The organism is Geodermatophilus sp. Leaf369 (assembly GCF_001424455.1).
Lineage (GTDB): Bacteria > Actinomycetota > Actinomycetes > Mycobacteriales > Geodermatophilaceae > Klenkia.
Window position 1 is genome coordinate 1,136,204 of record NZ_LMQA01000001.1, and the last position, 224,868, is coordinate 1,361,071.

The 224,868-nt window shown below is 74.9% G+C and carries 228 protein-coding genes, 3 tRNA genes, 1 pseudogene and 3 riboswitches (1 of these 235 running past the window's edge); of the genes and pseudogenes, 104 read left to right on the top strand and 128 right to left on the bottom strand.

The annotated features are described in order from the left end of the window. The 3 genes from ASG36_RS05645 to ASG36_RS05655 form a co-directional block, all read right to left on the bottom strand. Positions 1 to 912, bottom strand: partial view of an AMP-binding protein gene (locus ASG36_RS05645; RefSeq protein WP_055760499.1) — the 5' portion only. The gene continues 735 nt to the left of window position 1, outside the view; the window shows 912 of its 1,647 coding nt (coding positions 1–912); it begins with the start codon at positions 910 to 912; its stop codon lies beyond the left edge, outside the window. Further along, positions 909 to 1,136, bottom strand: coding sequence for a hypothetical protein (locus tag ASG36_RS05650; RefSeq protein ID WP_055760502.1), 228 nt, complete (start codon positions 1,134 to 1,136; stop codon positions 909 to 911). The genes ASG36_RS05645 and ASG36_RS05650 overlap by 4 nt, the downstream gene beginning before the upstream one ends. A 173-nt stretch (positions 1,137 to 1,309) precedes the next feature. Next, entirely contained in the window at positions 1,310 to 1,657 is a 348-nt protein-coding gene (locus ASG36_RS05655; protein ID WP_055760505.1) for a DoxX family protein, read from the bottom strand. 61 nt (positions 1,658 to 1,718) lie between these two features. On the opposite strand from ASG36_RS05655, the gene ASG36_RS05660 reads away from it, so the two are divergent. Then, on the top strand, positions 1,719 to 2,942 hold the full coding sequence (locus tag ASG36_RS05660) for an MFS transporter (RefSeq protein ID WP_235494616.1): 1,224 nt from the start codon (positions 1,719 to 1,721) through the stop codon (positions 2,940 to 2,942). 1 nt (position 2,943) lies between these two features. On the opposite strand, the gene ASG36_RS05665 is transcribed toward ASG36_RS05660, so the two are convergent. Continuing rightward, on the bottom strand, positions 2,944 to 3,189 hold the full coding sequence (locus ASG36_RS05665; protein WP_055760511.1) for a hypothetical protein: 246 nt from the start codon (positions 3,187 to 3,189) through the stop codon (positions 2,944 to 2,946). Between the two features lie 113 nt (positions 3,190 to 3,302). Here ASG36_RS05665 and ASG36_RS05670 point away from each other — a divergent pair, with 113 nt between their 5' ends. Continuing rightward, positions 3,303 to 3,845: a dihydrofolate reductase family protein gene (locus ASG36_RS05670; RefSeq protein ID WP_200944338.1), complete on the top strand. Its 543-nt coding sequence runs from the start codon at positions 3,303 to 3,305 to the stop codon at positions 3,843 to 3,845. 95 nt (positions 3,846 to 3,940) lie between these two features. Here ASG36_RS05670 and ASG36_RS05675 read toward each other — a convergent pair whose 3' ends face one another. Together ASG36_RS05675 and ASG36_RS05680 are read right to left on the bottom strand one after the other, a co-directional pair. Next, positions 3,941 to 4,363: a hypothetical protein gene (locus tag ASG36_RS05675; RefSeq protein ID WP_055760517.1), complete on the bottom strand. Its 423-nt coding sequence runs from the start codon at positions 4,361 to 4,363 to the stop codon at positions 3,941 to 3,943. After that, positions 4,360 to 4,857 carry a hypothetical protein gene (locus ASG36_RS05680; RefSeq protein ID WP_055762545.1) on the bottom strand — a complete coding sequence of 166 codons (498 nt, stop codon included), beginning with the start codon at positions 4,855 to 4,857 and terminating at the stop codon, positions 4,360 to 4,362. Before ASG36_RS05680 ends, ASG36_RS05675 begins: the two co-directional genes overlap by 4 nt. Positions 4,858 to 4,901: 44 nt before the next feature. Here ASG36_RS05680 and ASG36_RS05685 point away from each other — a divergent pair, with 44 nt between their 5' ends. The 5 genes from ASG36_RS05685 to ASG36_RS05705 all read left to right on the top strand — a co-directional run bounded on the left by ASG36_RS05685 (position 4,902) and on the right by ASG36_RS05705 (position 13,847). Then, positions 4,902 to 7,163, top strand: coding sequence for a helicase C-terminal domain-containing protein (locus ASG36_RS05685; protein WP_055760520.1), 2,262 nt, complete (start codon positions 4,902 to 4,904; stop codon positions 7,161 to 7,163). A gap of 73 nt (positions 7,164 to 7,236) precedes the next feature. Further along, positions 7,237 to 8,520, top strand: a complete 1,284-nt coding sequence (locus ASG36_RS05690; RefSeq protein WP_055760524.1) for a cyclopropane-fatty-acyl-phospholipid synthase family protein — start codon at positions 7,237 to 7,239, stop codon at positions 8,518 to 8,520. Positions 8,521 to 8,584: 64 nt separating this feature from the next. After that, on the top strand, positions 8,585 to 10,270 hold the full coding sequence (locus ASG36_RS05695) for a DNA repair helicase XPB (RefSeq protein ID WP_055760527.1): 1,686 nt from the start codon (positions 8,585 to 8,587) through the stop codon (positions 10,268 to 10,270). Between the two features lie 37 nt (positions 10,271 to 10,307). Next, complete coding sequence (locus ASG36_RS05700) at positions 10,308 to 11,861, top strand: hypothetical protein (RefSeq protein WP_055760530.1); 1,554 nt, start codon at positions 10,308 to 10,310, stop codon at positions 11,859 to 11,861. 216 nt (positions 11,862 to 12,077) lie between these two features. Then, the gene (locus tag ASG36_RS05705; protein ID WP_055760533.1) at positions 12,078 to 13,847 is read left to right on the top strand and encodes a DEAD/DEAH box helicase; all 1,770 of its coding nucleotides are present in this window, start codon (positions 12,078 to 12,080) and stop codon (positions 13,845 to 13,847) included. A gap of 15 nt (positions 13,848 to 13,862) precedes the next feature. Here ASG36_RS05705 and ASG36_RS05710 read toward each other — a convergent pair whose 3' ends face one another. The 5 genes from ASG36_RS05710 to ASG36_RS22275 all read right to left on the bottom strand — a co-directional run bounded on the left by ASG36_RS05710 (position 13,863) and on the right by ASG36_RS22275 (position 19,583). Beyond that, entirely contained in the window at positions 13,863 to 14,435 is a 573-nt protein-coding gene (locus tag ASG36_RS05710; protein ID WP_055760536.1) for a serine acetyltransferase, read from the bottom strand. Positions 14,436 to 14,461: 26 nt separating this feature from the next. Next, the gene (locus ASG36_RS22975) at positions 14,462 to 17,371 is read right to left on the bottom strand and encodes a LuxR family transcriptional regulator (RefSeq protein ID WP_055762547.1); all 2,910 of its coding nucleotides are present in this window, start codon (positions 17,369 to 17,371) and stop codon (positions 14,462 to 14,464) included. 37 nt (positions 17,372 to 17,408) lie between these two features. After that, complete coding sequence (locus ASG36_RS22865) at positions 17,409 to 17,531, bottom strand: hypothetical protein (RefSeq protein ID WP_255354605.1); 123 nt, start codon at positions 17,529 to 17,531, stop codon at positions 17,409 to 17,411. A 110-nt stretch (positions 17,532 to 17,641) separates the two neighbouring features. Further along, positions 17,642 to 18,940, bottom strand: coding sequence for an MFS transporter (locus ASG36_RS05720; protein ID WP_082522803.1), 1,299 nt, complete (start codon positions 18,938 to 18,940; stop codon positions 17,642 to 17,644). Between the two features lie 82 nt (positions 18,941 to 19,022). Continuing rightward, complete coding sequence (locus tag ASG36_RS22275; RefSeq protein WP_200944339.1) at positions 19,023 to 19,583, bottom strand: hypothetical protein; 561 nt, start codon at positions 19,581 to 19,583, stop codon at positions 19,023 to 19,025. 156 nt (positions 19,584 to 19,739) lie between these two features. Here ASG36_RS22275 and ASG36_RS05730 point away from each other — a divergent pair, with 156 nt between their 5' ends. Continuing rightward, complete coding sequence (locus ASG36_RS05730) at positions 19,740 to 21,167, top strand: glucose-6-phosphate dehydrogenase (NADP(+)) (RefSeq protein WP_055760542.1); 1,428 nt, start codon at positions 19,740 to 19,742, stop codon at positions 21,165 to 21,167. A gap of 196 nt (positions 21,168 to 21,363) precedes the next feature. On the opposite strand, the gene ASG36_RS05735 is transcribed toward ASG36_RS05730, so the two are convergent. Next, positions 21,364 to 22,140, bottom strand: a complete 777-nt coding sequence (locus ASG36_RS05735; protein WP_055762553.1) for a phospholipid scramblase-related protein — start codon at positions 22,138 to 22,140, stop codon at positions 21,364 to 21,366. Positions 22,141 to 22,172: 32 nt separating this feature from the next. Between ASG36_RS05735 and ASG36_RS05740 the strand changes: the two genes are divergently transcribed. Both ASG36_RS05740 and ASG36_RS05745 read left to right on the top strand, forming a co-directional pair. Then, complete coding sequence (locus tag ASG36_RS05740; RefSeq protein WP_055760545.1) at positions 22,173 to 23,450, top strand: ArgE/DapE family deacylase; 1,278 nt, start codon at positions 22,173 to 22,175, stop codon at positions 23,448 to 23,450. Further along, on the top strand, positions 23,447 to 24,067 hold the full coding sequence (locus ASG36_RS05745; RefSeq protein ID WP_235494618.1) for a metal-dependent phosphohydrolase: 621 nt from the start codon (positions 23,447 to 23,449) through the stop codon (positions 24,065 to 24,067). Before ASG36_RS05740 ends, ASG36_RS05745 begins: the two co-directional genes overlap by 4 nt. Here the strand turns inward: ASG36_RS05745 and ASG36_RS05750 are convergent. Continuing rightward, entirely contained in the window at positions 24,036 to 24,314 is a 279-nt protein-coding gene (locus ASG36_RS05750) for a DUF4031 domain-containing protein (RefSeq protein WP_055760550.1), read from the bottom strand. The two genes, ASG36_RS05745 and ASG36_RS05750, sit on opposite strands and share 32 nt — an antisense overlap. Positions 24,315 to 24,346: 32 nt before the next feature. Here ASG36_RS05750 and ASG36_RS05755 point away from each other — a divergent pair, with 32 nt between their 5' ends. After that, a complete protein-coding gene (locus ASG36_RS05755; protein WP_055760553.1) occupies positions 24,347 to 25,333 on the top strand; it encodes a Gfo/Idh/MocA family protein in 987 nt (328 codons plus the stop codon). 81 nt (positions 25,334 to 25,414) lie between these two features. On the opposite strand, the gene ASG36_RS05760 is transcribed toward ASG36_RS05755, so the two are convergent. The 4 genes from ASG36_RS05760 to thrC form a co-directional block, all read right to left on the bottom strand. Then, the gene (locus ASG36_RS05760; protein WP_055760556.1) at positions 25,415 to 26,425 is read right to left on the bottom strand and encodes an iron-siderophore ABC transporter substrate-binding protein; all 1,011 of its coding nucleotides are present in this window, start codon (positions 26,423 to 26,425) and stop codon (positions 25,415 to 25,417) included. A gap of 202 nt (positions 26,426 to 26,627) precedes the next feature. Further along, on the bottom strand, positions 26,628 to 28,256 hold the full coding sequence (gene groL, locus ASG36_RS05765) for a chaperonin GroEL (protein ID WP_055760559.1): 1,629 nt from the start codon (positions 28,254 to 28,256) through the stop codon (positions 26,628 to 26,630). A gap of 193 nt (positions 28,257 to 28,449) precedes the next feature. Continuing rightward, a complete protein-coding gene (locus ASG36_RS05770) occupies positions 28,450 to 28,872 on the bottom strand; it encodes a hypothetical protein (RefSeq protein WP_055760562.1) in 423 nt (140 codons plus the stop codon). A 32-nt stretch (positions 28,873 to 28,904) separates the two neighbouring features. Continuing rightward, positions 28,905 to 30,200, bottom strand: a complete 1,296-nt coding sequence (gene thrC, locus ASG36_RS05775; protein WP_055762554.1) for a threonine synthase — start codon at positions 30,198 to 30,200, stop codon at positions 28,905 to 28,907. Between the two features lie 18 nt (positions 30,201 to 30,218). Continuing rightward, positions 30,219 to 30,346: riboswitch (SAM riboswitch) on the bottom strand. A 47-nt stretch (positions 30,347 to 30,393) separates the two neighbouring features. Here thrC and ASG36_RS05780 point away from each other — a divergent pair. Further along, a complete protein-coding gene (locus tag ASG36_RS05780) occupies positions 30,394 to 31,215 on the top strand; it encodes a Cof-type HAD-IIB family hydrolase (RefSeq protein WP_055760566.1) in 822 nt (273 codons plus the stop codon). Between the two features lie 9 nt (positions 31,216 to 31,224). Here ASG36_RS05780 and ASG36_RS05785 read toward each other — a convergent pair whose 3' ends face one another. The 7 genes from ASG36_RS05785 to ASG36_RS05815 all read right to left on the bottom strand — a co-directional run bounded on the left by ASG36_RS05785 (position 31,225) and on the right by ASG36_RS05815 (position 39,236). Next, on the bottom strand, positions 31,225 to 32,103 hold the full coding sequence (locus ASG36_RS05785) for an ABC transporter permease (RefSeq protein ID WP_055760569.1): 879 nt from the start codon (positions 32,101 to 32,103) through the stop codon (positions 31,225 to 31,227). Continuing rightward, positions 32,100 to 34,961 carry an alpha/beta fold hydrolase gene (locus ASG36_RS05790; RefSeq protein ID WP_055762557.1) on the bottom strand — a complete coding sequence of 954 codons (2,862 nt, stop codon included), beginning with the start codon at positions 34,959 to 34,961 and terminating at the stop codon, positions 32,100 to 32,102. Before ASG36_RS05790 ends, ASG36_RS05785 begins: the two co-directional genes overlap by 4 nt. Before the next feature lie 101 nt (positions 34,962 to 35,062). Next, complete coding sequence (locus tag ASG36_RS21785) at positions 35,063 to 35,986, bottom strand: LytR C-terminal domain-containing protein (RefSeq protein ID WP_157498578.1); 924 nt, start codon at positions 35,984 to 35,986, stop codon at positions 35,063 to 35,065. A gap of 411 nt (positions 35,987 to 36,397) precedes the next feature. Continuing rightward, a complete protein-coding gene (locus ASG36_RS05800; RefSeq protein WP_055760575.1) occupies positions 36,398 to 36,727 on the bottom strand; it encodes a DUF3263 domain-containing protein in 330 nt (109 codons plus the stop codon). A gap of 180 nt (positions 36,728 to 36,907) precedes the next feature. Further along, positions 36,908 to 37,822: an EamA family transporter RarD gene (rarD, locus tag ASG36_RS05805; protein ID WP_055760578.1), complete on the bottom strand. Its 915-nt coding sequence runs from the start codon at positions 37,820 to 37,822 to the stop codon at positions 36,908 to 36,910. 20 nt (positions 37,823 to 37,842) lie between these two features. Next, positions 37,843 to 38,229, bottom strand: a complete 387-nt coding sequence (locus tag ASG36_RS05810) for a hypothetical protein (RefSeq protein WP_055760581.1) — start codon at positions 38,227 to 38,229, stop codon at positions 37,843 to 37,845. Then, positions 38,226 to 39,236: an SDR family oxidoreductase gene (locus ASG36_RS05815; RefSeq protein WP_055760583.1), complete on the bottom strand. Its 1,011-nt coding sequence runs from the start codon at positions 39,234 to 39,236 to the stop codon at positions 38,226 to 38,228. Before ASG36_RS05815 ends, ASG36_RS05810 begins: the two co-directional genes overlap by 4 nt. Positions 39,237 to 39,366: 130 nt before the next feature. On the opposite strand from ASG36_RS05815, the gene ASG36_RS05820 reads away from it, so the two are divergent. Next, a complete protein-coding gene (locus ASG36_RS05820; RefSeq protein WP_055760586.1) occupies positions 39,367 to 41,004 on the top strand; it encodes a Na+/H+ antiporter in 1,638 nt (545 codons plus the stop codon). Here the strand turns inward: ASG36_RS05820 and ASG36_RS05825 are convergent. The 5 genes from ASG36_RS05825 to ASG36_RS05845 all read right to left on the bottom strand — a co-directional run bounded on the left by ASG36_RS05825 (position 41,001) and on the right by ASG36_RS05845 (position 43,934). Next, positions 41,001 to 41,615 (bottom strand): hypothetical protein, encoded by a 615-nt coding sequence (locus ASG36_RS05825; protein WP_055760589.1) that lies wholly within the window; start codon positions 41,613 to 41,615, stop codon positions 41,001 to 41,003. The genes ASG36_RS05820 and ASG36_RS05825 overlap by 4 nt on opposite strands. Continuing rightward, the gene (locus tag ASG36_RS05830; protein WP_055760592.1) at positions 41,612 to 42,265 is read right to left on the bottom strand and encodes a hypothetical protein; all 654 of its coding nucleotides are present in this window, start codon (positions 42,263 to 42,265) and stop codon (positions 41,612 to 41,614) included. The genes ASG36_RS05825 and ASG36_RS05830 overlap by 4 nt, the downstream gene beginning before the upstream one ends. Positions 42,266 to 42,333: 68 nt before the next feature. Then, positions 42,334 to 42,786: a PTS sugar transporter subunit IIA gene (locus ASG36_RS05835; protein WP_055760595.1), complete on the bottom strand. Its 453-nt coding sequence runs from the start codon at positions 42,784 to 42,786 to the stop codon at positions 42,334 to 42,336. Then, positions 42,779 to 43,087, bottom strand: coding sequence for a PTS lactose transporter subunit IIB (locus ASG36_RS05840; protein ID WP_055760599.1), 309 nt, complete (start codon positions 43,085 to 43,087; stop codon positions 42,779 to 42,781). Before ASG36_RS05840 ends, ASG36_RS05835 begins: the two co-directional genes overlap by 8 nt. A gap of 85 nt (positions 43,088 to 43,172) precedes the next feature. Continuing rightward, the gene (locus ASG36_RS05845; protein WP_055760602.1) at positions 43,173 to 43,934 is read right to left on the bottom strand and encodes a DeoR/GlpR family DNA-binding transcription regulator; all 762 of its coding nucleotides are present in this window, start codon (positions 43,932 to 43,934) and stop codon (positions 43,173 to 43,175) included. Between the two features lie 332 nt (positions 43,935 to 44,266). On the opposite strand from ASG36_RS05845, the gene ASG36_RS05850 reads away from it, so the two are divergent. The 3 genes from ASG36_RS05850 (at position 44,267) to ASG36_RS05860 (ending at position 46,589) form a co-directional block, all read left to right on the top strand. Further along, entirely contained in the window at positions 44,267 to 45,613 is a 1,347-nt protein-coding gene (locus tag ASG36_RS05850) for a hypothetical protein (RefSeq protein ID WP_055760605.1), read from the top strand. 139 nt (positions 45,614 to 45,752) lie between these two features. Further along, positions 45,753 to 46,154: a DUF5313 family protein gene (locus ASG36_RS05855; protein ID WP_235494620.1), complete on the top strand. Its 402-nt coding sequence runs from the start codon at positions 45,753 to 45,755 to the stop codon at positions 46,152 to 46,154. Between the two features lie 27 nt (positions 46,155 to 46,181). Then, positions 46,182 to 46,589 (top strand): Rieske (2Fe-2S) protein, encoded by a 408-nt coding sequence (locus tag ASG36_RS05860; RefSeq protein ID WP_055760612.1) that lies wholly within the window; start codon positions 46,182 to 46,184, stop codon positions 46,587 to 46,589. 3 nt (positions 46,590 to 46,592) lie between these two features. Here the strand turns inward: ASG36_RS05860 and ASG36_RS05865 are convergent, their stop codons facing one another. Together ASG36_RS05865 and ASG36_RS05870 are read right to left on the bottom strand one after the other, a co-directional pair. After that, on the bottom strand, positions 46,593 to 46,802 hold the full coding sequence (locus tag ASG36_RS05865; RefSeq protein WP_055760614.1) for a dodecin: 210 nt from the start codon (positions 46,800 to 46,802) through the stop codon (positions 46,593 to 46,595). Positions 46,803 to 46,891: 89 nt separating this feature from the next. Next, positions 46,892 to 46,963 (bottom strand) — tRNA-Thr (locus ASG36_RS05870). Positions 46,964 to 47,002: 39 nt separating this feature from the next. Between ASG36_RS05870 and ASG36_RS05875 the strand changes: the two genes are divergently transcribed. Further along, positions 47,003 to 47,902, top strand: coding sequence for an NAD(P)-dependent oxidoreductase (locus ASG36_RS05875; RefSeq protein WP_055760618.1), 900 nt, complete (start codon positions 47,003 to 47,005; stop codon positions 47,900 to 47,902). Here the strand turns inward: ASG36_RS05875 and ASG36_RS05880 are convergent. Next, positions 47,893 to 48,336: a hypothetical protein gene (locus ASG36_RS05880; protein WP_157498580.1), complete on the bottom strand. Its 444-nt coding sequence runs from the start codon at positions 48,334 to 48,336 to the stop codon at positions 47,893 to 47,895. The two genes, ASG36_RS05875 and ASG36_RS05880, sit on opposite strands and share 10 nt — an antisense overlap. Positions 48,337 to 48,513: 177 nt before the next feature. Between ASG36_RS05880 and ASG36_RS05885 the strand changes: the two genes are divergently transcribed. The 3 genes from ASG36_RS05885 (at position 48,514) to ASG36_RS05895 (ending at position 52,313) form a co-directional block, all read left to right on the top strand. Further along, positions 48,514 to 49,827, top strand: coding sequence for a S1C family serine protease (locus ASG36_RS05885; RefSeq protein ID WP_082522806.1), 1,314 nt, complete (start codon positions 48,514 to 48,516; stop codon positions 49,825 to 49,827). 76 nt (positions 49,828 to 49,903) lie between these two features. Next, the gene (locus ASG36_RS05890) at positions 49,904 to 51,181 is read left to right on the top strand and encodes a DUF445 domain-containing protein (protein ID WP_055760624.1); all 1,278 of its coding nucleotides are present in this window, start codon (positions 49,904 to 49,906) and stop codon (positions 51,179 to 51,181) included. Between the two features lie 52 nt (positions 51,182 to 51,233). Further along, the gene (locus ASG36_RS05895; protein WP_055760628.1) at positions 51,234 to 52,313 is read left to right on the top strand and encodes an ABC transporter ATP-binding protein; all 1,080 of its coding nucleotides are present in this window, start codon (positions 51,234 to 51,236) and stop codon (positions 52,311 to 52,313) included. Here ASG36_RS05895 and ASG36_RS05900 read toward each other — a convergent pair whose 3' ends face one another. Genes ASG36_RS05900 through ASG36_RS05925 form a run of 6 tightly spaced genes read right to left on the bottom strand, consistent with a single transcriptional unit; the run spans position 52,314 to position 56,789 of the window. Further along, positions 52,314 to 52,688: a cupin domain-containing protein gene (locus ASG36_RS05900; protein ID WP_055760631.1), complete on the bottom strand. Its 375-nt coding sequence runs from the start codon at positions 52,686 to 52,688 to the stop codon at positions 52,314 to 52,316. Beyond that, positions 52,688 to 53,650, bottom strand: coding sequence for a 23S rRNA (guanosine(2251)-2'-O)-methyltransferase RlmB (rlmB, locus tag ASG36_RS05905; protein WP_055760634.1), 963 nt, complete (start codon positions 53,648 to 53,650; stop codon positions 52,688 to 52,690). Before rlmB ends, ASG36_RS05900 begins: the two co-directional genes overlap by 1 nt. Before the next feature lie 37 nt (positions 53,651 to 53,687). Continuing rightward, positions 53,688 to 55,094: a cysteine--tRNA ligase gene (gene cysS / locus ASG36_RS05910; RefSeq protein ID WP_055760637.1), complete on the bottom strand. Its 1,407-nt coding sequence runs from the start codon at positions 55,092 to 55,094 to the stop codon at positions 53,688 to 53,690. After that, on the bottom strand, positions 55,091 to 55,603 hold the full coding sequence (ispF, locus tag ASG36_RS05915) for a 2-C-methyl-D-erythritol 2,4-cyclodiphosphate synthase (protein ID WP_200944340.1): 513 nt from the start codon (positions 55,601 to 55,603) through the stop codon (positions 55,091 to 55,093). The genes cysS and ispF overlap by 4 nt, the downstream gene beginning before the upstream one ends. Then, positions 55,600 to 56,268 carry a 2-C-methyl-D-erythritol 4-phosphate cytidylyltransferase gene (gene ispD, locus ASG36_RS05920; protein ID WP_055760640.1) on the bottom strand — a complete coding sequence of 223 codons (669 nt, stop codon included), beginning with the start codon at positions 56,266 to 56,268 and terminating at the stop codon, positions 55,600 to 55,602. The genes ispF and ispD overlap by 4 nt, the downstream gene beginning before the upstream one ends. Before the next feature lie 38 nt (positions 56,269 to 56,306). Beyond that, on the bottom strand, positions 56,307 to 56,789 hold the full coding sequence (locus tag ASG36_RS05925) for a CarD family transcriptional regulator (protein WP_029337651.1): 483 nt from the start codon (positions 56,787 to 56,789) through the stop codon (positions 56,307 to 56,309). 184 nt (positions 56,790 to 56,973) lie between these two features. On the opposite strand from ASG36_RS05925, the gene ASG36_RS05930 reads away from it, so the two are divergent. Then, positions 56,974 to 57,780: a UbiA family prenyltransferase gene (locus tag ASG36_RS05930; RefSeq protein ID WP_235494622.1), complete on the top strand. Its 807-nt coding sequence runs from the start codon at positions 56,974 to 56,976 to the stop codon at positions 57,778 to 57,780. On the opposite strand, the gene ASG36_RS05935 is transcribed toward ASG36_RS05930, so the two are convergent. Continuing rightward, complete coding sequence (locus ASG36_RS05935; RefSeq protein WP_235494624.1) at positions 57,777 to 59,378, bottom strand: cryptochrome/photolyase family protein; 1,602 nt, start codon at positions 59,376 to 59,378, stop codon at positions 57,777 to 57,779. The genes ASG36_RS05930 and ASG36_RS05935 overlap by 4 nt on opposite strands. Before the next feature lie 101 nt (positions 59,379 to 59,479). Here ASG36_RS05935 and ASG36_RS05940 point away from each other — a divergent pair, with 101 nt between their 5' ends. From ASG36_RS05940 to disA, 3 genes are all read left to right on the top strand, one after another. Then, positions 59,480 to 60,031, top strand: coding sequence for a copper chaperone PCu(A)C (locus tag ASG36_RS05940; RefSeq protein WP_055760645.1), 552 nt, complete (start codon positions 59,480 to 59,482; stop codon positions 60,029 to 60,031). Between the two features lie 39 nt (positions 60,032 to 60,070). Beyond that, the gene (gene radA, locus ASG36_RS05945) at positions 60,071 to 61,435 is read left to right on the top strand and encodes a DNA repair protein RadA (RefSeq protein WP_200944341.1); all 1,365 of its coding nucleotides are present in this window, start codon (positions 60,071 to 60,073) and stop codon (positions 61,433 to 61,435) included. A 95-nt stretch (positions 61,436 to 61,530) separates the two neighbouring features. Beyond that, entirely contained in the window at positions 61,531 to 62,616 is a 1,086-nt protein-coding gene (gene disA / locus ASG36_RS05950) for a DNA integrity scanning diadenylate cyclase DisA (RefSeq protein ID WP_055760648.1), read from the top strand. Between the two features lie 6 nt (positions 62,617 to 62,622). Here disA and ASG36_RS21790 read toward each other — a convergent pair whose 3' ends face one another. Beyond that, on the bottom strand, positions 62,623 to 63,333 hold the full coding sequence (locus ASG36_RS21790) for a hypothetical protein (protein WP_055760651.1): 711 nt from the start codon (positions 63,331 to 63,333) through the stop codon (positions 62,623 to 62,625). 89 nt (positions 63,334 to 63,422) lie between these two features. Between ASG36_RS21790 and ASG36_RS05960 the strand changes: the two genes are divergently transcribed. Both ASG36_RS05960 and ASG36_RS05965 read left to right on the top strand, forming a co-directional pair. Continuing rightward, a complete protein-coding gene (locus ASG36_RS05960; protein ID WP_055760654.1) occupies positions 63,423 to 63,728 on the top strand; it encodes a putative quinol monooxygenase in 306 nt (101 codons plus the stop codon). Between the two features lie 34 nt (positions 63,729 to 63,762). Continuing rightward, entirely contained in the window at positions 63,763 to 64,650 is an 888-nt protein-coding gene (locus tag ASG36_RS05965; protein WP_055760657.1) for an A/G-specific adenine glycosylase, read from the top strand. 61 nt (positions 64,651 to 64,711) lie between these two features. Here ASG36_RS05965 and ASG36_RS05970 read toward each other — a convergent pair whose 3' ends face one another. The 9 genes from ASG36_RS05970 to ASG36_RS06010 all read right to left on the bottom strand — a co-directional run bounded on the left by ASG36_RS05970 (position 64,712) and on the right by ASG36_RS06010 (position 75,275). Next, complete coding sequence (locus ASG36_RS05970; protein ID WP_055760660.1) at positions 64,712 to 67,246, bottom strand: ATP-dependent Clp protease ATP-binding subunit; 2,535 nt, start codon at positions 67,244 to 67,246, stop codon at positions 64,712 to 64,714. Positions 67,247 to 67,588: 342 nt separating this feature from the next. Then, positions 67,589 to 67,945, bottom strand: a complete 357-nt coding sequence (locus tag ASG36_RS05975; RefSeq protein ID WP_055760663.1) for an Lsr2 family protein — start codon at positions 67,943 to 67,945, stop codon at positions 67,589 to 67,591. Between the two features lie 148 nt (positions 67,946 to 68,093). Further along, on the bottom strand, positions 68,094 to 69,599 hold the full coding sequence (gene lysS / locus ASG36_RS05980; protein ID WP_055760668.1) for a lysine--tRNA ligase: 1,506 nt from the start codon (positions 69,597 to 69,599) through the stop codon (positions 68,094 to 68,096). Positions 69,600 to 69,649: 50 nt separating this feature from the next. Then, entirely contained in the window at positions 69,650 to 70,441 is a 792-nt protein-coding gene (locus ASG36_RS05985; protein ID WP_055760670.1) for a type III pantothenate kinase, read from the bottom strand. Continuing rightward, complete coding sequence (nadC, locus tag ASG36_RS05990; RefSeq protein ID WP_055760673.1) at positions 70,441 to 71,364, bottom strand: carboxylating nicotinate-nucleotide diphosphorylase; 924 nt, start codon at positions 71,362 to 71,364, stop codon at positions 70,441 to 70,443. The genes ASG36_RS05985 and nadC overlap by 1 nt, the downstream gene beginning before the upstream one ends. Next, positions 71,361 to 73,064, bottom strand: coding sequence for an L-aspartate oxidase (locus tag ASG36_RS05995; RefSeq protein ID WP_082522812.1), 1,704 nt, complete (start codon positions 73,062 to 73,064; stop codon positions 71,361 to 71,363). Before ASG36_RS05995 ends, nadC begins: the two co-directional genes overlap by 4 nt. Further along, positions 73,061 to 73,480 (bottom strand): aspartate 1-decarboxylase, encoded by a 420-nt coding sequence (gene panD, locus ASG36_RS06000; RefSeq protein WP_304437786.1) that lies wholly within the window; start codon positions 73,478 to 73,480, stop codon positions 73,061 to 73,063. Before panD ends, ASG36_RS05995 begins: the two co-directional genes overlap by 4 nt. 8 nt (positions 73,481 to 73,488) lie before the next feature. Next, on the bottom strand, positions 73,489 to 74,352 hold the full coding sequence (gene panC / locus ASG36_RS06005) for a pantoate--beta-alanine ligase (RefSeq protein ID WP_055760681.1): 864 nt from the start codon (positions 74,350 to 74,352) through the stop codon (positions 73,489 to 73,491). After that, positions 74,349 to 75,275 carry a Rossmann-like and DUF2520 domain-containing protein gene (locus ASG36_RS06010; protein WP_055760682.1) on the bottom strand — a complete coding sequence of 309 codons (927 nt, stop codon included), beginning with the start codon at positions 75,273 to 75,275 and terminating at the stop codon, positions 74,349 to 74,351. Before ASG36_RS06010 ends, panC begins: the two co-directional genes overlap by 4 nt. Before the next feature lie 195 nt (positions 75,276 to 75,470). On the opposite strand from ASG36_RS06010, the gene ASG36_RS06015 reads away from it, so the two are divergent. After that, entirely contained in the window at positions 75,471 to 76,313 is an 843-nt protein-coding gene (locus ASG36_RS06015; protein ID WP_235494626.1) for an SDR family oxidoreductase, read from the top strand. On the opposite strand, the gene ASG36_RS06020 is transcribed toward ASG36_RS06015, so the two are convergent. Then, positions 76,310 to 77,356, bottom strand: a complete 1,047-nt coding sequence (locus ASG36_RS06020; RefSeq protein ID WP_055760685.1) for a DUF6779 domain-containing protein — start codon at positions 77,354 to 77,356, stop codon at positions 76,310 to 76,312. The genes ASG36_RS06015 and ASG36_RS06020 overlap by 4 nt on opposite strands. A 95-nt stretch (positions 77,357 to 77,451) precedes the next feature. Here ASG36_RS06020 and ASG36_RS06025 point away from each other — a divergent pair, with 95 nt between their 5' ends. Then, positions 77,452 to 78,060, top strand: a complete 609-nt coding sequence (locus tag ASG36_RS06025) for a DUF1684 domain-containing protein (RefSeq protein WP_055760688.1) — start codon at positions 77,452 to 77,454, stop codon at positions 78,058 to 78,060. Between the two features lie 86 nt (positions 78,061 to 78,146). Here ASG36_RS06025 and ASG36_RS06030 read toward each other — a convergent pair whose 3' ends face one another. From ASG36_RS06030 to ASG36_RS06045, 4 genes are all read right to left on the bottom strand, one after another. Further along, positions 78,147 to 79,133, bottom strand: coding sequence for a glycine betaine ABC transporter substrate-binding protein (locus tag ASG36_RS06030; protein WP_235494628.1), 987 nt, complete (start codon positions 79,131 to 79,133; stop codon positions 78,147 to 78,149). A 197-nt stretch (positions 79,134 to 79,330) separates the two neighbouring features. Beyond that, positions 79,331 to 80,323: a glycine betaine ABC transporter substrate-binding protein gene (locus ASG36_RS06035; RefSeq protein ID WP_055760693.1), complete on the bottom strand. Its 993-nt coding sequence runs from the start codon at positions 80,321 to 80,323 to the stop codon at positions 79,331 to 79,333. A 128-nt stretch (positions 80,324 to 80,451) separates the two neighbouring features. Then, positions 80,452 to 81,219: an ABC transporter permease gene (locus ASG36_RS06040; RefSeq protein ID WP_082522813.1), complete on the bottom strand. Its 768-nt coding sequence runs from the start codon at positions 81,217 to 81,219 to the stop codon at positions 80,452 to 80,454. Then, positions 81,216 to 81,968, bottom strand: coding sequence for an ABC transporter permease (locus ASG36_RS06045; RefSeq protein WP_235494629.1), 753 nt, complete (start codon positions 81,966 to 81,968; stop codon positions 81,216 to 81,218). Before ASG36_RS06045 ends, ASG36_RS06040 begins: the two co-directional genes overlap by 4 nt. Positions 81,969 to 81,994: 26 nt before the next feature. Between ASG36_RS06045 and ASG36_RS06050 the strand changes: the two genes are divergently transcribed. Continuing rightward, positions 81,995 to 83,188 carry an ABC transporter ATP-binding protein gene (locus ASG36_RS06050; RefSeq protein ID WP_082522814.1) on the top strand — a complete coding sequence of 398 codons (1,194 nt, stop codon included), beginning with the start codon at positions 81,995 to 81,997 and terminating at the stop codon, positions 83,186 to 83,188. Positions 83,189 to 83,290: 102 nt separating this feature from the next. Here ASG36_RS06050 and ASG36_RS06055 read toward each other — a convergent pair whose 3' ends face one another. The 10 genes from ASG36_RS06055 to dacB all read right to left on the bottom strand — a co-directional run bounded on the left by ASG36_RS06055 (position 83,291) and on the right by dacB (position 92,462). After that, on the bottom strand, positions 83,291 to 83,779 hold the full coding sequence (locus tag ASG36_RS06055) for a DUF3180 domain-containing protein (protein WP_055760700.1): 489 nt from the start codon (positions 83,777 to 83,779) through the stop codon (positions 83,291 to 83,293). Further along, positions 83,776 to 84,279 (bottom strand): 2-amino-4-hydroxy-6-hydroxymethyldihydropteridine diphosphokinase, encoded by a 504-nt coding sequence (gene folK, locus ASG36_RS06060; protein WP_055760703.1) that lies wholly within the window; start codon positions 84,277 to 84,279, stop codon positions 83,776 to 83,778. Before folK ends, ASG36_RS06055 begins: the two co-directional genes overlap by 4 nt. After that, positions 84,276 to 84,635, bottom strand: coding sequence for a dihydroneopterin aldolase (gene folB / locus ASG36_RS06065; protein ID WP_055760707.1), 360 nt, complete (start codon positions 84,633 to 84,635; stop codon positions 84,276 to 84,278). Before folB ends, folK begins: the two co-directional genes overlap by 4 nt. Further along, positions 84,628 to 85,476, bottom strand: coding sequence for a dihydropteroate synthase (gene folP / locus ASG36_RS06070; RefSeq protein ID WP_235494631.1), 849 nt, complete (start codon positions 85,474 to 85,476; stop codon positions 84,628 to 84,630). The genes folB and folP overlap by 8 nt, the downstream gene beginning before the upstream one ends. Beyond that, positions 85,473 to 86,057, bottom strand: a complete 585-nt coding sequence (gene folE, locus ASG36_RS06075; protein WP_055762583.1) for a GTP cyclohydrolase I FolE — start codon at positions 86,055 to 86,057, stop codon at positions 85,473 to 85,475. Before folE ends, folP begins: the two co-directional genes overlap by 4 nt. Before the next feature lie 35 nt (positions 86,058 to 86,092). Next, on the bottom strand, positions 86,093 to 88,105 hold the full coding sequence (gene ftsH, locus ASG36_RS06080) for an ATP-dependent zinc metalloprotease FtsH (protein ID WP_055760710.1): 2,013 nt from the start codon (positions 88,103 to 88,105) through the stop codon (positions 86,093 to 86,095). A gap of 190 nt (positions 88,106 to 88,295) precedes the next feature. Further along, complete coding sequence (hpt, locus tag ASG36_RS06085) at positions 88,296 to 88,883, bottom strand: hypoxanthine phosphoribosyltransferase (protein WP_082522815.1); 588 nt, start codon at positions 88,881 to 88,883, stop codon at positions 88,296 to 88,298. Further along, positions 88,880 to 89,869 carry a tRNA lysidine(34) synthetase TilS gene (gene tilS, locus ASG36_RS06090; protein ID WP_055760712.1) on the bottom strand — a complete coding sequence of 330 codons (990 nt, stop codon included), beginning with the start codon at positions 89,867 to 89,869 and terminating at the stop codon, positions 88,880 to 88,882. Before tilS ends, hpt begins: the two co-directional genes overlap by 4 nt. 7 nt (positions 89,870 to 89,876) lie before the next feature. Continuing rightward, a complete protein-coding gene (locus ASG36_RS06095) occupies positions 89,877 to 90,962 on the bottom strand; it encodes a zinc-dependent metalloprotease (protein WP_200944342.1) in 1,086 nt (361 codons plus the stop codon). A 147-nt stretch (positions 90,963 to 91,109) separates the two neighbouring features. Next, positions 91,110 to 92,462 carry a D-alanyl-D-alanine carboxypeptidase/D-alanyl-D-alanine-endopeptidase gene (dacB, locus tag ASG36_RS06100; RefSeq protein WP_235494633.1) on the bottom strand — a complete coding sequence of 451 codons (1,353 nt, stop codon included), beginning with the start codon at positions 92,460 to 92,462 and terminating at the stop codon, positions 91,110 to 91,112. 142 nt (positions 92,463 to 92,604) lie between these two features. On the opposite strand from dacB, the gene ASG36_RS06105 reads away from it, so the two are divergent. Continuing rightward, on the top strand, positions 92,605 to 93,099 hold the full coding sequence (locus ASG36_RS06105; RefSeq protein WP_055760715.1) for an inorganic diphosphatase: 495 nt from the start codon (positions 92,605 to 92,607) through the stop codon (positions 93,097 to 93,099). 127 nt (positions 93,100 to 93,226) lie between these two features. On the opposite strand, the gene ASG36_RS06110 is transcribed toward ASG36_RS06105, so the two are convergent. The 6 genes from ASG36_RS06110 to tmk all read right to left on the bottom strand — a co-directional run bounded on the left by ASG36_RS06110 (position 93,227) and on the right by tmk (position 97,883). Continuing rightward, positions 93,227 to 94,192, bottom strand: coding sequence for a nitronate monooxygenase family protein (locus tag ASG36_RS06110; protein ID WP_055760718.1), 966 nt, complete (start codon positions 94,190 to 94,192; stop codon positions 93,227 to 93,229). Positions 94,193 to 94,291: 99 nt separating this feature from the next. Next, positions 94,292 to 95,191, bottom strand: coding sequence for a dihydropteroate synthase (locus ASG36_RS06115; RefSeq protein ID WP_055760721.1), 900 nt, complete (start codon positions 95,189 to 95,191; stop codon positions 94,292 to 94,294). Continuing rightward, a complete protein-coding gene (locus tag ASG36_RS06120; RefSeq protein WP_055760725.1) occupies positions 95,188 to 95,916 on the bottom strand; it encodes a dihydrofolate reductase family protein in 729 nt (242 codons plus the stop codon). The genes ASG36_RS06115 and ASG36_RS06120 overlap by 4 nt, the downstream gene beginning before the upstream one ends. Positions 95,917 to 95,956: 40 nt before the next feature. Continuing rightward, positions 95,957 to 96,032 (bottom strand) — tRNA-Thr (locus ASG36_RS06125). 46 nt (positions 96,033 to 96,078) lie between these two features. Continuing rightward, a complete protein-coding gene (locus tag ASG36_RS06130; protein WP_055760728.1) occupies positions 96,079 to 97,245 on the bottom strand; it encodes a DNA polymerase III subunit delta' in 1,167 nt (388 codons plus the stop codon). Next, positions 97,242 to 97,883 carry a dTMP kinase gene (tmk, locus tag ASG36_RS06135; RefSeq protein WP_235494635.1) on the bottom strand — a complete coding sequence of 214 codons (642 nt, stop codon included), beginning with the start codon at positions 97,881 to 97,883 and terminating at the stop codon, positions 97,242 to 97,244. The genes ASG36_RS06130 and tmk overlap by 4 nt, the downstream gene beginning before the upstream one ends. A 53-nt stretch (positions 97,884 to 97,936) precedes the next feature. On the opposite strand from tmk, the gene ASG36_RS06140 reads away from it, so the two are divergent. Then, positions 97,937 to 98,725: a trans-aconitate 2-methyltransferase gene (locus tag ASG36_RS06140; RefSeq protein ID WP_055760733.1), complete on the top strand. Its 789-nt coding sequence runs from the start codon at positions 97,937 to 97,939 to the stop codon at positions 98,723 to 98,725. Here the strand turns inward: ASG36_RS06140 and ASG36_RS06145 are convergent. The 4 genes from ASG36_RS06145 to ASG36_RS06160 all read right to left on the bottom strand — a co-directional run bounded on the left by ASG36_RS06145 (position 98,704) and on the right by ASG36_RS06160 (position 104,424). Then, positions 98,704 to 99,453 (bottom strand): class I SAM-dependent methyltransferase, encoded by a 750-nt coding sequence (locus tag ASG36_RS06145; RefSeq protein WP_055760736.1) that lies wholly within the window; start codon positions 99,451 to 99,453, stop codon positions 98,704 to 98,706. The two genes, ASG36_RS06140 and ASG36_RS06145, sit on opposite strands and share 22 nt — an antisense overlap. Before the next feature lie 2 nt (positions 99,454 to 99,455). Then, the gene (topA, locus tag ASG36_RS06150) at positions 99,456 to 102,383 is read right to left on the bottom strand and encodes a type I DNA topoisomerase (protein ID WP_055760739.1); all 2,928 of its coding nucleotides are present in this window, start codon (positions 102,381 to 102,383) and stop codon (positions 99,456 to 99,458) included. Positions 102,384 to 102,550: 167 nt separating this feature from the next. Next, a complete protein-coding gene (locus tag ASG36_RS06155; RefSeq protein WP_055760742.1) occupies positions 102,551 to 104,095 on the bottom strand; it encodes an alpha/beta hydrolase in 1,545 nt (514 codons plus the stop codon). Next, a complete protein-coding gene (locus ASG36_RS06160; protein WP_055760746.1) occupies positions 104,092 to 104,424 on the bottom strand; it encodes a hypothetical protein in 333 nt (110 codons plus the stop codon). Before ASG36_RS06160 ends, ASG36_RS06155 begins: the two co-directional genes overlap by 4 nt. Positions 104,425 to 104,607: 183 nt before the next feature. Here ASG36_RS06160 and ASG36_RS06165 point away from each other — a divergent pair, with 183 nt between their 5' ends. Beyond that, complete coding sequence (locus ASG36_RS06165) at positions 104,608 to 107,241, top strand: DEAD/DEAH box helicase (RefSeq protein WP_082522817.1); 2,634 nt, start codon at positions 104,608 to 104,610, stop codon at positions 107,239 to 107,241. A gap of 5 nt (positions 107,242 to 107,246) precedes the next feature. Here ASG36_RS06165 and ASG36_RS06170 read toward each other — a convergent pair whose 3' ends face one another. The 7 genes from ASG36_RS06170 to ssd all read right to left on the bottom strand — a co-directional run bounded on the left by ASG36_RS06170 (position 107,247) and on the right by ssd (position 112,056). Then, positions 107,247 to 107,597 carry an Rv3654c family TadE-like protein gene (locus ASG36_RS06170; RefSeq protein ID WP_055760749.1) on the bottom strand — a complete coding sequence of 117 codons (351 nt, stop codon included), beginning with the start codon at positions 107,595 to 107,597 and terminating at the stop codon, positions 107,247 to 107,249. Then, positions 107,594 to 107,932, bottom strand: coding sequence for a TadE family type IV pilus minor pilin (locus tag ASG36_RS06175; protein WP_055760751.1), 339 nt, complete (start codon positions 107,930 to 107,932; stop codon positions 107,594 to 107,596). The genes ASG36_RS06170 and ASG36_RS06175 overlap by 4 nt, the downstream gene beginning before the upstream one ends. A gap of 40 nt (positions 107,933 to 107,972) precedes the next feature. After that, a complete protein-coding gene (locus ASG36_RS06180; protein ID WP_082522818.1) occupies positions 107,973 to 108,227 on the bottom strand; it encodes a DUF4244 domain-containing protein in 255 nt (84 codons plus the stop codon). 140 nt (positions 108,228 to 108,367) lie between these two features. Then, positions 108,368 to 109,078 (bottom strand): type II secretion system F family protein, encoded by a 711-nt coding sequence (locus ASG36_RS06185; RefSeq protein ID WP_055760757.1) that lies wholly within the window; start codon positions 109,076 to 109,078, stop codon positions 108,368 to 108,370. Further along, on the bottom strand, positions 109,075 to 109,848 hold the full coding sequence (locus tag ASG36_RS06190) for a type II secretion system F family protein (protein ID WP_082522819.1): 774 nt from the start codon (positions 109,846 to 109,848) through the stop codon (positions 109,075 to 109,077). The genes ASG36_RS06185 and ASG36_RS06190 overlap by 4 nt, the downstream gene beginning before the upstream one ends. Continuing rightward, positions 109,845 to 110,987, bottom strand: a complete 1,143-nt coding sequence (locus ASG36_RS06195; RefSeq protein ID WP_235494638.1) for a TadA family conjugal transfer-associated ATPase — start codon at positions 110,985 to 110,987, stop codon at positions 109,845 to 109,847. The genes ASG36_RS06190 and ASG36_RS06195 overlap by 4 nt, the downstream gene beginning before the upstream one ends. Next, a complete protein-coding gene (gene ssd, locus ASG36_RS06200) occupies positions 110,980 to 112,056 on the bottom strand; it encodes a septum site-determining protein Ssd (RefSeq protein WP_055760760.1) in 1,077 nt (358 codons plus the stop codon). Before ssd ends, ASG36_RS06195 begins: the two co-directional genes overlap by 8 nt. A gap of 124 nt (positions 112,057 to 112,180) precedes the next feature. On the opposite strand from ssd, the gene ASG36_RS06205 reads away from it, so the two are divergent. Genes ASG36_RS06205 through argG form a run of 4 tightly spaced genes read left to right on the top strand, consistent with a single transcriptional unit; the run spans position 112,181 to position 116,306 of the window. Continuing rightward, a complete protein-coding gene (locus ASG36_RS06205) occupies positions 112,181 to 113,026 on the top strand; it encodes an HAD family phosphatase (protein ID WP_055760764.1) in 846 nt (281 codons plus the stop codon). 52 nt (positions 113,027 to 113,078) lie between these two features. After that, on the top strand, positions 113,079 to 114,218 hold the full coding sequence (gene macS, locus ASG36_RS06210) for a MacS family sensor histidine kinase (RefSeq protein ID WP_055760767.1): 1,140 nt from the start codon (positions 113,079 to 113,081) through the stop codon (positions 114,216 to 114,218). Next, a complete protein-coding gene (locus ASG36_RS06215; RefSeq protein ID WP_055760770.1) occupies positions 114,215 to 114,853 on the top strand; it encodes a response regulator transcription factor in 639 nt (212 codons plus the stop codon). The genes macS and ASG36_RS06215 overlap by 4 nt, the downstream gene beginning before the upstream one ends. Positions 114,854 to 114,890: 37 nt before the next feature. Continuing rightward, positions 114,891 to 116,306, top strand: a complete 1,416-nt coding sequence (gene argG / locus ASG36_RS06220) for an argininosuccinate synthase (protein ID WP_055760774.1) — start codon at positions 114,891 to 114,893, stop codon at positions 116,304 to 116,306. Here the strand turns inward: argG and ASG36_RS06225 are convergent. Further along, positions 116,303 to 117,271 carry an aldo/keto reductase gene (locus tag ASG36_RS06225; protein WP_055760777.1) on the bottom strand — a complete coding sequence of 323 codons (969 nt, stop codon included), beginning with the start codon at positions 117,269 to 117,271 and terminating at the stop codon, positions 116,303 to 116,305. The two genes, argG and ASG36_RS06225, sit on opposite strands and share 4 nt — an antisense overlap. 205 nt (positions 117,272 to 117,476) lie before the next feature. Here ASG36_RS06225 and ASG36_RS06230 point away from each other — a divergent pair, with 205 nt between their 5' ends. Further along, positions 117,477 to 118,418 (top strand): DUF559 domain-containing protein, encoded by a 942-nt coding sequence (locus ASG36_RS06230; RefSeq protein ID WP_082522820.1) that lies wholly within the window; start codon positions 117,477 to 117,479, stop codon positions 118,416 to 118,418. Between the two features lie 56 nt (positions 118,419 to 118,474). Here ASG36_RS06230 and ASG36_RS06235 read toward each other — a convergent pair whose 3' ends face one another. Continuing rightward, positions 118,475 to 119,302 carry an oxidoreductase gene (locus ASG36_RS06235; protein WP_235494639.1) on the bottom strand — a complete coding sequence of 276 codons (828 nt, stop codon included), beginning with the start codon at positions 119,300 to 119,302 and terminating at the stop codon, positions 118,475 to 118,477. 46 nt (positions 119,303 to 119,348) lie between these two features. Here ASG36_RS06235 and ASG36_RS06240 point away from each other — a divergent pair, with 46 nt between their 5' ends. From ASG36_RS06240 to ASG36_RS06250, 3 genes are read left to right on the top strand one after another with little or no spacing between them, the layout of a single operon-like run. After that, a complete protein-coding gene (locus ASG36_RS06240) occupies positions 119,349 to 119,885 on the top strand; it encodes a histidine phosphatase family protein (RefSeq protein WP_055760783.1) in 537 nt (178 codons plus the stop codon). Beyond that, the gene (cobU, locus tag ASG36_RS06245) at positions 119,882 to 120,403 is read left to right on the top strand and encodes a bifunctional adenosylcobinamide kinase/adenosylcobinamide-phosphate guanylyltransferase (RefSeq protein WP_055760786.1); all 522 of its coding nucleotides are present in this window, start codon (positions 119,882 to 119,884) and stop codon (positions 120,401 to 120,403) included. Before ASG36_RS06240 ends, cobU begins: the two co-directional genes overlap by 4 nt. Beyond that, complete coding sequence (locus ASG36_RS06250; protein WP_055760789.1) at positions 120,400 to 121,143, top strand: adenosylcobinamide-GDP ribazoletransferase; 744 nt, start codon at positions 120,400 to 120,402, stop codon at positions 121,141 to 121,143. Before cobU ends, ASG36_RS06250 begins: the two co-directional genes overlap by 4 nt. Positions 121,144 to 121,145: 2 nt before the next feature. Here ASG36_RS06250 and ASG36_RS06255 read toward each other — a convergent pair whose 3' ends face one another. The 4 genes from ASG36_RS06255 to ASG36_RS06270 form a co-directional block, all read right to left on the bottom strand. Next, positions 121,146 to 121,682, bottom strand: coding sequence for an FKBP-type peptidyl-prolyl cis-trans isomerase (locus ASG36_RS06255; RefSeq protein ID WP_235494641.1), 537 nt, complete (start codon positions 121,680 to 121,682; stop codon positions 121,146 to 121,148). Beyond that, entirely contained in the window at positions 121,679 to 125,329 is a 3,651-nt protein-coding gene (gene cobN / locus ASG36_RS06260) for a cobaltochelatase subunit CobN (RefSeq protein ID WP_055760792.1), read from the bottom strand. Before cobN ends, ASG36_RS06255 begins: the two co-directional genes overlap by 4 nt. Before the next feature lie 56 nt (positions 125,330 to 125,385). Next, positions 125,386 to 125,454, bottom strand: a riboswitch (cobalamin riboswitch). Between the two features lie 111 nt (positions 125,455 to 125,565). Next, complete coding sequence (locus tag ASG36_RS06265; RefSeq protein ID WP_055760795.1) at positions 125,566 to 127,227, bottom strand: class I adenylate-forming enzyme family protein; 1,662 nt, start codon at positions 127,225 to 127,227, stop codon at positions 125,566 to 125,568. Positions 127,228 to 127,234: 7 nt separating this feature from the next. Beyond that, entirely contained in the window at positions 127,235 to 128,185 is a 951-nt protein-coding gene (locus ASG36_RS06270; RefSeq protein ID WP_235494642.1) for a cyclase family protein, read from the bottom strand. A gap of 129 nt (positions 128,186 to 128,314) precedes the next feature. On the opposite strand from ASG36_RS06270, the gene ASG36_RS06275 reads away from it, so the two are divergent. After that, positions 128,315 to 129,550 carry an acyl-CoA dehydrogenase family protein gene (locus ASG36_RS06275; protein ID WP_055760801.1) on the top strand — a complete coding sequence of 412 codons (1,236 nt, stop codon included), beginning with the start codon at positions 128,315 to 128,317 and terminating at the stop codon, positions 129,548 to 129,550. A gap of 1 nt (position 129,551) precedes the next feature. On the opposite strand, the gene ASG36_RS06280 is transcribed toward ASG36_RS06275, so the two are convergent. The 5 genes from ASG36_RS06280 to ASG36_RS06300 all read right to left on the bottom strand — a co-directional run bounded on the left by ASG36_RS06280 (position 129,552) and on the right by ASG36_RS06300 (position 135,587). Then, positions 129,552 to 129,755: a hypothetical protein gene (locus ASG36_RS06280; RefSeq protein WP_055760803.1), complete on the bottom strand. Its 204-nt coding sequence runs from the start codon at positions 129,753 to 129,755 to the stop codon at positions 129,552 to 129,554. Between the two features lie 66 nt (positions 129,756 to 129,821). Beyond that, positions 129,822 to 131,555: a hypothetical protein gene (locus ASG36_RS06285; protein WP_055760806.1), complete on the bottom strand. Its 1,734-nt coding sequence runs from the start codon at positions 131,553 to 131,555 to the stop codon at positions 129,822 to 129,824. After that, on the bottom strand, positions 131,552 to 132,865 hold the full coding sequence (locus tag ASG36_RS06290) for a tetratricopeptide repeat protein (RefSeq protein ID WP_055760809.1): 1,314 nt from the start codon (positions 132,863 to 132,865) through the stop codon (positions 131,552 to 131,554). Before ASG36_RS06290 ends, ASG36_RS06285 begins: the two co-directional genes overlap by 4 nt. 2 nt (positions 132,866 to 132,867) lie before the next feature. Beyond that, the gene (locus ASG36_RS06295; protein WP_055760812.1) at positions 132,868 to 133,665 is read right to left on the bottom strand and encodes a class F sortase; all 798 of its coding nucleotides are present in this window, start codon (positions 133,663 to 133,665) and stop codon (positions 132,868 to 132,870) included. Positions 133,666 to 133,802: 137 nt separating this feature from the next. Beyond that, positions 133,803 to 135,587 carry a DUF4331 domain-containing protein gene (locus ASG36_RS06300; RefSeq protein WP_082522821.1) on the bottom strand — a complete coding sequence of 595 codons (1,785 nt, stop codon included), beginning with the start codon at positions 135,585 to 135,587 and terminating at the stop codon, positions 133,803 to 133,805. A gap of 431 nt (positions 135,588 to 136,018) precedes the next feature. Here ASG36_RS06300 and ASG36_RS06305 point away from each other — a divergent pair, with 431 nt between their 5' ends. Continuing rightward, on the top strand, positions 136,019 to 137,551 hold the full coding sequence (locus ASG36_RS06305) for an acyl-CoA synthetase (protein WP_055760815.1): 1,533 nt from the start codon (positions 136,019 to 136,021) through the stop codon (positions 137,549 to 137,551). 57 nt (positions 137,552 to 137,608) lie between these two features. Further along, positions 137,609 to 137,923 (top strand): hypothetical protein, encoded by a 315-nt coding sequence (locus tag ASG36_RS06310; RefSeq protein ID WP_055760818.1) that lies wholly within the window; start codon positions 137,609 to 137,611, stop codon positions 137,921 to 137,923. 2 nt (positions 137,924 to 137,925) lie between these two features. Here ASG36_RS06310 and ASG36_RS22175 read toward each other — a convergent pair whose 3' ends face one another. From ASG36_RS22175 to ASG36_RS06325, 3 genes are read right to left on the bottom strand one after another with little or no spacing between them, the layout of a single operon-like run. After that, entirely contained in the window at positions 137,926 to 138,462 is a 537-nt protein-coding gene (locus ASG36_RS22175; protein WP_055760822.1) for a TetR/AcrR family transcriptional regulator, read from the bottom strand. Then, positions 138,459 to 138,785: an SMR family transporter gene (locus ASG36_RS22180; RefSeq protein WP_055760824.1), complete on the bottom strand. Its 327-nt coding sequence runs from the start codon at positions 138,783 to 138,785 to the stop codon at positions 138,459 to 138,461. The genes ASG36_RS22175 and ASG36_RS22180 overlap by 4 nt, the downstream gene beginning before the upstream one ends. Beyond that, the gene (locus ASG36_RS06325) at positions 138,782 to 139,126 is read right to left on the bottom strand and encodes a multidrug efflux SMR transporter (protein ID WP_200944344.1); all 345 of its coding nucleotides are present in this window, start codon (positions 139,124 to 139,126) and stop codon (positions 138,782 to 138,784) included. Before ASG36_RS06325 ends, ASG36_RS22180 begins: the two co-directional genes overlap by 4 nt. Before the next feature lie 175 nt (positions 139,127 to 139,301). Here ASG36_RS06325 and ASG36_RS06330 point away from each other — a divergent pair, with 175 nt between their 5' ends. Both ASG36_RS06330 and ASG36_RS21795 read left to right on the top strand, forming a co-directional pair. Beyond that, on the top strand, positions 139,302 to 140,270 hold the full coding sequence (locus ASG36_RS06330; protein WP_200944345.1) for an NAD(P)/FAD-dependent oxidoreductase: 969 nt from the start codon (positions 139,302 to 139,304) through the stop codon (positions 140,268 to 140,270). Between the two features lie 61 nt (positions 140,271 to 140,331). Beyond that, positions 140,332 to 140,544, top strand: a complete 213-nt coding sequence (locus ASG36_RS21795; RefSeq protein WP_055760830.1) for a hypothetical protein — start codon at positions 140,332 to 140,334, stop codon at positions 140,542 to 140,544. Here ASG36_RS21795 and ASG36_RS06340 read toward each other — a convergent pair. Continuing rightward, positions 140,530 to 141,309, bottom strand: coding sequence for a putative protein N(5)-glutamine methyltransferase (locus ASG36_RS06340; RefSeq protein ID WP_235494644.1), 780 nt, complete (start codon positions 141,307 to 141,309; stop codon positions 140,530 to 140,532). The genes ASG36_RS21795 and ASG36_RS06340 overlap by 15 nt on opposite strands. A gap of 72 nt (positions 141,310 to 141,381) precedes the next feature. On the opposite strand from ASG36_RS06340, the gene ASG36_RS06345 reads away from it, so the two are divergent. The 6 genes from ASG36_RS06345 to ASG36_RS06370 are packed head-to-tail and all read left to right on the top strand — an operon-like array spanning position 141,382 to position 148,199. Continuing rightward, positions 141,382 to 142,347 (top strand): NAD(P)H-binding protein, encoded by a 966-nt coding sequence (locus ASG36_RS06345; RefSeq protein WP_162245170.1) that lies wholly within the window; start codon positions 141,382 to 141,384, stop codon positions 142,345 to 142,347. 30 nt (positions 142,348 to 142,377) lie between these two features. Further along, positions 142,378 to 143,478 carry a phosphate ABC transporter substrate-binding protein PstS gene (locus ASG36_RS06350; RefSeq protein WP_055760836.1) on the top strand — a complete coding sequence of 367 codons (1,101 nt, stop codon included), beginning with the start codon at positions 142,378 to 142,380 and terminating at the stop codon, positions 143,476 to 143,478. Between the two features lie 15 nt (positions 143,479 to 143,493). After that, positions 143,494 to 145,269 (top strand): hypothetical protein, encoded by a 1,776-nt coding sequence (locus ASG36_RS06355; protein WP_055760839.1) that lies wholly within the window; start codon positions 143,494 to 143,496, stop codon positions 145,267 to 145,269. After that, positions 145,266 to 146,000, top strand: a complete 735-nt coding sequence (locus ASG36_RS06360; protein ID WP_055760841.1) for an IclR family transcriptional regulator — start codon at positions 145,266 to 145,268, stop codon at positions 145,998 to 146,000. Before ASG36_RS06355 ends, ASG36_RS06360 begins: the two co-directional genes overlap by 4 nt. A gap of 49 nt (positions 146,001 to 146,049) precedes the next feature. Then, on the top strand, positions 146,050 to 147,006 hold the full coding sequence (locus ASG36_RS06365) for a PDR/VanB family oxidoreductase (RefSeq protein ID WP_055762615.1): 957 nt from the start codon (positions 146,050 to 146,052) through the stop codon (positions 147,004 to 147,006). Continuing rightward, positions 147,003 to 148,199, top strand: a complete 1,197-nt coding sequence (locus tag ASG36_RS06370; protein ID WP_055760844.1) for a cytochrome P450 — start codon at positions 147,003 to 147,005, stop codon at positions 148,197 to 148,199. The genes ASG36_RS06365 and ASG36_RS06370 overlap by 4 nt, the downstream gene beginning before the upstream one ends. On the opposite strand, the gene ASG36_RS06375 is transcribed toward ASG36_RS06370, so the two are convergent. Continuing rightward, positions 148,176 to 149,015: an AraC family transcriptional regulator gene (locus ASG36_RS06375; RefSeq protein ID WP_055760846.1), complete on the bottom strand. Its 840-nt coding sequence runs from the start codon at positions 149,013 to 149,015 to the stop codon at positions 148,176 to 148,178. The two genes, ASG36_RS06370 and ASG36_RS06375, sit on opposite strands and share 24 nt — an antisense overlap. Before the next feature lie 38 nt (positions 149,016 to 149,053). Here ASG36_RS06375 and ASG36_RS06380 point away from each other — a divergent pair, with 38 nt between their 5' ends. After that, the gene (locus ASG36_RS06380) at positions 149,054 to 149,590 is read left to right on the top strand and encodes a maleylpyruvate isomerase family mycothiol-dependent enzyme (protein ID WP_055760850.1); all 537 of its coding nucleotides are present in this window, start codon (positions 149,054 to 149,056) and stop codon (positions 149,588 to 149,590) included. A 44-nt stretch (positions 149,591 to 149,634) separates the two neighbouring features. On the opposite strand, the gene ASG36_RS06385 is transcribed toward ASG36_RS06380, so the two are convergent. Next, a complete protein-coding gene (locus tag ASG36_RS06385) occupies positions 149,635 to 149,958 on the bottom strand; it encodes a tetratricopeptide repeat protein (protein WP_055760853.1) in 324 nt (107 codons plus the stop codon). 80 nt (positions 149,959 to 150,038) lie between these two features. Between ASG36_RS06385 and ASG36_RS06390 the strand changes: the two genes are divergently transcribed. The 6 genes from ASG36_RS06390 (at position 150,039) to ASG36_RS06415 (ending at position 156,933) form a co-directional block, all read left to right on the top strand. After that, a complete protein-coding gene (locus ASG36_RS06390; protein ID WP_082522824.1) occupies positions 150,039 to 151,289 on the top strand; it encodes an MFS transporter in 1,251 nt (416 codons plus the stop codon). Continuing rightward, a complete protein-coding gene (locus tag ASG36_RS06395; protein WP_055760856.1) occupies positions 151,286 to 152,434 on the top strand; it encodes a nitrite/sulfite reductase in 1,149 nt (382 codons plus the stop codon). Before ASG36_RS06390 ends, ASG36_RS06395 begins: the two co-directional genes overlap by 4 nt. Further along, positions 152,431 to 153,060: a precorrin-8X methylmutase gene (locus tag ASG36_RS06400; protein WP_055760858.1), complete on the top strand. Its 630-nt coding sequence runs from the start codon at positions 152,431 to 152,433 to the stop codon at positions 153,058 to 153,060. Before ASG36_RS06395 ends, ASG36_RS06400 begins: the two co-directional genes overlap by 4 nt. After that, positions 153,057 to 154,547, top strand: coding sequence for a precorrin-2 C(20)-methyltransferase (locus ASG36_RS06405; protein WP_055760861.1), 1,491 nt, complete (start codon positions 153,057 to 153,059; stop codon positions 154,545 to 154,547). The genes ASG36_RS06400 and ASG36_RS06405 overlap by 4 nt, the downstream gene beginning before the upstream one ends. A 114-nt stretch (positions 154,548 to 154,661) precedes the next feature. Beyond that, positions 154,662 to 155,615, top strand: coding sequence for a hypothetical protein (locus tag ASG36_RS06410; protein WP_082522825.1), 954 nt, complete (start codon positions 154,662 to 154,664; stop codon positions 155,613 to 155,615). Positions 155,616 to 155,724: 109 nt separating this feature from the next. After that, entirely contained in the window at positions 155,725 to 156,933 is a 1,209-nt protein-coding gene (locus ASG36_RS06415) for an MFS transporter (RefSeq protein ID WP_055760869.1), read from the top strand. Here the strand turns inward: ASG36_RS06415 and ASG36_RS06420 are convergent. From ASG36_RS06420 to ASG36_RS06430, 3 genes are all read right to left on the bottom strand, one after another. Further along, entirely contained in the window at positions 156,920 to 157,534 is a 615-nt protein-coding gene (locus ASG36_RS06420; protein ID WP_055760873.1) for a PilZ domain-containing protein, read from the bottom strand. The genes ASG36_RS06415 and ASG36_RS06420 overlap by 14 nt on opposite strands. Positions 157,535 to 157,639: 105 nt before the next feature. Beyond that, entirely contained in the window at positions 157,640 to 158,281 is a 642-nt protein-coding gene (locus ASG36_RS06425) for an HAD hydrolase-like protein (RefSeq protein ID WP_200944346.1), read from the bottom strand. Then, the gene (locus tag ASG36_RS06430) at positions 158,278 to 158,991 is read right to left on the bottom strand and encodes a cobalt-precorrin-6A reductase (protein ID WP_200944347.1); all 714 of its coding nucleotides are present in this window, start codon (positions 158,989 to 158,991) and stop codon (positions 158,278 to 158,280) included. Before ASG36_RS06430 ends, ASG36_RS06425 begins: the two co-directional genes overlap by 4 nt. Positions 158,992 to 159,011: 20 nt before the next feature. On the opposite strand from ASG36_RS06430, the gene ASG36_RS06435 reads away from it, so the two are divergent. Further along, positions 159,012 to 160,103 (top strand): cobalt-precorrin-5B (C(1))-methyltransferase, encoded by a 1,092-nt coding sequence (locus ASG36_RS06435; RefSeq protein WP_055760880.1) that lies wholly within the window; start codon positions 159,012 to 159,014, stop codon positions 160,101 to 160,103. Between the two features lie 41 nt (positions 160,104 to 160,144). On the opposite strand, the gene cobM is transcribed toward ASG36_RS06435, so the two are convergent. Genes cobM through def form a run of 3 tightly spaced genes read right to left on the bottom strand, consistent with a single transcriptional unit; the run spans position 160,145 to position 162,635 of the window. Beyond that, entirely contained in the window at positions 160,145 to 160,885 is a 741-nt protein-coding gene (cobM, locus tag ASG36_RS06440; protein WP_055760884.1) for a precorrin-4 C(11)-methyltransferase, read from the bottom strand. Next, positions 160,882 to 162,081 carry a bifunctional cobalt-precorrin-7 (C(5))-methyltransferase/cobalt-precorrin-6B (C(15))-methyltransferase gene (locus ASG36_RS06445; protein ID WP_055760887.1) on the bottom strand — a complete coding sequence of 400 codons (1,200 nt, stop codon included), beginning with the start codon at positions 162,079 to 162,081 and terminating at the stop codon, positions 160,882 to 160,884. The genes cobM and ASG36_RS06445 overlap by 4 nt, the downstream gene beginning before the upstream one ends. Beyond that, positions 162,078 to 162,635: a peptide deformylase gene (def, locus tag ASG36_RS06450; protein WP_055760889.1), complete on the bottom strand. Its 558-nt coding sequence runs from the start codon at positions 162,633 to 162,635 to the stop codon at positions 162,078 to 162,080. Before def ends, ASG36_RS06445 begins: the two co-directional genes overlap by 4 nt. Positions 162,636 to 162,668: 33 nt before the next feature. Between def and ASG36_RS06455 the strand changes: the two genes are divergently transcribed. Then, positions 162,669 to 163,610, top strand: a complete 942-nt coding sequence (locus ASG36_RS06455) for a cobalamin biosynthesis protein (protein WP_235494646.1) — start codon at positions 162,669 to 162,671, stop codon at positions 163,608 to 163,610. A 93-nt stretch (positions 163,611 to 163,703) separates the two neighbouring features. Here the strand turns inward: ASG36_RS06455 and ASG36_RS21800 are convergent, their stop codons facing one another. Further along, a complete protein-coding gene (locus ASG36_RS21800) occupies positions 163,704 to 163,862 on the bottom strand; it encodes a hypothetical protein (protein ID WP_157498590.1) in 159 nt (52 codons plus the stop codon). 61 nt (positions 163,863 to 163,923) lie between these two features. Between ASG36_RS21800 and ASG36_RS06465 the strand changes: the two genes are divergently transcribed. The 4 genes from ASG36_RS06465 to ASG36_RS06480 all read left to right on the top strand — a co-directional run bounded on the left by ASG36_RS06465 (position 163,924) and on the right by ASG36_RS06480 (position 168,000). Continuing rightward, positions 163,924 to 165,366, top strand: a complete 1,443-nt coding sequence (locus ASG36_RS06465) for a PLP-dependent aminotransferase family protein (protein WP_055762624.1) — start codon at positions 163,924 to 163,926, stop codon at positions 165,364 to 165,366. Positions 165,367 to 165,461: 95 nt separating this feature from the next. Next, complete coding sequence (locus ASG36_RS06470) at positions 165,462 to 166,106, top strand: 1-acyl-sn-glycerol-3-phosphate acyltransferase (RefSeq protein WP_055760900.1); 645 nt, start codon at positions 165,462 to 165,464, stop codon at positions 166,104 to 166,106. Continuing rightward, on the top strand, positions 166,103 to 167,593 hold the full coding sequence (locus ASG36_RS06475; protein WP_055760902.1) for a cobyric acid synthase: 1,491 nt from the start codon (positions 166,103 to 166,105) through the stop codon (positions 167,591 to 167,593). Before ASG36_RS06470 ends, ASG36_RS06475 begins: the two co-directional genes overlap by 4 nt. Continuing rightward, on the top strand, positions 167,593 to 168,000 hold the full coding sequence (locus tag ASG36_RS06480; protein ID WP_055760906.1) for a DUF1810 domain-containing protein: 408 nt from the start codon (positions 167,593 to 167,595) through the stop codon (positions 167,998 to 168,000). Before ASG36_RS06475 ends, ASG36_RS06480 begins: the two co-directional genes overlap by 1 nt. Here ASG36_RS06480 and ASG36_RS06485 read toward each other — a convergent pair. Then, positions 167,987 to 168,376: a thioesterase family protein gene (locus ASG36_RS06485; RefSeq protein WP_055760909.1), complete on the bottom strand. Its 390-nt coding sequence runs from the start codon at positions 168,374 to 168,376 to the stop codon at positions 167,987 to 167,989. The two genes, ASG36_RS06480 and ASG36_RS06485, sit on opposite strands and share 14 nt — an antisense overlap. 59 nt (positions 168,377 to 168,435) lie before the next feature. Between ASG36_RS06485 and ASG36_RS06490 the strand changes: the two genes are divergently transcribed. Beyond that, positions 168,436 to 169,026 carry an MSMEG_1061 family FMN-dependent PPOX-type flavoprotein gene (locus tag ASG36_RS06490; RefSeq protein WP_055760912.1) on the top strand — a complete coding sequence of 197 codons (591 nt, stop codon included), beginning with the start codon at positions 168,436 to 168,438 and terminating at the stop codon, positions 169,024 to 169,026. Between the two features lie 43 nt (positions 169,027 to 169,069). Here the strand turns inward: ASG36_RS06490 and ASG36_RS06495 are convergent, their stop codons facing one another. Beyond that, complete coding sequence (locus ASG36_RS06495) at positions 169,070 to 169,579, bottom strand: class I SAM-dependent methyltransferase (RefSeq protein ID WP_055760915.1); 510 nt, start codon at positions 169,577 to 169,579, stop codon at positions 169,070 to 169,072. 72 nt (positions 169,580 to 169,651) lie between these two features. Here ASG36_RS06495 and ASG36_RS06500 point away from each other — a divergent pair, with 72 nt between their 5' ends. After that, a complete protein-coding gene (locus ASG36_RS06500; protein ID WP_055760918.1) occupies positions 169,652 to 170,080 on the top strand; it encodes a VOC family protein in 429 nt (142 codons plus the stop codon). Positions 170,081 to 170,085: 5 nt separating this feature from the next. Here ASG36_RS06500 and ASG36_RS06505 read toward each other — a convergent pair whose 3' ends face one another. Beyond that, positions 170,086 to 170,340, bottom strand: a complete 255-nt coding sequence (locus tag ASG36_RS06505) for a hypothetical protein (RefSeq protein WP_055760920.1) — start codon at positions 170,338 to 170,340, stop codon at positions 170,086 to 170,088. Positions 170,341 to 170,533: 193 nt separating this feature from the next. On the opposite strand from ASG36_RS06505, the gene ASG36_RS06510 reads away from it, so the two are divergent. Beyond that, positions 170,534 to 171,094 carry a type II toxin-antitoxin system PemK/MazF family toxin gene (locus tag ASG36_RS06510; RefSeq protein ID WP_055760923.1) on the top strand — a complete coding sequence of 187 codons (561 nt, stop codon included), beginning with the start codon at positions 170,534 to 170,536 and terminating at the stop codon, positions 171,092 to 171,094. A gap of 2 nt (positions 171,095 to 171,096) precedes the next feature. Here the strand turns inward: ASG36_RS06510 and ASG36_RS06515 are convergent, their stop codons facing one another. Further along, positions 171,097 to 171,396 carry a hypothetical protein gene (locus tag ASG36_RS06515; protein ID WP_055760925.1) on the bottom strand — a complete coding sequence of 100 codons (300 nt, stop codon included), beginning with the start codon at positions 171,394 to 171,396 and terminating at the stop codon, positions 171,097 to 171,099. A 2-nt stretch (positions 171,397 to 171,398) separates the two neighbouring features. Beyond that, positions 171,399 to 172,454, bottom strand: coding sequence for an AbrB family transcriptional regulator (locus tag ASG36_RS06520; RefSeq protein ID WP_055760928.1), 1,056 nt, complete (start codon positions 172,452 to 172,454; stop codon positions 171,399 to 171,401). A gap of 32 nt (positions 172,455 to 172,486) precedes the next feature. On the opposite strand from ASG36_RS06520, the gene ASG36_RS06525 reads away from it, so the two are divergent. Then, positions 172,487 to 173,008, top strand: coding sequence for a DUF1990 family protein (locus tag ASG36_RS06525; protein ID WP_055760931.1), 522 nt, complete (start codon positions 172,487 to 172,489; stop codon positions 173,006 to 173,008). On the opposite strand, the gene ASG36_RS06530 is transcribed toward ASG36_RS06525, so the two are convergent. Genes ASG36_RS06530 through ASG36_RS06540 form a run of 3 tightly spaced genes read right to left on the bottom strand, consistent with a single transcriptional unit; the run spans position 172,995 to position 174,180 of the window. Next, positions 172,995 to 173,288, bottom strand: coding sequence for a transcriptional regulator (locus ASG36_RS06530; protein WP_055760934.1), 294 nt, complete (start codon positions 173,286 to 173,288; stop codon positions 172,995 to 172,997). The two genes, ASG36_RS06525 and ASG36_RS06530, sit on opposite strands and share 14 nt — an antisense overlap. Beyond that, a complete protein-coding gene (locus ASG36_RS06535; protein ID WP_055760938.1) occupies positions 173,285 to 173,719 on the bottom strand; it encodes a hypothetical protein in 435 nt (144 codons plus the stop codon). The genes ASG36_RS06530 and ASG36_RS06535 overlap by 4 nt, the downstream gene beginning before the upstream one ends. After that, complete coding sequence (locus tag ASG36_RS06540; RefSeq protein ID WP_055760941.1) at positions 173,716 to 174,180, bottom strand: hypothetical protein; 465 nt, start codon at positions 174,178 to 174,180, stop codon at positions 173,716 to 173,718. Before ASG36_RS06540 ends, ASG36_RS06535 begins: the two co-directional genes overlap by 4 nt. 61 nt (positions 174,181 to 174,241) lie before the next feature. After that, positions 174,242 to 174,372: riboswitch (cobalamin riboswitch) on the top strand. Positions 174,373 to 174,435: 63 nt separating this feature from the next. Here ASG36_RS06540 and ASG36_RS06545 point away from each other — a divergent pair. From ASG36_RS06545 to cobA, 11 genes are read left to right on the top strand one after another with little or no spacing between them, the layout of a single operon-like run. Continuing rightward, positions 174,436 to 176,454, top strand: coding sequence for a putative cobaltochelatase (locus ASG36_RS06545; protein WP_055762627.1), 2,019 nt, complete (start codon positions 174,436 to 174,438; stop codon positions 176,452 to 176,454). Beyond that, complete coding sequence (gene cobO / locus ASG36_RS06550; RefSeq protein ID WP_055760944.1) at positions 176,454 to 177,068, top strand: cob(I)yrinic acid a,c-diamide adenosyltransferase; 615 nt, start codon at positions 176,454 to 176,456, stop codon at positions 177,066 to 177,068. The genes ASG36_RS06545 and cobO overlap by 1 nt, the downstream gene beginning before the upstream one ends. Beyond that, positions 177,065 to 178,453, top strand: coding sequence for a cobyrinate a,c-diamide synthase (locus ASG36_RS06555; RefSeq protein WP_055762630.1), 1,389 nt, complete (start codon positions 177,065 to 177,067; stop codon positions 178,451 to 178,453). Before cobO ends, ASG36_RS06555 begins: the two co-directional genes overlap by 4 nt. Continuing rightward, a complete protein-coding gene (locus ASG36_RS06560) occupies positions 178,440 to 179,126 on the top strand; it encodes an energy-coupling factor ABC transporter permease (RefSeq protein ID WP_055760945.1) in 687 nt (228 codons plus the stop codon). Before ASG36_RS06555 ends, ASG36_RS06560 begins: the two co-directional genes overlap by 14 nt. After that, the gene (locus tag ASG36_RS06565; protein ID WP_055760950.1) at positions 179,123 to 179,437 is read left to right on the top strand and encodes an energy-coupling factor ABC transporter substrate-binding protein; all 315 of its coding nucleotides are present in this window, start codon (positions 179,123 to 179,125) and stop codon (positions 179,435 to 179,437) included. The genes ASG36_RS06560 and ASG36_RS06565 overlap by 4 nt, the downstream gene beginning before the upstream one ends. Further along, complete coding sequence (gene cbiQ / locus ASG36_RS06570) at positions 179,434 to 180,171, top strand: cobalt ECF transporter T component CbiQ (RefSeq protein ID WP_055760953.1); 738 nt, start codon at positions 179,434 to 179,436, stop codon at positions 180,169 to 180,171. Before ASG36_RS06565 ends, cbiQ begins: the two co-directional genes overlap by 4 nt. Beyond that, positions 180,168 to 181,073 (top strand): energy-coupling factor ABC transporter ATP-binding protein, encoded by a 906-nt coding sequence (locus ASG36_RS06575; protein ID WP_055760956.1) that lies wholly within the window; start codon positions 180,168 to 180,170, stop codon positions 181,071 to 181,073. Before cbiQ ends, ASG36_RS06575 begins: the two co-directional genes overlap by 4 nt. Further along, positions 181,070 to 181,408 (top strand): cobalamin biosynthesis protein, encoded by a 339-nt coding sequence (locus ASG36_RS06580; protein WP_055760959.1) that lies wholly within the window; start codon positions 181,070 to 181,072, stop codon positions 181,406 to 181,408. Before ASG36_RS06575 ends, ASG36_RS06580 begins: the two co-directional genes overlap by 4 nt. Continuing rightward, positions 181,405 to 182,418, top strand: coding sequence for an Rv2231c family pyridoxal phosphate-dependent protein CobC (gene cobC, locus ASG36_RS06585; RefSeq protein WP_055760960.1), 1,014 nt, complete (start codon positions 181,405 to 181,407; stop codon positions 182,416 to 182,418). The genes ASG36_RS06580 and cobC overlap by 4 nt, the downstream gene beginning before the upstream one ends. Further along, positions 182,415 to 183,467 carry a nicotinate-nucleotide--dimethylbenzimidazole phosphoribosyltransferase gene (gene cobT / locus ASG36_RS06590; protein ID WP_055760963.1) on the top strand — a complete coding sequence of 351 codons (1,053 nt, stop codon included), beginning with the start codon at positions 182,415 to 182,417 and terminating at the stop codon, positions 183,465 to 183,467. Before cobC ends, cobT begins: the two co-directional genes overlap by 4 nt. After that, positions 183,467 to 184,702, top strand: coding sequence for a uroporphyrinogen-III C-methyltransferase (gene cobA / locus ASG36_RS06595; protein ID WP_055760965.1), 1,236 nt, complete (start codon positions 183,467 to 183,469; stop codon positions 184,700 to 184,702). Before cobT ends, cobA begins: the two co-directional genes overlap by 1 nt. A 139-nt stretch (positions 184,703 to 184,841) precedes the next feature. On the opposite strand, the gene ASG36_RS06600 is transcribed toward cobA, so the two are convergent. Together ASG36_RS06600 and ASG36_RS21805 are read right to left on the bottom strand one after the other, a co-directional pair. Beyond that, complete coding sequence (locus tag ASG36_RS06600) at positions 184,842 to 185,459, bottom strand: class F sortase (protein ID WP_055760967.1); 618 nt, start codon at positions 185,457 to 185,459, stop codon at positions 184,842 to 184,844. Beyond that, on the bottom strand, positions 185,443 to 186,291 hold the full coding sequence (locus ASG36_RS21805) for a hypothetical protein (RefSeq protein WP_055760971.1): 849 nt from the start codon (positions 186,289 to 186,291) through the stop codon (positions 185,443 to 185,445). The genes ASG36_RS06600 and ASG36_RS21805 overlap by 17 nt, the downstream gene beginning before the upstream one ends. A gap of 188 nt (positions 186,292 to 186,479) precedes the next feature. Here ASG36_RS21805 and ASG36_RS06610 point away from each other — a divergent pair, with 188 nt between their 5' ends. Beyond that, the gene (locus tag ASG36_RS06610) at positions 186,480 to 187,064 is read left to right on the top strand and encodes a hypothetical protein (protein ID WP_055760974.1); all 585 of its coding nucleotides are present in this window, start codon (positions 186,480 to 186,482) and stop codon (positions 187,062 to 187,064) included. Between the two features lie 33 nt (positions 187,065 to 187,097). Beyond that, the gene (locus tag ASG36_RS06615) at positions 187,098 to 187,859 is read left to right on the top strand and encodes an SDR family NAD(P)-dependent oxidoreductase (protein WP_055760977.1); all 762 of its coding nucleotides are present in this window, start codon (positions 187,098 to 187,100) and stop codon (positions 187,857 to 187,859) included. A 4-nt stretch (positions 187,860 to 187,863) separates the two neighbouring features. On the opposite strand, the gene ASG36_RS06620 is transcribed toward ASG36_RS06615, so the two are convergent. Continuing rightward, positions 187,864 to 188,568, bottom strand: coding sequence for a (2Fe-2S)-binding protein (locus tag ASG36_RS06620; protein ID WP_235494648.1), 705 nt, complete (start codon positions 188,566 to 188,568; stop codon positions 187,864 to 187,866). Positions 188,569 to 188,677: 109 nt separating this feature from the next. Here ASG36_RS06620 and acs point away from each other — a divergent pair, with 109 nt between their 5' ends. From acs to ASG36_RS06640, 4 genes are all read left to right on the top strand, one after another. Beyond that, positions 188,678 to 190,645, top strand: coding sequence for an acetate--CoA ligase (acs, locus tag ASG36_RS06625; RefSeq protein ID WP_055760979.1), 1,968 nt, complete (start codon positions 188,678 to 188,680; stop codon positions 190,643 to 190,645). Positions 190,646 to 190,804: 159 nt separating this feature from the next. Then, positions 190,805 to 191,308, top strand: a complete 504-nt coding sequence (locus ASG36_RS06630; protein ID WP_055760982.1) for a phage holin family protein — start codon at positions 190,805 to 190,807, stop codon at positions 191,306 to 191,308. Positions 191,309 to 191,311: 3 nt separating this feature from the next. Then, positions 191,312 to 192,253 carry an alpha/beta fold hydrolase gene (locus ASG36_RS06635; RefSeq protein ID WP_055760985.1) on the top strand — a complete coding sequence of 314 codons (942 nt, stop codon included), beginning with the start codon at positions 191,312 to 191,314 and terminating at the stop codon, positions 192,251 to 192,253. A gap of 213 nt (positions 192,254 to 192,466) precedes the next feature. Next, on the top strand, positions 192,467 to 193,516 hold the full coding sequence (locus ASG36_RS06640; protein ID WP_055760988.1) for a type IV toxin-antitoxin system AbiEi family antitoxin domain-containing protein: 1,050 nt from the start codon (positions 192,467 to 192,469) through the stop codon (positions 193,514 to 193,516). A 104-nt stretch (positions 193,517 to 193,620) separates the two neighbouring features. Here the strand turns inward: ASG36_RS06640 and ASG36_RS06645 are convergent, their stop codons facing one another. The 5 genes from ASG36_RS06645 to nth are packed head-to-tail and all read right to left on the bottom strand — an operon-like array spanning position 193,621 to position 197,404. Further along, the gene (locus tag ASG36_RS06645; protein ID WP_055760992.1) at positions 193,621 to 194,802 is read right to left on the bottom strand and encodes a MarP family serine protease; all 1,182 of its coding nucleotides are present in this window, start codon (positions 194,800 to 194,802) and stop codon (positions 193,621 to 193,623) included. Between the two features lie 10 nt (positions 194,803 to 194,812). After that, positions 194,813 to 195,262, bottom strand: a complete 450-nt coding sequence (locus tag ASG36_RS06650) for a plastocyanin/azurin family copper-binding protein (protein WP_055760996.1) — start codon at positions 195,260 to 195,262, stop codon at positions 194,813 to 194,815. After that, the gene (locus tag ASG36_RS06655; RefSeq protein ID WP_235494650.1) at positions 195,259 to 196,023 is read right to left on the bottom strand and encodes a CoA pyrophosphatase; all 765 of its coding nucleotides are present in this window, start codon (positions 196,021 to 196,023) and stop codon (positions 195,259 to 195,261) included. The genes ASG36_RS06650 and ASG36_RS06655 overlap by 4 nt, the downstream gene beginning before the upstream one ends. Beyond that, positions 196,020 to 196,607 carry a TlpA disulfide reductase family protein gene (locus tag ASG36_RS06660; RefSeq protein ID WP_055760999.1) on the bottom strand — a complete coding sequence of 196 codons (588 nt, stop codon included), beginning with the start codon at positions 196,605 to 196,607 and terminating at the stop codon, positions 196,020 to 196,022. Before ASG36_RS06660 ends, ASG36_RS06655 begins: the two co-directional genes overlap by 4 nt. Continuing rightward, a complete protein-coding gene (nth, locus tag ASG36_RS06665; RefSeq protein WP_055761002.1) occupies positions 196,604 to 197,404 on the bottom strand; it encodes an endonuclease III in 801 nt (266 codons plus the stop codon). Before nth ends, ASG36_RS06660 begins: the two co-directional genes overlap by 4 nt. A gap of 162 nt (positions 197,405 to 197,566) precedes the next feature. On the opposite strand from nth, the gene ASG36_RS06670 reads away from it, so the two are divergent. Continuing rightward, the gene (locus ASG36_RS06670; protein ID WP_055762639.1) at positions 197,567 to 197,824 is read left to right on the top strand and encodes a hypothetical protein; all 258 of its coding nucleotides are present in this window, start codon (positions 197,567 to 197,569) and stop codon (positions 197,822 to 197,824) included. Positions 197,825 to 197,948: 124 nt separating this feature from the next. After that, on the top strand, positions 197,949 to 198,623 hold the full coding sequence (locus ASG36_RS06675; protein WP_055761005.1) for a Crp/Fnr family transcriptional regulator: 675 nt from the start codon (positions 197,949 to 197,951) through the stop codon (positions 198,621 to 198,623). A gap of 60 nt (positions 198,624 to 198,683) precedes the next feature. On the opposite strand, the gene ASG36_RS06680 is transcribed toward ASG36_RS06675, so the two are convergent. From ASG36_RS06680 to ASG36_RS22280, 3 genes are read right to left on the bottom strand one after another with little or no spacing between them, the layout of a single operon-like run. Beyond that, positions 198,684 to 199,478, bottom strand: a complete 795-nt coding sequence (locus ASG36_RS06680) for an NUDIX domain-containing protein (protein WP_055761008.1) — start codon at positions 199,476 to 199,478, stop codon at positions 198,684 to 198,686. Next, positions 199,475 to 199,948, bottom strand: a complete 474-nt coding sequence (locus ASG36_RS06685) for a RidA family protein (RefSeq protein ID WP_055761011.1) — start codon at positions 199,946 to 199,948, stop codon at positions 199,475 to 199,477. The genes ASG36_RS06680 and ASG36_RS06685 overlap by 4 nt, the downstream gene beginning before the upstream one ends. Before the next feature lie 10 nt (positions 199,949 to 199,958). Continuing rightward, entirely contained in the window at positions 199,959 to 200,132 is a 174-nt protein-coding gene (locus tag ASG36_RS22280; RefSeq protein WP_200944350.1) for a hypothetical protein, read from the bottom strand. 93 nt (positions 200,133 to 200,225) lie between these two features. Here ASG36_RS22280 and ASG36_RS06690 point away from each other — a divergent pair, with 93 nt between their 5' ends. From ASG36_RS06690 to ASG36_RS06700, 3 genes are all read left to right on the top strand, one after another. Beyond that, positions 200,226 to 201,218, top strand: a complete 993-nt coding sequence (locus ASG36_RS06690) for an ArsA-related P-loop ATPase (protein ID WP_055761016.1) — start codon at positions 200,226 to 200,228, stop codon at positions 201,216 to 201,218. After that, on the top strand, positions 201,215 to 202,423 hold the full coding sequence (locus ASG36_RS06695; protein ID WP_235494652.1) for an ArsA family ATPase: 1,209 nt from the start codon (positions 201,215 to 201,217) through the stop codon (positions 202,421 to 202,423). The genes ASG36_RS06690 and ASG36_RS06695 overlap by 4 nt, the downstream gene beginning before the upstream one ends. A 109-nt stretch (positions 202,424 to 202,532) precedes the next feature. Continuing rightward, positions 202,533 to 204,830, top strand: coding sequence for a transglycosylase domain-containing protein (locus ASG36_RS06700; RefSeq protein ID WP_055761019.1), 2,298 nt, complete (start codon positions 202,533 to 202,535; stop codon positions 204,828 to 204,830). A 72-nt stretch (positions 204,831 to 204,902) separates the two neighbouring features. On the opposite strand, the gene ASG36_RS06705 is transcribed toward ASG36_RS06700, so the two are convergent. Further along, positions 204,903 to 205,358: a GatB/YqeY domain-containing protein gene (locus ASG36_RS06705; protein WP_055762645.1), complete on the bottom strand. Its 456-nt coding sequence runs from the start codon at positions 205,356 to 205,358 to the stop codon at positions 204,903 to 204,905. Between the two features lie 73 nt (positions 205,359 to 205,431). Between ASG36_RS06705 and ASG36_RS06710 the strand changes: the two genes are divergently transcribed. The 6 genes from ASG36_RS06710 (at position 205,432) to ASG36_RS06735 (ending at position 212,204) form a co-directional block, all read left to right on the top strand. Then, positions 205,432 to 206,343, top strand: a complete 912-nt coding sequence (locus ASG36_RS06710) for a metallophosphoesterase (RefSeq protein ID WP_055761022.1) — start codon at positions 205,432 to 205,434, stop codon at positions 206,341 to 206,343. Positions 206,344 to 206,393: 50 nt separating this feature from the next. Continuing rightward, positions 206,394 to 206,470, top strand: a tRNA-Pro gene (locus tag ASG36_RS06715). 80 nt (positions 206,471 to 206,550) lie between these two features. Beyond that, positions 206,551 to 207,894 (top strand): amidase family protein, encoded by a 1,344-nt coding sequence (locus ASG36_RS06720; protein WP_055761024.1) that lies wholly within the window; start codon positions 206,551 to 206,553, stop codon positions 207,892 to 207,894. Positions 207,895 to 207,949: 55 nt separating this feature from the next. Beyond that, the gene (locus ASG36_RS06725; RefSeq protein ID WP_055761027.1) at positions 207,950 to 209,287 is read left to right on the top strand and encodes a hemolysin family protein; all 1,338 of its coding nucleotides are present in this window, start codon (positions 207,950 to 207,952) and stop codon (positions 209,285 to 209,287) included. After that, positions 209,284 to 210,342, top strand: a complete 1,059-nt coding sequence (locus ASG36_RS06730) for a hemolysin family protein (RefSeq protein WP_055761030.1) — start codon at positions 209,284 to 209,286, stop codon at positions 210,340 to 210,342. Before ASG36_RS06725 ends, ASG36_RS06730 begins: the two co-directional genes overlap by 4 nt. Before the next feature lie 23 nt (positions 210,343 to 210,365). Then, positions 210,366 to 212,204, top strand: coding sequence for a prolyl oligopeptidase family serine peptidase (locus ASG36_RS06735; RefSeq protein WP_235494654.1), 1,839 nt, complete (start codon positions 210,366 to 210,368; stop codon positions 212,202 to 212,204). A 111-nt stretch (positions 212,205 to 212,315) separates the two neighbouring features. Here ASG36_RS06735 and ASG36_RS06740 read toward each other — a convergent pair whose 3' ends face one another. Both ASG36_RS06740 and ASG36_RS06745 read right to left on the bottom strand, forming a co-directional pair. Continuing rightward, positions 212,316 to 213,344 (bottom strand): aspartate-semialdehyde dehydrogenase, encoded by a 1,029-nt coding sequence (locus ASG36_RS06740; RefSeq protein WP_055761036.1) that lies wholly within the window; start codon positions 213,342 to 213,344, stop codon positions 212,316 to 212,318. Further along, a complete protein-coding gene (locus ASG36_RS06745) occupies positions 213,341 to 214,606 on the bottom strand; it encodes an aspartate kinase (protein WP_055761038.1) in 1,266 nt (421 codons plus the stop codon). Before ASG36_RS06745 ends, ASG36_RS06740 begins: the two co-directional genes overlap by 4 nt. Before the next feature lie 67 nt (positions 214,607 to 214,673). On the opposite strand from ASG36_RS06745, the gene ASG36_RS06750 reads away from it, so the two are divergent. The 7 genes from ASG36_RS06750 (at position 214,674) to ASG36_RS06780 (ending at position 221,898) form a co-directional block, all read left to right on the top strand. Then, positions 214,674 to 216,278 carry a phospholipase D-like domain-containing protein gene (locus ASG36_RS06750; RefSeq protein ID WP_055761041.1) on the top strand — a complete coding sequence of 535 codons (1,605 nt, stop codon included), beginning with the start codon at positions 214,674 to 214,676 and terminating at the stop codon, positions 216,276 to 216,278. A 105-nt stretch (positions 216,279 to 216,383) separates the two neighbouring features. Beyond that, complete coding sequence (gene mbhE / locus ASG36_RS06755; RefSeq protein WP_055761044.1) at positions 216,384 to 219,092, top strand: hydrogen gas-evolving membrane-bound hydrogenase subunit E; 2,709 nt, start codon at positions 216,384 to 216,386, stop codon at positions 219,090 to 219,092. Next, complete coding sequence (locus ASG36_RS06760; RefSeq protein WP_082522830.1) at positions 219,089 to 219,433, top strand: sodium:proton antiporter; 345 nt, start codon at positions 219,089 to 219,091, stop codon at positions 219,431 to 219,433. The genes mbhE and ASG36_RS06760 overlap by 4 nt, the downstream gene beginning before the upstream one ends. Next, a complete protein-coding gene (locus tag ASG36_RS06765) occupies positions 219,430 to 220,911 on the top strand; it encodes a proton-conducting transporter membrane subunit (protein WP_055761047.1) in 1,482 nt (493 codons plus the stop codon). The genes ASG36_RS06760 and ASG36_RS06765 overlap by 4 nt, the downstream gene beginning before the upstream one ends. Beyond that, positions 220,908 to 221,240, top strand: a complete 333-nt coding sequence (locus tag ASG36_RS06770) for a Na+/H+ antiporter subunit E (protein WP_157498592.1) — start codon at positions 220,908 to 220,910, stop codon at positions 221,238 to 221,240. The genes ASG36_RS06765 and ASG36_RS06770 overlap by 4 nt, the downstream gene beginning before the upstream one ends. Continuing rightward, positions 221,237 to 221,506, top strand: coding sequence for a monovalent cation/H+ antiporter complex subunit F (locus ASG36_RS06775; protein ID WP_235494656.1), 270 nt, complete (start codon positions 221,237 to 221,239; stop codon positions 221,504 to 221,506). The genes ASG36_RS06770 and ASG36_RS06775 overlap by 4 nt, the downstream gene beginning before the upstream one ends. Continuing rightward, positions 221,503 to 221,898, top strand: a complete 396-nt coding sequence (locus tag ASG36_RS06780; RefSeq protein WP_200944351.1) for a monovalent cation/H(+) antiporter subunit G — start codon at positions 221,503 to 221,505, stop codon at positions 221,896 to 221,898. Before ASG36_RS06775 ends, ASG36_RS06780 begins: the two co-directional genes overlap by 4 nt. Positions 221,899 to 221,934: 36 nt before the next feature. Here ASG36_RS06780 and ASG36_RS22565 read toward each other — a convergent pair. Beyond that, positions 221,935 to 222,858: pseudogene (locus ASG36_RS22565) on the bottom strand (calcium/sodium antiporter); the annotation flags it as partial. Positions 222,859 to 223,023: 165 nt separating this feature from the next. Between ASG36_RS22565 and leuA the strand changes: the two are divergent. Continuing rightward, the gene (leuA, locus tag ASG36_RS06790) at positions 223,024 to 224,760 is read left to right on the top strand and encodes a 2-isopropylmalate synthase (RefSeq protein ID WP_055761059.1); all 1,737 of its coding nucleotides are present in this window, start codon (positions 223,024 to 223,026) and stop codon (positions 224,758 to 224,760) included. The last annotated feature ends 108 nt before the right edge of the window (positions 224,761 to 224,868 follow it).

Consider the following 224,868-nt stretch of genomic DNA (forward strand, 5'->3'; position numbering starts at 1 on the left):
GCGCAGGCTGGACAGGTCGTAGGAGGCGAAGTCCGGCAGCGCGAGCTCGGCGATGAACATCGTGGGGACGCCGTACAGCGAGGTGCACCCCTCGTCCATGACGGCCTGCAGGGTCAGCGCGGGGTCGAACCCGGGCGCCGGGATGACCATCGTGGAGCCGTGCGAGGTGCAGCCCAGGTTGCCCATCCCCATGCCGAAGCAGTGGTAGTAGGGCACCGGGATGCACACCCGGTCGGCCTCGGTGTAGCTGCAGCCCTCCCCCACGAAGAACCCGTTGTTGAGCAGGTTGTGGTGGGTGAGGGTGGCGCCCTTCGGGAAGCCGGTCGTCCCCGAGGTGTACTGGATGTTGATGGCGTCGTCCGGGGACAGCTCGGCCTCGCGGCGGGCCAGCAGCGACCGGTCGGCGGCCCGGCCGGTGGCCATCAGCTGCTCCCACTCCGGGTCGCCGAGGAAGACGACCTCGCGCAGGTCCGGGCAGTCACCGCGCACGTCGGCGACCATCGCCCGGTAGTCGCTGGTCTTGAACTCCGGGGCCGCGACCAGCACCGAGATGCCGGCCTGCTTCAACACGTAGGACAGCTCGTGGGTGCGGTAGGCCGGGTTGATGTTGACCAGGACGACGCCGAGCTTGGCGGTGCCGTACTGGACGAAGACCCACTCGGCGCAGTTGGGCGCCCAGATGCCGACCCGGTCGCCCTTCTGCACGCCGAGGGCGTCCAGGCCGAGCGCGCAGGCGTCGACGTCGTCGACGAGCTGCGGGTAGCTCCAGCGGCGACCGGTCGCGCACTCGACGAGTGCCTCGTGGTCGCCGACCCGCGCCGCCGTCCGGTCGAGGTTGGCCCCGATGGTGTCGCCGAGCAGGGGCACCGAGGAGGTGCCGCTGCTGTAGGACGGCAGCGCGGGGGCGGTCATGCCTTCTCGCCCGGACGGAGCTGGACGCCGGCGCGGTTGGGCTTGTCGGTCGGGTGGGCGTAGCGCAGCCGGTCGGCGGGCAGCGGGAACGCGTGGTCCTCACCGAACGGCGACAGGGACCCGGTCATCTCGCTGACCAGCTCGGTCAGCGGCGGGCCACCGTCCTCGGACTGGCCCCAGGTGGGCTCCACCAGGTGGGCGTGCTTCTCGTTCTTCTTGGCCACGGTCGCCTCCGGTGCTCGAGCCCGCTCGTGGGTGCGGGCCGCTCGAGGGTCATCTTCCCGTGCATCCCACCCCGGCCGCGACACCCCACGCCACCCCCGCTCAGGGGTGGGGTGCCGGAGGTGGTGCGGACGGCGCCACGGACGAGCCGGAGGTCCCGCTGGAGACCCCCGGGTCAGGCGGTGAGGCTGCGCAGCACCAGCGCGACGACAGCGAACACGAGCAGCCCGGCGGCCGGGCCGTACCCGCCGTCCTTGACGCGCAGGTGGGCGACGACCGCACCCAGGAAGTAGAGGACGACGCCGACCGCGGCGGCGATGCCCAGCGGAGCCCAGGCCAGGCCGACGAGCAGGCCGGCCGCACCGGCGATCTCCAGGGCGGCGAGCACCGGGATCCGCTCGGCCGGCACCCCCACGCCGGTGACCGCCGCCGTGGCGCCGGGGTTCTTGGTCAGCTTGCCGACGGCGGAGGCGAGCAGGGCGAGGGACAGCAGGACGCTGACGGCGACGGTGGCGATGAACACGGGGACTCCCGGGGCAGGTCGGGCGGAGGGGTGACGGGCCTAGGGTCCACTCCTCGTGGGGGTGATCAGCGAAGCCGTGGCGCCGGCGCGGCTGGGTCGCAGCTTCCGCTGGCTGCTGGCGTCGTCGTGGACGTCGAACCTGGGCGACGGGATCGCGCTGGCCGCCGGTCCGCTGCTGGTCGCCGCGCTGACCCGGGACGCGTTCCTGGTGTCGTTGGCCGCGACCGTGCAGTGGCTGCCGCCGATGCTCTTCGGCCTGTTCGCCGGGGCGGTCACCGACCGTGTGGACCGGCGGCTGCTGGTGGTCGCGGTGAACGGGGTGCGGGTCGTCGTCCTGGCAGTGCTGACCGCCGCGCTGGCGACCACCGCGGTGCCGATCGCCGCCGTCCTCGGGGCGCTGTTCCTGCTGGGCACGGCCGAGGTGTTCGCCGACAACGCGACCTCGACCCTGCTGCCCACGCTGGTGGTGCGCGACGACCTCGCGGTCGGCAACGCCCGGGTGCAGACCGGGCTGATCACGATGAACCAGCTGGCCGGTCCGCCGGTGGGCGCGGCGCTGTTCACCGTGGGCGCGGCCTGGGCGTTCGGCGCGACCGCGGTGCTGGTGGCACTGGCTGCGGTTCTGGTCTCGCGCATCTCGCTGCCCGTCACGGGCCGGGACACCGACCGCCCCGCCCGGCTGCGCGCCGACATCGCGGAGGGCGCCCGCTGGGTGCGGCACCACCCCGCCGTCCGGACGCTGGTGATCACGATCTTCGTCTTCAACCTGACCTTCGGCGCGGCCTGGGCGGTGCTGGTCCTCTACGCCACGCAACGGCTGGACCTCGGCGAGATCGGCTACGGCCTGGTGACCACCGTGATCGCCGCCGGCGGCCTGCTGGGGACGACGGCCTACGGCTGGATCACCAAGCGGGTGAGCCTCAGCGACCTGCTGCGCGTCGGGCTGGTCATCGAGACCCTGACCCACCTCGCGCTGGCGCTCACCCGCAGCCCGTGGGTGGCGATGCCGGTGTTCTTCGTCTTCGGCGTGCACGCCTTCGTCTGGGGGACGACCTCGATCACCATCCGGCAGCGCGCCGTGCCGCGACACCTGCAGGGCCGGGTGGGCAGCGTGAACATGGTGGGCACGACCGGTGGGCTGGTCATCGGCTCGCTGCTGGGCGGGGTGCTGGCCCAGCGCTACGGGGTGACCGCGCCGTTCTGGTTCGCGTTCGTGGGGTCGTCGGTGTTCGTCGTCGCCATCTGGCGTCCGCTGCGGCACGTGGCGCACGCCGACGAGAGCTGACTCAGCGCGGTTCCTGCTTGCCCTTCCACGTGGCGGCGTGCGCGTCCGCGGTGCCCGGGGTGGCGCCGCCCTGCACCATCTGGCTCTCCCGCCGGACGGTCTCCCAGCGGTGCGACCGGGCGGAGGACGCCATCCCGGCCGCCGACCGGGGGTTCGCGCCCCGCCGCCGGGCGTCCCGGTCGAACCACCACGAGGTCGCCAGCGCCAGCACCAGGACGCCTGCGACGGACCAGACCAACCACGCCACGGGAGCTCCTCTGCTCGGTGGGCCACCGTACCGAGTCCAGCCGGTCTCGCGCTGTTCGACCGTCGCGCGCCGAGGCACCGATGAGTCCGCCGAGCGGGCGGAGTCTGCTCGACGTGAGCACAACGCAGGCAGGTCTCGGCGCGGTCGTGGTCAACCGGTCGGTCTCGGTGGACGGCTTCATCGCCGGCCCCGGCGACGACATGAGCTGGGCGATCCGGTTCATGCACGAGGACCGGTTCCCGGAGGTGGAGGCACGGACCGGCGCGATGCTGATCGGGCGGCGCACCCACGACGTGAGCTGTGCGATGGCGCCCGAGGACACCGAGTACGACGGCGGCCCGGTCTTCGTGCTCACCCACCGCCCGCCCGAGGGCGCCCACCCCGGCGTCACCTTCCTGACCGGCGCGCTCGCGGACGCCGTCGCCACCGCTCGTGCCGCCGCCGGCGGGAAGGCCCTCGAGGTCCTGGGCGCCGACCTGGCCAGCCAGTGCCTGCAGCAGGGGCTGGTCGACGAGGTGCTCGTCTACGTGCTGCCGGTCCTGCTGGGTGACGGCGTCCGGTTCTCCACCTCGGCGCTGGGCCGGGTCGACCTGGAGCCCGTCGAGGTCCAGACGTCGGGCCCGGTGACGATGCTGCGCTTCCGGGTGCGCCGCTGACCGGTCCTCAGCCACCTGCGTGCGTCCTGAGCCACCGACGTCGGTGGAGGAGGACGCACGCCGGTCGTCGGAGCTGATCGACGCCCGGGAGGGGGTCAGCGGGCGGTGAGGGAGCGTCGGACGGCGTCGGCGGTGGCCGGGTCCAGCGGTGCGTCGGTGGTCTCGAAGGCCACGGTCACCCCCGAGGGGTCGGGGAGGACGTAGGAGAGCAGCGCGGCGCAGGCGTGCGCGGCCTCGGCGGTGGTCAGGTCGTGCGGGGACTGCCAGGCACCGGCGGACGGCGGGAAGAACCGCAGGTGCTCCGGGGGCACGGGCACCTTCCCCGAGGACACGGCGAACCCGTCGCCGAGCCGGGCGACCCCCACGTGCGGGTCGGCGGAGAACACCAGCCAGGCGTCGGAGCCGTGCGTCTCCACGACGACGAGGGCGTCGCGCAGCCGGGCGGCCCAGGTCTGCCACGGCGGGGACAGCTCGGGCAGCTCCAGCGGCGGGCGGGGGCCGCGCCGGAACCAGCTCACGACTTGGCCCCGTACAGGGTGCCCGTGCCGTCGGCGGTGAGCACCCAGCGGCCCGGGGAGACCGGGGCGAAGCGGACCTCCCCGCCGTCCAGGCGCTGCACGGCCCGGGTGCGCCAGGTCGCGGTGGACAGCAGCCGCAGGTCGACGTCCTCGGCGCTGTCGTCGGGGCTGATCCGCATCAGCGCGGGCCCGGCGATCCGCAGCCGGCCGGTGCGCCACCCGGTCTCGCCCAGCGCCCGGGTCCAGGCCCGCACCCGCAGCCACGAGCCGACCCCGGCGACCAGACCGGCCACCCCCAGCAGCACCAGCGCGACGACGAGCAGACCGGCGAACGGGACGCGCTGCCCGCCGTCCTCGGTCACCCGGGTGGTCGCGACGCCCAGCAGCACGGCCAGCACCAGGGCGACCGCGCCGCCGCCGATCCAGCGCAGCGCCCCGGCCCGGGTCGCGGCCAGGTCGGTGCGGGTCTGCGGGTGGTCCAGGGCACTCGGCACGCTCGACGATGCTGCCACCCCGACCGGCACGTAGCGTCGTCCCGATGTCCAGAGCCGCGGAGCCAGACCGACCAGCCACGCTCGCCGCCTGGCTGCGCACCCGCTCCGACGAGCATCTGGGCGCGCTCCTCGCCGTCCGGCCCGACGTGGCCCGCCCGGCGCCGGCCGACGTGGTGGGCCTGGCCACCCGGCTCGCCGTCCCGGTGTCGGTCGACCGGGCGCTGGACGACCTGGACGCCTCGACCCTGCAGGTGCTCGACGTCGTGCTGCTGGCCGCCACCGACGGGGTGGCCCGCGCCGACATCGCCGCGGCGCTCCCCGCCGTCCCGGCCGCCACCGTCGAGGCGGCGCTGACGACCCTCACCACCCGCGCGCTGCTCTGGGGGGACGACGACCTGCACGCCCCCGAGCCGGTGCGCCGCGCCGTCCGGCACCCCGCGGGCCTGGGCCGACGGGGGGCCGACCTGCGGGTCCCTCCCCCGGCCGACGTCGCCGAGGTCCTCGCCGAGCTCGACGACGACGAGCGGGCGGTGCTCGAGCGCCTCGCCGGGGACCGTCCCGTGGGGCACCTGCCCGACGACCGCGGACCGGCCACCGACTCCCCCGCCCGACGCCTGCTGCGCCGCGGGCTGCTCGCCCGGGTGGACGCGGTCAACGTCGAGCTGCCCCGGGAGATCGGCCTCGCGCTGCGCGGGGACCGGCCCTTCGGCCCGGCCCGGGTGCGCCCGGACGTCACCGAGGTCCAGCGCGACCCCGCCGTGGTCGACCGGCAGTCCGCCGGTGCCGCGATGGAGGTCATCGGCCGGGTCGGCGAGCTGCTGGTCGCCCTGGAGGAGGAGCCGGCCGGGCTGCTGCGCAGCGGCGGGATGAGCGTGCGCGACCACAAGCGGCTGGCCAAGCTGCTGGGCGTGGGCGAGCCCGAGGCCGCCTTCTACGTGGAGCTCGCGCACGCCGCCGGGCTGCTGGACGTCGGCGGCGCCCAGCGCGACGAGTGGCTGCCCACCCGGGCCTACGACACCTGGCGCGAGCTCGACCTGCCCGACCGCTGGTCGGTGCTCGCCGCGGGCTGGCTGGACTCCACCCGGCTCATCGCCCTGGTCGGGCAGCGCGACCTCGCCGGCAAGGCGGTGAACGTGCTGTCCCCCGACGTCGTCCGGCAGACCGCCCCGGCGATCCGCCGCTCGGCGCTCGTCGCCCTCGCCGAGCACCCGCCCGGCCGGGGCCTGGCCCCCGACGACCTGGTGTCGGTGCTGCGCTGGCGCACCCCCCGGCGGGCCGACCGGCTCGCCCCGGTGCCCGCGCTGCTCGCCGAGGCCGGCCGGCTGGGCATCGTGGTCGGCGGGGTGCTGTCCCGCGGGGGACGGGGCGTGCTGGCCGACGGCGAGGACGGCGCCAGCGACGGCATGCGCGGCCTGCTGCCCGACCCGGTGGACCACGTGCTGGCCCAGCCCGACCTGTCCCTGGTCGCCCCCGGCCCCCTGGTCGCCGAGCTCGCCCAGACCCTCGGTGCGGTCGCCGACGTGGAGTCCTCCGGCGGGGCCACGGTCTTCCGGGTCAGCGACGCCAGCATCCGGCGCGCCCTGGACGGCGGGTGGTCCGCGGCCGAGCTGCACGACTTCTTCGCCCGCGCCTCCCGCACCCCGGTGCCGCAGGCACTGGACTTCCTGGTCGACGACGTGGCCCGCCAGCACGGCCGGCTCCGGGTCGGGGCGATCGAGTCCTACGTGCGCAGCGACGACCACGGGCTGCTGTCCCAGGTGCTGTCCGACCGGCGCACCGCCGGAGCCGAGCTCCGCCGGCTGGCCCCGGGCGTGCTGGTCAGCGGGCTGGCGGCCGACGAGGTGCTCTCGGTGCTGCGGTCCTGCGGCTACGCCCCGGCCGGGGAGTCCGCCGGGGGCGCCGTCCTCACCCGGCCGCCCGCCAAGCCCCGGGCCGCCGGACGGCGACCGGGCAGCACGGCCGGTCCGACCGGCCCGCGGCCGCTGGCAGCGGGGGACGTCGAGGCCACCGTGCGGGAGATCCGGGCCGGCGACGCCGCACTGGCCGCCCGGCGCACCGACCCCGCGAGGCAGGTCCCGGGCGTGACGACGGCCAGCACGTTGGAGCTGCTGTCCCGGGCGGTCCGCGAGCAGCTGTCGGTCCAGCTGGGCTACGTCGACGCGCAGGGCACCGGCAGCCAGCGGCTGGTCCGCCCGGCGTCGCTGGTCGGGGGGTTCCTGCAGGGCTGGGACGAGGGCCGCGGGGAGAGCCGGACGTTCGCGGTGCACCGGATCACCTCGGTCACGCTCGCCGACGGGCCGGAATGAGCTGACCCCCGGACGCCTTGTCGAGGTCGTTGGTCCCTGCAACCAGCAGGGCGTCAGGACGAAGGACACCGGCATGGCCCAGCGCACGACCGTCGCAGACCGACTCACCACGGTGCTCGGCACCGTCCTGGGCAGCGCGGAGCTCCCCGTCCGCCTGCGCGGCTGGGACGGCTCGATCGCCGGCCCGCCCGACGCACCGGTGCTAGCCGTCCGCGACCGCCGGGCGCTGCGCCGGCTGCTGTGGTCCCCGGGCCAGCTCGGCCTCGGCCGGGCCTACGTCAGCGGCGAGATCGACATCGAGGACGACGTCTTCGACACCTTCTCCGCGCTCAGCTCCGTCGGCAAGCTGTCCGAGACCGGCCCGATGCGCCCGCCCACGCTGGCCGACCGGCTGACCCTGGTGCGCACCACCGCGAGCCTCGGGGCGATCGGCCCGGACCCCGCGCCGCCGGCCGAGGAGGCCGACCTGGGCGGGCACGGGCTGCGGCACTCCCGCCGCCGCGACGCCGCCGCGATCGCGCACCACTACGACGTCGGCAACGACTTCTACGAGCTCGTGCTCGGCGACTCGATGGTCTACTCCTGCGCCGTCTGGGACTCCCCCGACGTCGGCCTGGACGCAGCGCAGGAGGCCAAGCTCGACCTGGTCTGCCGCAAGCTCGGGCTGACCGAGGACTCCCGGTTGCTGGACGTCGGCTGCGGCTGGGGCTCAATGGCGATCCACGCCGCCGGCCGGTACGGCGCGACCGTCGTCGGCATCACCATCTCCGAGGAGCAGGCCACGCTGGCCCGCAAGCGGGTGGCCGAGGCCGGCCTGACCGACAGGATCGAGATCCGGGTGCAGGACTACCGGGAGACCGCCGACGGCCCCTACGACGCGATCAGCTCGATCGGGATGGCCGAGCACGTGGGCCGGGCCCGGCTGCCGGAGTACGTCGCCCAGCTGTCGGGTCTGCTGCGCCCGGGCGGTCGGCTGCTCAACCACGCCATCGCCTGGAACGCCGGTGAGGCGTCCTGGAGCGAGGACACCTTCATCGCCCGCTACGTCTTCCCCGACGGGGAGCTGCTGGGGCTGGGCGAGATGGTCGGCGCCGTGGAGGCCGGTGGCCTCGAGGTCGTCGACGTCGAGGCGCTGCGCCGGCACTACGCGCTCACCCTGCGCGCCTGGGTCCAGCGGCTGGAGGAGAACTGGGACGCCGCCGTCGCGACCACCACCGAGGGCCGCGCCCGGGTGTGGCGGCTCTACATGGCCGCCTGCGCGCTGGCCTTCGAGAGCGGCGCGATGGGCGTGGACCAGGTGCTGGCGGTCAAGCCCGGCGGCGAGCAGCCCCCGCTGCGCCGGACCGACTGGGTCTGACCCGGAAGCCCGGGGGCGTGCGCGTGGTTACCGTGGAGGACCTGCTCCTGACCGAAGGACACCTGTGACCGACGGACCCCTGATCGTCCAGTCCGACAAGACCCTGCTGCTGGAGGTCGACCACCCCCGGTCCAAGGAGTGCCGGGCCGCGATCGCCCCGTTCGCGGAGCTGGAGCGCTCCCCCGAGCACGTGCACACCTACCGGGTGACCCCCCTGGCGCTGTGGAACGCGCGCGCCGCGGGGCACGACGCCGAGCAGGTGGTCGACGCCCTGGTGCGGTTCAGCCGTTACCCGGTGCCGCACGCGCTGCTGGTCGACGTCGCCGACACGATGGACCGCTACGGCCGCCTCACGCTGTCCACGAACCCGGTGCACGGCCTGGTCCTCACCACGACCGACCGCGCAGTGCTCACCGAGGTCTCGCGCAGCAAGAAGGTCGCCCCGATGCTGTCCTCCCGCATCGACGAGGACACCTTCGTGGTGAACCCCTCCGAGCGCGGCCGGCTCAAGCAGGCGCTGCTCAAGATCGGCTGGCCGGCCGAGGACCTCGCCGGCTACGTCGACGGGCAGGCGCACCCGATCGAGCTCGACCAGGCCGACTGGCACCTGCGCGACTACCAGCAGGAGGCCGTCGACGGGTTCTGGGCCGGCGGTTCGGGCGTCGTCGTCCTGCCCTGTGGGGCCGGGAAGACCCTGGTCGGCGCCGCGGCCATGGCCGAGGCGAAGGCCACGACGCTGATCCTGGTGACCAACACGGTCGCCGGCCGGCAGTGGAAGCGTGAGCTCATCGCCCGCACCTCGCTGACCGAGGACGAGATCGGCGAGTACTCCGGGGAGCGCAAGGAGATCCGCCCCGTCACCATCGCGACCTACCAGGTGATCACCACCCGCCGGAAGGGCGAGTACCGGCACCTGGACCTCTTCGACGCCCAGGACTGGGGCCTGATCGTCTACGACGAGGTGCACCTGCTCCCCGCGCCGATCTTCCGGCTGACCGCCGACCTCCAGTCCCGCCGCCGGCTCGGCCTCACCGCCACGCTGGTGCGCGAGGACGGCCGGGAGGACGACGTGTTCTCCCTCATCGGGCCCAAGCGGTACGACGCCCCGTGGCGCGACATCGAGGCCCAGGGCTACATCGCCCCGGCCGAGTGCATCGAGGTGCGGGTCTCCCTGGACGACGAGGAGCGGATGACCTACGCGGTCGCCGAGCCCGAGGAGCGGTACAAGATCGCGGCGACCGCGCAGTCCAAGATGCCGGTCATCCGCCGCATCCTGGAGCGACACCCCGACGAGCAGAAGCTGGTCATCGGCGCCTACCTCGAGCAGCTCGAGGAGCTCGGTGTCGCCCTGGACGCCCCGGTGATCCAGGGCTCGACGACCAACAAGGAGCGGGAGCGGCTGTTCGCGGCGTTCCGCACGGGTGAGATCAAGACCCTCGTCGTCTCCAAGGTCGCGAACTTCTCCATCGACCTGCCCGAGGCAGCCGTCGCCGTCCAGGTGTCGGGGACCTTCGGCTCACGGCAGGAGGAGGCCCAGCGGCTGGGCCGGGTGCTGCGCCCCAAGGCCGACGGCCGGACGGCGCACTTCTACACCGTGGTCAGCCGGGACACCCTGGACAGCGAGTACTCCGCACACCGCCAGCGCTTCCTCGCCGAACAGGGCTACGCGTACACGATCGTCGACGCCGCCGACCTCGCCGGCCGCGGCGAGGTCAACGGCCCCGACTGGGTCGACGAGTCCACCGACTGAGGTCCACCCGGCAGAGGCGACTGCCGAGAGCACTGCCGTGGAGTACGTCTGGCACGTGGTCGGCAGCATGCTGGTCGGCGGTGCCGTGCTGGTGGCCCGTGACGCGATCGGACGGTCGCGGCACCGCCGGCACCAGGCCGGCGGGGCGGTGCGGTGCCCCGGCCGACTGGGTGTCGGCGGTGCCCGCCCGCGGCGGGGCCGTCTCCAGCTGGCCGGCTCAGGGGTGCGGTGGACCGGCGGCCCGGTCGACCCTCCGGTCGTGCTGACCGGCGCCGTCGTGCTCGCGCACACCCCGGACGCCACACCGCGGCGCTGGCAGGACGTCGACGACGAGGGCCTGCTGCACCTGGCGCTGCCCGACGGCCGGACGGCGACTCTGCGTCTGCGGACCCGCGACGTCCCCACCGTGGCTACGGCCCTTGCCTCCGACGCCCGGGACGGCCTCCCGGCGCTGCGCCCCACGGGGTGGGGGGTGCGCCGGTGGGCGGTCGGGCTGCTGGCGGTGGTCGGCCTGTGGTTCGCGGCTTGGGGCTGGCTGGTGGCGAGCGGCGAGACGGTGCAGGCCACCGTCTCCGCCCCGGGCAGCAGCCCCGGGTTGTGCCAGGTGCGCTGGCCCGCCCCCGGCGGCGGCGATGACAGCGCCGAGGTCGACTGCGACGACCCGCCCGTCGGCAGCCGGGTGACGGTCTGGGCGGTCGGGCCGCCCTTCGTCGGCGAGGCGGTCGACCCCTTCTACAACACCCTCGGGGTCGTCCTGGTCGGCGGTGTGGTCGCCCTGCCCGCGCTGGTGCACGTGGGGCGTCGCGCTGTCCGCCGGGGCCCCGCTGCCCCAGGTCCGGTGCCCTGGGAGGCACTCCGGGTGGACCTGCGGGAGCTGGGGGGCGCCGACCTAGCCGCCGGGCCCGGGGAGAGTCCCTCCGACGTGGCCCGCCGGTTGTCGCCCCACGGGCTGCGCCGCGTCCCGCCCGACGGGTGGGAGTCCACACGCCGGCCGGACGGTGCGCAGGTGCCCGGGGTGCCCGTCCGCGTCGCTCAGACCCTGTGGACGCCGGTGACGGGCCTCGGGGCCGGGGTGGCGCTGGCATCGGCCATCAGCGGCTCCACCGCGCTGGTCGTCGGGGGTCTGTTGCTGTCCGGCGGGGCCACTGCGTGGGCGCTGCCGCGCGCGCTTGCCACCTGGCGGCAGGCGGTCGCCGTCCACCGGGCCGCCGTCGTGCCGGCCGTGCCCGCGGCGGGGGTGCTGACCGCCAACCCGACCGGTGCGCCGCTGGTGGTGCTGGTCCGCAGCGACGGGACCGCGACGGCCGTGCCGCTGGTGACGCCGTTGCCGGTGGGCACCGCGGCCGCTTTCGCCGCAGGTGCGGGTGCAGACCTGCGCGTCCGGGGCGGCTCCGCACTCGGCGACACCACGGTCCTCGCCCTGCCCGACGGCCGCCTGCTGTTGCCGGCCGGTCGGACTGAGGCCCTGGACCGCTCCGGTCTGCACGCCGCGCTCGCCGTCCCGCCCCTCCTCCCGGAGGACCGGTGGGCCGACGACGACCCCGGGGACGACGAGCCCGGGCACGACGAACCCGGGCCACGGCCACGATGAGCGCGAGGCGACGCCGTACCTCCGGGCTCCATCGAGGCCATCGGTAGCAGGTGACGCTCCCCGCCGGCGAGACGTGGCCCACACCCGTTCGATCGCCCCCGGCGAACGAGCAGGTCAGCACGCCGGGGCGGCGGTCACTACATGACGACGAGCGGGACGCGAAGAGCAACCCGGCCTGGGCGTGTCCTCTCGTCGCTGGGCATAGTGGACGGCGTCATGGCCTCCCCCGCACCCGTCTACGCCGCCGGCGCACGCCCCCTCCGCGCCTGGCAGCAGGAGGCCCTCGAGCGCTACGAGACCGAGTCGCCGAAGGACTTCCTGGTCACCGCGACCCCCGGTGCCGGGAAGACCACCTTCGCCCTGACGCTGGCCTCCCGGCTGCTCCAGCGCCGCGAGATCGCCCGCGTCGTCGTCGTCGCCCCGACCGACCACCTGCGCCTGCAGTGGGCCGACGCCGCCGACCGGGCGGGCATCGTGCTGGACCCCGGCCTGACCAACGCCGTCGGTCCGGTCCGGGCCGGCACCTCGGGCTACGTGACCACCTACGCCCAGGTCGCCGGCAAGCCGATGCTGCACGCCGCCCGCTCCACCTCGGTGAAGACGCTGGTGATCCTGGACGAGATCCACCACGCCGGGGACGGCCTGTCCTGGGGCGAGGCGGTCGCCGAGGCCTTCGGCAGCGCCCGCCGCCGGGTCTGCCTGACCGGGACCCCGTTCCGCACCAAGGCCGACGAGCGGATCCCCTTCGTGCGCTACGAGGAGGACGTGTTCGAGGCCGACGACGGCGAGCGCGGCGTCGGGCTGGCCTCCCGGGCGGACTACACCTACGGCTACAAGGAGGCGCTGGCCGACAGCGTCGTCCGGCCGGTGGTGTTCGCCGCCTACACCGGCACCGCACGCTGGCGGAACTCCGCCGGCGAGGTGGTCGCCGCCTCGCTCACCGAGGCCGGCACCAAGAGCGTGGAGATGGCCGCCTGGCGCACGGTGCTCGACCCCAAGGGTCAGTGGGTGCCGCACGTCATCGCCGCGATGGACGAGCGGATCACCCACCTCCGCGAGCACGGCATCCCCGACGCCGCCGGCCTGGTGCTGGCCTCGGACCAGGACGACGCCCGCGCCTACGCCAAGATCGTCCGCCGGATCACCGGCAAGGCGCCGGAGCTGATCCTCTCCGACGACCCCAAGGCGTCGAAGAAGATCGAGCGGTTCGCCACCGGCTCGGCCCGGATCGCCGTCTGCGTGCGGATGGTGTCCGAGGGCGTGGACATCCCGCGGGCCGCCGTCCTGGCCTGGATGACCTCCTACCGGACCCCGCTGTTCTTCGCCCAGGCCGTCGGGCGCGTGGTCCGGGCCCGGGACCCGCGGGAGTCCGCGACGGTGTTCCTGCCCGCCGTCCGGCCGCTGCTGGCGCTGGCCGCGGCGATGGAGACCGAGCGCAACCACGTCATGCCCCCGCCCAAGCGGGTGGAGGACGAGGACCTCGAGGCCCTGGACCTGCCCGAGCGCGAGCCCCGCGAGGGCGAGCTGCAGAAGTGGGAGGCCCTGGAGGCCGACGCCCGCTTCGCGCACGTGCTGCACGGGGGCACCGCGCACACCGGCGCCGGCAACCGCCCGGCGCTGGTCGACGGCGACGCCGAGGACTTCATCGGCATCCCGGGCCTGCTCACCCCCGAGCAGACCGCCGAGCTGCTCTCCAAGCGGGACGACGACCTGCGGCTGCGCATCGCGGCCAGCCACCGGGCCGGGGACGCCGAGGACTTCATGCTCGTCGACGAGCCCCCCGAGGAGGAGGCCGCCGGCTGGCGGGACGCAGCGGACCTCCGCCGGGAGATCAACCGGCTGGTCTCCCGCGTCTCGGCCAAGACGTCCACCCCGCACGCGGTGGTGCACACCCAGCTGCGCCAGTCCGTCCCCGGCCCGCCGTCGGCCTCGGCGTCGGTGGATGTGCTGCGCATGCGCCGGGAGCGCCTGCGCACGATGCTCTGACCCCGGTCGCCGCGCTCAGCGCCGGACCGCCTCGGGGGCGAGCATGACGGCGCCGGCGGGGACGTCGCGGACGACGGTGGCGTTGGCGCCGATCACCGCGTCGTCGCCCACGTGCACCGGCCCGACGACGACGGCGCCGGCCCCGATGCGCACCCGGTCGCCGATCACGGGTTGACCGCGGCCGGTGTGGCCCACGGTGACCTGCTGGTTGACCCAGCAGTCCTCCCCCACCGTGGCTGCGGTGAGGGTGGTGGCGAACCCGTGCTCGATGAACAGCCCGGGCCCGATGACCGCGGCGTTCAGGTGCAGCGTGGGCAGCGGCCGCCACAGGGCCCTGAGCAGGGCGCGCAGGGCCCAGGGCAGCGGCGTGAGCCGGAAGTGCACCAGCGAGCGGAACTCCGGGTGCCGGGCCACCAGCCAGCCGAACCGGGCCCGGGGCGACAACGCGGCCACGTCCGGACGGCGCAGGCACTCGGCGAACCGGTCGGCGTCCCGGCGCAGGTACGGACCGGCCTCGGCACGCTGCACCACCGCCCACAGCGGCGCCGAGGCGAGGGTGCCGGCCCACACCGCCGACCGGGACGTCATCGGTCCATGATCACCCCCGGGGGGCCTCAGGGCAGCAGGCCGCGGGCTGCGGCGACCGCGACCGCCTCGGTGCGCCCGGAGACGCCGAGCTTGGCGAGCACCCGGGACAGGTGCACCGAGGCCGTCTTCTCGCTGATGAACAGCTGCGCACCGATCTCCCGGTTGGTGCGGCCCTGGGCCACCAGCCCGAGCACCTCGGCCTCCCGCGGGGTGAACACCGCGGCGGGGTCGACCGGGCGCGCCCCGGGGATCCCGGCGTCCAGCCGGCCCCGCCGGGCGAGGGCCGCCAGCCGGGCCTGCAGCGGGGCGGCCCCGAGCGCGACGGCCGCGTCGTGGGCAGCCCGCAGCACCGTGGCCGCCGACGTGCGGTCCCCGGCCGCGAGCAGCGCCTCGGCCTCCCGCCACCGGCAGCGGGCCAGCTCGTAGACCTGCTCGTCGCCGAAGGCGGCGCCGGCGGCGGCCCAGGCCGCGGGGTCGGCCGCGCCGAGCAGCCGGCCCAGCTCGGCGTCCAGCCGCAGCCCCCACGCTCGACCCTCCCGGGAGATCTCCCCGAGGTGCTCGGCGAACAGCGCCTGGGCGTCCCGGGCCTGGGCGACCAGCCGCTGGCCGGCCGCCACCCACCGGGCCGCGGTGTCGGCGTCCCGCGCCTCCCGGGCCACCACAGCGGCGTCGGCGACCGGCCCCAGCGCCACGGCCACCAGCCGGACGGCGACCAGGAAGTCCAGCGGCCAGATCTCCCGCAGCCGGCGGACGGTGCGCTCGGCGACGGCCACCGCGGCCGAGGCGTCCTGTCCCCAGACCGCCAGCTCGATCGCGGCGCTCCCCGCGGTCAGCAGCAGCGTGGCGTGCCCCAGCCGGTCGGCGGTGGCCGCGGCCCGGTCGACCTGTTCGCGCACCCCCTCGGCGCCGCGCGCCACGGCCACGTGCAGCCCGGCCACCCGGACGTGGGCGGCGGTGTCGGGGACCCGGGCGAGCTCCTCGGCGGTGGCCTGGGCGCCGGCCCAGTCACCGCGCGCCAGCCGCACCAGGACCTGCAGGAAGCGCAGCTCGGCGGCGTAGAAGCTCCACTCCACCCCGAGCGCGACGCTGCGGGCCACCGCCGGGTCGATCCAGCCCGCAGCGGCCCCCAGGTCGCCGTCCTCGTAGGCGATGCTGGACAGGTTGTAGGCGGCGCGCAGCTCGACGTCGACGTCCCCGGCACGCCGGGCGCGCTCCAGTGCGTCGGTGAGCGCGGCGGTGCGGGCCACCGGGTCGCCGCTCTCGGTCATCCGGGCCAGCGAGATGACCACGTCGGACCACGCGTCCTCCAGGCCCAGCTGCTCGGCGCCGGCCAGCGCCTCCCGGGCCACCGCCTGGGCCTCGGCGTCGGCACCGCCGGTCGCCCAGGCGGTGCGCGCCCGGGTGGCGGCCGCCCAGACCCGCTCGGGGGTCACCGGCTCGGCGGGCACCAGCTCCATCGCCCGGCTGCTGGCGACCACCGCGCCGGCCAGGTCGTCGACCCGGGTGAGCGCCTGGGCCAGGGTGGAGAGCACCCGGGCGGCCAGTCGGGGGTCGGCGGTCTCGGACACCGCGTCCCGGGCCGCGCGCAGCAGCGCCACCCCGCGGTGCAGCTCACCGGCCGCCCGCGCGGCGGCCGCGGCCGACAACAGCAGACCGACCTCGCCGTCCGGGACGCCCGCGTGCAGGTCGGGCACCGCCGGCCACAGGGTGAGCGCCGCCTCCAGGTGCTGCAGCGCCTCGGCGGGCGCACCGACCGCGCGGGCCTCCTCGGCCGCCTGCCGGGCGGCGGTGAACGCGGCCGGCAGGTCGTTGCTCTCCCGGGCGTGGTGGGCGAGCTCGGCCGCGGTCCCCGTGCCGTCGACCCGCAACCGGGCGGCGACGGCGGCGTGCACCCGGGTGCGCTCCCCCGGCAGCAGGTCGGCCAGCACCGCCTCGCGGAGCAGCGCGTGCCGGAACCGGAAGCTGCCGTCGGGGTCGACCACCAGCAGGTGTCGCTGCACCGTCTCGGTGAGGGCGGCGTCGAGCTCCCGGCCGGGCAGCCCGGCGACCGCGGCCAGCAGGTCGTGCCGCACCCGGCGGCCGGCGACCGCGGTGACCCGCAGGAGCTGCTGGGCGTCGGCCCCCAGCTCCTCGACCCGGGTCAGCAGCACCTCGGTGAGCCCGGCCGGCAGCTGCGCGCCGCCCGCCCCGGCCGCCAGCAGCTCCTCGGCGTAGAACGCGTTGCCCTCCGCCCGGGCGACCACGTCGGCCACCACCTGCTCGTCGACCCCGCCGTCGCCGGCCGCCGCGGCCCGCACCAGGGCTGCCACCTCGACGTCGGGGAGCGGGGCGAGGTCCACCCGCTCGACCCCGGGCAGCCGGACGAGCTCGGCCAGGACCGGACGCAGCGGGTGCCGACGGTGCAGGTCGTCGCTGCGGTAGCTGGCCACCAGCAGCACCGGCTCCTCGACCAGCCGGGTGAGCAGGTAGCGCAGCAGGTCACGGCTGGACCGGTCGGCCCAGTGCAGGTCCTCCAGCACCAGCAGCAGGGGCTGCTCCGTGGCGAGTTCCCCCAGCAGCGCGGCCACCCCCTCGAAGAGCTGGAGCCGGGCGTCCTCGTCGGCCGCGGACGCCGCGGGTCCGCCCAGGAGCGGGGCGACCGCCGGGCGGCGTGCGGCCGGGGGCGGCTCCTCGCGCAGCGGGCGGAGCAGGTCGACGAAGGGGAGGTAGGGCAGGCCGACGTCGCCGAGGTCCAGACAGTGGCCGGTCAGCACCCGCAGGCCCGCGGTCCGGGCCACGGTGGCCAGCTCCCCGAGCAACCGGCTCTTGCCGACCCCGGCGTCCCCGGCCAGCAGCACCGCCGAGGGCCGACCTGCCCGGGCCCGTGCGACGTGCCCGGTCAGTCGGGCCAGCTCCTCGGCCCGCCCGACCAGCGGACCCTCCACCCACTGCGGCACGTGACCGATCGTGGCACGCCCCTCCGACACGTCCGGGTCAGCGCCGGCGGAACGGCCACCGCGGCAGGGCGGGCTGCCGTCCCACCCCCCGGGCCAGGCTCAGCTGCTCACGGCGGTAGGCCAGTTCGGCCTCGGCTCCGGGTCCCCAGACGGCGTCCACGGGTGTCCTCCTCTGTCATCGGGTGCGATGACGAGGACGCTCGCCCTGAGGGGGGCCGGCCGGCAGGGGGCGGTCACGTCGTCCGCCGGCCGGTCCGGCCCTGAGGGGCCTCAGCGCAGCTCGGTGCCCCTGGTCTCCTTCAGGGTGAGGATGACGCCGAAGGCCACGGCCGCGGCGACCGCGACGTAGACGAAGAAGAACACCGGGTGCCCGGCCCCGGACAGCGCGGTGATCACCAGCGGCGCGGTGCCCCCGAAGAGCGCGACCGTGAGGTTGTACCAGGAGCCGATCCCGGTGGCCCGCAGCTCGGTCGGGAACAGCTCGCTCATCACCGCCGGGGCCAGCGAGGCCATCATCGCGTAGAGCGTCAGGCCCACCGAGAAGACGACGATGAGGGAGAACAGGTCGTCCTGGACCAGGAACGACAGCGGGATGATCAGCACCGCCATCGCCCCGGACCAGAAGAGCATCTGCGGCTTGCGCCCGATCCGGTCCGACAGCGCGCCGAACGGGTAGCAGAGCGCGACGAAGATCGCGGTGCCGATCGAGAGGGCGATGAAGACCTCGTTGCCGTCGGCGCCCCGGAAGTTGATCGCGAACGGGGTGAGCGCGGAGAAGAACGTGTAGTAGCTCAGGGTCGAGAGCAGCGTGAACGCGCACAGCTGCACGACGGCCCGCGGGTGGTGCTTGATGGTCTGCATGAGCGGGTTCTTGGTGGCCCGGGCCTTCTCCGCGTTCTCCTCGAACTGGTCGGTCTCGACCAGCGAGCGCCGCAGGTACATGCCCACGAAGCCGAGCACGCCGCCGATGCCGAAGGCGATCCGCCAGCCGTAGGCCTGCAGCTGGTCGTCGGTCAGCACGCTGGTGAGCAGCACGCCCAGCAGCGAGGCCAGCAGCAGCGCGGTGCCGGTGGAGACGTAGAAGAACGCCGAGTAGCGGCCGCGGCGCGATGGCGGGGCGATCTCGGCCAGGTAGGCCGAGGCGTTGGAGACCTCACCGCCCAGGCTCATGCCCTGGGCGATCCGGGCGAGCAGCAGCAGGATCGGCGCGAACCAGCCGACCTGCTCGTAGGTGGGCAGGACGGCGATCACCAGCGACCCGCCGGCCATCAGCAGGATCGTCACGAGCATGCCGGCCTTGCGGCCCTTGAGGTCGGCGAAGCGGCCCAGCACGTACCCGCCCAGCGGGCGGAAGAAGAAGGCCAGGGCGTAGGTGGAGGTGGCCCCGATCAGCGCCAGCGCCTCGTTCTCGGCCGGGAAGAACTGCCCGGCGAAGTAGACGACGAAGGTGGCGTAGACGGTCCAGTCGAACCACTCCACGGCGTTGCCGATGCTGGCCGAGACCAGTGTCTTGATCGGCAGCTTGTGCTGCTCGGTCTCGGTGCCCTGCTGCTGCACGGTGCTGGCCACGGGGACTCCCGTCGGTGGGCGGCTGGGTCTCGGGCGAGGGTAGTGACCCAGGACTCAGCGCGCCCACCGGCAGGGCACAGGGTCAGTTGACGGCGTACTCCGCGCCGTCGTCGACCACGTCGGTGTCGTCGCCGTCGTCGCTGTCCTCGGGCTCGGCGACCGGCTGGTCGACCGAGGCGTCGAAGCTGCCGTCGCCGTCGGTGTCGGCGAACAGGGTCGCCTCGAGGTCGGCGTCGCCGTACAGCGGCGGGTCGAGCGGGACCTGTACGTCGGTGGAGGTGCCGGCGTCCACCGCGGTGGAGCCGAGGACGGCGCCGTCGTCGCTGCGGTCGTCGTCGTCCACGGTCACGACCACGAAGCCGGCCTCGGGCGCACTGACCCGGGCGACCGTGGCGACGTCGCCACCCCCGGACTGGTCCTCGAAGTCGATCTCGGCGGCGGCACTGCTGCCCCCGGAGGACGAGCCGGAGGAGGTGGCCGAGGACGCAGCGGAGGAGGCGGCAGACCCGGCGGAGGAGGCGGCGGAGGAGACGCTGCTGGCGCCCGCCTCGGCGGCGCCCTGGACGTCGTCGGAACCGCAGGCGGAGAGGACGACGAGGCCGGCGGCGGCGGGGAGGGCGAGGAGCAGTCGGCGTGAGGTCATGGGCAGGATGCTGCCCACGGACCACGAGGTCCGCATGAGGAGACGATGAGAGCCGTCTCATGCAGCCGGGCAGGCGTAGCCGCAGGTGGGTACGGGCATGGCACGGGCTGGCGACGCCGGGCGGACCCGGTGGCGCACCCCTGCGAGAGGAGCACCGTGCCCGAGAACGGGACGACCGACAGCGACCTTCCCCCCACCATCTTCGTGCTCTACGGCGCCACCGGTGACCTCGCCCGCCGCATGGTGCTGCCGGCGTTCTTCCAGCTCGCCCAGTACGGCCTGCTGCCGTCGGAGTGGCGGCTGGTCGGCAACGGCCGCGGCGACGTGTCCCACGAGGACTTCCAGGGTCGGGTCAAGGACGCGCTCACCGAGTTCGGCCCGCAGCCCGAGGAGGGCCCGTGGGAGGAGTTCTCGAAGAACCTGCGCTTCGCCGGCGGCGGCTTCGACGAGACCGACCCCGGCAGCCTGCTCGACGTCCTGGAGGACACCAAGGCCGAGATGGGCGGGGACCCCCAGCACGTGCACTACCTGGCCGTCCCCCCGACCGCGTTCGAGAAGCTGACGAAGGGCCTGCAGGAGCACGGCCTGACCGAGGGCTCGCGGGTGGTCTACGAGAAGCCCTACGGCACCGACCCGCAGTCCTTCCGCGAGCTCGACGAGCTGGTGCTCTCGGTGCTCGACGAGGAGCAGGTCTTCCGGATCGACCACTTCCTGGGCAAGGAGGGCACCCAGGACCTGCACGTCCTGCGCTTCGCCAACGGGCTGTTCGAGCACGTCTGGGACCGCGAGCACGTGCAGCAGGTGCAGATCGACGTCCCGGAGACCCTCGACGTCAGCCAGCGCGCCGAGTTCTACGACGCCACCGGCGCCACCCTGGACATGCTGGTCACCCACCTGTTCCAGGTCGCGGCCGAGGTCGCCATGGAGCCCCCGGTCGACCTGTCCCCGGAGTCCCTGCAGGACGCCCGCGAGTCCGTGCTCGCCGCGTTCCGGCCGCTGGCCAAGGAGGACGTCGTCCTCGGGCAGTTCGAGGGCTACACCGACATCGAGGGCGTCCCCGACGACTCGACCACCGACACCTTCGTCGCCGCCCGCCTGTGGGTGGACACCGACCGCTGGCACGGCGTGCCCTTCCTGCTGCGCACCGGCAAGAAGCTCGCCGAGTCCCAGCAGCGGGTCTCCCTGCTGCTGCGCAAGCCCGACGGCCCGGTCACCCAGGTGCCCGGGCACGGCAACGTCGTCTCGCTGTCGCTGTCGGGGGCCGGCTCACTGGACCTGCAGTTCGTGGCGAAGAAGCCCGGCCCGTCGCTGGAGCTCACCCAGGCCACCACGTCGCTGGACCTCGCCGACATCGAGGGCGGCACCCCGTTGCCGCCCTACGTCTCGCTGATCCACGACGTGGTCACCGGTGACCGGTCGCTGTTCACCACCAGCGCCGGGCTGTCCAAGGCGTGGGCCTCGGTCGAGCCGCTGCTCAAGGACCGGCCCGAGGTGCAGCCCTACGAGCCCGGCTCCTGGGGTCCGACGGCGGCCAACGACCTGGCCGCCCCGTGCGGCTGGCTGCTGGGCCAGACCGACGAGTGACCGAAGGCCCCCTCCCGCGCGGGAGGGGGCCTTCGTCGTCGTTCAGGTCCGAGCCGGACGCTGGTCGCCTCGCGGCGAGTTGCGCATCTGGGGCTCCAGCCTCGTGAGAGCGGTATTCCCCAGCGGCAGTTATCCAGTGGAGCCCGGGGACACAGGTCGCCCGGCCCGGACCCCGTGAACGGTACGCCTCCCGGCGTCAGTTGAAGCCGCGCTCGTCCTGCTTGAGGGCGGTGTCCACGGTCAGTGCGGCCGCCACCACGAGGCTGGCCAGCGGGTCCTCCAGCCGGCGGTGCACCTGGACGACGTAGTTGTCCGCCGTGGTGAACACCGTGCGCGCGAAGCCCTCCCACTTCTTGGTGATCCGGGCGACCTCCTGGCCGGAGTGGTCGGAGATCGAGAAGTCCCACGCCCGCCAGTTCTCCGCCTGGATCGCCCCGGCCAGCTGACCCTGCACCACCAGGTCGAAGCGGATCTTGCCGAAGACGTTGGCCTGCACGATCTCCCCGACCGGCGACCCGTCGGCCCGGGTCACCTCCACCCGGGACTTCACCAGCTTGGCCGGGCGCACCAGGTTCAGCACCACCCCGTTCGCGTCGCGCACCTCCAGCCGGTGCGTCAGGTACTGGTCGAGCTGGGAGACGAACCGCAGCGCCTTGCGGGCGGTGCTCTGCCCGACCTGGACGACGGCGCCCAGCTGCTGGCCGTTCGCGTCGTAGACGGCGTACTCGTTGGTCAGCTCGATCAGCTTGGTCTTCTGGTTCACCACCAGCGTGGGCTGCTCGAACAGCACCGACCGGGGCGGCGGGCCGCCGTACTGGCCCGGCTGGGGCTGCGGCGGGGCCTGCTGCACCTGCACCGGCGCTGGCTGCGCCTGCTGCACGTGCTCGGTCCACCGCTGCCCGTCCCACCAGCGGTTCCCGGGGGTGCCGGACGGGTCGGGGTACCAGCCCGGCGGGGGCGGCGGAGAGGACATGGCGTGCACCGTAGTGCGCCAGACTGGTCCCCGTGAGCAGGCTCAGCGAGGCGGAGACGCGGGTGCTCGACGCCCTGGACGAGGTGTGGCTGCTCGACAGGCTGCGGGAGCTGGTCGCCGTCCCCTCGGTCGGTGGCAGTGCGGCGGAGTCCGAGGCGCAGCACCTGGTGGCCGGGTGGCTCGCGGCCCAGGGCGCGGACGTCGACTGCTGGCCGCTGGACCTGGTCGCCGCGGCGACCGCGGAGGACGCCCCCGGCCAGGAGGTGGTCCGCGACGAGGCGTGGGGCGTGGTGGGCACGCTGCCCGGGCACGAGGACGGCGAACCCGGCCTGGTGCTGTGCGGGCACACCGACGTCGTCCCGGCCGGTGACCCGGCGCTGTGGTCGGGCGACCCGTTCGCACCGCGACTGGTCGACGGCGTGCTGCACGGTCGCGGGACCTGCGACATGAAGGGCGGCCTGGTGGCCGCGCTGGCCGCCGCCCGCGCGGTGCACACCGCGGGGGTCCAGCTGGTCCGCCCCCTCGCCGTGCACAGCGTGGTGGGCGAGGAGGACGGCGGGCTCGGCGCGTGGGCGGCCCTGAACCGTGGGCACCGCGGCGCCGCCTGTGTGATCCCCGAGCCGACCGCCGGTGCGGTGATGACCGCCAGCGCCGGCGCGCTCACCTTCCGGCTGACCGTCACCGGGCTGGCCGCGCACGGCGCGATGCGGGACGCCGGGGTCAGTGCGGTGGAGCTGTTCGGTCTGGTGCACGCCGCGCTGCGCGAGCTGGAGGCCGGCCGGCAGGACGACGTCGACAGGTTCCTGGGCACCCGGCTGCCGTACGGCATCTCGGTCGGCACCGTGCACGCCGGCGACTGGTCCTCCACCGTGCCCGACCGGCTGGTGGCCGAGGGCCGGTACGGGGTGCGGGTCGGCGAGCCGGTGGAGACCGCACGCACCGTCTTCGAGGCGCACCTGGCCCGGTTCTGCGCCGGGCACGGCTGGCTGGCCGAGCACCCGGTGCGGGTGGAGTGGGTCGGCGGCAGCTTCGCCAGCGGCCAGCTCGCCCAGGGGTCCGCGCTCCTGCCGGCGGTCACCCGGGCCGCCGAGGACGCCGGTCGGGCGCGTCCGGTCGAACGGGCGCTGCCCGCCGGCACCGACCTGCGGCTCTACGCAGCCGCCGGCATCCCGACCCTGCACTACGGCCCCGGCGACCTCGCCCTGGCCCACGCCCCCCAGGAACAGGTGCCGGTGGACGACGTCGTGCACGTGGCCCGGGTGCTCGCCCTGACGGCGCTGCGGCAGTGCGGGGTGCACTCGTGGGCGTGACCTTCGAGGACTGGGCGGCACTGGCCGGGGAGTCCGAGACCTCCCGCACCGAGTGGGCCGCGGTCGTCGGCGCCTGGTCCGAGCCGCACCGTGCCTACCACTCGCTCACCCACCTGGCCGCCGTGCTGGGCCTGGTCGACGAGCTCGCCGCGGATGCCGCGGACCCCACCGCGGTGGCCCTGGCCGCCTGGTACCACGACGTCGCCTACGACCCGCAGCGCAGCGACAACGAGCAGGTCAGTGCCCAGCGGGCGCGGATCGGGCTGCTCGGGCTGGTGCCCGACGACGTCGTCGCGGAGGTGGTGCGGCTGGTCCTGCTGACCACCACCCACGACCCGGCCGAGGACGACGCGAACGGCGCCGTCCTGTGCGACGCCGACCTCGCCGTGCTGGCCGGCCCGCCGGCGAGCTACGCGGCCTACGCCTCGGCGGTGCGCGAGGAGTACGGCCACCTGGACGACGAGACGTTCACCGCCGGGCGCACCGCCGTCCTGGAGCAGCTGCTCGCGCTGCCGGCGCTCTACCGCCTGCCCCGGACCGCCGCGCTGTGGACCGGGCCGGCCCGGGCGAACCTGACCGCCGAGCTCACCCTGCTGCGCTCGCGCGCGGCTTCCTGACCCGCAACCCGGCGGCGAGCAGCCGGGCCAGCAGCTCGCGGCAGGACACCGACTCCGCGCCGGCGGCCACCGCGGTGGCGTGCAGCTCCTCGGGCACGTCGTAGTGGTCGCCCTGGAAGGCCCGCCGCGGGATGCCCAGCTCGGCCTCGACGAAGGCGTGCAGCTCGTCGTAGTCGGTGTCGCTGACCAGGTGCGACCACAGCCGCCCCCGCCAGGGCCACACGGGGGTGTCGATCAGCAGCGCCACGGGTGGGAGTCTCCCCCGCTACCGTCGCAGGCGTGAGCACAGGGACCCGCTGGGGCATCGTCGGACCGGGCCGGATCGCGGAGAACGTCGTCCGGGACTTCCCGCACGTGGACGGCGCGACGGTGACCGCCGTGGCCTCCCGGTCCATCGACCGGGCCCGGGACTTCGCCGGCCGGCATGGCATCGCCACCGCGTACGGCTCCTACGCCGAGCTGGTCGCCGACCCCGACGTCGACGTGCTCTACCTGGCCACCCCGCACCCCCAGCACCACGCGGTCGCCCTGCAGGCCATCGCCGCGGGCAAGGCGCTGCTGGTGGAGAAGTCGTTCACCGCCACCGTGGCCGGCACCGTCGAGGTCGTCGACGCGGCCCGGGCCGCAGGGGTCTTCGTCATGGAGGCGATGTGGACCCGCTTCCAGCCCGCCGTCGTCCGGCTGCGGGAGCTGATCGCCGAGGGCGCGATCGGGGAGGTCCGTTCGGTGCAGGCCGACCTGGGCGTGGCCCGGGAGTTCGACCCCGCCGACCGGCTCTTCGCCCAGGACCTCGGCGGCGGGGCCCTGCTCGACCTGGGCGTCTACGTGGTGTCGTTCGCCCAGATGCTGCTGGGCACGCCGGACACGGTGCGCGCGACGGGCTCGACGTTCCCGACCGGGGTGGACGCCGAGGCCGCCCTGCTGCTGGGCTGGGAGGACGGCCGCAGCGCGACGCTGACCACCTCGCTGCGCAACGCCCTGCCCGGCCAGGCCCGGGTGTTCGGCACCGAGGGCTGGATCGACGTCCTCCCCCGCTTCCACCACCCGGCCACGATCGTGCTGCACCGGGCCGGCGCGGACGCCGAGACCACCACCCTGCCGGCCACCGGCACCGGGTACAGCCACGAGGTCGCCGAGGTGCACGAGGGCGTGCTGGCCGGGCGCACCGAGTCCGCCGTCATGCCGCTGGCCGACACGGTCGCGGTCATGCGGGTGCTGGAGGAGGCCGCCGGCCAGCTCGGCGTGGCGTTCACCGAAGCCCGCTGACCCCCCGGCAGGGGAAGCCCTGCACCCACTCCGGAGGTGCGATGGTGGGTGCAGGGCTTCCCCTGCCGGGGGTGCGGGAGGTCAGGAGGTGGGCTGCTCCACCGTCGTGGCCGGGTCGCCGTCGGCCGCGGCGGCCAGCGGGTCGACCAGCTGGTCGAGCAGGTAGGGCAGCGACAGCGGGCTGCCGAAGCCCAGCGCGGCGGAGACCGGGCTGGAGTACTGGCCGATGAGCACGGTGCGGTCCTCGGTGACGGCTCCCAGGGGCGCGACCAGGGTGTCGGCGTCCAGCGCGGCCTGGTCGTAGCCGTTCATCACCAGGACGTCGGCGTCGAGGAGGTCCAGCCGCTCGGCGCTCAGCTCGGTGCTCGCCTCGGGCACGGTGAAGCCGAGGTCGGAGAAGAACTGGGTGCGGAGGTCGTCCTGGCCCAGCAGGTAGTGGCCCGACCCGCCGAGACCGGTCAGGTCCACGGCGATGTCCTGACCGGCGAAGTCCGGGTTGTCGGTGACGGCCTGCTCGAACCGGCCCTCGACCTCGTCGACCAGCTCCTGCGCCTCGTCCTCGACGCCCAGGGCGCGGCCGGTGAGCAGGGTCTGCTCCTGCCACGGGGTGGCCCCGTCGGCGTACTCGTCGGTCTGGGCCAGCGTCGGGGCGATCTCGGACAGCTGGTCGTACACGCTCTGGTCGATGAAGGAGTAGACGCCCACGATGAGGTCGGGCTGCAGCGCCGCGATCTCCTCCAGGTTGAGCTCGTCACTGCCGACGGTGGGGACGGCGTCGTCGGGCAGCAGGTCCTGCGCCCACGGGCGCTGCGTGGCGTCGTAGTCGCCGATCAGCTCGCGCTCGCCGACCAGGGTGCCGCCGAGGGCGAGCACGAAGTCCTGGTCGTTGAAGCCGATGGTGATGATGCGCTCGGGCTCGGCGGGGATCTCGGTCGTGCCGAACTTGTTCTCGATGGTGACCGGGAAGGCGCTGTCGGAGGACGCGCCGCCGGTGGCCTCGGCGGTGTCGGCGCTGTCGTCACCGCTGCCGCAGGCGGCGAGGGTGAGGGCGGTCGCGGCGGCCGCGAGGGCGGCCAGGGGGCGGCGGGTCATGGTTCTCCAAGATCGGACGAGTGCGGCCCGGTGAGGTTAGCCTGCCCTTGTCTCGGCGAGATCACGACCGTCCCGGAACGCCGAACGGGGCGGCCCTCCGAGGAGGACCGCCCCGTCAGGGACGAACGAGACGTTCTGGAACGGCTGCGTCGCAGGGTCCCGGGGCGCGCGGAGCGTGTCCTGGGGGGCGACGCGGTCCTTCTTAGAAGTCCATGCCGCCCATGCCGCCGTCGCCACCCGGCATCGCCGGCGCGGACTTCTCCGGCTTGTCGGCGATGACGGCCTCGGTGGTGAGGAACAGAGCCGCGATGGAGGCGGCGTTCTGCAGGGCGGAGCGGGTGACCTTGGCCGGGTCGATGATGCCGGCGGCGACCAGGTCGACGTACTCACCGGTGGCGGCGTTGAGGCCCCAGCCGATGTCGCTGTTGCGGACCTTCTCCGCCACGACGCCACCCTCGAGGCCGGCGTTGATGGCGATCTGCTTCAGCGGGGCCTCGAGCGCCACGCGGACGATGTTCGCCCCGGTGGCCTCGTCACCCTCGAGGTCGAGCTTCTCGAACGCGATGGTGGTGGCCTGCGCGAGCGCGACGCCACCTCCGGCGACGATGCCCTCCTCAACGGCGGCCTTGGCGTTGCGCACCGCGTCCTCGATGCGGTGCTTGCGCTCCTTGAGCTCGACCTCGGTCGCGGCACCGGCCTTGATGACGGCGACGCCACCGGCGAGCTTGGCCAGACGCTCCTGGAGCTTCTCGCGGTCGTAGTCGGAGTCCGACTTCTCGATCTCGGCGCGGATCTGGTTGACCCGACCGGCGATCTGGTCGGTGTCGCCGGCGCCCTCGACGATGGTGGTCTCGTCCTTGGTGACGACGACCTTGCGTGCGCGGCCGAGCAGGTCGAGACCGGCGTTCTCCAGCTTGAGGCCGACCTCCTCGGACACGACCTGGCCACCGGTGAGGATGGCGATGTCGCCGAGCATGGCCTTGCGGCGGTCACCGAAGCCCGGGGCCTTGACGGCGACGGACTTGAAGGTGCCACGGATCTTGTTGACCACCAGGGTCGCGAGGGCCTCGCCCTCGACGTCCTCGGAGATGATCATGAGGGCCTTGCCGGACTGCATGACCTTCTCCAGCAGCGGCAGCAGGTCCTTGACCGAGCTGATCTTGCTGTTGACGACGAGCACGTACGGGTCGTCGAGGACGGCCTCCATGCGCTCGGTGTCGGTCACGAAGTAGGGCGAGGTGTAGCCCTTGTCGAAGCGCATGCCCTCGGTGAGCTCGAGCTCGAGACCGAAGGTGTTGCTCTCCTCGACGGTGATGACGCCTTCCTTGCCGACCTTGTCCATCGCCTCGGCGATGAGCTCGCCGATGGCCGGGTCAGCGGCGGAGATGGAGGCGGTGGCAGCGATCTGCTCCTTGGTCTCCACGTCCTTGGCGGTCGAGAGGAGGTACTCCGAGACCGAGGCGACGGCCTTCTCGATGCCCTTCTTGAGGGCCATCGGGTTGGCGCCGGCGGCGACGTTGCGCAGCCCCTCGCGGACGAGGGCCTGGGCGAGCACGGTGGCGGTGGTGGTGCCGTCACCCGCGACGTCGTCGGTCTTCTTGGCGACCTCCTTGACGAGCTCGGCCCCGATCTTCTCGTACGGGTCCTCGAGCTCGATCTCCTTGGCGATGCTCACACCGTCGTTGGTGATCGTGGGGGCGCCCCACTTCTTCTCCAGCACGACGTTGCGGCCCTTGGGGCCGAGGGTGACCTTGACGGCGTCGGCGAGGGTGTTCATGCCCCGCTCGAGGCCGCGGCGGGCCTCTTCGTCGAAGGCGATCATCTTGGCCATGTGGTGGTGTCCTCCATGCGTGGCTCGCTGCTGGTCGGGCGGTGCCCGCGACGGACGACACCTGCACCGTGCGCCTCCTGCGGCTCACGTGCCGGTGCCTCACCGGTCCGACCTGGTTGGCACTCAGGTGCTCCGAGTGCCAGCCCGAGTCTGGCACTCGACCCCTGCGAGTGCAAGGAGTGGGGGTCCGGGCTCAGTCCGCCCGGCGGGCGGCGACGGCTGCCAGCACGGTGGCGACGACGGCCCCGAGCAGCCCCGCGACCAGGATGAACGGCCACCAGAAGAAGCCCAGCAGCGGGACGCCGACCGAGAGCGCGGCCGGGGACGACCCGCCGACCCACAGCCCGGCCCACGCCCAGGGCACCACCACCCACAGCGCGACGACGGCGGACCAGCGCGCCTCGACACCGGGGCGTCGCCGTCCGACCCGCAGCGCGGTGCCGACGACCACGGCCAGCGCGAGCACCAGGACCGCGGCACGGACGACGTCGTCGGGCCCCGGGGTGGCGTCCAGCCGGCCGCCGACCAGCGCGGTCACCAGGGTGACCAGGAGCAGGACGACGGCCAGCGCCCCGTGCCCGGCGAGCAGGGCCGGAGCCCAGGATCGGCCCGGCACCCGGGGAGGCGTGCCGGGGCCGTCCACGGGGGTCAGCTGATGAGCCCGGCCGCCCGGACCGACTTCAGCGAGGGGTCCACCCGGTGGGTGGGCCCGACGACCGGGGCGAGCGGGTCCAGGGTCTTCAGGCCCTCGCCGGTGTTGAGCACCACGGTCTCCTTCGCCGGGTCGAGCACCCCGCGCTCGACGAGCTGGCGCAGCACCGCCGTGGTCACCCCGCCCGCGGTCTCGGCGAACACGCCGGTGGTGCGGGCCAGGTCGCGGATGCCCTGGACGATCTCGGCGTCCCCGACCCGGCCGACCGAGCCGCCGGTGCGCCGGATGGCGTCCAGGGCGTAGGGGCCGTCGGCGGGGTTGCCGATGTTCAGCGACTTGGCGATCCCGGTGGGCTTGACCGGCTTGACGACGTCCCAGCCGTTCTCGAAGGCGGTGGCGATCGGGTCGCAGCCGGCCGACTGGGCGCCGTAGACGGTCCACTCGGTGTCGGCGACGATGCCGGCGGCGACCAGCTCGCGCCAGGCCTTGTCCACCTTGGTGAGCAGCGACCCCGAGGCCATCGGGATGACCACCTGGGCCGGGATGCGCCAGCCGAGCTGCTCGGCGATCTCGTACCCGACGGTCTTGGAGCCCTCGGCGTAGTAGGGCCGCACGTTCTGGTTGACGAACGCGCAGTCCTCGAACTCGTCGGTCTCGGCGAGCTCGCTGGTGAGCCGGTTGACGTCGTCGTAGGAGCCGTCGACGGCGACCAGCGTCTGGCCGTAGACCGCGGACTGGACGATCTTGCCCGGCTCGAGGTCGCTGGGCACGAACACGAAGGAGGGCAGCCCGGTGCGGGCGGCGTGCGCGGCGACGGAGTTGGCCAGGTTGCCGGTGGAGGCGCAGGCGATCTTCGCGTAGCCGAAGCCCCTGGCCGCGGTGGCGGCCAGGCTGACGACGCGGTCCTTGAAGGAGTGCGTCGGGTTGGCCGAGTCGTCCTTGACCCACAGCGGGGCGGTGAAGCCCAGCTCGTCACCGAGGCGCTGGGCGCGCACGAGCGGGGTCATGCCGGGGTCGAGGCTGACCCGGGACTCGGGGTCCTGACCGGTGGGCAGCAGCGCGGAGTAGCGCCAGATGTTCTGCGGGCCGGCCTCGATCTGCTCGCGGGTCACCGCGCGCATGAGCTCGGGGTCGTAGTCGACCTCGAGCGGGCCGAAGCACTCGGCGCAGGCGTGCTCGGCGATCAGGCCGAACGTGGCCCCGCAGTTGCGGCACACCAGGCCGCGGGCGGGGTTGGTCGGGATGGGCTGGGTGGAGCGCTGGGCAGCGACTCCAGCAACAGGAGCGGTCATGGTCATACGACGACTACCTCCTCATCTTCCCCGCGTCGGGCCGTCGAGCCGCGCAGGACGGAAGGGGCACCTGCTGCGCGCACGAGTGCGCACGGTGGTTGCCGGGGCTTCAGCGGGCCGTGTCCCTCTGCCCCTCTGGATGAGTGGAACGGCGCCACCGTACCGGAACCGGGGCTCCGGCAGGATGACCTGCATGGCCGCTGCGATCGTCTACACCGACCTCGACGGCACGATGGTGGGACCGCGCGGCTCCTTCTTCCACACCGCCGGACGCGAGCTCACCGACTCCCCCGCCGGCGCCCTGCTGGACCTGCACCGGTCCGGCATCCCGCTGGTGCTGGTCTCCGGGCGCACCCACGCGCAGCTGCTGGAGGCCGGCCGGGTCTTCGCCGTCGACGGGCACGTCGCCGAGCTCGGCTCGCTGGTCAGCTGGGACGGCGGCCGGGAGACGCACCTGCTCACCGGCGCACTGCCCGACGAGCACGAGGGCCGGACGCCGATGGACGTCCTGGCCGGCCTCGGCGTGGTCGACGCCCTGGTCGCCGAGCACCCCGGCCGGCTGGAGTGGCACGCGCCCTGGCACGCGACGCACGCCGCCGACGCGCTGCTGCGCGGCTGGGTGGACACCGTCGCCGTCGACGGCTGGTTGGCCGAGCGGGGCTGGGGGTGGCTGACCGTCAAGGACAACGGGAGGGTGCCGCGCACCTCGCGGATGACGCTGGCCGACCACGAGGGCGACCCGCACGTCTACCACCTGATGCCGCGGGGGATCGACAAGGGCGCCGCCATCACCTGGGACCTCGCGCGCCGCGGCATCGACCCGGTCGACGCCGTCGCCGTCGGGGACTCCGTCAGCGACCTGGAGATGGCACCCGCGGTCGGCCGCCTGTGGATCACCGCCAACGGCGCCGCCGTCCCGGGCATGACCGAGGCCACCGCCGCCCTCGCGAACGTCACCGTGACCGACGCCCCGATGGGCGAGGGCTGGGCCCAGGCCGTCCGCGCCTCCCTCTGACGCGCGCGGCTACGAGGTGACGTCGCGCCGGGAGAAGTGCCGGAAGGCCAGGGCGGTGAAGACGGCGGCGTAGAGCAGCGACTGGACGACGCCGCGGTAGAGGTCGCCGCTGTCGATCGGGGTCTGCAGCAGGTCGGTCCAGGCGAACTCCTCGGCGGTCGGGAAGTAGTCGCGGACGGCGCCGAGCTGCTCGACCTGGTCGAGGATCGCGAAGACGAACATGGTGAACACCGAGCCACCGACGGCGGCCAGGGGCGCGTCGGTGACCGTGGACAGCCAGAACGCCAGGGTGCCGACGACGAGCAGGTGGACGGCGAGGTAGCCGACCATCCCGGCCAGCCGCAGCAGCCCGTCGGCCTGCCCGATGCTGATCCCGATCGGGGTCTGGATGTCGGAGAACCCGAACGCGATCCCGCCGGCGACGACGGCGACCACCGTGACGGTCAGCAGCGCGGACACCGAGAGCACCAGGGCGGCCAGCCACTTCTGCCGGAGCAGCCGCATCCGGGGCACCGGCGTCGCCAGGGCGTACCGCAGCGAGCCCCACTGGGCCTCGCTGGCCACGGTGTCGCCGAAGAACAGCGCGTACACCACGACCAGGAAGAACGACGTGGTCGCGAACAGCACGAAGAGCGTGAAGTTCAGCCCGGACGACGTGGCGACGTCGACCAGGTTGAGCCGGCTGTTGGCCTGCGCGTCCTCGCTGGCACCGAGCTGCAGGGCGGCGATGAGCACCAGCGGCAGGGCGACCATCAGGGCGAAGACCCCGATGGTGCGCCGCCGCTTGAACTGCCGGCGCAGCTCCACCGAGAGCCGCAGGGTGCGTTCGGGGCGGTACCCGGCGACGGCGCCGGTGGACTGGACGGTGGACCCGGTCGTGCTGCTCATGACTCCCCCACCAGCGACAGGAACGCGTCCTCGAGGCGACGACGCGGGGTGACCTGGTCGACGCCGATGCCGGCTCCGACCAGGGCGGCGACGGCGGCCGCCCGGCTGGTTCCGCCGAGGTCGACGACCAGCCCCTCGTCGGCCCGCTCGACCGAGGCACCGTCCAGGGACTCCAGGACGGTGACCGCCCGGTCGGTGTCGGCGTCGTCGGCGAGCACGACCAGCACGGCACCACCGGTGCCGATGATCTCCTCGACCGTGCCCTCGGCGACCTTCTGGCCCTTGGCCATCACGACGACGTGGGAGCAGGTCTGCTCGATCTCGGCCAGCAGGTGGCTGCTCACGATGACCGTGCGACCGGTCTTCGCGTAGTCCTGCAGCACCTCGCGCATGGCGTGGATCTGCGGCGGGTCCAGCCCGTTGGTCGGCTCGTCGAGCACCAGCAGGTCGGGCAGGCCGAGCATGGCCTGGGCGATGGCCACCCGCTGGCGCATGCCCTGGGAGTAGGAGCGCACCCGCTTGTCCAGCGCCGTCCCGAGGCCGGCGATCTCGATCGCCTCCTCCAGGTGCGCGTCCTCGGCGGGCCGGCCGGTGGCGGCCCAGTAGAGCTCCAGGTTGTCCCGGCCGGACAGGTGCGGCTGCAGGCCGGTGCCCTCGACGAAGGAGCCGAGCCGGGAGAGCACCGGGGCGCCGGGGGACGCCGGGTGCCCGAAGACGGAGATGGTGCCCTCCGAGGGCTGGATCAGCCCCATCAGCATCCGCAACGAGGTGGTCTTGCCCGCCCCGTTGGGCCCCAGCAGGCCGAGCACCTGGCCGCGGCGGACCTCGAAGGACAGGTCGCGGACGGCGGTGAACCCGTCCTTGTAGGACTTGGTGACGCCCTCGAAGCGCAGCGGCACGTCCTCGCCGTCGGGCTCCACGACCGACAGCTGCTTCCGGCGACGGGCGCCCCAGAGCTTGGCGACGACGACACCGAGCACCCCGAGACCGACCAGGACGGCCAGCAGCACCCACCACCGGGTGGCGCCGGACTCGCCCTGCACGGTGCCGTCGACGGTGGGCGCGGCCAGCGCGCCGTCCCCGGCGAGGGCGACGGAGTACACCCCGGCCTCGGCCGGCGCGGCGAACGCCTGGTCGGTGGAGGAGACGAGCACCCGCATGGTGTGGCCGGTCTCGAACCGGTGCACGATGCCGGGCAGGGCGACCTCGACCTCGGTGGGGGCGGTCGGGTCGGTGGAGATGCCGGTCAGCGAGATCGGTGCGACCAGGCCCGAGGGCAGGAACTGGCCGCCGTCGGGTGAGACGTCGTAGAGCTTGGCGAACAGCGTCGCGGTGCCGGTCGGCGAGGAGACCGCGAGCGTCACCGTGGAGGCGCCGACCACGTCGGTGGCGGTGGTCAGCGGCTCGGAGTCGAAGGCGGCGAACTGTCCGGGGATCTCCACCGTCGTCCCGCCGAGGGCCGCGGTGACCGCACCCAGGCCGGGCACGGTGGTGATCGCGGCCGGGTTGCCCCCGGGCGGGGTGACGACCGGGAAGGTGGTCCCGGACAGCGCCACGTCGGCCCGCTGCGCCGGGGCCGCGTCGCCGGTGCCGGGGTAGGCCGCGGCCTGCTCGGTCTGGCCGCCGCCCTGCACGCTGCCGGTGGCCGCACCGACGCCGGTGGGCACCGGGTAGGTGAAGCCGGTGCCGGCGTCGCCCTCCCCGCGCAGGTGGTCGTCGAACCAGCCGGCGACCAGGTCGCGCAGGTCGGCGGTGGTGCCCTCGTCGGCCGAGGAGTCGTGGCCGCCCTCGTACCAGACCACCTTGACCGGCGTGCCGTTCGCGGCGATCCCGGCGGCGTTGGCGTCGGCCTGGCCCAGGCCGAACAGCGAGTCCTGGGTGCCCTGGACCAGCAGGGTCGGCGCGGTGATCCGGTCGAGCACGGCGGCGGGGCTGGAGCGGTCGAGGACCTCGGCGATCTCCGGGGTGAGCGTGCCCGTGGAGGCCGCGGACTGGTAGGCCGCGCACACCTCGGGCCGGAACCGGCCGCAGGTCAGGGCCTGCTCGACGGCCGCGGAGTCCAGGGTCGAGGGGTCGACGTCGGGCAGGCCCCCGGCTCCGGCGCCGGTCGAGCCCCCACCGGTGATCGAGGCGAGCAGCCCGTCCCCGGTGGGCACCGAGCCGGTCGCGAAGAACAGCCCGGCCCACAGCCGCTTGAACACCCCGGTGTCCCCGGTGGTGGGGGTGGCCGCGACGGTGTCGGCGTCCACGGTGCCGGCCTGGGACGGGAAGAGAGCGCTGGTCAGGGAGTTCCAGGTGATCTGCGGGGCGATCGCGTCGACCCGCTCGTCGTAGGCGGCGCCCAGCAGCGAGAGCGCCCCGCCGTAGCTGGCCCCCGAGACCCCCACCCGGGGGTCGCCCTCGCCGTCGAGGAGCACGTCGTCCCGCTCGGCCAGCCGGTCGATCAGCGTGGAGAGGTCCGCGACCTCGTACCGCGGGTCGTCCAGGCCGATCTGCCCGGTGCTCTCCCCGAACCCGCGGGCGGAGTAGGTGAGCACGACGTAGCCGCGGCCGGCGAGGTCGCGGGCGTCGTCGGCGGTGGAGTCCTTGCTGCCGCCGAACCCGTGCGCGAGGACGACGGCGGCGGCCGGGGTGTCGGCCGTGGCCGAGGCCGGCACGTAGACGGTGGTGTCCAGCTCGACGGCGTCGGCCCCGCTGCCCGAGGCGACGGTGGCGTCCTCGGTGGCGACGTCCTCAACGGCGCGCGCCGGGGTCGCGGTGGGGACGGCGAGCACCAGCGCGCCGAGGAGCGCGGTGACCAGGACGGCGGGGAGGGCACGGAGCGTCGCACGGGCGCCGGGGCGCGGGCTGGGACGCACGAGCCCGCGGGTGGGACGCACGGGACCTGAACGGACGACGACGGGACTGTGTTCCGCCGGCGACGAGGCTGTGCCGGAGCTGTGCGGGGGACCCTCGCGGGTCAGGGCCGCCAGCTGCCGTCGGCGATGACCACGATGCCCGGGTCGGGCAGGTCCGGGATCTCGAAGAACCGGACGGCCGGGCCGCTGACCTCGGGGAACTGGGCCACGAGGCTCTCCGCGGCCTGCTGCTGGGTGGTGTCGCCCTCGGTGTAGAAGACCGTCGTGGTGGCGACGTCGTCGGAGCCGTAGGTGCCCAGGGTGCGGATCTCCCAGCCACCGGCCACCAGCTGGTCGCCGATGTCGGCGGCCAGCCCGGAGATGCCTGCGCTGTTGAGCACCGACACCGGGGCGAAGACCGGCCCGGTGGGTGCGGGGGCGGCCGGGGTCCCGCCGGGCGCCGCCGTGGTCGTCGGGGCCGGCGCCTGGGTCGTGGCGGCGGTGGTGGGGGCCACCGGCTGCGACCGGGCCGCCTCGTCGGTGTCGGTGCGCTGGAAGGACCAGACGCTCAGCAGCACCAGCGCGACGACCACGACCGCGACCAGGCCGATCACCAGGGAGCGGGATCCGCGCCGGGGCTCCTCGAGGGGCGTGGGCTCCGGGGGCGTCCCCCGGCGACGGTCGTCCTTGCGCCGCGCGGCGTCCGCGGCCTGGCGCTCGGCCCGGAACGCGGCACGACCGCCCTGCGGGCCGGTGGCCGGACCCGGTGTCCCGGGCCGTCGGTCACCGGGCGTCTGCGTCGTCGCCGACGGGGTCGCCTCCAGACGCGGAGTCCCGGGCGGAGGAGGCACCGGGGCGGAGGACGGCGAGGGGGCGGGCGTCGCCGGGACCTCGGGCACCCGGTCGCGAGGGGCCTCGGTCGTCGCGCCCGCTGCCGACGTCGTGGCCCCGGCCGGCGGGGCCTCGTGCGGCGGGGCCGGCGGCGGACCCGCGGGGACCGGCAGGTTCGTCGTGGAGGGGGCCCGCAGCGCAGGCGTGCGTGGCACCGGTGGCCGGGTGGTGGTCAGCGGGTCCGACGTGGTCCGGGGGCCGGAAACCGGCGGGGGTGCACCGTCGCGCGGGGCGACCTCGCCGTCGGCACGACCCGGCGGAGGTGTGCGCGCGGACTCGACCGGTCGGGCCGGCGGGCCCGGCGGCGGCGGGGTCGGCCGGATGCTGCGGACCGGCCTGCCGGACATGGGGTCCTCCCCCGGCGGGAGCGAACCCTCGCGGCGCCGCTCGGCCCGGGTGCGCCGGCCCAGGGTCGTCAGCTCGTCGTCGTCCGGGCGGGGTGCGTCGGGCGGGGTGGCCGTGGGCTCCGGCGCGCGGCGCCGGCCCCCTGCCGGGCGCTCGCCGTCCGACGGGCCCTCGTCACCGCCCGGTCCCCCATGCCTCCCCACGGTGACCGACCCTAGTGGTCAGGTGAGGTCGATGCCCAGGGTGCGGGCCGAGCGCTGGCGCTGCCGGGTGGCCCGCATCCGACGCAGCCGGCGCACCAGCAGCGGGTCGGCGGCCAGCGCCTCCGGACGGTCGATCACGGCGTTGAGCACCTGGTAGTACCGCGTCGCCGAGAGCCCGAACTGCTCGCGGATGGCGGCCTCCTTGGCCCCGGCGTAGCGCCACCACTGCCGCTCGAAGGCCAGCACGTCACGCTCCCGGCGGGGCAGTCCCGACACGTCACCGGGCGTCCCGTCGGGGCCCGCGGCGTCCTGCGGGTCCTGGGGTGCGGTGGCGGCGTCGCTGCTCATGCGGGGGTGGTCCTCCGGGTCGTCGATCGGGGCCCGCGCGGGTCGCGCAGCGGGCGTGCGTCCCGACGCTAACCCCCTCGCGCACGGGCTGCCGGGACGCCGTCGGTGCGCGTCCGCCCCACCCGACCCGCGCGGCCACGGCGCCCCAGTGGCGTCACCCGCAGCGACCGACCGGTTGCGTCAGAGCCCGGCCGGGACGGGCTCCGGAACGGCCCGCCGGGCGGTGCGCGCAGCGCGCAGGCTGTCCACGGTGAACACCGCCAGCGCCACCCACACGACCACGAAACCGGCCAACCGGGCGGCGGGCATCGGCTCGTCGTAGACGAAGACGCCGATGGCCAGCTGCATGAGCGGGGTCAGGTACTGCAGCAGCCCGATGGTCGACAGCGGCACCCGACGGGTGGAGGCCGCGAACAGCAGCAGCGGGATCGCCGTGGCGACACCCGAGCTGACCAGCAGCAGGACGTGCCCGGTCCCGGCGCTGCCGAACGTGCCCTGCCCGTTGCCCTGCAGCACCCCGAGCACGACCAGCGCGGGGACGACGACCACCAGGGTCTCCAGGAACAACCCCGGGGCGGCCTCGACCCGGACGAGCTTCTTCATCAGTCCGTAGAGGCCGAACGTCAGCGCCAGGGTCAGCGCGATCCACGGCGGCCGGCCGTAGTCGACGGTGAGCACCACGACCGCCAGCGCCGCGATGCCCACCGCGACCCACTGCAGCCGGCGCAGCCGCTCGTGGAAGACCACGACGCCCAGGAGCACGCTGACCAGCGGGTTGACGAAGTAGCCCAGCGAGGTCTCCACCACGTGCCCGGAGTTGACCCCGTAGACGAACGTCAGCCAGTTGGCCGCGATGAGCACGGCGGCCACGGCCAGCACGAGCATGGTGCGCCTGTCGCGCACCGCAGCGCGCACGTGCGACCAACGGCGCAGCACGGTGAGCAGGACGGCGATGAACAGCAGCGACCACACGATGCGGTGGGCGACGATCTCCACGCCACCGGCGGGCTCCAGCAGCGGGAAGTAGAGCGGGAACAGCCCCCACACCGCGTAGGCCGCCAGGCCCATCAGGACCCCGGTCCGCCGCTCAGCCACGGCCGGACCGTACGCCGGGCTCAGCGGGTGGGGTCTGCCCAGAGCTCCCCGGTCGCGGCGTCCTCCCCGGCCTGCGCGACGCCGACCGCGAGCGCGGCGGCGGTGGCACCCGCGGCACTGGTCAGCGCGGCCCGCCGGTGCCGGGGCCACACCAGCGCCGCGGGGAGCATGCTCGCCGCGTGGGCCAGCTCGGTGACCACGGTGAGCCGGGCGGCTCCCCGGCCCGGTGCCGCGGCCAGCGCGACGTGCTGGACCAGCCGCCGGGCCCCGAGCACCCGCACCACCCACGTCGGCGGGGGCGTCTCCCCCAGCCCGAGTGCGGCGGTCGCCTGCACGGGCCGGGCCAGCAGCGCCAGGCCCTCGAGGGCGGCGACGACGGCGACCACCCGGGTGGCCCGGGTGCTCACGACCGGCTCCGGCGGACCAGCGCGCCGGCCCCGGCGAGCAGCCCGGCGCCGGCGACCGCGGCGACCGTGCCGTGGTACCGGCTGGCCCAGATCTGGGCGTCCCAGCCCCACTGCTGGTCGGAGAACCGTCCCTCGGCGCCGAAGTCCCGGCCGCCCTCGCCGTCGGCCGGCTCGAACAGGTTCACCGGGTCGTCCGGGCTCGCGTCGACGTCGGTCAGCTGGCCCTCGATGCCGCCGCGGGCCAGGTACCAGTCCATGAACTGCGGCCACACCTCGGCGCCCAGCACCGTGTAGACCGTCGGCGTCCCGATCCACCAGGCCCGGCGGCGGGGGTGCTCGCTGGCGTGCACCATGACCCGGCCCATCAGCTCCGGGGAGTAGATCGGCGCGACCGGCTGCGGACGCTTCGGCATCTTGTTCAGCACCCAGCTGAACTGCGGGGTGTTCACCCCGGGGAGGTCCACCCGGGTGACGTGCACGTTGCTGCCCTCGGCCCTGAGCTCGGTGAGCACCGACTCGGTGAACCCCTTCACCGCGTGCTTGGCCCCGCAGTAGGCGCTCTGCAGCGGGATGCCGCGGCGGCCCAGTGCCGACCCGGTCTGCACGACCACACCCCGGTCGCGCGGTCGCATCCGGCGCAGCGCGGCCATCGTGCCGTGCACGAAGCCGAGGTAGCTGACCTCGGTGACCCGGGCGTACTCCTCGGCGGTCAGCTCGTGGAAGGGCGCGAAGACCGCGGTGAAGGCCACGTTGACCCAGACGTCGATCTCCCCCAGCTCGGCCTCCACGCGGTCCGCGGCGGCCTCGACGGCGGCGGCGTCCGCGACGTCGACGGGCACCACCAGCGCGGTGCCCCCGGCGGCCCGGACCTCCTCGGCCGCCGCGGCCAGCCCGACCTCCCCGCGGGCCAGGAGCGCCACCCGGTCGCCCCGGCGGGCGAACTCCACGGCGGTGGCCCGCCCCACCCCGCCGCTCGCACCGGTGACGACGACCACCTTCGGGCTCACGGGGCGGCTCGCAGGGGGATGCGCATGGTGGACTCCAGACGAGGCGGGGACGAGCAGTCCCCTGGGGATGCACCCGCGAGGGCCCCGGGTAAACCCCGGTGGCGCAGCTGGCGCGGGAGAGGACGGACACGTGGAGGGTCCTGCCCTGCTGGCCCTCGCGGTCGGGGCGGTGACGGTCGCGGCGGTGGCCCGCCGGTTCGGCTGGCAGACGCCGCTGCTGCTGGTGCTGGTCGGGTTCGTCGTCAGCTTCGTGCCCGGCGTGCCCGAGTTCGCCATCGACGGCGACCTGCTGCTGGCCGTCGTCCTCCCCCCGCTGCTCTACTCCGCGGCCGTCGAGGTCTCCTACGCCGACTTCCGCGCCCTGCTGCGGCCGATCGTGCAGCTGGGGGTGGTGCTCGTCGTCGTCACCGCGGTGGTGGTGGCCCTGGTCGCCCACTGGGTGGTGCCCGGTCTCCCCCTGCCCGCCGCCCTGGTGCTCGGTGCCGTGGTGGCCCCACCGGACGCGGTGTCCGCCGCCGCGATCGGCCGCCAGCTGGGCCTGCCCCGCCCGGTGATGACCGTGCTGTCGGGCGAGAGCCTGATCAACGACGCGGCCTCCCTCACCTTCTACAAGGTGGCTCTGGCCGCGGTGTTCGGCGTCGGCGGCGGGGTGCTCGGGCTCGACTGGGGCGTCGCGGCGGGCACCTTCGGGCTGGCCGTGGGCGTCGGCGTGCTCCTGGGGCTGGCGATCGGCGTCGTGGTGCACGTGGTCCGGGTGCGGCTGGACGACCCGGTGGTCACCTCGGTGATGGGTCTCGTCGTCCCCTTCGCGGCCTACCTGCTCGCCGAGGAGCTGGAGGGCTCGGGGGTGCTGGCCGTGGTCGCGGCCGGGCTCTACCTGGGCCACCGCTCGCCCGAGGCCGGGTACGCCAGCCGGCTCCAGGAGCGCCCGCTGTGGTCCTCGCTGGACCTGCTGCTGCAGGCGGTGGTCTTCGCGCTCATCGGGCTGCAGCTGCGCTACGTCGCCGAGTCGGTGGTGGAGTCCCAACGGTCGAACGTCGCGCTGGTCGGCGCCGCGGCCGCCGTGCTGCTCACCGTGATCGTCGTCCGGCCGCTGTTCGTGTTCGCCGTGGAGGCGCTGCGCCGGGCACCCCGCCCGTGGTCGGCGCGCAGGTCCCGCTCGCACCGGCCCACCTGGCAGCAGCAGGCGGTCATCTCCTGGACCGGGATGCGCGGGGTGGTCACCCTCGCCGCCGCCGCTGCGGTGCCGGCGGACTTCCCCGACCGTGACGTGCTCCAGCTGCTGGCGTTCACCGCGGCCATCGGCACCCTGCTGCTCCAGGGGCTGAGCCTCCCGTGGCTGATCCGCCGGCTCGACGTGCACGACGCCGGCCAGGCCCAGCGCGACGCCGAGGCCGAGGTGCACCTGGTGGAGCGGGCCACCGCCGCCGCCCTGGAGCGGGTCGCCGAGCTCGAGCGGGACATCGCCGCGCGGGTGGGCCCGGAACGGGCGAAGGCGGTCGCCGACCGGATCCGGGGGCCGCTGAAGGGCCGGGCGCAGTCGATGGCCGCCTCGGTGCGTGCGGAGGAGCAGGAGGACGCCGACCGCAACCGGAAGCGCGCCCAGGTCTTCCACCGGGTGCGCCAGGAGATCATCGAGGTGCAGCGCCGGGTGCTCATGGAGGAGCGGGACGAGGGCCACCTGGACGACGAGGTCATGCGCGCGGTGCTCCAGGAGCTGGACTACGAGGAGGCCGCGTCGGCGAGCTCCTGGGTGGGTCGGCTCTAGACGAGCTGACCCAGGAGCACACCCCCGCCGATCGCGGCCGCGACCACCGCGACGACCACCAGCTGCTTCCCCGTCGTCCCGGTCGTGCTGCCCCCAGGGGCGTCGAGCCGTGCCGGCATGCCCCACAGCTGCGCCGCGCTCCGCGGGACCACGTACCGCCCCTCCTGCTGGCCCTGCCAGACCGCCCGTCCGACGACGTCGACGACCGGGCGGCCGGCCTGGCGGAGCAGCCGCGAGTCGATCTTGAGCGTGCCGACGTCGTCGCTCAGGGCGAGGAACACCGACCGACCGGTGGCCGCGGACCCCACGTACGTCAGCCGGGTCAGGTCGATGCCGTTGCGGCCCAGCAGCCCGCGGCCCTCCAGCACCCGTCCGTCGCTGCGCACCCGGAAGCTGATCTCGGGCCAGACCAGGAACAGCGCGGTGAACGTGACGAGCGCGAGCAGGAACCACGGGGCGGGGACGGCGGGGTCACCGTCGGCGCGGGTGGCCCGGAAGCCCCCGACGGCTCCCGACACGACCATGACGACGCTCAGCACCCACACCACGACGGTGCGCCGGCGCGGGTCGATCCGGCGCGGCTCCCCCAGCGGGGGCGCCAGGCCCGTCACGCCGCCCTGCCGAGCACCACGCCCACGGCGACGCCGACGACCAGCAGCGCCACCGCGAGCAGGGCGCGCCCGGTCACCCCGCTCGTCCCGTGCGCGGGTGCTCCGGGCAGGGTCGGCATCCCCCACACGCCGGCCGCACCCACCGGGACGACGAAGCGCCGCTGCTCCTGACCGGTCCACACCGCCCGCCCGACGGCGTCGAGCACCGCCGGTCCGGCCTTGACCAGCGCCTTGGAGTCCACGGTCATCGCGGCGACGTCGTCCCTGAGGGTCAGCGAGACCGACCCGCGGGCGGCCGCGGAGGTGACCGAGGTCAGCCGGGCCAGGTCGATGCCGTGCCTGCCGAGCAGCCCGGTGCCCTCGAGCACCCGGCCGTCGCTGCGCAGGGAGAAGGCGCTGTCCTGCCAGAGGACGATCATCGCCACGAACACCGCGATGGTCGGCAGGAACCAGCCGATGGTGCCCAGCCGGTCGCTGTCGTGCAGGGCCGTCTCGTACCCGCCGAACACCGAGAACACGAGCACCAAGACGCCCAGGGCGGCCAGCACGACGGTGCGCAGCGTGGGGTCCACCCGGTGCGGCGGACCCAGCGGGGCGACCAGGCCGGCGGGCGGCTGCTGCGGGTACGGGGGCTGGTGTGGGGGCTGCACGCGGGCATCCTGGCACCCGCCGGCGGGGCGGTCGGGCCGTGGCGCGCGAGGCGACGGCCCGGGGCTGCTCAGTCCTCGACGTCGGCGGTGAGCAGGGCCAGCACCTGCTCGACCGAGGTGACCGCGCGCAGCTCGGCGGCCTTCTCCGGGTCGACCAGCACCTGGGCCAGCGCGGCCAGCACCGGCAGGTGCCCGTCGCCGACGGCGGCGATGCCGATGACCACCTCGGCCCGCCCGTTGCCCCAGTCGACCCCGGCCGGGTAGCGGGTGACGGTGAGCGCGTCGCCGAGCACCGACTCCCGGCCGGCGTTCGTGCCGTGCGGGATGGCCACCCCCTCGCCCATGTACGTCGAGATCGACTCCTCCCGCTCGAGCATGGAGGCGACGTAGTCGGCGGTGACCGCGCCGGCGGCGACCAGGAGCTCACCGGCCTGCCGGACGGCCTCGGTCTTGTCGGCCGCCACCCCGTCGAGCACGATCCGGCTCGGGTCCAGGAGGCCGGCGACCAGACCGTCAGCCATCGATGGTCGACCCGCCCTGGATGGCCTCGACCAGACCGTCCACGGCGGGGTCGCCCACGAACAGGGTGAAGGGGACGACCGGCTTGTCGCCGGCGTAGCGACGGGCACGGTCCACGAGCTTGGCGTGGGTGAGCACGACGTCGGCGTCGGTGGGGATCGCGTCGACCGGGCTGTGCACGACCGTGACGTCGTCGCTCTTGAGGCGCTTCTTCAGCTGGTTGGCCAGCAGCACGCTGCTGCCCATCCCCGCGTCGCACGCGATGACCAGCTTGCGGACGTCCTTGCCTTCGATGCTCGCCATGGTGTTCGCGCTCCTGCGGTAGGGGGCGGTGCGGGACGGTGAGGGCGAGCCTGCCACCGCCGACGGGTCGGTGGCCGCCCGGGAGTCAGACCCTGTGCACCCGGGGGCCGGCATCGGCGAGCTCGGCAGCGGTGCGCTCGTCCAGACCGGTGTCGGTGATGAGCAGGTCGACGGCGTCCAGGTCGCCGAAGTGGGCGAAGTGGTCGTGCCCGACCTTGCTGTGGTCGGCGAGCAGCACCACCCGGCGGGACGCCCCGATCATTGCGGTCTTGATCGCGGCCTCGGCGGGATCGGGGGTGGTGAGGCCGCGCTCGACCGAGACGCCGTTGGTGGCCAGCAGGGCGAGGTCGACGTAGACGCCGGCCAGGGCCGACAGCGCCCACGCGTCCACGCTGGCCAGCGTGCGGGACCGGACCCGCCCACCGAGCAGCAGCACGTTCAGGGCCGGGAAGGCCGCCAGCTTCCCGGCCAGTTGCAGCGAGTTGGTGACGACGGTGAGCTCGCGGTCGGTCGGCATGTGGTCGGCCAGCCGCGCCGTGGTGGTGCCCGCGTCGATGAGGACGGCGCCCTCGTCGGGGAGCTCGGCGATCGCGGCCTTGGCGATCCGCTCCTTCTCCGCGGTCAGGACGACGTCGCGGGCGGCCACCGCGGGTTCGAAGCCGAGACGCTCGACCGGGATCGCGCCACCGTGCACCCGCCGGAGGACGCCGACCCGCTCCAGCGCCGTCAGGTCCTTGCGGATGGTCTCCGGTGCCACGTCCAGTTCTGCGGCCAGCTCGGCCACCTCGACCCGTCCGACCGACCGGGCCGCCCGCAGGATGTGCTCCTGCCGTTCCTCCGCGTACACGTGACGCCCCTCACTCTGCTGTGGGGGACCTGTCTACGTGTCCCAAGCGGGCGAGGTCAAGCGTGACCGGAGCGAAACGGTCATCGCCCTCGTGAGGTGGCCGCCGGGGACCCCGGGGCACAGGTCGGTCGTGCGCGACGGAGTGGGTGATGGGGCTGTCGTGGGCCCTGGGACCACTGAGGCGCGACCTGGACAACTCTGCACAGTCACCCGCGTCCGTGTTCGTTCCGAAACGGCAGGGACACGGCTCTACGCGATCCGGAACGAGCAGTTCCTGCTCCTAGCTTTTCCACATCCGCACTCCACGCACACCCCACTCCCCGGGAGCTCCCATGGCGCGTCAGCGCGCAGCAGCAACGGCCGGCCTGCTGGCAGCCGGCTCCATCGCCCTCCCCTTCGTCTTCGCCACCCCCGCGATGGCCGCCCCCGGGCAGACCTTCAGCGGCACCGCGTCCTCCAACTTCCTGGCCGTCGGCGCCGCCCCGACCGCGGGCATCACCGAGCTCCTCGCGGCCCTCACCGTCGCCGACCCGACCGGCACCCTCACCGGGACCGTCGCCGACCTGGTCGACTCGGTCGGCCTGGCCGCCGGTGTCGAGCTGGGCAACGCCACGGCAGCGGCCAACGCCCCCGAGGTCGACCCGCAGACCGCCAGCGCGACGGCCAGCAACCTCGCGGCCGCCCTGGAGCTCGACCAGGCCAGCACCGGCCTCACCGCCCTGGACGCCGGCCAGGTCGCTCCCCCCGACAACGCCGCCCCCGACACCGCCAGCGCCACGGTCGACCTCGGCCCGGTCCTGACCGCCGGCCTGGTGACCAACACCGCCGGCGCCCGGGCGCTCGGCGCGGACAACTGCCCGGTCGCCGACGCCCCCCTCGGGCTCGGCAGCAGCGTGCTGACCGACGTCTCCCTGCTGGACTTCGCCGGCACCGGCCTCGTCACGACCGACGAGGTCACCTCCACCTCGTCGGTGGCCCTCGTCGCGGCCGGCCAGCCGGGCCTGAGCACGCAGTCGACCGCCACCCTGGACGTCGCCGGGCTGACCCTGTTCGGCGGCACCGACGCCGAGACGGTCATCGACCTGACCGGCGGGCAGCTGACCGCCCTGGTGCCGGACGCCACCGGAGCAGCCGTCCTCGACTACACCGCCCCCACGGGCACCATCACCACCCCCGGCGGTGGCGGCGCGGTCGCCCTCCCCGAGGGCAGCAGCGACACCGTCTACCTGCCGCTGACCCCGGCCGGGGAGACCGGACCCAGCCTGGCGCTGACCTACGTCTTCAACACCATCACCGACGCCGACGTCCAGGCCGGTGTCGTCGACGCCTCGATCCTGGGCCTGACCCTGGCCGTGGACCTGGACGGCACCGGAGCCGTCACGGCCCCGGTGGACCTCGTGGACCTGGGCATCGGCGCCCTCGGGGTCGACGCGACGAACATCGCCGGCGGCATCACCTGCGGCACGCCCCCGGTCACCCCGCCGGTCACGCCCCCCGGCACCACGACCCCGGTCGTGAACCCGATCGCCGGCGGCCCCGCCCGCCCGGCCGCGCTGGCCAACACCGGCGCGGAGCCCCTGCCGATGCTGGGCCTCGGCCTGGGTCTGCTGGCCGTCGGTGGCGCCGCCCTGGGCGCCGGCCCGCTGCGTCGCCGGATGAACAGCACCCCCTCCGCCTGACCCCGGAGGACTCACCGCACCACCGCACCACCGCACCACCGCACGGGAGGCGGGGCCGTTCCGGGAGACCGGGGCGGCCCCGCTGCCGTCGTCCGCACAGCACCGCCCCGGGCGGCGCACAGACGCCTACCGTGGGCGCGTGCCGAACCGCCGTCCCCCCGTGCTGCGGTGGCTCTGGTACGCCATGGGCGGTGGCCTCCCGCGGGCGTACTCCCGCTGGGTGCTCGAGGACACGACCCGCCGCAGCTGGCCGGTCCGGCACCTGGCGCGCGCCCTGGTCCAGATGAGCCCGGTGCTGCTGGTGTGCCTGGTCGCCGTGCCCGTGGTGCCCTTCGCGTTCCGCGCCGCCGCGGCCGGCGGCGGGGTGTTCCTGGGCCTGCTGTTCTCCGCGGCCTACATGACCGAGACCACCGAGCACCGTGCGGTGAAGGCCGGCTGGCCGCCCGGGACGACGGCCCGGGTCCGCGCCGAGCGGGCCGCCCGTGATGAGGTCGAACGGCACGCCCGCTACCGCCGCGACGGCGCCGGCAGCTACGACTGACCGGTCCGCACGACCCCCGGAGACCCCGTGACCTGCCTGTCCCGCCGCGCCCTGTTCGCCGCCACCGGTTCGGCGGCCGCGCTGGTGTCGCTCACCGCCTGCGCCGGTGAGCCCGTGCGCACCTCCGACGCCACGGCACCGGGGGACGTCGTCCTGCCGGTCGCCGACCTCCCGGTGGGCGGCGCCGTCGAGCTGGACGTCGACGGCCGGCGGACGCTGGTCACCCGGCCGGCCGAGGACGACGTCCGGGGGTGGGACGCCGAGTGCCCGCACCAGGGCTGCGCGGTGCGGGCACTCGCCGACGGCGGTCTGGGCTGTCCGTGCCACGGCTCGGCCTTCGACCCGGCGACCGGGGACGTGCTGGACGGCCCGGCCGAGGAGGGCCTCACCCCGGTGGCGCTGGCCGTCCGGGGCTCGGACGTCGTCCTCGGCTGAGGATCAGTCCTCGACGCGGAAGCCGATCTTCATCGTCACCTGGAAGTACTGCACCTGACCCTCGGACACCATGCCGCGGATCTCCGAGGTCTGGAACCACTCGATGTTGCGGACGGTCTCCGAGGCCTTGGCCACCGCCGTGCGGATGGCGTCGTCGACGCTGGTGGTGCTGCTGCCGACGATCTCGCTCAGCCGGTACACGTGGTCGCTCACGACGGTCTCCTCGCTCAGGGCCGCCGGGGACCCGGCGGGACTGGGCACGACCCTGGCACGGGACCCGGGGGTCCGCCGGGTGGGGAGGGAGCCCCGTGTCCGGATTGAACGGACGACCTTCCGCTTACAAGGCGGGTGCTCTACCACTGAGCTAACGGGGCGTGCTGCGCCGAGCAGGTTACCGGGGCAGCATCCCCGGCATGACCGCCACCGACACACCCACCGAGCCGACGACACACCCGACCGTGGCGGTGCTGGGCACCGGCGTGATGGGGGCCGGCATGGTCCGGTCGCTGCGCCGGGCCGGCCTCCCGGTGCGCGCCTGGAACCGCGATGCCGCCAAGGCCCGCGCGCTCACCGACTCCGGCGCCCTCGCCCTGGACACCCCGGCCGAGGCCGTCGCCGGTGCCGACGTCGTCCTCACCATGCTCTTCGACGCCGACTCCACCCTGGCCGTCGTGCGCGAGGCCGCACCCCCGGCCGGCACCGTCTGGCTGCAGACCACCACCGTCGGCGTCGAGGGCGCGGCGCGCACGATCGCGCTGGCCGACGAGCTCGGCCTGGTGCTCGTCGACTCCCCCGTGCTCGGCACCCGCAAGCCCGCGGAGGACGGCGCCCTGGTGATGCTGGCCAGCGGACCGCGCGAGCAGGTGGAGCCGCTCCTCGCCCCGGTGCTGGACGCGGTCGGCAGCCGCACGCAGTGGGTCGGCGAGGCCGGCCGCGGCAGCGCGCTGAAGCTGGTCGCCAACGCCTGGGTGCTCTCGGTGATCGCCGGCATCGCGCAGTCGGTCGCACTGGCCGAGGGGCTGGGTCTGGACGCCGAGGACTTCCTGGCCGCGATCGACGGCGGTGCGATGGACACCCCCTACGCCCGGATGAAGGCCCCGCAGATGGTGGCCGGGGAGTTCCCGGTGAGCTTTGCGCTGGCCGGGGCCATCAAGGACGCCGGTCTCATCGTCGAGGCGCTGCGCTCGGCCGGGGTGAGCGACCGGCTGGCCGCAGCGGTGCTGGAGACCATGACCGTCGCGGCCGACCGCGTGGGCGACCCCTCCGGCGTCGACATGGGCGCGCTGTACGCAGGGCTCACGACTCAGGGCTGAGGCGCGTCGCCCCGCACCCAGGACGCGGGGTCGCTGTCCACCCGGGCCCCGTCGGCCAGCCAGCGGGCGAAGCCGGCGGGGTCACGTCGTTCCAGCTCGTCGAGGGTGTCCTGCCGCCGTCGGACGACGTGCTGGCGCGTCCCCGGCTCCAGCTCGGCACCCAGTGCGCCCGCGGTGCGCAGCCACTCCCGGCCCAGGGCGTCGGTGCTGAGCTCGGCCACCGGGGCCAGCACCGGGGACCCCGGCACCGCGGGGCCGGGCACAGCCCGACCCCCTCGGGTCCGCAGGGCGAAGGTCGTCAGGCCGGCCAGCGCGACCGCCACCAGCACCCCGGCCAGGCCCCCCACCAGCACCGCGACGACCAGCGACAGGGCCGCCAGGACCACCACACCCGGGGCACCCGGCCCACGACCCACGAGACCACGGGCGGACACGACGCCTCCTGGTGCACGGTCGGGGTGGAGCGGGACGTGCGGCGTTCGCACCGGGGGCCCCGGTCGGATGTCCGGCGTGCAGGGACCTCACAGCCCACGTGCAGCGCGCGCAGAGTCGGCCCGGGCACCGTCGTCACCACGAGCGGAGAACACCTCCGCGACGGTGGGAGGACAGCAGTGAACGAGCAGAACCGCCCGGCCGACGAGACCGGGCAGAACACCGGCCGGTACCCGACGCAGGGCCTGCCGCCCCAGCAGCCCTACGGCGCCCCCTCGCCGCACGTGCCACCGCACCAGGGGTGGACCGGGCAGCCGCAGCCCGCCGTCCCCTCGTACGCGACCGCGGGCCCGGGCCTCCCCCCGGTCTTCGTGCCCCCGCAGCCGGCCCGGCGCACCGGGCGCTGGCGGATCGGGGTCGCCGGGCTCGTCGCCGGCGCGCTGATCGGTGGCGGCGCCGGGGCCGGGGTGGTCAGCCTGGTCGGCTCGGACTCCTCGGCCACCACCCCGGCCGCCTCGGCGCAGAGCGTGGTGATCACCGACCCGCAGGACGCGACGTCGGCCACCGCGGCAGCGGCCAAGGCCGCCCCCAGCGTGGTGACGATCTACGTCTCGGGCAGCAGCGAGTCCGGATCCGGCTCGGGCGTCGTCCTGACGAAGGACGGCTACGTGCTGACCAACAACCACGTGGTGACGCTGGACAGCAGCACCTCCACCGCCACGGTCCAGGTGCGGACGGCGGACGGCACCCTCTACGACGCCTCCGTCGTGGGCACCGACCCCAGCTCCGACCTCGCGGTGGTCAAGCTGTCCGACGCCAGCGGTCTGACCCCGGCCACGTTCGCCGACTCCGACGACGTCCAGGTCGGTGACCTCGCGGTGGCGATCGGTGCACCGCTGGGCCTGTCCAACACCGTCACCGACGGCATCATCAGCGCCACCGACCGGGCCGTCGCCACCGGGTCGGACACCGAGCAGACGGTCATCGACGCCCTGCAGACCGACGCCGCGATCAACCCGGGCAACTCCGGCGGCGCGCTGGTGGACGCCGCCGGCGAGGTGGTCGGCATCAACACCGCGATCGCCTCGGTCGCCGCCGCCTCGGTGCCGGGGCAGGAGGCCGGCCAGAGCGGCAACATCGGCGTCGGGTTCGCCATCCCCTCCAACACCGCCAAGCGGGTGGCCGAGGAGATCGTCGAGAACGGCAGCGCCAGCCACGCGCTGCTCGGGGTCAGCGCCCAGACCGCCTCCGGGGACTCCCAGGTCGGCGAGGGCGCCCAGGTCTCCCAGGTGCAGTCCGGCGGCCCGGCCGCCGCGGCCGGTCTCCAGGCCGGGGACGTGATCACCGCGGTCGGTGACCGGGCGATCACCACCTCCACCGAGCTCACCGCCGCGGTGCGCAGCTCCTCGCCCGGCGAGAAGGTCACCCTGACCGTCCGCCGCGGGGACAGCACCAGCACCGTCGACGTCACGTTGGGCACCGCCACCAGCTGAGGCCGACGACGGACGACCCGGCACTCCACCCGGAGTGCCGGGTCGTCGCACGTCCGGGCCCTCCTAGGCTGGTCCGGTGTCGGCACCCCGGACGTCCCTCCCCCTGACCGGGGCGCTCGACGACCCCGCCCGGGCCCGCGACCTGCAGAAGATGAAGCGGCTGGCGACCGGGCTCTTCGTGCTCGCCGCGGTGGTCTTCCTGGTCTGCGTGCTGTTCGGGGGCGACCGCACCTGGGTCGGCTACGTCCGGGCCACCGCCGAGGCGTCCATGGTCGGGGCGCTGGCCGACTGGTTCGCCGTCACCGCGCTCTTCCGGCACCCGCTGCGGCTGCCGATCCCGCACACCGCGATCATCCCGCGCAAGAAGGACCAGATCGGGGAGAGCCTCGGCGCCTTCGTCCAGGAGAACTTCCTGACCCGCGCGGTGGTCGACGAGCGGCTCGCCGCCGTCGACGTGCCCGGGAGGATCGGGGACTTCCTGGCGGCTCCGGGCCGGGCCGAACGCCTGGCCGGGGACGCCGGCGTCGCGCTCGGGGCACTGGGCGACCTCCTGAAGGACGACGACCTGCAGCCCGCCGTCGCCGCGCTGGTCGACCGCAAGCTCCGGGACACCCCGGCCGCCCCGGCGCTGGCTCGGGCGATCGAGCTGGTCATCGAGGGCGACCGGCACCAGGAGGTGCTCAGCGCCGGGCTGAAGGCGCTGGCCGCCTTCCTCGAGGAGAACCAGGCGGTGTTCCGCGCCCAGCTCGGGGACGCCTCGCCCAGCTGGGTGCCGATCTGGGTCGACGACCGGCTCTTCGACAAGGTGTTCACCCTGCTCCAGGGCTTCTTCGCCGAGGTGGGCGAGGACCCCCGGCACGAGCTGCGTCGCTCCTACGACCAGCGGCTGCGCACCTACGTGCACGACCTGCGCACCGACCCGGCCACCGCCGCCCGGGTCGAGGAGCTCAAGGCCGAGCTGGTCGACCACCCCGCCGTCCGCACCTGGTCGGGGTCGCTGTGGACCACCGCGAAGAACGCCGTGCTCGCCGCGGCCGCCGACCCCGACTCCGAGTTGCGCGTCCGGATCGCCGGGCTCATCCGGCAGGGTGCGGTGCTCCTGCAGACCGACCCCACCACCCGCGACCTGGTGCAGACCCAGACCCGGCGGGCCGCCGGCTACGTCGTCGACCGGTTCGCCGGGGACCTCGCCGAGCTGGTCAGCAGCACCGTGGCCCGCTGGGACACCGAGGAGACCAGCCGCCGGATCGAGCTGCAGGTCGGTCGGGACCTGCAGTGGATCCGGGTGAACGGCACCGTGGTGGGCGGCCTGGCCGGGCTGGTCATCTACTCGGTGGCCCAACTGCTGGGCTGACCTGCACCGACCCCGGCTGCGACGCCGGGTGACCCCGGTTACTGTCGCGGGCATGGCTCAGGTCGCCTACGTGCAGGCATCCCGCATCTACCCCGGCTCCGACACCCCCGCGGTGGACGCGCTGGACCTCGAGGTCGCCGACGGGGAGTTCCTCGTCCTCGTCGGCCCGTCCGGCTCGGGGAAGTCCACCGCGCTGCGGATGCTGGCCGGGCTGGAGGACGTCGACGCCGGCGAGATCCGGATCGACGGCCGCGACGTCTCCGACGCCGCCCCCAAGGACCGCGACATCGCCATGGTCTTCCAGAACTACGCGCTCTACCCGCACATGACGGTCGGGGAGAACATGGGCTTCGCGCTCAAGCTGGCCGGGACCCCCAAGGCCGAGATCAAGGACCGGGTGGCCAAGGCCGCCGGGATGCTCGACCTCACCGCCTACCTCGACCGCAAGCCCAAGGCGCTCTCCGGTGGCCAGCGGCAGCGCGTCGCGATGGGCCGGGCCATCGTCCGCTCGCCCCGGGTGTTCCTCATGGACGAGCCGCTGTCGAACCTCGACGCCAAGCTGCGCGTGCAGACCCGATCGGAGATCGCGAACCTGCAGCGCGAGCTGAACACCACCACGCTCTACGTCACCCACGACCAGACCGAGGCCATGACCATGGGCCACCGGGTGGCGGTGCTGAAGGACGGGCTGCTCCAGCAGGTGGCCACCCCGCGCGAGCTCTACGACACCCCGGCCAACGTGTTCGTCGCCGGGTTCATCGGCTCCCCCGCGATGAACATCCTCACCGCCCCGGTCACCGCCGACGGCGTCACCGTCGGCGGGCTGACCGTCCCGGTCCCCCGCGAGGCCCTCACCGGGGTCACCGACACCGTCACCATCGGCATCCGGCCGGAGTCCTTCGAGCTGTCGAGCTCCCCCACCGGCCTGCAGCTCGACGTCCGGCTGGTCGAGGAGCTCGGCGCCGACGCCTACCTGCACGGCACCGTGCGGCACGGCGGCGAGGCCCAGCAGATGGTCGTGCGGGTCGACGGGCGCACGCCCCCGGTCATGGGCTCGACGGTCGACCTGTCGGTCCGCCCCGGCGAGCAGCACCTGTTCCACCCGGAGGACGGCCGGCGGCTCGCCACCTGATCAGGCCGGCGGTCCGTCGAGGGTGAACCCGGCCCACTCGAAGCCGGGGCTCACCACACAGCTGACCAGCACCTCGCCGTCCACCGGCTCTGCCCGCTGACGCACGCCCGCCGGCACGAGTGCCTGGACGTGCTCCGGGCCGAGCTCGACGACGTCGTCCCCGACCTGCAGCCGCAGCCGGCCGGGGCCGTGCCAGAGCCACAGCTCGTCGGCGTCGACGGTGTGCCAGGCCGAGGACTCCCCGGTGGCCAGCAGGAACAGGATCGCCGTGGCCCGCGGCCGACCGTCGTCGGCCGCGGGCGCGGTCCAGGTGCGGCGGAACGAGCCACCCTCGGGGTGGGGCTCGAGTCCGAGCCGTTCCGCCGTGCCCGGCATCAGCGGCGGGCCGAGGCCGCCGCGTAGAGCGCGATGCCGGCCGCGACGCTGACGTTCAGCGACTCGGTGTCCTTGGAGATCGGGATGCTCAGCACGACGTCGCAGCGCTCGCGCACCAGCCGGGAGAGGCCCGCGCCCTCGGCGCCGACGACCAGCGCGATCGGGTCGGCCAGACCGTCGTAGTCGTGCAGGCTCATGTCGCCGTCGGCAGCCAGCCCGACGGTCTGCAACCCGGCCTCCTGGTACCCCTGCACCGCGCGGGCGAGGTTCACCGCGCGGGCGACCCGGATCCGGGCCGCGGCACCGGCGCTGGTGCGCCAGGCCGAGGCGGTCATGCCGACCGCGCGACGCTGCGGGACGACGACGCCGTGCGAGCCGAAGGCCGCGGCCGACCGGACGACGGCACCCAGGTTGCGCGGGTCGGTGATCCCGTCCAGGGCGACGATCAGCGGCGGCCGCTGGCTGTCCCGGGCGATGTCGAGCAGGTCCTCGGGGTGGGCGTACTCGTAGGGCGGGACCATCAGCCCGATGCCCTGGTGCAGCGCGCCGTCGCTCATCCGGTCGAACTCGGCCTTGCCCACCTCGAGCAGCGGCAGCCCGCGGTCGGCCGAGAGCTGCACGGCCTCGGCGATCCGCTCGTCGGTGCCGCCGCGGCTGGTGTCGCCGGTGACCACGTAGAGCGCGGTCGCCGGGATCCTGGCGCGCAACGCCTCCACGACGGGGTTGCGCCCGAGCAGCAGCTCGGGGGTCTCCTCGTTGCGGCGCTGCACCCGGGCCCGGCCCTCGCGGCGGACCTGCACCTGCTTGGCCCGCTTGTGCGCCGGGTGGTAGGGCCGGTCCTCGGCCTTGGGGGTGGCCCCCCGGCCGGCCAGGGACCGGCGGTTCTTCCCGCCGGTGCCCCCGGTCGCCGTCTTCTTGCCGGCGCCTGCCGACCGTCCGCGTCGTTGGCTGTTGCCCGCCATCAGCGGGTCACCTCTCTCCGTGCTGCTGCCGTCCGGCTCACCGGGAGAGCTCCCAGCGGGGGCCGGACGGGGTGTCCTCGACGCTGACGCCGAGGGTGGTCAACTGGTCGCGGACGGCGTCGGCCGCCGCGAAGTCCTTGCGGGCCCGGGCCGCCGCACGCTGGTCCAGGGCGAGCCGGACCAGACCGTCGGTGACCTCGGCGAGCCGCGGGTCGCTGCCGCTGGACCCGGCCCAGTGCGGGTCCAGCGGGTCCAGCCCGAGCACGGCGAGCATGGCCCGCACCGAGCCCAGGGCCGCGGCGACCGCGGTCCCGTCGCCGTCGGCCAGCGCGGTGTTGCCGACCCGGACGGCCTCGTGCACGGCGGCGACCGCGGCGGGGGTGGCCAGGTCGTCGTCCAGCGCGGCGGTGAACTCCGGTGCCAGCACCGGCTCCCCGGCGTCGGCACCGACCCGCTCGGCCGCCCGCCGCACGAACGACTCCAGCCGCCGGTAGGCCTGACCGGCCTCGGCCAGGGCGTCCTCGGTGAACTCGATGGTGGAGCGGTAGTGCGGGGCGATGAGGTAGTAGCGCAGCTCGACCGGCCGGACCCGGGTGACGACGTCGTCGACCAGGGCGGTGTTGCCCATCGACTTGCTCATCTTCTCCCCGCCCAGGGTGACCCAGCCGTTGTGCAGCCAGTACCGGGTGAACGGGTCGCCGGCGGCGCGCGACTGCGCCTGCTCGTTCTCGTGGTGCGGGAAGCGCAGGTCCAGCCCGCCGCCGTGCAGGTCGAACTCCGCACCCAGGTACTTGTGCGCCATCGCCGAGCACTCCAGGTGCCAGCCCGGCCGGCCCCGACCCCAGGGGGTGTCCCAGGACGCGGTCGCCGGGTCGGTCGCCTTGTGCGCCTTCCACAGCGCGAAGTCCCGGGGGTCGCGCTTGAGGTCGTCGGTGTCGCTGTCGGCGGCCGGCTGCAGGTCCTCGAGCTTCTGCCCGGTCAGCTCGCCGTACGCCGGCCAGGACCGGACGTCGAAGTACACGTCACCACCGGCCGGGTAGGCGTGCCCACGCTCGACCAGCCGGGCGATCATCTCGATCATCTCCGGCACGTGGCCGGTCGCCCGCGGCTCGTAGGTGGGCGGCAGCGTGCCCAGCAGGTCGTAGGCCCGGGTGCAGGCCAGCTCGTTGCGGTAGGCCCAGTCCCACCACTCCACACCGGCGGTCTCGGCCTTGGCGAGGATCTTGTCGTCGACGTCGGTCACGTTGCGCACGAAGGTGACGTCGAGGCCGTCGTGGGTGAGCCAGCGGCGCAGCACGTCGAAGGCCAGCGCGGCCCGCACGTGCCCGATGTGCGGCGGGCCCTGGACGGTGAGACCGCAGACGTACATGGAGGCCCGCCCGGCACGCAGGGGCGTGAAGTCGCGCACGGCACGCGCGGCCGTGTCGTACAGGCGGAGGCTCACCGGGCGGAGTCTACGGAGGCCCCGCCACCGGTCCGGACCACGAGCGCGGTGGCGATCGCCGCCCGTCCCTCGCCGCGACCGGTGAGCCCGAGCCCGTCGGTGGTGGTGGCGGTCAGCCCGACCGGGGCACCGAGGGCCGCGGTGAGCACCCGTTCGGCCTCGGCGCGACGCGGGCCGACCTTCGGGGTGTTGCCGACCAGCTGCACCGTGGCGTTGCCGACGACCCACCCGGCGGCGGCCAGGGTCTCCCGCACGTGCACCAGGACGTCGGCGCCCCGGGCCCCGGCCCAGCGCGGGTCGTCGGTGCCCAGCAGCCCGCCGATGTCACCGAGACCGGCGGCCGCCAGCACCGCGTCGGTGAGGGCGTGGGCCACGACGTCGCCGTCGGAGTGCCCGGCGCAGCCGTCCACGCCGGGCCACTCGAGACCGGCCAGCCAGCAGGTGCGCCCGGCCTCGACCGGGTGCACGTCGGTGCCGGTGCCCACGCGGGGCAGGACGGGCTGGGTCACGGGGCGGCCACCTGGAGCTCGGCGAGACGGAGGTCGTGGGGGACGGTGATCTTGGCGGCCCGCTCGTCGCCGTCCACGGTGGTGACCGGCACGCCCGAGGCGCGGACGACGGAGGCGTCGTCGGTGAACTCCGCGGCGCTGCCGTGCGCGGCGGCGTAGGCGGCGACCAGGGCCTGCCGGTGGAAGCCCTGCGGGGTCTGCACCCGGCGCAGCGCGGCCCGGGCGACCTCGGTGGTCACCGACCCGTCGGCGGCCACGGACACCGTGGTGTCGACGACTGGCAGCACGGGGACGACGGCCGGGGCACCGGCGGCCAGCGCCGCGAGCACCCGGGCGACGACGTCCGGCGGGGTCAGCGGGCGGGCGGCGTCGTGCACCAGGACGGCGTCGACGTCCTCGCGGGCGAGAGCCAGTGCGGCGCGGACCGAGGCGGTGCGGGTGTCCCCGCCCTCGACCAACTCGACGTCGGGCCCGAGCGCTGCGGCGAAGGCGGCCCGGTCGGCGGCCGGGACGGCGACGACGACGCGCTGCACCCCGCCCTCGAGCAGGGTCTGCACCGCCCAGGCGACCAGGGGCCGGCCGGCGAGCTCGACGAGGGCCTTGGGGCGTTCGTGGCCCAGACGCAGACCACTCCCGGCCGCTGCGACGATGCCGACAGCGTGCACGGGAGTGGTCCGGGTGTGGTTCTGGTGGGGCGCGGTGCTCAGCTGGCGAGGACCTCGTCGAGCAGGATCTCGGCCTTGTCCTCGTTGGTGCCCTCGGCGAGCGCGAGCTCGCTGACCAGGATCTGGCGGGCCTTGGAGAGCATCCGCTTCTCCCCGGCCGACAGGCCGCGGTCCTTGTCGCGACGCCACAGGTCGCGCACGACCTCGGCGACCTTGTTCACGTCACCGGAGGCCAGCTTCTCGAGGTTGGCCTTGTAGCGACGCGACCAGTTGGTCGGTTCCTCGGTGTGCGGGGCGCGCAGGACCTCGAAGACCTTGTCCAGGCCCTCCTGCCCGACCACGTCACGAACGCCCACGATCTCGGCGTTGTCTGCTGGTACTCGTACGGTGAGGTCGCCCTGGGCGACCTTGAGCACGAGGTAGGCCTTCTCGACTCCCTTGACGGTGCGCTGCTCGATCGCCTCGATGAGCGCTGCTCCGTGGTGCGGGTAGACGACGGTCTCGCCGACGGTGAAGCCCATGTGTGTGTAGCCCCTTTCGCTGGACCCCAGAATACCACGGGACGGGTGCTACGGATCTGGTTGGTCCTGCCAAACGTGCAGGTCAGAGGCTTGTTGCTGGTCAGAGTGGGGTTGACAGGGGATGGTGGGTGTGCCTGCAGCGGGTGACGGGGACCGTCCGGGGGCCGGTCGGGTGGTGCTCGCGATGGCCCTGGCGACCCATCTGGGACCCACCGTGGCGGTCACCGCGGTGGGCGCGCTGCTGGCCGTCACCGCCGGGGTCGGGCCCGCCCGGACGGTGCTGGTGACCCTCGCGGTGCTCGCCGGGCAGGCCTCCATCGGGTGGAGCAACGACTGGCTGGACGCCGACCGGGACGCCGCCGTCGCCCGCGCGGACAAGCCGACCGTGCAGGGTCTGGTGACCCCGGCCCGGCTGCGTGCGGCGGCGCTGGTGGCCCTCGCGCTCGCGGTGGTGCTCTCCCTGGCCCTCGGCCCCGCGCCCGGCGTGCTGCTGCTGGGCGTCGTCGCCGGCGGCTGGGCCTACAACGCCGGGCTCAAGCGGACCGCGGCCTCGCTGGTGCCCTACCTGGTGGCCTTCGGCCTGCTCCCGGCCGGCGTGGTGGCCGCGGCCCCCGGCACCCCGGCCGCCCCGTGGTGGCTGGTCGCCGCCGGTGCCGCACTGGGCGGGGCCGCGCACCTGGCCAACGTGGCCCCCGACCTGGAGGACGACGCCGCCACCGGGGTGCGCGGGCTCCCCCACCGGCTGGGCGCCACGGCGTCGGCACTCGTCGCGGCACTGCTGCTGGGCGGGGCGTCCCTCGTCCTGGTGCTCGGCCCCGCCGGCCCGCCCACCCCGCTGGGCTGGGTGGCCGTGGTCGTCGCCGTCCCGGCGCTGGTGGTGGCCGCCCTCGCCGGCACCGAGCGCTTCCGCCGGGCCGCCTTCCCGGCGGTCATGCTGCTCACCGTCGTCGACGTCGTCCTGCTGCTCGCCGGCGGCGGCTCGCTCCGCTAGAAGGGGTCGGTCCCCCTCCGGCGCTCCTGGTCGACGACCTCGGCGCGGTCCTTCAGCCGCTCCAGCCCGGCCAGGGGGCGCGACATCCGGTGGTTGCCGGCGAGCTTCTCCCGCGTCCGGTCCAGGAACCCCCAGTAGCCGGCGGTGAACGGGCAGGCGTCCTCCCCGATCCGCTTCTTGGGGTCGTACCGGCAGCCACCGCAGTAGTCGCTCATCCGGTCGATGTAGGCCCCGCCCGAGGCGTAGGGCTTGGTGGCGAGCACCCCGCCGTCGGCGTGCTGGCTCATGCCGACCACGTTGGGCACCATCACCCAGTCGTAGCCGTCGACGAACAGCCGGTGGAACCAGTCCGTCATGGCCTGCGGGGCGATGCCCCGCTGCAGGGCGTAGTTGCCCAGCACCATCAGCCGCGGGATGTGGTGCACCCAGCCGCGGGCCCGCAGGTCGCCGACCACCCCGGCCAGGCACGCGGCGTCGACCTGGCTGGTGTCCAGGTCGGCCAGCCAGTCGGGGACGGCGGCGTGCGCCTCGAGGGCGTTGCCCTCCCGGTAGTCGCGACCCAGGAACCAGTAGAGGTGCCAGATGTAGTCGCGCCAGCCCATGACCTGGCGGACGAAGCCCTCGACGGAGTTCAGCGGCAGCCCGGCACCGTCGCCCACCGAGTCGCGGTAGGCCGCCTCGGCGCGGTGCACGACCTCGACCGGGTCGACCAGGCCCAGGTTCATCGGCGCGGACAGCAGCGAGTGCGCCAGCCACGGCTCGCCCGCCAGCATCGCGTCCTCGTGCGGGCCGAAGGCGGCCAGCCGGTGGTCCAGGAAGTCACGCAGTCGGTGCAGCGTCTCCCGGCGGGTGACCGGGAACAGCCGCGGACCGTCGTCCCCGACGAAGGAGACGTCGCCGTCGGCCTCCCACCGGTCCAGGTCGGCGCGCACCTGCTCGTCGATCTCGTCCTCGGCCGGCATCCAGGGCTCCGGCGCCGGGGAGCGGCCGTCCTTGGGCGGGGGCTCGCGGTTGTCGGCGTCCAGGTTCCACCGCCCGCCCACGGGCTCGGCGCCGTCCATCAGCACCTCGTGCCGGCGGCGGGCGTCGCGGTAGAAGTCCTCCATCAGCAGCGCCCGGCCGCGCCGGCCGTTCGACCGACCGCCCGCCCAGGTCGCGAAGTCGGCCTGGCTGGTCACGAAGCCGCGGGCGGCGAGCACCTGCAGCCCGTCGCGGGCCAGCACGAAGTCCCGGCCGCCCCAGGTGGTCGGTGCGCACACGCTCACCGGGCCCTCGACCCGGTCGAGCGCCTCGCCGTAGGTGTCGGTCTGCAGGAACACCGCCTGGTCGCCGAGCTCGGCGGCGCGGTGCCGCAGCGCGGACAGCACCAGGTGGGCCTTCTGCCGGTGGAACCGGCGGCGGCGGAAGACCGCACGGGACTCGACCAGCAGCACCTCCTGGTGCGGGTCGTCCAGGAAGTGCGGGCCGAGCTGGTCGGCGAAGCACCAGCGCCGGGTGTCCGGCGCGCGTTCCGGGAAGTCGGCGAGGGCCGGGTCGTCCGGTGCCCGCCCGTCGTCCTCGGCGTCCACGGCGTGCTCCTGCGTGCTGTGTGCGGCCACGTGCCTCACCTCCCCGCGCGCATGGTGGGCAGACCGTTAGGCTCAGCGCGACTCGAGCCACCGACGTCCGGTGGCCGTGCTGCTCCTGGAGGTCCCCCGCCGTGAACCGCGTCCTGCGCACCGCCACCGTCGGCGCGCTGCTGCTGTCCCCGGTGCTCCTGACCTCCTGCAGCGCCGGTCAGATCGCCCAGACCGCCACCCAGGACCGCGACATCCGCGGCGGGCAGGCCGACCTCGGCGACATCCACCTGCGCACCGCGACCACCGCCTACCCGACCAACGGGCTGTACGAGGCCGGGGACGACGCCCGCCTGCTGGTGGCCATCGCCAACTCCGGGCCCACCGCCGACGTGCTCACCGACATCTCCGGCGACGGCTTCGAGTCCGTGGAGATCGTCGACCCCGAGGCCGACCCCGAGGCGACCGAGCCCACCACCGAGCTGACCATCCCGGCCGGCGGCAACGTCTACGTCGGCGACGGCGGCCCGGCGGTCACCCTCGTCGGGCTGACCGAGGAGCTCACCCCCGGCACGGCGCTGCAGGTCACGATGACCTTCGAGAACGCCGGCGAGGTCACCCTCCCGGTGCTGGTCGGCACCCCGGCGCTGGACCTCCCGCGCGGCGAGGGCTTCGACTTCCACGGCGAGGAGTAGCCGCACGGTTCTGTCGTACCCACCGGGCACGATGGAGCCGTGCCACCGACCAGCCTGAAGTCCCGCCCCGGCCACCGCTGCACCGAGTGCGGCTACGCCTCCGCCAAGTGGGTCGGTCGCTGCCCCGAGTGCCAGGCCTGGGGCACGATCGCCGAGGTCGGCGCCACCGCCAGCGGCGGCCTCCGCTCGGTCCAGGCCGGCCCCACCACCGGCCGGGCCCGTCCGATCGCCCAGGTCGAGCTGGCCGGTGCCCGCGCGGTGCCCACCGGCATCGAGGAGTTCGACCGGGTGCTGGGCGGCGGCCTGGTGCCCGGCGCGGTGCTGCTGGTGGCCGGTGAGCCCGGGGTCGGCAAGTCCACGCTGCTGCTCGAGGTCGCCCACCGGGTGGCGGCCAGCAACGGGCCCACCCTGGTGGTGTCCGGGGAGGAGTCCGCGGCCCAGGTGCGGCTGCGCGCCGAGCGGATCGGCGCCCTGCACGACGAGCTGTTCCTGGCCGCGGAGACCGAGCTGTCCGCGGTGCTCTCGCACATCGAGGACGTCAACCCCACCCTGCTCGTGCTCGACAGCGTGCAGACCGTCCGCTCCCCCGCCGTCGACGGCACCGACGGCGGCGCCACCCAGGTCCGCGCCGTGGCCAGTGCGCTGACCGGGATCGCCAAGGCGCGCGGGATGACGGTGATCCTGGTCGGGCACGTCACCAAGGACGGCGCGATCGCCGGGCCCCGCGCACTGGAGCACCTGGTCGACGTGGTGATCAGCTTCGACGGCGAGCGGCACTCGACCCTGCGCATGGTCCGGGCCACCAAGAACCGGTTCGGCCCGGCCGACGAGATCGGCTGCTTCGAGATCGGTGACGGCGGCGTCATCGGCGTCCCCGACCCCTCCCACCTGTTCGTCTCCCGCCGCACCTCCCCGGTGGCCGGCAGCGCCGTGACCGTGACCATGGAGGGCAGCCGACCGCTGCTGGCCGAGGTGCAGGCGCTGGTTGCCCCGTCCGGCGGCGGGTCACCGCGCCGCGCGGTCAGCGGCCTGGACCCCCAGCGGGTGGCGATGATCAACGCCGTGGTCGAGCGGCGCGGCGGGGTGCGGCTGGCCGACGCCGACGTGTTCGCCGCCTCGGTCGGCGGGGTGAAGATCACCGAGCCGGCGGCCGACATGGCCCTGGCGCTGGCGATCGCCTCGGCCAGCAAGGACCGCGCGGTCCCGGGCAACGTCATCGCCCTGGGCGAGGTCGGGCTCTCGGGTGAGATCCGACGGGTCGGCGGGACCGGCCGGCGGCTGGCCGAGGCCGCCCGCCAGGGCTACACCGTGGCGCTCGTCCCCCCGGACGCCGGACAGGCCCCGCCCGGGATGCGCCTGGTCGAGGTCGCCGACCTGGGCGCGCTGTTCCACAAGCTGTTCTGAGCCCCCCGCGGTCCCGGCGCACCGGAGCCCAGGCCCCCGGCCAGGGCGTCACCTAGACTCAGCCCTCGCACCACCCGCATACGTCAGGAGCGCGAGTGCCCCCCGCAGTGGACCCCGAGGTCGCCCTCCGCGAGCTCCTGGGACGGATCGCGCCGGGGACGGCGTTGCGGGACGGACTGGAACGGATCCTGGCCGGCCGCACCGGCGCGCTCATCGTGCTGGGCTACGACCGGGTCGTGGAGTCCCTGTGCACCGGCGGGTTCGCCCTGGACGTCGCGCTGTCGGCCACCCGGCTGCGCGAGCTGGCCAAGATGGACGGCGCGGTGATCGTCTCCTACGACGGCACCCGGATCGTCCGCGCCGGCGTGCACCTCATGCCCGACCCGACCATCCCCACCGAGGAGTCGGGCACCCGGCACCGCACCGCCGAGCGGGTCGCCCTGCAGACCGACTTCCCGGTGCTGTCGGTGAGCCAGTCGATGCACATCATCAGCGTCTACGTCGCCGGCCGCCGCTACACCCTCGAGCACCCCACGACGATCCTGGCCCGCGCCAACCAGGCCCTCGCCGCCCTCGAGCGGTACAAGCTCCGGCTCGACGAGGTGGCCTCCACGCTGTCCGCGCTGGAGATCGAGGACCTCGTCACCGTCCGCGACGCGATGAGCGTGAGCCAGCGGCTGGAGATGGTCCGCCGGATCGCCGACGAGATCGAGGGCTTCGTCGTCGAGCTGGGCACCGACGGGCGGCTCCTGGCCCTGCAGCTGGACGAGATGCTGGCCGGCGTCGAGGAGGACCGGGGCCTGCTGGTCCGGGACTACCTGCCCACCGACGGGCGCCGCACGCCGGCGGGCGAGGAGGTCCTCACCGACCTGCGCGCCCTCACCGCCACCGAGCTGCTCGACCTCTCCGCGGTGGCGCGCTGCTACGGGCTCCCCACCTCACCCGACGCGCTGGACTCCCCGGTCAGCCCACGTGGCTACCGGCTGCTGGCCCGGGTGCCCCGGCTGCCCGCCGGGATCATCGACAAGCTGGTCGTCCACTTCGGGGGACTGCAGAAGCTGCTGGCCGCGACCATCGAGGACCTGCTGTCCGTCGAGGGCGTCGGGGAGGCCCGGGCCCGCGGCATCCGCGAGGGGCTGTCCCGGCTGGCCGAGACCTCGATCCTCGACCGCTACAGCTGACCGGGCTCAGACCAGGCTGAACGGGACCGCGGGGCCGACCGCGGTGTCCAGCCGGGCCTGCAGCTGGTACGCGCCCGGCGCCGGGGTGACCCGGTCGGTGGCGCAGCCGGGCGAACTGGTGAGCCCGCCCCAGACCAGCGGGTAGGCGAGCACCTCGCCCGCGGCCAGCGTGCGGGGCTCGCTGCTGGCCTCGGGGAAGCAGTCCTGGCTGCCCCAGAGCCGGGTGCCGGCACCGTCGAGCAGCACGATCTCGCGCAGCCCGGCGTCCAGGCTGCGCGTGCAGGACACCGGCGAGGTGTTGGTGACCGTCAGCGTGAACGTCGGCTTGCTGCCCACGGCAGCCTGCGCCGGGTCGGCGGAGACCCCGACGGCGATCATGTCGTCGCCGCAGGCCTGGCCCTCGGTGTAGACGGGTCCGGCGGGCGTCTCCGGGGCCGGCGCGGGCTCCACCGGGGCCGGCTCGGTCGTCGTGGGGGCCGGCGCGGTGGGCGTCTCCCCGGCGGCCAACGAGGGCACGACCTGCTCCAGGGACGGCGCGGGGAGCACCGGGGAGTCGGCGCCGGTGTCCTCGGCGACGGCCGCGGTGTCGGTGCCACCGGCCACGGCGGACACCACGGCCCACCCGCCCCCGACGACGAGGGCGACCAGCAGACCGAGCAGCAGCGCACGCCGCCGCCAGTAGACGGCGGGAGGCAGCTCGCCGACCGGATGCAGCACCCTGTGACGCTAACCGTCCGACGCCGACCGGCGCGGACGGCTCGCCGCGGCGCCTGGCGCCGACCACGGCCGCGTGCCACGCTCCGCCCGTGATCCTCGTCGTCGCCCGTGCCCTCGCCCGCCCCGACGGACGGGCCGACCTCGTCGCCCTGCTCGTCGAGGCCGCCCGCGCCTCCCGCCAGGAGCAGGGCAACCTCTCCTACGCCTTCCACGCCGACCTGGAGGACCCCAACGCGTTGGTCTCGGTCGAGGAGTGGGAGACCCGGGAGGACCTGGACAGGCACATGGGCACCCCCGGCCTGGCCGCGCTGCTGGCGGCCCTGCCGCCGCTGGTCACCGCCGAGCCCACCATCACCGTGCACGAGGTGTCGGCCACCGCGCCCTACGGCGGCTGACGGGCCTCAGGGGCGGCTGGGAGACTGGCTGTCCGTGAGCTCCTCCCCCACGACCGACAGCTCCCCCGGCGACCTGGTCGTCGACTGGTACGCCTGGGCGGCCCGGGACCTGCCCTGGCGGGTCGCCGGGGTGGACGCCTGGGCGGTGCTGGTCAGCGAGGTGATGCTCCAGCAGACCCCCGTCGCCCGAGTCGAGCCGCTGTGGCGCGAGTGGCTGCACCGCTGGCCCACCCCGGCCGACCTCGCCGCCGCCTCCCCCGGCGACGTCATCCGCGCCTGGGGCAAGCTCGGCTACCCGCGCCGGGCGATGCGTCTGCAGGCGGCTGCTGCGGCGATCGCCGCCGAGCACGGCAACGTCGTCCCCGACGACGTGGCGGTGCTGGAGTCGCTGCCCGGGATCGGCACCTACACCGCCCGGGCGGTGGCCTGCTTCGGCTACGGGCAACGCCAGCCGGTGGTGGACACCAACGTGCGGCGGGTGGTCGCCCGCCTGGTGCACGGCCGGGCCGAGGCCGCCCCGGCCCGCGCCACCGACCTGGACGACATCGCGTCCCTGGCCCCGGCCGACCACGACCGCGCGGTCCGGTTCTCGGTGGCCGTCATGGAACTCGGCGCCCTGGTGTGCGTGGCCGGCACGCCGCGCTGCGGGGTCTGTCCGGTGCGGACGGTGTGCACCTGGCGGCTGGCCGGCTCCCCGCCGTACGACGGGCCGCCCAAGAAGGTGCAGAAGTTCGCCGGCACCGACCGCCAGGTGCGCGGGCGGCTCCTGGACGTCCTGCGGGCGGCCCCCGGCCCGGTGGAGGCGACGCAACTGGACGCGGTGTGGTCCGACGCCGTCCAGCGCTCCCGCTGCCTGGACTCGCTGCTGGTGGACGGCCTGGTCGTGCAGACCGACGACGACAGGTTCGCCCTCCCCTCCTGAGACGCGGCGAGGGCCGCCACCCGCGTGTGCAGGTGACGGCCCTCGTCAGGTGGTGCTCAGATCACGCGCTGGGTGCGCTGTCCTCGTCGCCGTCGGCGCCCGAGAGGGCGACCGGCGGGGTGTCGGGCAGGTCGATCGGCTTGGCCTCACCGCGGAAGGTGAACGTCGACTTGGTGGGGTCGGCGTTCTCCTCCACGTCGACGACGATGATCTGCCCGGGGGCGATCTCGCCGAAGAGGATCTTCTCCGAGAGCGTGTCCTCGATCTCGCGCTGGATGGTTCGACGCAGCGGTCGCGCACCGAGCACGGGGTCGAAGCCACGGGAGCCCAGCAGCTTCTTGGCCGCGGGGGTCACCTCCAGCGACATGTCCTTGTTCGACAGCTGGGTCTCGACCCGGTTGAGCATGAGATCGACGATGTGCACGATCTCGTTCTCGGTCAGCTGGTGGAACACGACGATGTCGTCGATGCGGTTGAGGAACTCGGGCCGGAAGTGCTGCTTGAGCTCCTCGTTGACCTTGAGCTTCATCCGCTCGTAGTTGCTCTGGTCGTCGTTGCCGACCTGGAAGCCCAGACCCACGGCCTTGGAGATGTCCCGGGTGCCGAGGTTCGTGGTGAGGATCAGGATCGTGTTCTTGAAGTCCACGATCCGGCCCTGACCGTCGGTCAGCCGCCCGTCCTCCAGCACCTGCAGCAGCGTGTTGAAGACATCGGCGTGGGCCTTCTCGATCTCGTCGAAGAGGACCACCGAGAACGGCTTGCGCCGCACCTTCTCGGTCAGCTGGCCGCCCTCGTCGTAACCGACGTAGCCGGGAGGGGCACCGACGAGCCGCGACACGGTGAACTTGTCGTGGTACTCGCTCATGTCGATCTGGATGAGCGCGTCGTCGTCGCCGAAGAGGAAGTTCGCCAGCGTCTTGGCCAGCTCGGTCTTACCGACACCCGAGGGGCCGGCGAAGATGAACGAACCGCCCGGACGACGCGGGTCCTTGAGACCCGCACGCGTGCGCCGGATGGCCTGGCTGACGCTCTTGATGGCCTCTTCCTGGCCGATGATCCGCTTGTGGAGCTCGTCCTCCATGCGGAGCAGACGCGTGGTCTCCTCCTCGGTGAGCTTGAAGACGGGGATCCCGGTCCAGTTGGCGAGGACCTCGGCGATCTGCTCGTCGTCGACCTCGGCGACGACGTCCATGTCGCCGGCCTTCCACTGCTTCTCGCGCTCGGCCTTCTCGCCCAGCAGCTGCTTCTCCTTGTCGCGGAGGTTCGCCGCCTTCTCGAAGTCCTGGGCGTCGATCGCCGACTCCTTCTCCCGGCGGATGGCCGAGATCCGGTCGTCGAACTCGCGCAGGTCCGGCGGGGCGGTCATCCGCTTGATGCGCATGCGGGCGCCGGCCTCGTCGATCAGGTCGATCGCCTTGTCGGGCAGGAACCGGTCGGAGATGTACCGGTCGGCCAGCGTCGCGGCAGCCACGAGTGCGCTGTCGGTGATGCTGATCCGGTGGTGCGCCTCGTAGCGGTCGCGCAGGCCCTTGAGGATCTCGATCGTGTGGGCGAGCGTCGGCTCGGCGACCTGGATGGGCTGGAAGCGACGCTCGAGCGCGGCGTCCTTCTCCAGGTGCTTGCGGTACTCGTCCAGCGTGGTGGCACCGATGGTCTGCAGCTCACCACGGGCCAGCATGGGCTTGAGGATGCTGGCGGCGTCGATCGCGCCCTCGGCGGCACCGGCCCCGACGAGGGTGTGGATCTCGTCGATGAACAGGATGATGTCGCCGCGGGTGCGGATCTCCTTGAGGACCTTCTTCAGCCGCTCCTCGAAGTCACCGCGGTAGCGGGAACCGGCGACCAGAGCGCCGAGGTCGAGGGTGTAGAGCTGCTTGTCCTTCAGCGTCTCGGGCACCTCGCCCTTGACGATGGCCTGGGCCAGGCCCTCGACGGCGGCGGTCTTGCCGACGCCGGGCTCACCGATCAGCACCGGGTTGTTCTTGGTGCGACGGGAGAGCACCTGCATGACCCGCTCGATCTCCTTGGCCCGGCCGATGACCGGGTCCAGCTTGCCGTCGCGGGCGGCCTGGGTCAGGTTGCGGCCGAACTGGTCGAGGACCAGCGAGGTCGACGGGGTGCCCTCGGCGGGGCCGCCGGCAGCGGCCGGCTCCTTGCCCTGGTAGCCCGAGAGCAGCTGGATGACCTGCTGGCGGACCCGGTTCAGGTCGGCGCCGAGCTTGACCAGCACCTGGGCGGCGACGCCCTCGCCCTCGCGGATGAGGCCGAGCAGGATGTGCTCGGTGCCGATGTAGTTGTGGCCGAGCTGGAGGGCCTCGCGCAGCGAGAGCTCCAGGACCTTCTTGGCCCGCGGGGTGAAGGGGATGTGACCGGAGGGGGCCTGCTGGCCCTGTCCGATGATCTCCTCGACCTGCTGGCGCACGCCCTCGAGCGAGATGCCCAGGGACTCCAGCGCCTTCGCGGCGACACCCTCACCCTCGTGGATCAGACCCAGGAGGATGTGCTCGGTGCCGATGTAGTTGTGGTTGAGCATCCGGGCTTCTTCTTGAGCCAGGACGACGACCCGACGGGCTCGGTCGGTGAACCGTTCGAACATCTGCTGCTTCCCCTCTGACCGGCTCGGACGTGCGGTGCTGCTCCCCTCGCGGGGTGGTGCTGCCGACGTCGTCGACTGTTGTCCGTCCGAGGACGGGGCACCGGTCGTTCCACTGTAGTCACCGACGCGGGGTCGGGAGCGTGCGTGCACACCCTCCGCTCCTGCGTCTGCCCTGCACAACTGACGGTCCCGGACCGGTGTTCCGCCCCGGTTACGCCCTCAGCGCAACGGACCGAGGCCCGACCCCGGGAACGGGGTCGGGCCTCGTGACGTGCTGGAACGGCCCCGTCTCAGGGACCCGCGGCGCGCGGAGCGTGTCGTGGGGGGAGACGGGGTCCTTCTTCAGTGAGCTGCTTCGTAGGCGTCGACGACGGTGGCGGGGATGCGGCCCCGGTCGCTGACGTCGTGGCCGTTCTTGCGGGCCCAGTCGCGGATGGCACCGGCCTGCTCGCGGTCCATCCGGCCGGCGCCGCCGCCGGTGGCCTTGGAACGGCCGGCGCCGGAGGCGCGGGTGCCGCGGCTGCTGACCTTGCGGGCGGCGTTGACGTACTTGCTGAACACGTCGCGCATCTCGCCGGCGTTCTTGTCCGACAGGTCGATCTCGTACGTGGTCCCGTCGAGGGAGAACGTCACGGTCTCGTCCGCCGAGACGTCGTCATCGAGGTCGTCACTGAGGATCACCTGGACCTTGCGAGCCATCTTGTTTCCCTTTTCCGTTGCTGGCCCCCGTGCGGCCGTGGAACTCGTCGCCATTTCGGCGACGCATTCATTGCACCACGACGCCCGCGCACCCGACGAATCCGCGTGGCCATTCTCAGGAAAAGAGCCCCGATCGGGTCAGAATGGTCTAGGAAGTGATCGGGCGCACCAGCGGGAAGAGGATGGTCTCGCGGATTCCGAGACCGGTCAGCGTCATCATCAACCGGTCCATCCCCATTCCCACACCACCGGTCGGCGGCATCCCGTACTCGAGTGCCTCGAGGAAGTCCTCGTCGAGCACCATCGCCTCGGGGTCACCGGCAGCGGCCAGCAGCGCCTGGGCGGTGAAGCGCTCGCGCTGCACGACCGGGTCGACGAGCTCGGAGTACCCGGTGCCCCGCTCGATGCCCCCGATGTAGAGGTCCCACTTCTCCGCGACGCCCTCGACCGAGCGGTGCGCGCGGGTGAGCGGGGAGGTCTCGGTCGGGTAGTCGATGACGAAGGTGGGGTCCTGCAAGGAGTCCTGGACCAGGGCCTCGAAGAGCTCCTCCACGAGCTTGCCGGCACCCCAGGCCGGGTCGACGCCGACGTCCACCCGCTCGGCGTGCGCTCGCAGCGTCTCCACCGGGGTGGCCGGGGTGATCTCCTCCCCCAGCGCCTCGGAGGTGACCCCGTACAGCGACACCTGCGGCCAGACGCCGGAGAGGTCGACCTCGGTGCCGTCGTGGTGCCGGGCGACGTGGTCGCCGAAGAGCGCGGCACAGCTCTCCTGCACCAGTTCGCGCGTCGTCGTCGCCATCTGCTGGTAGTCCGCGTGCGCCTCGTAGAACTCCAGCATCGCGAACTCCGGGGAGTGCGAGCTGTCGGCGCCCTCGTTGCGGAAGTTCCGGTTGATCTCGAACACCCGGTCCAGTCCGCCGACGATGCACCGCTTGAGGAACAGCTCGGGCGCGATGCGCAGGTACAGGTCGAGGTCGAAGGCGTTCATGTGCGTGCGGAAGGGCCGGGCGGTGGCCCCGCCGTGCACGACCTGCAGCATCGGGGTCTCGACCTCGAGGTAGCCGCGGGTGGTGAGCCCGGCGCGGACGGCGGCGTTGACAGCCGAACGCTGGTGCACGACCCGGCGGGCCTCGTCGCGGACGATGAGGTCGACGTAGCGGCGGCGGACCCGCAGCTCCTCGCTCATCGGCTTGTGCGCGACCGGCAGCGGGCGCAGCGCCTTGGCGGCCAGCTGCCAGGAGTCGGCGAACACCGAGAGCTCCCCGCGGCGGGAGGTGCCCACCTCGCCGGTGACCAGCACGTGGTCGCCCAGGTCGACGTCGGACTTCCAGGCGGCCAGGGCCTCCTCGCCGACCCGGTCGCGGGAGAGCATGACCTGCAGCTCGGTGCCGCCCTCGCGCAGCGTCGCGAAGCACAGCTTGCCGGTGTTGCGGCTGAAGATGACCCGGCCGGTGACCCCGACGACCTGGCCGGTCGTCTGGTCGGCGTCCAGGTCGGGGTGGGCGGCGCGGACGTCGGCCAGCGACGTCGTGCGGGCCACGCCCACCGGGTAGGGGTCGACACCGGACTCCCGGAGCCGGTCGAGCTTGGCGCGGCGGACGCGCAGCTGCTCGGGGAGCTCGTCGTCGGGCTGTTCGGGTGGTTCGACGGTCACCCCGCGAGCCTACGGAGTCCGGGCCCGGTGGCCCCGCTCACGTGTCTCCGTCAGCGCCCACCGGCCTGGTGCCGCTGGTGGGCCAGCCGCAGGCCGTGCACGGTGAGGTCGGGCTCGCGCTCCCCGATCGACCGGCAGCTGTCCACGACCAGCGGGTGCAGTCCCCCGGTGGCGACGACGACCGGGCCGACGCCGAACTGGGCGATCAGCTCGGCGGCGATCCGGGTGACCAGCCCGTCGACGAGCCCGGCGAACCCGAGCACCACCCCGGACTGCAGGGCGGCCACGGTGTTCTTGCCGATCGCCTGGGTGGGCACGGTCAGCTCCACCGAGCGCAGCTGGGCCGCGCGGGCGGCGAGGGCGTCCAGGGACACCTCGACGCCGGGGGCCAGGGCGCCGCCGAGGAACGCACCGGTCGGGCCGACGGCGTCCACGGTGGTGGAGGTGCCGAAGTCCACGACGACCACGGGCCGGCCGGTGCCGTCGGGGCGTCGTCCGAACAGCTCGTGCGCGGCGAGGGCGGTGACCACCCGGTCGGCGCCGACCTCGCGGGGGTTGTCCACGTGCAGCGGCACCCCGGTGCGCACGCCGGGACCGATGAGGGTGACCGGCACCTCGAGCCGGTCGAGCAGCTGCCGCAGGGTGGGCAGCAGCTGGGGCACCGTGGAGCAGGCGGCGACCCCGGTGACCTCGGTGTCGCGCAGCAGCCCGCGCCAGAGCAGCTGGAGCTCGTCGGCGGTGGCCCGGGGCTGGGTGCGCACCCGCCAGCAGCCGGCCACCCGGTCGCCGTCGAACACGGCGAGCACGGTGTGGCTGTTGCCGACGTCCACGGCCAGCAGCATCAGCCGGTCCGCAGGTCGAGGGCCAGGTCCAGGATCGGCGAGCTGTGCGTGAGCGCCCCGACCGACAGGTAGTCCACCCCGGTCTCGGCGACCTCGCGGGCCACGGCGAGGGTGAGCCCCCCGGTGGCCTCGGTCTCGGCCCGCCCGGCCACCGCGGCGACGGCCTCGCGCAGCACCGCGGGGCTCATGTTGTCCAGCAGCAGGAAGTCCGCCCCCGCCTCGACGGCCTCCACGGCCTGCGCGACGGTGTCCGCCTCCACCTGCACGGTCACCCGCGGCGCCCGCTCGCGGACGGCGGCCACGGCGGCGGCCACCGACCCGGCAGCAGCGACGTGGTTGTCCTTGATCATCGCGACGTCGTAGAGCCCCATCCGCTTGTTGGAGCCCCCGCCGCAGCGCACCGCGTACTTCTCCAGGGCGCGCAGCCCGGGGGTCGTCTTGCGGGTGTCCAGCACGACGGCACCGGTGCCGGCCACGGCGTCCACCCAGGCGCGGGTGGCGGTGGCGATGCCGCTGGCCCGGCTGGCGATGTTGAGCGCGCTGCGCTCGGCGGCCAGCAGCGCCCGGACGTGCCCGGAGACCGTCAGCAGCACGTCGCCGCGGCGGACGGCGTCGCCGTCGGCCGCCGAGGCGGTGATGGTGGCCGAGGGCGAGAGCCGACCGAAGACCCGGGCGGCCACCGGCAGACCGGCGACGACGCCGTCGGCCCGGGCGACGAGGTCGGCGGTGCCCCGCTGGGTGGCCGGCACCGTGGCCGCGCTGGTGACGTCGTGCGCCACCGCCTGGTCGGGGGCGTGTGGCAGCGGGGAGCCGCCGGTGAGGTCCTCGGCCAGGGTGCGCTCGACCAGCTCGGCCACCCAGGCCTCGGTGAGGCCGGTGCCGGTCAGGTCCCGGGCGTCGCGGGGGGTGGCGACCTCGCTCACCAGGTCACCGCCACGGGGGTGCCCACAGGGCGGGGGGTCAGCTGCAGCGCGCCGTCGTGCCCCAGTCGCAGGTCCAAGTGCACCAGCCAGGCGTCCTCGGCGTCGGGGTGGTCCTCCCGCCAGTGGCAGCCGCGGGTCTCCTCGCGGGCGCCGGCGGCAGCGGTCAGCGCGGTGGCCACGGTCAGCAGGTCGGTGGCCTCCCAGCCGGCGACGCCGGGTTCGGCGTCCCCCAGGCGGGCGGCCAGCCCGGCGAGCGTGCCGGCGGCCTCGGTCAGCCCGGCCCCGCTGCGCAGCGCGCCGACCCGGGCGGACATGGTGGTGGTGAGCTCGGTGCGGGCGGCCGGGTCGAGGAGCCCGTCGGCGTGGGCCGCGTGCGGCGGGACCGCCTCGGGCACCGGCAGCTCGACGGCCAGCGCCGCACCGATCCGGCCGGCGAACACCAGGCCCTCCAGCAGCGAGTTCGAGGCCAGCCGGTTGGCCCCGTGCACGCCGGTGCAGGCGACCTCGCCGCAGGCGTAGAGCCCGGGCACCGTCGTCCGGCCGGTGAGGTCGGTGGCCAGGCCGCCGGAGGCGTAGTGCGCGGCCGGGGTGACCGGCACCAGCTCGGTGACCGGGTCGACACCGGCCTCCCGGCAGCGGGCCACGATGGTCGGGAACCGGTCGGCCAGGCCCTCGACGTGCCGGGCGTCGAGGAAGACGTGGTCCACCCCGTCGCGCAGCTGCACCCGGGTGATCGCCTTGGCGACGACGTCGCGGGGGGCCAGTTCGGCCAGCGGGTGCACGCCGACCATGAACCGCTCGCCCGCCCCGTCGCGCAGCAGTGCGCCTTCCCCGCGCAGCGCCTCGGACACCAGCGGCTGCTGACCGCGGGAGTCCGGGCCCAGGTACAGCGCGGTGGGGTGGAACTGGACGAACTCCAGGTCGGTGGCGACCGCCCCGGCGCGCAGGCCCAGCGCGACACCGTCGCCGGTGGACACGGCCGGGTTGGTGGTGGCCGCGTAGACCTGGCCCATCCCGCCGGTGGCCAGCACGACCGCCCGCGCCCGGACGGCACCGACGCCGTCGGAGCTGCCCTCCCCCAGCACGTGCAGGGTGACCCCGGCGGCCCGCCCGGCGGCATCGGTGACCAGGTCCAGCACCATGGCGTGCTCGACGAGGGTGATCCCCGGGTCGGCGGTGACCGCGGCGTGCAGCGCGCGCTGCACCTCGGCGCCGGTGGCGTCGCCGCCGGCGTGCACGATCCGGTCGGCGTGGTGACCGCCCTCACGGGTGAGCAGCAGGTGCCCGTCGGGGCCGCGGTCGAAGGCAGCGCCCCAGCTGATCAGCTGGCGCAGCCGGTCGGGGCCCTCGGTGACCAGCGCGGCGACGGCCGCCGGGTCGCACAGCCCCACGCCGGCCACCTCGGTGTCGGCGGCGTGGTCGGCCGGGGAGTCGGTGTCGGCGAGCACCGCGGCGATGCCGCCCTGCGCCCACCGGGTCGACCCGTCGTCCACCTCGACCTTGGTGACGACGGCGACCGACAGGCCCGCGGCCCGGGCGTGCAGCGCCACGCACAGCCCGGCGACGCCGGACCCGACGACGCAGACGTCCGCGGTCAGCTCCCAGCCCGGCACCGGGGCGGCCAGCCGCAGGGGCAGGCCGGTGGGCAGCGGGGGCCCGGCGACCGGGGTGGCGCTGGGGTGGACCGCGGTGGTGGTCACCGGCCGGGCTCGACGACGTCCCCGCGCACGAGCCCGTTGCCGGCGACCCCCGGCGGCGGGGTGGCCGGGTCGGTGCCCAGCTCCACCACCCGGTTCTGCCCGTCGACGTGCACGACGGTCGGGATGTGCGCCTTGGCCTCGGCGTCGTCCACCAGCCCGTAGCTGATCAGGATCACCAGGTCCTCGGGGTGCACCAGGTGCGCGGCCGCGCCGTTGATGCCGAGCACGCCCGAACCGCGCCGGCCCGGGATCACGTAGGTCTCCAGCCGGGCGCCGTTGGTGACGTCGACGATGGCGACCTGCTCGCCGGCCAGCAGGTCCGCGGCGTCCATCAGGTCCTCGTCGACGGTCACCGAGCCCACGTAGTGCAGGTCGGCCTGGGTCACGGTGGCCCGGTGGATCTTGGACTTGAGCATGGTGCGCATCATCGGGATACCCCCAGGTGGACGGCGGTGTTGTCGATCAGTCGGGTGCTGCCGGCGCGGGCAGCGACGAGCAGGCGGCCCGGGCCCTCCGCCGGCGCGGGGCCGAGGTCGGGAGCGGTCAGGGCGAGGTAGTCGAGCACCAAGCCGGGTGCGGTGTCCAGCACGGCGTGCGCGGCGGCGAGCACCGCGTCGGCCCCGTCGGACCCGGCAGCGGACCCCGCACGCAGGGCCGCGGACAGGGCGGCCGCCGCGGTGCGCTGGTCGCCGTCGAGGAACCGGTTGCGGGAGCTCAGCGCCATCCCGTCGTCCTCACGGACCGTGGGGACGCCCACGACCTCGACGCCGAGGGCGAGCTCGCGGGCCATGCCGCGGACCAGGGTGAGCTGCTGCCAGTCCTTCTCCCCGAAGACCGCGACGTCCGGGCGCACCAGGCCGAAGAGCTTGGCGACGACGGTCAGCACCCCGGCGAAGTGCCCGGGGCGGACGGCGCCCTCCAGCACGTCACCCGCCGGGCCGGGCTGCACGGTCACCCCGGTCGCCGGCTCGGGGTAGACGTCGGTGACACCGGGGTGGAAGACCACGTCGGCGCCCTCCTCGGCCAGGGCAGCGAGGTCGGCGTCCCAGGTGCGGGGGTAGCGGTCGAAGTCCTCCCCCGGCCCGAACTGGGTCGGGTTGACGAAGACGGAGACGACGACGCTGCCGCCGAGCCCGCGGGCGGCCCGCACCAGTGTGCGGTGCCCCTCGTGCAGGGCGCCCATGGTGGGCACCAGCACGACCGGGGCGGGGAGCGTGGCCAGCACCTCGCGCAGCTCGCCGACGGTCTCGGCGACCACGGGCAGCCGCAGCGCGGTGTTCGCGGTCATCGCGGCACGTCCTGTCCGGCGGCGTCGAGCAGCTCGGTGAGCGGGGCTGCCTCGTGCGGCTTGAGCCGCCCGGCGGCCGCGGCCCGCTCGGTGGTGCGGCGGGCCATCGCCACGTAGGCGCCGACGGCGTCGGGGGCCCGCTCGGCGAGGGTGGCCAGGTGCCCGGCGACGGTGCCGACGTCCCCCCGGCTGACCGGGCCGGTGAGCCCGGCGTCCCCGCGGCGCAGCCCGTTGTCCAGGGCGGCGGTCAGCAGCGGGCCCAGCACCCGGGCCGGGCTGTCCACGCCGGCGGCGCGGAGCAGGTCCGCGGCCTCGGCGACCAGCGTGACCAGGTGGTTCGCGCCGGTGACCAGCGCTGCGTGGTAGAGCGCCCGGTCGTCCTCGGCGACCCAGAAGGGCTCGCCGCCCATCTCCAGCGACAGCGTCTCGGCCACTGCACGGTGCTCGGGACGGCTGGTCACGCCGAACGCGGTGCCGCTGAGCCGGGCGACGTCCTCGGGCCCGCCGGAGAAGGTCATGGCCGGATGCAGCGCCAGGCTGAGCACGCCGCGTTCCTCCGCGGGCGCCAGCACGGCCAGGCCGTGGGCGCCGGAGGTGTGGAAGGCCAGCTGGCCGCGGCGCCAGGCACCGGTGCCGGCCAGACCGGCGACCAGGCCGGGCAGGGTGTCGTCGGGGACGGCGAGCACCACGAGGTCGCTGGCGGCGACCACCTCGTCGGCGGGCAGCAGCGGGACCCCGGGCAGCAGCCGGGCGGCGCGCTCGGCGGACGCGGTGGACACCCCCGACGCGGCGACGACGTCGTGACCGGCAGCGGCGAGGGCCGCACCGAGGACGGAACCGACCCGGCCGGCGCCGACGACGCCCACGCGGAGGCGGGCGGGGGGCGGGACGGGTCCTGCGGGAGAGCGGCGGGCACGGGTCACGGGTGCACCTCTCGTTCCAGTCCCTCGCGGGTACCGGACTTTCGGCGGGTGCGGCCCCTCGTCGTCGGGGAGCCGCGGGTGGCGCTGGGTGGAGCAGCGACGCGGGCCCTGCTGCGACCGGTGTGTGTCACGCAGGTGTCGCGTCGTCGGCGAGTGTGTTACCCCGTGGGCCGCTCGGCAACGCACGACGGCTGTGTGCTGACTCACCCGACGTCCTCGGTAGGTTCGGCGCCGTCGGCGACGCGGCCGGCCAGCACCCCCGAGGAGCACCCCCTGAGCACGTCCGACTCCTACGCAGGACGCACCGCCCTGGTCACCGGCGGCAGCCGGGGCATCGGCCTGGCCATCGCCCGCAGCCTGGTCGACCGCGGCGCCCGGGTGGTCCTGACCGCCCGCAAGCCCGAGGCACTCGCCGAGGCGGTCGAGGCCCTCGGTGGCCCGGAGGTCGCCGTCGCGGTGGCCGGCAACGCCGGGGACCCCGAGCACCGTGCCGAGGCGGTCCGCACCGCGATCGACACCTTCGGCAGCCTGGACTGCCTCGTCGGCAACGTCGGCATCAACCCGTACTACGGGCCGCTCATCGACGCCCCGCTCGACGTCTTCCGCAAGATCCTGGACACCAACGTCGTGGGCACCCTGGGCCTGGTCCAGGAGGCGCACCGGGCCTGGATGGGCGAGCACGGCGGCTCGGTGCTCATCGTGGCCTCGGTCGCCGGGCTCAAGTCCAGCGCGGGGATCGCCGCCTACGGGGTCAGCAAGGCCGCGCTGGTCAACCTGACCACCCAGCTGGCCGTCGAGCTCGGCCCGCAGCGCATCCGGGTCAACGCCGTCGCCCCGGCCGTGGTCAAGACCAAGTTCGCCGAGGCGCTGTTCACCGGCCGGGAGGACGAGGTCTCCGGTCAGTACCCGGTCGGCCGGCTCGGCGTGCCCGAGGACATCGGCGAGGCCGCGGCCTACCTGCTGTCCGACGGCGCGGGCTGGGTGACCGGTCAGACCCTGGTGCTCGACGGCGGCGCGCTGAGCCAGGGCCCGATCTAGGAGGGTCGCCCCAACACGCGCGCGAGGACGTCGTCCCCGCCGTCGTCGTCCTCGGCGGCGCGGCGGCGACGGCGGCCGCCGGCCCCGGCGGAGGCCCCGGACTCCGCGAGGATCTGGGTCAGCCGCTGGTGGCCGGCGGTCTCGTAGACGTCGGGTTCGTGCTCGGGCTCCTGGGGGACTGCGACGACCTCCTCCTCCGGGGCCGCGCGCCGGTGCCGGCGGGGTGCGGGACCGTCGTCGGAGGTCCGCGCGACCGCGGCCGGGGCGTCCCAGAGCGCGGCGTGCGAACCGGTGGAGGGACCCGGGGCGGGTGCCGGCTCGGGTTCCGGCTCCGGCTCGACGACCCTCGGCAGGGCCTGGGTGGACTCAGCCGGACGCGGCGGCGCCGGCACCGGGGGCGGGACCGCGCGCCGCGGCTGTTCCACGACCGGCTCCGGGAACGCCGGGGTTCCCTCCAGCAGCCGCGCGTCGGAGCCGTCCAGCAGCGGGCGGTCGGCCGGCATCCGGATGGACTGGGTGCGCATCACGATCCGCTCGACCAGCATCTCCCCCGACAGCTGCTCGGTGAGCTCCCGCCGCAACCGGCCCATGTCGGCGCGCAGCTCACCGAGCCCGGCCAGCTGGTCGCGCAGCTGGGCCACCGAGGCGAGGTCCGCGCGCATCTGGTCTAGCTCGGCGCGCATGGCCTCCTGCGCCTCGCGGCGCAGCTGGTTCTCCAGCGTCAGCTCGAACTCCCGGCGGGCGGCGACCTCACGCTCCAGCTCGAGCTCGTAGGCCTGCCGCAGCTCGGCCTCCCGCCCGGCGGCGACGGCCTGGTCGGTGGACCGTCGGCCGGCGGCGAACGCGGCGATGACGAACGCCCAGGCGACGGCGATGACGGCCAGGCGGAGGTAGAGCGCGTCCTCGGTGAGGAAGACGGCCAGCGTGGCAGCGATGGCCAGGGCGAACCCGAGCACCAGTCCGACGACCCGGACGACGGGGTTCAGGCCGGGCCGGGACGTGCCGGGGACCCGCGGTCCCGTCTCGTCCGGCTCACCTGCCACATCCGTGACCTTACGGGCTCCCGGACCCCCCTCGGCCGTGACCTGCCCCGCTGTCGGACGCGCCGGTCCGCGCCGGCGGTGCCACAGTCGTCCCGGTGAGCCTCACCCTCCTCGACTGGCGCCGACAGGTGCACGCCCTCTACGCCGCCGTGCGGGCCGAGCCCGACCCCGCCGCCGGGTGGGCCGCCTGGCGGGCCGGCCGCGACGCGCTGTTCGCCGACCACCCGGACTCCCCGCTGGGCCCCGACGCCCGGGCCGCCTTCACCGGGCTGCCCGTCGCCGACCACGACCCGGCCTTCCGTTTCCGGGCCCGGCTGGACACCAACGTCGAGCCCCAGCACCTGGCGCTGCCCACCGCCGACGACGGCGTCGTCGACCTCGACCTGCTGGGCCGGGTCACCCTGGGCGACCTGGGCCGGCTCGACGTGTGGTGGCTCGGGGGTTACGGCGGGGGCGTCTTCCTGCCCTTGCGCGACGGCAGCGCGGGCCAGACGACGTACGGCGGGGGGCGCTACCTGCTCGACACCGTCAAGGGCGCCGACCTCGGCGGGGACGACGGGCACCTCGTCGTCGACCTGAACTTCGCCTACCACCCCTCGTGCACCTACGACCCGCGCTGGTCCTGCCCCCTGCCCCAGGCCGGCAACCAGCTCGATGCCGTCGTCCCGGTTGGCGAGCAGCTCCCCGAGAACGGCTGGTACTGACGCCGAGAGGCGGGCACCCGGGTGGGGTGCCCGCCTCTGGGCGTCACGTGGTCACGGCCCCGTCCCGGGGGCGAGGGCGACCTTCCTCAGTTGGCGAGGATCGGGTCCGTGCTGAGGACCTGGGCCATCGAGATCTCGCCCTGGATCAGGGCCTGGTTGGTGGCCGCGCCCAGGTCGTAGTCGCCCAGCGAGGCGAACTGGAAGCCGTAGACGTCCTCAAGCCCGATCTGGCAGAAGGGCCGGGTCGGGCACTCGGGGGTGGCGCCCAGGATCAGCGAGCCGTCCGAGCAGGCCTCGGCGAGCTCGGACATCGTGGTGATGCCGCCCAGTTCCTCCTGCAGCGCGACGGTGATCGCGAAGGCGTTGCTGTCCTCGGCCTCGGCGGGCTCGCCGAAGGTCAGCCCGGCCGGGGTGCCCAGGCCGCGCAGGACCTCGACGCTGGAGTCCAGGTCACCGGAGACCACGGCCTCGTCGGGGTTGCCGTCCAGGTACTCGGCGACCGTGCCGACGTACTCGGGGAAGACCTGGAACTGGCCGGCCTGCAGGGCGGGCAGGTAGGCCTCGCGCTGACCGACGGTCTGCACGGTGGCGGTGAAGCCGGCGTTGTTCAGCGCCCCGGCGTAGACGTTGGCCAGGATCTGGCTCTCGGTGAAGCTGGCCGCCCCGACGGTGACCGAGCCGCTGCCGGTGACGCCCGAGCCGAGGTCGTTCTCCTCGACGTAGGCGGCCGCGGCGTCGGTGACGCTCTGCCGCTCGACGTCCACGGCGGCGTTCAGGCCGACCAGGTCCTCGGTGGTGAGCACCTCCGAGACGGTGTTCAGGGCGTCGATCGCGGTGGGGTTGGCCTCGGAGTACGTGGTCTCCAGGGCCGGGATGATGTTGTCGACGGCCTGGAGCTCCTTGTCGTCCTCCATCACCACGAGGTTGTCGTCGGCGATCGGCGCGCAGGCGCTGCCGGAGGCCTGGCCGCCGTCGCTGCCGCCGGAGCCGTTGCCCGAGGAGCCGGACTCGCCGCAGGCGGCGGTGGCCAGCACCGCGGCGATGGCGAACGGAGTGAGTACGCGGGCGCGCATGCGCATGTGGTCCGCCTTCTGTGTCCCGCGTCCCCGGTCCCGGGGACGACGCGTGTCTGGCGGGAGGTGTCCCGCGGCCCTTGAGAGAACCCGGTGTGCCCTCACCAGCGCAAACCCTCGGGTGCACCGTGACCGATTCGTTGCCGAACGACAGACGGGCACCCCCGTGGGGGTGCCCGTCCGTCGTCGTCCTCGCGTTACTGCGCGAAGACCGGGTCCGTCGACAGGGCCAGGGCCAGGGAGATCTCGCCCTGGATGAGCGCCTGGTTGGTGGGGGCACCGAGGTCGTAGTCGTTCACCTGGGCGAAGGTGAAGCCGTAGGTCTCCTCGAGGCCGGGCTGGCAGAAGGGCCGGGTCGGGCACTCGGGCGTGCCACCGAGGACCAGGGACCCGTCGGAGCAGGCCTCGGCCAGCTCGGACAGGGTGGTGACCCCGCCGAGCTCGTCCTGCAGCGTGGTGGTGATGGCGAAGGCGTTCTCGTCGGCGGCCTCGGCCGGCTCGCCGAAGGTCAGGCCGACGGCCTCACCCAGGGGGCGCAGCACCTCGACGGTCGCGTCGAGGTCGGAGCTGGCGACCGCCTCGTCGGGGTTGCCGTCCAGGTACTCGGTGAGCGTCCCGACGTACTCGGGGAAGACGTCGAAGTCCCCGGCCTCGAGCGCGGGCAGGTAGGTCTCGCGCTGGCCGACGGTCTGCACGCTCGCGGTGTAGCCCGCGGCGTTCAGGGTGTCGGCGTAGACGTTGGCCAGGATCTGGCTCTCGGTGAAGCTGGCGGCGCCGACGACGACGGCACCGCTCCCGGCGGTCGCGTCGGCGCCCAGGTCGTTGTCGCTGACGTAGGCCGCGGCGACGTCCTCGGCGGACTGCCGCTCGATGTCCACCCCGGAGTTCATCGCGACCAGGTCCTCGGTGGTGAGCACCGTGGAGATGGAGCTGAGCACCTCGAGCACCCCGGGGTTCGCCTCGGAGAACGCGGTGTTGATCGCCGGGATGATGTTGTCGACGGCCTGCAGGCCCTTGTCGTCCTCGAGGACGACGAGCTGGTCGCCGGGGATCGGCGCGCAGGCGTCGCCGGAGGCCTCCCCGCCGCCGCCGGCGCTGGTGCCCGAGGAACCGGACTCACCACAGGCAGCCGCGGCGAGCACGGTGGCGAGGGCGAACGTGGTGGTGAGGATGCGGGCGCTGCTGCGCATGGGTCCGCCTTCTGTGTCCCGCGCCCCCGGGCTCCGGGGGCGACGCGTGTCTGGCGGGAGGACTCCCGCAGCACACGACTCTGCGCCGCACCACCGACCTGTGCAATCGGTCGTTGCCGTCCCGTGACCTACCGGGGGGAGGAACCGGCTCCGACGAGGTCGTCCCGGTCGTCGGCGGCCGGCAGGTCGACGGGCTCGTCGACCGGCCGGCGGTTCCTGGCCCGGCTGAACGGCAGGGTCTTCTGACCGGGGGTGACGGCGAAGCTGACCAGGGCCAGCAGGACCTCGGTGATGAGGGCCAGCAGCGCCACGAGCAGGGCCCCGGCCATCACCACGCCGTTGTCCTGCCGGGCGAAGCCGGTGCGGATGACCGAGCCGAGCGTGCCGCCACCGAGCAGTGCGGCCAGCGTCGCGGTGGCGACGACCTGCACGGCCGCCGTCCGGATGCCGGTCATCATCAGCGGCACCGCCAGCGGCAGCTCGGCGCGGAAGACCACCTGCTTCTCGCTCATGCCCATCGCCCGCGCGGACTCCACGACGTCCCGGTCGACCTCACGGAAGCCGACGTAGGTGTTGGCCAGGATCGGCGGGATCGCGAAGACCGTCAGGGCGATCACCGGCGCCCAGATCGTGAACCCGATCGGCGTCACCGCGAAGATCGTCAGGATCGCCAGCGTGGGGACGGCGCGGGACACGTTGGCCAGGCCGACGGTCAGCGCACCGCCGCGGCCGGTGTGCCCGAGGACGACCGCCAGAGGGACGGCGACGACCAGGGCGATCCCCAGCGACAGCCCGGCGATCTGCAGGTGCTGGCCGGCCAGGTCGAGGATGCCGCGCGGGCGGGTCCAGTTGACCGGGTCGTTGAGGTAGAGGAACGCGTCCCCGACGACGCTCACGCGGCGGCCTCCACGGTCTGGGCGGGCGTCCCGGTGGACGAGGTGACCGCCCGGGTGGGTGTGCGGGTCCAGGGCGTGAGCACCCGCTCGAGCAGGGCCAGCAGCTGGTCGGCGATGAGGGCCAGCACGACGCAGGCCAGGGTGCCGAAGACGATCGGCGGCCGGTAGTAGTTCGCGCTGAAGCCGTTGACGATGATGATCTGGCCCAGCCCGCCCTGGCCCACGACGACCCCGACGGTCACCAGCGCCACGGTGGAGACCGTGGCGATCCGGAGCCCGGCCATGATCGAGGGCAGCGCCAGCGGGATCTCCACCTTCAGCAGCAGCCGGCCCGGGCCGTAGCCCATGCCCCGCGCCGCCTCGACGGCGTCGGCGGGCACCGCCTGCAGCCCGGCCAGGAAGTTCCGCACCAGGATGACCAGCGAGTAGAGCACCAGGCCGACCGCGACCGTCGTCTCCGACAGCCCGGTGAAGGGCGCCAGGAAGGCGAACATGGCCAGCGACGGGATCGTGTAGACCAGCGTCGAGACGCCGAGGACGGGCCCGGTGAGGTACCGGCTGCGCCGGGCGAGCAGGGCCAGCGGGAACGCGATCACCGCCCCGATCAGCACCGAGACGACGGTCAACCTGACGTGCTGGGCCAACAACGGCATGATGGTGCCCCAGTTGTCGACCACCCACGAGGGGCTGAACCAGGGGTTCGGCGCCGCGTCCACCGCGAGCACCGTCATCTCGCTCGCTGCGCTCACCGAGTGCTCACCAGGAAGGCCACCGCGTGGACGCTACTGCCACCTCCACCGCACCCACCACCGCTGACGCAGGTCAGGGGGGCGCCGAGCACATCCGCCTCGAGGGGGTCAGCAAGGTCTACGCCGACGGCACGGTCGGCGTGCAGGAGCTCGACCTGGACTTCGCCGCCGGTGAGCTGACCGTGCTGGTCGGCCCCTCGGGCTGCGGGAAGACCACCACGATGAAGATGATCAACCGGATCATCGAGCCCAGCACGGGCCGGATCCTGGTCGGTGACGACGACGTGACCCGGGTCGACCCGGTCCAGCTGCGCCGCCGGATCGGCTACGTCATCCAGAACGTCGGGCTCTTCCCGCACCAGTCCATCCGGACCAACGTCGGCACCGTCCCCAAGCTCCTGGGCTGGGACAAGAAGCGCACCCGCGACCGCGTCGAGGAGCTGCTCACCACCGTCGGCCTGGACCCCGCCACCTTCGGTGACCGCTACCCCCACCAGCTCTCCGGTGGCCAGCGTCAGCGCGCCGGCGTCGCCCGCGCCCTGGCCGCCGACCCCTCCGTCCTGCTGATGGACGAGCCGTTCTCCGCCGTCGACCCGGTGGTGCGCGAGCGCCTGCAGGGTGAGTTCCTCCGCCTCCAGGAGACCGTCCGCAAGACGATCGTCTTCGTCACCCACGACATCGAGGAGGCCGTGCGCCTCGGTGACCGGATCGCGGTGATGAGCGAGGGCGGCAAGGTCGAGCAGTACGCCACCCCCGCCGAGCTGCTGGGTCGTCCGGCCAGCCCGTTCGTGGCCGACTTCGTGGGCTCGGACCGCGCGCTCAAGCGGCTGGCCGTCACCGGCATCGCCGTCGAGGACCTCGAGCACCCGCCCGTCGTCCACGTCGACGACAGCCGGGCGCAGGTCCGCGAGGTGCTCGAGCGGGCCGGCGCCCGCTGGGCCGTCGTCCTCGACGACCGGGAGGACCTGCACGGCTGGATCTCCACCGACCGCGCCGCCGGCGACGGCAGCGTCTACGACGCCAGCCGGCGGATGGAGGCCTGGGTCCCGGTGGACTCCACGCTCAAGAACGCCTTCGCCATCATGCTGCGGATGGAGGCCGGCTGGGTGGCCGTGCTGGACGGCGGCCGCTTCCTCGGCGTCCTCACCCCCGAGTCCCTGCACCGCGCCCTGCGCCGCAGCGTGGAGGGCCAGGTCCCCGAGACCGCCGGAGCCGTCTGACCCCCTCGTCGATCAGGTGGGACGACCACTGTGCGTCCTCGTCCACCGACGTCGGTGGATGAGGACGCACGTCCGTCGTCGGAGCTGATCCAGGAGCAGCAGCTAGGCCGACTCCTCCGGGCCCTCGGGGACCTTGCAGGTGTGTTCCAGGAAGAGGGCTGCGGCGACCAGGGCCGTGGACATGGCGACGCCCACACCCGCTGCGAGTGCGTCCGAGGGGGCGGCGGCGAGGCGGCCGACCTCGGTGAGGGCGTGGACCAGGGCGCCGGCCCACAGGCCGGTGAAGGCCGCGCCCGCCCAGGCGCTGGCCTGGGCGAGGACGGCCAGCCGGGCGACCAGCATCGGCTCGACCGGGCGTGCCGCGGCGGCGCCGGAGCGGCCGGGGGCCGGACGGCGGTCGCGCTCGGCGGCGAGGCGGGCCCGCAGCGTGCGGGCCCCGAGGCCCTCGGCGGCGGCGAGCAGGCCGATCGGCAGCGGCTGCCACCAGCGCAGCGCCGGCAGATCGCCGTAGAACGTGCCCACGACCAGCCAGCCGATGACGGCGGCCCCCACGGCCAACACGGCGAGGTCGCGCCGGGAAACCGGCTTCACGCCAGCTGCTCCCAGCGGACGACGCCCTCGACGTCCTCGGTGGGCAGCCCGGCCAGCACGTCGGAGACCCGCCCGTGGCCCGGCAGCTCGGCCCGGGGGTCCAGGGCCAGCCACGGGACCAGCACGAAGGCCCGTTGGTGCGCCCGGGGGTGCGGCAGCGTCAGCTCGGGGTCCTCGGACAGCACGGGGGTGCCGTCGTCCCCGGTGACCGTGATGACGTCGACGTCCAGGGTGCGGGGGCCGAAGCGGACCCCACGGGTGCGCCCGGCGGCCTCCTCGAGCTCGTGGCACAGTGCCAGCCAGCCGGCGGCGTCCCGCTCACCGCGCACGACGGCGGCGGCGTTGAGGAACGGCGGCTGCTCGACCGGGCCCCACGGCAGGGTCTCGTAGAGCACCGACCGGGCCACCAGCCCCTCGCCGGTGAGCGCCCGGAGGGCGGTGCGCAGCGTGCCGGCCCGGTCGCCCAGGTTGGCGCCGAGGGACAGGACGGCGCGGGTCATCGCGTCCTGCGGATGCGCACGGTGACGTCGTCGAAGGGCACGCCCAGGTCCGCCTCGGGCTTGTGCACGGTGATCTCGACCGCGTCGACCAGGGCGTTCGCCAGGCAGACGTCGGCCAGCCGCTGCGCCAGGGTCTCCAGCAGGTCGACCGGCTCACCGGTGAGCACCGCGTGCAGCTGCTGGGCCAGCTCGGCGTAGTTCACCGTCCTGGCCAGGTCGTCCCCGGCGGCCGCCGGGGCGGTGTCCACGTCCAGCACGGCGTCGACGGTGAACGTCTGGCCCTGCTCGCGCTCCACGGCGTAGACGCCGTGGTTCGCGTGCGCGGTCAGGCCACGGACGGCGATCTGGTCAGGCACGGGAGCTCCTCGGTCGGGCGGCGCGGACCGCGGCCACGGTACGGACGGCGTCCACCGACGGTCCCGCGTCGTGCACCCGCACCCCCCAGGCACCGGCCTGGGCGGCGAGCACCGTCGTGGCCAGGCTGGCGGCGTCCCGCTGCTCGGCCGGCCGGACGACACCGTCCTCGTCGGCCAGCAACCGACCCAGGAAGCTCTTGCGGGAGGCCCCGACCAGCAGGGGCAGTCCGATGCCGACCAGCCGGTTGAGCCCGGCCAGCAGGGACCAGTTGTGCTCGGCGTTCTTGGCGAAGCCCAGCCCGGGGTCCAGCACCAGCTGGGACGGGTCGACGCCGCCGGCCACGACGTCCTCGACCCGGGCGGTGAGCTCGGCGCAGACCTCGGTGACGACGTCGCCGTAGCGGGCCGCGGCGTACATCTCCCGGCTGTGGCCGCGCCAGTGCATGAGCACCCAGGGCACGCCACGCTCGGCGACCAGCGGCGCCATCCCGGCGTCGGCCAGCCCGCCGCTGACGTCGTTGACCAGCTGCGCACCGGCGTCCAGGGCGGCGGCGGCCACCTCGGCCCGCGTGGTGTCGATGCTGACCCGGATGCCGGCCGCGGCCAGCTCCCGCACCACGGGCACGACCCGGGCGCACTCCTCGGCTGCCTCCACCCGGTCGGCACCGGGGCGGGTGGACTCCCCGCCGACGTCGACCCAGTCGGCACCCGCGGCGTGCATGGCCAGCCCGTGGGCGACCGCGCTGGGCGTGTCGGCGAAGCAGCCGCCGTCGGAGAAGGAGTCGGGCGTGACGTTCAGGACGCCCATCACCTGACAGCGGTCGGTGACGGGCAGGCTCACCTCGCGAGCACCAGGCCCATCGCCTCGGACCGGGTGGAGGCGTTCTCCTTGAAGATGCCGCGCACCGCCGAGGTCATCGTGCGGGTGCCGGGCTTGCGGACCCCGCGCATCGCCATGCACAGGTGCTCGGCCTCCACGACCACGATCACGCCGCGGGGGTGCAGGGCCGACATCATCGCGTCGGCGATCTGCTTGGTCATCCGCTCCTGCACCTGGGGGCGGCGGGCGTACACCTCGACCAGCCGGGCCAGCTTGCTCAGGCCGGTCACCCGGCCGTCCTCGCCGGGGATGTAGCCGATGTGCGCGACCCCGTGGAAGGGCACCAGGTGGTGCTCGCAGGTCGAGTACAGCGCGATGTCCTTGACCAGCACGAGCTCGTCGTGATCCTCGTCGAAGGTCGTCGACAGCACCTCCGCCGGGTCCTGGTGCAACCCGGCGAAGGTCTCGGCGTAGGCCCGGGCGACCCGGGCCGGGGTCTCCCGGAGCCCGGGGCGGTCGGGGTCCTCCCCCACCGCGATCAACAGCTCCCGCACCGCGGCCTCGGCCCGCGCGTGGTCCACCTGATCGGCGGAGTGCGGCACGGGCCGAGGGTCGACGGAGTGGTCGACGTGCGTGCTCACCAGTGCTGCGGGGCGCCGGCGTCGCCCACGGGGAGGGGCTTCTCGACGTCCCCACCGCCGTGGCCGTTCAGGGCCCCGTTGCCGCGGGCCCGCTCGGCCGGGGTGAGCACCGGCGGCTCGGCGGACGGCGTGCGCTTGCCGAAGCCGCTGTAGGGAGCCAGGTTCGGCCGCTTGGAGACACCGGCGCAGATGCGCGCCATGTCGTCCTTGGTCAGCGTCTCCTTCTCCATGAGCTCGAGCACCAGGTCGTCCAGGACGTGCCGGTACTCGACCAGGATCTCCCAGGCCTCGTCGTGCGCGGCCTCGATCAGCGCACGCACCTCGGAGTCGATGTCGGCGGCGACGGCCTCGGAGTAGTCCGAGCGCGAGCCCATGTCGCGGCCCATGAACGGCTGGGCGTCGGTGCTGCCGTACTTGACCGCCCCGAGCTTGGCGCTCATGCCGTACTCGGTGACCATCGACTTCGCCATCGCGGTGGCCTTCTCGATGTCGTTGCCGGCACCGGTGGTCGGCTCGTGGAAGACCAGCTCCTCGGCGGCCCGGCCACCCAGGGCGTAGGCCAGGGTGTCGATCATCTCCGAGCGGGTCTGGGTGTACTTGTCCTCGGTCGGCAGCACGAGGGTGTGCCCCAGCGAGCGGCCGCGCGGCAGGATCGTCACCTTGTGCACCGGGTCCAGGTTGGGCAGGGCGTGCGCGACCAGCGCGTGCCCGCCCTCGTGGTAGGCGGTGACCTTCTTCTCCTTCTCGCTCATCGCCCGGGTCTTGCGCTCGGGGCCGGCGAGCACGCGGTCGATCGCCTCCTCGAGGGTGGCGTCGGTGACGAGCGTGCCGCCGTGCCGGGCGGTGAGCAGCGCGGCCTCGTTGAGCACGTTGGCGAGGTCGGCGCCGGTGAAGCCGGGCGTACGACGGGCCAGGGTCTCGAGGTCGACGTCGTCGGCCAGCGGCTTGCCGGTGGCGTGCACCTTGAGAACGGCGACGCGGCCCAGCAGGTCGGGACGGTCGACGGCGATCTGCCGGTCGAAGCGGCCCGGGCGCAGCAGCGCCGGGTCGAGGATGTCGGGCCGGTTGGTCGCGGCGATCATGATGACGCCGCCCTTGACGTCGAAGCCGTCCATCTCGACCAGCATCTGGTTGAGGGTCTGCTCGCGCTCGTCGTGGCCGCCGCCCATGCCGGCACCGCGGTGCCGGCCCACGGCGTCGATCTCGTCGATGAAGATGATCGCCGGGGCGTTGGTCTTGGCCTGCTCGAACAGGTCACGGACCCGGCTGGCGCCGACGCCGACGAACATCTCGACGAAGTCCGAGCCGGAGATCGAGTAGAACGGCACGCCGGCCTCGCCCGCCACGGCGCGGGCCAGCAGCGTCTTGCCGGTGCCGGGAGGGCCGAACAGCAGCACGCCCTTGGGGATCTTCGCGCCGATCGCCTGGTACTTGACCGGGTTCTGCAGGAAGTCCTTGATCTCGTGCAGTTCCTCGATGGCCTCGTCGGCCCCCGCGACGTCGGCGAACGTCGTCTTCGGGGTGTCCTTGCTGACCACCTTGGCCTTGCTCTTGCCGAAGGCCATGACCCCGCGGCCACCGCCCTGCATCGAGCTGAACAGCCAGAACAGCAGACCGAGGATGATCAGGAACGGCAGGAAGCTGACCAGGATCGACACCAGGAGGTTGTCCTGGGTGACGTTGGTGTCGAAGCGGACCGGGTTGTCCGACCCGCTGCCGTCGGTGCCGCGGACCAGGTCGTAGATCTGGCTGGAGGCACCCGCCGGGTAGGACGTGGTGATCTCGTCGTTGCCGTCTACCGGGGACGACAGCTCGATGTCGAGGGTCTGTTCCCGGTCGTTGATCGTGACGCGGTCGACGTTGCCGTCGGCGAACTGGGCCAGGGCCGTCGAGGTCGGGACCTCCTCACCACCGCTGTTGCCGCGGAAGGAGGGCAGCACGATGGCCACCAGCAGGACGACGAGGGCGACCCAGAACCAGACGGAGCGGAAGATCTTCTTGCGTTCCATACACCGATGCCGGGCTCCCGGTGACGTACCCGGGGGTGCCCGTCGACCCTCCTGATCGTCCGGGGACGCCGCGCGACCCGAGGTGGGCACCTGCGTCGCGAGGGGCGACGTCGTTGGACCGACGGTACACGGACGACGCTGTGCGTCAGCTGCTCAGACGACCGCCGTCCCCTGGAGGGAGGAGGCGCTGCTAGGAGCTGTAGACCTCGGGCTTGAGGGTCGCGATGTAGGGCAGGTCGCGGTAGCGCTCGGCGTAGTCCAGGCCGTAGCCGACCACGAACTCGTTGGGGATGTCGAAGCCGACGTACTTCACCGGGACGTCGACCTGGACCGCGTCGGGCTTGCGCAGCAGGGCGCAGACCTCGAGGGACGCCGGGCGGCGGCTGCCCAGGTTCTTCAACAGCCAGGACAGCGTCAGGCCGGAGTCGATGATGTCCTCGAGGACCAGCACGTGCATGTCGGTGATGTCCCGGTCGAGGTCCTTGAGGATCCGGACGACGCCGGAGGAGCTGGTGGCCGACCCGTAGGAGGAGACGGCCATGAACTCCATCTGGGTGGGCAGCTGCAGCGCCCGCGCGAAGTCGCTCATGAAGAGCACCGCGCCCTTGAGCACGCCGACGAGGAGCACCTCCTTGCCCGCGTAGTCCTCGCAGACCGTGGCGGTGAGCTCGCCGATCTTCTCCTGGATCTGGGCCTCGCTGAGCAGCACGTGGTCGATGTCCGGCCCGTAGCCGTGGTCGGGGCCCAGAGCTCCGGTGGGGGTGGCGGACTCGCTCACGGTGCTGGCTCCTCGGTGCGGGGTTCGGGTGCCGGCCCGGGCGTCGCGACGACGGGGGGACCGGGCTGCAGGACCAGCCTGCCAGACACCCGGACGACGCCCGCACCGCCGGGGAGGTCCACCCGACCCTGCCCGCGCCACCGGGTGACCAGGCTCTCCACGGCGTGCAGGTGCACCGCCTGCAGGTCCCCGGTCCCGGCTCCGAGCAGCCAGTCGCGCAGGGCCCGGCGGCGCAGCGCAGCCGGCAGCGCGGCGAGCGCGGTGCAGTCGGTGGGGTCCGGGACGGCGGCGGCCAGCGCGTCGAGGGCGTCGACGTCCTCCCGCACCATCGCGGCGGTGCGGGCCAGTGCGGCGGCCACCCCGCCGCCGAGCACCTCCTCCAGCAGCGGCAGCACCTCGGTGCGCAGCCGGACCCGGGTGTAGGCCGGGTCGGTGTTCCACGGGTCCTCCCACACGGTGAGCCCCTGGGCGGCGCAGGCCCGCACCGTGGTGGCCCGGTCGACCCCCAGCAGCGGGCGCCAGAACACGTCCCGGCGTTCGGTCATCCCGGCCAGCGACCGCGGACCGCTCCCCCGGCCCAGCCCGAGCAGCACGGTCTCGGCCTGGTCGTCGCGGGTGTGGCCCAGCGCGATCCGGGCACCGTGCCCGGCGGCCACCGCGCGCAGTGCGGCGTACCGGGCGTCCCGGGCCGCACCCTCCGGGCCGCCGTCCGTGCCGACCTCGACCCGGGCGACGTGCACCGGGGTCAGACCCAGGGCGCGCAGCTGCTCCGCCGTCCGGGCCGCCTGGTCGGCCGACCCCGGCTGCAGCCCGTGGTCGACGGTGACCGCCCCGGCCGCACACCCGGCCCGCGGCGCCTCGAACGCCACCGCCGCGGCCAGCGCGAGGGAGTCCGCTCCCCCGCTGCAGGCCACCAGCACCGGACCGTCGGCCAGCCCGGGGCGCACCGCGCTGCGGACCGCGGCGACCGCCGGGTCGGGACCCACCGGCGTGTCAGACGGTGACGGCGGGGCGGTGCAGCACGCGCTCGACCCAGCGCTCGGGGTGGGTCAGCTCGTCCTTGAGCGGGAGCGTCTCCGGCCCGGTCCAGACGGTGTTGAAGGCCTCCATGCCGACCAGGTCGACCACCCCGGCGACGAAGTGCCGGCCGTCGGCGTACTGCTGCATCTTCTGCTCCAGACCCAGCAGCCGGCGCAGCACGCGGTCGACCGGGCCGGTGCCCTTGCGGCGCTGGCTGAACCGCTTGCGCAGGGTGGCCACGGTGGGCAGCACGTCGGGGCCGACGCCGTCCATCACGAACTCGGCGTGCCCCTCGACCAGGCTCATCACCGCGGTGACCCGGTCCATGACCTCCTGCTGCGCGGGGTCGGCGATCAGCGCCATCAGCCCGCCGGGGGCGTCGCCCTCCACCGGCTTGCCGCGCACCGCGTCGGACAGGCTGGACACCACGTCCCGCAGCCGCTCGCGCAGCACGGTCGGGTCGAGGTCGCTGACCTCGACGAAGGCCTCGATCTGGCTCTCCAGGTACGGGGTCAACCAGGGGACGGCGGTGAACTGCAGCTGGTGGGTGACCTCGTGCAGGCAGACCCACAGGCGGAAGTCGTAGGGGTCGACCCGCAGCTTGCGCTCGGCCTCGACGATGTTCGGCGCCACCAGCAGGAGCCGACCGCCGGAGCCGAACACCTCGTACTGGCCCAACACCTTCGAGGACACGAACGCCAGCACCCCGCCTGCCTGCAGGCCGGTGGCCCGGCTGCCCACGGCCTGGGCGATCGCACCGGGCTTCGAGCCGGTCTTCTCCTGCAGTGCCTCGGTCAGCGGGTCGAGCAGCGCCGACATGCCCGCGGTGTTCGCCCGCACCCAGCCCGGCCGGTCGACCACGGCGACCGTCGGCGTCGGGGCCCCGGGGGCCGGGCTGAGCCCGGTGAGCGCCTGCACGTGCGCGACGGCGGCCGCGGCGCACTCGTGCAGCTCGGCGACCACCGCGGCAGCCTCCTCACGGGTGGTGACCGGACCGGCGCTGACCAGCCGCTTCGCGGTCCGGTTGGCCAGGGCCCAGTCGACCAGGGAGCTGCTCATCGCCCGAATGTACGGCGAGACCCGCCCCCCGCCCCGGCGTCGATCAGCTGGGACGACCACCGTGCGTCCTCCTCCACCGACGTCGGTGGAGGAGGACGCACGGTCGTCGTCGGAGCTGATCGACGCCGCAGGCGGGAGGGAGGGGTCTCAGCAGCCGCACGAGGCGAGGGCGCCGGCGACGGCATCCAGGGCTGCCTCGGCAGCGATGACGTTGCCCGGGGTGCCGTCGGCCAGGACGGCGAAGACCAGCAGCCGCCCGTCGAGGGTGACCACGGTGCCGGCCAGCGCGCTCGTGGTGGACAGCGTGCCGGTCTTGGCCCGGACCGCGCCGGGCTCGGTGGCCGGGTCGGCGTCCGCGCGGTCGGCGAGCGTGCCGGTGTAGCCCGCGATCGGGAGCCCGGACAGCAGCGTCGCGGCCCCCGGCACCGACCCGTCTGCCCCGGCCTCCAGCACGTCGACCAGCAGGCGCGCCGGCACCAGGTCCTCCCCCGAGAGCCCGCTGCCGTCGGACAGGGACAACCCCGTGGTGTCGAACCCGGCCGCGGCGACGGCGTCCGCCACGGCCTGGGCGGCGCCGGTGAAGCTGGCCTCGGCGCCGGTGGCCAGCGCGACCTGCCGGGCGAGGGTGTCGGCGAGCAGGTTGTCCGAGGCGGTGAGCGCCTGCTCGACCAGCTGCTCGACCGGGGCGGACCGCACCTGGCCGAGCACCGCGGCACCGGCCGGCGCCGTCCCCAGCGTGACCGTGGCGCCGGGTGCGCCGAGTGCCGCGGCCAGCGCCGTGCCGGCGTCGGTGCCGGGCTGGCCGCTGCGCGGGGACTGCCCGGGAGTGCGCCGGGCGCCGTCCACGGCAGTGGCGGTGACCGGCGCGGCGTAGGTCGAGGGCGCGTCCTCGCTGCCCCAGCCGCTCGCGGTGAGCGGCCCGACGAACAGCGAGTTGTCCACGACGACCGAGGTCACCGGGACCCCGGCCAGCGCGGCCTGCACCTGCCCGGCGAGGTCGGCGACGGTGGGTGCGCCCGGGTAGCTCAGCGACGGGGCGGTGGTGGACAGCGTCGGGTCACCACCGCCGACCAGCACCACCTGCCCCGGGACGGCGCCGGCGACGACGGTGGTGGGCACGGTGGCCCCCGGGCCCAGGGTGGTGAGCGCGGCCAGCCCGGTGAGCAGCTTCGCCGTGGACGCCGGTGTCCCGGGGGCGGCGGCATCGACGTCGAGCAGCACCTGCCCGGTGGCGGCGTCGACGACCTCGGCGGACAGCCCGGCGCCCAGGGCCGGCGCGGCCAGCAGCGGCGCCAGGACGGCCGCCACCGCCGCCGGGTCGGGGGCGGGGCCGGTGAGCGCGGCCAGCACCGGGGCCGGCTCGCCCAGGTCGGGCAGGACGGCGTCGGGCACGGCCTGCGCGTCGGAGGGGACGGCGGCCACCGTGTCGGGGTCGGCGTCGGAGCCCACGTTGATCGCCACCAGCACCGCACCGGCGACCACGACGAGGGCCAGGCACACCGCCACGAGGGCCTGCCAGAGCCGGCGGCGCCAGCGCGGAGGGGTCTTCCCGGGGCCTCGGGGAGTGCGCGCGATGACCCCTCCCGGGCAGATTCGGACCTCCGGCGACCCACGTCCGGCCGGCGTGGGCCACACTACGTCGGTGCAGTTCGACGTGACGGTAGAGATCCCCAAGGGCCAGCGGAACAAGTACGAGCTGGACCACGCCACTGGACGCATCCGGCTGGACCGGATGTTGTTCACCTCGACGCGGTACCCGGCGGACTACGGGTACATCGAGGCGACCCTCGGGCAGGACGGTGACCCCCTCGACGCCCTCGTGCTCCTGGAGGAGCCGACCTTCCCCGGGTGCCTCATCACCTGTCGTGCCATCGGCATGTTCCGGATGACCGACGAGGCGGGTGGGGACGACAAGGTCCTCACCGTGCCGGCCACCGACCCCCGGATGGCCCACCTCAAGGACATCACCGACGTGTCGGAGTTCGACCGGCTGGAGATCCAGCACTTCTTCGAGACCTACAAGGACCTCGAGCCCGGCAAGAGCGTCGAGGGCGCCGACTGGGTCGGCATCGTCGAGGCGGAAGCCGAGATCACCGCGTCCTTCGAGCGCGCCAAGCAGGCCTCGAACAAGCACTGACCCCCTCCTGACTGGCCGGTCACCTCACGGCCGCCGAGCGCACCCGGACGACCGACGGGCGCCGCACCCCACCGGGTGCGGCGCCCGTCGTCGTGTCTCGGGCAGTCGCGTCTGGGGCGGTCGTCTCTCAGGCCGGCACGTAGGCGCGGTCCAGCGCCGACTTCGCCTCGGCGTACTCCCGGGCCAGCCGGGCCACCAGCTCGGCGGCCGGCACGATCCCGTCGACGACGCCGATGCCCTGGCCCGAGCCCCACACGTCGCGCCAGGCCTTGGCCCCGCCGTCGCTGCCGAAGCTCATCGCGCTGGGGTCCGAGGTGGGCAGGTCGGCCGGGTCCAGGCCGGCGGCGACGATCGAGCCGGACAGGTAGTTGCCGTGCACCCCGGTGAACAGGTTGCTGTAGACGATGTCGTCGGCGCGGCTGTCCACGACCATCTGCTTGTAGCCCTGCTCGGCCCGGGCCTCCTCGGTGGCCAGGAACGCCGACCCGACGTAGGCCAGGTCGGCACCGGCGGCCTGGGCGGCCAGCACCGAGCTGCCGTGCGCGATCGCCCCGGACAACGCCAGCGGGCCGTCGAACCACTGGCGGATCTCGCGCACCAGGGCGAACGGCGACGTCGTCCCCGCGTGGCCACCGGCACCGGCGGCCACCGCGATGAGCCCGTCGGCGCCCTTCTCGACCGCCTTGTGCGCGAACCGGTCGTTGATGACGTCGTGCAGCACGATGCCGCCGTAGGAGTGCACCGCGTCGTAGACGTCGGCCCGGGCGCCCAGCGAGGTGATCACGATCGGCACCTCGTGCTCCACGCACAGTGCGACGTCGGCCTCGAGACGGTCGTTGGAGCGGTGCACGATCTGGTTCACCGCGTAGGGGGCCACGGTCGCCCCGGTGGCGGCCGCCGCGGCGAGCCGCTCGTCGATCTCGGTCAGCCAGTCGCCCAGCTGCGCCGCGGGCCGGGCGTTGAGCGCCGGGAAGGAGCCGACGACGCCGGCCGTGCACTGGGCGACGACGAGGTCGGGTCCGCTGACGATGAACATCGGCGAGGCGATCACCGGCAGGCTCAGCCGACCGCGGAGGACGTCGGGCAGGGTCATCGGGGCAGGTCCACCTCTCTGTGGGCGCCCCGGGTCGGGCGCTGACACAGCCGAGTCTGCCCGGTCAGCACTGACTGCTCGACACCCGGGCCGCGGCGCTCAGTCGACGGGCAGGTCCGCCATCGCCCGCAGCACGGCCCGCACGCGCGGGACCTCGTGGGTGCGGTACACCCCGGTGCCGCCCAGCCCGGCGAGGACGGCGAAGAACCCCTCCGCCGTCCGCACCTCGTCCTCGAAGTACGGGAACCCGGCCGGCAGCGCGTGGCACACCGGCAGGCCCAGGCTGCGCAGCCGGAAGGCGTGCAGCAGCAGCACCGACTGGTGCCGCAGCCGCTCGAGCGGGTCGGTCAGTCGCGCCATGCCGAAGCCCGCGCCCGGGTCGACGCAGATGCCGGCACGCACGCCCCGGGCCCGGGCGAGGTCGACCCGGGCGCCGAGCGCCGCGGCCATCGCGGGGTAGGGGTCCCGGTCGACGGCGGTGTCGGTGAGCTCCCGGGGGTTGTCCCCCAGGACGTGGCAGAGGACCAGGGCGGCGTCGAACTCGGCGGCCAGGTCGAACATCGCGCCGTCGTCGGCCGAGCCGGTCAGGTTGAGCACCTGCGCGCCGGCGGCGAGCACGGCCCGCACCACCTCCGGGTGGTAGCTCTCCACCGACACGGCGACCCCGGCGGCGGCGAGCTCCTCCACCACGGGCACCAGGGCCCTGATCTGGTCCTGGGGGCCCACGCGGGTGCTGCCGGCCACCACCGACTCGGCCCCGAGGTCCACGACGTCGGCACCCTGCGCGGCCAGCACGATCCCGCGCCGGACGGCGGCGGCAGCGGAGGGCGCGACGCTCTCCCGGTACCAGGAGTCCTGGGACAGGTTGACCACGCCCATGAGCGCTGGGCGGGCGTCGGTGTCCAGCACCCGCTCCCCCACCCGGAACGGAGCCACCGGGTGCTCGAGGTCCGCGGCGTGCTCCGTGGCCAGCCGGGCGAGTTCGCGGAGGCTGATCACCGGTGTCCCGGGCGCACGTAGCGGGCCATGACGTACCCCTCGGCGGTGAGCAGGTGCACGAGATCGAACCGGGCGATCTCGGCGAGCCCGTCGGTGCGGGGGGTCTGCGCGGTGCCGGCGAAGACCGGCGCGAGCGTGATGTCGGCCTCGTCGAGCAGGTCGGCGGCGACCACGGCCTCCAGCAGGCTCGGCCCGCCCTCGCACACGATCCGGCGCAGGCCGCGGTCGGTGAGCGCGGTGAGCAGCGACGCGGGCTCCAGGTCGGCCAGCTGCAGCACCTCGGCGTGCTCCCGGGCGGCGGCCAGCGCCTCGGCGTCCGGCATCGGCCCGGTCAGCACCAGCGGGGTGAGCGTGGACTCCGCCCACACCGGCAGCGCCCACGGCAGGTCCAGCGACCCGGACACGACCGCCAGCTGCGGCGCCGGCGCCTGTCCGGCGGCGTTGCGACGGGCGCCGTCTGCCTCCGCTGCCTGCATCGGGCCGTACTCCTCGGCCCGCAGCGTGCCCGCACCCACCAGGACGGCGTCGGCCATCCGGCGCACGGCGGTGAACACGTCGCTGTCGACCGAGGAGGAGATCGAGCCGCTGAGCCCGTCCGGCCCGGCTGCCGCGCCGTCCAGCGTCGTGACCATCATCGCCCGGACCCAGCGGCCCTCGTCGGGCCACGGGTAGGCCTCCAGCAGCTCGTCGCCGGCCAGCTGACGTCCCGGCGCCGGGAAGACCATGTCCACGGCGGTGAACGTAACCGCCGTGCCGGGTGGTGCGTGGAGCCGCCTGTCGGAATCGAACCGACGACCTTCTCATTACGAGTGAGATGCTCTACCGACTGAGCTAAGGCGGCGGGCGTGCCTGCGAGAGCTTACGGGACCGGGTGTGCCACCCCGCGCTCAGGCCGGGAGCCGGAGTGCCACGCAGAGCGCCTCGATGGCGATCTGCGGCTTGACCGCCTGCTCCAGCGCGGTGCGGGCGGCGAGCACCGCGTCGATCCGGCGCAGCGCCCCCTCGGCACCGATCTTCTTCGCCAGCTCCAGGCTGTCGGCCTTGCGGTCGGGGTGGGCCAGCTGCGGCACCCGGGACAGGTCGCCGCGGACGGTGTGGATCACCAGCGCGTCCCGGTACATCGACGCCAGGTCGACCAGCGCCCGGTCCAGGGAGTCCCGGCCCAGCCGGGTGGCCCGGGACTTCTGCTTCTTCTCCAGCTCCTTGAGCTGACCGGCGCCGCGGCTGGCCGCAGCGACTCCCGGGCCGCGGGCACCGACGCCCAGGCTGGCCTTCACCGCCTCGGTCTCGGCGCCGTCGACCACCGCCGTCGTCCGGTCGGACTCCTCCTTGGCCGCCGACACCAGGTCGTCCGCGGCGTTCAGGCAGGCCGCGAGACTGACCAGCGACAGCGGGACGTCGAGCACGGCCTTGCGGGCCATCCGGGCACCCTCGTCGCGGGCCAGGTGCCGGGCCCGGCCCACGTGCCCCCCGGCCGCGGCGGCCGACCACGCCGCGAGCGCCGGGTCGATGCCGTCACGCCGCACCAGCACCTCGGCGACGGCCTCGACCGGCGGGGTGCGCAGCGCGACCACCCGGCACCGCGACCGGATGGTCACCGGCACGTCGTCGGGGTGCAGCGAGGGCGCGCAGAGCAGGAACACCGTCCGGGCGGGTGGCTCCTCGAGCATCTTCAGCACGGTGTTGGTGGCCTGCTCGGTCATCCGGTCGGCGTCCTCGACGATGACCACCTGGAACCGGCCCTGGGACGGCGCCCGACCGGCCATCCGGACGATCTCGCGCACCTCCGCGACCCCGATCGACAGCCCCTCGGGGGCGACGACCCGGACGTCGGCGTGCGTGCCGCCCAGCGCCGTGTGGCAGGCGTGGCAGGTGCCGTCGCCGCCGGCCGGGCACTGCAGCGCCGCGGCGAAGGCCCGGGCGGCGGTGGACCGGCCCGACCCGGGCGGGCCGGTGAACAGCCAGGCGTGCGTCATCGCGGAGGGGTCGGCGACGGCTCGCTCCAGCTCGGCGACCGCGGCGGGCTGGCCGACGACGTCGGTCCAGACGCTCACGCGAGCAGCTCCGTGACCCGGGTGCGGATGCCCTCGGCGACCTCGTCGGGGGCGGCGGTGGCGTCCAGGACGAGGTAGCGGGCCGGCTCGGCCGCGGCGAGCTCCAGGAAGGTCTGCCGCACCCGCAGGTGGAACTCCAGGGACTCGGCCTCCAGCCGGTCTGCGGTGGCCCGGCCCCGGGCGCGGGCCAGCCCGGTCTCCGGGGGCAGGTCGAGCAGCACGGTCAGGTCGGGCAGCAGGCCGCCGGTGGCCCAGCTGCTGATCGAGCGCACGTCCTCCAGCGGGATGGTGCGGCCGGCGCCCTGGTAGGCCAGCGAGCTGTCCACGAACCGGTCGGTGACGACGACGTCGCCGGCCTCCAGCGCCGGGCGGACCACCTCGTGCACGTGCTGGGCGCGGTCGGCGGCGTAGAGCAGCGCCTCCGCGCGGGAGGACAGCCCGACCGTCGACGGGTCGAGCAGCAGCTGTCGGACGGTGCCGCCGATGACGGTCGCGCCGGGCTCCCGGGTGGTGCGGACCGTGCGGCCCTGCGCGGTCAGCCAGGCCTCGAGCCGGGCGACCTGGGTGGACTTGCCCGCCCCCTCGCCGCCCTCGAAGGCGAGGAACACCCCGGCCGGGCGGTCCTCCTGGCTCGTCACGCTGGCGACGGTACCGGCGGGCACCGACAGTCCTCGGGCTGCCAGGGTGGGGTGTGCCTGCCGACTGGTCGCCGTCCCAGTACCTGCGCTTCGCCGACGAGCGGTCCCGCCCGTTCGTCGACCTGCTGGCCCGGGTCGACGCGGTCGACCCGGGCGTCGTGGTCGACCTGGGCTGCGGGGAGGGCGAGCTCACCGCGTCCCTCGCCCGCCGCTGGCCGGGCGCCCGGGTCACCGGGGTGGACTCCTCCCCCGCGATGCTCGCCGCCGCGGCCGCGCACGCCGTCCCGGGCCGGGTGTCGTTCATCCCGGGCGACCTGGAGACCTGGGAGCCCGAGGGCCCGGTGGACGTGCTCGTCTCCAACGCCGCCCTGCAGTGGGTGCCCGAGCACCGGCGACGCGTCGTGGAGTGGGCCGGTGCGCTGACGCCGGGTGGGTGGCTGGGGTTCCAGGTGCCGGGCAACCACGCGGCGCCCACGCACGCGCTGCTGGCGGCGCTGTGCCGCGACCGGCGGTGGGCCGACCGGGTGGACGACCTGGCGCCCTCGACGTCCGCCGTGGACGACCCCGCCGGGTACCTCGGCGTGCTGGAGTCGGCCGGACTGCGCGCCGAGGCGTGGGAGACGACGTACCTGCACGTGCTGCGCGGGCCGGACGCCGTGCTGGGCTGGGTGCGGGGCTCGGTGTTGCGGCCGGTGCTGGCCCGGCTGGGGGACGACGCCGGGACGTTCGAGAGCACGTACGCCGAGGCCCTGCGGCAGGCCTACCCGGAGCGCGCCGACGGGACGACCCTGCTGCCCTTCCGGCGGGTGTTCGCCGTCGGTCAGGCCGGGACCAGCCGGTAGCTGCGGGTCACGTACGGCAGCTCGAGCTCGGTGCGGCCCGCGGTGTCGGGGTGCTCGGCGAGCAGGGCGCGCAACCGGTCGAGGAACGTCGTCCGCTCGTCGGGGGTCATGGTCGCGACGTAGCTGCGGGTGCCGATGGTGCCCACCACCTGCTCCGGGGTCAGCCGCTGCACCACGGTCGAGAGGTGCTCGGTGACCGTCGCGGGCAGCTCGGCGGCGAACCGGGCCACGACGGTCTGGTCGGCCTCGTGGTCGCGGGCCTCGGCCGCCAGCGCCGCCCCGAGCGCGCCCACCCACGGCACCCGCTCGTCGCGGGTGTTCCAGACGAAGCCGAGCACGCCACCGGGGCGCAGCACCCGACGGAGCTCGGGCGCGGCACGCTCGGGGTCGAACCAGTGCGCGGCCTGACCGGCGACGACGGCGTCCACGTCACCGTCGGGGACGGGCAGGGACTCGGCGTCCCCGACCGCGGCCCGCACCTGCGGCAGCCTGGCGGTGAGCTGGTCGAGCATCCCGGCCGAGGGGTCGACGGCGAGCACCTCGTGCCCGGCCGCCAGCAGCTGGTCGGAGAGCAGCCCGGTGCCCGCACCCAGGTCCAGCACCCGCAGCGGCCGCTCTCCCAGGAGGAAGGACACCGCGTCGGCGGGGTACCCGGGCCGGAGCGCGGCGTAGTCGGCCGCGACGGACCCGAAGGAGGTCCGCCGGGCGTCCCACGCCCGCCCGGTCACCGTCAGCTCCCGGCCGGGACGACCCCGTCGCCGGTCGTCGTCCGGGCAGCGGTCTTCTTCGCGGCCGTCTTCTTCGCGGTCGTGGTCTTCTTCGCCGCCGTGGTCGTCTTCTTGGCCGCGGTGGTCTTCTTCGCCGCCGTCGTCTTCTTCGCGGTGGTCTTCTTGGCCGCGGTCTTGCGGACGGCCTTCTTCTTCACCGGCGCCCGCTCCCGACGCTCGACCAGCAGCTCGGCCGCCCGCTCGAGGGTGATGGTCGCCGGGTCGTCGCCCTTGCGGAGGCTGGCGTTGGACTCCCCGTCGGTGACGTAGGGCCCGAAGCGGCCCTCCCGCACGGTGACCTGGCCCTGGGTGACCGGGTCGGGGCCCAGCTCCTTCAGCGGGGGCTTGGCCGCGGCCCGACCGCGCTGCTTGGGCTGGGCGAAGACGGCGAGGGCCTCCTCCAGCGTGGTGGTGAAGAGCTTCTCCTCGCTGTCGATCGAGCGGGAGTCGGTGCCCTTCTTCAGGTACGGGCCGTAGCGGCCGTTGAGGGCCTGGATCTCCTCGCCGTCCGGGGCGGTGCCCACGGTGCGCGGCAGCGTCAGCAGCTTCAGCGCCTCGTCGAGGGTGAGCGTCTCCGGGGTCATGGAGGCGAACAGGCTCCCGGTGCGCGGGGACTCCTTGCTGTCCTCGGGCACCACGGTGGTGACGTAGGGCCCGTAGCGGCCGGCCTTGACCAGCACCTGGTGGCCCGACTCGGGGTGGACCCCGAGCTCACGGTCACCGGAGGGGGCGTTCAGCAGCTCCTCGACGCGCTCGGGGGTGAGCTCGTCGGGGGCGATGTCGTCGGCGATGGAGACGCGGGTGCCCTCCTCGCCGCCGGCCTGCAGGTAGGGGCCGTAGCGCCCGACCCGCACGAGCACCGGCTGGCCGTCGGGGCCGGTGGCGCGCAGCGGGATCGAGTTGACCCCGCGGGCGTCGATCTCCTCCAACCGCTGGCCGACGACCTGCTTGAGCCCGCCGGAGGCCGCGATGCCCCCGGCGTGCCCACCCCCGCCGCCGAAGTAGAACTCGGTGAGCCAGTCGACCCGGCGCAGCGTGCCGCCGGCGATCTCGTCGAGCTCCCCCTCGAGGGAGGCGGTGAAGTCGTAGTCGACGAGCGCGGCGAAGTGCTGCTCGAGCAGGTTGACCACCGCGAAGGCCACGAACGTCGGGATGAGGGCCGAGCCCTTCTTCCAGACGTACCCGCGGTCCTGGATGGTCTGCATGATCGAGGCGTAGGTGGAGGGCCGGCCGATGCCGAGCTCCTCCAGGGCCTTGGTCAGCGAGGGCTCGGTGTAGCGGGCCGGCGGGGTGGTGGTGTGCCCCTTGGCGTCCAGCGACCGGGTGTCCAGCTGCTGGCCGCGCTCGACCCGGGGCAGCCGGTTCTCCGCGTCGTCGGCGTCCCCGACCTCGTGGTCCTCCCGGCTCTCCACGTAGGCGCGCAGGAAGCCGGGGAAGGTGATCGTGCGACCGCTGGCGGTGAACGTCACGGCCTCGTCGGTGGTCGAGGTGCCGGCCAGCCGGATGCTCACGGTGTTGCCCACCGCGTCGGACATCTGGGAGGCGACCGTGCGCTGCCAGATCAGCTCGTAGAGCCGGAACTCCTCACGGGCCAGCTGGCCGGCGAGCTGCCCGGGGGTGCGGAAGGCGTCCCCGGCCGGGCGGATGGCCTCGTGCGCCTCCTGGGCGCCCTTGGCCTTCTTGGAGTACCGCCGCGCCTCGGCCGGCACGTAGGCGTCGCCGTACAGCTCGCGGGCCTGGGTGCGGGCCGCGCGCAGCGCCGTCTCCGACAGGTTCGTCGAGTCGGTGCGCATGTAGGTGATGAAGCCGTTCTCGTACAGCCGCTGCGCGGTGCGCATGACCTGCTGGGAGGACCAGCCGAACTTCCGGCCGGCCTCCTGCTGCAGCGAGGACGTGGTGAACGGGGCGTACGGGCGGCGCCGGTAGTCCTTCTGGTCCACCCGCACGACCTCGACCGGGCGGGACTCCAGCCGGGCGGCCAGGCCGCGGGCACCGGCCTCGTCCAGGTGCACCACGTCGCTGGCCACGGTGCCGGTGTCGGGCTCGAAGTCCCGGCCGGTGGCGACCCGCCGGTCGTCCACGCTGACCAGCTTGGCGGTCAGGCTGGTCGGCTCGCCCTCGTCGGCGGCCTGCGCGCCCTGCTGGACGTCGAAGACGCCGGTCAGGCTCCAGTAGTCGGCGGCGGTGAAGCGCATCCGGGCCCGCTCGCGCTCCACGACGATCCGGGTGGCGACGGACTGCACCCGGCCGGCCGACAGCTTGGGCAGCACCTTCTTCCACAGCACCGGGGAGACCTCGTAGCCGTAGAGGCGGTCGAGGATGCGCCGGGTCTCCTGGGCGTCGACCAGCGCGGTGTCCAGCTCACGCGGGTTGGCCAGGGCGCGGGCGATGGCCTCCGGGGTGATCTCGTGGAAGACCATCCGCCGGGCCGGGACCTTGGGCTTGAGGGTGTCGATCAGGTGCCAGGCGATGGCCTCGCCCTCGCGGTCCTCATCGGTGGCGAGGAAGACCTCGGAGGCGTCCTTCACCAGCGACTTGAGCCGGCTGACCTGCTGCTTGCGCTCGGGGCTGATCACGTACAGCGGGTGGAAGCCGTTGTCCACGTCGACGCCGAGCCGGGCCCACGACTCGCCCTTGTGCGCGGCCGGCACGTCGGCGGCGTTGCGCGGGAGGTCCCGGATGTGCCCGATGGAGGACTCCACGACGTACCCGCTGCCCAGGTAGCCGGCGATCGTCTTGGCCTTGGACGGCGACTCCACGATGACCAAGGGCTTGCCCCCCGACGCCGCGGCAGCACGCTTGCGCGGCGGCGTGGCGGTGCCACCGGCGGCGGTCTCGGCCGTGGCCTCGACGTCGTCGGTGGTGGGCTTCGCGGTCTTGGTGGGGGGCAACGGGGCTCCTGTCGGTGGTGCTGTGCGCGAGCGCCGGGACGCACCCGGGTGCCGAGGGGAGCGGCGGCGCAGCACCCGCCCGGCAGCGCCACGGTAGGCCACGGCGGAGCAGGCCGTCCGTGCGACGAGGTGGCACGGGCGCGCCGGGGGCTCGGCCAGGGCCCCGGTCAGGACGGCTCCCGGGTGCCCGCCACGACCTCGGCGATCGCCTGCAGGGTGGGCCGCTCGGGGTCGTAGTAAGAGGTGTGTCCCTGGTCGGGATCGGTGGGCAACGGGACCGCACCGAAGAACGGCGTGGACGGCCCGGGACCGTAGTAGCCCGACCAGGACACCGGGTCCTCGATGTTCCAGGCGCCGTACACCTCGTCGGCCTCGAGCCCGCTCGCGTCGGCCACCCGCATGCCCGGGCTGCCGAGCACCACGACGGCGTCGGCGGCCAGCTCGCCCTCGGCGCGGGCCGCCTCCCCGGCCACGACCGTGCCGTAGCTGTGCGCGACCAGCGTCGTCCGCGGGAGCGGTGCTCCCCCGGCCGCCGCCGGCCCGGACCTGGCCACCGCGAGCCCGTCGAGGGTGCGGTCCAGCACCGGACCGGCCGCCCGCGCGTTGACCGGGAGGAAGAAGGAGCCGACCCCCGGGGTCTGGTAGCCCATCCAGACCAGGGTGGCCACCGCCAGGCCGGGCGCTGCCGCCTCGGCCAGGTCCTGCACGTGCACCGCGTCGGTGGTCATCGCCCCCAGGTCACCGACCGGGGCGGTCATCATCCCCGGGACGAGCACCCCGACCGCCCCTGCGGTGTCCAGGTCACCGACGCCCAGGGCGACGAGGTCCTCGCCGGGGTCGAAGAGCACCAGCTGCGCGGTCCGCCCGTCGGCGGCCAGCCGGGTGAGCTGGTCCTGCACGGCCACGGCCGTCCCGAAGCCGTCCGCCTGCGGGTCGGCCAGGGCACGGGCCAGCAGCGCCCGGTTGGCCTCGTCCCGGGCGGCCGCCGGGACGCCGTCCAGCCCGCCGATCGCCTCCGGGTCGGCGGCGACCACGGCCTGCTGCTCGACCAGGGTGAGCCCGGTCCACCAGGCCCCGGCCTCTGTCGGGTCACCGGGCGGCGGCACCCGGGGCGCGGCGACGGGGTGGCTGTCCACGGCGCCCACCAGGCCGGCGAGGTCGGCGGGCGCGACGGCGTCGAGCACCCCCACCTCGGCCAGCGCCGTGCCGACGGCGACCGCGGCGAGGTGGGTGGCGCCGGCCGCGGCCAGCGCATCGCGCGCCCACCGCACCGCCAGGTCCGCGGCGCGCTGCCGGTCCTCCACCACCCCGACCTGGTCCAGCTCCGGGATCGCCGAGGCCGCGGGCGGCGGTCCGACCAGGGTGCCGTCCGCGGCGAGCTCCACCGGACCGGTGGCCGCGACCGCCAGTGCCGTCTCGGCCGCGGTCCGGGCGGTGTCGGCCTCCCCGGCCACCACGAGGAGCTGCTCGCCGGCGGCCACCAGGGCCACGTGCACACCGCCGGCGGCCCGGGTGAGCTCGGTGAGTGCAGCGGCGGCGACGGTGCCCGCGGGACCGGACCAGCAGTCGGCGGCCGACAGCGCCACGGCCAGGCCGTCGACCCGGACCGCCCACGGGCCGACCCGCTCGGCGACGTCACCCAAGGTCCCGGCCGACCCGCGCAGGGCGGCGACGTCCCAGCCGGCAATGGCGTACAGGTCCGCGGCGCTCACGCGGCCACCGCCGTCAGGCCGTACCGGCCGCTGATCCGCTGGGTGATCGCTGCGTCCAGCGACGCGTCCAGGGCCCGGTAGGCGGCCACCGAGGCGACCAGCGTGGCCGCGATCGCCGACGTGCTCTCGGCCAGCACGTCGAGCAGCGCCGACCAGGCCGTGCCGGTGCCCGCCAGCTCCGCGCCGGCCGGCCCGGGGAGGGCGGCGGCCGCAGCCGGCGCGCTCACCCGGGTGAGCTCGGCGTCGGCGGTCAGCTCACCGCCCAGCCCGGCCAGCCGTGCGGCCAGCGCGTCGACGGCGTCCAGCTGGACGGTCACGAGGTCGGGCACGGGGGGCTCCTGTCGGTCGCGGCCCCCGGGTGGGGCCGACGACGGCGACCCTCGGCTCCGCCAGCGACGGTCCGGGGCCCGTCGTCCACAGGCGGGGCCCCGTCCACAGCCGGGCCGGACTGCTGGTGCGGACGGCCGGGGTGTGTGCACCGGACTGTCGGTGGCACGAGGGACAGTGGTGGGGTGACGTCCTCCGCAGCGGTCCCGGTGCCGCCGTCCGCCCTGCCCGGGGACGAGCTGCTCGACGCGCTGCTGGTCGGCACCCCCGAGGAGGACTCCCCGGTCACCCACGTCCACCGACTGCCGGTGCGGGAGAGCAGTCACGGCGTCTGGCCGACCTGGGTGCCGACCGACCTGCGGGAGCGGCTGGTGTCCCGCGGCGTCCGTGCCCCGTTCAGCCACCAGGTCGCCGCCGCCGAACTGGCGCACGCCGGGCAGCACGTCGTGGTCGCCACCGGCACGGCGTCGGGCAAGTCGCTGGCCTACCAGCTGCCCGCGCTGTCCACCCTCGCCGAGGACGACCGGGCCTGCGTGCTGTACCTGGCGCCCACCAAGGCGCTGGCCCGTGACCAGCTGGCCGCGGTGAGCGCGATCGCCGGGCCCTCGGTGCGCCCGGCCGCCTACGACGGGGACACCCCGCAGGAGGAGCGGGACTGGGTGCGCCGGCACTCCCGGTGGATCGTCACCAACCCGGACATGGTGCACCGCGGGATCCTGCCGGGGCACCAGCGCTGGGCGTCCACGCTGCGCCGGGTGGCCTACGTGGTGGTCGACGAGTGCCACGCCTACCGGGGGGTCTTCGGCTCCCACGTCGGGCACGTGCTCCGTCGGCTGCGGCGGATCTGCCGCCGCTACGGCGCCGACCCCGTGTTCGTGCTGGCCTCGGCCACCGTCGCCGACCCGGCAGCAGCCGCGACCCGGCTGGTGGGGGCACCAGTCACCGCGGTCACCGAGGACGGCTCACCCCGGCCGGGCGCCACCTTCGCGCTGTGGGAGCCGCCGCTGACCGAGAAGACCGGGGAGCACGGGGCTCCGCTGCGCCGCTCGGCCGCCGCGGACGCCGCCGGGCTGCTCGCCGACCTGGTCGAGCAAGGCGCCCGGACGCTGGCGTTCGTCCGGTCCCGGCGCTCCGCGGAGTCCGTCGCCGACCAGGCCCGCCGGATCCTCACCGACCGGGGGCGCCCGGACCTGGTCCGCCGGGTGGACTCCTACCGGGGCGGCTACCTGCCCGAGGAGCGCCGCGAGCTCGAGCGCTCGCTGTCGGCGGGCGACCTGCTCGGGGTGGCGACGACGAACGCCCTGGAGCTGGGCATCGACATCGCCGGCCTGGACGCCGTCGTGCTCGCCGGCTACCCCGGCACGCTGGCCTCGCTCTGGCAGCAGGCCGGGCGGGCCGGACGCGCGGAACGGGAGTCCCTGGTCGTCTTCGTCGCCCGCGACGACCCGCTGGACCACTACCTGGCCCACCACCCGCGCGCGGTGTTCGGCCGGCCGGTGGAGGCCACCGTCACCGACCCCACCAACCCCTACGTCCTGGGCCCCCAGCTGTGCTGCGCCGCGGCCGAGCTGCCGCTGACCGACGACGAGCTCGAGGAGTTCGGCGGCGACGCAGCCCGGGCCGCGTTGGAGGACCTGGTCGCCACGGGGCAGCTGCGGCGGCGGCCCACCGGCTGGTACTGGGCCGGGCGCGGCCGGCCCGACGTCGACATCCGGGGCTCCGGGGCCGAGCCGGTGTCGATCATCGAGGGCTCCACCGGCCGGCTGCTGGGCACGGTGGACGGCGACGCGGCGCACTCCGCCGTGCACGAGGGCGCGCTGTACGTGCACCGCGGGGAGACCTTCGTCGTGGACTCCCTGGACGTCGAGGACGCCTGCGCCGCGGTGCACCCGGAGAGCCCGGAGTGGACGACGGTGGCCCGCGACGTCACCGACCTGTCGATCGTGGACGTGAGCACCACCCGTCGGCTGGGCACGGTCACCGCGCACACCGGGACGGTCGACGTGACCAACCAGGTGGTGGCCTACCAGCGGCGTCGGGTCGGCTCCGGTGAGGTGCTGGCGGAGTTCCCGCTGGACCTGCCGGCCCGGCAGCTGCGCACCCGGGCGGTCTGGCTGACCCTCGACGAGCGGGCCCTGCAGCGCGCCGAGCTCGACGACCTGGCCGTGCCGGGCTCGCTGCACGCCGCCGAGCACGCCGCGATCGGGATCCTGCCGCTGCTGGCGACCTGCGACCGGTGGGACCTGGGCGGCATCTCGACCGCGCTGCACCCGGACACCGGCGCGGCCACGATCGTGGTCTACGACGGGCACCCCGGCGGCGCGGGCTTCGCCGAGCGCGGGCACGCGGTGCTCCGCCGCTGGCTCACCGCCACCCGGGCGACGGTGGCCAGCTGCGAGTGCGACTCGGGCTGCCCGTCGTGCGTCCAGTCGCCCAAGTGCGGCAACGGCAACGACCCGCTGGACAAGGCCGGGGCGGTCCGGGTGCTCGACGTGGTCCTCGACGAGCTCGCGGCGGCCGGGGACACCGAGGCGGCGGAGGACGCGGCCGTCGAGGAGCCCGACCCGCTCGGGCTCGGCGGGCCGTTCGCGCAGGCGCGGGCGGCGACGTCCGCGGCGCACTCGCGGGCACTGCGCCGGCGCCAGCGGCTGGGCTCGGCACCGGCGGCCCGTCCGATGCGGGGCTCGCGCACGCCGGTGGCGGTCCCGGACGAGGTGGCACCCGGGACCGAGGCCGAGTGGAGCGACGTCGAGGACCACGCCGACACCGACGCCGCCCCCGATCGTCGGACCCGACCGGTGGACGACGTCGTCTTCTAGGCCGGTCACGGCGGCACCGGGCCGGCCCGCGCGTGCGCCCGGGCTGCGGTCACCCCGAGCGGCCCGAGACGGACCGGCACGGTCACCTCGACGACGACCACCGCGCCGGCGTCGACCCGGCAGGACACCAGGCCGGCACCGTTGGCCGCGGCCACCCCCTCCCCCACCGCGCAGGCCGCCGGGTCCGCCAGCACCGCCCGGCCGGCCACCGCCAACGCGGTCAGGTCGGCGGCGGTGGTCGCCCGGTGCCGCGCCACCACCGCCGACCCGACCAGCACGGTGACCGCGCCGAGGGCCGCGAGCAGGCCGGCCAGCGCGACCACCCACACGGTGGCCGACCCCTCCTCGTCCCTCACGGCAGCGCCCCGGCAGCCGGTTCGGTCAAGCCGGTGGCGGCCGAGGACACCGTGACCGCGAGTGGGAGCGGACCCAGCGGCTGCACGCGGACCGAGACGGTGACGGTCACCCGGTCGCCGTCGGTCGCCGTCGCCACCCGGGCCCCGTCGGGGGCGGCCTGGCCGGCCAGCGATGCCACCGTCGCGGCCGACTCGCCCCGGGCCGCCGCCCGGGCGCCCTCCCGGGCGGCGTCCACACAGCGGAGCTGGGCCCCGACGACGACCACGGCGGCCACCGCACCGGCCAGCACCAGGAGCAGCACCGGCAGCACCACCGCCGTCTCGGCGGTCACCATCCCCCGGTCGTCCCGCCACCGTGCTCGTCGTCGGGACACCTCAGGACAGCGTGGCCAGCGCGTCGGCCACCAGCCCGCTCATCGCGGTGACCACCGAGGCACCGGTCACCACCGAGTAGAGGACGGCGGCGAAGGCGCAGGCCGCCACCGTGCCGACCGCGTACTCCGCGGTGCTCATCCCCGCCTCGGGGTCCGCGGTCAACCGGGCCCGGACCCGGGCGGGCCAGGCCGAGACCACCACCGGGTGCACCCGCGCCTCACGAACCGTTCCCCGCTCGTGTCGTCGTGTCGTCATGTCGACTCCTCTCCCGGGTCCGTCCGTCGGACCCGTCCCGAGACTCCGGCGGCGTGGCCCCGGGCAGGCCCCGTCCCCGCGATCTGTGGACAGCCACCCCGGTTGGGGACGGCGGCCGGCACACCGGGCCCGGTCCGTGCTCACCCAAAGACGTCCGCGGCGATGCCGAGCACGAGCGGGGCGACGCCGAGGCAGAGGAACGCGGGCAGGAAGCACAGCCCCAGGGGCGCCAGCACCCACACCCCGGCGCGCTGCACCGCGGCCGCGGTGTCGGCCCGCTCGGTGACCCGGGCGTCGTCGGCGAGCCGGCGCAGCGCGGGCACCACCGCCGATCCGGACTCCCCGGCCCGCACCACCGTGCGGGCCAGGACAGCGGCGGTCGGGGGCACGTCGGACCAGGCGGCTCGTGGGGAGGCGCCGAGCCGGAAGCGGGCGGCGACGGTCTGCATCGCCGTGCCCAGCGGTCCGCCCAGGGCGGTGCCGACCGCGCCCACCGCGCCCGCGACCGGGGTCCCGCCGGCCAGACAGACCGCGAGCAGCTCGCAGGCCACCGGGAGGTCGGCCCGCACGGGGCCCGCCGGGTCGGGCGGGGCTCCGGCGCGGCGGGTGACCCGCTCGACGCCGACCGCCACGCCCACGGCGCACAGCAGCGAACCGGGTCCGAGCCCCACGAGCAGCGGGACGACGAGCCCGGCCAGGGCGGCGACCGCCCACCGGCGCACCGCGCCCGGGGGTGCGTCCTCCTGTGACCCCGCCGGCTGCCGGCTCCCGAGCCGCTCACCGGCCATCCCGACCGGCCGCGGCCACGCGAGCAGGGCGACGGCGAGCAGGGCGAGCGCCGGGCCGGTCACCGGGCTGCTGCCCGGCGCACCAGCCGGGCCGTCCAGGACAGACCGAGGGCCTCCAGGCCGACGCCCCCGACGAGCAGCGCCGTGCCGACCGGGGTGCCGGTCAGCACCTGCCACGGGTCCGCTCCCACACCGGCGCCCATCAGCAGCCCGAGCACCGGCAGCCCGGCCAACACCACCCCCGAGGCCCGTGGCCCGGAGACCGCCGCCCGCAGTTCGGCCTGGGTGCGCAGCCGGGCCCGCACGTCGTCCTCGGCGGCGGCCACGACCGCCGCCAGCGAGCAGCCGGTGCGGGCGCTCACGGTCACCGCCGCAGCCAGTCGGGCCAGCGCCCCGCCCTCGCCGGGTTCCGCGGTGCCGGTGCACAGCACCGGGCCGAGGGCTGCGGCGACGGCCGGGTGCGGGCAGCCCCCGACCGCGGTCGTGGTGGCGTCCGCCAGCGGTCGGCCGGCCCGGAGCTCGGCGGCGAGCACCCCGAGCGCCTCGGCCAGGGCCCGGTCGCGGGCCTCGGTGTCCCGCTCGGCGGCCCGCCGTCGCCAGGCCCGGACCCCCGCGACGGCCGCGCCGCCGACCAGGGCAGCGACGACCGGGGTCGAGAACAGCGCCGCGGTCGTCACGGCCGCACCGACGACGAGGACCGCCACGGGCAGCACGGTCGGGGGACCGGGACGGCCCCGGGGCTGGAGCCTGCGGGCGCGGCGCACGAGCGGGTCCGAGCCACGGGGCCACGTCACGACCGCCGCACCCAGCAGGCCCAGCACGACGGCGCTCACGCGCGCACCCCGAGCAGGGCCGCCAGCTCCGCCCCCGCCGGTGCCTCAGCACCGTCCGCGCGCCACCCGGACACGACCTCGATCAGCTCGCCGCGCCGGCGCACGACGCCCAGCTCCTCGACCCGGCGGCCCCCGGCTGCGCGGCGCAGGTGCACCACGACCGACAGCGCCGCCGCGGCCTGGCTGTGCACCGCCGCCCGGTCCAGGCCGGCGGCCACGCCGAGGGCCTCGAGCCGGGCAGGCACCTCGGCGGCCCGGTTGACGTGCAGCGTGCCGCAGCCACCGTCGTGCCCGGTGTTGAGCGCGGCCAGCAGGTCGACCACCTCTGCCCCGCGCACCTCCCCCACCACGAGCCGGTCCGGGCGCATCCGCAGGGCCTGCCGGACCAGGTCGCGCAGCGTCACCGCGCCGACGGACTCCACGTTGGGCGGCCGGGTGAGCAGCCGGACCACGTGCGGGTGCTGGGGGTCGAGCTCCGCGGCGTCCTCGCAGACGAGCACCCGCTCGGCAGGCGGGACCAGACCCAGCAGCGCCGAGAGGAGGGTGGTCTTGCCCGTCCCGGTGCCGCCGGTGACCAGGAACGCGCAGCGCCGGGCGACCAGGGCGCGCAGCAGGTGCTCGGCCGCACCGGGCAGGGCACCGGCCGCGGCCAGGTCGGTGAGGTCCAGCCGGGCCCGGCGGAGCACCCGCAGCGACAGGCAGGTGCCCGATCCGGACACCGGTGGCAGCACCGCGTGCAGCCGGGTGCCGTCGGGCAGCCCGACGTCGGCCCAGGGGGCGGCGTCGTCCAGCCGCCGCCCGGCCGAGGCCGCGAGCCGCACCGCCAGCCGACGCACCGCCTCGTCGTCGGCAAACCGGACACCGGTCTCCTCCAGCCCCGCCCCGCGGTCGACCCACACCCGGTCCGCGCCGACCACCAGCACGTCGGTCACCCCGGGCAGTCGCAGCAGCGGCTCGAGCACCCCTGCCCCGGACAGCTCGTCGACGGTGGCCCGGACGGCGTCGAGCACGTCGCCGTCCCCCACCAGCCCGCCGGCCTCCTGCCGGACGAGCGCGGCGACGGCCGCCTGGCTCGTCATCGCGGGGTCCGCCGCCAGCCGGGCCCGGACCCGGTCGACCAGGGGCGTCGACTCACGCACGGGCGGTCTCCCGGGCCCGCAGTCGGGCCAGCAGCTGCCGCGACACCTGGCCCAGCGGAGCGCGCGCACCGGTCAGCGGCGGTTCGCCGCGTTCGCCCCGGGCGACGGCGGACCGGTCGTGGCCGAGCTCGGCGACCACCGGCCGGCCCAGCACCGACCCCACCTCGGCCGACGGCACCCCGCCGGGGACGGCCCGGGTGACCACCAGGGCACGGCCCCAGGCCGGACCGGACACCAAGCTGCCGGCGACCGCGAGGGCCCTGACCCGCGACGGCACCACCAGCACCGCCACGTCGGCCTCGGGCAGCACCGCCTCGGCCAGCTGGGGCTCGGCGCGGGTGGGCAGGTCGACCACCACCGGGTGCCCGTCGGCCCGCGCCGCGGCGACCACGGCGGCCAGCACCTCGGGGACCACCGGGGACGGGGCGTCCCGACTCGGGGCCAGCACGCGGACCCGGTGCGCCTCGGGCAGCGCGGCCACCACCTGCTCCCCGGCCACGCGTCCGCGCAGCCCGGCCAGGTCGGGCCACCGCAGGCCGGAGACCCACTCCGCCCCCAGCAGCAGGTCCAGGCCGCCACCGGTGCCGTCGGCGTCCACCAGCAACGGGGCGCGGGTGCCGCCCAGGGTGAGTGCGAGGGCGGTCGCCAGCGTGCTGGCCCCGGCGCCGCCGCAACAGCCCCCCACCACGACGAGCGCCCCGGGCTCCACGGGGTCGCGCACGGCCGACGCGGCCCGCTCCACCAGCCAGCCCTCGTCGCGGGGCAGCACCACCACCCGCTCGGCGCCGACGCCGAAGGCGGCCTCGAACCCCTCCCCCGACAGCTCCGTGCGGGTCGCGACCACCACGCCCGGACGGCGTGGGAGAGCCCGGACCGCGGGGCTGGTCAGCACGTCGGCGCCCAGCACGACGAGCGGCGCGCCCCGGTGGGCCCGGCGCAGCGCCCCCGAGCCGTGGGTCAGCTCCGGGGTCGTGCCGGCGGCGGCGAGCAGCCGGAGCAGCTCGTCGACGAGCTGGTCGTCGGAGCTGACCACCAGGGGTCGGGGCAGGTCGGGGGTGTGTTCGTCCACGGGTCGAGTCAGCCGCGGGGACCCGGCGCCGGGAAGACGTCCGGCGCATCTGTGGACGACCCCTCCGGGTGTGGACGACGGCGCGCCGGGTGCCCCCGGGGTGTGCTGGCCCTAGCCTCGCGCCATGACCGGCGAGGTGGGACGCGCAGCGGCGTTCTTCGACCTGGACAAGACGGTGATCGCGAAGTCCAGCGCGCTGGCCTTCGGCCGGCCGTTCTTCGAGGGCGGCCTGATGAACCGCCGCACCGTGCTGAAGGGCGCCTACGCCCAGTTCGTGTTCTCCCTGGCCGGTGCGGACGCCGCGCAGATGGACCGGATGCGCGACCAGATCACCGCGATGTGCACCGGGTGGGACGTCGGCGTCGTGCACGACATCGTCCGGGAGACCCTGCACTCGATCGTCGACCCGCTGGTCTACGCCGAGGCCGCCGACCTGATCGAGGCCCACCGGGCCGCCGGCCGGGAGGTGGTCATCGTGTCCAGCAGCGGGTCCGAGGTGGTCACCCCTATCGGGGAGATGCTCGGCGTCGACCGGGTCGTCGCCACCCGGATGGTCGTGGTGGACGGCCGGTACACCGGGGAGATCGAGTACTACGCCTACGGGGAGAACAAGGCCGCCGCGATGCGCGAGGTGGCCGCCGAGATGGGCTACGACCTGGCCGACTGCCACGCCTACTCCGACTCCGTCACCGACCTCCCGATGCTCGCCGCCGTGGGCCACCCGACCGCGGTCAACCCCGACCGGGGCCTGCGGAGGGCCGCGGCCGAGCGGGGCTGGCCGGTGCTGGAGTTCGCCCGCCCGGTGCCGCTGAGCGCCCGGTCCGCCCAGCGCCGCGCGCCCCTGGTCACCGGCGCCGCGGTCGGCGTCGGCGCCGCCGTCGTCGGGCTCGCCTGGTACGCCCGGCGGCGGGCCCTGCGGCTGCTGGAGGAAGCCCCCCAGCACCGGCGACGGCCCCGCGCCCGCGCGTGACCGCTGTCCACAGGCCCGCCCGGCGGACGCCCCGGCCTGGCACCATCCCGGCATGACCGCCCCCGCGAGCACCCGCCGCCGGGACCTGCTCGCCCCGCTGTGGCGGGCGGTCGTGGTCTTCCGGCCGCTGGCGTGGGTGGTCGCCGTGGTCGGGTTCGTGGGCGGGCGGGAGGAGTACCCCGGCCTCCTGGCCCCGGTGCTCCTGCTGGCCGCGATGGCGGTGTGGACGGTGGTCGTCACCGTCGCCTACTCCCGGGCCGAGGGGCGACGCACCCGCACCGCGCTGGTCGACCTGGCGGTGACCCTGGCCCTGCTGGCCGCCGTGCTCACCACGCAGAGCCGGGACGCCCTGGCCGCCGACGCCCCCATCCTCACCTCGCTGTGGGTGGCCGGTCCCGCCTACGCCCTGGCGGTGGCCCGGGGCCGGGACGGCGGGCTGGCCGGCGGCGTCGTCGTCTGGGCCGCGGTGTCCGCCGTTCGCGGCCGGGTCGGGGACGAGGAGCTGTTCAACCTGGTGCTCTTCGCGCTGTCCGCGGTGCTGCTGGGGTACGCAGCGACCACCACCCGGGCGGCGACCCTGGCGGTGCAGCAGGCCGCGGCGACCGCCGCCGCGGCCGCGGAGCGGGAGCGGCTGGGCCGCGCGGTGCACGACGGGGTGCTGCAGGTGCTCGCCGCCGTCCGCCGCCGGGGTGAGGAGCTCGGCGGGGACGCCGCGGACCTCGCCCGGCTGGCCGCCGAGCAGGAGGTCGCCCTGCGCGGGCTGCTCTCCTCCGCTCCCTCGGCCCGGGACGGCGGCGTGGCTGACCTGGGGGCCGCACTGCGCCTGCTGTCCACCCCCGACGTCGAGGTCTCCTCGCCGGCCGAGCCGGTGCTGCTGCCCGCCCCGGTGGCCGACGAGCTGACCGCGGCGGTGCGCGAGGCGCTCGCCAACACCTCCGAGCACGCACCGGCCGCCCGGGCCTGGGTCAGCGTCGAGCCCGAGGACGACGTGGTGCTCGTGGTCGTCCGGGACGACGGGCCGGGCATCCCCGACGGTCGCCTGCCCGCGGCCGTCGCGGCCGGGCACCACGGCGTGCGGTCCTCGATCTGCGGCAGGCTGGCCGACCTGGGCGGCACCGCGCAGCTGCACACCGGGCCGGGCCAGGGCACCGAGTGGGAACTGACCGTGCCGAGAGAGGGAGCCACCCGATGACGACGGTGATGGTGGTCGACGACCACCCGATGTGGCGCGAGGCGGTCGAACGCGACCTGACAGCACGTGGGTTCGAGGTGCTGGCGACCGCCGGGGACGTCGGGGCCGCCGTCCGCCGGGCGCTCGCCGTCCGGCCGGACGTGGTGGTGATGGACCTGCAGCTGGGCGAGGGGTCCGGGGTGGACGCCACCCGCGACGTCGTGGCCGCGCTGCCGGCCACCCGGGTGCTGGTGCTCTCGGCCAGCGCCGAGCAGGTCGACGTCCTCGAGGCGGTGAAGGCCGGCGCGTCGGGCTACCTGGTCAAGTCCTCCTCCGCCGACGAGCTGGCCGACGCCGTCACCCGCACGGCCGCCGGCGACGCGGTCTTCTCCGCGGGCCTCGCCGGTCTGCTGCTCGGTGAGTACCGGCGGCTGCGCTCGGGTCCCGACGACGGCGCCCCGCGGCTGACCGACCGGGAGACCGAGGTGCTCAAGCTGGTCAGCCGGGGGTTGTCGGCCCGACAGATCGCCGAGCGGCTGGTGCTCTCGCACCGCACGGTGGAGAACCACGTGCAGAACACGCTGCGCAAGCTGCAGCTGCACAACCGGGTCGAGCTCACCCGGTACGCCATCGAGCAGGGCCTCACCGACCCCTGACTCTGCATAGTGATGCAGTGTGGTGCATGATGTTCCGGTGTCCAAGGTACTGACCTCCCTGCCCGTCGGCGAACGTGTCGGCATCGCCTTCTCCGGAGGCCTCGACACCTCCGTGGCCGTCGCGTGGATGCGCGACAAGGGCGCGGTGCCCTGCACCTACACCGCCGACATCGGCCAGGCCGACGAGCCCGACATCGGGTCGGTCCCCGGTCGGGCCACCAGCTACGGCGCCGAGGTCGCCCGGCTCGTCGACTGCCGGGCCGCGCTGGTCGAGGAGGGTCTGGCCGCGCTGACCTGCGGCGCCTTCCACATCAAGTCCGGCGGCCGCACCTACTTCAACACCACCCCGCTCGGCCGCGCCGTCACCGGCACCCTGCTGGTGCGCGCGATGCTCGAGGACGGCGTCCAGATCTGGGGCGACGGCTCGACCTTCAAGGGCAACGACATCGAGCGGTTCTACCGGTACGGCCTGCTGGCCAACCCCGAGCTGCGCATCTACAAGCCCTGGCTGGACGCCGCGTTCGTCACCGAGCTGGGCGGCCGCACCGAGATGAGCGAGTGGCTCGTCGCGCACGACCTGCCCTACCGGGACAGCACGGAGAAGGCGTACTCCACCGACGCCAACATCTGGGGCGCCACCCACGAGGCGAAGTCGCTGGAGCACCTCGACGTGTCGCTGGAGGCCGTGCAGCCGATCATGGGCGTCCGGTTCTGGGACCCCGAGGTCGAGATCGCCACCGAGGACGTCACCGTGGGCTTCGAGCAGGGCCGCCCGGTGACGATCAACGGCGCCCGCTTCGACTCCGACGTCGACCTCGTGCTGGAGGCCAACGCCATCGGCGGCCGGCACGGCCTGGGCATGAGCGACCAGATCGAGAACCGGATCATCGAGGCCAAGAGCCGCGGGGTCTACGAGGCCCCGGGCATGGCCCTGCTGCACGTGGCCTACGAGCGGCTGGTCAACGCCATCCACAACGAGGACACCCTCGCCACCTACCACCGCGAGGGTCGCCGCCTCGGCCGGCTCATGTACGAGGGCCGCTGGCTGGACCCGCAGGCGCTGATGGTCCGCGAGTCGCTGCAGCGCTGGGTGGGTGCCGCCGTCACCGGTGAGGTCACCCTGCGGCTGCGGCGCGGCGAGGACTTCTCGATCCTCGACACCACCGGCCCGGCGTTCAGCTACCACCCGGACAAGCTGTCGATGGAGCGCACCACGGACTCCGCGTTCGGCCCGGTCGACCGGATCGGCCAGCTGACCATGCGCAACCTGGACATCGCCGACTCCCGCGCCAAGCTCGAGCAGTACGCCGGGCTGGGCATGGTCGGCGGCGCCCAGACCGCGCTGGTCGGGGACATGGCCGCCGGTGGCGCCCAGGCGATCGCCTCCCGCGGCACGGTCTCCGCCGACGAGGAGATGCTCGACCGGGCGGCCATGGAGTCCGGCTCGGACTAACGCCCGAGCTTCTCCCGCACCCGCTCGACCAGCGTGGGGACGACGCCCTGCGGGGTGAAGGCGCGGGCCGCGGCGGTGAGCGCGGCCTGCTCGTCGGCGGCGAGGTCGAGGTCGGCCGCGGCCACGTTGAACTCCAGCTGCTCCACGCTGGAGGCCCCCGGGATCGCCACGACCTGCGGCAGCCCCAGCAGCCAGGCCAGCGCGGCCTGCGCGGGCTTCACGTCGTGGGCGTCGGCGACCTCGCGGAGCACGGCCAGCAGCGGCTCGATGCGCCGCAGGTTCTCCGTGCCGAACAGCGGGTTCATCGCCCGCACCCCGCCGGGGCGGTGGTCGACGCCGTACTTCCCGCCGAGCAGGCCCTGGGCGAGCGGGCTGTAGGCCATCACGATCCGGTTCTCGCGCTCGGCGAAGGGCACCAGGTCCTCGAGCGGGCCCGCGGTCGCCAGGGAGAACTGCACCTGGTTGCTGACCACCGGGCGACCCAGCGCGGTGTCCGCGGCGCGCCAGCGGTCCAGCGAGTAGTTCGAGACGCCGACGGCGCCGATCTTCCCGGCGTCCAGCAGTTCGCCCATGCCCTGCATGACGATCGAGTCGGGGACGACGGGGTTGGCCTGGTGCACCTGGTACAGCGGGATCTTCCCCAGCTGCAGGCGCTTCGCCGAGCCCTCGAACCGGTTGCGGACGATCGGCGCGAACGGCGCGACGGGGAAGACCTTGCTGGCGACGACGACGTCCGCGCGCTCGTCCCCGAGGGCCTCGGTGAGGATCCGCTCGCTCGTGCCGAACCCGTAGACCTCCGCGGTGTCGAAGAGGGTCACGCCCAGCTCGCGGGCCCGCCGGACGATCGCCCCGGCACCACCCCCGGCGTAGTCCGAGCCGTAGCCCCACTCACGGGACCCGAACTGCCAGGTGCCCAGCCCGATCCGGCTGACCGGACCCAATCCGTCGACCTCGATGAAGCGCATGTTCGCTCCGTGCCCCGCAGTCCGCACACCCACTCCTCCCCGGGATTGCGCCGACGCACCGACTGCGGAGGGAAACCGCTCGGAGACGGCCGATGACCTGTGTGGTTCCGCATTCGCGACCACGACGCCCGGGCTGTGGACAAGATCATCGCGGATCCGTCCGGGTCCGGCAGGGTCCCGGGCCGTGTCCCGACCACCTCGTCCCGTGCGCGGGCTCGGGTCCGCTCCCTTCCGCGGCTCCGCTGCCGTCGCCCGGGGTCTGCTGACCCGGCACCAGCTCGCCCACCGGCGGTGGGTGCGGGTCTTCCCCGACGTGTACGTGTCCGCAGACGTCCCCCTCACCCACGAGGTCCGGGTGCGCGCGGCGGTGGTCCTGCTCCCCGGTGCGGTCGTCTGCGGGCGGAGCGCGGCCAGGCTGTGGGGGATCGACGTCGACGGCCCGGCCGGCGACCCCGACGGTGCGGACGTCGAGGTGGTCCTACCCCGCCGCGCCGCGGGTCCCGACGGCGTGCGTCGGTACGCCGGGCAACAACGGGTGCCCGGCATCCGGGTCCGACGTCGAGCCGTCCTCGCCGCGGACCTGGGCGTGGTGGACGGGGTGCGGGTGACCCTCCCGCCGGTCACCGCGCTGGACCTGGCTGGTGAGCTGCCCCACGACGAGGCCGTTGCGGTGCTCGACCAGTTCTGCGCCCAGAACGCCGCCGGCCGGCGGCTCACCACCCTGGTCGCGCTGCGGGGACTGGCCGATGCGCGTACCGGGCGTGGGTGCCGACGTGCCCGCGCCGCCGCCGGGGACGCCGACGGCCTGGCGGGATCACCCAGGGAGACCCAGCTCCGCCTGCTCCTGCACCGCTCCGACCTGCCCCGACCCGAGGCCCAGTACCGCGTCCGGGACGACCGGGGCCGGGAGTGCGCACGCGTGGACTTCGGCTGGCCCGAGCACCGGCTGGCCGTCGAGTACGACGGCCAGGGCCACCTCCGGACGCTGGGCCCGGACCGACGACGGATGAACCGGCTGGCCGATGCGGGGTGGCGGGTCCTCTTCGTGACCGCCGACGACCTCCGCGACCCGGTCCGCCTGGTAGCCGCCATCGCCCGCGCCCTCGGCGTCGAGTGCGGAGTGAGGCCGCCCCATCGGCGCAGGTGACCGGCGTGGCTCCGCACTCGGCGGCCTGGGCCCGCGGCCCACGCTCCGGCGCCGGCTCAGCCGCGCAGCAGCGACTCGCAGATCGCCAGGCCCTCGACGGCACCGAGCTCGGTGGCGCGGGCGCAGTGCACCAGCCAGCCGGCGACGCCGTCCATCGTGCCGGCGGTGTAGCCGTCCAGGGCGGCGGCGTAGGCAGGGGCGCCCAACTCGGCGAAGCCCACCTCGGGCACCGAGACGGCCTTGGGGTCCAGCCCGCGGGCGATCCCGGTGAGCCGGCCGGCGGCCCGGGCGACCACGCCGTTGCCGACGGTGAAGGGCGCGATCGCGGCCAGCTCGCCGTGCACGACGGCGGCGATGAGCACCGCCGGGGCAGTGGTCGCACCGGTGACCAGGGAGAACACCCCGCCCAGCCGTCCTCCGGCCCGCACCTCGGGGCGGCCCAGGTCGGCCGGGGCGGCGAGGTCGGCGGCGGCCAGCACGTGCATCCGGGCGAGCACCTGGCCCGGCGCCCGGTCCCAGGTCTCCACCATCGAACCCAGCGCGACCGACACCCGCAGGGCGCCCTGCAGGGTCGGCTCGCTGACGTCACCGGAGCGCACCTGGGTCAGCGGGACGTCGACGCCCTCCAGCGCGGCCGAGGCCCGGGCGCCACGCAGCGCGGACTCCGAGCTCACCCCGGCGGACTCGCGGCGCAGCACCTTGTGCCCGAGCAGCCGGTCGATCGCGGTGCGGGCGCCGTCGGCGGCGTCCCGGACGCCGGGCAGCTCCAGCAGCGGGGCCAGCGGGTCGGGCCCGGCCGGCCGGGTCGGGCGCGGGGCGGCCCGCCGGACGCCCAGGCCGGAGGCGCCGGGACCGTCCGTCGGGGGCCGCATCGGGATCGTCACGGCGACGACGGTAGCCGCGCCCGCCCGCCACCTAGGCTCCCCCTCGATGACCACGCTCCTGCTCGTCCGGCACGGACAGAGCACCTGGAACGCCAGCGGCCTGATGCAGGGCCAGACGGCGCACGTCCCGCTGACCGAGCTCGGCCACGAGCAGGCCCGCTCCGCCGCCGCGGAGCTGGCGGCGCTGGCCCCCGGCGCGATGGTCTCCAGCGACCTGCGCCGCGCGGTGCAGACCGCCGAGCACTGCATGGCCGCCACCGGTCGCCGGTTCACCACCACCCCGGCGCTGCGCGAGCAGGGCTACGGCGTGCTGGAGGGCCGGCCCTCCCGTGAGTTGTGGGACCTCGTCGACTGGACCGACGTGCACTGGTCGGCCGAGGGCGGGGAGTCCCTGGCCCAGCTGCACGCCCGGGTGGCCGCCTACCTGCAGACGCTGCGTGACGCCCCGCCGGCCGACGTCGTCGCCCTGGTCACCCACGGCGACACCATCCGGGCCGTGCAGGCCGTCGTCGCCGGGGACGGCCCCGAGGCCATGCCGCACGTGACCCCGCACAACGGCACCGTGACCCGGCTCGAACTGTGAGCCGGACGCTGGTCCTCGGCGGCTCCCGGTCGGGGAAGTCCGCCCACGCCGAGCTCCTGCTCGAGGGCCGGGACGACGTCACCTACCTGGCGACGTCGGACCCGCGCCCGGACGACGCCGAGTGGGCCGAGCGCATCGCCGCCCACCGGGCCCGCCGGCCGAGCACCTGGCGCACGAAGGAGACGACGAACCCCGGCGAGCTCGTGCTCCCGGGCACCTACCTGGTCGACTCGATCACCACCTGGGTCACCGCGATGATGGACGCCAGCGGGGTCTGGGACGGCGGTCAACGGGCCACCGACCGGCTCTCCCGCCGGGTCGACGAGCTGCTCGAGGCCTGGGTGATGACCCCGGCGCACGTGGTCGCGGTCAGCGACGAGGTGGGGCTGGGCATCGTGCCGGAGACCCGGTCGGGCCGGCTGTTCCGGGACACCCTGGGCACGGTCAACCAGCGGCTGGCGGCCACCGCCGACGAGGTGTGGTTCGTCGTCGCGGGGCTGCCCCAGCGCCTGCGATGAGGGCGGCGTTCGGCTGGCTGACGGTCCTGCGGGTCGGCGGCAACCCCTCGCCGCGGGGCGTGCTGCCCTGGGCACCGCTGGTCGGGCTGGTGCTCGGCGACCTGGCCTCGCTCACCGGCTGGCTGGGCGCCCGGTACGCCTCGCCCCTGGTCGGCGCGGTGCTCGGGGTGGCGCTGCTGGCCTGGCTGACCCGCGGGCTGCACCTGGACGGGCTGGCTGACACCGCCGACGGGCTGGGCCCGCTGCGCGGTCGGGAACGCGCACTGCAGGTCATGCGGGCCGGCGACGTGGGGCCCTTCGGCGTCGCCACGCTCGTCCTGACGCTGCTGCTGCAGGTGGCGGCACTGGCCCAGCTGTTCACGGTCGAGGGCGGTTGGCTCGCGCTGTGGACCGCCGTCGTCGCGGCCCGGCTGGCGATGGCCCGCACCGGCCTGCCCGGGGTGCCGGTGGCCGAGGGCTCGTCGCTGGGCGCCGCGGTCGCCGGCACCGTCTCCCGGGTGTGGCTGGCCGGCTGCACCGTCGTCGCGGTGGCCTGCGTGCTGGCCACCGCGACGTGGCTGGGCGACGTCGCGCAGGGGGCCCGCCTGGTGGCCGCCGGCGTGCTCGGCCTGGCCGCCGGCGAGCTGCTGCACCGCCGGGCCCGCGCCCGGCTCGGCGGGGTGAACGGCGACGTGATGGGCGCCGCCGGCGAGGTGACGACGGCGGCGACCCTGCTGGCCGCCGCCGTCCTGCTGGGCTGAGGTCAGCCCACCGACACCAGGTCGACGACGAAGACCAGCGTCGCCCCGCCGGGGATCGGCCCCTGGCCGGCCGGGCCGTAGCCCAGGTCGCTGGGGATGGTGACGTAGCGGCGACCACCCACGGCCATCCCGAGGGTGCCCTCGTCGAAGCCCTCGATCACCTGGCCGCCACCGGCGGTGAAGGGCAGCGTCTCGGTGTCCCCCCGGCTCCAGGAGGAGTCGAACTGCTCGCCGGTGTCGTAGAAGGCCCCCACGTACTTGACCTCGACCGGGTCGCCCTGCTCGGCGACCGCGCCGTCGCCGACCACCACGTCGCTGACCACCAGCCCGCACGGCGGCAGGCCGTCCGAGGCCGGCACCTCGGGGGCCACGGCCAGGTCGGTGGACACCGACGACGGTGCCTCCGCCGTCGCGGGGACGCTCTCGCAGGTCGCGGTCGGCTCGGCGGAGGCCTCCGGCTCGGGGTCCGAGCCGCAGGCGGTGAGCACCAGCGCGGCGGCGGAGAGGGTGGTCAGGAGCAGGGTGGGACGGCGGGTCACGGGGTCCTCTCGGGGGTGGGCTGGGTGGAGGTCTGCGCGGGGGTCTCCCCGCCCTCGATGTCGCCCTCGGTGTCCAGGTAGGCCTGCTTGAGGTCGGCCATCAGCTGCGGGTCGGGCTCGGCCCACAGCCCGCGGTCGGCGGCCTCGAGCAGCCGCTCGGCGATGCCGTGCAGCGCCCAGGGGTTGGACTCCTCCATGAACGCCCGGTTCTCCGGGTCGAGCACGTAGGTCTGGGTGAGCTTCTCGTACATCCAGTCGGCGACGACGCCGGTGGTGGCGTCGTAGCCGAACAGGTAGTCCACGGTGGCGGCCATCTCGAAGGCGCCCTTGTAGCCGTGCCGGCGCATCGCGGCCAGCCACTTGGGGTTGACCACCCGGGCGCGGAACACCCGGGAGGTCTCCTCGACCAGCGAGCGGGTGCGCACGTGCTCGGGCCGGGTCGAGTCCCCGACGTAGGCCTTGGGCGAACTGCCGGTCAGCGCGCGGACGGTCGCGACCATCCCGCCGTGGTACTGGAAGTAGTCGTCGGAGTCGGCGATGTCGTGCTCGCGGGTGTCGATGTTCTTCGCCGCGACCGCGATCCGCCGGTAGGAGGTCTCCATGTCCGACCGGGCGGCGACGCCGTCCAGGTCCCGGCCGTAGGCGTAGCCGCCCCACACCGCGTAGACCTCGGCCAGGTCGGCGTCGGTGCGCCAGTCCCGACTGTCGATCAGCGACAGCAGACCGGCGCCGTAGGCCCCGGGCTTGGAGCCGAACACCCGGGTGGTGGCCCGACGGCGGTCCCCGTGCTCGGCCACGTCGGCGTCCACGTGCGCCTTGACGAAGTTCTGCTCGGGCGTCTCGTCCAGGCCCGCGGCCAGGGTCACCGCGTCGTCCAGCATCGTGACGACGTGCGGGAACGCGTCCCGGAAGAACCCGGAGATGCGCACGGTGACGTCGATCCGCGGGCGCTCCAGCTCGGCCAGCGGGATGGCCTCGAGCGTGGTGACCCGGCGGGACGCCTCGTCCCAGACCGGCCGGACGCCGAGCAGCGCGAGCACCTGGGCGACGTCGTCGCCGGAGGTGCGCATCGCCGAGGTGCCCCACACCGAGAGCCCGACCGAACGCGGGTGCTCCCCGGTCTCGCTGACGTACCGCTCGACCAGGGACTCGGCCAGGCCCTGACCGGTCTCCCAGGCCAGCCGGGAGGGGACGGCGCGGGGGTCGACGGAGTAGAAGTTCCGCCCGGTCGGCAGCACGTTGACCAGGCCGCGCAGCGGCGAGCCCGACGGCCCCGCCGGCACGTAGCCGCCCTCGAGGGCGTGCAGCGCCATGTCCAGCTCGTCGGTGGTCTTGGCCAGCCGGGGCACGACCTCCTCCACGGCGAAGCGCAGCACCCGCTCGACGTCGGCGTGCGGCTCGCCCAGCACGGCCTCGATCACGGTGGGGACGGCGGCCGACGTCCAGCCGGCCTCCTCCATCCCGGTGACCAGGGCCAGCGCGCGGGCCTCGACGTCGTCGGTCTCGTGGAGCCCGGCCGAGCCGTCCTCGACCAGACCCAGCGCCTCACGCAGGCCCGGCATGGCGACCGAGCCGCCCCAGATCTGGCGGGCCCGCAGGATCGCCAGCACCAGCCCGACCCGGGCGTCGCCCTCGGGCGGGGAGCCGAACACGTGCAGCCCGTCGCGGATCTGGCTGTCCTTGATCGCGCACAGCCAGCCGTCGACGTTGAGGATCATCTCGTCGAACTCGGCGTCGTGCGGGCGGTCGTCCAGGCCGAGGTCGTGGTCGAGCTTGGCGGCCTGGATGAGCGTCCAGATCTGCTGCCGGACGGCGGGCAGCTTCGGCGGGTCCATCGCGGCGATGTTGGCGTGCTCGTCGAGCAACTGCTCCAGCCGGGCGATGTCGCCGTAGGTGTCCGCGCGGGCCATCGGCGGCACCATGTGGTCGACCAGCACGGCGTGCGCACGGCGCTTGGCCTGGCTGCCCTCGCCGGGGTCGTTGACCAGGAACGGGTAGACCATCGGCAGGTCGCCCAGGGCGGCGTCGGGGGCGCAGGCCGCGGACAGCCCGACGGTCTTGCCCGGCATCCACTCCAGGTTGCCGTGCTTGCCCACGTGCACCACCGCGTGCGCGCCGAACGAGGTGCGCAGCCAGTGGTAGGCGGCCAGGTAGTGGTGGGAGGGCGGCAGGTCGGGGTCGTGGTAGATCGCGATCGGGTTCTCCCCGAACCCGCGGGGCGGCTGGACCATCACCACGAGGTTGCCGGCGCGCAGCGCGGCGAAGACGATCTCGCCGTCGGGGTCGTGGCTGCGGTCGACGAACAGCTCCCCGGGCGGCGGGCCCCAGTGCTCGACCATCCGGTCGGTGAGCTCGGCGGGCAGCGTGTCGAAGAAGGCGCGGTAGTCCGCCGCGGCGATGCGCACCGGGTTGCCGCTGAGCTGCTCCTCGGTGAGCCAGTCGGGGTCCTGCCCGCCGGCGGCGATGAGGGCGTGCACGAGGGCGTCGCCGTCCAGGTCGGCCACGCCGGGCAGGGACCCGGGGCCGTCGAACGGGCCGATGTCGTAGCCCTGGCCGGCCATCGCGGCCAGCAGCCGCACCACCGAGGCGGGGGTGTCCAGGCCGACCGCGTTGCCGATCCGGGAGTGCTTGGTCGGGTAGGCCGACAGCATCACCACGATCTTGCGGTCGGCCGGTGCGGTGTGCCGCAGCCGGGCGTGCGCGACGGCGATGCCGGCGACCCGGGCGCAGCGCTCGAGGTCGGCGACGTAGGAGGTCAGGCCCTCGTCGTCGACCTCCTTGAAGGAGAACGGCACGGTGATGATCCGGCCGTCGAACTCCGGGATCGCGACCTGGTTGCCCACGTCGAGCGGGGACAGCCCGTCGTCGTTGGCCGCCCAGACCTCGCGGGGGGTGCCCAGCACGAGGCCCTGGATCACCGGCACGTCGAGGCGGGCGAGCTCGCCGACGTCCCACGCGCCGTCGTCCCCCCCGGCCTGGGCGGTGGCCGGCTTCGAGCCGCCGGCCGCCAGCACGGTGACCACCAGGGCGTCGCAGGTGCGCAGCACGTCGAGCATCTCGGGGGCGACCGAGCGCAGCGAGGAGCAGTAGACCGGGACCGGGACGGCGCCGGCGGTCTCGATCGCCGCGCTGAGGGAGTGCACGAAGGCGGTGTTGCCGGCCAGGTGGTGCGCCCGGTAGTAGAGGACGGCGACCCGGGGACCGGTGGCCTGGGTCGGCCGGTCGAGCAGTCCCCAGTCCGGCGCCACGGCCGGGGCCTGGAAGCCCTCGCCGTCCAGCAGCACGGTGTCGGCCAGGAAGCGGTGCAGCTGGTCGATGTTGTCCGGCCCGCCCTGCGCGAGGTAGGCGTGCGCCTCGGTGGCCACGCCCATGGGCACCGTGGACAGCTCCATGAGCTCGGCGTCGGGCAGCTGCTCCCCGCCGAGGACGACGACGGGCAGCCCGCTGTCCAGCAGCGGCTGGATCATGTCCTCGTACTTCCGGCGGGCGCCGAGGATCCGGAACACGACGAGGTCGGTGCCGGCGGCGAACTCGGCCAGCTCGCCGGGGCCGACCCGGTAGGGGTTGCCCAGCTTCCAGTCCGAGGCGCCGGCCTTGGCCGAGAGCAGGTCGGTGTCGCCGGTGGAGAGCAGCGTGAAGGTGCGCATGAGGGGTGTCGCCTTCCCCCGGGTCCGCGCCCGGAGTTCGTCGGGCACGGCAGCCGGAGTGTCTGGCTCACCCCCGGGTGGGGGTCACAGTGGCGGGACCGCACCGGGATCTCACCGGTTTCCTCGCTGCACTGCCGTGGCCCCGGACGCTACCCGGCGCCCCTCCCCTGTCGAGAGTGCAGTTGCGGCCGCCGGCCCCGGCGCGCCGGGGCGTGTCGACGACCGCAACTGCGCACTCAGTTCCTCGCCCGCAGCTCGCGGCGCAGGATCTTGCCCGTCGTGGTCTTCGGCAGCTCGTCGACGACCTCCACGTATCTCGGGTACTTGTAGGCCGCCATCCGCTCCTTGGACCAGGCGATGACCTCCTCGGGGGTGACCGAGGCACCCGGCTTGAGCGAGACGTAGGCCTTCACCGTCTCGCCGCGCTTCTCGTCGGGGATGCCCACGACCGCTGCCTCGCGCACCGCGGGGTGGCCGTAGAGCACGTCCTCCACCTCGCGAGGCCAGACCTTGTAGCCGGCCGCGTTGATCATGTCCTTCTTGCGGTCGACCAGGAAGAACCAGCCCGAGGCGTCCATGAACCCGACATCACCGGTGCGCAGCTCCCCGCCCGGGATGGACTCCGCGGTGGCGTCCGGGCGCTCCCAGTACCCGGGCACGACCTGCGGCCCGGAGGTGGCGAACTCCCCGACCTCGCCGACGGGCACCTCCTCGCCGTCCTCACCCAGCACCCGGACGACGGTGTCGTAGACCGGGACGCCGACGCTCAACGCCCCGGAGTTCTCGTCCACCGGCGCCTTGACCCCGAACGGGACCCCGTGCGACGGGCTGTTGGTCTCGGTCAGCCCGTAGATGTTGTGCACGTAGACGCCCAGCTTCTCCTCCAGCTGGTCGGTGACCGCCGGGGCGATCGGGGCACCCCCGGAGTAGACGGCCCGCAGGGAGGTGAAGTCCTCCCGGCCGGCCCCGGTGGCGTTGCCCAGGGCGATGAACACCGCGATGGCCCCGACGGTGAACGTCGGCCGGTGCTCCCGGATGGCCTCCAGCACCACGTCGGGGTGGAACCGGTGGGCCAGCACCAGCGGACAGCCGACCAGCATCGCGATCGCGACGTGCCCGATCAGCCCGGTGATGTGGAACAACGGCGCCACCCCGAGCACCGAGTCCTGCGGGCCCAGGCTCATCCACTCCCGGTAGGTGCAGGCGTTGAACACCATCGTGGAGTGGGTGTTCATCGCCCCCTTCGGCCGCCCCGTCGTCCCCGACGTGTAGGTCAGCACGCCGATGTCGTCGCCGGTCAGCTGCACCGGCGGCGGCTGCTCGCCGGCGTGGGTCGCCACGAGCTCCCCCAGGTCCAGGGTCCCCTCGGGGTGGGCCTTGACCGTGCCCTCGAACAATCGCTGGTCGCCGCGGGTCTGGTGGTCCAGACCGGAGCAGGTGACGACGGTCTGCACCTTCGTCTCCCCGGCCTCGATCACCCCCTTCGCGACCGTGTCGTACAGCTCGTCCAGGCACAGCAGCGCGGTGGCGCCGGAGTCGGCGAGCAGGTACGTCAGCTCGGCGGACTTGTTCATCGGGTTGATCGCGACCGCGGACCCCCCGGCCTTCCACGCCCCGAGCAGCCCGATCACGAACGCCGGGTCGTTCTGGACGTAGAGGCCCATCCGGTCGCCGTGCGCGAAGCCCGCGCCGAGCAGTCCGACCGCGAGGGCGTCGGAGGCGACGTCGAGGTCGGCGAAGGTCAGGGTGCCGTCGAAGTAGCGGATCGCCACCGCGTCGGGGGTGGCCGCAAGGGTGGCCTCGAAGACCGCGAGCAGGGTGTCGTGCTCGGGGGTGATCGAGGCCGGCTGGCCCTCGCCGTAGAGGGCCAGCCAGGGCTTGTCGGTGTAGACGCTCATGCCCGGGTCAGCGGATCGCGACCGGGTTGACCGGGGCGCCGGTGCCGTTGACGACCTTGAGCGGTGCGGCGACGTAGAGGAACGTCCACCGGTTGTCCGCAGCACACGCGTCGGCCAGGTCGTCGAGCCAGGCGATCTCGGTCAGCGTGACGCCCAGGTTGCGCATCAGGGCGCAGTGCAGCGGCAGGGCGACGCCGGACACCGGGTCGTAGGTGACCTCGTTGGCGATCGTGTCGGTGACCAGGTTGGGGATCTCGGTGCGCTGGAACCACTCGACCAGCTCGCGGGAGTAGGTCAGGCCGGGCTCGGCGAACCCGTCGTAGAAGGTCTCCGGGTCGTTGAGGTCGTACCAGTACTTCATCCAGCCGGTCCGGATCACCAGGATGTCGTGCGGCTGGATCTCCACGCCCTGGGCGGCCGCGGCGGCCTCGAGGTCGGTGTGGTCGAAGGTCTCGCCCTTGTCCAGCCACTGCTTGCCGCGGTGGCGGGCCATGTCGATGAGCACGCCGCGCCCGACGATGCCCTTCTCCGCGATCGGCAGCACCGAGGCCTTGTCCATGCCGCCGACGGTGGAGCGGGCGTCGTAGCCGTTCCAGAGCTTGCCGTCGTACCAGACGTGGCCCAGCGCGTCGTACTGCGTGGAGCCCTGCAGGAACATCAGCGCGGTGTCGTCGGCGTAGTGCAGACCGCCGGGGAACTGCGGGGCGGCGTCGGTGTCCCAGGTGGACTCGTCGAGCTCGTTCTTGCGCTCGATGCCGCGGCGGCCGGGCCAGAGCGGGTCGCCGGGGGCCTCGGCGCGGCCCATCTGGATCTGCAGGGTGAAGGTCTCACCGCTCTGGATGTGCTGGGCGCCGCGCAGCACCTCGGCGGCGTCGAGGTAGTTCAGCGAGCCGAGCTCGTCGTCGGGACCCCACTTGCCCCAGTTGGAAGGGGCGTCGTCGCCCAGGACCTCGCGCATGGCAGGAACGTCGGACATCGTCGTCTCCGGTCTCTCGCGGCGCCCAGAGCTGGCCGGGCACTCGCACGGTCGGTGGTCATGTGCATGATGCAGGTCACAGCCGCTCGTGCACACACCGGAGTCGCCCCCATGACCGTCTCGCTGCCGGCCCCCTCCGAGCACGCCGTCGCCCTGCACGGACGGATGCGGGACTTCCTCCGCGACGAGGTGCTGCCGGCCGAGGCCGAGTACGAGCGCGACCGTCGCGCGGCGGGCCCGGACGGGCACGAACCGCCCCCGGTGGTCGAGCGGTTGAAGAAGAGCGCGCAGGCCGCCGGTCTGTGGAACCTGTTCCTGCCGAGTGAGTCCGGGCTGACGCAGCTGGAGTACGCACCGATCGCCGAGCTCACCGGCTGGAGCCTGGAGCTGGCCCCGGAGGCCACCAACTGCGCCGCCCCGGACACCGGCAACATGGAGCTGCTGCACCTGCTGGGGTCACCCGAGCAGCAGCAGCGCTGGCTCGAGCCGCTGCTGGCCGGGGAGATCCGGTCGGCGTTCGCGATGACCGAGCCCGCGGTGGCCAGCAGCGACGCCACCAACATCGCCACCCGGATCACCCGGGACGGCGGCGACTACGTGATCGACGGGCGGAAGTGGTGGACCTCCGGGGCGCTCGACCCGCGCTGCGCCGTCCTCGTGCTGATGGGCAAGACCGACCCCGACGCCCCCAAGCACCGCCAGCAGACGATGGTGCTGGTGCCGATGGACACCCCGGGCATCACCGTCGAGCGCGACCTGCCGGTGTTCGGCCACCACGACCAGCACGGGCACGCCGTCGTCCGCTTCGACGACGTCCGGGTGCCGGTGACCAACGTGGTCGGCGAGGAGGGCGGCGGGTTCGCCGCCGCCCAGGCCCGGCTGGGCCCCGGCCGGATCCACCACTGCATGCGTGCCCTGGGTGCGGCCGAGCGGGCGCTGGCGATGATGGTCGCCCGGGTGCAGGAACGGGTCGCGTTCGGCAAGCCGCTCGCCGAGCAGGGCGTGGTGCAGCAGCAGATCGCGGAGTCCCGCCTGGAGATCGAGCAGGCCCGCGCCATCTGCCACCAGGCCAGCCACGTCATCGACAGCGAGGGCAACAAGGCCGCCAAGGACCTGGTGGCGATGGCCAAGGTCGCCGTCCCCCGGGCGGCCACCGCGGTGATCGACCGGGCGATCCAGGTGCACGGCGGCGCCGGGGTCACCGACGTGACCCCGTTGGCCGCCATGTACGGCTGGCACCGGGCGATGCGGCTGTTCGACGGCCCCGACGAGGTGCACCTGCGCAGCCTGGCCAAGGCCGAGCTGGGCCGGACACCGGTCGTGCCGCTGCCGCGGGTGACCGTCTAGGTCAGTGGTGGTGCTCTGGCCCGTGCTCGTGGGCGTGCGGGTGCTGGTGGTCGGCGTGCTCGGGGTCCTCGGGGTGGCCGTGCTCGTGCTCGTGGTGCTCCACGACCGCGGCGCCCTCGTGGTGCCCCTCCCCGTGCGGGTGGGCGTGGGCGCCCTCGGGGTGGGTGTGCTCGTGGTCGGCGTGCTGGGGCTCCGGGGTGCTCATGGGGAGGTCCTACGCGATGCCGGGCCCCCTGGCAATGCCCACGCCGGCTGACCGGCGTCCAGGACCTCAGGCGCCGAGCACGACCCCGCGCAGGACCAGCGACAGCCCGACCACCAGCACCAGCACCGCGGTGAGGACCGGCAGGGCCAGCACGACGCGGGACAGCAGCCGGGCACGGCGCAGGTCGGCCACCCGGCGCTCCAGCCGGCCGCGCAGCTTGACCAGCAGCAGGCCGACGGCGGTGAGGGTGGCGGCCATGCCCAGGCCGTAGGCGACCACGAGGACGACGCCGAAGGCCGTGCGCCCCAGGCCGATGCTGGCCAGCAGGACGATCAGGGCCGACGGGCTGGGCACCAGACCGCCTGCGACGCCCATCCCGATCAACCCGCCGCGGCCCACCCCGGGACCGTGCGAGTGACCGCCGGGACCGTGGCTGTGGCCACCGCTCCACCAGCTGCCGTGCTCGTGGTCGTCGTGGCTGTGCTCGTCGTGGTCGTGGTCGTGCTCGCCGTGGCTGTGGTCGTGCGGGTGGTCGTGCGGGTGGTCGTGGTCGTGGTCGTGCGGGTGGTCGTGGTCGTGCGGGTGGTCGTGGTCGTGCGGGTGGTCGTGCTCGTGCGGGTGCGGGTGCGGGTGGTCGTGCCCGGCGCCGTGGTCGTGCCCGTGCACCGCGTGCTGGTGACCGGCGAGGGCGCTCACCGCGCCTGCCAGCGCCGGCTCGGGGAGGGCGGCCTCGGGCGGGATCTGCAGGGCGCGGGCGGCCCGCCAGCGGGGGACGGCGCCGCGCAGCATGGCCACGCCGATGCCCGCGACGAGCAGGCCGCTGGCCACGCCGAGCCAGCGGAGCACCTGGTCCCCGGCCAGCGAGCTGGAGATCGTGATGGCCGCGCCCAGCACGAGGACGCCCACGGTGTGGGTGCCGGTGACGGTGGCCCCGACGAGGACGGCGTCCCGGCTGCGACCCCGCCGGCCGGCCAGGTAGGCGGCCATCACGCTCTTGCCGTGACCGGGCAGCAGCGCATGGCCGCAGCCCAGCAGCACCGCGAGCAGCACTGCCAGCGTGCCCACCAGCGGGGTCAGCTCACGGCCACCGATCATGTCCTCGAAGCGGCGGTCGAGGGCGGCGACGGCGTTGGTGAACGGGTCCCCTCCCCCGGTGCTGATCGTCGGTGCGGAGCCCGAGCCCTCGCCCGGCCGGGTGTCCACGGAGAAGCCGCGGACGTCCTGCGGGGAGGCCAGCAGGTCCACGGGGTACTCGCGCAGGGCGTCGGTGATGCTCTCGCTGGGCACCGGGGGATCGAGCAGGGCGACCCCGTCACCGACGGCGGTCATCTCCCGCCAGCCGACCCGGTCGGCGAGGTACGTGTCCTCGACCTCGAACGCCGCGTCGCCACCCAGGTCGGCCGGTGCCGTGAGGTCGCAGGTCAGCCGCAGGGTGGGCAGACCGCCGGCCCCGGGCACCGTCGTCATCGACGACCCCTGGCCGGCCCAGGTCAGCTGCTCGCCGTCCACCGAGGCACGCACGGCCGAGGCGACGTCTGTGCACTCGTCGGCAGCGGCCGAGGACAGCTGGTCGTCGGTCGGCGAGCCGTCCGGGGCGATCGTCTGCAGCAGCTGCGCGGTGGGGATCTCGGCCCGGTCGACGACGGCGGTCAGCGCGACCTGGTCCGGGGTCAGCACGAAGGCGTCGGAGTGGTTGACCGTGAAGTTGCCCAGCGGGTGCGCCTGGGCCGCCCCGGCCGGGACGACCGCCCAGAACAGGCCGGCGCCCAGGACGACGGCGGCTGCCCGCCGGGACCTCATGCCGGTCCGCCGAGGGACTCCAGCAGCTCGGTGGCCCGCGGCGCGAGCAGCGGGGAGAAGTACGGGTTGGTGTCCAGCGCCTGGGTCAGGGTCGCGCGCGCCTGCTCGGTCATCCCGAGCCCGGCCTCGATGGCCCCGCGGTGGTAGAGGAACAGCGCACTGGCCCCGCCCAGGGAGGTGGCCTGCTGGGCGAGCGGGAGCGCCTCGGCGTCCCGGCCGGCGGCGTGCAGCGCCCAGGCCAGGGCGTCCTGGCTGTCGATGTTGACCCGGCGGTCGTACTCGGCCTGCGCGGCGGTGAGCGCTGTGGCGGGGTCACCGTGGTCGGCGGCGAACAGCGCGGCGGACAGGTCGTCGGTGACCCCGCCGGCGGCGAAGAGCTGGCGCACGGTGTCGACCAGGGCGAACTGCTGCTGGGCCTCGTCGTCCCGACCGAGGGACTCCAGGTACTCGCCGAACTCGACGAAGTGCTCGGGCAGGGGGCTGGCGTCCACGACCCGCTGGAAACCGGCCACCGCGGCGTCCTCGTTGCCCCGGGCCGCGTCGACCCGGGCGCGGCCCAGGAGCAGGGACGCGTCGTCGGGCAGGTCGACCAGCCCGGCGGAGAACTGGGCGCCGGCCTCGTCCAGGTCGCCCTGGTTCAGGGCGAGCTGCCCGAGGTAGGTGCGGCAGAATGCCTCGCTGGCCGGGTCGCCGGTGGCGGTCTCCAGCGCCTGCTCCAGCGCCGACCGGGCGTTGGCGAGGTCGCCGTGCAGCTCGGCGTCGTAGGAGGCGCGCGTGAAGGACGCCAGGCCCGGGCGCAGCTCGAGCATCCGGTCCAGCGCCTCGGTGGCACCCGGGTAGTCGCCCAGCTGGGTGCGGGCGTCGGTGAGCACCCCCCAGGCGGTCGCGCTGTAGGGGTTGATCGCGAGGGCGGCGTCCGCGGCGTCGCGCGCTGCGGCGAAGTCGTGGCGGGCGTTGGCGAGCGCACCCTGCCCGGTCAGCGCGGCGTCGTTGGCGTCGGGCCGGAGGGTCAGCGACTGTGCCAGGGCGCCGTCGGCGAGGTCGTAGTAGCTCGGGTCCGCGGTGACCCGGGCCTGCTCGACGTAGGCCGAGCCCAGCTGCGCCCAGGTCGTGTAGTCCCCGGGCACGGTCTCCAGCCGCGTCTGGGCCGCGGCGATCGCGGCGGTCAGCGGGTCGACGACGGCAGCCTGTTCGGCGGCGGCCGCCTCGGTGGTCTGCCGGTCCTGCTGGGCACTGGCGAACCCGGCCACCGACGCCACCAGGAGCAGACCCCCGGCGGCGACGGCGGCCACCGCGTTGCGACGACGCACGATCAGACGTTCGGCTGGTCGCCGGCGGGGGCCGGGGTGCCGGCGGCGATCCGGGCGTCGCTCTCCTCGAGCGAGCGGTCCAGGTCGAGGGTGGCGCGGACGACGAGGTTGTCGTCGTAGGAGCGAGCCCCCTGGTCGAAGGCACCGGTGCAGGTGATCAGCACGATCTCGCTGTCACCGACCGGGGCGTAGACCTCGTCGGCGGGGAAGGCGTCCTTCGCGTACTCCTGGCTCTCGGTGACGGTGAAGACGGCGACGGTGTTGTCCGCACGGGTGATCATCACCTCGTCACCGACGGCCAGGTCGCGCAGCCGGTAGAACACGGCCGGGCCGGTGTAGTCGTCGACGTGGCCGGCGATCAGCCCGGGCGGGCCCTGCGGGTCACCGGGGTAGTTGCCGCCGGTGAACCAGCCGGCCCGGGAGAAGTCCACCGGCACCTCGAGGGTGCCGTCGCTGTTGAGCCCGAGGTCGACGAGCGACGAGCTGACCTCGATGGCGGGGATGTCGACCTGGACCGGCTCGGAGCGGGTCAGCGCGGTCGTCAGGTGCGGGATCGGCTCGCCCGCGGAGTTGGTGGGGGCGGTGGCCGACGGGGTGGCGGCGGGGGCGTCGGAGCCGCCGAAGAACAGGGCGCCCACCAGGACGCCGACGGCGAGCGCGGCGACGGTGGGGATCAGCCAGGTGGGGAGCCGACGGCGCTTCGTGGGAGCGGGCTCGTCGGTGGTCATCTCGGACTCGAGGAACGGGGTGTCGTCACCGTTGCCGTGGTCGGAGCCGTACGGGGCGGAGTGGTCAGCCATGGGAGTCCGTTCCTTCGGTCTGCTGCCTCCCGACGGGCCCGGGTCAGGGGTGCCGGCGGCGTGAGGGTTCGTCCGTGAGGGGGTGGTGCCGGGGTGTGGTGGCAGCTGCCACCACACCCCGGCACCGTCGTGCGAGGTCAGACCTGGGGCGTGCCCGCGGCCTTGGAGCGGAGGTTACGACCGCGGATGAGCGAACCCGCTCCGGCACCGAGGAGCAGGAGCGCGGCCCCACCGGTCAGCGCCGGCATCAGGGTCTCGTCCCAGCCACCGGCACCGGTGTCGACGCCACCGACCGGGTACTGACCCGGGGCGGAGGCGACGGGGGTGGTGGACGGCGTCGCCGCGCCGCCACCGGGGGTCGGGGCCGGAGCCGGGGGAACCGGGGAGAGCCCGCCACCACCGGTGCCGCCGCCGCCGTTGACGGCCTCGGTGTTGGGCAGCGAGACGTACGGGAACACGTTGGAGAAGTCGTTGTCGTTGACGTCGACGGCGTCACCGGCAGCGAGGGCCGCGACTCCGGCAGCGACCCGGTCGGCCGGGACGTTGTTCGGGAAGTCGGTGACGTCGTAGACGCCCTCGAGAGCGAGGACCTCGATGTCCAGGACGTCGTCACCGAGGCGACGACCGTTCGGGAAGCCCTGCAGGTCACCGCCCACGACGCCCAGCCGGCTCTGCTGCGCAGCCGGGGTCGGCGGGATGGACATGTTCAGACGGAGCATCTCCGAGGGGACGAAGGTCCCGTCGACGTAGTCGGTGTTCAGTGCCTGCGAGTTCAGGTCGATCGGCAGCGGCGCGGTGCCACCGGGCGCGAGGGCCGGGAACGCCGTGGTGATGCCGGTGAGGAAGACCTGGGCGATGTCGTTGCGGGGCGTGGCCGGCGCGGTGACGCCGTAGATGCCCTCGATCAGCGCGGGCAGCTCCGGGTTCAGGACCCGGTCCACGACGGCGGGGATGCCGGCGTCGTCGGCCGGGGTGATCGCGTTGAACGCGTCCTTCAGGCCGGCGGGGATGACGACCTCGTTCACCAGCGGCTGACCCAGGCGGGAGACCTGCTGCAGGGGACCACCGGTGGTCACGGTGCCGTCGACGTTGCGGGTGGTGATCGAGTCGCGCGACGTCGTGCTCCACACACCGAAGTGCGGGTTGGCCTCGGCGTCGCCGTTCAGGGCGAGGGCGTCGGCGGGCAGCTGCAGGGCGAGGGTGTTGACGTTGTACCCGGCGAGGGTGTCCTGGCCGACCTCGGACAGGTCACCGCCGTAGAGCAGGTCGAAGACGCGGAGGTCCAGGAAGAACGAGTCGTCCGCCTGGGTGGCCACGGTCTGCCCACCGTCGGGGAGAGCGGTGATGCCTGCGGTGCGCAGCGACTCGTAGTCCGGCATCCCGGCGTTGCCGGTGAAGGACGGCACGACCGGGGCGTCGTCCAGGACGGTGGTGAACGTCGTCCCGTTGTCCTCGGACAGCGTCAGGTCGTAGGTCTGCTGGAAGAGCAGGTTCTCGTCGTCCAGGGTGGTGACCGGACCGTTGTTGTACAGGAACGTGTCCGTGCCACGGGTGTCCTGGGTGGAGAACTCCCACCGGTAGATCAGGTCGGCCACGGCGTCGCCGTCGTTGTCGATGTTGAAGTCGTAGGCAGCGCCGGTCGCCCACGGGTAGAAGTTCGGGCCGCCGTTGGGCTCCTCGAACGGGATCCAGTTGCCGATCAGGTTGACCAGCGTCGGGTCCGTCGGGTCGACGAACGCGTAGACGTCGGTGTTGTCCACCGCGGGGTCCGCCGCGATCAGCGGGGCCTCGCGGTGGCTGGAGGCGCCGGCCACGGTCGGGAGCAGCCCGATCACGGCCGAGCCGGCGAGCACCCCGCCCGCGGTCAACAGTGCGGCTGCACGCGTGCTGCGCCGCTGGAGGATGTGGTCGTGCTCGGACATGCGCGTCCTTCCCAGGCCGTCCGTGTGGACGGGAGATCACCGATGAGGGTGTCGCAGCAGCCGGTGAGCTGTGGGTTCCCCGGACGGCTGAGCGGTGGAGCGGCAGGACTGGTGGTACCCCGTGTTCCTGCTGCGACGTGCACAACCTAGGCAGCTGCCAGCGGATTCTGGGCTTACGGGGCGAGAAGACTCGGAACTCGCTGTGAGTTCGACAGCTTGTGTGCACCGGGAGTGGGGTGCTCGTCACATGCAGGCCACACCCTTCACACGCGTCACTCGTTCGCGTGGGCCAGGGGCCTTGTTGCCACCACTGTGCAACAGCCCGGCGTGTCCGGCGTGTCGACAGGCCGAGGTGTCGTGGTGTTGTCCCCGTCACACCCACCGGGCATGCTGCGGCCGGAACCGTCAGCCCTGACCGTGGAGGACCGCACGTGTACCCAGGCGCCCACGCCCCCGACCACCCCGCCGTCGTCATGAGCGACACCGGCGCGACGCTCACGTACGGCGAGCTGGAGGAGCGGTCGGTCCGGCTGGCCCACGCCCTGCACGACGCCGGCCTGCGCCCCGGGGACGACGTCGCGCTGCTGGCCGAGAACGGGCTGCACACCTACGAGGTCTTCTGGGCCGCGATGCGCAGCGGGCTGTACCTGACCGCGATCAACCAGCACCTGGCGCCGGGCGAGGTGACCTACGTGCTCGGCGACTGCGGGGCGAAGGCGCTGATCGTCTCGGCCGCGCTGAGCGAGCTGGCCCGCGCCGTGGTCCCCGAGACCCCCGGCATCACGCTGCGGCTGGCCCTGGGCGGGGCCGTCGAGGGCCACGGCGACTACGAGGGGGCCCTGGCCGCGGCGTCCCCGGAGCCGCCGGCGGACCAGCCGCGCGGCCGGGACATGCTCTACAGCTCCGGGACGACGGGGCTGCCCAAGGGCGTGAAGCCGCCGCTGCCCGGGGTGCAGGTCACCGAGGGCGGCGAGCCGCTGCTGAACGTCTTCGGCCCGATGTACGGCTTCGACGCCGACACCGTCTACCTCTCCCCCGCCCCGCTGTACCACGCAGCCCCGCTGCGCTTCGGCGGGATGGTGCACATGGTCGGCGGCACCGTCGTCGTCATGCCGAGGTTCGAGCCCGTCGCCGCACTGGCGGCCATCGAGCGGTACCGGGTGACGCACAGCCAGTGGGTGCCCACGATGTTCGTGCGGATGCTCAAGCTGCCCGCCGAGGAGCGCACCCGCCACGACCTGGGCTCGCACCGGGTCGCGATCCACGCGGCGGCCCCGGCTCCGGCCGAGGTCAAGGCCGCGATGATCGAGTGGTGGGGCCCGATCCTGAACGAGTACTACGCGGCCACCGAGGCCGTCGGGGTCACCTTCATCGACAGCCCGACCTGGCTGACCCACCAGGGCTCGGTGGGCCGCGCCGGGCTCGGCGTCCTGCACGTCTGCGCCGACGACGGCACCGAGCTGCCCGTCGGGGAGACCGGGCTCGTGTACTTCGAGCGCGAGGTGCTGCCCTTCAGCTACCACAACGACCCGGAGAAGACCCGCCGCGCGCAGCACCCGCAGCACGACAACTGGGGCACGACGGGCGACGTGGGGCACGTCGACGAGGACGGCTTCCTCTACCTGACCGACCGCAAGGCGTTCATGATCATCAGCGGTGGGGTGAACATCTACCCGCAGGAGGTCGAGAACGCCCTCACCCTGCACCCGGCGGTCACCGACCTGGCCGTGCTGGGCGTGCCGGACGAGGAGATGGGCGAGTCGGTGCGGGCCGTCGTCCAGGCCGCGCCGGAGGCGACCCCGGGACCGGAGCTGGAGCGCGAGCTGTTGGACTTCCTGCGGGCCCGGATCGCCCACTACAAGGTGCCGCGCAGCGTCCTGTTCGTCGAGGAACTGCCGCGGACGCTGACCGGGAAGCTGCAGAAGCACAAGATCCGGGACCTCTACCTGGAGCTGACGAGTTGAGTCACGACTACGGAACGAGACTGGACGGGGACGGTCGGTAGGGGTCAGGCTGGGCCGATGCGCCGCCCCGAGGTCGACCCGCACCCGTCGCCGACCGATCCGGTGGGTGCGTCCCGGCTGGCGACCACCTGCCTGCGGGCCCTGGCCGACCTGGGCCGGCCGGTCGAGCTGCGCGAGCTGCTCGCCCGGCTCAACCCGCGACCGGCCCAGGGCGACCGGGAGGAGTGGTCCTCGCGGCACCGGGCCCTGCTGGACGCCGTCGGTGAGCTGCGCCGCGCCCAGCTGATCGACGTCTACACCGAGGCACACGGTTCGCGGGCGGTCGTCCAGCTGGCCGACCGGGACGACGTCCACCAGCGCGCCTGGGGCTGAGCTCACTCCCCCAGCAGGACGGTCAACGACCGGCCGAGCACGCCCCGGTCCGGCGTCGTCCCGGTCACCAGGGACTGCACCGCCCACCCGTCGACGACGGCCACGGCCGCCCGGGCCCGGTCCGGGTCGGGCGTGTGCGCAGCGGCCAGGTCGGTGAGCAGCCGCACCCAGCGCTGCGCCGACTCCCGCAGCGCCGGCCGGTGCCCGGCCGCCAGGTACAGCGTGTAGCCCGCGCGCACCGCTTCCGGGTCGGCCGCGAAGGCGTCCACCAGCCGCCCGGCGAGCCAGTGCAGGTCGGAACCCACGGCCGGGACGGCGGCCACCAGCTCGTCGGTCTGCTGGGCGAGCGCGGCGGCGAGCAGCCCGTCGAGGGTCGCGAAGTGGTAGGCCACCGACGTCTTGGCCACCCCCGCCTCGGCCGCGACCGTGCGGTGCGTGACGGCGTCGACCCCCTCGCGGGCGACCAGCCGGCGGACGGCGTCCAGCAGCTCCCCGCGGGTCTCCTCCCCCCGGGCGCGCCGTCCGTCGGGGGTGGTCACGAGCCCGCGTGCACGACGACGACGCCCAGCACGATCAGCCCCACCCCGACCAGCTGCCGTCCGCCGAGCCGGTCGCCGGAGAAGACCGCACCCCCGAGGGTGGCCAACGCGATCCCCGAGCCGGTCCAGATGCCGTAGCCGACGGCGAGGGACACCCCGTTGACCAGGGCCTGCGCCATCAGGGTCACCGACCCCCCGATGCCGGCCAGGGTCAGCAGCGCCATGCCCGGACGCCGGAAGCCCGCACTGACCCGCAGCGCCGCGATGCCCACCACCTGCGCCACGACCGCCCCGGCGAGCCAGGCCAGCCCCACCCCGGTCACGGCGCCACCGGCGGACGCGCGGTCTGGACGACGACCACCCCGGCCGCGAGCAGCAGCAGCCCGAGGGCCTGCACCGCGGTCAGCGGGTCACCGAACAGCAGCACGCTGGCCGCCGTCGCCGCCACCAGCCCGGCCCCGGTCAGCGTCGCGTACGCCGCGCCGAGCCCGATGCCCCCGCGGTCCAGCAGCAGCGAGAACAGCCAGAGCGAGACGCCGTAGCCGAGCAGCGTGCCGAGGGTGGGCAGCGGGCGGGTGAACCCGTCGGACACCCGCAACGCCAGGGTGCCGACGACCTCGGTGGCCACCGCCCCGCCCAGCAGCCAGAGAAAATGTGGACGCACGTCCCACATCCTCCCAGACCCCTGACGAGAAGCGCCCTTCTCGTCCGGGGAGCCGACGAGAAGGGCGCTTGTCGTCAGCTTCTTGCCGAATGCGCAAGGGGTGTTGCCGGTGGGGCGTGGGCAGCGGACGGTGAGGTGGTCGGTCGGAGTGACCGACGGAGGAGAGGACGGAACCGTGGACGCAGCACTGGAGCAGGTCGACGTCGTGGTGGTCGGGGGCGGCCCCGCCGGGCTGAGCGGGGCCAAGGCGGTGGCGCGGTCGAAGCGGTCGGTGGTGGTCGTGGACGACGACCGACCGCGCAACGCCACCGCGGACGGGGCGCACAACGTGCTGGGCAACGAGGGCATCGCCCCGCGCGAGCTGCTGGCCGCCGGGCGGGCCGAGCTCGCGGCCTACGGCGGGCAGGTCCGCTCCGGTCGGGTCACCGACGCCGTCGCCCTGCCCGACGGCGGCTTCCGGGTCGACCTGGCCGACGGCACCTCGCTGGGTGCCCGACGGCTGCTGATCGCCTCCGGGTTGCAGGACGTGCTGCCCGACGTCGAGGGGCTGGGCGAGCGGTGGGGCCGCGACGTCCTGCACTGCCCGTACTGCCACGGCTGGGAGGTGCGGGACACCCCTGTCGGCGTGCTGGCCACGACCCCCATGGCGGTGCACGGCACGATGCTGTTCTCCCAGCTCACCGCCGACGTCGTCTACTTCGCACACACCGGGCCGGCGCTGTCGGCCGAGGACGCCGAGGCCCTCGCCGCCCGCGGGGTGCGGGTGGTCGAGGGCGAGGTGGTCGGTGTCGAGGTGACCGACGACCGGCTCAGCGGTGTGCGGCTGGCGTCGGGGGAGGTCGTCCCCCGGGCCGCGCTCGTGGTCGCCCCGCAGTTCCGGGCCCGCGACACCCACCTGGCCTCGCTCGGGCTCGTCGCCGAGGACCTGGTGCACGCCGGGGCGGTGCTGGGCACCAAGATCGCCGCGGACCCGACCGGCAGGACCAGCGTGCCCGGGGTCTGGGTGGCCGGGAACACCACCGACCCGATGGCCCAGGTGGTCTCCTCGATGGCCTCGGGGCTGCAGGCCGGCGCGATGGTGAACGCCGACCTGGTCGCCGAGGAGACCCGGGCGTTGGTGGCTGCCGCGCGCGCCCGAGCCTGAGCAGGGAGGATCGGCTCGATCGGTCGCCCGGCCGGAACGCCCGTGTCAGACCTGGAGCCCCGTGCCCACCGACCACCGGCTCACCGTCGTCCCCGACCCGGGCGAGGGCGTCCGCACCTCGCTCCCCCGCGGGTCCGACACCGCCGACCAGCTGGTCTGCGGGAAGTGCGGGCAGGTGCTGGCCCTGGCCCGTCGCCCGCGGCCGGCCGGGGAGGGCCTGCTGCGCTGCCCGCGGTGCGGCGCGGTCAACGACACCGGGTCACCGGCGCGCTGACCGCCCGGCCACGACGGTGCCGCCGCGGTCCTCGTCGGGGTCGGTGACCACCTCGGCGGTCAGCCCGCCCTCCCGGACCAGGGCGGCGGTCCGGTCGGCCTGGCCGCGGCTGGTCTCCAGCAGCAGCAACCCGCCCTCGGCCAGCCACTCGGCCGCGCCGGCCGCGACCCGGCGGTGCAGGTCCAGGCCGTCGTCCCCGCCGTCCAGGGCGACGAGCGGCTCGTGGTCACGGGCCTCGGGCGGCATGTCCGCGACGGCCGCGCTCGGCACGTAGGGCGCGTTCACGCACAGCAGGTCCACCCTGCCGCGCAGGTCGGCGGGCAGGGCGGCGTACAGATCGCCGGCCACCACCCGGCCACCGAGGGGCTCGACCGCGCGGCGGGCGCAGGCGACGGCGGCCGGCTCGACGTCGACGGCGACCAGCTCCCCGCCACCGAGCTGGCGGTGCACGGCGGCCCCGACCGCGCCGGCGCCACAGCACAGGTCGACCACCACGGCGCCCCCGTGGGCCACGGCCAGCTCCACCAGCAGCTCGGTGCGCCGGCGGGGGGTGAAGACGCCGGGGTCGACGGGCACCCGCTGCCCGGCGAACTCGACCCAGCCGAGCAGGTGCTCCAGCGGCTCGCCGGCGACCCGGCGGGCCACCAGCGCGTCCAGCGCGGCGCCCTCGGCGGCCTCCAGCAGCAGCTCGGCCTCGTCCTCGGCGAAGACGCAACCGGCCGCCCGCAGCCGGGTCACGGTGCGCGTGCGCAGGTCGAGGATCACGTCGCCAGTGTCGCCCGCGCCGTTTCCACCTCCCCCCGCCCCGGACAGGACCCACCGGTGACGCGCTGCCTGGTGACCGGTTCGACGGGCTACATCGGATCCCGGCTGGTGGTCCAGCTCGTCCGGGCCGGGCACGAGGTCGCCGCCTCCGCCCGTGACGTCGACAAGCTGGCCGCCTTCGACTGGCCCGACGACGTCCCGGCCGTGGAGCTCGACGTGTCCGACCCGGCCTCCTGCGACCGGGCGTTCGCCGAGGCCGGCCCGGTCGAGGTCGCCTACTTCCTGGTGCACTCCATCGGCGAGGGCGACTTCGCCGAGCACGACCTGGAGAGCGCCCGGCAGTTCGCCGCGGCCGCCCACCGTGCCGGGGTGCGCCGGCTGGTCTACCTGGGCGGGTTCGTGCCGCAGCAGGAGGAGCTGTCCGAGCACCTGGAGAGCCGCGCCGACGTCGGCGACGCCCTGGGCGAGGCCGGCGTCGAGCTGGTCTGGCTGCGTGCGGCGATCGTGCTCGGTGGCGGCTCGACGTCCTACGAGCTGGTCCGGCACATCGCCGACCGGGTGCCGGTGGTGCCGTTGCCGACCTGGATGCGCCACCCGGTCTCCCCGATCGCGGTCTCCGACGTGCTGCGCCACCTGGTCGCCGCCGCCGAGCGGGACGTGCTGCCGGCCGGGGCCTACGACGTGTCCAACGGCGAGGACCCCTCCTACGCCGACCTGATCAAGGCCTACGCCGCGGACGCCGGGCTGCGCCGGCTCTGGGTGCCGATGCCCCCGGTCCCCGCCCGCCTGGTCGCGGCCATCGCGTCCCGGCTCACCCCGCTGCCGCACGAGCTGGCCGCCGACCTGATCATGAGCCTGCCCAACAGCATGGCCTCGCACGACCACCGGATCACCGACTTCGTGCCCGACCCCCCGGGCGGACCGGTCACGGTCCGGGACGCCCTGCACCGGGCCCGCACCGGCGGGGTGGCGGTGGGCGTCTGGGCCTCGGCCGACCCGTTGCACCGCGCGGACACCGACCCCGACTGGTCGGCCTGACCCCGGCCGGCCTCGGGCACACTGGGCCGGGTGACTCTCGGCAGGAAGCTCGGCGCCGGCGCGGTGGTGCTGGCCCTCGGCGGGTTCGTCGCCTTCGCGGCGACCTTCACCCCGGTCAACGAACGGCGGACCGGCACCGCTGAGGGACCCCAGCTGACCGGGTCGCTGGTCGGCGCGGGGTCCAGCGCCCAGCAGGCGGCCATGCAGGGCTGGACGGCGGGTTTCTCCGCGCTGCAGCCCGGCGTCTCCGTCGACTACGACCCGGTGGGGTCCGGCGGTGGCCGCGAGCAGTTCCTGGCCGGTGGCATCGTCTTCGCCGGCTCCGACGCCGCCCTGGACGACGCCGAGCTGGCCGAGGCCACCGAGCGCTGCGGGCCGGCCGGGGTGTTCGAGCTGCCCGACTACATCGCCCCGATCGCCGTGGTGCACAGCCTGGACGTGCCGGACCTGCAGCTGGCGCCGGCCACGCTGGCCGGGCTGTTCTCCGGCGCGATCACCCGCTGGGACGACCCGGCCGTGGCTGCCGACAACCCCGGTGTGGCCCTGCCCGACCTCGCCGTCGCCCCGGTGCACCGCAGCGACGACTCGGGGACGACGGAGAACTTCACCGACTACCTGGTGGCCGCGGCCGGCGACGCCTGGCCGGCCGAGGCCTCCGGCGAGTGGCCGTTGAGCGGCGGGGAGGCCGCCCAGGGCAACTCCGGGGTGGTCGCCGCCGTGCGCGGAGGCAGCGGCACCGTCGGGTACGCCGACCTCAGCCAGGTCGGCGAGCTGGGCGTGGCCTCGATCGGGGTGGGCGAGACCTTCGTGGCGCCGTCGGCGGAGACCGCCGCGGCCGTCGTCGAGGAGTCCGAGCTGCTGCCCGGCCGCGGCGAGCACGACCGCGCGATCGAGCTGGCCCGGGAGACCACGACGGGCGACCAGTACCCGATCGTGCTGGTCAGCTACCACGTCGGGTGCCTGGCGTACGACGACGCGGAGACCGTCGAGCTGCTGCAGGCGTTCCTCTCCCACGTCGTCAGCGAGGAGGGTCAGGACGCCGCCGCCGAGGTGGCCGGGTCGGCGCCGATCTCCGACGCGCTGCGCGAGGAGGCCCTCGCGGCGATCGAGGCCATCCACGCGACGTCGTGAGGTGACGCGCTGCCGGTGACCGGGTTCACTGGCGGCGTGCGGGGGTCCGGGCGGGTGGTCACGGCGCAGTGGCGTGCCCTGCTCCCCACCGCGTACCTGCTCACCGGCTCCGACGCCGAGGCCCGCGACCTGCTGCTGCGCGGGCTGGCCGCCGTGCGGGACGGCGACGACCGGGACGCCGCGCTGCGCGGGTTGGTCCGGGCGCACCTGCGACGCCGGTTCCGCGGGTCGGGTGCGCTCGTCGGCACCCCGACCCCGCCGTTCTGGGTCTCCCCCGCCGACGCGGCGTCCGCGGGGCGGCTGGCCGCGGCCCTGGACCGGCTCACCCCGGCCCAGCGGGCCGCGGTGGTGCTGCGCTTCCACGAGGGCGTGCCCGACACCACCGCCCTGGTGCCCGACACCGACCCGGTCGCCGCCGCTGCCCTGCTCGCCGACGAGGTGCCCGACGCCGCCGACCTCCCGGCCCGGCTCGACGGGCTGGCCGCGCTGTCGGACGCGGGGACGCTCACCGACGAGACCGTGGTGCTGGGCGTCCGCGGGGTGACCACCGACCGGCGTCGCCGGGTCGCGCTGGCCGTCGGTGCCGTCGCCGTCCTGGCCGTGGGCGCGGTGCTGGCGCCCGGCCTCACGACGCGGGACGCCCCGACGGCGGCGGCACCCTCGGCGACCCCCACGGCCTCGCCGACCCGCGGGTCGCTGGCCGCGGACGACGGGTTCCTCCGCGACGTCCGCACCGCCCTGGACCCGGGCTGGCGCAGCACCGGCGCCGACGGCTGGACCGTGGAGTTCGCCGGGGACCTGTCCGGGGTGCGCGCCGTGCTGCTCACCCGAGGCGGCGGGGACGTGACCGAGCAGACCTGGCTGACCGGTCCGGCCGGCACTGCGGCCGGCGACCTGTCCTGGACCACGGCCTCCCAGGGCCGCGCACCGACCGCCGCGGGAGTGGTGGTCGGGCCCGACGAGGGCGTCGCCGACCCCACGCTGGTCGTCGTGGGGGACCCCGGGGACGAGCTCCGGGTCTCCCCGGGGCTGGACGTCGGTCCCGACGGCACGAGCAGCGCCACGTTCACCGACGTCCCGGTCTCCTCCGACGGGGTCGCCACCACCACGGTCCGGGCGGTCGGCGCCGCGGTGCGGTTCCAGGTCGTCCGGGACGACGAGGTGCTCCCCGCCGAGGTGCCCCTGGGGACCGGTGGTCCCGCCGTCGTGGCCGACCTGGGCGACGGCGCCGAGCCGCCGGTCCCGAACGGCCCGTCGTCCCGGTCCGGGGCGGCGACCAGCTCCGCGCGGGCGCTGGCCGTCGCGCTGTCGACCATCGGCGACGCCACCGGCTGGGCCCCCGAGCAGCTCGACGTCACCGTGCTCGGCGCCGGCACGTTCCCGCTGCCCGGGGGCACCGACGCCGACGCCGTCTCCGTCGCTGCAGTGCTGCCCGACGGCGGCCTCGTGACGACGACGGCCTGGGCGAGCGTGGGCACCCAGACCACCAGCTGGGGCAGCTGCGGCAGCACCGGGCACCCGGCGGGCACCGACCCGGCCTCGCTGACCGTGGCCGCCCGTTGCGGCTCCTACGCCGGCGACGGCTCCACGTTCGGGGTGACGCTGCTGGTCGCCGCCCCGCCCGGGGTGCCGGTGGTGCTCGGCACCGCTGCGGGCGGCACGACCGTCACACCCGGGCTCGACCGCGGGTGGGGCTTCGTCGTCGCCGACGCCGACGCGTTCACCGAGGTCTCCGCCGACGGGGTGCCGGGCACGGTGACCCGCGAGGGCGCGGACCTGTTCAGCCGGTGAGCGAGTCGGTGGTCAGCCGGGCGGTGCGGGTGGTCGACGCCTTCCGGCCCGGCGAGACCACGCTCGGGGTCTCCGAGATCGCCCGCCGGTCGGGCCTGCACGTGGCGACGACGTCCCGGCTGGTCGCCGAGCTCGTCGAGCTGGGGCTGCTCCGGCGGGACACCGACCGCAGGGTCGGGCTGGGCCTGCGGCTGTGGGAGCTGGGCGCCCGGGCCTCGCCGGCGTTGTCGCTGCGTGAGGTGGCCATGCCGCTGATGGAGGACCTGCACGCCGTGGTCGGCCAGCACACCCAGCTGGGCGTGCTCGACGGCGCCGAGGTGCTGTTCCTGGAGAGGCTGTCCGCCCCGGGCGCGGTCGTGAACTACACCCGCATCGCCGGTCGGCTGCCGCTGCACGCCTCGTCCTCCGGGCTGGTGCTGCTCGCCCATGCGGGCCCCGACCTGCAGGAACGCACCCTGGCCGGGCCGCTGCGCACCTTCACCCCGGCCACGATCGGCACCCCGGCACGGCTGCGGGCGGCACTGGACCACGTGCGCCGGGAGGGCGTGGCGTTCTGCCCCGGGCACATCCACGCCGACGCCTGCGGGATCGCCGTCCCGGTGCGCGACCCGGCCGGTGCCGTCGTCGCCGCGCTGGCGGTGATCGTGCCCAACGACGCCGATGCCCGGACCCAGGTCCCGGCGCTGCGGGCGGCGGCCCGCGGGATCGGCCGGCAGCTCGTCTCTCACTGAGCGAGAACGCCATGGCCGCCGTCACGTGCCTCCGGAGATGCTCCGCGGCATGACACCGACCGCCGCAGCGCCGCGGCAGGCCACGCTGCGGGTGACCGCCAGGGAGACGGTGGCCGACGGCGTCGTCGCGCTCACCCTGGCCGACCCGGCCGGGGCCCGGCTGCCCGACTGGACGCCCGGCTCGCACGTCGACCTGGTGCTGCCCACCGGGCTGACCCGGCAGTACTCGCTGTGCGGGGACCGCTGGGACGCCTCGACCTACCGGGTCGCGGTGCTCCGCGAGCCGATCGGACGCGGCGGCTCGGCCTGGGTGCACGACGAGCTCGCGGTCGGCGACCTGGTGGGCGTCGGCGGCCCGCGCAACCAGTTCCGGCTGGTCCCCGCGCCGCGCTACCTCTTCATCGCCGGCGGCATCGGGATCACCCCGTTGCTGCCGATGATCGACGCCGCCCGTCGGCTCGGCGCGGACTGGCGGCTGGTCTACGGCGGCCGCACCCGCGACTCGATGGCCTTCCTGGACGAGCTCGCGGTGCACGGCGACCGGGTGACCGTGCTGCCCCAGGACGAACACGGGCACCTGCCGCTGGCCGAGCTGTTCGCCGGGGGCGACGCCGACACCCGGGTCTACTGCTGCGGCCCCGCCCCGTTGCTGGACGCCGTCGCCGGCCTCGACCTCCCCCCGCGGGTGCTGCGTACCGAGCGGTTCGCCGCGCAGGAGCAGGGCGCCCCGGCCCGGGACACCCCGTTCACCGTGGTGCTCGACCGCACCGGCGTCGAGGTGGTGGTCACCCCCGACGTCAGCGTGCTGGAGGCGGTCCGGTCGGTCGGGGTGGACGTGCTGTCCTCCTGCCGGGAGGGCACCTGCGGCACCTGCGAGACGACGGTGCTCGCCGGGGAGCCCGACCACCGAGACTCGGTGCTCGACGAGGCCGAACGTGCCGCCGGGGACTGCCTGTTCGTCTGCGTCTCCCGCTCCCGCGGCGACCGTCTGGTGCTGGACCTGTGAGCGCCCTGCCGGCCCTGGACCTGGACCCCTTCGACCCCGAGGTGCTGCGCGACCCGCTGCCCGCCCACGCCGCGCTGCGCGACGCCGGCCCCCTGGTCCGCCTCGCGCGGTACGACACGTACGCGATCGCCCGGTACGCCGACGTCCGGGCGGCGCTGAGCGACTGGCAGTCCTTCGAGTCCTCGGCCGGGGTGGGGCTGACGAACTTCCGCACCGAGACGCCGTGGCGCCCGCCGTCCCTGCTGCTGGAGGCCGACCCGCCCGCGCACGACGCCCCGCGCACCGTGCTGGCGAAGATCCTGGGGCCGCGGGCACTGCGCCGGCTGCGGGAGGACTGGGCCGCCGACGCCGTGTCCCTGGTCGACGACCTGCTGGGCGGCCGGTCCGAGGTCGAGGTGGACGCCGTCCCGACGCTGGCCGCGGCCTTCCCGCTGCGGGTGTTCCCCGACGCGGTGGGCCTGCGGGCCGACGGCCGGGAGCACCTGCTCCCCTACGGCGACCACGCGTTCAACGCCTTCGGGCCGACCGACAACCCGCTGGTGCTGGCCGGCAACGAGCACATGGCCGAGCACGCCGGCTGGGTCGGGCAACAGTGCCTGCGGGAGAACCTGGCCCCGGTCGGCTTCGGCGCCGACATCTGGGCCGCCGCCGACCGCGGCGACCTCACCCACGCCCAGGCCCCGCTCGTCGTCCGCTCGCTGCTCACCGCGGGGGTCGACACCACCGTGCACGGCATCGGCGCGGTGCTGCACGCCCTGGCCGCCACCCCCGGCGCCTGGGACCTGCTGCGCGCCCGCCCCGAGCTGGTGCGGGTGGCCTTCGACGAGGCCGTCCGGTGGGAGTCCCCGGTCCAGGCGTTCTTCCGGACGACGGTGCGCGACGTCCCGGTCGCCGACGCGGTCGTCCCGGCCGGGGCCAAACTGCTGGTGTTCTTCGCCGCCGCCAACCGCGACCCCCGGTACTGGGCCGACCCGGACGCCTTCGACCTGACCCGTGACCCCTCCGGCCACGTCGGCTTCGGGATGGGCATCCACCAGTGCGTCGGCCAGCACGTCGCCCGGCTGGAGGCCGAGTCGCTGCTCACCGCGCTGCTGGCCCGGGTCACCCGGCTGGAGCTCACCGGCGAGCCGGTACGGCACCTCAACAACACCCTGCGCGCCTGGGACTCGCTACCGCTGCGCCTCACGGTGTGAGGCTGCGAAGCGGCCGGGCGTGGTGCCGGTGACCCGGGAGAAGTCGCGGACGAAGTGCGCCTGGTCGGCGTAGCCCAGCACCGCGGCGGTCTCGGCGAGCGGGGCGCCGTCGTGCCGCAGCCGGTCGGCGGCCTCCTGCAGCCGCCGCCGCTGGACCAGCCACTTCGGGGTCAGCCCCAGCCGCCGCTGCAGCAGCCGTTGCAGGGCCCGCTCGCCCAGCCCGGTCTCCTCGCACAGCTGGGCCACCCGCAGCAGGTCGGGCCGGCTCTCCACCAGCGCGACCACCCGGTCGACCAGCTCGCCCTCGGCGTCGACCGGCAGCAGCGGGGTCAGCGCGTCGGCGAACGCCGCGATGGAGGCCTCGTGGGCGGTCGCGGACAGCGGGTCGCCGGCCATCGCCGTCCGCACCCTGTCGACGAGCTCAGCCGAGTCGAGCACCTCACCCAGGTCCACGTGCCGGTCGGTGAACGCGGCCATCGACCCGCCGGCCACCAGCGACCCGGCGGCCGGCGTGCACATGACGCCCACCGCCCAGCCGTCGCCGGCCAGCGTGGTCGCCGACAGCCCGGTGCGGACGCCGTAGAACCGGGCGTAGTCGTGCGCGACGACCAGCAGCGACACCGGGTACTGGAGCACCCGCTGCACCGACTCCTCCCCGGCCGGCACCGACCAGACCGGCACCCAGAACCGCTGCACCAGCGGCTCCAGCCCGGGCGGCGGCGGGTAGCGGTGCATCACGTGCGAGCGGTCGCCGGGCGCCCGCAGGTGGGCGCGCTCCACGGCGTCCACCGAGCGGCGCGGGGTGTCGGGTTCCATCAAGACGCCACCCTGCCGCACGCGGGAGGGTCCGTGGCGTGAACGCCACCGCCGCCTACGAGGCCGCCGCCCGACCCCTGTCCGCCGTCCTCGACGCCGTCCCGGCCACCGCCTGGGACGCGCCGTCCCCGTGCGACGGGTGGTCGGCCCGCGACGTCGTCGCCCACGTGGTCTCCACCCAGCGCGAGCTGCTGACCACGCACGGCGCGGAGCTGGGCCCGACGCCGGACCTCACCGACCCCGCCGCGGCCTTCCGCGCGCACAGCACCGAGGTGCTCGGCCTGGTCGGCGAGCTGGCCGACCGGACCTACGACGGGTTCTTCGGCCCCACCACCGTGGGCGCCACGCTCGAGCAGTTCTACGTCTGGGACATGGTCGTGCACCGCTGGGACGTCGCCCGCGCCACCGGCGGGGACGAGACGCTCACCGACGCCGAGCTGGCGCGCACCGAGGCCGGCGCGGACGGCTTCGGCGAGGCGCTGCACATGGAGGGCATCTGTGCCCCCGCCGTCCCGGCCCCGGACGGCGCCGACCGGCAGACCCGGGTGCTCGCCCGCCTGGGCCGCACCGCGTAGGCGGAGGGCCGGAGCGCAGCCCTTCTGCGCCCCGGCCCTCCACCTCAGCTCGCGGCGCCGAGGGCGTCGGCCAGCCGGTGGTGCAGCGCGGCCTCGTCGGCCCGGTGCTGGCGCTCCAGCGTGCGGGCCAGGGCCCGGCGGGCCCAGCCGTCGGCCGGCGCCAGGCCCACCAGGGCCTCGAACGCCTGCTCGGCCCGGACCAGCTGCGCGGACTCGAAGCAGGCCCGGCCCAGCAGCTCGAGGACGGCGACGTTGGTCGGCTCGGCCGCCACGACCGGGGCCAGGATCGCCACCGCCTCGGTCGGCTGCCCGCTGGTCAGGAACAGCTCGGCGCGGAGGAACTCGGAGTGCAGGTCGATGTCGGTCATGGGGGGCCTCCTCTCAGGCGGGGGCACAACGCGCCACGGGCCGCTGCCCTTCCCGCCGTCCACGGGGCAGGATCCTCCGGGTGACCCGTGCCGTCGAGACCCCGACCGCGAGCCGTGAGCAGGCCCGCCGGCGGGCGGTCCCGGTGCTGGTGGGCAGCCAGGTGCTCGGCGGCGTCGGGGTGGCCAGCGGGATCGCCGTCGGCGGGCTGCTGGCCGAGCAGGTGTCGGGGTCGACGGCGCTGTCCGGTCTGGCGCAGACCGCCACCGTGCTGGGCGCGGCCGGGCTCGCGGTGCCGATGGCCCGGCTGGCCGCCGCCCGCGGACGACGTCCGGCGCTGGCGACCGGGTACGCCCTCGGCCTGGCCGGCGCCGGGCTGGTCGTGCTGGCCGCCGTCCTCGGGTCGTTCGTGCTCCTGGTCGCCGGTCTGCTGCTGGTCGGCGGGGCCACGGCGTCGGGGCTGCAGGCCCGCTACGCCGCCACCGACGCAGCGACGCCGGCGACCCGCGGCCGGTCGCTGTCCACCGTGGTGTGGGCGACCACGGCCGGCGCAGTGCTCGGCCCCAACCTGTCCGGCGTCGGCGGCCGGCTGGGCGAGGCGGTCGGGGTGACCCCGCTGGCCGGGCCGTTCCTGCTCGCCGGGGCCGCCTTCGCCGCCGGTGCGGTGCTGGTCTGGGTGCTGCTGCGGCCCGACCCGCTGGTGGTCGCCGGGCCCGGCGCGCCGACCGGTCCACGGCCCTCGCTGCGGACCACGCTCGGCGTGGTGTGGGGCCTGCCGGCCGCCCGGCTCGGGCTGGTCGCGATCGCCACGTCGCACGCGGTGATGGTCGGGGTGATGGTGATGACGCCGGTCCACCTGGGCCACGGCGGCGCCTCGCTGCAGCTGGTCGGGCTGGTGATCAGCGTGCACGTGGCCGGCATGTACGCCGCCTCCCCGGTGATGGGCTGGCTGGCCGACCGGTTCGGCCGGGTGCCCACCCTCGGGCTCGGGGTGGGCCTGCTCGCCGTGGCGCTGCTGGTCGGCGGGCTCGCCCCGGCCGAGGCCCACGGCTGGGTGACCGTCTCGATGCTGCTGCTGGGGCTCGGCTGGTCGGCCGGGCTGGTCGCCGGCTCCACGCTGCTCTCGGAGTCCGTCCCCGCCGAGGTACGCACCCCGGTGCAGGGCAGCTCGGACCTGGTGATGGGCCTGGCCGGGGCCACCGCCGGCGCGCTGGCCGGACCGGTGCTGTCGGCCGGTGGCTACGGCACGGTCGCCGTCGCCGCCGGGGTGCTGCTGGTCCCGCTGGCCGTGCTGCTGCTGAAGGGCGCGCACGTAACCTCGCCCGGGTCATGACCTCACCCCGCGACCGCGTCGACGCCTGCCCCGGCGCCCTGCAGACGCACACCGCCGCCGACGGCGAGCTCGCCCGCGTGCGGGTGCCCGGCGGGTCGCTGAGCGCCCACCAGCTGCGGGTGCTGGCGCTCGCGTCCCGCGAGCTCGGCGACGGCCACCTGGAGATGACCAGCCGCGGCAACCTGCAGCTGCGTGGTCTCCCGGTGGTCCACGACCTCGGCGACCGGCTGGCCGACGCCGGCCTGCTGCCCAGCGCCACCCACGAGCGGGTCCGCAACGTGCTGGCCAGCGCGCTCACCGGCCTGGACGACGAGGGGCACGTCAACGCCTCCCCCTGGGTGCGGGCCCTGGACGCCGGTCTGGTCGCCGACCCCGCCCTCGCCGAGCTGCCCGGCCGCTTCCTGGCCGCCCTGGACGACGGCCGCGGCGACGTGATCGGCCTCGGTGCCGACGTCGGCCTGCTGGCGCTGTCGGCCACCGAGGTCGCGCTGGTGCTCGGCGGGGTCGACTCCGGGCTGCGCACCGACCCTGGCGGCGCCGTCGACCTCGCGCTCGACGCCGCCCGCGCCCTGCTCGCCGAACGCGCCGCCCAGGACTCGCAGGCCTGGCGGCTGGCCGAGCTGGACGACGGACCGGCCCGGGTCGCCGCCCGGCTCACCGCCCGCCGCGGCACCCCGGTCGAGATGCCGGCCGCGCCGCTGGTGGGCCAGGTGGGCGCCGTCGCCCAGCCCGACGGGCGTACCGCGCTGGTCGGCGTCGTCCCCCTCGGCCGGCTGAGCGCCGACCAGGCCGAGCTGCTCGCCGAGCTGGCCGACGGCGTGCGGATCACCCCGTGGCGCACCGTCGTCGTCCCGGACCTGGCCGAGGAGGCCGTGGACGACGCCGCCGTCGACCTGTTCCGCACCGGGTTCGTCTTCGACGAGGCGAGCCCGTGGCTGCAGGTCACCACCTGCGCCGGCCGGCCCGGGTGCGCCAAGTCCCTGTCCGACGTCCGGGCGGATGCAGTGGCCGCGGTGACGACGGGCAGACTGCCTGCAGACGGCGCCCGGCAGCACTGGGCCGGCTGCGGGAGACGCTGCGGCCGCCCTGCCGGGGCCCTGGACGTGGTCGCCACCGGTGACGGCTACTCGATCGGAGCGGTGTGAGCGCGCAGTACGAGTACGAGCACGACGGCGCCGAGATCTACCGGCAGTCCTTCGCGACCATCCGCCGGGAGGCGGCGCTGGACCGGCTGCCCGCCGACGTCGCCCAGGTGACGGTGCGGATGATCCACGCCTGCGGACAGGTCGACCTGGTCTCCGACGTCGCCTGGTCCGACGGCGTGGTCGGGAAGGCGCGGGCCGCACTGGAGCTCGGTGCCCCCGTGCTGTGCGATGCGCAGATGGTGGCCGCCGGGGTGACCCGCAAGCGGCTGCCGGCCTTCAACGAGGTGGTGTGCACGCTCAACGACCCGCGCACCCCGGACCTGGCCCGCGAGATGGGCACCACCCGCACCGCGGCGGCCCTGCACCTGTGGGGCGAGAAGCTCGAGGGCGCCGTCGTCGCGATCGGCAACGCCCCCACCGCGCTGTTCCACCTGCTGGAGATGGTCGCCGCCGGTGGCCCGCGCCCGGCCGCCGTCGTCGGCATCCCGGTCGGCTTCATCGGCGCGGTGGAGAGCAAGGAGGCCCTGGCCGCCTCCGACCTGGACTTCCTCGTCGTCCGCGGCCGCCGGGGTGGCTCGGCGATGACCGCCGCCGCGGTCAACGCGCTGGCGAGCACCGCGGAGTGACCGGCCGCCTCTACGGCGTCGGCCTGGGCCCCGGCGACCCCGAGCTCGTCACCGTCAAGGCCGCCCGGCTGATCGGTGCCGCCGACGTCGTCGCCTTCCACGCCGCCCGGCACGGCCGCTCGGTGGCCCGCGGGCTGGCCGAGCCGTACCTGCGCGCGGGCCAGGTCGAGGAGCTGCTGGTCTACCCGGTGACCACCGAGACCACCGACCACCCCGGCGGCTACCAGGGCGCGATCGACGAGTTCTACGAGACCGCCGCCGCCAGGCTCGCCGCGCACCTGGACGCCGGCCGGGACGTCGTCGTCCTCGCCGAGGGCGACCCGTTCTTCTACGGCTCCTACATGCACATGCACAAGCGGCTCGCGCACCGGTACGAGACCGAGGTCGTGCCCGGGGTGACCAGCGTCAGCGGCGCCTCGGCCGTCCTCGGCCGGCCTCTCGTCGAGCGCGACGAGGTGCTCACCGTGCTGCCCGGCACGCTGCCCTCCGACGAGCTCGCCGAGTGGCTGGCCACCACCGACTCGGCCGCGGTGATGAAGCTGGGCCGCACCTTCCCCGGCGTCCGGGACGCCTTCGAGGCCGCCGGCGTACTCGACCGCGCCTGGTACGTGGAGCGGGCCACGACCACGCGTCAGCGCGTCCTGCCGCTGGCCGAGGTCGACCCGGAGAGCGTGCCGTACTTCTCGCTGGCCCTGCTGCCCTCGGAGCTGACCGGGCCGGGCAACGCGCCCGAGTCCTTCGCCGGTCCGCCCACCGAGCCCGGCGTCACCGTGGTCGGGCTGGGCCCGGGCTCCCGCGCCTGGACCACGCCCGAGGCCGCCGCCGCGCTCGCCGAGGCCGACGACCTGGTCGGCTACGGCCCCTACCTGGACCGGGTGCCGGCCAACCCGCGCCAGGTCAAGCACCCCAGCGACAACCGGGTGGAGGCTCTCCGGGCGGCCGCAGCGCTGGAGATGGCCCGCTCGGGCCGCCGGGTCGCAGTCGTCTCCTCCGGTGACCCCGGCGTGTTCGCCATGGCCGCGGCCGTGCTCGAGGTGGCCGCCGCCGACTTCCCCGACGTCCCGGTGCGGGTGCTGCCCGGGATCACCGCCGCCCAGGCCGTCGCCTCCCGGGTGGGCGCCCCGCTGGGCCACGACTTCTGCATCCTGTCGCTGTCGGACGTGCTCAAGCCCTTCGACGTCGTCCTGGACCGGCTGCGGCACGCGGCGCAGGCCGACCTGGTCATCGCGCTCTACAACCCGCGCTCCAAGGCGCGCCCGCAACAGCTCTTCGAGGCCCGCGACGCCCTGCTCGAGGTCCGCTCCCCCGACACCGTGGTCGTCGTCGGCCGGGACGTCGGCGGCCCCGAGGAGTCGCTGGTGGTCACCACCCTGGGCGCCTTCGACCCCGGCACCGTCGACATGCGCTGCCTGGTGATGATCGGCTCGACCCAGACGCGCGTGACCCCGTCCGGCCAGGTGTACACCAGCCGCCACTACCCGGGCTGACCCGCCGACCGCACGACTGCGGTGGTCTCCACGCCTCGGACACCACCGCAGTCGTGCACTCGAGCCTGTGGACGACGCCAGCGGCGGACGCGCTGTCCCGGGCAGGCTGCGCGGGTGCCTCGTCAGCCCCGCGCCGTGCTGGCCCTCGGTGACCGGCCGTTCCGCGGGTCGACCGCCGTGGCGAACGGACTGCTGACCCCCAACGAGCTGCGTGGGCCCGCGTGGCGACGGATCCACCGGGACGTCCACGTCGCCGCCGGGGTCCCGGTGACCCAGCTCGTCCGGGCCCGGGCAGCACAGCTCGTGCTGCCCGGCGCGGTGGTGTCCGGGCGCAGCGCCGCGTGGCTGTGGGGCGTGGACGTCGACGGTCCGCACGGTGCTGCGCGGGCCACCCACGTGGAGGTCACCGTCCCCCCGGGAGCGCACCGTCTCGTCCCCGGCATCCGGGTGCGCCGCCGCGTGCTGGACCCCGGGTGGGTCTGGTGCGTGCCGAGCAGCCGGGACGTGCCCACCCTGTGGGCCGAGCACGCCGCCCTGGAGCTCGCTGCCGATCCCTCCCGTGGTCACGTCGAGGCCGTCGTGGTCCTGGACCAGTTCTGCGAGTCCGCACCGGTGACCCTCGCCCGGCTGCGGGCAGCGGGCGCCGACTGGGCCGGACGCGGCCGCGCGCAGCTGACCGGGGCACTCGCGGCAGCGGACGGGCTGGCGGGCTCTCCACCGGAGACGAGGCTGCGCCTGGGGTTGCGCGCTGCCGACCTGCCCCAGCCGCAGGCGCAGTACCGGCTGGTCACCCCGGGGGGACGACGGGTGAAGACGCTGGACTTCGCCTGGCCGCACCTGCGCTTCGCCGTCGAGTACGACGGGTGGACCCACGTCGCGACCTCGACCCGGGCCGAGGTCGGCTTCCACCTGCCGAAGGACCGGCGCGTCCTCAACGAGGCACAGGCACTCGGGTGGCGGATCCACTACGTCACCGCGCCCGACGGCCACGACATGGTGGGACTGGTGACCTCCATCGGAGCCGCACTGCACGCCCGGGCGGCCGAGCTCGGCGTTCCCCTGGGGTGATCCCCTGGTCGAGTGCACGACTGCGGTGGTGTCGCGGCCTCTGAGACTACCGCAGTTGTGCACTCGGCGCGCCGGGAACAGACCGGGGGGCCGGTGGCTTGCGCAACGAGTGCGCACACTCTCCCGGCCGGCGGCGTTCTGGTCGGTCGCGGTGCTGTTGGTGCTGGTCCTCGCCGCCAGTAACGTGCCCTCGCCGCTGTACCGGGTCTACGCCGAGGAGTTCGGCTTCTCCTCGGGCGTGATCACCGTGGTGTTCGCCGTCTACGCGTTCGCCCTGCTGGGGGCGTTGCTGGTGGTGGGCGGGCTCAGCGACCACGTCGGACGACGCCCGGTGCTGGCCGTCGCGCTGGTGCTCGAGGCCGCGGCGATGGGCCTGTTCCTGGTCGCGGACGGCGTGGGCTGGCTGCTGGCCGCCCGGGTCGTGCAGGGCCTGGCCACCGGCGCGATGACCGGGGCGTTCGGGGCGGCGCTGCTGGACCTTCAGCGGCCGGAGAAGCCACTGGGCCCGCTGGTCAACAGCGCGTCGCCGGGCTTCGGGCTCAGCGCGGGCGCGGTCGGCGCGGGGATCGCGGTGCAGTTCGTGCCCTCGCCGACGGAGTGGGTCTTCGGCGTCCTCACCGTGGTGTTCCTGGTGGCGGCTGCCGCGGTGTGGCTGGGCCTGCCGGAGTCCTCGCCGCGGCGCCCCGGGGCGTGGGCGTCGCTGCGGCCGAGCATGCACGTGCCGCGGGCGAACCGGCGGGCGTTCGTGGTCGTGCTGCCGTGCCTGGCCGCGACCTGGGCGCTCGGCGGGCTGTACGCCTCGCTGGGGCCCTCGCTGGTCGCCGGGGTCTACGGGGTGGAGAACCACGTGGTGGGCAGCCTGCTGATCCTGGCGCTGAACGGCACCGGGCTGGTCGGCTCACTGCTCACCCAGAGGCTCGAGCCCACCCGCGGGATGATCACCGGGGCGCTGGTGTTCGCCGTCGGGGTCGCGGGCACGGTGGCCGCGCTCCTGGTGGGGTCGCTGGCCTTCTTCTTCGTGGCCGCGGTGGTGTCGGGGTTCGGCTTCGGGTCGGCGTTCCTGGGCGCGATGGCCACCGTCACCCGCGGGGTCGACCCCGGTCAGCGCGCCGGGCTGCTGTCGGCGGTCTTCACCGTCAGCTACCTGGCGTTCAGCATCCCGGCGATCGCGGCCGGGGTGGCCAGCACGCACATCGGCCTGACCACCACCGCGGAGGTCTACGGGGTGGCGGTGATCGTGCTCGCGCTGTCGGCCGTGGTCGGCCTCCTGGTGCACCAGCGCGGGGCACCGGCCCGGGCGCTCGTCACCGCAGACTGAGCCGCCGCTGCTCCCGCAGGGCCGCGAACACCTGGGCGCGCAGCAGGTCGGCCATGCTCGCGCACAGCCCGGCGTAGGCGACGACGACGTCCCAGCCGTCCTCGTCCGGGCTCACCCGGTGCAGCCGTCCGGGCACCGGGAACACCGCGCCGCGGAGCGTGAGGCCCACGTCGACCTCGGCGCCGGTCGTCGGGGCCAGCGGGCCGGGGGAGAGCAGGCAGCGCAGTCCGGTCTCGCTGACGTCCCGGGTGCGGCCGAGGAACACCGCGCCGGACTCCCGTTCGGTGAGCTGGGCGCGCAGCCGCAGGTCCGCGCGCACGGCGTCCCGCCGGTTGCCGGCCTCGGCCGGGCCGCTGGGCACCAGCTGCACCCGCACGCCGGTGCGCACGGTCCAGCACAGCACCACCCGGGCCGGGACGACGCGGACGCCGTCCGCCCCGTTCCAGTACAGCTCCACGCCGTCGCCCGGGGGCAGCGCGCCGGGCAGCTCGACGACCAGGCCGGTGGGGCGCAGCCGCTCGACCCGACCGGTCACGACCACCCCGCCGACGACGACGTCGACGAGCGCACGCGGCAGCGGCAGCTCGGCACCCGGCAGCACGCACACACCTCCCGACGACGTCGGGACCGGAGTGCCCCGCTGGTCAGGTCATCGGCTGCGGATGCCCCGCGGAACAGTCGCCGGACGGGTGATCACCCAGGGGAGTCACAGGTCCGCCAGCGCGGCCGGCACGTCTCCCGGGACGGCGCAGACGACGGCGGCCCCGGCCTGGGCGAGCTCGCCCGGTCGGGCGGGCCCCCAGCCGGCGCCGATGCACGGCAGACCGTGCACCCGGGCGCCGACGACGTCCTGGGCGCGGTCCCCGACGAGCACCGGCCGCTCGCCGTCGGGGTGGGCGGCCAGGGCCAGCCCGACGACCTGCTGCTTGTGCCGCACCCGGCCGTCCATCGTCGCGCCGTGCACGCTCGCGACGGCGTCGGTGAGCCCGACGTGGTCGAGGATCCGGCGGGCGAACTCCTCGGGCTTGCTGGTGGCGACGGCGAGCACCGCCCCGTCGGCCCGGAGCACGCCGAGCAGCTCGGCGATGCCCGGGTAGACCGGGGCGTCGAGGATCGCGCCGGCCGCGTAGTGCGCCCGGTAGGCGGCCACCGCGCGGTCGACGTCGGCGCCGGCGAGCCCGAACGCCGCGGCGAAGCCGTCCTGCAGCGGCGGGCCGACCATCGCGGTGAGCTGGTCGGCGGTGGGTGCGGGCAGCCCGAGGGCGTCGGCGGCGACCCGGATGCTGGCGTGGATGCCGGGCGAGGAGTCGACCAGCGTCCCGTCCAGGTCGAACAGGACGAGCCTCACCGGAGCCACGCCAGGGCCGCCTCGACGGTGTCGACCACCGCCACCCCCGCGGGCAGCGCGGGCCGGCGGACCAGCACCACCGGGATGCCGAGCGTGCGGGCGGCGGTCAGCTTGGCCTCGGTCATGTGCCCTCCGGAGTCCTTGGTGACGACGACGTCGACGGCGTGCTCCCGCAGCAGGGCCAGCTCGTCGTCCAGGGTGAACGGCCCGCGGGCCAGCAGCAGGGTGGCCCCGGCGGGCAGCGGCTCGGTGGGCGGGTCGACCGAGCGCACCAGCACGGTGCCCGGCAGCGCGGCGAACGCGCCGATCCCCTGCCGGCCGGTGGTCAGGAAGACGGTGCCGCCGACCATCGTGGCGGCCTCGGCGAGGGAGTCGGCCCACCGCCAGTCCTCGCCGGGCTGGGCCGTCCACCCCGGGCGTTGCAGCCGGAGCAGGGGCGTGCCGCTGGCGGCGCAGGCGGCTGCGGCGTTCGCGGTGATGGTGGCGGCGAAGGGGTGCGTGGCGTCGACGACGGCGGTCGGCCGGTGCTCGGTGATCCACGCGGCCAGGCCCTCGGCGCCGCCGAACCCGCCGACCCGCACCCCGCCCACCGGCAGCAGCGGCTCGGCCACCCGACCGGCCAGCGAGGACAGCACGTCGATGCCGTCCGCGACCAGGGCCGCGGCCAGCGCCCGGGCCTCGCCGGTGCCACCGAGCACGAGGACGGTCACCGACCGGGCACCATGGAGCCGTGACCAGTGCCGGGACCGAGGGGAGCACGGGCCTGCGGCACGGCTGGACCACCGGCGCCTGCGCGACCGCGGCGACCACCGCGGCCTACACCGCGCTGCTCACCGGCACGTTCCCCGACCCGGTGCAGATCGACCTGCCCCGCGACCGGCACCCGTCGTTCGCCCTCGCCCGGGAGGACCTGGGGCCGGCGCACGCCAGCGCCAGCATCGTCAAGGACGCCGGCGACGACCCGGACGTCACGCACGGCGCGCTGATCGGCGTCACGGTCACCCACGGCGAGCCCGGCAGCGGCGTGGTGTTCGTGGCCGGCGAGGGCGTGGGCACGGTGACCAAGCCCGGGCTGCCGCTGGCGGTCGGTGAGCCGGCGGTCAACCCGGTGCCGCGCCGGCTGATGCGCGAGCACGTCGCGGCCGTCGCGGCCCGGCACGGCGGCAGCGGCGACGTCGTCCTCACCGTGTCCGTGGAGGGCGGCGCGGACCTCGCGGCGCAGACCTGGAACCCGCGGCTGGGCATCCTGGGCGGGCTGAGCATCCTGGGCACGACCGGCGTCGTCGTCCCCTACTCGTGCGCGTCGTGGATCGACTCGATCCGCCGGGGCATCGACGTCGCCCGGGCCGCCGGGCACACCCACGTGGCCGGCTGCACCGGCTCGACGAGTGAGAACACCGTCGCCGCGCTCCACGGCCTGCCCTTGGACGCGCTGCTGGACATGGGCGACTTCGCCGGCGCGGTGCTGAAGTACCTGCGCACCCACCCGGTGCCGCGGCTGACCATCGCCGGCGGGATCGGCAAGCTGGCCAAGCTCGCCGACGGCCACCTCGACCTGCACTCGGCCCGCTCGCAGGTCTCCACCGACGCCCTCGCCGAGCTGGTCACCGGCGCCGGCGGGTCGGCCGAGCTGGTCGCCGGCGTGCGCGCGGCGAACACCGCGCTGGACGCGCTGCAGCAGTGCCAGGCCGCCGGCCTCCCGCTGGGCGACCTGGTCGCGGCCGGCGCCCGGGAGACCTGCCTGCGCACCCTGGCCGGCGCCCCGGTCGAGGTCGACGTCGTGGTGATCGACCGCGGCGGGACGATCGTGGGGCGCGCGTAGGTGGAGTGCCAGGGCGCGGATCCCGCGCCCCTGCCACTCCACTAGCGCGTCCGGGAGGTCGAGTAGAGGTGGCTGTCCGGGAACTCCCCGGCGGTGAGCACCGGGCCGACCACCACCACCGCGGTCCGGACGACGCCCGCGGCCGCGACCTTCTCGGCGATGTCGCCCAGCGTGCCGCGCAGCACCAGCTCGTCGTCCCGGCTGGCCCGGGCAACGACGGCGACCGGCCCGTCGGTGCCGTAGTGCTCGGCCAGTTCGGGAGCCAGCTCCGCGATCCGCTGGACGGCGAGGTGCAGCACCAGCGTGGCCCCGGTCGCGGCGTAGGCCGACAGCTGCTCCCCGGGCGGCATCGCGGTCGACCGGGCCGAGGTGCGGGTGAGCACCACCGTCTGGCCCACCCCGGGCACGGTCAGCTCGCGCTTGAGCGAGGCGGCCGCGGCGGCGAACGCCGGCACGCCGGGGACGACGTCGTAGGGCACCCCGGCGGCGTCCAGCCGGCGCATCTGCTCGGCCATCGCACTCCACACCGACGGGTCGCCGGAGTGCAGCCGGGCGACGTCGAGCCCGGCCTCGTGCGCGGCGACCAGCTCGGCGGTGATCTGGTCGAGGTCCAGGTCGGCGGTGTCGACCAACCGGGCGTCGGCCGGCGCGGTGTCCAGCAGCTCGCGAGGCACCAGGGCACCGGCGTAGAGGCAGACCGGGGCGGCGGCGATCAGCCGGGCCGCGCGCAGGGTGACCAGGTCGGCGGCACCGGGGCCGGCGCCGATGAAGTGCACGGTCATCGGGTGCCGCTCCAGATCGTCACGGGCATGGCCGGCTTCCAGCCGGTGAAGCCGCCGACGGGTTCGCCGCGCTGCACCGAGATGCGCACCAGCTCACCGCCGAACCGGGCGTGCCAGTCCGCCAGCACGGCCTCGCTCTGCACGGTCACCGCGTTGACCACCATCCGGCCACCCTCCCGCAGCGCGTCCCAGCAGGCGTCCAGCAACAGCGGGGTGGTGGCCCCGCCACCGACGAACACGGCGTCCGGCGGTGCGAGCCGACCGAAGACCTCCGGCGCCCGGCCGTGCACCACGCGCAGGTGCGGGACGCCGAGCCGGGTGGCGTTGCGGACGATGCGCTCGGCCCGCTCCTGCACCGACTCCACCGCGACCGCCCGGCAGGAGGGGTGCGTGCGCATCCACTCGATGCCGATCGACCCGGCGCCCGCGCCGACGTCCCAGAGCAGCTGCCCGGGGACGGCGGCCAGCCGGGACAGCGTGACCGCGCGGACCTCGTTCTTGGTCAGCTGCCCGTCGTTCTCGTAGGCGCCGTCGGGCAGGCCGGGGGTGGTGGGCAGCGGGGCGGTGCCGCGGGTGGCCCGGCACTCCACGGCGGTGACCACCAGCGGGTCGGCGGTCGGCGTCCAGGCTGCTGCGGTGCCGGTGTGCACGGCCTCGGCCGGACCGCCCAGCTCCGACAGCACGGTCACCGTGGACTCCCCGTACCCGCGGGCGGTGAGCAGGGCGGCGACGGCGGCGGGGGTGTCGCCGTCCGAGCCCAGGACGAGCAGCCGGCGGCCGGGCTGCACGCGCGGGTGCAGCAGCTCCAGGGGCCGGCCGACCAGCGAGACCACCTCGGTCTCCTCGACCGCCCAGCCCAGCCGGGCGCAGGCCAGCGACACCGAGGACGGCGCCGGGAGCACCCGCACCTGTCCCGGGCCGAGCAGCCGCACCAGCGTGGTGCCGACGCCGGACAGCATCGGGTCACCGGACGCCAGCACGACGACGGCCCGGCCGGCGTGCGTCTCGAACAGCCCGGGCAGCGCCGGGACCATCGGGGAGGGCCAGGCCTGCCGGTGCGCGGTGACCGAGGCGGGCACGAGGTCGAGCTGGCGGTCCGAGCCGAGCAGCACCTCGGCGGCCTCGACGGCGGCCCGGGACAGCGGCGCGAGCCCGTCCCAGCCGTCGGCGCCGATGCCGACCACGACGACGGTCACGCGGGGAGCTCGCCCCCGGGGCCGGCGGCCTCGGCGAGCAGCCGCTCGCGCAGCTCCTCGGGGAGCAGGTCCACGTAGACGGTGCCGTCGAGGTGGTCGCACTCGTGCTGCAGGCAGCGGGCGGCCATCCCGGTGGCCTCGATGGAGGTGGGCTGGCCGGTGGCGTCCACGCCGTCGACCCGGGCGCGGAAGCGCCGTTCGAGCTCGGCGTAGGGGCCGGGGACCGACAGGCAGCCCTCCTCGGTGACCTCCACCTCGGGCTCGCCGTCCAGCGGTTCGAGCACGGTGAGCACCGGGTTCACCACGTAGCCGATGACGTCCTCGCCGTCGGCGTCCGGGCAGTCGATGACGAACACCCGGGCGTCGACGCCGATCTGGTTGGCCGCCAGGCCCACGCCGTCGGCGGCCTCCATCGAGGCGAACATGTCCAGCAGCAGCCGCTTGAGGTCGCGGCCGAACTCGGTCACCGGCGTGCACGGACGGTGCAGGACCTCGTTGCTGCCGTAGGTGACGATCGGCCGGGCGACGCCGTCGTAACGGCCGGGCAGGCGCATGGGGGCCGATCGTAGTTGGCACCATCTCCCCTCGTGGACCTCCCGACCGCCGCCGGCCTCGCCCTGGGCTCGCTGGCCGACGCCGCGCTCGGCGACCCGCGCCGCCGGCACCCGGTCGCCGGCTTCGGCCAGGCCGCCGCGCCGCTGGAACGACGCGTCTGGCGCGACGACCGGGCGACCGGTGCCGCGTACTGGGCGGTGTGCGTCGGCACGGTCACCGCGCTGGGGACGGCGGCCGACCGGTCCACCCGCTCGCGGCCGCTCACCCGCGCGGCGCTGACCGCCCTCGTCACCTGGTCGGTGCTCGGCGGCACCTCGCTGGGCCGGGCCGGGACGACAATGGCCGGGCACCTGACCGCCGACGACCTGCCCGCCGCGCGGGCGCACCTGTCCTCCCTCGCCGGCCGCGACCCGTCGTCCCTGGGCGAGGCCGAGCTGGTGCGCGCCACGGTGGAGTCGGTCGCGGAGAACACCTCCGACGCCGCGGTCGCCCCGCTGGTGTGGGGTGCGGTCGCCGGGCTGCCGGGGCTGGTCGCCTACCGCGCGGTGAACACCCTGGACGCGATGGTCGGGTACCGGTCCGACCGGTACCTCCGGTTCGGCTGGGCATCGGCCCGGGCGGACGACGTCGCCAACTGGCTGCCCGCCCGGCTCACCGCGGCACTCACCGTCGCCGTCGCGCCGCTGGTCGGCGGCTCGGCAGGTGGGGCGCTGCGCATCTGGCGGCGGGACGGCGCGGCGCACCCCAGCCCGAACTCCGGCCGCTGCGAGGCCGCTGCCGCCGGTGCGCTGGGCATCCGGCTGGGCGGCCGCAACGTCTACGGCACCCGGGTGGAGGAGCGCCCCACGATGGGCGACGGAGCTCCCCCGGTCCGGGCCGACGTCGCCCGCGCGGTGGCGTTGTCCCGCGCGGTGTGGACGGCGTCCGCCGCCCTCGCCGTCCTCACCCGCCTGCTGGCCCGCCCCCGGCGTTGATCAGCTGAGACGACCACCGTGCGTCCTCCTCCACCGACGCCGGTGGCGCAGGACGCACGGTGGTCGTCGGAGCTGATCGACGCCCGGGCCCGGTCAGCGCGAGACGAGGAAACCCGACGGGTCGACGCGGGGGTGGCTGGCCGGCGGGTCGGCCGGGCCGAGGCCACCGCGGACGACGGCCCGGACGGTGGCCAGCAACAGCCAGCCACAGCCGAGCAGAAACAGCAGCGCGAGGAATCCACCTGAGGTCATGGACCCACCGTGACGCACGGAGGACTGGCGCCGAGCAGTCCAGTCCGGCATGGTGGTCCGCATGCCAGTCGCCACCGAGCAGTCCACTCCTGGGCACGAGCTCGCCGCCCAGCTCGGGGACACGGACGGATCGCCCCGGTACGCCGCGCTGGCCCGCCGGGTGCGGGAGCTGGTGGTCACCGGTGAGCTGCCGGTCGGCACCCGACTTCCGGCCGAGCGCGACCTGGCCGCCGCCCTGGGGGTCAGCCGGGTGACCGTGGCCAGCGCCTACCGGACGTTGCGCGAGGCCGGGTTCGCACACACCCGGCACGGCTCGGGCACCGTGCTGGAGCTGCCCGACGACCGACCGGCCTGGAACTGGCGGTCCGGTGACGTCCCCGGCGTGGTGGACCTGGCCCACGGCGCGTCCCCGGCGTCCCCGCTGCTCGCTCCGGCCTACGCCGACGCCCTCACCCGGCTGGAGGCGTACACGCGGGGCAGCGGCTACGTGCCGGTCGGCCTGCCCGAACTGCGGGCAGCGGTCGCCGACCGGTACACCGCCCAGGGCCTGCCGACCACGGCCGACCAGGTGCTGATCACCTCCGGGGCCGGTGACGCTGCGGCCCTGGTCTGGGGTGCCCTGGTGGAGCCCGGCGACCGGGTGCTGGTGCAGCACCCCAGCTACCCCGGGGCGATCCGGTCGGTGGAGCTGGCCGGCGGGCGCTGCGTCCCGGTGCCGGTCGACGCCGCCGACCCCGACGCCCTGGTCGAGGCGGCCCGGCTGGCCGCCCGGCAGAGCGCCCCGCGGATGGCCTACCTGATGCCCGACCACGCCAACCCGACCGGCATCTCGCTGAGCGCCACCGGCCGCCGCCGACTGGCCGCGACGCTCTGGCAGCAGGGCGTGCTCACCGTCGTCGACGAGATCGCCGCCGAACTCGTCATCGACGGCGACCCCGCTCCGCACGTCGCCGCCGGGCTGCCCGACGCCGCCATGATCACCGTCGGCGGGCTCTCCAAGTCCGTCTGGGGCGGACTGCGGGTGGGGTGGCTGCGCACCGACGCGGCGCTGGTGGAGCGGCTGGCCACGGTGCTGGGGCACCGGCAGCTGTCGGTCGGCCTGCTCGACCAGCTCGCCGCCACCACGCTGGTCCGCGACCTGGACGCCGTGCTGGCCCACCGCCGGGAGCAGCTGCGCACCCAGCGGGACGCCCTCGTGGCCGCGGTGCGGGAGCAGCTGCCCGACTGGTCGCTCACGATCCCCTCGGGTGGGCTGTGCCTGTGGGCGCAGCTGCCGCCCGGGCTCAGCTCCGCGGCGCTCACCGCAGCGGCGGCCCCGGCCGGGCTGCTGCTGGCTGAGGGCCGAGTGTTCGGCACCGGCGCGGCCTTCGACGACCGGCTGCGGCTGCCCTTCACCCGGCCCCCGGGAGAGCTGCGCAGCGCCGTCGAGGTGCTCGCCGGGCTGGACCGGCAGCTGCGCGGGCAGGCCACCCCGCGGCCGGCGCCGTCGTCCACCGTGGTCTGAGGTGACCCGCCCCACCCCCGGTCGGCGCCGGGCGTGGGGGAGACTGCCGGGGTTGCCCGGACGCCGTCGTCGGGCACGCGATGGAGGGAGGCGCGGTGTTCTACTTCATCGCCCGGTTCGTGCTCAGACCGCTGTTCATCCTCACCTGCCGGCCCACCGTGGTCGGCAAGGAGCGGCTGCCGCTCACCGGCCCGCTGCTGCTGGCCAGCAACCACCGGTCCTTCATCGACTCCATCGCCATCCCGCTGATGGCCCCGCGCAAGGTCGGGTACCTCGCCAAGGCCGAGTACTTCACCGGCACCGGGATCAGCGGGTGGGCCTCCAAGACGCTGTTCACCGCGCTGGGCGCCCGGCCGGTGGAGCGGCAGACCCACCGCGCCGCGCAGGCCGCGCTGGACACCGTGCTGCACGCCCTGGAGGCCGGCGAGGCCTTCGGCATCTACCCCGAGGGCACCCGCTCCCGCGACGGCCGGCTGGCCCGCGGCAAGACCGGGGTCGCCTGGCTCGCGCTCACCGCCGACTGCCCCGTCGTCCCGGTCGCCGTGCACGGCACCGAGCACGTGCAGCCGGTCGGCGCCCGCTGGCCGCGTCCGCACAAGGTGACGATCACCTTCGGCGAGCCCATCACCTTCCCCGAGCAGCGCGGGCTGGCCGGCAACGGCAAGGCCCGCCGGGTGGTCACCGACCGGGTCATGGAGGCCATCGCCGAGCTGTCCGGACAGGAGAAGTCCGGCTGGTGAGCGGCGCGCTGCTGGTCGCCGGGACGACGTCGGACGCCGGCAAGTCCGTCGTCACGGCCGGGATCTGCCGCTGGCTGGTCCGCCAGGGCGTCTCGGTGGCGCCGTTCAAGGCGCAGAACATGAGCAACAACTCCGGGGTCACCGCGGACGGCGCGGAGATCGGCCGGGCCCAGGTGTTCCAGGCCGCCGCCGCGCGGGTCGAGCCCGAGGCCGCGATGAACCCGGTGCTGCTCAAGCCCGGGGGCGAGAACTCCAGCCAGGTCGTCGTCCTGGGCAAGGCCGTCGCCGACGTCACCGCGCTCAGCTACCGGCCGATGAAGGCCGCGTTGCTGGAGCAGGTGCTCGCCAGCCTCGCCGACCTGCGCAGCCGGTTCGACGTGGTGGTCTGCGAGGGTGCCGGCTCCCCCACCGAGATCAACCTGCGCGACACCGACATCGCCAACATGGGCCTGGCCACCGCGGCCGACCTGCCGGTGCTCGTGGTCGGCGACATCGACCGCGGCGGGGTGTTCCCCGCCCTCTACGGCACCGTCGCGCTGATGCCACCGGCCGACCAGGCGCTGGTGGCGGGGTTCCTGGTGAACAAGTTCCGCGGCGACGTCCGCCTGCTGGCGCCGGGCCTGGAGACCCTCGAGCGGCTCACCGGCCGGCCCACGTTCGGCGTGCTGCCCTGGTTGCCCGGCCTGTGGCTCGACGTCGAGGACTCCCTGGACCTCGCCGGGGACCGCGGCCCCTCCCTCCCGCCACGCGGGGACGACGTCCTGCGGGTGTCGGTCGTGCAGCTGCCGCGGCTGTCGAACTTCACCGACCTGGACGCACTGGCCGCCGAGCCCGGCGTGCTGGTGCGCTACGCCACCCGCCCCGAGGAGCTCGCCGACGCCGACCTGGTGGTGCTCCCCGGCACCCGCTCGACCGTGTCGGACCTGGCCTGGCTGCGCGAGCGCGGGCTGGACGCAGCACTCGCCCGCCGGGCCGCTGCCGACCAGCCGGTGCTGGGCATCTGCGGCGGGCACCAGATGCTGGCCCGCACGATCGTGGACGACGTGGAGTCCCGGGCCGGGGCCGTCGACGGGCTGGGGCTGCTGCCCACCGACGTCGTCTTCGCCCGGGAGAAGACCCTGGGCCGCCCGGTCGGACAGGCGCTGGGCCACGAGGTGCGCGGGTACGAGATCCACCACGGCGTGGTGACCGTCGAGGGCGGCGAGCCGTTCCTCGACGGCACCCGGGTCGGGGCCGTCTTCGGGACGACGTGGCACGGCGCGCTGGAGAACGACGGCTTCCGCCGGGCCTTCCTCACCGAGGTCGCCCGGCTCACCGGCCGGCGCTTCGTCGTCGCCGCGGACACCGACTTCGCCGCCGTCCGGGAGACCCGCCTGGACGCCCTGGGCGACCTGATCGCCGACCACGCCGACACCGACGCGCTGTGGCGCCTGATCGAGGCCGGCGCCCCGTCCGGTCTCCCCCTGCTCCCACCCGGAGGCTCCTGATGGACACCCAGCGCTTCGTCGACGCCCAGGACCCGCTCTGGGACGACGTCCGCACCGAGCTCCGCGCCGGGGACAAGCGGACGCACTGGATGTGGTTCGTCTTCCCCCAGCTCGCCGGCCTGGGCACCTCGGACATGAACCGCCGCTACGCGATCCCCGACCTCGACGCCGCGCGCGAGTACCTGGCCCACCCGGTCCTCGGCCCGAGGCTGCTCGAGGTCACCGAGCTGCTGCTCGCCCACCCCGACCGCACGGCGCTCGAGGTCCTGCACTCCCCGGACGACCGCAAGTTGCGCTCGTCGATGACGCTCTTCGGCCGGGCCGACCCCGACCAGCCGCTCTTCGGCCAGGTGCTGGACCAGTGGTACCGCGGCGTCGAGGACCGGGAGACCGTCAGCCGGCTGTGACGGCGGCCCGGACGACGTCCGGCCAGGGCACCGCCGCGCCGTCCGACGTGGCGACGTAGGTCGTCCGGACGACGCAGCACAGCCGCCCGCCCACCGACACGGTGAAGCGCAGCGTGAGGCTGGTCCGGCCGAGGGAGTCCAGCGCGCAGACCACGTCGACGACGTCCCCCCAGCGGGCGCTGGCGGTCCACTCCAACGTCGAGGCCTTCACCATCGGCTGCACGCCGGCGACGCCGTCGGGGTCCCAGGTCAGCCCGACCGAGGGCCACCACGCGTTGGAGGCCTCGTCGGCCCAGACGAGGTAGTTCGCGTTGAAGACCACCCGCTGGTCGTCGCACTCGCTGTACCGGACCGGGGCGCTCCAGGTGAGGGACACGGCTGCAGACGGTAGGCCGGGCAACACGGACGCAACCCGGGGTGTGTTCTCCTGCGCAGGTGAGCACCGTCGTCTCCAGCTACCCCGCTGCGTCCACCCGCGCCGTGGACAAGGTGATCGACCACGTCGACCACCACTGCGCCCGGTTCATCGAGCTCTCGCCGTTCGCCACGCTGGCGACGGTGGACCCCGACGGCTTCCCCGACGTCTCCCCCCGCGGTGGCGGTCCGGGCTTCGTCCGGGTGGTCGACGAGCACACGCTGGCGCTGCCCGACCGCCAGGGCAACAACCGGGTCGACAGCCTGCGCAACCTGGCCGGCAACCCCCGGGTGGCGCTGATGTTCTTCGTGCCCGGCATCGAGGAGACGCTGCGGGTCTACGGCCGCGCCCGGCTGGTCACCCCGGCCGAGGTCGACGCCGACCTGACCGAGTTCGGCAAGCAGCCGCTGTCGGTGACCGTGATCGACGTCGAGCGGGCCTACTTCCACTGCGCGAAGGCCGTGATGCGCTCCAGGCTGTGGGACCCGGGCGCCCAGGTGCACCGCTCGGTGTTCCCGCCGATGGGCCAGGTCTGGCGCGAGCACACCAAGGCCGCCACCCCGGCCCAGGACGACACCGAGATGCGCGCCGAACTGGCCCTCGAGCTCTGAGTGGAGGGTGGGAGCGCAGGAAGTCTGCGCCCCCACCCTCCGATCAGTCGGTGCGGCGCTCGTAGACCCCGACGACCTCGCCGCGGAAGGTGTCGGTGATCCCGGGGAAGGCGGCCATGACCTTGTCGTGGTCCCAGTCGTCGACCACGTGCACCTCGTGGTGGTTGTGCTCCAGCTCGCCCTGCGGGTAGTGCACGATCGGGATGCTCATGTAGACCGCGCGCCCGGCGGCCTCGCCGGCCCGGCGCCAGAGGTCCTGGGCCTCCTCGACGGTCATGTGCTCGGCCACGTCACCGAGGACGACGACGTCGGCGGCGGGCAGCTCGGTGGTGCGGGCGTCGCCCAGCACCACCTCGTCGTAGAGCTCGCGCAGCCCGTACTTCTCCACGTAGGGCTCGAAGACCTCCAGCGCGGTCAGCCGCGCGGGCCTGTCCTCGGCCAGGAGCTTGGCGTAGGTGCCGGCTCCGGCTCCCACGTCCAGCAGCGACTCCGGCGCGAGCTCGCGGATCTTCTGACGGGTCCAGTCCTTGCCCTCGGGCGAGCTGATCGGCACCGGGTGAGATTACGGTCGCCCGGGCGACGCTGCCCCTCGAGGACTGTCGGTGGGTGGTCCTAGCGTGCCGGCATGGCACACGTCTTCCAGGTCACCGTCGACTCCCCCACCCCGCACGACCTCGCCGACTGGTGGGCCGAGGCGCTGGGCTGGACCCGCGAACCCAGCGACGAGGCGTTCATCCGCCGGATGGTCGATGCCGGTCACGCCCAGGAGTCCGACACCACCGAGCACCGGGGCGAGCTGGTGTGGCGGGAGGGTGCGGCCATCCGGCACCCCGACGAGCCGGCCGCGCCCCGGGTGCTCTTCCAGCTCGTGCCCGAGCCCAAGACGGTGAAGAACCGGGTGCACCTGGACGTGCGGGTGGGTGCCGACCAGCAGGAGGCCGAGCTGGCCCGGCTGCTCGGCATGGGCGCCCGGGAGCTGCACCGCGGCCGGCAGGGGCCGTCCTCGTGGATCACGATCGCCGACCCGGAGGGCAACGAGCTCTGCCTCAGCTGAGGGCCTCAGCTCAAGTCGGAGGCCACCACGGTGGGGACGACGGGACGCTCCGCCCGCTCGAACTCGCGGGCGGCCTTGCGGACGGCGACGACCTGCTCGGCGCGGGCCCGGGCGCGCTGGCGCTTGCGGACGTGCTCGGGCGTGCGCTGCCGGGCGTCCTCGACGAGCTGGTAGGAGGCGAGCACGGAGGCCTGGATCTTCGTGGTGCCGAAGAGGCCCGTCGTGGTGGTGGCCGGCCGGACCGGTTCTGCGCTGGTCATGACGACCGCCTCCCGTGGTGGAGCGGCACCGCCGCCCACTCGGTGGATGACCCGGGAACGCCCAGCTCAAACGGGGGTGTGACCGGTTCGTCCCATCGGGCCACACCCGCCCCGCGTGCCCCTCCCGTCCGGGTGTGTCGGCCGACCGGGGTGGGGGCGCGCGCGGCGTCGTCGTCCCCTAGCGTCGCGGGGCATGGCGACCGGCTGGAAGTCCGTGCTCTCCCGTGTGGTGCAGACCGTGGTGCGGGAGGGGTCGAAGGAACTGCGCCGCCGGTCTGCCGGTGCGGGGGCCCCGGCGAAGCTCCCCGACCGGCCCTCGCGCGATGCGCTGGCCCGCCCGCAGGCCCGGGGCGCGGGCGAGTTCAGCGGCCGCGGCGAGATCGACTACGCCCCCCGGGACGACGGCCGCCCCGACCCGGGCGAGATCGTCTGGGCCTGGGTGCCCTACGAGGAGGGCGACGGCCGCGGCAAGGACCGACCGGTGCTCGTCGTCGGGCGCACCGGCACCGACCTCCTCGGCTTCATGCTGACCAGCAAGGACCACGACCGCGACGCCGCCGACGAGGCCCGGCACGGCCGGCACTGGGTGGACATCGGCAGCGGTGACTGGGACCGGCAGGGTCGGCCCAGCGAGGTCCGGGTGGACCGGGTGCTGCAGATCGACGCCGGTGACGTCCGCCGCGAGGGCGCCACCCTGGACCGCCGCCGCTTCGACGCCGTCGCCACCGAGGCCCGCCGCGTCCTGGGCTGGTGAGGTCAGGGCCGGTCGAGGCCCCACTGGTACTCGAAGGCGGCCGGGGAGAGCCGGCCCATCGCCTCGCGGGCCTGGCGCAGCAGGTCACCGCTGGTGTGCGGGTCGCCGGCCTCCAGCCGGAGCACCTCCACCCCGCTGTCCCGCCGGCGGACCACGAGGTCGCTGACCGAGGGGTGCGGCAGCAGTCCCCACGCGAGCTCGGCGACGAAGGCACCCAGCACCCGTAGTCGCTGCCGGTTGCGGCTGCCCGGCCGGGCCTCCAGGGCGGCGACGAAGACCTCGTCGGCACGGGCCGGGTCCACGCTCAGCGCCCCCGCAGGAGCAGCTTGGACACCAGCGGCGCGGTGAGCAGCATGACGAACAGCCGCAACACCTGGACGGCGAGCACGAACGTCGCGTCGGCATCGCTGTCGGTCGCGGTGGCCAGCACGGCGTAGAGCCCGCCGGGGGTCGTGGCCAGGTAGGCGGTGAGCGGGCTGACGTCGGCGGTCGCGGCCAGCAGCGCCCCCAGCCCGGCGCAGGCCCCGATGACCGCGACGATGGTGACCAGGGCGAGCGGCAGCGCCCGGCCGACCGTGCGCAGGCTGTCCCGGGTGAACGACAGCCCCACCTGCAGGCCGATGACGACGAAGCCGAGGCCCTCGAGCGCGGCGGGGACCTGCGCGCCCTGGGAGAGCCCGGTCAGGTCCAGGGTGGCCGCCACCAGCATCGGCCCGAGCAGCGAGGCCACGGGGATCCGGGTGAGCCGGCCCAACGGGATGCCCACGGCGATGCAGACCACGGTGAACAGCACCCCGGCCCAGAACCCGGGCCCGTCGGCGGCGGCCGGACCGGCGTCCGCGCTGGAGGCACCGAAGCCGACGGCGGCGACCACCGGCATCGCGAACACGATGATCAGCACCCGCAGGTACTGCAGGACGGCGACCATGCGCTCGTCGGCACCGAGCTCGCGGGCCATCACCGTGATGCCCGAGGCCCCACCGGCGATCATCGAGAACGCCCCGGTCACCCGGGTGATGTCCCTGCGCAGCGCCATCACCTGGCCGGCGACCAGGCTGAGCAGCAGCGTGCCGACCGTGACCAGCAGGACCGGGGCCCAGTCGGTGGCGATGGTCTGCAGCGTGGAGACCGAGACCAGGGCCCCGATCGAGACGCCGACGACGGCCTGCGCGGCGGTCATCCCCTGCTTGGGCAGCCCGAGCCGGCGGCGGACCAGCAGCGCCCGTCCCAGCCCGGCGAGCAGGCCGGCGAACAGGGTCGCCGAGGGCACCCCGAGCAGCTCGAAGGCAGCGGTCAGCGCCCCGGCGACGGCGAGGACGGCGACCCAGTCGAGCACCAGCGTGCGTCGTCCCCCGTCCACGGGTGCCCACTCTGCCCGGCAGGATCCCCACCGTGCGCACAGACCCGGCCGACGCCACCGTGCAGACCGCTCCGGCCGCCCGGCAGTGGACTCGGCCACCCGGCCGCACCCACGCGCAGACCACCGTGACCGGCTCGGGTGACGCGCACTGGGCGGCGGCCTCGGCCGCGCTGCTGGCCTGGGGCGTCAAGACCCGCAGCGGCTTCCGGGTCGAGCCGCCCGGGCCCGTCCGGGTGGGCCAGGACCTCCGGCTCACCGTGGTGGTGGGTCCGCTCCGGGTGCACGAGCCGGTCCGCGTGGTCGCCGTCGTCGACACCCCCGACCGCCGCGGCTTCGCCTACGCCACCCGACCCGGCCACCCGGTCTCCGGCGAGGAGGCCTTCGTGCTGCACCGCGACCCCGACGGCCGTGTCCGGCTGACCCTGCGTTCGGTCACCGGGCCGGGCCGCGGGCCCTGGCGGGTGGTCTTCCCGGTCCTGCTGGTGGCGCAGCGGGTGTACCGGCGTCGCTACACCCGTGCCCTGCGGGGCCTCGGGGTGGTCAGCCCCCGGTGATCCGCTTCAGCTCGGCGACGTGCGCGCCGAACGCCGTCCGGCCCTCGGCGGTGAGGGACAGGCTGGTGCGCACCCGGGAGGCGATCGTGGCCTTGCGGACCCGGACGTAGCCGGCGTCCTCGAGCTGCTTGACGTGCTTGGAGAGGACGGAGTCGCTCACCCCGACGGCGTCGCGGACGGCGGCGAACTCCATGGTGTCCACCGCGGCGAGCAGGCCGCACACCTGCAGCCGGGGCGGGGCGTGCACGACCTGGTCGAAGCGCGGCTCGACGGCCGTCACACGCCCTCCCGCAGCTCGCGCTGCCAGGCCCGGCCCCAGTGCCGGCTGAGCAGCGCGACGGCCAGCCCCAGCACCGCACCGGCGACGACCAGCGCCCACCGGTGGCCCTGGGAGGACAGCAGGTAGGCGGGCACCAGGACGACGAGCACCAGCGCGCCCCACCCGGCCACGACCCGCGCCGGAGGGTGCACCCAGACCCCGGACCGGGCCCGGTAGACCCGCACCAGCAGGGCGAGGCCCCCGGCGAAGACGAGCAGCGCGGGCGCGGTGACCCAGGCCGCGTCGACCGCCTGGACGGCGAGGAAGCCGAAGAGCAGCAGGCCGAGCGCGGCGTCGAACCACCAGGGCTGCAGCACCTGCTCGGCCAGTGCGGCCCGGTCGCGGTCCAGCGCGGCGAGGTCGGCGGCGGCCTGCTCGCGGTCGGCGCTCACAGCTCGCCCCGCAGCTCGCGCTGGTAGACCGTCGTCCACCGGCGGCTGAGCAGTGCGGCACCGACGCCCAGGACGACGCCGGCCACGACCATCGCGAACCGGACGTCGAAGGCCAGCTCGGCGAGCAGCCCCGCGCCGAGGACCACCACGCACGCCACCAGCCAGGCCCGGACCACCTTCGTCGTTGCCGGACCCCCGTGGAACCCGTTGACCCACGTCCCCGTGTGCCGCCGGTAACCGGCCATGAGCAGCGCGATGCCACCCAGGAAGACGGGCAGTGCCGCGAGCGTCACCCACGGGTAGCCGAACGAGTAGGTCGCGAAGAAGCCGGCCACCAGCACGCCGAGGGCCGGGTCGTACCAGCCGGGTTGCCGCAGCCGGTCGGCCATCGCCGTCCGGTCGGCCTGCAGGGCGGCCAGGTCGGCCGCCGCACGGTCCCTGTGCACCTCGTCGCTTTCCATGTCGGAAAGTCTCCTCCGTGACTTTCCGATCCGTCAAGTCGTGCGGGCCTGTCGCCCGGAGGGGGGCGCGTGGTCTGATGGCCTTCGAACTGCGACGGCAGTGGAGGAAGCCGGTGCGACTCCGGCGCGGTCCCGCCACTGTCAGCCCCCCGGGGTGAGCCAGGAACTCCAGCCGTCGCCTCCTGCTATCTCCGGGCGCGGACACCCGGGGAGAGGACCGCATCCGTGGTGTACCCGTTCAGTGCTGTCGTCGGGATGGACGACATGCGTCTGGCCCTGCTGCTCAACGCCGTCTCCCCCGCCGTCGGCGGCGTGCTCGTGCGTGGGGAGAAGGGGACGGCGAAGTCGACCGCCGTCCGCGCCCTGGCCGCCGTGCTGCCGCCGGTCGCGGTCGTCGCCGGCTGCCGCTTCGGCTGCGACCCGGCCGCTCCGGACCCGGACTGCCCCGACGGCCCGCACCTCACCGACTCCCCCGCCCCGCAGCGCCCGGCCCGGCTGGTCGAGCTCCCGGTCGGTGCCTCGGAGGACCGGCTGGTCGGCTCGCTGGACATCGAGCGGGCGCTCACCGAGGGCGTGAAGTCCTTCGAGCCCGGGCTGCTGGCGGCCGCGCACCGCGGCGTGCTCTACGTCGACGAGGTCAACCTGCTGCACGACCACCTGGTCGACCTGCTGCTGGACGCCGCCGCGCTCGGCCGGGCCTACGTCGAGCGCGAGGGCGTCTCGGTGCAGCACGCCGCCCGGTTCCTGCTGGTCGGCACCATGAACCCCGAGGAGGGCGAGCTCCGCCCCCAGCTGCTGGACCGCTTCGGGCTGACCGTCGAGGTCGCCGCCCCGCGCGAGCCCGAGCTGCGCGCCGAGGTGGTCCGCCGCCGGTTCGCCGCCGACGCCGACCCCGCCGGCTTCTCCGCCCGCTGGGACGTCGAGGAGACCGCGCTCGCCGACCGGATCGCCGAGGCCCGCGAGCGGCTGCCCCGCGTGGTGCTCGGTGACGACGCGCTGCGCCAGGTCACCGCCGTCTGCGCCGCCTTCGAGGTCGACGGCCTGCGCGCCGACATCGTCACCGCCCGCGCCGCCATCGCGCACGCCGCCTGGTCGGGCCGGGAGACCGTCACCGAGGACGACGTCCGGGTGGCTGCCCGCCTCGCGCTGCCGCACCGCCGCCGGCGCAACCCCTTCGACGCCCCCGGCCTGGACCCCGACACCCTCGAGCAGGCCCTGGACGACGCCCGCCCCGAGGAGCCCGAGGACGACCCGACGCCGCCCGAGGGCGACGGCGGCGGCCGGCCCGAGGAGACCGGCGAGAGCGCCGGGGAGACCCCACCCGGCCGCGAGGGCACGGGATCCGATGCGGACAGCACGGAGGCCCCGCCGTCCGCAGGGGATCCCGTGCCCCCGCGGGGCGAGGCCGACGACACCGACGGGGACACCGCGCTGCCCGTCCCGGCCCCCGAGCGGGCCGCCGTCGACCCGGGCGAGGCGTTCCGCGCCCGCCGCCTCGAGGTGCCCGGGATCGGCGAGGGCGTGGCCGGACGACGGTCCAAGGCGCGCAGCGACCGCGGCCGCGTGGTCGGCTCCCGGCGTCCCGAGGGCGCGGTGACCCGGCTGCACCTGGTCGACACCGTGGTCGCTGCGGCCCCGCACCAGCGGGCGCGGGGCCGCAGCGGACCGGGTCTGCGGCTGCAGAAGGAGGACCTGCGGCAGGCGACGCTGGAGGGCCGCGAGGGCAACCTGGTGCTCTTCGTCGTCGACGCCTCGGGCTCGATGGGCTCCGCCGACCGGATGGCCGCGGTCAAGGGCGCCGTCCTCTCCCTGCTCGTGGACGCCTACCAGCGGCGGGACAAGGTCGGCCTGGTGACCTTCCGGGGCTCCGGCGCCGAGCTCGCCCTGCCGCCGACCTGGTCGGTCGAGGCCGCCGCGGCCCGGCTGACCGGCCTGCCGACCGGCGGCCGTTCGCCGGTCGCCGCCGGGCTGCTGCGGGCGCACGAGACGCTGCGCGTGGAGGCCGTCCGTGACCCCCGGCGCCGTCCGCTGCTGGTGCTGGTCACCGACGGCCGGGCCACCGGCGCCCGCGGGGTCGACCACCTCGGCGAGGCCCGCCGGGCCGCCGGCCTGCTGCGTGCCGCGGGGACCGCGGGCGTGGTCGTGGACTGCGAGGCCGGGCACGTCCGGCTCGGCCTGGCCGGCGACCTGGGCGCGCACCTGGGTGCCCGCACGCTCCGCCTCGACGAGCTCGGCGCCGAACAGCTCGTCCGCACCGTGAAGGACGCTGCCTGATGCCCCAGGGACAGGTCACCGCCGTGCCGGTCGACGGGCTCACCACCCGCCAGCGCCGCAACCGGCCGCTGCTCGCCGTGCACACCGGGGAGATGAAGGGCAAGTCCACCGCCGCCTTCGGGATGGCGATGCGCGCCTGGAACCAGGGCTGGTCGATCGCGGTCTACCAGTTCGTCAAGAGCGCCAAGTGGAAGGTCGGCGAGGAGAACGTGCTGACCACCCTGGGCCGGCTGCACACCGAGACCGGTGAGGGTGGGCCGGTCGTCTGGCACAAGATGGGCTCGGGCTGGTCGTGGTCGCGCAAGCACGGCGAGGAGACCGACCACGCCGCCGACGCCGCCGAGGGCTGGGCTCAGATCAAGCGCGACCTGGCCGCCGAGGCGCACCGGTTCTACGTGCTCGACGAGTTCACCTACCCGATGAAGTGGGGCTGGGTGGACGTCGAGGACGTGGTCGAGACGATGCGCGCGCGCCCCGGGAACCAGCACGTCGTGATCACCGGGCGCACCGCGCACCCGGCGCTCGTCGAGGCCGCCGACCTGGTCGTGGAGATGACCAAGGTCAAGCACCCGATGGACGCCGGGCAGAAGGGCCAGCGGGGGATCGAGTGGTGACCACCGTCCCGCGGATCGTCCTGGGCGCGCCGTCCTCGTCCTCGGGCAAGACGTCGATCGCCACCGGCCTCATCGCCGCCTTCACCGCCCGCGGGCTGACCGTCTCCCCGCACAAGGTGGGCCCGGACTACATCGACCCCGGCTACCACGGCCTGGCCGCCGGCCGCCCGGGTCGCAACCTGGACAACTGGCTGGTCGGCGAGGACCGGATCGTCCCGCTGTTCCTGCGCGGTGCGACCCACCCGACCCCGGCCGACGTGGCCGTCGTCGAGGGCGTGATGGGCCTGTTCGACGGCGCCAGCCACCCCTCGGTGGAGCCCGGCTACGGGTCGACCGCACAGGTCGCCGCCCAGCTGCAGGCCCCGGTCGTGCTGGTGGTCGACGCCTCCGCGCAGGCCCGCAGCGTCGCCGCCGTCGTGCACGGGTTCGCCACCTTCGACCCGACCGTCCGGCTCGGCGGGGTGGTGCTCAACCGGGTCGGTTCCGACCGGCACGAGGCGATCCTGCGCGAGGCCCTCGGCTCGGCCGGGGTGCCGGTGCTCGGGGCGGTCCGCCGGATCGAGGCGCTCCAGACGCCGTCCCGGCACCTGGGCCTGGTGCCCGCCGCCGAGCGGTCGGCCGAGGCGATCAACACCGTGCGCGCGCTGGGTGCCGTGGTGGAGTCCAGCGTCGACCTCGACGCCGTCCTCCGGCTGGCCCGCACCGCCCCCGACCTGCACGCCGACCCGTGGGACCCGGCCGCCGAGGTCACCCGCGCCGAGGGCCGTCCGGTGGTGGCCGTGGCCGGTGGACCCGCGTTCACCTTCGGCTACGCCGAGACCGCCGAGCTGTTGGCGGCCGCCGGTGCCGAGGTGGTCACCGTCGACCCGCTCCGGGACGCCGACCTGCCCCCGGGCACCTGCGGCCTCGTGGTCGGCGGCGGCTTCCCCGAGGTGCACGCCTCGGCGCTGGCGGCCAACGTCGGGCTGCGGACGGCGATCTCCGCGCTCGCCGACCGGGGCGCCCCGATCGCCGCGGAGTGCGCCGGGCTGCTGTACCTGGCCCGCGAGCTGGACGGCGAACCGATGTGCGGCGTCCTGGACGCCGGCGCCGCGATGCACCCCCGGCTCACCCTGGGGTACCGCTCGGCGGTCGCGCTGACCGACAGCGTGCTGGCCCCGGCCGGCACCCGGGTGCGCGGGCACGAGTTCCACCGCACCCGCACCGACCCCGGCGCGGGTGCCACCCCCGCCTGGCAGTGGAACGCCGACGGGCCCGAGGGGTTCGTGCAGGGCGCCGTGCACGCCTCCTACCTGCACCTGAACTGGGCCGGGTCACCGACCATGGCCACCCGCTTCGTCGCTGCGGCGGCCCGCGTCCAGGAGGTGGCCCGTGCACATCGCTGAGGGTTTCCTGCCCCCCGTCCACGCGATCGGCTGGACCATCGCCGCGGCGCCCTTCGTCGTCCACGGTGCGCGGGCGGTGGTCAAGGAGGTCCGGGAGAACCCCGAGTCCACCCTGCTGCTCGGTGCGGCCGGGGCGTTCACCTTCGTGCTCAGCGCGATCAAGCTGCCCTCGGTCACCGGCTCCTCCTCGCACCCCACCGGCACCGGGCTGGGCGCGATCCTCTTCCGGCCACCGGTGATGGCCCTGCTCGGCACCGTGGTGCTGCTCTTCCAGGCGCTGCTGCTGGCCCACGGCGGGCTCACCACGCTGGGCGCCAACGCGTTCTCCATGGCCATCGTCGGACCGTGGGCGGGGTACGGGGCCTACCGGCTGGCCCGCAAGGCGTCCGGGCAGCTGCTGGTCGGGGTGTTCGCCGGCATGGCCATCGCCGACCTGGCGACCTACGTGACCACCTCGCTGCAGCTGGCGCTGGCCTTCCCCGACGCCTCCACCGGCTTCCTCGGTGCCGCGGTCAAGTTCCTCGGCGTCTTCGCCGTCACCCAGGTGCCGCTGGCCATCGCCGAGGGCCTGCTCGGCGTGCTGCTGTTCCGGGTGCTGACGGTCAACGCCCGCCCCGAGCTGGAACGCCTCGGTGTCCTGAAGCCCCAGCCCACCGAGGAGGCCACCCGATGAGCCGCCGGCACTGGGTCACCCTCGCGCTGGTGCTCGGGGTGGTGGCGCTGTTCGCGCTGCCGCTGCTCTTCGGCGCCCCCAGCGACTACGCGGGCACCGACAGCCTGGCCACCGAGGCCATCGAGGCGTCCAACCCCGACTACGTGCCGTGGTTCGACCACGTCTTCTCCCCCGGCTCCTCCGAGGTCGAGTCCGGCCTGTTCGCGCTGCAGGCCGCCATCGGCGGCGGGGTGCTGGGCTACGTGCTCGGTCGCCTCCGTGGCCGCCGGGCGCAGCGCGAGGCCACCGCGAAGGACGACGTCACCCCGTGACCGGTCTCGCCATCGACGACGCGGCCTGGGCCTCGGCCTGGCGTCCGCGCGCGGTCGGCGACAAGGTGCTGCTCTCCCTCGGGCTGGTGTTGTGTGCCCTGGTGCTGCCGGTCTGGCCGGGCTCGGTGCTGGTCGGGGTGGCCGCCGTCGTCCTCGCGCTCGGCCCGGCCCGGGTGCCCGCCCGGGTGTTCGGCCGCGCCGTCCGGCTGCCGTTGGTGTTCGTGACCATCGGGGCGGTGACGGCGGTCGTATCGGTGTCCGGCGACGGGATCGGCTGGGCGCCGGACGCGCTGGCCGTCGGCGGCGGGCTGGTCGGGCACGCCCTGGCCGGCGGTGCCGCGGTGATGCTGCTGGCCACCACCACACCGGTGTCGGACCTGCTGCCCGCGTTGCGCCGGGCCCGGGTGCCCGGCGCCGTCGTCGAGGTCGCGTCGGTGACCTACCGGCTGCTGTTCGTGCTGCTGGAGTCGCTGCGCACCATCCGCGAGGCGCAGACCGCCCGGATGGGCTGGACCGGGTTCCGCCGCTCCTACCGCTCCGCCGGCATGCTGACCGCCGCCGTCCTCACCCGCTCCTGGGACCGGGCCCGGCGGCTGCAGGAGGGCCTGGCCGGCCGCGGGATGGAGACCGACCTGCGGGTGCTGCCCGAGGTCCTCCCGTCGTCCCGGCTGTTCCTGACCGCCACCGTCCTCGGCCTCGCCGCGCTGGTCGCGACCACGCTGGTGCTCGCGTGAGCCACCAGCAGCTCGCCGCCCTCGACCTGGTCGTCGGCTACACCCGGGGCCGACGGGTGCTCGACGGCGCCTCGCTGACGATCCCCGAGGGCCGCCGGCTCGCCCTGCTGGGCGCCAACGGATCGGGCAAGACCACGCTGCTGCGCTGCCTGTCCGGGGCGCTGGAACCCACCTCCGGGCAGGTCGTCGTCGACGGGGCGCCCGTGCGGTACAGCCGCGCCGGGCTCAAGGCGCACCGCCAGGAGGTCCAGCTCGTGCTGCAGGACCCCGACGACCAGCTGTTCAGCGCCTCGGTCGCCCAGGACGTGTCCTTCGGCCCGCTCAACCTGGGCCTCACCGACGACGAGGTGCGCGCCCGGGTCGCCGAGGCCCTGGAGCTGCTCGCCGTCACCGGCCTGGCCGCCCGGCCCACCCACCAGCTGTCCTTCGGCGAGCGCAAGCGGGTCGCCATCGCCGGCGCGGTCGCGATGCGGCCCTGCGTGCTGCTGCTCGACGAGCCCACCGCCGGCCTGGACCCCTCCGCCGTCACCGAGGCACTGGCCGCGCTCTCCCGGCTGCAGGGGTCCGGCTCCACGGTGGTGATGAGCACCCACGACGTCGACCTGGCGCTGGGCTGGGCCGACGAGGTCGCCGTCGTCGTGGACGGCCGGGTCGTGCAGGGCCGCCCCGAGGTCGTGCTCGGGGACGACGACCTGCTCGCCCGCGCCCGCCTCGACCGCCCCTGGACCCTCACCGTCGGCGCCCGCCTCCGCGAGCTGGGCCTGCTGCCCGAGGGCGTCCTCCCCCGCGACACCGCCGCCCTCCTCGCCGCCCTGGGCCCCCTGACGAAGGAAGCTCTGCACCCCCTGATCAGCTCGTCCGGGGGTGCAGAGCCTCCTTCGTCGGGGGGTGCGGGGCGGTGAGGGTCGTCGGGATCGGGGCGCGCCGCGGGGTGAGCGCCCAGGAGGTGCTGGCCGCCGTCGACGCCGTCGGCGGGCCGGTCGACCTGGTGGCCACGCTCGACCGGCGGGCGGCCGAGCCAGGGCTGCGGGACGCCGTCGCGCTGCGCGGTTGGACGCTGTCCGCGCACGCCGCGACCGAGCTGGACGGCGTCTCCACCCCCACCACCTCGGCACGGGTGCGGGCCGCCGTCGGCACCGAGAGCGTCGCCGAGGCGGCCGCACTGGTCGGCGGGGGCGAGCTCGTCGTCCCCCGCACGGTGCACGGCCGGGTCACCGTGGCGGTCGTGCTCCGGTGACCGACCTGCACCACCACGGGGACGCCGAGGCCACCCCGGGCCTGGTCGACCTCGCCGTCAACGTCCGCGCCGGGGCCCCGCCGGCCTGGCTGCGCGCGGTGCTGCACGCCGCGGTCGAGGACAGCGCCGCCTACCCGTCGCAGGACGCCGCCCGCGCCGCGGTCGCCGCCGCGCACGGGCGCCCCGAGGACGAGGTGCTGCTCACCGCCGGCGCCGCGGAGACCTTCACCCTGCTGGCCCGGGCGCTCGCCCCGCGGCACGCCGTCGTCGTGCACCCCTCCTTCACCGAGCCCGAGGCCGCACTGCGGGCCGCCGGCCACGCGGTGCACCGGCACCTGCTCGCGCCGCCGTCCTACGCGCTCACCGCCCCCGACGACGCCGCCGACCTCGTCGTGCTGGGCAACCCGACCAACCCGACCTCGGTGCTGCACCCCGCCGACGCGGGCGCCGCGCTGTGCCGCCCGGGCCGGGTGACCGTGGTCGACGAGGCGTTCGCCGACACCGTGCCCGGGGAGCCGGGGTCGCTGGCCGGCAGGCGGGACCTGCCCGGGCTGCTCGTCGTCCGCAGCCTCACCAAGACCTGGGGGCTGGCCGGGCTGCGGGTCGGCTACGCCCTGGGCCCGCCCGACCTGGTCGCGACGCTGGCCGCCGCGCAGCCGCACTGGCCGGTCTCCACGCCCGCGCTCGCTGCGCTGGTCGCCTGCACCTCCGAGCGCGCCCGGGCCGAGGCCGAGGCGGTCGCCGTCGAGCTGACGGCGCACCGGGCCGCCCTGCTCGCCCTCCTCCCGCCGGGGGTCACCGTGGTCGGGGAGCCCCGCTCCTCCTACGTGCTGCTCGGCGTCCCCGAGGCCGACCGGGTGCGCCGGGAGCTGCGCGGGCGCGGCTGGGCCGTGCGCCGCGGCGACACCTTCCCGGGCCTGGCCCCCGACCACCTGCGGGTCGCCGTGCGCGACCCCGACACCTCGGCTGCCTTCGCCGCCGCCCTCACTGCGATCCTGGAGTCACCATGAGCCTGCTCGACGAGACGATCGCCGCGATCACGCCCCGGGACCCCGCCGCCGAGCGGGCCGCCCGCGAGCGCCTGGACCGGATGACCAAGCCCCCGGGCTCCCTGGGCGTGCTCGAGGACGTCGCCGCCCAGCTGGCCGGCACCGCCGGGGTGTGCCCCGCACCGCTGCCCACCCCGGTCGCGGTGGCCGTCTTCGCCGGTGACCACGGCGTGCACGCCCAGGGCGTCACCCCCTGGCCGCAGGAGGTGACCGCGCAGATGGTGGCCAACTTCGCCGCCGGCGGCGCCGTGGTCAACGCCTTCGCCGCGCAGTTGGGCGCCGACGTCGTCGTCGTGGACGTCGGGGTGGCCTCCCCCACCGCGCCGTCCCCGGGGTTCCTGGACCGCAACGTGCGCCGCGGCACCGCCGACCTCGCCGTCGGCCCGGCGATGACCCGGGACGAGGCCCGCCGGGCCGTCGAGGTGGGCATCGCGGTGGCCACCGAGCTCGCCGCCGACCACGGCTGCCTGGTCACCGGCGACATGGGCATCACCAACACCACCGCGTCGGCCGCGCTGGTCTGCGCGTTCACCGACGCGACCCCCGCCCAGGCCACCGGCCGCGGCACCGGGGTCGACGACGCCACGCTGGACCGCAAGGTCGACGTCGTCACCCGCGCCCTGACCCGGCTGGACGCCGACGCCGACCCGCTCACCGTGCTCGCCGAGGTCGGCGGGCTCGAGCACGCCGCGCTGGCCGGGTTCGTCCTGGGCGCGGCCGCCGCCCGGGTGCCGGTGCTGCTGGACGGTGTCATCGCGGGCTCGGCCGCCCTGGTCGCGGCCGCGCTGTGCCCGACGGCGGTGGAGCACGCGCTGGCCGGACACGTCTCCGCCGAGCCCGGGCACGCGTACGCCCTGCGCGCGCTGGGCCTGCGCCCGCTGCTCGGCCTGGACCTGCGGCTGGGCGAGGGCACCGGCGCGCTGCTGGCGTACCCGCTGGTCGCCAGTGCCGCCCGGGCGCTGCAGGACGTGGCCACGTTCGACTCCGCCGGCGTCACCGAGAAGGCCTGATGTCGGCCACCCCCGTCGACCCCCGCCTGGGCGTCGTCTACCCCGTCGGGCTGCGGCTGGCCGGCCGGCGCGTCGTCGTCGTCGGTGGCGGCCAGGTCGCGCACCGGCGGGTCGCCGGGCTGCTCGAGGCGCACGCCGACGTCGTCCTGGTCAGCCCCGAGGTCACCCCGGCCCTGGAGGCGCTCGTGCAGCCCGGGTCGCTGACCTGGCACGCCCGGCCCTACGCCGACGGAGACCTGGACGGCGCCTGGTACGCCGTCGCCGCCACCGACGACCCCGAGGTCAACGCCGCGGTCACCGCCGAGGCCGACCGGATGCGGGTGTTCTGCGCCCGCGCCGACGACCGCTCGCAGTCCAGCGCCTGGACCCCCGCGGTCGGCCGGCAGGGCGACCTCGTCGTCGGCGTGCACGGCGGCGGCGACCCGCAGCGGGCCGTCGGCGTCCGGGACGCGGTGCTGGCCGGCCTGACCGACGGCACCATCGCCGACACCGTCGCCCGCCCCGCCGACGGCCGCGGCAGCGTCGTGCTGGTCGGCGGCGGCCCCGGCGACCCCGGCCTGGTCACCGTCCGCGGCCGGCAGGCCCTGGCCACCGCCGACGTCGTGCTCGCCGACCACCTCGCCCCGCAGTCGCTGCTGTCCTCGCTGCCCGCGCACGTGGAGGTCATCGACGCCTCCAAGCTGCCCCGCGGCCGGTCGATGGCCCAGGAGCAGATCAACGCCCTGCTCGTCGAGCACGCGCTGGCCGGCAGGCGGGTGGTGCGGCTCAAGGGCGGCGACCCGTTCGTCTTCGGCCGCGGCTGGGAGGAGCTCGAGGCCTGCGCGGCCGCCGGTGTCCCGGTCGAGGTCGTGCCGGGGGTGACCAGCGCGATCGGCGTCCCGGGGCTGGCCGGCATCCCGGTCACCCACCGCGGGATGACCCACGAGTTCGTCGTCGTCTCCGGGCACGTCCCGCCCGGGCACCCCGCCTCGTTGGTCGACTGGCCCTCGCTGGGCCGGCTGCGCGGCACCCTCGTGGTGCTCATGGGCGTCGACACCGCACCGGCCATCGCGGCGTCCCTGGTCGAGCACGGCCGGGCCGCGGACACCCCGGTCGCCGTCGTCGTGGACGGCGCCAGCCCCACCCAGCGGCTGCTCCGCACGACACTGGCTGACCTGGGGCAGACCCTCACCGACGAGGCCGTCCGCCCGCCGGCCGTCTGGGTGGTCGGCGACGTCGTCGCCCTCGGCGCCTGACCTCCTCTTCCCCCCCCTCCCCCCCTCCCCTCCCCCTGGTGTTGATCATGGGGTTGTTGCCGGGGGCGCGCCGACGTGCGGCGTGTCCACCGGCAACGAACCCATGATCAACACCAGGGCAGGAGCGGGTGGGTGTCCGTCAGACGACGGACGCGAACACCACCACGTTCTCCTCGCTGGCACCGGCCGAGGAGTCGTACTCCCCGCCGCAGGTGACCAGGGCGACGTCGGCACCCTCGGGGTGGCCGTTGAGGGCGTCGGAGAGGTCCGAGGTGGCCTTGTCGAGGCCGGTCAGCGGGTCCTGGATCACCTGGAGCTGCAGCTGGGTGCCGGCGGCATCGGTGAGGACGACGGCGTCCCCGGGCTCCAGGTCGGCCAGCCCGTCGAACACGCCGGCCTCGTCCCCGGGCACGTCGTGGCCCAGGACCACGGCCATCTGCCCGGACCCGGGCTGCGGGCCGTCGGACCACCAGGACGTGGTGGCCATGCTCTCCGGCACGCCGTAACCGGTGACCGGCTGCCCAGTGAACGGGTTCTCGTACTCCACGGTGCCCCGGGACTCCACCGGTGCCTCCACGCCGATCGCCGGCACGCTGAGCGAGGCCGGGACGATCGGGGTGGACGCGACCGCTGCGTCGGCGGCCGGATCGGTCACCTCGTCGTAGCCGTAGAAGAACCCACCGCCGACCAGGGTCAGCAGGACGACGAGGACGGCCAGGCCCGAGGTCGAGCCGCCGTCCTCAGCCGGTGACGCCACGACGGCCCCGCAGCCACAGCGCGGACGCACCCGCGGCGCTCAGCACGCCCAGCCCGGCCAGCGCGAGCGGGGCGTGGCTCTCCTCGCCCGGGGCGCCACCGGTGGGGGCGTAGCCGGGGTAGGCGACCGGCTGGACGGCGGCCGGGGCGCTCGTCGGGGCCGGGGCCGTGGTGGTCGGTGCGGCCGGGGCGACCGGCGCGGTGGTGGTCGGCGCGGCCGGGGCGGCGGTCGGGACCAGCGCGGCCAGGCAGGAGACGAAGTCCAGGACGACGGGGACCAGGCTGGTCACCCCGCCGATCACGACCTCGATCTGGGCGGTCACGTCCTCCTGCCCACCGGCCAGCAGCTCGGCCAGCCGCTCGGGACCGAGGAGGTCCCGCAGGTCGTCGATGCTCAGCGGGATGGTGGTCGCCGCCGAGGTGCTCGACGTCCCCGGCACCGGGACCAGGTCGCCGCCGGGCAGGCCGGCGAGCAGCCCGCCGAGGCCGGCCAGACCGCCCACGATGTCGGTGACCGACATCTGGATGCCGGTGGCCAGGCCGTCCACGCAGGCAGCGCCGGCGGAGACGGACTCCAGCGGGTCGGGGAGCGCGCCCGCGCCGGGGAGCGAGGGCAGACCCGCGCCGGACGTGGGGACGGCGGGCGAGACCGTCGGGGACGGGGTCGCCGTTCCCGTGGGCAGCGGCAGGCCGGGCAGCGGCAGGCTCGGCAGGCTGGGCAGCGCGGGTGCGGCCGACGCGATCGCCGGGGTGCCCAGCACGACGACGGCGGACAGCAGGCCGGTGGTGAGCAGCCGCCGTCCGGTGCGGGACGAGGGGTGGGACTGGGGCACGGCGGCGACCTCCGTTGGTCGGGACGGGCGGAGGGGCCCGCAGCAGGCCCCGGCTGACCGGACAACGACAGCTGTGTCCGCGGGTGACGGACAACTCCGGGACTCGTGACGGATCGGTCCCGGGCGTTCGGCGTCGGCTACCGTCGGGGAGGACCGGCGGGTCCGTCCGCCCGGCCTGTGGAGGTCCCGTGGAACCCGTGCTGCTCCTGGTCCTGCTGATGCTGCTCGTGGCCGGCACCGTCGTCACCGGCACCGTGGTGGGCACCCGCCGCGCCGTCCGGGCGCTGCGGTCCAGCAGCACGGTGCGCCGGGCCGGCGAGCTGGGCGGCTACGCCACCCTCGCCGTCGGGGTCGCCCGACACCCCGCCCGGGTCGACCGAACCGCCGGCGTCCTGGCCGCCCGGGTGACCGCGGCGTCGGTGACCCTCCAGCGTGAGGTGGCCGTCGCCCGCCGGGCCGGAGCCCACCTGGGCGAGGTCCCCACCGTGCTCCCCCGGCTGGCCGACGAGGGCTTTGCACTGTCCCGCGCCCTGCGCCTGGTCACCACCACGGCCTCCGACCACTCCACCGAGCTCCACGAGGCCGCCCGCGCCCACCTCGCCGTGGTCGCCGACGTGACCGCCGCCGTCCGGGCCTCGACCGCCCTGCCGGCCGCGCTCGGCATCGGCGACGAGGCGGCCCGGGTCGCCGCCGACCTGAAGGCCTACGCCGGCGCCTACCGCGAGCTCGTCCGGCCCACCGAGGCATGGAAGCCGGGCGCCGCGGGCAGTTAGGTCGTACACGACCTACTTCGCGAGGAGCTCGACATGCCCGACCCCACCACCCCCCTCGACGGGAAGGTCGCCCTGGTCACCGGCGCCTCCTCCGGCATCGGCGAGGCCACGGCCCGCGCGCTGGCCGCCGCCGGGGCGTCCGTGGCCATCGGCGCCCGTCGTGCCGACCGGCTCGAGGCCCTCGCCCGAGAGCTGCGCGCCGAGGGCGCCACCGTGCTCACCGTCGACCTCGACGTCACCGACGAGGCGGCCTGCGCGGCCGCCGTCGCGCGCACCCGCGACGAGCTCGGTGGGCTCGACGTCGTCGTCAACTCCGCCGGCCTCATGCTGCTGGGCCCGATCGTGTCGGCCGACACCGAGGACTGGCGCCGGATGATCACCACCAACGTGCTGGGCACCATGTACGTCACCCACGCCGCGATCGAGGGCCTGGTCGCCCAGGGCTCGGGCGACGTGGTGAACATCAGCAGCGTCGCCGGGCGGGTCGCCCGGTCCGGTGCCGGGGTCTACAACGCCAGCAAGTGGGCGGTCAACGCCTTCTCCGAGTCCCTCCGCCAGGAGGTCACCGCCCAGGGCGTGCGGATCTCCCTGGTCGAGCCCGGCGCCGTGGACACCGAGCTCAACGACCAGATCACCAACGAGCAGGCCCGGAAGACGTCGAAGGAGAACTACGCGTCGATGCGCTCGCTGCAGGCCGAGGACGTCGCCCGGGCGATCCTCTACGTGGTCACCCAGCCGGCCGCGGTCGCCGTCAACGAGGTGCTCGTGCGCCCCACCGACCAGACCCAGCCCTGACCGGTCACCCCATCCGGGCGGCGGTGTCCTCCAGCAGGACCTGCCGCTCGGCGGCGTCCCGGCGCGGGCAGGACGTGCACAGCACCTCGTGCGGCACCCGCCAGATCTGACAGCACGACGCCCGCCGGGTGAACCGCCGGCCGCCCGCCTCGACGAACCTCGGGGCGGGCAGACCCGCCTCCCGGGCCAGCGGCCCGGCCAGGGCGGTGACCGCGCCGACGTCCCGCCGGGACCGGCCCAGCGCGAGCAGCTTGTTGGCCAGCGCGTCCGTGGCGATCGCCCGCAGCGGCGCCTCCCGCAGGCCGCCGGCCTCGGCCACGGTGGCCACGACCGCGGCCAGGGAGTCACGCAGCTCCACCACCACGTCCCCGGTGGCCGCCGTCGCGGTGGCCGCCCACGGCAGGTCCCCGACCACGTGCAGCGTGGTGTCCTCCAGCCGCGCCGACAACGCCCGGCCGGCCACCAGCCCGGCCAGCGCCGGACCCAGCAGCACCAGGGACGCCGAGTACCACCAGAGCGTGGCCAGCACCCGCCGGTCCGCGGTCCGGCCGGTCACCGCCTGGAGCTCCAGGTGCTCGGTGGTCCACGCGACGTCGGCCAACGCCGTCCCGGCCAGCGGCCGCGAGCCAGGGGGCACCAGCAGCCCGAGGGTGGCGGCGCCGGGGAACCGGGCCGCGACGGCCGTCTGGGCGTCGTCGGGCAGGGTCACCGGCCCAGTCTGACCGCCGACCTGCCGGTCGGCGCCCCGGCGCCCTAGGGTCGGACCCCAGGCAGCGTCGCCGGTCCCTCGCGCGACGCCGGAGACCCGAGGAGACGCCGTGAGCGAGACCGAGACCCAGGGCCTGTCCAGCGAGATCCCGGCCAGCGGCGTGTTCGACCCGCCCACCGCGCTGGCCGAGCACGCGAACGTCACCCAGGCCGACTACGACCGCGCCGCCGAGGACCGGCTGGGCTTCTGGGCCGACGCCGCCGGCCGCCTGGAGTGGTCGACGCCCTGGGAGGAGGTCCTGGACTGGACGAACCCGCCCTTCGCGAAGTGGTTCACCGGCGGCGAGCTCAACGTCGCGGTCAACTGCGTCGACCGGCACGTCACCGCCGGCAACGGCGACAAGGTGGCCTACCACTGGGTCGGTGAGCCCGGAGACACCCGCACCATCACCTACGCCCAGCTCAAGGACGAGGTCTCGAAGGCCGCCAACGCACTCACCGCGCTCGGCGTGCAGCCCGGCGACCGGGTCGCGGTCTACCTGCCGATGATCCCCGAGGCCGTGATCACCATGCTGGCCTGCGCCCGCATCGGCGCCGTCCACATGGTCGTGTTCGGCGGCTTCTCCCCCGACGCCCTGGCCTCCCGCATCGAGGACGCCGGCGCGAAGGTCGTCGTCACCGCCGACGGCGGCTTCCGCCGGGGAGCGCCCTCGGCGCTCAAGCCCGCGGTCGACGAGGCCCTGACCAAGGTCGCCGGCGTCGAGCACGTGCTGGTGGTCAAGCGCACCGAGCAGGACGTGGAGTGGACCGAGGGCCGCGACCAGTGGTGGCACGACCTCGTCGACGGCCAGTCCACCGAGCACGCGGCGCAGGCCTTCGACGCCGAGCACCCGCTCTACATCATGTACACGTCCGGGACGACGGCGAAGCCCAAGGGCATCCTGCACACCTCCGGCGGCTACCTCACCCAGGTGTCCTGGACGCACTGGGCGACCTTCGACCTCAAGGCCGACACCGACGTCTTCTGGTGCGCCGCGGACGTGGCCTGGGTGACCGGCCACTCCTACATCGTCTACGGCCCACTCTCCAACGGCGCCACCTCCGTGATGTACGAGGGCACCCCGGAGACCCCGCACCGCGGCCGCTGGTGGGAGATCGTGCAGGAGTACGGCGTCTCGATCCTCTACGCCGCCCCGACCGTCGTCCGCACCTTCATGAAGTGGGGCGCCGAGGAGCTCGAGCCCTTCGACCTGTCCACCCTGCGGGTGCTCGGCTCGGTCGGTGAGCCGATCAACCCCGAGGCGTGGCTCTGGTACCGCAAGAACGTCGGCGGCGGGACGGCGACGGTGGTCGACACCTGGTGGCAGACCGAGACCGGCGCGCACATGATCGCCCCGATGCCCGGCGTCGTGGCCACCAAGCCCGGCTCCGCGCAGCGCGCGATCCCCGGCATCTCGGCCGCCGTGGTCGACGAGGAGGGCAAGCCGATCGAGCCCGGCGCCACCGGCTACCTGGTGCTCACCGAGCCGTGGCCCGCGATGCTGCGCACGATCTGGGGCTCCGACGAGCGCTACGTGGAGACCTACTGGTCGCGCTACGGGAACAACGTCTACTTCGCCGGGGACGGCGCCAAGCTCGACGAGGACGGCGACATCTGGCTGCTCGGCCGGGTGGACGACGTGATGAACGTGTCCGGGCACCGCATCTCCACCACCGAGGTCGAGTCGGCCCTGGTCAGCCACCCGACAGTCGCCGAGGCCGCCGTCGTCGGGGCGACCGACCCGCAGACCGGCCAAGGCATCGTGGCCTTCGTGATCCTGCGCGGGGACGCCACCGACTCCGGTGAGGACCTGGTGAAGACCCTGCGTCAGCACGTCCGCAAGGAGATCGGCCCGATCGCCTCGCCGCGGCAGATCATGGTCGTGGCCGAGCTGCCCAAGACCCGCTCGGGCAAGATCATGCGCCGCCTGCTGCGCGACGTGGCCGAGAACCGCGAGCTCGGTGACGTCTCGACGCTCACCGACTCCTCGGTCATGGAGCTCATCGGCTCCAAGATGCCGAGCTCGACGGAGGACTGACCCGCGGATGGAGTGCCAGGGCGCGGTTTTCGCGTCCCTGGCACTCCATCAGGGGTGACCCCGCGGCTCGGGGCGCGCGGCGCACTGGCCGATGAGGCACGATCATGACCAGACCGGGGCCGACCCACGGCAGCACCCGCAGTACTCGAGGAGGACCCCGTGGCCCACAGCGCGCCGACGACCCGACTGTCCGGAGAGCCGGCCGGCCCGCAGGAGCCCTCCATCGGCTCTCTCGCGCAGAGCGCCATGGCCGACGTCTCCACCCTGATCCGCAGCGAGATCGAGCTGGCCAAGGCCGAGGTCGGCTCGTCGGTGAAGAAGGTCGGCATCGGCGGGGGGCTCATCGCGGCCGGCGCCGTGATGCTGGCCTTCGCCTCGATCTTCCTGTTCATCGGGCTGGCCGAGCTGATCACCTGGCTGGGGCTGCCCCGCTTCGTCTCCTACTTCATCGTCTTCGGCGCCCTGGTGCTCTTCGCCGCGCTCGCGATCATGGTCGGCGTCAAGCTCACCAAGAAGATGCGCAAGCCCGAGCGCACGATCGAGACGCTGAAGGACCTGCCCGACGTCATGCGCCGCGAGCTCCCCGGCCAGCGTCAGCGCGACCTGCCCGTGGTGCGCGACGGGCAGTTCGCCCGGCAGGACCCGCACTCCCGCCTGGGCTGACCGGTGACCGACGCCGGGGCCCCGCGGGTCCCGGACGGCGCCCCCGACGCGACCAGCGTGCTCCTGCCCGGGCCCTGGCGGCACCGTGACATCTCCGCCAACGGGGTCCGGTTGCACGCCGCCGAGGCCGGAGAGGGCCCGCTGGTCCTGCTGCTGCACGGGTACCCGCAGTTCTGGTGGGCCTGGCGGCACCAGCTGGTGGCCCTGGCCGACGCCGGGTTCCGGGCCGTCGCGGTCGACCTGCGCGGCTACGGCGGCAGCGACAAGCCCCCGCGTGGCTACGACCTGCCCACGCTGTCCGCCGACGTGGCCGCCGTCGTCCGGGCGCTGGGTGAGTCCGACGCCGTCGTCGTCGGGCACGACTGGGGCGGGCTGCTGGGCTGGACGATGGCCGCGCTGCACCCCCGCACGGTCCGCGGGCTGGTCGTCGTGTCCTCCGCACACCCCCGCGAGCTCCGCTCGGCGATGGCCTCAGGCGCCCAGCGCCGTGCCTCGCGGTACGCCCTGCGCTACCAGCTGCCCCGACTGCCCGAGCGCCGCCTGACCCGGGACGACGACGACCCGGTCGCCGAGCTGCTGCGCCGCTGGGCCGGCCCCGAGTGGGTGCACACCACCGACTTCGCCGAGGCCGTGGAGCGCTACCGGCAGGCCGCCCGGATCCCGCAGGCCGCCTACGGCGCGATGGAGTTCCACCGCTGGGCGTTCCGCTCCCAGCTGCGTCCGGACGGTCTGCGCTACGCCCGCCGGATGGCCGCCCCGGTCACCGCCCCCACCCTGCAGCTGCACGGCGCCCTCGACCGCTGCATCCTGCCCGCCACCGCCCACGGGTCCGGCCGCTACGTCGCCGGGGCCTACGAGTGGCGCGAGCTCCCCGGCATCGGCCACTTCCCCCACGAGGAGACCCCCGACGAGGTCAGCGCCGCCATCGCCGCCTGGGCCCGCTGACCCCCCTCCCCCCGGCTTCGATCAGCTCCGACGACCACCGTGCGTCCTCCTCCACCGACGTCGCCGGCGGAGGGTGCACGATGGTGGCTGAGGACGACGCGCGGCTACCCCACTCCCGCCCGGGCCGGCTGACCGCCGTCCACATCCGAGGGGCCCGTCCCCAGACCTCGACGTGAACCTCCACGGTGCCGTGCGGAACGCCACGCTGCCGACATGCACCCCCAGCTGCTGGCCGCGATGCTCCGACGCGGAGGCGTCTTCACCACCGCCGACGCCGTGGCCGTCGGGCACACCCGCCACTCCATCGCCGCCCTCGTCCGGTCGGGCGCGTGGCACGGCGTGCGCTTCGGCGTCTACACGACCGATCACGTGCGACGTCGGCACACGGACGCCGGGAGCCCGCACTGGCTGGCTGCTGCCGCCGTGCTGGCCCGACTGGGCCGTCCGAGCACGGTCCTGAGCCACGCGACGGCCGGCCGCCTGCACGACCTCGTACTCCCCCGGGACGCCGACACCCGGGTCACCCTGACCGATCCCGAGCGCTTCCGACTCGGCCGCGGCTACCGCGTGCTCGCCGCGCGCCTGCCCACCGGGGACGTCAGGACCCGCGATCCACTCCGACTCACCAGCGTCCGGCGCACCCTGCTCGACCTGGGCCGCGAGTGGGACGTCGTCGACACCGTGACCGCCCTGGACGACGCTCTCGCCGACGGTCGGATCACGCTGCAGGACCTGGTGGACGGCGTCCTCGAGCAGACGCACTGGGTCGGGGTGGGCAGCTCCGCGGGCGCGGTCGGGCTGGCCCGCGTCGGCGCCCACTCCCCCCTGGAGACCAGGACCCGGCTCGACCTGGTCGCGGCCGGCCTCCCCGAGCCGGTCCTGCAGGCCGCCGTCCTCCAGCACGACCGGCTGCTGGCGGTCCTGGACATGTGGTGGGAGGGCACGCCCGCGTTCGGCGAGTGCGACGGCCGGGTGAAGTGGACCGACCCGTGGCGGGGCCGGTCAGCAGCGGACGTCGCCTGGGAGGAGAAGCGCCGGCACGACGCGCTCGTGGACCTCGGCCTGGTCGGCGTCCGCTTCGCCCAGCCGGACCTGGGACGAGGTCTCGCTCCCAAGGTCGACCGACTGCGCAGCCTCCTGACCCAGCCGCTGGTGCTCCCGCCCGGCGTGCGCATCGAGCAGTGGCGAGGCGGAGTGCGCCGGGAGCCCCGAGCACGGCCGTGGACCGCCGACCCGGGCTCGTCCAGCTCGGCCGCGGCCTGACCCGCCCGTCCTCCTCCACCAGCGTGCGTCCTCAGCCGCCGATGTCGGTGGAGGAGGACGCACGGTGGTCGTCGGAGCTGATCAACGCCGGGGCGAGGGGTCCGTCACTCGCAGGGGCCGGTGTCGACGGGGGTGCGCGCGGTGCTGCCCGCGGCGGCGGCCTCGGCGACCTGGGCGCCGGTGAGGGCGTAGCCGGTGTCCGGGTCGTCGATGGCCGAGGCGAAGACGACGCCCAGCACGGTGCCGTCGGTGGCCAGCAGCGGGCCACCGGAGTTGCCGGCGCGCACCTGGCCGAAGAGCGCGTAGACGTCGCGGACGACGGTCTGCGAGGCGCGGAAGTCCGGGCCGCTGATGTCGCCGCGGTCGCGCACCCGGGCGGGGCCGACGTAGAGGCCGCCGCCACCGGGGTAGCCCATGATGATCGCGTCGGCGCCGGAGTCGGCCGGCTGCGCGGCGAAGGTCAACGGCACCTGGGGCAGGCCGGGCACGGCCAGCACGGCGACGTCGGTCTCCTCGTCGACGAACACCGGGACCGCGTCGTAGCTCTCGCCCTCGGCGTTGACCGTGGGCGAGGTGACGCCGGCCAGCACGTGGGCGTTGGTCATCACCCGCTCGTCGGCGTAGACGAAGCCCGAGCCGTCGATCTGCCGGGAGCAGGAGGAGGCGATGCCGCTGATCTGGACGACCGACCCGCGGACCTGGGTGACCACCGGGCTGGCGAGCAGGCCCTGGTCGGGGGCGGGCACGTCGCGCACCTGGGTGGGGGTGAGCGGGTCGAGCACGTCGGGCAGGCCGCGGCGGTCGATCGCCTCCCGCAGGGAGTCGTAGAGGGACCGGACGCCGTCGGGCACACCCTGGTCGACGGCCTGCACCAGCGTCGACTGGCGCACCTGGCTGGCCACCGCCGGGAACGCCGAGTTGGCCAGCGGGGTGGCCACCATCCAGGCGACCAGCAGCACGGCGACGGCGGAGATGAACGCCCCGGCCACCGAGTCGACGACCTTGGCCGGTTCCCAGGTGACCTTCCTGCGGATGGCCCGCCCGACCGCGCCGAACACCAGCTGGCCCAGCAGGGCCCCGGCGAGGACGACGACCAGCGCCACGAACACCCGGGCCAGGCTGGACCCGGAGACCTGGTCGGCCACCGGACCCGACAACTGCGCACCGGCCACGGCCCCGCCGAAGAACCCGACGAAGGACGCCGCCGAGACGATCAGCCCCTGCCGGAACCCCGACAGCGCGAACAGCAGGGCCAGCGCGATGAGCGCGAGGTCGACGAAGGACACGGCGGCGGGATCAGCCGCTGACGGTCATCGTGCCGACCTGGCCCAGAGCGGTGTGGAAGCTGCACTCGAAGGGGTGGTCGCCCGGCGTCGTCACGGTGAACTCGATCGTCTGGCTGTCGCCGGGGGCCAGGAGCGGGATCTGCTCGCTGATGTCCTCCACGCCAGCTCCCTCGGTGAAGAGGAAGTTGTGGGTCAGCTGGGTGGCGGTGTTGGTCACGGTCAGCCGCACCACCCCCGGGGCCACGGTGAAGGTGTTCGGGGTGAAGACGTAGTCGTCGCCGGTCTCCAGGGTGATCTCCTGGACGCCCGCCTCGTCGGTGGTCACGACCCCGACCCCGGCGTCGGGGGTGCGGGTCGCGTCCGGGGTCGCCGGGGTCTCGTTGGTGCAGCCGGCGAGCAGGCCGAGGGCGAGCAGCAGCGCCACGAGCACGGCGCGGGCGGAGCGCGGGGAAGCAGTCATCGCCGTCGGACCGTACGCGGCGCACCTGTGCGTCCGGGGGCCTCGGCGACCGTCGGCGCGGCGCGGTCGGCGGGCTCCTCGGTGACCTGCGCGTGCGCCCCGCGCACCCGCTCCTGCTCGGCGGCGAGCGGCCGCACGTCGGTCGCGTCCCAGGGCCGCTCGAGCCCGCAGGCGGTGAGGACGGCGTCGAGCACGCCGGCGGTGAAGCCCCACACGACCATCCCGGCCACGGCGAAGGCCGGCCCGACGTAGCCCGACGGGTGCCGCACCCGGAAGCGGTTCACCGGGTCGACCAGCGCCGCCAGGGGCACCCGGGCGACCTGGGCGACCTCGAACGGGTCGCCGGTCACCGTCTCGCGGGGGTCGTCCCACCACCCCACGACCGGGACGACGAGGTTGTCCGAGGGCCCCAGGAACAGCTCGGGCAGCGTGGCCAGCACCCGGACGTCGGCCGGGTCCACCCCGACCTCCTCGTGCGCCTCGCGCAGCGCCGTCCCCACCGGGTAGTCGTCGCCGGGGTCGACGCCGCCGCCGGGGAACGCCGGCTGGCCCGCGTGGGTGCGCAGCCGGTCGGACTTCTCGATCAGCAGCACGTCGGGCCCGGCCGGGCCGTGGCCGAAGAGGATCAGCACCGCCGACCGGCGGGCGCTGTCGGTGGCGTCGGCGCGCCGGTGCCGCAGCGGGAGGTCCGCCGCGCCGGTGACCAGCCGGCGGACGTGCTCGGGGACGCCGGTCAGATCGGGGTCGAGCAGCTCGGTCACAGCGTGACGCCCAGGTGGTCGGAGACGAGCTGTTCGAACTCAGCGAGCGAGTCCACCGGGCCGGTCTGGGTGTAGGCCAGCGTGCCGTCGGCGGCGAGGAAGAACGTGTAGGGCGCCCCGGGGAGGCCCTGCTCGGCCATGAGGTCGGCCTGCTGGTCGAACGCGTTGGGGAACGTCACCCCGGCGTCGGCGGCGAAGGAGTCGGCGGCGGTGAGGGTGTCGCGGCTGACGATGCCGAGGACCTGCACCTGGTCACCGGCCGCGTCGGCCAGCTCCTGCACCAGCGGCAACTCCTCGCGGCACGGCCCGCACCAGGAACCCCAGACGTTGACCACCGTGGGCACCCCGGGCGCCACGCCCAGGTCCAGCGTGCCGCCGCCGATGCAGTCGAAGGTCATCGGAGGGAGCGCGTCGGCGGTCGTGACGTCCGGCCCGTCCTGCTCGGGGCAGGGCTCCAGGGCGGTGTCCACCGCCTGGATGCCGGGGTCGGCCGTGGTGGGTGCGGTCGCACCGTCGTCCGACCCACCCGTGCAGCCGGAGAGCAGGCCCAGCGCGGCGACCAGGCCGACGGCCAGGCGCCTCACAGCGTGTCCGAGGCGGCCGGGCTCTTCACGAGCTTTCCCGCGGTCTCGGGGTCCATCGGCCCCGTGCCGTAGGACGGACACCAGCGGGCCAGCCCGCAGGCGCCGCAGGCCGGCTTCTTGGCGTGGCAGACCCGGCGCCCGTGGAAGATCACCCGGTGGGAGAAGTCGGTCCACTCCTTCTTCGGCACCAGCACGGCGACCCCGGTCTCGACCTTCACCGGGTCCTCCTCGGCGGTCCAGCCGAACCGGCGCACCAGCCGGCCGAAGTGGGTGTCCACCGTGAGACCGGGGACCCCGAAGGCATCGCCGAGCACCACGTTCGCGGTCTTGCGGCCGACCCCGGGCAGCGTCACCAGGTCGGCCAGCCGGCCGGGCACCTCGCCGTCGAACTGCTCCACGAGCGCCCGCCCCAGGCCCAGCACCGAGTTCGCCTTGGCCCGGTAGAAGCCGGTCGGCTTGAGGATGGTCTCCAGCTCCTCGCGATCGGCCCCGGCGTAGTCGGCGGCCGTGCGGTACCGGGCGAACAGCGTCGGGGTGACCGTGTTGACCGTGCGGTCGGTGGTCTGGGCGGACAGCACGGTGGCGACCAGCAGCTCCAACGGGGTGGTGAAGTCCAGCTCGCAGTGCGCGTCGGGGTGGATCACCGCCAGCTCGCGGGCCATCCGACGGGCCCTCCGGGTGCGGCCCAGCGACGTCTCGCCCGGGTCGTACGGGGACACACCCAGGCGGGCGGCCCGGGCGGCCCGCCGCGGGGGTGCCGGCGGTTCGGTGCGGGTCGGGGCGGCGGGGACGGACACGCGGTCGAGCGTAGGCCGGGGGGCCGACACGCACGGACCTGTCATGCTCGTCCCGGCAGGCCCACCCGTCACACCGGTGTCGCCTCCCGACCCGCCGACGTCGTCCGTCTCTCCCCCCGGGGACTGCCCCAGCCCCCGGAGACGCACGCCGAGGAGGTGCTGGTGGTCGCCCTCATCGTCATCCTGTTCCCCCCGCTGGTGATCGCCTTCCTGCTCGTCATGGAGCGGGTGGAGGAGCCGCTGCGGCGCCCGACGTCCCAGCGCCAGGTGGAGGAGTTCCTCGCCACGGCGACCCCCGCCGACGTCGACGAACTGGCCCACTCGGGCATCCGGCGCGCCATGGAGCGGTGGCGTGGCCGCCGGTCCGCGCGCACCGTCGAGGCCCGTCAGACCGCGCTCACCGCACCCGAGGCGGACTGACCGGTCCCACCCGGAGTGGGCACCGTGGTGACGCTCCGCATGGTGAGCGCGCCCACAGGCCCTAGACTGCCTGCGGACGTGGGTGATCTCTGCACCCACGACGACGTCGGTGAGAGGTGCGCTGGTGGACGAGGTCCTTGCCCAGTCCGGTCTGTTCCAGGGGCTGTCGGAGGAGGCTTCCGAGCCCACGGCGAGCGGGCTCGAGACGGTGTCGCTGCCCCGCGGCCGGGTCGTGTTCAACGAGGGCGAGCCCGGTGACAGCCTGTACGTGGTGCTGTCCGGGAAGATCAAGCTCTCCCGTCGCTCGCCCGACGGCCGGGAGAACGTGCTGGCCGTGATGGGCCCCTCCGACCAGTTCGGTGAGCTGTCGGTCTTCGACCCCGGCCCCCGCACGGCCACCGCGACCGCGGTGACCGACGTGCGGCTGGCCAAGATGCCGCAGGCGATGCTCCGCCCGTGGATCGAGGCACACCCCGAGGTGGGTGAGCGGCTGCTGCAGGTGCTCGCGCGCCGGCTGCGCCGCACCAACGACTCCGTCGCCGACCTGATCTTCACCGACGTCCCCGGCCGGGTGGCCAAGGCGCTGCTGCAGATGGCCGACCGGTTCGGCAGCCGCGAGTCCGACGGCCTTCGCGTCAAGCACGACCTGACCCAGGAGGAGCTCGCCCAGCTCGTCGGCGCCTCCCGCGAGACGGTGAACAAGGCGCTGGCCGACTTCGTGCACCGCGGCTGGATCCAGCTGCAGGGCAAGTCCGTCGTCGTCCTCGACGAGGAGCGCCTCCGCCGCCGCGCCCGCTGAGTCACGCACGACACGACGGCCCCCGCTCCGACCAGGAGCGGGGGCCGTCGTCGTCCAGGGTCAGGACGGGAGCGGCACCACGAGACGGATGCGGGTGCCGTCGGGGAGCACGGCCCAGCGCTGGCCCTCGTCGTCGTCCTCGAAGGTGGGGCTGATCGGTTCGAGCGGGTCCGGGGGGCAGCCGGCCAGCGCGGCGGCGACGTCGGGGAAGGCCTGCAGCTGGGTGAGGGTGTGGATCGTCGGCGGCAGCATCGGCCGGGTGCCGGCGGCGAGCTCGGCGAGAGCGGCGTCGGCGGTCAGCCAGGACACCTCGTCGGCCTCCCCGGACACGTCGCGCGCCTCCTGCCCCTCGGGCATGAGGGCGGCGAAGAACTTGGTGTCGTAGCGCCGGGTCTCCTGCGGCGGGGTGATCCAGTGCGCGTAGGGCCGCAGCAGGTCCGAGCGCAGGGCCAGGCCCCGCCGGCTCAACAGCTCCGAGAGCGCGATGTCCCGGGTGAGCAGGGCCTGCCGCTGGGCCTCCCACTCCTCCCCCGACACGTCGGGCACCACCCCGCCGGACTCGGGTCCGGCCAGCAGCACGCCGGCCTCCTCGAAGGTCTCCCGGACGGCGGCGCAGACCAGCTGGCGCGCCGTGGACGGGTCGCACCCCCAGGTCGTGGCCCACTCGGCCGGGCTGGGGCCGACCCAGGGGACGTCGGTGTCGGCGTCCCGGGGGTCGACCCCGCCGCCGATGTAGGCGGTCATGCCGCCGGCGAAGGGCATCCCCCGCGTGCGTCGCTGGAGGTGGACCTCCAGCCCGGTGTCGCCGTCCCGCAGCAGCAGCACCGTTGCGGCCTGGCGGATCGGCTGGGTCACCGGAGTTCGACGGTGAGCTCGACCTCGACCGGGGAGCCCAGGGGCAGCTCGGCGACCCCGACGGCGCTGCGGGCGTGCTTGCCGGCCTCGCCGAAGACCCGGCCCAGCAGCTCGCTGGCGCCGTTGACGACGCGGGGCTGGCCGGTGAAGCCCTCGGCGCTGGCCACGTACCCGACGACCCGGACGACGCGGGCGACGGAGTCGAGGCCGACCAGGTCGTCGACGGCGGCCAGCGCGTTCAGCGCGCAGACCTTCGCGTCATGGGCGGCGTCCTCGATCTCCACCGAGCCGCCGACCTTGCCGGTGCGGCGCAGGCCGCCGTCGACGAAGGGCAGCTGGCCGCTGGTCATCACCAGCTGCCCGGTGCGGACGGCGGGCACGTAGGAGGCGACCGGCGCGGCGACCGGCGGGAGCCGCAGCCCCAGCTCGGCGAGGCGGGCGTGCCAGCTCTGCGGCGTGCTCTCTGTCACGGCCGGCGCCTCAGGCGGAGGGCCGCTTGAGGTAGGCGACCAGCTGGTCGCCGCCACCGGGACCCGGGAGCACGGTGACCAGCTCCCAGCCGTCGACCCCCCAGGAGTCGAGGATGGCCTTGGTGTTGTGGGTGAGCAGCGGGATGGTCGCGTACTCCCACGTCCGTCGGGTCGACTCGGTCATGGGGCCGGACGCTAGCGCAGCGGCGGACCCGCGGCCCGGGCGCGGGGCGGTCCGAGCGGGCGGGACCCCGGTCCTCGCTCGTACGCTCGTCCGGTGAGCCTCGAGCCGTTCCCCGTGCGCTGCCACGTCGTGACCGGCAAGGGCGGGACCGGGAAGACGACGGTCGCGGCCGCCCTGGCCCTGGCGCTGGCCGCCGACGGGCGTTCCGTCCTGCTGGTGGAGACCGAGGGGCGGCAGGGCATCGCCCAGCTCTTCGACACCCCGCCGCTGCCCTACGAGGAGCGGCGGGTCGCCGTGGCCCGCGGGGGCGGTGAGGTCAAGGCGCTGGCCATCGACCTCGAGGAGGCGCTCCTGGAGTACCTGGAGCTCTTCTACTCGATGAAGCGGGCCGGGCGGGCGCTGCGCAAGATGGGCGCGATCGACTTTGCGACCACCATCGCCCCGGGGCTGCGCGACGTGCTCCTGACCGGCAAGGTCAAGGAGGCCGTCACCCGCCGGGTGGACGGCAGGCAGGTCTACGACGCCGTCGTCGTCGACGCCCCGCCGACCGGTCGCGTCACCCGGTTCCTCAACGTCACCGACGAGGTCGCCGGGCTGGCCCGCTCGGGGCCCATCAAGACCCAGAGCGACGGCGTGATGGCCGTGCTGCGCTCCCCCCAGACGGCGGTGCACCTGGTGACGCTGCTGGAGGAGATGCCGGTGCAGGAGACCGCCGACGCGATCACCGAGCTCGCCGCGACCGGCCTGCCCGTCGGGTCGGTGCTGGTCAACATGGCCACCGAGCCGCTGCTGCCGGCCTCGTCGCTGGCACGCGCCGCCGAGGGCCGGATCACCGCCGCCGAGCTCGCCCCCGCGCTCGCCGCCGGCGGGCTGCCCGCCGATCCGGCGATCGCCGAGGGCCTGGTCGTCGAGGCCGTCGAGCACGCCCGTCGCTGGCAGTCCCAGGACGCGCTGCGCGACCGGGTCGGGGAGATGGGCCGGCCCACCGTCGAGCTGCCGATGCTGGTCGGGCCGATCGACCTGGGCGCCCTGCACGAGCTCGCCGACCGCCTCAAGGCCCACCTGGCCCAGGGCGTCGCCGCGTGACCGCCCCCCGCACGGCCCCGGCGATGGACCTCGCCGCGATCGTCGCCGACCCGGCCACCCGCATCGTCGTGTGCTGCGGGGCCGGCGGGGTGGGCAAGACGACGACGTCGGCCGCCCTCGCGCTGGCCGCCGCGGAGGCCGGCCGCAAGGTGGTCGTGCTGACCATCGACCCGGCCCGCCGGCTGGCCCAGAGCCTGGGCCTGGAGGAGCTGGACAACGAGCCGCGGCGGGTCGTCGTCCCCGAGCTGGACGGCTCCGCGGGCGGCGAGCTGCACGCGATGATGCTGGACATGAAGCGGACCTTCGACGACATCGTCGCCGCTCACTCCACGCCCGAGCGGGCCGCCACGATCTTCGAGAACCCCTTCTACCAGGCGCTCTCCTCCTCCTTCGCCGGCACGCAGGAGTACATGGCGATGGAGAAGCTGGGCCAGCTGCGGGCCAGCGACGTGTGGGACCTGATCATCGTGGACACCCCGCCGTCCCGGTCGGCGCTGGACTTCCTGGACGCCCCGAACCGGATGAGCCGGTTCCTCGACGGCACCATGATCCGGCTGCTCACCGCCCCCGCCCGGGCCGGCGGCAAGGCCGGGTTGCGGATCGTCGGCGCCGGGTTCTCCTTCTTCAGCCGGATCATCTCCAAGATCCTCGGCGGGCAGCTGCTCAACGACATCTCCTCGTTCGTCTCCGCGCTGGACACCATGTTCGGCGGGTTCCGCGAGCGGGCGACGGCGACCTACGAGCTGCTCCGCCAGCCCGGCACCTCCTTCCTCGTCGTCGCCTCCCCCGAGCCCGACGCGCTGCGCGAGGCCTCCTACTTCGTCGACCGGTTGTCCGCCGAGGGCATGCCGCTGGCCGGGCTGGTGCTCAACCGCACCCACCCGCCGGCGACGACGGCGCTGTCGGCCACCCGGGCGGAGGCCGCCGCAGAGGCCGTCGCCGAGGGCGGGGGCAAGGGCGCGAAGCTGGCCGCCGGGGCGCTGCGGGTGCACGCCGAGCGGATGGCCCTCGCCGTGCGGGAGCAGCGGCTGGCCGACCGGTTCACCCACGCGCACCCCGAGGTCGCCGTCCGCACCGTGCCGGCAGCCGCCGGGGACGTGCACGACCTGGCCGACCTCCGGGTGATGGCCGGCGAGCTCACCGCACCCGACGGGGACACCCGCACCGGCACGCCGCGGACGAGGGTGCTGCCGGCCCGCCGCTGAGGCTGCTGTGCGGGGCCTGTGACGGGTGGGAACGAACCCACCGGACGGCTCTGCGCGTCCGGTGCGCGACACACCGGACGGACCCGTCCGACAGGTACCTTGGCCTGCGATGTCTGACACCGCTGCTTCCAAGGTCGGCGCCCTCGCCAAGCTCGTCGCGACGATCGTCGTGGCCGGAGCGCTGGTCGCCGGGATGATGCTCCCGTTCGTCGGCGGGACCGGGCTGGTCGCCCGGAACTCCGCCTCGCTGCTGGACGCGCTGCCGGTCGAGCTGACCGACCAGACGCCCAACGGCAACACCGTGGTGCTGGCCGCCGACGGGCAGCCGATCACGAACTTCTACACGAACAACCGCACCCCGGTGACCGCCGAGCAGATCTCGCCGATCATGAAGCAGGCGATCGTCGACATCGAGGACAGCCGCTTCTACAGCCACAACGGGCTGGACGTGCAGGGCACGCTGCGTGCGCTGGCGACCAACATCGCCGCCGGTGGCGTCGCCGAGGGCGGGTCGACCCTCACCCAGCAGCTGGTGAAGCAGACCCTGCTGCAGACCGCGGACACCGTCGAGGAGCGCGAGGCCGCCGACGAGCAGACCGTCGGCCGCAAGCTGCGCGAGGCCCGGCTGGCCCTCGCCCTGGAGGAGACCTACTCCAAGGACGAGATCCTCACCCGCTACCTGAACATCGCCTACTTCGGCGCCGGCGCCTACGGCATCCAGGCCGCCTCGCAGCGCTACTTCTCGGTCAACGCGGTCGACCTGAACCTGGCCCAGGCGTCGGTGCTCGCCGGTCTGGTGCAGAGCCCGACCGCCGACGACCCGCTGGCCAACCCGGAGAACGCGCAGATCCGGCGCGACCAGGTGCTCAACCGGATGTTCGACCTCGGCCACATCACCGAGCAGGAACTGGCCGACACCACCGCCTCCCCCGTCGTCACCGCCGAGAGCCAGCCCCCCGTCAACGGCTGCGCGAACGCCTCCCTGGGCGGGTACTTCTGCGACTACCTCGAGGGCTACCTGATCAACACCCTCGGGATGACGCAGGACCAGATCGACAACGGCGGGTTCGTCATCCAGTCGACGCTGCGCCCGGACATCCAGGCCTCCGGCGAGCAGGCCGTGCTGAACACCGTGGCCCTCGGCGACCCGCTGGTCGGCACGTTCACCGTCGTCCAGCCGGGCACCGGACACCTGCTGGCGATGGCCAACAACCGCCGGTTCGGGTGCGACGAGGCCGTCGACGCCGCCTGCGAGTCGGTGAACTTCAACGCCGTGGCCAGCAAGGGCGCGGGCTCGACCTACAAGGTCTTCACCGCCGCCGCCGCGCTGGAGCAGGGCTACTCGCAGTACTACTCGCTGACCACCTCCGACCCCTACGTGTCCAGCGTCTACCGCAACGGCGGGCGGGCCTACACGGTGCAGAACGCCGGCACCTACCCGGGCACGCTGGACCTGGAGCAGGCCCTGGTCCGCTCCTCCAACACCTACTTCGTGGCCCTCGAGGACCGGCTGGGCTCGGTCGAGGCCCCGGTGCGGATGGCCGAGCGGATGGGGATGAACTTCGACCGGGCCAACCAGACCCCGGCCGACCAGATCATCGCGGAGAACCAGGGGTCGTTCACCCTCGGGCCCTACGCCACCAGCCCGCTGGACCTGGCGTCGGCGTACTCCACGCTGGCGGCCAACGGCACCCAGTGCGACCCCAACCCGGTCACCTCGATCGTGGTCGCGCAGACCGGCGCCCCGGCCACGCTGCCCGACGGCACCCCGATCAACACCGCCGACCGGTGCACCCCCGAGGCCATCCCGTCCGGTGTCGCCACCACGATGAACCAGATCATGATCGGTGACACCCAGGCCTCCTACGGCACCGGCCGTCGGGCCGCGGTCCCCGGCCACCAGATCGCCGGCAAGACCGGGACGGCGCAGGGCAACGTGTCGGTGAGCTTCATCGGCTCGACCCCGCAGTACACCGCCAGCGTCATGGTCTTCAACCCGATCGGGAACCAGAACGTCGGCGGCTTCGGTGGCAACAAGCCCGCCGAGATCTTCAACGACGCGATGGCGCCGATCCTGGCCAACGAGCCCTCGGTCGACTTCCCGCAGGCCGACGCGGGCGTGCAGAACGGCAACACCCGCGCGGTGCCGTCCTGCTCCTCGGTCAGCGCCTGCCAGTCGGCGATCACCGGCGCGGAGCTGACCTACGGCGGCCAGCAGAGCGTGGACTCCGACCAGCCCGCGGGCACCGTCGTCGGGCTCAACCCGTCGGCGGGCAACCGCATCCAGGCCGGCGCCCGCGTCACGGTGCTGGTGAGCAACGGCTCGCAGGTCGCTCCCCCGGCGGCCGAGCAGCCGCCGGCCGACCCGAACGCCCCGGACACCAACGGGGACGGTCAGCCGGGCTGATCCCGGCGGCACGAGGAACGGCCGAGGGCCGGTCGACCAGGTGGTCGACCGGCCCTCGGCGTCTGCGGGGTCCTACGAGGCGAGCTGCCGGCGGACCTCGGCGGCCACCCGGCCACCCTCGGCGCGCCCGGCGACCTGGCCGTTGGCCCGGCCCATGACCTTCCCCATGTCGCCCATCCCGCTCGCCCCGGTCGCGGCGACGACCTCGGTGACGATGGCGGCGATCTCCTCGTCGGAGAGCTGGGTGGGCAGGTAGCCGGCGAGCACCTGGCCCTCGGCCTCCTCGCGGGCGGCCTGCTCGGCCCGGCCGGCGCCGCCGAAGGCCTCCGCGGCCTCCTTGCGCTTCTTCGCCTCGCGGCGCAGCACCGCCTGCACCTCGTCGTCGGACAGCTCGCGCGCGGCCTTGCCGGAGACCTCCTCGGCGCTGACGGCGGACAGCACCATGCGCAGCGTGGCGGTGCGCAGCTCGTCCCGGGCCTTCATGGCGGTGGTCAGGTCGTCGCGGAGGGTCTGCTTGAGGTCGGACACGCCCACCAGCCTGTCACGCGGACGACGCCGTCCGCACCGCAGTCGCACCGCCCGCGCGACATAGGCTGACCCGATGCGCCCCGCTCTCGCCGTCCCCGCGGCCGTCCTGGCGACCGGTGCCGCCACGGTCGGCTACGCGTCGCTGATCGAGCGCACCCACTGGACGCTGCGTCGCTTCGACGTCCCCGTGCTGCCCCCGGGCCAACGGCCGCTGACCGTGCTGCAGATCAGCGACATCCACATGACCGCCGGTCAGCGGTCCAAGCAGGAGTGGATCGCCGGGCTCGCCGCCCTGGACCCCGACCTCGTGGTCACCACCGGGGACAACCTGGCCGGCCACGACGCCGTCGGGCCCACGCTGCGCGCGCTGGACCCGCTGCTGGACAAGCCGGGGGCCTTCGTCCTGGCCAGCAACGACTACTTCGCGCCCAGGCCGAAGAACCCGTTCAAGTACTTCTTCCCCGGCCACAAGCGGGTGCACGGCGAGTGGCTGCCGTGGGAGTCGCTGCGCGACGGCAAGACCGACCGGGGCTGGCTGGACCTGGACAACGCCCGTGGCGAGCTGACGGTCGACGGCCGCCGGATCGTGTTCGCCGGGCTGGACGACCCGCACGTCAAGCGCGACCGCTACGACGACGTCGCCGGGCCGGCCGACCCCACCGCCGACCTGCGCATCGGGCTGGTGCACGCCCCCGAGCCGCGGGTGCTGGACCGCTTCGCCGCCGACGGCTGGGACCTGCTGCTGTGCGGGCACACCCACGGCGGGCAGCTGCGGGTGCCGTTCTACGGCGCGCTGGTGACCAACTGCGGCATCGACCGGGACCGCTGCCGGTGGCTGCACCGCTGGGCCGAGCCGACCGACGCGCACCCCACCGGCACGTGGCTGCACGTCTCCGCCGGGCTCGGGACCAGCCCGTACGCGCCGGTCCGCTTCGCCTGTCCGCCCGAGGCCACGCTGCTGACCCTGGTCGCCCGGGAGCCCTGAGGACCGCCGTCGGCGCACCGGCAGCCGTCGGCTAGGCTGTCGGAGGACCTCGGGGTGTGGCGCAGCTTGGTAGCGCGCGTCGTTCGGGACGACGAGGCCGCAGGTTCAAATCCTGTCACCCCGACCACCACCGCAAGGCCCGCCCTCACCGGCGGGCCTTGTGGCGTTCCAGGGGCAGGACGGCGCCACCCGTCGTACCGTGCCCCGGTGACCCGCCTGGACCGTCTCGACCTGTCCCGGTCCCGCGGCGGGAGCGCCGCCGAGCGGCTCTCCGCCGCCGCCGCCCGGGCCCACGCGGTGGGCCACCTCGGGGCGTTCATCACCGTGGTCGACCCCGACTCGACCGACCCGGGCCACCCCGAGGGCGTGCTGGCCGGCGTCCCGATCGCGGTCAAGGACAACCTGGACACCGCCGACCTGCCCACCACCGGCGGCACCCCGGCGCTGCACGAGTCGCAGCCGGGGCGCGACCACCACGCGGTGGCGATGCTGCGGGAGGCCGGTGCGACCGTCGTCGGCAAGACCAACCTGCACGAGCTGGCCTTCGGCATCACCGGCAACAACGCCGCCTACGGCCCGGCCCGCAACCCGCACGACCCCGACCGGGTGGCCGGCGGCTCGTCCGGGGGGTCGGCGATCGCCGTCGCCACCGGGGTCACGGCCGTCGCGCTGGGCACCGACACCGGCGGGTCGCTGCGGGTCCCCGCCTCGTTCTGCGGCATCGTCGGGTTCCGGCCCACCACCGGGCGGTGGGGCAGCGGCCGCACCGTGCCGCTCTCGGGCACCCGGGACACCGCCGGTGCACTGGCCACCACCGTCGCCGACGTCGTCCTGCTCGACCAGGTCGTGACCGGGGACGGCCCGACCACGGTGCCCACGGCCCGGGCCCTGCGCCTGGGCGTCCCGCTCCCCGGCTTCTTCGACGGCCTGCACCCGGAGGTCTCCGACCGGGTCGGGGAGGCACTGGACCGGCTGGCCGACGCCGGGGTGGAGCTGGTCGAGGTCGACGTCGCCGGCGGGCACGAGCTCGACGCCCGCTGCGGGTTCCCGATCGTCTTCCACGAGGTGGTCCGCGAGCTGCCCCGCTACCTGGCCTCGCTGCCCGAGGGCCCGACCCTGGAGGAGGTGCTGGCCCAGGTGGCCTCCCCCGACGTCCGCGGCGCGCTGGAGCACGCCCTCGCCGCACCGGTGCCCGAGGACGCGTACACCGAGTGCCTGCAGCTGCGCGAGCAGCTCCGCGAGGCCTACGACCACGCCCTGAGGACGGCGGACGGCGGGCGGCTCGACGCCCTGGTCTACCCGACCGTCCCGCTGCCCGCCCCGCCGGTGGGCGACGACGTGACCACCGACCTGGCCGGCCGCGACGTGCCGGTCTTCGCCACCGTCGTGCAGAACACCGCCCCCGGGTCGACCGCCGGGATGCCCGCGCTGAGCCTGCCGTGCGGGACGACGTCGGCCGGCCTGCCGGTGGGCCTGTCGCTGGAGTCCCTCCCCGGTGCCGACGGCGCCCTGCTCGCCGCGGCCCGGCGGGTGGAGCAGCTGCTGTCCTGAACGCCACACCCGGTCGACGCGCGGTTGCGGCGCGCAACCCGCACGCTGGGCCTCGATGACCGAGTGGCTGCTGTTGCTCGCCGCGGTCGTGCTGACCGTGTTGACGGGCTTCTTCGTCGCCGCCGAGTTCTCCTTCACCACCGTCGACCGCGGGCAGGCCGAGCAGGCCGCCGCCGAGGGCCGCCGGGGTGCCGCGGGCACGGTGACCGCGCTGCAGGGCCTGTCCACCCAGCTCTCGGCCGCCCAGCTGGGCATCACGATCACCACGCTGCTGGTCGGCTACCTGGCCGAGCCGGCGATCGGCGGGCTGCTCGAGGGGCCGCTGGGCGCCCTCGGGCTCAACGAGGGCACGGTCACCGCGGTCGCCGTCGTCCTGGGCATCGCGCTGGCCACCACGCTGCAGATGCTCATCGGCGAGCTCGGCCCGAAGAACCTGGCCATCGCCAGTCCGCTCGCGGTGGCCGGGTTCGTCGCCCCCGGGATGCGGGCGTTCACCACCGTCTTCGGCTTCCTGGTCCGCGCGCTGCAGCGGCTGGCCAACGCCATCGTCCGCAAGCTGGGCTTCGAGCCGCGCGAGGAGCTCGACAGCGCCCGCGGCGCCGGTGAGCTGGCCTCGGTGGCCCGCCGCTCGGCCGAGGAGGGCGACCTCTCCCCCACCGCGGCCCGCCTGCTGGACCGCTCGCTGGGCCTGCGGGAGAAGCTCGCCACCGACGTGATGACCCCGCGGACCCGGCTGGTCACCCTGCCCGACACCGCGACCGCCGCCGACGTCATCGCCGCCGCCATCGCCTCGGGCAACAGCCGCTTCCCGGTCTGGCACTCGAACCTGGACGACGTCACGGGCCTGGTGCACGTGAAGAAGGCCGTCGCGGTCCCCGAGGACGAGCGGGCCACCCGGACCGCCGGTGAGCTCGCCAGCCCGGTGCTCGCCGTCCCCAGCTCGCTGCACCTGGACCCGTTGCTGGACCTGCTCCGCGAGGAGGGCCTGCAGCTGGCCCTGGTCGTCGACGAGTGGGGCGCCACGCACGGCATCGTGACCCTGGAGGACATCGTCGAGGAGCTGGTCGGGGAGATCGCCGACGAGACCGACCGCCCGCTGCGCCAGCTGCGCCGCCGCGGGGAGGGCTGGGAGGTCTCCGGGCTGCTGCGCCCCGACGAGGTGCGCGAGCGCACCGGGGTCGCCGTCCCCGAGGGGCGCTACGAGACCGTCGCCGGGTTCGTCACCCAGCGGCTGGCCCGGCTGCCTGCCGTCGGGGACTCCGTCGAGCTGGACGGCCACCGGCTCACCGTCGCCCGGCTCGAGGGCCGTCGGGTGGCGGTCCTGCACGCCGACCCGGTGCCCACCGGGGACGACGACCTGCCCGCCCGCCAGCACGAGGTGGCGCAGGCGTGAGCGATGCCGTGGCACTGCTCGTGCTGGTCGCCCTGCTGCTGGGCAACGCGTTCTTCGTGGCCGCGGAGTTCGCGCTCGTCTCGGCCCGGGTCGACCAGATCGAGCCCCGGGCCACCGCGGGCTCGGCGCGGGCGCAGAAGACGCTGACCGCGATGCGGAACGTGTCGCAGATGATGGCCGGAGCGCAGCTGGGCATCACCCTGTGCTCGCTGGGCCTGGGGGCGGTCGGCGAACCCGCGGTGGCGCACCTGATCGAGGTGCCGCTGGAGAGCGCCGGCGTGCCCGAGGGCCTGCTGCACCCCATCGCGCTGGTGGTGGCCCTGTCGATCGTGACGGTGCTGCACATGGTGCTCGGGGAGATGGTGCCCAAGAACATCACCATCGCCGGCCCGGACCGCGCCGCGATCGCCCTGGGCCCGCCGATGGCGAGGGTCGTCACGGTGCTCAAGCCGCTGATCTGGTTCTTCAACACCCTGGCCAACGCCTTCGTGCGCCTGTTCGGGGTGCAGCCCACCGACGAGGTGGCCGCGAGCTTCGACAGCTCGGAGATCCGCTCGATGATCACCCAGTCGCGCAGCCAGGGCCTGCTCGGCGACGAGGTCGGCGAGCTGGCGGCCGGGGCGCTGGGCTTCGAGACCCACGACGCCCGGTCGGTGCTGCTGCCCACCGACGAGCTGGTGACCGTGACCCGCGAGGCCACCCCGCGGGACCTGGAACGCGCGGTCGGCGAGCACGGCTTCAGCCGCTACCCGGTGCTCGACGCCGCCGGTGACTGGCTGGGCTACGTGCACGTCAAGGACGTGCTGGGCGTGACCGAGCGGGACGACCCGTTCCCCGACGCGGCGCTGGAGCACTTCGTCGAGCTCTCCCCCGACGAGCCGCTCCCCGAGGTGCTGCAGGCGATGCGCGAGGCCGGGGTGCACCTGGGCCGGGTGGTCGAGGACGGCGACGTGCTCGGCGTCGTGGCGCTGGAGGACGTGCTCGAGCAGCTGATCGGCGACGTGCGGGACGCCTCGGTCGAGGACCGGGCGCCGACCACCTCCGGCCGCAGCTGACCACCCGGGGCAGGATGGGCGCCGTGGACGCCCTCCCCCCTGAGACCATCGCGACCCTGTCGCCCGAGGTGACCGCCCGTTGGCAGGCCCGCTTCCGCGCCCCCCGCGTCAGCCTGCCCGACTGGGCCGAGGACGCCCCCCAGCGCTGCCTGTTCGCCTCCGACGTCACCGGCGTGGTGGAGCAGTACACCTGGGACCGCGACACCGGTGAGCAGCGCCAGGTCACCGACCGGGCCAACGGCACGCTGGCGGCCACGATCAGCCCGGACGGCGAGAGCATCTGGTGGTTCGCCGACACCGACGGCGACGAGTTCGGCGTGTGGCGCCGGCAGCCGTTCGCCGGCGGCGAGGACGTCGTCGCCGTCCCGGAGGTGGGCCCGGCCTACCCCTCGGGCCTGGAGATCGGCCGTCGACTGGTGGCCCTGGGCCGGTCGACCGACGACGGCAGCGAGCTGTGGGTCGCACCGGTCGGTGGCACCCCCACCGTCTGCTACTCCACCCCCGACACCGCCGCTGTCGACGGCCTCTCCCACGACGACGACCTGGTCGTGATCAGCCACTCCGAGCCCGGCGACCCCCGCTACCCCGCGCTGCGGGTGTTCGACGTGGCCGCCTTCCTGGCCGCCGGGGGCGGGCAGACCACCGCTGACAGCCCCTGGGTGGTGGCCGAGAAGTGGGACGGCGAGGGCCGCGGCCTGCACGCGCTCGGGTTCGCCCCGGTGCCCGGCGACCGCCGCCTGCTGGTCGGCCACGAGCGCCGCGGCCGCGAGGAGCTGCTGATCTGGGACGTCGCCACCGACACCGAGACCGAGGTCGTGCTGGACCTGCCCGGCGACGTGACCGCCGGCTGGTACCCCGACGGCTCGGCCCTGCTGGTCGGCCACGACCACGCCGCCCGCAGCGAGCTGTACCGGTACGACCTGGCCACCGGTGAGCTGACCCGGCTGGAGACACCGCCGGGCGTCGTCCGCGGCGCCACCGCCCGCCCCGACGGCTCGGTGGAGCTGGCCTGGTCCTCCTCGGAGCGTCCGCCGGTGATCCGCCGGGCCGACGGTCCGGTCGTGCTGGCCGCCCCCGGCGACGAGCCCCCGGCCGCGTACCCGGTCGAGGACCGCTGGGTGCCCGGCCCCGGCGGCGACGTGCACGCCCTGCTGGTGCGCCCGGCCGGGCAGGCTCCGTACGCGACGGCGTTCCTGGTGCACGGTGGCCCGGAGTCCGCCGACGACGACTCCTACCGCGCCCGCCGGGCGGCCTACGTCGACGCCGGGTACGCCGTCGTCCACGTCAACTACCGGGGCTCCTCGGGCTACGGCTCGACCTGGCGGGACGCCCTCACCGGCAACCCCGGCCCCACCGAGCTCGAGGACGTCGCCGCCGTCTACGACTCCCTCGTCGCCGAGGGCGTCGTCGACCCGACCCGCACGCTGCTCACCGGCGGCTCGTGGGGCGGCTTCCTCACCCTGCTCGGCCTGGGCACCCAGCCCGAGCGCTGGACCGCCGGCATCGCCGAGGTGCCGGTGGCGGACTACCTGGCCGCCTACGAGGACGAGATGGAGGGCCTGCGGGCCTACGACCGGGCGCTGTTCGGCGGCTCGCCCGACGAGGTGCCCGACGTGTACCGGCGGTCCTCGCCGCTCACCCACGTCGACGCCGTCGTCGCCCCGGTGCTCGTGGTCGCCGGCGCGAACGACCCGCGCTGCCCCATCCGCCAGATCGACAACTACCTCGCCGCGCTGACCGAGCGCGGCAAGGAGCACGAGGTCTACCGCTTCGACGCCGGCCACGGCTCCCTGGTCATCGAGGAGACCATCCGCCAGGTCGAGGTCGCCCTGGACTTCGCCCTGCGCCACGTGCAGCCCTGACCCCGGAGCGTTGATCAGGGTCCCTGATCACCGTGCGTCCTCCCCCGCGATCGTTCCCGGGGGAGGACGCACTTCGGTGCAGGACCCTGATCAACGCTCAGGGCGGGGAGGTCAGCCCTGGGCGGCGATGAGCTCCGCGATCTGCACGGTGTTCAGCGCGGCGCCCTTGCGCAGGTTGTCGTTGGAGACGAACAGGGCCAGGCCGTTGGGCCCGTCCTGGCGGATCCGGCCGACGTAGGAGGGGTCCTTGCCGGCGGCCTGCAACGGCGTGGGGACGTCGACCAGCTCGACCCCGGGGGCGCCGGCCAGCAGCTCGCGGGCGCGCTCGACGCTGATCTCCCGCGCGAACTCCACGTTCAGCGACAGCGAGTGCCCGGTGAAGACCGGAACCCGGACGCAGGTGCCGGAGACCCGGAGCTCGGGGATGCCGAGGATCTTGCGGGACTCGTTGCGGAGCTTCTGCTCCTCGTCGGTCTCGAAGGACCCGTCGTCGACGACGGAGCCGGCCATCGGCAGCACGTTGAACGCGATCGGCGCGACGTAGACGGCCGGGTCGGGAAAGGCCAGCGCCGACCCGTCGTAGGCCAGCTGGTCGGCCTCCGCCACGACGGCGAGCGCCTGCCCGTGCAGCTCCCGGACGCCGGCGACGCCGGAGCCGGAGACGGCCTGGTAGGTCGAGGCGACGATCCGGGTCAGCCCGGCCTCGTCGTGCAGCGGCTTGAGCACCGGCATCGCGGCCATGGTCGTGCAGTTGGGGTTGGCGATGATGCGCTGCTCACCGGCCAGCGCGATGTCGGCGGGGTTGACCTCGCTGCACACCAGCGGGATCGACGGGTCCTTGCGGAACGCCGAGCTGTTGTCGATGACCGTCACCCCGGCCGCGGCGAAGCGGGGGGCCTGGGCGCGCGAGGTGGTGGCACCGGCGGAGAACAGCGCCACGTCCAGCCCGGTGGGGTCGGCCGTCGAGGCGTCCTCGACGGTGATCTCGCCGTCGCCCCAGGGCAGCGTGCTGCCGGCCGAGCGTGCGGAGGCGAAGAACCGGATGGAGGCCAGCGGGAAGTCGCGCTCGGCCAGGATCTGCCGCATGGCGACGCCGACCTGACCGGTCGCGCCGACGACGCCCAGGTGCAGCGGCCTCATCGCCCGGTCCCGCCGTAGACGACGGCCTCGACGTCGGAGCCCAGCTCGAACGCGTCGTGCACGGCGCGGACGGCGAGGTCGACGTCCTCCTCACGGCAGACGACCGAGATGCGGATCTCCGAGGTGCTGATCAGGTCCAGGTTGACCCCGGCGTCGGCGAGCGCGCCGAAGAACTTGGCCGAGACGCCCGGGTGCGAGCGCATGCCCGCACCGACGAGGGAGACCTTGCCGATGTGCTGGTCGAAGACCACGTCGGTGAACCCGACCGTGTGCTTGACCTTCTCCAGGGCGGCCAGCGCGGTGGGGCCGTCGCTCTTGGGCAGGGTGAAGGAGATGTCGGCGAGCTTGGTCGCCGAGGCCGACACGTTCTGCACGATCATGTCGATGTTGATCTCGGCGTCGGCCAGCACCCGGAACAGCTGGGCGGCCTCACCGGGCCGGTCCGGGACGCCGTAGACCGTGATCTTGCCTTCGCTCCGGTCGTGCGCGACGCCGGAGATGATGGCCTGTTCCACCGTGAGGTCCTCCATCGAACCGGACACCGTGGTGCCGGGGAGCTGTGAGTAGGAGCTGCGGACGTGCACCGGGATGTCGTAGCGACGGGCGTACTCGACGCACCGCAGCATGAGGACCTTCGCCCCGCAGGCGGCGAGCTCCAGCATCTCCTCGTAGGTGACGGTGTCCAGCCGTCGGGCGTTGGGGACGATCCGCGGGTCGGCGGTGAAGACGCCGTCCACGTCGGTGTAGATCTCGCAGACGTCGGCGTGCAGCGCAGCCGCCACGGCCACGGCCGTGGTGTCCGAGCCGCCGCGGCCCAGCGTGGTGATGTCCTTGGTGTCCTGGCTGACGCCCTGGAACCCGGCGACGATGACGATCGAGCCCTCGTCCAGCGCCGAGCGCAGCCGCCCCGGGGTGACGTCGATGATCCGCGCCTTGCCGTGGCTGGACGTCGTGATCACCCCGGCCTGCGAACCGGTGAACGACCGCGCCTGGTAGCCGTGCACCGAGATCGCGATCGCCAGCAGCGCCATCGAGATGCGCTCGCCGGCGGTGAGCAGCATGTCCAGCTCGCGACCGGGCGGGTCGGCGGTGATCTGGCTGGCCTGGTCCAGCAGGTCGTCGGTGGTGTCACCCATCGCGGAGACGACGACGACCACGTCGTGGCCCTGCTTCTTGGCCGCCACGACCCGTTCGGCGACGCGCTTCACGCGCTCGGCGTTGGCGACGGACGAACCGCCGTACTTCTGCACGACCAGGGCCACGGGGCCGCAGCCTACCGGCGCGGGGCGCGGACCAGCGCCCACGGGAGGGCAGTGGTGTGATCACCCGGTGCCCGACACCGAGGACGACGCCCGCGACTGGCTGCTGACCACCGCAGAACGCGACAACCCGGCGACTGCGATCCCGGCCTGGACGGCGGGCAACCTCGCCGAGCCCCTGGTGCACGGTGCCGCCTACTTCGACCGGCTGGTCGACGCCGTCGAGGACCTCGGCGAGGGCGACCACCTCTTCTTCACCGACTGGCGGGGCGACCCGGGCCAGAAGCTGCGGCCCGACGGCCCGACCGTCGACGAGCTGTTCTCCCGCGCCGCCCGGCGCGGGGTCGTCGTCCGCGGGCTGGTGTGGCGGTCGCACTGGGACGGGCTGAGCTTCTCCAAGGAGCAGAACGCTTCGCTGGACCGGGAGCTGGAGGAGGACGGCGCGGTCGTCGTCCGGGACCAGCGGGTGCGCCGGATGGGCAGCCACCACCAGAAGCTGGTGCTCTGCCGGCACCCGCAGGACCCCTCCCGCGACGTGGCCTTCGCCGGCGGCATCGACCTCGGGCACACCCGCCGGGACGACGCCGAGCACCGCGGCGACCCGCAGCCGCAGGACATGTCCGACGCGTACGGGGACACCCCGCCCTGGCACGACGTCCAGCTGCAGCTGCGCGGCCCGGTCGTGGGTGTGCTCGACGACTGCTTCCGCGAGCGGTGGGACGACCCGACGAGCCCGGCGTCGGAGAGCCCGTTCGCCTGGCTGCACGACAAGACGCTGCAGTGGCTGGGCCGCAACCAGATGGACCCCACCCCGCTGCCCGACCAGCCCCCGGCGCCCCCGACGTGCGGGCCGCACACGGTGCAGACGCTGCGCACCTACCCCAAGGTCTGGCCGGCCTTCGACTTCGCCCCCGAGGGCGAGCGGTCGATCGCGCGGGGGTACACCAAGGCGCTCACCCGGGCCCGGCGGCTGGTCTACCTGGAGGACCAGTACCTGTGGTCCACCGACATCGCCGACCACCTGGCCTCCTCGCTGCGCGAGCACGAGACGCTGCAGCTGGTCGTCGTCGTCCCCCGGGTGCCCGACCAGCAGGGCGCGTTCTCCGAGCGCCCGCAGCAGCACGGCCAGGCCCAGGCGATGCGGTTGCTCCAGGAGGCCGCGCCCGGCCGGGTGCACGTGTTCGACATCGAGAACCACGAGGGCACCCCGGTCTACGTGCACGCCAAGGTCTGCGTCGTCGACGACGTGTGGGCCGAGGTGGGCAGCGACAACATGAACCGGCGGTCCTGGACCCACGACAGCGAGCTGTCCAACGCCGTCCTGGACACCACCCTCGACGAGCGCGAACCGCAGGACCCGGCCGGACTCGGGGACGGCGCCCGCACGTTCGCCCGCGACCTGCGCCTGGAACTGGCCCGGGAACACCTCGACCGGGACGACGACGAGGGCCTGCTGGACCCCGACGAGTTCGTCGCCGCCTGCGTGGCGGCCGCCGACGCCCTGGAGGCCTGGCACACCGGCGGCCGCGTCGGCCCCCGTCCCCCGGGTCGGATCCGGCCGCACCGCCGGCCCGAGCTGACCCGGGTGGAACGGGTCTGGGCGACCCCGCTCTACAAGCTGGTCCACGACCCGGACGGCCGGCCCATCCGCCTGCGACGGGACCACTCCTTCTGACGGTTGCACGATGAAACCGCAGGCCAGACGCCCGTTCCGAGATGCGTGAGAGGTCAACCGCCGTCATCCTGACCCGGTGATGACCCAGGGCCCCCGCTCTCCCCGGTGAGCCTCGTCGTCGCCCTCGGCGCGCTGGCCACGATGGCCGCCGCCGCCCCGCTCCTCACCCGCGCCCTCGGCCGGAACGCCGGCTACGTGCTGGCCGCGGGCTTCCTCGCCGTCGCCGGGCTGCTCCTCGCGCACGCCCCGACGGTGCTCGACGACCGGACAGTCGACTGGAGCGCCGAGTGGATCCCCTCGCTCGGGGTCTCCCTCGCGCTGCGGCTGGACGGCGTCTCGCTGGTCTTCAGCCTCGTCGCCCTCGTCGTCGGCGCGCTGGTCATGGCCTACTGCTGCCGCTACCTGGGCGACGCGACCGCCCGCGGGCCGGTCCTCCCCCTGCTGGCGCTCTTCGCCGCGGCGATGGTCGGCCTCGTCCTGGCCGACGACCTCGTGCTGCTGTACGTGTTCTGGGAGGTCACCACCCTCTGCTCGTTCGCGCTGGTGTCCACCGCCGGGGCCGCCGCGGCCCGCCCCGGCCGGCAGGCGCTGGTGGTCACCCTCGCCGGCGGACTGGCCCTGCTCGTGGCCGTCGTCCTGCTGACCCTGGCCACCGGCACCACCCGCATCTCGGCGGTCCTGGCCGCGCCGCAGGTGGTGCTGGACAGCCCGTACGCCGTGCCGATCGCGGCCTGCGTGGCGCTGGCCGCGTTCACCAAGAGCGCCCAGTTCCCGTTCCAGTCGTGGCTGCCCGGCGCGATGGTGGCGATGACCCCGGTCAGCGCCTACCTGCACGCCGCCACGATGGTGAAGGCCGGCATCTACCTGCTGATCCGGGTCAGCCCCCTGTTCGCCGGGCAGACCGCCTGGTCGGCGGTGCTGATCTCGGTCGGCCTGACCACGGCGCTGCTCGGGGCGGTGCAGGCGCTGCGCGAGCACGACCTCAAGGGGATGCTGGCCCGCTCGACGGTCAGCCAGCTGGGCCTGCTGGTCGCGGTGATCGGCGTCGGCACGTCGACCGCGCTGGCCGCGGCCCTGCTGCACACGATGGCGCACGCGTTGTTCAAGGCCACGTTGTTCATGCTGGTCGGGATCGTGGACAAGGAGACCGGCAGCCGGGACGTCCGCGAGCTGTCCGGGCTGCGCCGGGTGATGCCCTGGACGGCGGCGGCCACCGCGGTGGCCGCGCTGTCGATGGCCGGCGTGCCCCCGATGCTGGGCTTCGTCAGCAAGGAGTACCTGTTCATGGGGCTGCTCAGCGCCGACGTCACCCCGTGGGCCGGCCCGGTCGCCGGCGCCCTGGCCGTGACCGCGTCCGCGCTGACCTTCGCCTACGGCGCCCGGATCGTCTACGGCGCCTTCGGGGGCCCGCTGAAGCAGCCCGACCTCTACGAACCGGCCCCCTCGTTCCTGGCCCCGGCCGCGGTCGCCGCGGTGGTCGGCATCGTGCTGGGCCCGGCCGTCTCGCTCCTGGACCCGGTGATCGACAGCGCCACCACCGACGCCCTGCCCGGCTCCACCCCGCCCTCGGTCTACGCCTGGCACGGCCTGAGCCCCGAGCTGGCGATGTCGGTGGTCACCGTCGTCATCGGTCTGGTGCTGTTCTGGCAGCGCGACCGGGTCGACGCCGTCCTCCAGCGGGTGCGGTTGCTCGACGGGCCGGGCCTGTTCGACCGGGCGCACGCCGGGCTGCTCGCCCTGGGCGGCCGGGTCGGCGCCCCCGACCGGGCCTCGTCGCTGGCCGCGCACCTGGCCCGGCCGCTGGTGGCCGTGGTCGCGCTCGGCGTCGTCGGCCTCGTGACCGTGGGGCCGCTGGAGCCCACCGGCGACGGCGGTGATCCCGGCCGCTGGCTGGTGGTCGGACTCCTCGCCGTCGCGGTGCTCGGCATGGCGGCCGCCCGGCGCACCGTCGCCCTGGTCGCCCTCGTGGGCGTGGTCGGGCTGTTCGTCGCGCTGTGGCTGCTGCTGTCCGGAGCGGTCGACGTGGCGATCACCCTCCTGCTGGTCGAGGTGCTCACCGCCGTGGTGCTGGTCCTGGTGCTCCGGGGCGCGCCGGTGCGGCTGCCCGACCCGGGCCGCCGTCGGCTCCCCACCGCCGTGCTGGCCGTGGCCGTCGGGCTGGTCGCCGCCGGTGCCACCGCCGCGCTCACCGGCCGCCGCGAGCTGTCCGCGGCCGGCACGTTCTACCTGGACCGGGCCGAGGAGCTCACCGGCGGCACCAACGTGGTGAACACCGTGCTGGTGGACTTCCGCGGCCTGGACACCCTGCTGGAGTCCGTCGTCGTCGGGGTCGCGGCACTGGGTCTCCTGCTGCTGGGTCTGCGCCCCACCACCGTCGCCGCGGACACCGACGACGTGCTGCTGCGGGTCGGCACCCGGCTGCTCGCCCCGGGGATGCTGGTGCTGTCGGCCTGGCTCCTGTGGCGCGGGCACGACGAGCCCGGCGGCGGGTTCATCGCCGCGCTGGTCGCCGGCATCGCCGTCGCGCTGCGCCAGCTGGCCGCGGGCACCGTCCCGGACAGCCCCTGGCTGCGCCCGCGCACCCTGGTCGGCGCCGGTGCCGTGCTCGCCGTCGGCACCGGGCTCGTCCCGCTGCTGGCCGGTGACGCGCTGCTCACCCCGTTCGACGTGCTGCCCTTCCTCAGCTCGGCCCTGCTCTTCGACCTCGGCGTCTGGCTGATGGTGCTGGCCCTGGTGGTCGCCGTCGTCCAGTCGCTGGGCTCCCACCGCGCGTCCTCGGAGGCTGCTGTGTCCGCTGACCGGGTGTCCGCGTGACCGCCGCGGTCGCCGTCGGCCTGCTCGTGGCCGGCGGGGTGTACCTCGTGCTCCAGCGCGGCCTGCTCCGCGTCGTCCTCGGGTTCGTGCTGCTCGGGCACGCCATGGTCGTGCTGGTGCTCGCCGCCGGCGGTGACCGGCGCGGGTTCGCGCTGCCCGGCAACGGCGCCGGCGCCCCCGCCGACCCGCTCCCCCAGGCGTTCGTGCTCACCGCGGTGGTCATCGCGTTCGCGGTGACGGTCTACCTGCTCGGGCTGCTGCGGGCCGGGTCCTCGTCGTCCGCGGTCCACGACTCCCACGACTCCCACGACTCCCACGACGACGCGCAGGGACCGACGTGAGCGCCCTCCTCGTCGCGCCGGTCGCGCTGCCGCTGGTCGCCGCCGCCGTCCTCCTGCTGCTCCCCCGCTCGACGGCGCTCGCCCGGGTGGTGGGCCTGGGCAGCACCGGGCTGGTCGTCGTCGCGGCCGCCGTGCTGCTCGCCCGCACGCTCACCGGCGAGGTGCCGGTGGTGCGGGTCGGCGGCTGGCCGGCCGGGATCGCCGTCGTCCTCGCCCTGGACGCCTTCGGCGCGCTGGTGCTGCTGCTCACCGCCGCGGTCACCCTGCTCGGGCTGGTCTACGCGATCGGCACCGGCGAGGACCGTGAGCGCACCTTCACCCCGCTGGTCCTGGTGATGAGCGCCGGGGTCTCCGGGGCGCTGTCCACCGCCGACCTGTTCAACCTCTTCGTCTTCGTCGAGGTCGTGCTGATCCCCAGCTACGTGCTCCTCGGCCTGGCCGGACGACGCCAGCGGATCGCCGGCGCCCGGCTCTACGTGAGCGTGAACCTGCTGGCCTCGACGCTGTTCCTCGGCGGCATCGGGCTGCTCTACGGCGTCACCGGCACCGTCCAGCTGGGCGAGCTCGCCGGGGTGGCCGCCGACAGCGCACCCGCCGCGCTCGCCGCCGGGGTGGTGCTGCTGGCGATGGCGGTGAAGTCCGCGGTCGTCCCGCTGCACAGCTGGCTGCCCGGCTCCTACTCCGTCGCCGGGCCCGCCGTCACCGTGCTGTTCTCCGGGCTGCTGACCAAGGTCGGGCTGTACGCGCTGTTCCGCCTCTACTCGGTGCTCTTCGACGGTGACCCGCGCTTCCTGTGGGTGCTGCTGGCCGTCGCCGTGCTGACCATGGTCGTCGGTGTGCTCTCGGCGGTCGGCTCGAGCGCGGTGCGCCCGGTGCTGACCTCGCACATGGTCAGCCAGATCGGCTACGTGCTGGTCGGGCTGGGGCTGTCCACCGTGGCCGGGCTCACCGCCGCCACCTTCTTCCTGGTGCAGTACGTGCTGGTCAAGGCGGCGCTGTTCATGGTGGGCGGTGCGGTCGAGGTGCGGTACGGCACCGACGTGCTCGACCGGCTGGGCGGCGGGCTGGTGCACCGCGAGCGCTGGCTGGCCGTCGCGTTCGCCGGGTCCGCACTCGCGCTGGTCGGCATCCCGCCGACGTCGGGCTTCGTGGCCAAGCTGCAGCTGGCGTCCGCAGCCGCCGGGGACGGGCCGTGGTGGGTGCTGGTCGCCGTCGTCGCGGTCAGCCTGGTGACGCTGGTGTCGATGCTGAAGCTGTGGAACGGCGTCTTCTGGGGCGACCCCCCGCCGTCGCCGTCGTCCGAGGGCTCCGTGCTGACCCGGACGACGTCGGTCACGCTCGTCGGGCCGCCGCTGCTGCTGGCCGCGACCGCCCTGGTGCTGGGCGTCTGGGCCGAGCCGCTGCTGGCCGCCGTCGGCGTCGCCGGTGCGCAGCTGGCCGACCCGTCGGCGTGGGTGGCGGCGGTGACGGGACGATGAGGCTCTGGCACGTCGTCTCCTTCGTCGCCGTCTACCTCGGCCGGTTCCTGGCTGCCAACGTCCGGGTCGCCGGGCAGGTGCTCCGCCCCCGGCTGGCCCTGGCGCCGGTGGTGGTGGGCGTGCCCCTGCGCTCGCGCACCGACGTCGAGGTGGCCTCGTTCATCGCGCTGGTGGGGCTGACCCCCGGGTCACTCGTCGTCGACCGGCGGGACGGCGTGATCACCGTGCACGCGATGCACGCCGACGACCCCGACGACGAGCTCGCCGCGCTGCGGGGCCTGGAGGACCGGATGCTGACCGCCTGGCGCGGGACGGGAGGGGACGCGTGATCGCCCAGGACCTGGTGCTGGACGTCGCTCTGGTGCTGCTGGCGCTGTGCCTGCTGGTGGCTGCCGCCCGCGCCGTCGTCGGCCCCACCGACGCCGACCGGGTGCTCGCGGTGGACTTCGGGTTCCTGGTGACGCTGTGCGCGGTGGCGCTCCTAGCCGTCCGGCTGCAGACCCCGGCGCTGCTGGACCTGGTGCTCGTGGGCACCCTGGTGGGCTTCCTGGCCACCGTCGCGCTGGCCCGGTTGGTCGCGGGACGGTCCCGGTGAGCGTGCAGACCGTGCTCGGCGACGTCCTGCTGCTGCTGGGCGTGCTGCTGATGGTGGTCGCCGGCATCGGGCTGGTGCGGCTGCCCGACGTCTACAACCGCACCAACGCCGTCGCCAAGGCCGGCGGGCTGGGTCTGGTGCTCGTGCTGCTGGGGGTCGTGGTCCTGGACCCCGGGCCGGCCGCGGTCGTGGTGCTGCTCCTGGCGATCGGGCTGCAGCTGTTCACCGTGCCGATCGCCGGCTTCGAGATCGGCCAGGCCGCCCGGCTGTCAGGTGCGCCGCTGGCTCCCGGCACCCGGGACCGAGCGGGCCTCACGGACCGCGAGCCCGGCCGCGGCGACGACGGTGAGCGGGAGGCAGAACCAGAGCAGGACGAGGCTGAAGGCCGGTAGCGCGTCGTGGTCGGCGGAGTCGAGCACCAGGTAGGCGGTGTAGGCGACGAACCAGGCCAGCAGCACCGCGCCCTCGGGTCGGCTGACCCGCGAGCCGGTGTAGAGCACCACCGCCAGCGCGAGGGTCGCCGCGATCATCACCGGGACGTCGAACCGCACCGCCGCGGGATCGACCGCGATGCCGCCGGGCAGCACCAGCGCCGGCACCCCCAGCACCATCCCGGTGTTGGCCACGTTGCTGCCCACGACGTTGCCCACCGCGAGCTGGGTGTCGCCCTTGGCCGCGGCGATCACCGAGGTGGTGATCTCAGGCATCGCGGTGCCGACGGCGACCACGGTCAGCCCGATCACCAGGTCGCTGAGACCCGCTGCCGCGGCGATCTCGCTGGCGCCGTCGACCAGCCAGTTCGCCCCCAGCACGAGCAACCCGACCCCGGCGAGCAGGAAGAGCACGTCCCGGACCGGCCGGCGGGGGACGTCGTCCTCGGCGGGTGCCGCCTCGGCCTTCCTCCCCCGCACGACCGAGAGCCCGAGGTAGCCGACCAGGGCGAGGGTGAGCAGCGCGCCGTCGACCCGCCCCAGGCCGCCGTCCAGCCCGAGGACCAGCAGCAGGACGGCGATGCCCAGCGCCACCGGGACGTCGAAGCGCAGCAGCGTGCGGTCCCCGCTCTGCGGGCGAATCAGCGCCGCGATCGCCAGGACCAGCAGGATGTTGACGGTGTTGCTGCCGACCGCGTTGCCGACGGCCAGGCCCGGCGAGCCCGACAGCGTCGCGTCGAAGGACACCGCCAGCTCCGGGGCCGACGTCGCGGTGGCCACCAGGGTCGCCCCGACGACCAGCGGCGACACCCCGAGCGCCCGGCCCAGGCCGCTGGCCCCGCGGACCAGCAGCTCGCCGCCGGCCACGAGGAGCACCAGGCCCGCGACCAGGAGGAGGACCGTCACGGCGGTGATCCTCACATCCGGGCCTCGGGACGCTGCTACGGTGTCCGACGTGCGCGGCAGCCTCCTCCTTATCCGCCGCGGCGAGGCCCTCTCCTAGGTCGGCTCCCTCGCCGCGGTGACCGCGCGTGTCCGCACCCGCGCTGCTGACCGACACACCTCGGCACACCCCGGAGAGCCCCCATGAGCACCGCCCAGCACCCGCACGCCCGCAACGCCCAGCAGCCCTCGGCGATGCCGATCGGGAAGTACGCGCCGTTCACCCCGGTCGACGTCCCCGACCGCACCTGGCCCGCGACGACGACGACGGTCGCCCCCCGCTGGTGCGCCGTCGACCTGCGCGACGGCAACCAGGCGCTGATCGACCCGATGACCCCCGACCGCAAGCGCCGGATGTTCGAGCTGCTCGTCGGGATGGGCTACAAGGAGATCGAGGTCGGCTTCCCCGCCGCCAGCCAGACCGACTACGACTTCGTCCGGCAGCTGATCGAGGACGACCTGATCCCCGACGACGTCAGCATCCAGGTGCTCACCCAGGCCCGCGACGAGCTGATCGAGCGCACCTTCGAGTCCCTGGTCGGCGCCAAGCAGGCGATCGTGCACCTCTACAACTCGACCTCCACGCTGCAGCGCCGCGTGGTGTTCAACAGCGACAAGGCCGGCATCGTCGACATCGCCGTCCACGGCGCCCGGCTGGTGCGCAAGCTGGCGGAGAACATGCCCGAGACCGAGATCCGCTACGAGTACTCGCCGGAGTCCTTCACGGGCACCGAGCTGGAGTTCGCCGTCGAGATCTGCAACGCCGTCACCGACGTCTGGGAGCCCACCCCGGACAACCCGACGATCCTCAACCTGCCGGCGACCGTGGAGATGGCCGAGCCGACCGTCTACGCCGACCAGATCGAGTGGATGCACCGCCACCTGGGCCGGCGCGACTCCGTCGTCCTCTCCCTGCACCCGCACAACGACCGCGGCACCGCCGTCGCCGCAGCCGAGCTGGGCTACCGGGCCGGCGCGGACCGCATCGAGGGCTGCCTGTTCGGCAACGGCGAGCGCACCGGCAACGTCGACCTGGTGACCCTGGGCCTGAACCTGTTCAGCCAGGGCATCGACCCGCAGATCGACTTCTCCGACATCGACGAGATCCGCCGCACCGTCGAGTACTGCAACCAGATCGGCGTGCACGAGCGGCACCCCTACGGCGGCGACCTGGTCTACACCGCGTTCTCCGGCTCGCACCAGGACGCGATCAACAAGGGCTTCGCGGTCATGAAGGCCGATGCCGCCGAGGCCGGCGTGACCGTCGACGACATCCCGTGGGCCGTGCCGTACCTGCCGATCGACCCCAAGGACGTCGGCCGCAGCTACGAGGCCGTCATCCGGGTGAACAGCCAGTCCGGCAAGGGCGGCGTCGCCTACATCATGAAGACCGAGAACCAGCTGGACCTGCCGCGCCGGCTGCAGATCGAGTTCTCCGCCGTCGTCCAGCGGCACACCGAGGACGAGGGCGGCGAGGTGACCGCCGAGCAGATGTGGGCGGCCTTCACCTCGGAGTACCTGCCCGACCCGCACGCGCCCTGGGGCCGCCTCGCGCTGACCGGACACCAGCACACCGCCAGCGGCTCGGGCCCCGACGAGATGATCGTCGAGCTCGTCGACGACGGCGTGCCGGTGTCCCTGACCGGACGCGGCAACGGCCCCATCGCGGCCTTCGTCGACGCGCTCTCCGGCGTCGACGTCGACGTCCGGGTGCTGGACTACGCCGAGCACGCCCTCTCCTCCGGCGGTGACGCCCGCGCCGCGGCCTACGTGGAGTGCGCCGTCGGCGAGCGCGTGCTGTGGGGCGTCGGCATCGACCCCAACATCGTGAGCGCCTCCCTGCGCGCCGTGGTGTCGGCGGTCAACCGCGCCCTGCGCTGACCCACTCGCGGGGGTGGGCCGCGGTCTGGCGGGGTGAGCCGCCGCCGACCGCGGCTCACCCCGCACGGGCGCGGTTCGCCCTCCGGCGTCCACACCCAGGGGCGTCGT

Coding starts and splice junctions, on each gene's coding strand:
- ASG36_RS05685 (WP_055760520.1), top strand. CDS start 4,902: ATGTCCAGAGCCGCGGAGCCAGACCGACCAGCCACGCTCGCCGCCTGG.
- ASG36_RS05690 (WP_055760524.1), top strand. CDS start 7,237: ATGGCCCAGCGCACGACCGTCGCAGACCGACTCACCACGGTGCTCGGC.
- ASG36_RS05705 (WP_055760533.1), top strand. CDS start 12,078: ATGGCCTCCCCCGCACCCGTCTACGCCGCCGGCGCACGCCCCCTCCGC.
- ASG36_RS05710 (WP_055760536.1), bottom strand. CDS start 14,435: ATGACGTCCCGGTCGGCGGTGTGGGCCGGCACCCTCGCCTCGGCGCCG.
- ASG36_RS22275 (WP_200944339.1), bottom strand. CDS start 19,583: ATGACCTCACGCCGACTGCTCCTCGCCCTCCCCGCCGCCGCCGGCCTC.
- ASG36_RS05735 (WP_055762553.1), bottom strand. CDS start 22,140: ATGTCCTCTCCGCCGCCCCCGCCGGGCTGGTACCCCGACCCGTCCGGC.
- ASG36_RS05760 (WP_055760556.1), bottom strand. CDS start 26,425: ATGACCCGCCGCCCCCTGGCCGCCCTCGCGGCCGCCGCGACCGCCCTC.
- groL (WP_055760559.1), bottom strand. CDS start 28,256: ATGGCCAAGATGATCGCCTTCGACGAAGAGGCCCGCCGCGGCCTCGAG.
- thrC (WP_055762554.1), bottom strand. CDS start 30,200: ATGACCGCTCCTGTTGCTGGAGTCGCTGCCCAGCGCTCCACCCAGCCC.
- ASG36_RS05780 (WP_055760566.1), top strand. CDS start 30,394: ATGGCCGCTGCGATCGTCTACACCGACCTCGACGGCACGATGGTGGGA.
- ASG36_RS05785 (WP_055760569.1), bottom strand. CDS start 32,103: ATGAGCAGCACGACCGGGTCCACCGTCCAGTCCACCGGCGCCGTCGCC.
- ASG36_RS05800 (WP_055760575.1), bottom strand. CDS start 36,727: ATGAGCAGCGACGCCGCCACCGCACCCCAGGACCCGCAGGACGCCGCG.
- ASG36_RS05835 (WP_055760595.1), bottom strand. CDS start 42,786: ATGGCTGACGGTCTGGTCGCCGGCCTCCTGGACCCGAGCCGGATCGTG.
- ASG36_RS05840 (WP_055760599.1), bottom strand. CDS start 43,087: ATGGCGAGCATCGAAGGCAAGGACGTCCGCAAGCTGGTCATCGCGTGC.
- ASG36_RS05850 (WP_055760605.1), top strand. CDS start 44,267: ATGGCGCGTCAGCGCGCAGCAGCAACGGCCGGCCTGCTGGCAGCCGGC.
- ASG36_RS05875 (WP_055760618.1), top strand. CDS start 47,003: ATGACCGCCACCGACACACCCACCGAGCCGACGACACACCCGACCGTG.
- ASG36_RS05895 (WP_055760628.1), top strand. CDS start 51,234: ATGGCTCAGGTCGCCTACGTGCAGGCATCCCGCATCTACCCCGGCTCC.
- ASG36_RS05900 (WP_055760631.1), bottom strand. CDS start 52,688: ATGCCGGGCACGGCGGAACGGCTCGGACTCGAGCCCCACCCCGAGGGT.
- rlmB (WP_055760634.1), bottom strand. CDS start 53,650: ATGGCGGGCAACAGCCAACGACGCGGACGGTCGGCAGGCGCCGGCAAG.
- ASG36_RS05925 (WP_029337651.1), bottom strand. CDS start 56,789: ATGGGCTTCACCGTCGGCGAGACCGTCGTCTACCCGCACCACGGAGCA.
- ASG36_RS05930 (WP_235494622.1), top strand. CDS start 56,974: ATGGCCCTGGCGACCCATCTGGGACCCACCGTGGCGGTCACCGCGGTG.
- ASG36_RS05970 (WP_055760660.1), bottom strand. CDS start 67,246: ATGTTCGAACGGTTCACCGACCGAGCCCGTCGGGTCGTCGTCCTGGCT.
- ASG36_RS05975 (WP_055760663.1), bottom strand. CDS start 67,945: ATGGCTCGCAAGGTCCAGGTGATCCTCAGTGACGACCTCGATGACGAC.
- ASG36_RS05985 (WP_055760670.1), bottom strand. CDS start 70,441: ATGCTGCTGGCCGTGGACGTCGGCAACAGCCACACCGTGCTCGCCGTG.
- panD (WP_304437786.1), bottom strand. CDS start 73,480: ATGCTCAAGTCCAAGATCCACCGGGCCACCGTGACCCAGGCCGACCTG.
- panC (WP_055760681.1), bottom strand. CDS start 74,352: ATGACCGCGAACACCGCGCTGCGGCTGCCCGTGGTCGCCGAGACCGTC.
- ASG36_RS06030 (WP_235494628.1), bottom strand. CDS start 79,133: ATGCGCGCCCGCGTACTCACTCCGTTCGCCATCGCCGCGGTGCTGGCC.
- ASG36_RS06035 (WP_055760693.1), bottom strand. CDS start 80,323: ATGCGCAGCAGCGCCCGCATCCTCACCACCACGTTCGCCCTCGCCACC.
- folK (WP_055760703.1), bottom strand. CDS start 84,279: ATGACCCGCGCCGTCCTGTCCCTCGGCGCCAACCTGGGCGACCGGGCC.
- ftsH (WP_055760710.1), bottom strand. CDS start 88,105: ATGGAACGCAAGAAGATCTTCCGCTCCGTCTGGTTCTGGGTCGCCCTC.
- ASG36_RS06095 (WP_200944342.1), bottom strand. CDS start 90,962: ATGAGCAGCTCCCTGGTCGACTGGGCCCTGGCCAACCGGACCGCGAAG.
- ASG36_RS06110 (WP_055760718.1), bottom strand. CDS start 94,192: ATGACCCTGCCCGACGTCCTCCGCGGTCGGCTGAGCCTGCCGGTGATC.
- ASG36_RS06120 (WP_055760725.1), bottom strand. CDS start 95,916: ATGGTCTTCCCGGCGCCGGGACGTCAGCTGGCCGGCGACGAGCTGCTG.
- ASG36_RS06175 (WP_055760751.1), bottom strand. CDS start 107,932: ATGGTGACCGCCGAGACGGCGGTGGTGCTGCCGGTGCTGCTCCTGGTG.
- ASG36_RS06180 (WP_082522818.1), bottom strand. CDS start 108,227: ATGACGACACGACGACACGAGCGGGGAACGGTTCGTGAGGCGCGGGTG.
- ASG36_RS06205 (WP_055760764.1), top strand. CDS start 112,181: ATGACCGGCGAGGTGGGACGCGCAGCGGCGTTCTTCGACCTGGACAAG.
- macS (WP_055760767.1), top strand. CDS start 113,079: ATGACCGCCCCCGCGAGCACCCGCCGCCGGGACCTGCTCGCCCCGCTG.
- ASG36_RS06215 (WP_055760770.1), top strand. CDS start 114,215: ATGACGACGGTGATGGTGGTCGACGACCACCCGATGTGGCGCGAGGCG.
- ASG36_RS06225 (WP_055760777.1), bottom strand. CDS start 117,271: ATGCGCTTCATCGAGGTCGACGGATTGGGTCCGGTCAGCCGGATCGGG.
- ASG36_RS06240 (WP_055760783.1), top strand. CDS start 119,349: ATGACCACGCTCCTGCTCGTCCGGCACGGACAGAGCACCTGGAACGCC.
- ASG36_RS06250 (WP_055760789.1), top strand. CDS start 120,400: ATGAGGGCGGCGTTCGGCTGGCTGACGGTCCTGCGGGTCGGCGGCAAC.
- cobN (WP_055760792.1), bottom strand. CDS start 125,329: ATGCGCACCTTCACGCTGCTCTCCACCGGCGACACCGACCTGCTCTCG.
- ASG36_RS06265 (WP_055760795.1), bottom strand. CDS start 127,227: ATGAGCGTCTACACCGACAAGCCCTGGCTGGCCCTCTACGGCGAGGGC.
- ASG36_RS06270 (WP_235494642.1), bottom strand. CDS start 128,185: ATGCGCGAGGTCCTGGGCGACGACGCCCCTTCCAACTGGGGCAAGTGG.
- ASG36_RS06275 (WP_055760801.1), top strand. CDS start 128,315: ATGACCGTCTCGCTGCCGGCCCCCTCCGAGCACGCCGTCGCCCTGCAC.
- ASG36_RS06280 (WP_055760803.1), bottom strand. CDS start 129,755: ATGAGCACCCCGGAGCCCCAGCACGCCGACCACGAGCACACCCACCCC.
- ASG36_RS06285 (WP_055760806.1), bottom strand. CDS start 131,555: ATGAGGTCCCGGCGGGCAGCCGCCGTCGTCCTGGGCGCCGGCCTGTTC.
- ASG36_RS06295 (WP_055760812.1), bottom strand. CDS start 133,665: ATGGCTGACCACTCCGCCCCGTACGGCTCCGACCACGGCAACGGTGAC.
- ASG36_RS06300 (WP_082522821.1), bottom strand. CDS start 135,587: ATGTCCGAGCACGACCACATCCTCCAGCGGCGCAGCACGCGTGCAGCC.
- ASG36_RS06310 (WP_055760818.1), top strand. CDS start 137,609: ATGCGCCGCCCCGAGGTCGACCCGCACCCGTCGCCGACCGATCCGGTG.
- ASG36_RS06365 (WP_055762615.1), top strand. CDS start 146,050: ATGACACCGACCGCCGCAGCGCCGCGGCAGGCCACGCTGCGGGTGACC.
- ASG36_RS06375 (WP_055760846.1), bottom strand. CDS start 149,015: ATGGAACCCGACACCCCGCGCCGCTCGGTGGACGCCGTGGAGCGCGCC.
- ASG36_RS06385 (WP_055760853.1), bottom strand. CDS start 149,958: ATGACCGACATCGACCTGCACTCCGAGTTCCTCCGCGCCGAGCTGTTC.
- ASG36_RS06395 (WP_055760856.1), top strand. CDS start 151,286: ATGACCTCACCCCGCGACCGCGTCGACGCCTGCCCCGGCGCCCTGCAG.
- cobM (WP_055760884.1), bottom strand. CDS start 160,885: ATGACCGTGCACTTCATCGGCGCCGGCCCCGGTGCCGCCGACCTGGTC.
- def (WP_055760889.1), bottom strand. CDS start 162,635: ATGCGCCTGCCCGGCCGTTACGACGGCGTCGCCCGGCCGATCGTCACC.
- ASG36_RS21800 (WP_157498590.1), bottom strand. CDS start 163,862: ATGACCTCAGGTGGATTCCTCGCGCTGCTGTTTCTGCTCGGCTGTGGC.
- ASG36_RS06465 (WP_055762624.1), top strand. CDS start 163,924: ATGCCAGTCGCCACCGAGCAGTCCACTCCTGGGCACGAGCTCGCCGCC.
- ASG36_RS06480 (WP_055760906.1), top strand. CDS start 167,593: ATGGACACCCAGCGCTTCGTCGACGCCCAGGACCCGCTCTGGGACGAC.
- ASG36_RS06500 (WP_055760918.1), top strand. CDS start 169,652: ATGGCACACGTCTTCCAGGTCACCGTCGACTCCCCCACCCCGCACGAC.
- ASG36_RS06505 (WP_055760920.1), bottom strand. CDS start 170,340: ATGACCAGCGCAGAACCGGTCCGGCCGGCCACCACCACGACGGGCCTC.
- ASG36_RS06510 (WP_055760923.1), top strand. CDS start 170,534: ATGGCGACCGGCTGGAAGTCCGTGCTCTCCCGTGTGGTGCAGACCGTG.
- ASG36_RS06540 (WP_055760941.1), bottom strand. CDS start 174,180: ATGGAAAGCGACGAGGTGCACAGGGACCGTGCGGCGGCCGACCTGGCC.
- ASG36_RS06545 (WP_055762627.1), top strand. CDS start 174,436: ATGGACGACATGCGTCTGGCCCTGCTGCTCAACGCCGTCTCCCCCGCC.
- cobO (WP_055760944.1), top strand. CDS start 176,454: ATGCCCCAGGGACAGGTCACCGCCGTGCCGGTCGACGGGCTCACCACC.
- ASG36_RS06565 (WP_055760950.1), top strand. CDS start 179,123: ATGAGCCGCCGGCACTGGGTCACCCTCGCGCTGGTGCTCGGGGTGGTG.
- cobT (WP_055760963.1), top strand. CDS start 182,415: ATGAGCCTGCTCGACGAGACGATCGCCGCGATCACGCCCCGGGACCCC.
- cobA (WP_055760965.1), top strand. CDS start 183,467: ATGTCGGCCACCCCCGTCGACCCCCGCCTGGGCGTCGTCTACCCCGTC.
- ASG36_RS06615 (WP_055760977.1), top strand. CDS start 187,098: ATGCCCGACCCCACCACCCCCCTCGACGGGAAGGTCGCCCTGGTCACC.
- ASG36_RS06640 (WP_055760988.1), top strand. CDS start 192,467: ATGCACCCCCAGCTGCTGGCCGCGATGCTCCGACGCGGAGGCGTCTTC.
- ASG36_RS06650 (WP_055760996.1), bottom strand. CDS start 195,262: ATGACTGCTTCCCCGCGCTCCGCCCGCGCCGTGCTCGTGGCGCTGCTG.
- ASG36_RS22280 (WP_200944350.1), bottom strand. CDS start 200,132: ATGACCGAGTCGACCCGACGGACGTGGGAGTACGCGACCATCCCGCTG.
- ASG36_RS06700 (WP_055761019.1), top strand. CDS start 202,533: ATGTCTGACACCGCTGCTTCCAAGGTCGGCGCCCTCGCCAAGCTCGTC.
- ASG36_RS06710 (WP_055761022.1), top strand. CDS start 205,432: ATGCGCCCCGCTCTCGCCGTCCCCGCGGCCGTCCTGGCGACCGGTGCC.
- ASG36_RS06725 (WP_055761027.1), top strand. CDS start 207,950: ATGACCGAGTGGCTGCTGTTGCTCGCCGCGGTCGTGCTGACCGTGTTG.
- ASG36_RS06740 (WP_055761036.1), bottom strand. CDS start 213,344: ATGAGGCCGCTGCACCTGGGCGTCGTCGGCGCGACCGGTCAGGTCGGC.
- ASG36_RS06770 (WP_157498592.1), top strand. CDS start 220,908: ATGAGGCTCTGGCACGTCGTCTCCTTCGTCGCCGTCTACCTCGGCCGG.
- leuA (WP_055761059.1), top strand. CDS start 223,024: ATGAGCACCGCCCAGCACCCGCACGCCCGCAACGCCCAGCAGCCCTCG.